Source organism: Sphingomonas sp. DMC6, assembly GCF_056314225.1.
In genome coordinates, this window is the sequence record NZ_JBQUYT010000001.1 from 458,156 (window position 1) to 683,678 (window position 225,523).

The window sequence follows — 225,523 nt, forward strand, 5'->3', positions numbered from 1 at the left end:
ACACCGATATCGCCAACAATCCGCAGTTCGCGGGGATGGACGGCAAGTTCAGCCAGCAGACGTTCGAACAGTTGCTGGCGCAGAACCGCATCAGCCCGGCCCAGTATCGCGAGGCGATCACCAACCAGCGCTATGCAAGCTGGCTGCTCGGCCCGGCGACGATGCGCATTCCCGCGCCCGAAGGCGTCGCGCTGCCCTATGCCTCGATGATGCTTGAGCGCCGCACCGGCATTGTCGGCTTCGTCCAGTCGGCAGCGATGGATCCTGGCGCAGCCCCCGATGCGAAGACGCTTGCCGATTATTACCAGCGCAACCGCAATCGCTACATGGTGCCGGCGCTGCGCGTGGTCCGCTATGCGCTCGCGACACCGGACCTGCTGAAGGCACAGGCGACTGCCAGCGACGCCGAAATCGCCAAGGCGTACCAGACGAACGCCGCACGCTATGCCGCCAGCGAAAAGCGCAGCGTAGAACTCGTGACTGCCCTCGACCGCGCCACAGCCCAGAAGGTCGCCGATGCTGCCAAAGGCGGAGACCTGGCGGCCGCCGCCAAGACCGCCGGGCTGGAGATGCGCAAGGTTGACGCCGCCGACCGCGCGGCCCTGGCCAAGCAGGTGTCGCAGGCATTTGCCGACGCGGCCTTCACGGCGGGCGCTAACGCCCTCACCGGGCCGAGCCAGCTTGGCGGCACCTGGTATGTGTTCCGCGTTACCAAGGTCGACAAGATCCCTGCCCGCTCGCTGGAGCAGGTACGCGGCGATATTGCGCAGGACATCACCCAGCGGAAGCTGTCGCGGTTGCTCGGCGATCTCCGCCAGTCGATCGACGACGGCATCGGCGGCGGCAAGAATTTCGACGAAGCCGTGCGTGACGCCAAGCTCACCGCGCAGCGCACGCCCGCACTCACGGCAGCCGGCATCGATCCGCTGAACCCGGATACCAAGCCTACGCCGGCGATCAGCGCGGTCATGAAGACCGGGTTCGGCTTCGACCAGCCGGGCGACGAACCGCAGATCGTTCCCGCCGGACCCGACGGCAGCTTCGCCGTAGTTTCGCTGGAGCGGATCGTTCCGGCAGCCCCCCGTCCGCTCGCCCAGATCACCGACAAGGTGAAGGCCGACTATTTGCTCGACCAGGCGCTCGCCAAGGCACGCGCTGCGGCCAACGTCGTGATGGCCAAGCTGCAGAAGGGCGTGCCGATGCAGCAGGCGCTGACCGAAGCGGGCGTCACCAAGGGTGCACCGCCCAAGCCGTTCGACTTCAAGCGCTCCGAGCTGCGCGACAAGGAGACGTTCATCCAGGCCGCTTTCGACATGAAGGCGAAGACCGGGCGTGTGGTCGAGGCCCCGGCGCGGGCGGGCTATTACGTCGTGTTCGTCGACACGATCCAGCCGGGCAGTGCTGCCGGCGACGCCGTGACGATGCAGCCGATCCGCAGCGGCCTCACCCAGATGGGCGCCGGCGAATATGCCCGCGAATTCTCGTCGGCGATGCGCAAGCAGCTCAAGATCACGCGCAATGAAACGGCGATCGCGCGCCTGCGGGCAGATCTGCTGCGCAGCGGCGCCGGCGACCAGTGATCGAGGGACTCGAGGCAGCCCGCGCCGCGCTGGCTGCGGGCAAGCCTGCGCTGATCTGGCGGCGTCAGATCGCTGATACCGAAACGCCGGTGGCGGCAGCGCTCAAGCTGATCGAGCCGGGGCGCGGCGACTTCCTGCTCGAATCGGTCGAAGGCGGGTCGGTGCGCGGCCGCCACAGCCTGATCGGACTCGCGCCCGATCTGGTGTTTCAGGCCACCGGTGCCGAGGCCGCGATCAACCGGATCTGGCTGACCGACCGGGATGCGTTCGAGCCGTGCGCCACACCCGCGCTGGAGGCATTGCGCGCGCTGGTCGCCGATTGCCGGATGGACGTGCCGGAGGCATTGCCCCGCGCGCTGGCCTGTCTGGTCGGCTATTTCAGCTACGAGACGATCGGCCTCGTCGAAACGCTGTCCCGCGCGCCGCAGAGCCCGGTCGGCGTGCCCGACATGATCTTCGTGCGCCCCACCGTGCTGCTGGTGTTCGACCGGCTGGCCGATGCGCTGTATCTCGTCGCCCCCGTCTGGCCCGGTCACGCGGTCGAGCAGGCGGCGGAGCGGATCGACGCAGTCGCCGCCCGGCTGGCGAGCGCCCCCCTGCCCGCGCCGGTGCGCGCGGAGCTCGAACCGGTCACGCCGCAACCCGTGCTGCCCCCCGGCCGCTATGCCGATATGGTGGACGCCGCGAAGAACTATATCACCGCCGGCGATATCTTTCAGGTGGTGCTCGCCCAGCGCTTCACCGCACCATTCACGCTGCCGCCGTTCGAGCTGTATCGGTCGCTACGGCGGATCAATCCCTCGCCCTTTCTCTATCACCTCGACCTGCCGGGCTTCGCGCTGATCGGCTCCAGCCCGGAGATTCTGGTGCGCGCGCGCGACGGCGAGATCACCATCCGACCGATCGCCGGCACCCGTCCGCGCGGCCGCACCGCCGCCGAGGACGAAGCGAACCGCGCCTCGCTGCTCGCCGATCCCAAGGAACGCGCCGAGCATCTGATGCTGCTCGATCTGGGCCGCAACGATGTCGGCCGCGCCGCCGCGCCGGGCAGCGTCCGCGTGACCGACAGCTACACGATCGAGTTCTACAGCCATGTGATGCACATCGTGTCGAACGTCGTCGGCCGGTTGCGCGACGATGCCGACGCGGTCGATGCGCTGTTCGCCGGTTTTCCCGCCGGCACGGTCAGCGGCGCGCCCAAGGTTCGCGCCTGCGAGATCATCGCCGAGCTGGAACCAGAGACGCGCGGCCCCTATGCCGGCGGCGTCGGCTATTTCTCGCCCGACGGGTCGATGGATTCGTGCATCGTGCTGCGCACCGCGCTGGTGAAGGACGGGATGATCCATGTGCAGGCCGGCGCCGGCATCGTCGCCGACTCCGATCCCGCCTATGAGCAGCGCGAATGCGAGGCCAAGTCGGGCGCCCTTTTCGCCGCCGCGCGCGAGGCGGTGGCCCGGGCGAGCGAGGCGGGCTTCGGCCAATAGGCCTTAGCCCGCAACGGCAATTACGGCTTGGGCGGCGTGTCTGCCGCTTCCTTGTCCAGCTTCTCCTGATACCATTGCTGGATCATCTTGGCGGTGCAGCCGGTCTGGCCGCCCGATCCGACCGGCGAGCAGCTATTGGGCAGGCCTTCGCGGTTGACTTCCTCCACCACTTCCATGCGGCGCGTCCACGAGGTCGAAGGCGCGTCGTGCTTCGCCTGATCGCGGAAGCGCTTGGGGATGCGATAGGGCGATTCGCCGGCATTGGCGCACACCACCACTTCGTCGGGCGTGGTCGCCTTGGGGCAGGCTTCGTCGCCATAGAGCAGCACGCTGCGCACGCGTTTCGGCGGCCCTTGCGTCGCGGTGCCCTGATCCTGCGCCTGGGCAAAAGCCGGTGCGGCGAGCAGCGCTGCGGCGGTGATCAGTCTGACAATCATCGGGTTACTCCTTGCGCGGCGTTGAACGCCCCTGTTGCTCCAGCGTTGCCCCGGCACTGTGGCCGTGCCAAGGCACAAACATTGTCGAGCCGCCGCAAAGCGCCTAACGCGGCTCCCATGATCCTCGTCCTGGATAACTACGACAGCTTCACCTGGAACCTGGTGCATTATCTGATGGACCTCGGTGCCGAGGTGAAAGTGGTGCGCAACGACTCGCTGACTGCGCAGGAAGCGATTGCCAGCAACGCCCAGGCGTTCCTGATCTCGCCCGGCCCGCGCACCCCCAGCGAGGCCGGTATAAGCCTCGATCTGGTCGCGGCCTGCGCCGCCACCGGCAAGCCGCTGCTGGGCGTGTGCCTGGGTCATCAGGCGATCGGCCAGCATTTCGGCGGATCGGTGGTCCGCGGCGGGCTGATGCACGGCAAGACCTCGCCCGTGTCGCACGACGGCACCGGGCTGTTCGCCGGCCTGCCCTCGCCCTTTACCGCGACTCGGTACCATTCGCTGATCGTCACCGACATTCCTGCCGGCCTGGTGGTGAATGCCACGGCGGAGGACGGCTCGGTCATGGGTTTCCGCCACGCCGAATTGCCCATTCACGGCGTGCAGTTCCACCCCGAAAGCATCGCCACCGAGCACGGCCATGCCATGCTGGCCAATTTCCTGCGCATCGCCGGCATCGAGGCGAAGGCAATCGCCTGAACGAATGCGGAATTTCAGCCCCCGTTCATCGCGAATATGCTACGACTCGGGCCATGAAAAAGCTGCTCCAGACCCTGCTCGCCGGTGTCGCGCTCGCCGCGGCGCCCGCTGCGCTCGCCCAGGGCGACCGCAGCACCCCTGAAGCCCAATTGCAGAAGCTGCTGGCCGGCCGTGTTGCCGGCAAGCCGGTCGACTGCATCAGCCTGCCGATGACCGACAGCACGCGGATCATCGATCACAAGGCGATCGTCTATGGCAGCGGCGGCACGCTCTATGTGAACACGCCGCGCGCCGGCGCCGACCAGCTTGACGACGATTCGATCCTCGTCACCCACACCTATGGTTCGGAGCTGTGCAGTATCGACAGCGTGCGGCTGGTCGATCGTGCTTCACAGTTCCAGCGGGGTTTCGTCATCCTCGACAAGTTCGTGCCCTATACCAAGCCGAAAAAGGCGAATTGATTCTTCGGGGCCGTGGCCCGTACTGCGGCCCCGATAAGGATTTGCTCGACAAGCGCGCGCTCCGCCCGGAATAGAGGCGGCGTGACTCGCCTTTCCCTGCTCCCCGATCCGTCTTCCCCGCTTGGCCGCGAAACCGCTGCGCAGGCCTTTGCCGACATGCTCGACGGCACAGCACCCGAAGCGGAGATCGAAGCCTTTCTGATCGCGCTTTCCGATCGCGGCGAAACCAGCATCGAAATTGCCGAGGCGGCACGCGCCCTTCGCGCCCGGCTTATCCCGATCACCGCGCCCGCCGGCGCCATCGATGTGTGCGGCACCGGCGGAGACGGCCATCACACCCTCAACGTCTCGACCGCCGTCAGCCTGGTGGTCGCCGCCGCCGGCGTGCCGGTGGCCAAGCACGGGAACCGCGCCGCCTCGTCCAAGGCAGGCGCCGCCGATACGCTGGAGGCGCTGGGCCTCAACCTCGACCGCGCGGCCGCCCGTGCGGAAGAAAGCCTGCACGAAATCGGCATCGCGTTCCTGTTCGCGCAGCATCACCACCCGGCGCTGGCGCGGATCGCGCCGATCCGCCGCCGCATCGCCCGCCGCACGATCTTCAACCTGATGGGGCCGCTCGCCAATCCGGCGCATGTCACCCGCCAGCTTATCGGCATCGCCCGCCCCGACTATGCGCCGATCTATGCCGAGGCGCTCGCACAACTCGGCGCCGAAGCCGCCGCCATCGTTTCCGGCGAGGATGCGCTCGACGAGCTTTCGACCGAGGCGGCGAGCGTCGTCGTCAATGTCGGCCGCGCCGCATTGCCCGGCCGGATCACGCCCGAGGATGCGGGGCTTCCCCGTCACCCGCTGGCAGCCATACGCGGCGGCGACCCGGCCTATAATGCCCTCGCGCTGCATCGCCTGCTCCAGGGCGAGCACGGCCCCTATCGCGACGCGGTGCTGCTCAACGCCGCCGCTGCGCTGATGGTGGCGGGGCGCGCCGACGATCTGCCGCAGGGCGTCGAGGAAGCGGCAGAAGTCATCGACAATGGCCTTGCCAACGCGCTGCTCGACTGCTGGATCGCGTTCGCATGAGCACCATTCTCGACACGATCCTCGCCACCAAGCGCAGCGAAGTCGCTGCCCGCAAGGCCGCGCCCCGCAGCTACCCGACGCCATCGGCGCCGCGCGGCTTCAAGGCCGCCCTTGATGCGCGCGCCGCTGCCGGCGGCTACGGGCTGATCGCGGAGATCAAAAAGGCCAGCCCGTCCAAGGGGCTGATCCGCGCCGATTTCGATCCGCCGGCCCATGCCCGTGCCTATGCGGCCGGCGGTGCGACCTGCCTGTCGGTGCTGACCGACCACGACTATTTCCAGGGGCATGAGGACTATCTGATCGCGGCGCGCGCGGCGTGCGACCTGCCGGTGATCCGCAAGGACTTTCTGGTCGATCCCTGGCAGGTGGGCGAATCGCGCGCGATGGGTGCCGACGCGATCCTGATCATCGTTGCCGCGCTGGAAGACGGCCAGATGGCCGAAATCGAAGCAGCGGCGATCGAAGCCGGCATGGATGCGCTGGTCGAGGTGCACGACGCTGCAGAACTGGACCGCGCGCTGAAGCTCCGCTCGCGTCTGATCGGCGTAAATAATCGCAATCTCAAGACGTTCGAGGTCGATGTCCAGAAGACCTATGAACTCGTCCGCCACGCACCGGGCGACTGCACCTTCGTCGCCGAATCGGGCCTGAACGGGCGCGGCGATCTGGATGCTATGGCCGAACACGGCATCCGTTGCTTCCTGATCGGCGAATCGCTGATGCGCCAGGCCGATGTCGAGGCGGCGACCCGCGCCCTGGTGGGATGAGCCGTCTTACCCATCTCGATGCCGAAGGCGCCGCGCATATGGTCGATGTCGGCGGCAAGCCCGTCACCGCGCGCGAAGCGGTGGCGCAAGGGCGCATCACCATGTCCCCCGAAGCGGCAGCAGCGATCCGCGAAGGCAGCGTCAAAAAGGGCGATGTGCTCGCCACCGCCCGCATCGCCGGCATCATGGCCGCCAAGAAGACGGCGGATCTGATCCCGCTGTGCCATCCCCTGCCGCTCAACCGCGTCGCGATCGACCTCGCGCTCGACGAAACCGGCGTGACGGCAACCGCGACCGCCACAACCGAAGGCAAGACCGGCGTGGAGATGGAGGCACTGACCGCCGTCTCGGTTGCGCTGCTGACGCTCTACGACATGGCCAAGGCGCTCGATAAGGCGATGGTGCTGGGTGACATCCGGCTGGTTTCCAAGACCGGCGGCAAATCGGGCGACTGGCACGGCTGAAACCCGGTCGTGACCCCATAAACGACCGCTATCGGCGGAAGCGGTGAACGTCTGGGGTTGGTGGGGAGCGGACGTGACCGCTTTCGGAGAAGAAACAGGCATAGAGTTGCCGTTAAGCCGGTTCGCCTTGGGGCATCTTCCGAGCAACTATCGCCGTTCCGATGCGGTGCCGGGAAGGTCGGCTTACGCCAACACTGGCCATTTCACGCGCCTCGCCCCCTGAACAAAGGACGGTTATCGGACCTCCCGCGTAACGGTCGCTGTGGCAGGAAATTTAGGGGGAGCGGAAGCTTGACTTCAGCAGTTGGCTCGAGAGGAAATTAGGAAATGAACACATCCAAACTCTTCAAACAATCCCGAATCAGGACCGCAGGCTACGTGATTGTAGCTATGATTAGTGCAGCGATTGCGTGTTTCGCCGCTCTGCTGGGGTTTGCTCTGGATGGCCCTTGGAAATGGGTTTGGATAACATTTGGCTGGGTTTTCGGGCTACTCGCTATTTTCTACGGCGGATTGGTTGTGCGGCCACTACGTCTCACCTTGAATTCAGAGGGTTTCGAGCTGTCGGGAGGGTGGATGAGATTACCACGCTTCGTTGCTTGGCGGAATATCGACGGCCCCATAGGTACCTACCCAATCGGTAGAGGGCAGAGCGTTATTGGCTATAATTTGGTCGACGGTGCCAATAACAAAAAACGTTTGGATAACTATCCTCGACATCAATTCACCCCAGATGCAATCTTACCGAGCGTATGGGGTAAAAGCGCACAGCAAGCTGCTGACGAACTTGATGCTTTTAGAGATCAGGCCATCAAATCTTGTTTAGAAAATGCTCATTAGGCACTGGATCACCAGCGTAGAATGCTCCCGAAATTTATGATATTAGAGATAGCCCAATTCCTCGAAGTTAAATTAACCGACGTGAAACTATATTATTTCGCGTTCGCAGGCGCTCCACATCTATATCGTTAATAAATGTCACAGCCTAATCCACATCTAATCTTACCCAACGCTCGAATGTTCGCAACTGGGGCGTAAACGGACGATCTCAGTCGCGGCGGCGATCGGCAGGAATGTCCCAGACCTCGTCATTCCAGCTTTCGCCGTCGGAGATGAGCCAACGGCGGGTTTCAGCTTCACGATTGAGATGCTGGCCCCCCCTGGGATCGGGGCGTTTCCTGATGACGAGCGTTTCCTTTCGCGCCGCTGACCCATGCGATTGCCCCCGGGAGCCGCGCTTTCGCCGGGGCGAGCCCGCGCGGACCGGGTGGAAAACAGGGACGCGCACGCATCGACGCCGCCTCGCATGGGCCGTTCCCGGCCCGTTAGTATTTCCGCAACCCTCTCGCTTAACGGCCCCTTCAGCGGCGCCCGCCACAGTGGCGACAACCGGGCGGGAAGGCCAATGCGACAAGATCTTACGTCCGATACAATCTTCAGTCTGGGCGGCGAGCGCCCCTATCCTCCCACGAACGATCCCTCCGCCGGCGCAAGTGATTCGCCCGCGTTGGATTGCGGCACCTTGGCGGTGGACGATGCCCGCCAGACCTGTGCGATCCGCTGGCTGAGCGCAGTCGGCGCGGTACTGCGCCTCGCCGATGCCGTGGTCGACGAGGCGGCGGCGGTGCTCGATCTGGCGAGTGGCCTGCGCCTGCCCGGCCATATCGCCTGGTCGCACGGCGGCGAAGCGGGGCTGATCTTCGATACGCCGATCGACGTGGTGGCGATGCTCGCCCGCAATCTCGCCAATCTTCCGGCCGAACGCCGGCTGCTGCCGCGTATCGAGCTGCGCCAGACCGTGGGCATCGTCAGCGGCGACCGCGCCGTGCTCGTCTCCACGCGCAACATCTCGCAGGGCGGCGTCGGCGTGGAGGGCAGGTTCTCGCTGGCCGAGGACGACGCGGTCCAGCTCATCTTCGACGGCCTGCGCCCCATGGCCGGGCATGTCCGCTGGGTGCGCGACGCGAGCGCGGGCATCGCCTTTGCCGAGGAACTGGGCTGGCAGACCTTGCTTCCCTGGCTGCGCGAACTGCAATCACTGGCGGGTGCGAGCGCGCAGGCCGACGGCGAACTGCTGATCCCCGACAAGGGGGCGATCCGCCTGGACGCCGCGGCGCGCGTGCGCGAAGGCGTTCGCTGGTGGAATGTCCGGGTGCGGGCGCTGACCCAATATCTGGTCGAATTCGAGGCGCGGCATGCCTTTGCATCGGGCGCGCAGCTATGGATCGCCCTGCCCGGCATCGGCGGCGGTCCCGCCCGCGTCGTCGAAACCGGCCAGAACCGCGCACTGTGCGAATTCCGCCTGCCGCTGCGGCCCGACGACTTGCGCAGCGTGTCCGGCGGCAACCGGGCAGGCTGAAACGCTTGCACGCCCCGGCGTGCCGGGCCAAGGCACCGGCATGACGCCGCTTCTTCCTATTGCCAAGGCTCAGGCGCGCCTGCTGGCGCTGGGCACGCCCGCCGCCGCCCAACAGGTACCGATCGCGGAAGCGGCCGGGCGGTGGTTCGCCGGGGATGTCGTCGCGCTGCGCACCCAGCCCTCGGCCGATCTCTCGGCGATGGACGGCTATGCCCTGCGCTTCGCCGACCTGCGCGGACCGTTGCGGGTGATTGGCGAAAGTGCGGCGGGACGCGGCTTTGCCGGCAGCGTCGGGCCGGGGGAAGCCGTGCGGATCTTCACCGGTGCGCCGCTTCCTGCCGGGACCGATACCGTGCTGGTGCAGGAAGAGGCTGCGCGCGAGGGCGACCGTCTGCTGCTGGCCGGCGAAGGCCCCGCGACGCGCGGCCGGAACGTGCGCCGGCGCGGGCTGGATTTCTCGGAAGGCGAGCGGCTGATCGCGGCGGGAGAGCGCGTGACGGCGGCACGGCTCGCGCTCGCTGCGGCGGCGGGCCACGCGACATTGCCGGTACGCGCGCCCGTGCGGGTGGCGATCGCCTCAACCGGCGACGAGCTGGTGCCGCCGGGCGAACCGGTCGGGCCGGCACAACTGCCCGAATCGAACAGGGCGATGCTCGCCGCCTTGCTGGCCGACCTGCCGGTGACGATCATCGACCTGGGCATTCTCCCCGATGACGTCGCGCAGCTCACGCGCAGCTTCGCCAGCGTCGATGCCGATATTCTCGTCACCACCGGCGGTGCCTCGGTGGGCGATCACGATCTGGTCCGCCCCGCGCTGGAAGCGGCCGGCGCCGTCATCGATTTCTGGCGAATCGCGCTGCGCCCGGGCAAACCGATGATGGCGGGCCGTCGCGGACTGACCGTTGTAGTAGGTCTGCCGGGCAATCCGGTTTCGGTTTTCGTCACCGCGCTGCTGTTCGTCCGGCCGCTGATCGCGCATATCGCCGGCGCGGCCGATCCCTTCCCGCGCACCCGTCTGGCCGTGCTCGGCGAAGACCTGCCCGCCAATGGCGACCGCACCGATTATCTGCGTGCCGAACTGGTCGACGGGCGGGTCCGTGCCTCGACGATCCAGGACAGTTCGATGCTGCGGACTCTGGCTCGAAGCAACTGCCTGATCGTCCGCGAAGCCGGTGCAGGCCCTGCAAAAACAGGCGACTCCGTGGAAATCCTCGACATCGCTTGACACGGGCCCGGAACATTGCATAAACGTTCCCAGTCTGTTCTAGACCCGGAGGATTGGATGCTCACGCGCAAGCAGCACGAGCTGATCTGCTTCATCGCCGATCGCCTGAACGAAACGGGCGTTTCGCCCTCGTTCGAGGAGATGAAGGAGGCGCTGGACCTTAAGTCCAAGTCAGGTGTGCACCGCCTGATCAGCGCACTGGAGGAACGCGAGTTCATCCGTCGCCTGCCGAACCGCGCGCGCGCCCTCGAAGTGCTGCGCATGCCGGAACGGGGTGAGCGCAAGCCCGCGCCCAAGCCGAAGGTCAGCGCTCCTGCCGCACCGGCGGCGACCGTGCCTGCGCCGGCGAACGACGTGGTGGAAATTCCGCTGCACGGTCGTATCGCCGCCGGTACGCCGATCGAGGCACTCGAAGGCTCGACCATGCTGCCGGTTCCCGCCGCGCTTCTGGGCTCGGGCGAGCATTATGCGCTGGAAGTCGCGGGCGACTCAATGGTCGAAGCCGGTATCCTCGATGGCGACTATGCACTGATCCGCCGCACCGAAACCGCCCGCGAGGGCGAGATCGTCGTCGCGTTGATCGACGATGCGGAGGCGACGCTCAAATATTTCCGCAAGGAAGGGTCGATGGTCCGGCTCGATCCAGCCAACCGCGACTATTCCCCGCAGCGCTACCGCCCTGACCAGATCCGCGTGCAGGGACGCCTGGCCGGATTGTTGCGGCGATACTGACGAGCGGGCGGGACGCTGGGCAACGATCGTCACTTTTGCGGGGACGATCGCTGCAGTTCCGCTTCAAAATCCGCACGCGCTTCCTCGACGCGCCGGTGTAATTCGCCGGGATCGACAAAAGCCTCGGGATTTCCGGCGAGAAGTTTTGCCCGCTTTGCGTCGAAATCGAATTGCGAAGGGTGATAGCTCAGATAGACGTCCGCCTGCATCGCGCCGAGCTTGGCGAAGGTGGCGCGGAAATCGGCCGGTGCAGCGTCATAGCCATGACCGGGCGTCAGCGGCTGGTCGGCAACGGTGAGGCTGCAGGCGAACAATACCGTCAGGCTGTCGCCGCCCGAGGGGACTTCCAGCGTGAAGCTGGTGCACCCTTTGGTGTGACCGGGCGTGAGGTGCGCTACCAGCGTGTTGGTGCCCAGGCGAATTTCCTGCCCGTCGGCAAGAACGCCGTCGACTTTCACGGGTGGCGCAGTGATGGAAATATCGGGACGATAGTCCGATCGACCAAGCTCCAGCGCCGGTACCTCGGCAGCGCTTGCCAGCAACCGCGCGCCAGTCCTGCGCTTCAGCTCGGCGAGGCCGCCCGCATGGTCCCAATGCGCGTGGTTGATCAGCAAAATCTTCACGTCGCTCAGCTTGAAGCCGAGCTTCTCGATGTTCGCAGCAATCAGCGGCGCGCTTTCGGGCATGCCACCGTCGATCAGGATATGCCCCTGCGGGCTCGTGATGAGATAGGCGGCGATGCCCGCGGTGCCGACATAATGGACATTGCCCAGAATGCGGAAGGGCGCCACGGGCTGGTTCCATTCGGCTCGTGTCTTCGCCCAGTCGGTCTGCGCCTCGGCCGCAGGCGCAACTGTCAGCGCGATCGCGAGCATCATTGTGCGGATCATCGTCTTTCCTCTCCTTTCCCCGCGAATGGCGGCTGCACCGTCGGCGGGTCAAGCCAAGGTTGTCGCCCTTCCCCGCGAACGGTCCGAACGGTGCCGTCGGCAAGGCGGATCGCGACGCCGCCGCTTTGGGCCAGCGTGGTGCGGTCGAGCCGCAGCCAGCGCGGATGGCACGCGCGCGGCAGCCTGCGTTCGCTGATTACCAGATCGCTCGTTCCGCATAGCGCGACCATGTCGGCCCAGCGCAGCGGATAGGCGCTGCGTGTGGCGGCAATGCGCCACCGCCGACCGCCGCGCGTCAGATCCACGACGCAGGCATCCTGGCTGCACCGCGCCTCAGGACGGCCATCGAGCAGGTCGAGCCCGGCTTCCTCCACTCCTGCATTCTCCCCCAGCGCCGCACGGGTGAAGTCGCCGGTGCGGTCCCGCAATAGCGCGAGCCGCCCGTCGTCCGTGCGCACGGCGACATGGCGGCCGTCGCCGGTCACCAGTAGATCAGGCGCCGGCGTGAGCAGCGTCCATAACGCACCCAGAAAAATCGCCGCAAACCCGGCGATCCGCACCCCTGTGCGCCACAAACCCAGCCACAAGCCGCCGGCCACGATTAGGGCGAAGGCGCCCGTCGGCATCGCGGGCAATGCGGCCACTGCGCCGGGCGCATCACCAACCGCATGGGCGAGCCATAACAGCAGGTCGAGAGCCCGCGCGGTCAGCCACCACAAAGGCGCCCCCAGCCCCGCAATGTCGAGCAGCAAAGCACCTGCCTCCAGCGGCATCACGACAAAGGTGGTCAGCGGAATGGCGATGATATTGGCGACAGCACCGTACAGCCCGGCCTTGTGAAAATGGAACAGGCCTATCGGCATCAGCACCAGTTCGACGAGCAAGCCGGTGAGTAGCAGCGACACGGCCCCCCGCGCCGTGGCAGCGACACGCGATTCTTCCCGCGCTTCGAACCAGCCGCGCATATGGGGGCTTTCGTGCAACGCGATGATCGCCGCCACTGCAGCGAAACTCAGCTGGAAGCTGGGGCCAGCCAACGCCTCCGGCCAGCAGCAAAGCACCACCACCGCCCCCGCCGCGACCAGACGCAGCGTTACGGCCTCGCGCCCCAGGGTGAGCGCCGCGAGCACGAGCAGCGATGCGACGCAGGATCGTATTGTCGGCACCTGTCCGCCGGTCAGCCAAGTATAGCCGATCGCAGCAATCGCGCCCGCTCCGGCTGCGATCAGCGGCAATCGCACGCGGAGTGCCAGCCAAGGGCTGAGCGCGAGCAGTCGAAGGACCAGCAGCATCGCGGCACCGGTTGCAGCGGTGACATGCAGACCGCTGACGGAAAGCAGATGCGCCAGGCCGGCCCGGCGCATCGCATCCGAGTCGGACTGCGTGATGGCGCCTTCGTCTCCGGTCGCGAGCGCACTGGCGATACCGCCCGAGCTCCCCGGCAGCCGCGCCTGAATATGGGCCGTGAGCGCCGCGCGCAGATCCGCCGCCGCGCCTGCAGCCGGCCTTTCGACCTTGACCGAGCCGATCGCCTTGCCGCTGGCGCCGATCCCCGCAAACCACGCAGTCAGTCGGAAATCATAGGCTCCCGGCACGGATGGCCCCGGTGGCGGCACCAGCCGCGCCCGCAGCGAGAGTTGCGCACCGGTGGCGATACCGGAAACGCGATCGGTATCGGCGATATTCAGGCGGATATGTGCCGGCAGGTCGGGTCGACTGACCGGCGCCAGCAACAGCCGCGTCGATTCGCGCGCCGGCAGCGGCTCGACCCGTTCGACGGTTGCCGCAAATTGCGCGACTGCCGGCCTTGCCAGTACCGGCGCGGACACCGACTCGGCTCGCCACCAGATAAGGAGACACCCGGCCGCCATTGCGAGGCCGGTAACGAGCAACACGCGCCCTGCCCGTCCGGCAAGCACCGCGCCCAGCCCCGCTATCCCGATCGCGGCGCAGAGAAATGCTGCCCACCGGGGCGCATCCGGTAACAGGAACCAGGCCGAAATTCCCGCCCCCAGCGCCACGGGTATCCAGAGCACGAGTTGGCTGCGCTCCGCTTCCAGCCAGCGCTCTATGGATGCGTGCCCCTTGGGGAATCGCCACCCTGCCCCCATTTGAAGGCCAGAGTACCCCGTGCTAGGGCCCGCGGCGGCTGAACTGGCCATCGATACAACAGACTGGGAGCATGCGCGCTTGAGCGCAACATCAGATACCACCGGCGCCAAGCCCGTCGTCACCCGCTTCGCCCCTTCGCCGACCGGCTTTCTGCACATCGGCGGTGCCCGTACGGCGCTGTTCAACCTGCTGTTCGCGCGGCACCATGGCGGCAAGTTCCTGCTGCGCATCGAAGATACCGATCGCGCGCGCTCGACTCAGCCGGCGATCGACGCGATCCTCGACGGGCTGCGCTGGCTTGGGCTGGACTGGGATGGCGATGCCGTGTTCCAGTTCGCCCGTGCCGCCCGCCATGCCGAAGTCGCGCAGGCGATGCTGGAAAAGGGTGCGGCCTATCGCTGCTACCTGACGCAGGACGAGCTGGCGGCGATGCGCGCTGAAGCGGAGGCGGCGAAAAAGCCGCTGCGCATCCGCTCGCCGTGGCGCGACCGCAACGACGGCGACCCTGCCGTGCCGCACGTCATCCGGCTGAAGGCCCCGACCGAGGGCGCGGTGACGATCCGCGACCACGTTCAGGGTGAAGTGACCGTGCAGAACGCCGAGATCGACGATCTCGTCCTGCTGCGCTCGGATGGCACGCCCACCTATATGCTGGCCGTGGTGGTTGACGATAACGACATGGGCGTCACCCACATTATCCGCGGGGATGACCATCTCAACAATGCGTTCCGGCAATTGCCGATCTATCGCGCAATGGGCTGGGACGAGCCGGAATATGCGCACATCCCGCTGATCCACGGTGCCGATGGGGCCAAGCTGTCGAAGCGTCACGGCGCGCTGGGCGTCGATGCCTATCGCGACGAACTCGGCCTGCTGCCCGAAGCGGTCTCCAACTATCTGCTCCGGCTCGGCTGGGGCCATGGCGATGACGAGATCATCAGCCGCGAACAGGCGATAGAATGGTTCGATCTGGCGGGTGTCGGCAAGTCACCGTCCCGGTTCGACCTGAAGAAGCTCGAAAACCTGAACGGCCATTATATCCGCCAGTCCGACGATGGCCGCCTCGCCGATCTCGTGGCCCCGCGCATGGGCCTTCCGCTCAGCGACTCGCAGCGCGAACTTTTGCATCGCAGCATGGCCGCATTGAAGCCCCGCGCCGCAAATCTCCTTGAGTTGGCGGATGGGGCCGCGTTTCTGTTTCGCACCCGCCCACTCGAAATGGACGAAGGCGCCGCAGCTCTGCTAGAGGGCGAGGCACGTGCCTTGCTGGCTCGGGTTCACACCGCGCTTGACGGATTGAAAGCCTGGGATACGGAGGCGCTCGAAGCGGCGGTACGCACCGTCGCCGATGATGCGGGCGTGAAGCTTGGTGGGTTGGCGCAACCGTTACGCGCCGCGCTTACCGGGCGGCGCACCTCGCCAGGCATATTCGACGTTCTGGTTCTGCTGGGACGCGAGGAAAGCCTGGCCCGCATTGCAGACCAGTTACGCGAACCCGCTTGATAAGAGGGTCGAAGGAAAGGACGACGTTCAATGAGCGATACCGCCAAGCTGCAGATTTCCGGCAAGGAAGTCGAATTTCCGGTCCTGTCGGGCAGCACCGGCCCGGATGTCGTCGACATCCGCAAGCTGTATGCGCAGACCGGCGCCTTCACCTACGATCCCGGGTTCACCTCGACCGCTAGCTGCGAGTCGGGCCTGACCTTCATCGACGGTGACGAAGGCGTACTCCTGCATCGCGGCTATCCGATCGGCCAGCTCGCCGAGCATTCGAGCTTCATGGAAGTTTCGTACCTGCTGCTGAACGGCGAACTGCCCAGCCAGGACGAGCTGTCGAAGTTCGAAAACACGATCACCCGCCACACCATGCTGCACGAGCAGCTGGCGACCTTCTATCGCGGTTTCCGCCGCGACGCGCACCCGATGGCAGTGATGTGCGGCGTGGTCGGTGCGCTTTCGGCCTTCTACCACGATTCGACCGACATCACCGATCCGCAGCAGCGCATGATTGCGTCGCACCGCCTGATCGCCAAGATGCCGACCATCGCGGCGATGGCGTACAAGTACAGCGTGGGCCAGCCGTTCCTCTATCCGAAGAACGACCTGAGCTACACCGGCAACTTCCTGCGTATGACCTTCGGCGTTCCGGCCGAGGAATATGTGGTGAACCCGGTGGTGGAAAAGGCGCTCGATCGCATCTTCATCCTCCATGCCGATCACGAGCAGAACGCCTCGACCTCGACGGTGCGTCTTGCCGGTTCGTCGGGCGCCAATCCGTTCGCCTGCATCGCCGCAGGCATCGCCTGTCTGTGGGGCCCGGCGCATGGCGGCGCGAACGAAGCGGCGCTCAACATGCTGCACGAAATCGGCCGTCCGGAGCGCATCCCCGAGTTCATTGCCCGCGCGAAGGACAAGAACGACCCGTTCCGCCTGATGGGCTTCGGCCACCGCGTGTACAAGAACTATGATCCGCGCGCGACGGTGATGCAGAAGACCGTACGCGAGGTGTTCGCGGCGCTCAACGTGTCCGATCCGGTGTTCGAAGTTGCGCTGCGGCTCGAGGAACTGGCGCTGAAGGACGATTATTTCGTCGAGAAGAAGCTGTTCCCGAACGTCGACTTCTATTCGGGCGTGATCCTGTCGGCGATCGGCTTCCCGACGACGATGTTCACGGCGCTGTTCGCGCTCGCCCGCACCGTCGGCTGGGTCGCGCAGTGGAACGAAATGATCTCGGACCCCGCCCAGAAGATCGGCCGTCCGCGTCAGCTCTATACCGGCCCGACGCAGCGCGATTACGTGCCGCTCAGCCAGCGCTGATCCGGCCGGCAGCACAAGAAAAGACGGCGTCTCCGTTCCAAGCGGAGGCGCCGTTTTCTTGTGTCCAAGCTGAACCGCCGCCTACAATCGAGTTCAGGCTGACGAAGCATTGCCTCCGCTAGACCGTTGATACGGAAAGAGACGGAGGATCATCATGAAGATGCTGAAGATCATCGCCGCTGCGGGATTTGCCGTTACTGCCCTTGCCGGCGCCACCAGCGCCAGCGCCCAGGACTGGCGCGGGGATTACCGCGATCGCGAGCGCTATGAGCATCGCTGGGATCGCGATCGCTACGAACATCGTTGGGATCGCCGCCATTATGGCTGGGATCACCATCGCCGCCCGGTCTGCTGGACCGAATGGCATCACCATCACCCGGTACGGGTCTGCCGCCGCTAAGCGGCAGCAGGACTGACCCGAAGGGGGCGCCCGCAGGAGGAGGCGGGCGCCCCTTTTCGCATCGGGTCAGCCTCTGAGTGGCAGCATGAATACGAAGCGTGCGCCCTGCCCGGGCGCACTATCCACGAACAGATCACCCCCCATGGCCCGCGCGAGCTTGCGGGCAATGTAGAGCCCCAGCCCGCTTCCGCCCGGCTCGCTCATGTCCACGCGCGCGAATTTCTCGAAGATGCGGTCCTGGTCGGCTAGCGCGATGCCCTTGCCCTGGTCCGCCACGATCACGCAGCCCAAATCGCCCTCGCGCTCCAGCCGGATCCATACAGAGGCTCCTGCCGGCGAATAGCGCACAGCATTGCCGATCAGATTGACCAGCACCTGCAACGCCCGCCGGAATTCGCCGGTGACAGGCAGCGTCTCATCCACCGCCGGCCGGTCGATCCGAACTTGCGCCTGGCCCGCGCGGACGGAGAGCAGGCCGGCAGCCCGGCGGGCTACATCGGCCAGGTCGATCGCCTCGCGTGCAGGCGCAAAGTCGGGGCGTTCGATCGCCTGGAGATCAACCAGGTCTTCGACCAATCCCAACAGATGCCGGCCAGCGCTGGCGATGTCCGCGGCATAGCCCGCATAATCCTCACGCACCGGGCCTTCGGTCTGAGCGCTGATCGAATCGGCATTGGCGATGATCTTGCTGAGCGGCCCGCGCAGCGCCCGATCGAGCCTGCGGCTGAAAGACGGCGGAAAGCCGCCGGGACGGTCTGCCTCTTCCTTCCCGCCCCCCTCGGCGGGCAGCGGCGGCAACATGCCCGGACCGTCTCCCTCGTCCAGCATATGCGCTGCACCGATGAAGCCGACAAAGCGCCCTGCGGGGTCGCTGCGCGGGCTGGCATCCAGCCGAAGCGTCCGGCCGGTGCCGCGCAATTCCGCCTTCTGGCCATCAAACCGCGCCTGCGCCGCAACTGCGCTCAGGATCGGCAGATTGCCGGTTTCGTCCTGCTCCAGCGCAAACAGGCGGGTGATCGGCTGACCCAGCATATCGCGGGCATCGAAGCCGAAGCGCTCTCCCGCATCGATCGAAAGGAAGGTGAAACGAAGCGAAGCATCGGTCTCCCAAAGCCAATCGCCCGACGCACGATAAAAGTCACCGTCGCGTTCTGCCTTGGCAGCCGGACGCCATGCCGGCCGCGGTCGCCAGCCGCTCACTTCCAGCCGCACACCGCCGTGATCCGGCCCCGCCCGCACCCACAGGTCGATATCGTCCTCACCGTCGGCGGCAATGACGTTCCGCGAAATGGGAATGCCCAGCCGCTGTGACAGGCGGGCGATGGCCGCAATCTGCGGCACCGCCAGCGGTGCGCCGATGCTGCCACCGGCGCGCTCGTTCAATTCGCGCAGTCGCGGCTCGGCGTCCAGCAGCCTGCCCGCCGAATCGAGCCGCCCGATTGCCACCGGCAGCACGGGATCGAGCACGTTGAGGTTCATGCCCCGCCCTCCTGCCGCTTCAGCGCGGCGCGGGCGGCGCGATAGTCGGGGTCGAGCGACAGCGGGGCCAAGGCGGTCCGGGCCTGTTCCGCGCTCATCGTTTCGAGCGCGTCGACCGCATCGGCCAGTGCATGCAGATCGCGGCGAGGATCAGCCTCGCACAGCGCGTAGCCGATCTGCGCAAGCGCCTCACGCGGCACGTCGAGCGCATGCAGGGCTAGCAAAAGGCGTTCACCGCCGGGTTCGATCACCAATGCCCGCGCATCGGCATAGTCGAGCCGGCAAGCATGAGCGAGCAGCGCCGTGAACAACTGTATCCGCCGGTCGCGCAGTGCCTCCACCAGCAGGGCGGAAAGTTCCGCCCGCGCCGGATCGACTCGGCTGGCGAACAGCATCGCCGCTGTCTCGATCCCCGCCTCACCCGCAGGCTCGGCGATCGCGCGGCGCGCCGCCTCGCACAATACCAGGTCGATTGCTGGGTCGCCGGGCATGGCGATTGTGTCACGCATGGCGGCTGCAACGGCCCAGATCAGCGCCCGCTGCACTTTGGCGGGCAATTCCACCTGTCCCAAATCGGGACTATGGCGGCGACTCTCGGCAATCAGCACGCCGCGGGCGGCGTCGCCAATCGCCCGATCGGGATGCTCGACGAATCGCGCGACCAGACTAGGGCGCTCCGGATCGTCGGGGGCCTGCGAGGGCAGGGCTGCGCCCATCTGATCAAGCCGCACCCGCGCCAGCAACGCCCCGATCAGCTCGGGCTGGTGCAGCAGCTCGCTTGTCTGCAGCCGTTCCCAGGCAGTGCCCGGCGCCGGCAAGCCCGCCTGCGCATCTTGCCCGACAAGTGCCGAAAAATGGCTGAGAACCGCGCCTTCCGCCGCATGTACGGCGCCGCGAAGCAGCCAGTGCGCCTCTGCGCGCATCCGTTCGTCGAGGCGCAGCGTATCTGGCAGGAAGAAATCGTTCATTGCCGCGCGCAGTCCGTGCCGCGCATGCGCATCCGCCGCCGCGGCACGCGCCAGCAGCTCCCCGGCGCCGATGGGGTCGCCATCGCGCGTGTCGACAAAGTCGCCCGACATGCACCTCGATTAGCGGAACTGTGATTAAGATGAGCCTAAGGCTTTTCTCGGGTTGCCTCAATTGCCGCCGCAAGCGTCGCAAGCCCGTAAACCACGATTCCACCCAGACCGAACACCGCATGCCCGACCAGCGCGAAGGGCGTCAGCAACAGCAACTGCGCCGACGGGCTCGCCCACCAACGCCGGTGCCGCGGCGGAGCACGTTCGATCAGCAACTGTACCGCGACGCCGGTAAGCGCCAGCACGGCCGGGGTGGCGGTGCCAAGCGCCCGGTATTCGCGCCAACCGCTGGCCAGCGTGAGCAGCGAGAACAGGAGCAGGATCGCCTGTTCGACCTGCTGCGCCCGCCGCTCTTCGCCGCGCAGGGCCGCATGCCCCGCACCGGTCGCGAAGGCCGCCGTGGCAAAAAGACCGCCGATCAGGCCCACGCCCTGATAGCCCACGAGCGATAGCACCAGGGCGATCAGCCCCAGCACACCGCCCGTCGCGACGATCGCCCAGCCGGGAACATTGCGCGCGACCAGTTCGGGCAGCGCGAGCCGCGCGGCGCGGGTGAATACCCAACGATCTGCCCAATCGCTGCGACGTTCGCTGAGCGCCGTCAGAACACCGGCGTTGCGCATCGCCAGCCCTTCGGCGCTCCGCTCGACAGCATGGCCGCCGCGCAGCCAGCGCGCGGCCAGCGGCACATGCACGGCGCCGGACTGCGCCGCGATGCGCAGCAGTGCCGACTGGAAATCATAGTCCTCGGGCATCTGCGCGATCTGGATCAGTTGCGCCGCGGAGATCCGCGCAACCCCGGCCCAGCAGTCATGCATGTCGAGCCGTTCGATCGCAGCAGGCGATTCGGCATCGTCGGTGACAAGCAGCGCCTCGCGCGCCTCGCCCGCCATCCGGTCCATCACCGGATCGGTGGTGACGAGGCCATCCGCCATCACCAGCACCTGCGCGTCCGGCTTCATCCGCTCGGCCGCCTCTTCGGCGGAGCGGACCACTTCGATCGCCAGATCGCGCTTGGCGGCACGATTGACCGCCGCAAGCAGCGCAGGCGTGACCCTGCCCACGGCGACCAGCACCTGTTCGGCACCGGCGCCCGCGAGCAGGCGTATCTGATATTCCAGCAGCGTCATGCCGCCAAAGGGCAGGCTGGCGACCAGCGTGCCGGGGCGATCCTCAGCCTCTTCGACGGCGAAGATCAGGCCGGCGAGCGTACGGGTGGGTGCGACCATTACCGGTGCCTCAGTACAGCAGATGCGGTGCGCGGACGGCGCGCCATGCGCCCTCGTCCTGCCCCGTCAGCGCATCGAGATCGGCAGGTGCGGCCGCCGCATCGTCGACCCATGTCCGCAGCCCCGGGCCACCGTTGATCACGTCGATCGCCAGCTTGTCGAAGACATATTCGTACGGAAAATCACGCCACAGCTCATAGTCGGGATAGAGCGTGCAGATCGCCTTGAAGCCCAGCGCCTGCACCCGCCACGGGCGGAAGGCCGCATGGTCATAGCTTGGCCCATCCGCATGCAGGAACACGCCTGAGCAGAGCTGCCCGACATGTTTGTGGAAAGTCGGCTGGAACCACATATCGCGCAACGTACAGCCAGTCAGCCATTCCGGCGCCAGTCGTCGCATTTCGGCAATAACTGCCCGCGCGTCGATGTCCGGCGCGCCGAACAATTCGAGCGGCCGGGTGGTCCCACGCCCTTCGGACAAGGTCGTCCCCTCCAGCATCACCGTGCCGGCATAGCCGCGCGCCATGTTCACATTGGCGGCGTTGGGGCTGGGGTTGATCCAGGGGCGCTCGGGCGGCCAGCCGAAGCCGGGTGCCGTCTCGGGGGCCCAGCCTTGCATCGCGACCACCTGATACGCGACATCCAGGCCGTAGTGCGCGATGAACCAGTGCCCCAGCTCGCCCAGCGTCATGCCGTGCCGCATCGGCATCGGCCCCGCGCCGACAAAGCTTTCCCAGCCGGGCAGCAGCGTCATCCCCTCAACCGGCCGTCCCGCCGGATTGGGCCGGTCGAGCACCCACACCGCCTTGCCATGCTTTGCCGCCGCTTCGAGCACGTAGAGCAGCGTGGTGACGAAGGTGTAGATGCGGCACCCTACATCCTGCAGGTCGACCAGCATGACGTCGAACATGTCCATCGACGCATCGGTAGGTCGCCGGACTTCGCCATAGAGGCTGAACACCGGCATGCCATATTGCGGGTCGGTGAAGTCCGAGGACTCCATCATATTGTCCTGCAGGTCACCACGCACGCCATGCTGCGGGCCGAACACGGCGGTGATGTTCACCCCCGCCGCAATCAGCGCATCCAGGCTGTGGGTCAGGTCGCGCGTTACCGAAGCGGGATGCGCGAGCAGCGCGACACGCTTGCCCTCCAGGGGTTTGCGCAGGTCGGGTTCGGCAAAAAGTCGATCGATTCCGAAAAGCATGAGGATCAGTCTGCTGGCGGCAGTTCGAGCACAAAGCAATCGGGATCGTGAAAATCCGGCTTGTCCGCGCCATGACGCAGCGCCCAATAGGATAATGTCCCCGATTTTTCTTCGATGACGGCGGTGAGGGACAACCGCAACGGGCCGGCGCCGATGCCGTCGAGTTGCACCCTCACGCCCAGATACTGGCCTTCGTCATAGACGCGCACCTCGGGCGGCGTGGCGATTGCCAGCGGGGCCATGCCTTCGCGCGGCCCGCTGAAAGCATAAGCGGCCCAGGCGCCGGAGGGGGAAAAGTTAAATTCCCGATAGGCGCCGGCCTCGCCCGCGACGAACAGCTCGAAGCAGGTCGAGCGCCACAGTCCGTCGGTCCGACGGGGCGAAGCCGGAGCCGGCATGACCAGCGCGTCAACATCGCCATGCAGCCGCCACAACAGTGTCAGGGCGTGTTGATCGCGTTGCACCAAGCCGTCGATCCGACGGATCGCCTTGCCGGGCGTCGTGCTGTGGGGTGTCAGCGCAAATTCCATGGCGGCATTTCTAACGCGAATTGGCTGCCTTGGTGAGTGCTGTCATTTCCTCCACCAGAACATCGAATACCGCGCGGCAGCGGGCATTGGCGCGCATATCTTCGTGCATCACCACCCAGGTCTCAAGCTCGAGCGAAAAGGCGTCGGCGAGTACGGGCACCAGATCGGGCTCGCGGGCGGCAAGGACCGCCTGACAAATGCCGATGCCGAAGCCGGCGCGGATCGCCGCGAATTGGGCCGCATCGCTCTGCACCCGCAAGGCAAAGGCTTCGCGCCGCAGTATCGGGTAGCGCGCGGCGATCGAACGGATTGCCGGCGTTTCGACGTCATAGCCGATCAGGTCGTGCGCCTGCAGCGCGTCCATCGTCGCGGGCACACCGCGCCGAGCCAGATAATCGCGATGCGCATGCAACCCCACCCGAAGCGTCCCCACCCGCCGCGCCACCAGCGCCTGTTGTTGTGGCGGCACCATACGAATGGCGATGTCCGCCTCGCGCCGCAGCAGATCGTCGACGGCATTGGACAGCGAGAGTTCGATCACCAGCGCCGGGTAGCGCGCGCGCAGGCGCGTGAGGATCGCGGGCAGGTGCGCAACACCCACCATTTCGCTCGCGGCAATGCGCACCGTCCCGCGCACTGCATCCCTGCCGCCCTGCGCCGCACGCAGGAGCGCTCCCGACGTGGCGGCAAGGAGATCGGCGTAGGGTTGCAGTTCCAGCGCGCGGTCCGTGGGCGAAAGGCCACGCGGGGTGCGCAAGAACAGGCTGGCGCCGATCGCCGCTTCCAACGCATCTATATGCCTTGCGACGCTCGGCTGGGTTAAGTTCAATGCGCGCGCGGCCCCGGATAACGACCCTTCGCGCAGCACAGCCTGAAAGCTGCGGTACAAATCCCAACTGGGCGCCTCATTCATCTATTTTCGTATAACAGATCGACAGATTCAGGCAATTTCGTTGAACTCTTGCCTGCGCGAAATCCCGGTCCGGCAGCAATGGAGGACTCGATGGAAACGCAGACGGCATTGGTATTGGGCGCCACGGGCGGCATAGGCGGCAGCGTGGCCGACCGGCTTGCGGCGGAAGGCTGGCGTGTCCGGGCGCTTCACCGCAACCCCCGGCCGAAACAGGATGCGCGGTTCGAATGGATAAAGGGCGACGCCATGTCTGCCACCGATGTCGCCGCATCGGCCGACGGGTGCGACCTGATCGTCCATGCTGTCAATCCGCCCGGCTATCGCGACTGGGACAAGCTGGTCCTGCCGATGATCGACAACAGCATCGCAGCCGCGCGCCGCCGCACTGCCCGCATCCTGCTTCCGGGCACCGTCTATAATTACGGGCCCGATGTGTTTCCCGACATCTATGAAACAGCCCCTCAAACCCCGCGCACCCGTAAGGGTCGCATTCGCGTCGAAATGGAGATGCGACTGCGCGCAGCGGCAGAACGCGGCGATGCAACGGTACTGATCGTTCGTGCTGGCGATTATTTCGGCCCCGGCGGCGCGAACAACTGGTTCGGCCAGGCACTCGTACAGCCCGGCCGCCGACCCACCGCCATCCGCTATCCGGGCAAGCGTGGCATTGGACATCAATGGGCTTATCTTCCCGATGTCGCCGAAACCATGGTGCGGCTGATCGCCCTTCCCGCGCTACCAGCCTTTGTCGACGTGCACATGGCGGGCCATTGGGACGCCGACGGAACACAGATGCTGGCCGCCATTCGGCGCGTGCTGGGCGACCCAACATGCAAGGTCCGACCGATGCCGTGGGGGCTGATGCGCCTCGCCGCACCCTTTGTTCCGCTGCTGCGCGAATTGATGGAGATGCGCTATCTCTGGCGGCAGCCGGTCCGGTTGCGCAGCTCCCGCCTGGAGGCGTTGATCGGCGCCGAGCCGCATACCCGGCTGGACGATGCGGTTCGGCAGACCCTCGCCAGCCTCGGTTGTCTGGGCCCTACGGATTTGTCCTAAGCCTTGCCTGCTGCTTGCTGCACGACCAAAGCGGCGTACCACCGAAACGAATCGCGCGGGGGCACCACATATGAAGTTCCTCCACACCTTCCAGCTTGCCGCCTATTGCGACACGCTGCTCAGCTATTCGCTGGCGCTGCTACTAGGCGCGGCGATCGGGGCGGAGCGACAGTTTCGCCAGCGCACGGCGGGACTGCGCACCAATGCGCTTGTTGCGCTGGGATCCGCGGCATTCGTCGATCTCGCGCAGCGGATCGCCGGCGATCTCGAGGCGGTGCGGGTGATTTCCTATGTCGTCTCCGGCATCGGCTTTCTAGGCGCCGGTGTGATCATGAAGGAAGGAATGAACGTCCGCGGCCTGAACACTGCCGCGACCTTGTGGTGCTCGGCGGCGGTCGGCGCATGTGCGGGGAGCGACATGGCGGCCGAGGCGGCGACTCTCGCGGTATTCGTGATCGCCGGCAACACGCTGCTGCGCCCCGTCGTCAACGCCATAAACCGCGTGCCGTTGGCCGGCGGGCATGTCGAGGCGACCTACTTCGTTACGCTGACGGCCGAATCCGCCGAAGTCGACCGGCTGCGCGACCTGCTGACCGACCATCTCGAACTCATGCGTTACCCGGTTGCCGAGACGGAGACCACCGAACGCCCCGACGGCCTGATGGAACTGCGCGCCCGGCTGGTCTCAACCGCCGCGCTTGACGCCGATCTCGATGCGATCACGCATCATCTGGCCAGCCGCCACGACGTGCAGCATGCCACCTGGGAGCTGCAGACCCAGGATTGAACGCCGGGGATGACGCAGCCGCGCGCATTGGCTATGCGCGCTCGCACCATGACCGAATACAAGTCCGATCTGCTTCGCCTGCTCGCCACGCGCGGGTACATCCATCAGGTGACTGACGCCGAGGGCCTCGACGCGCTCGCCAGCAAGCAGATCGTGCCCGGCTATATCGGCTTCGATCCTACCGCACCGTCGCTCCATGTCGGCAGCCTGGTGCAGATCATGCTGCTGCGGCGGATGCAACAGAGCGGCCATAAACCCATCGTGTTGATGGGCGGTGGCACCGGCAAGATCGGCGACCCGAGCTTCAAGGACGAAGCTCGCAAGATGCTGACGCTCGACACGATCAGCAGCAACATCGCCTCGATCAAGACCGTGTTCGAGAACTTCCTGACGTTCGGCGACGGCCCAACGGACGCGGTGATGGTCGACAACGCCGACTGGCTCGACAAGCTGGAGTATATTCCCTTCCTGCGCGACATAGGCCGGCATTTCTCGATCAACCGGATGTTGAGCTTCGATTCGGTCAAGCTGCGGCTCGACCGCGAACAGTCGCTGAGCTTCCTCGAATTCAACTACATGATCCTCCAGGGCTATGACTTTCTGGAGCTGTCGCGCCGCGCCGGCTGCCGGTTGCAGATGGGCGGATCGGACCAGTGGGGCAACATCGTCAACGGCATCGAGCTGTCGCGTCGCGTCGACGGTACCGACGTGTACGGCGTCACCACGCCGCTCATCACGACGGCGGACGGCGGCAAGATGGGCAAGACCATGTCCGGCGCCGTATGGCTGAACCCGGACGCCCTGCCACATTATGATTACTGGCAGTTCTGGCGGAACACCGACGACCGTGACGTCGGCCGGTTCCTGCGCCTGTTCACCGATTTGCCGCTCGACGAAATCGCCCGGCTGGAAGCGCTGGAAGGTGCCGAGATCAACGAGGCAAAGAAGATCCTCGCCAATGAAGCCACGGCCATGTGCCGCGGCCGCGCCGGCGCCGAGGAAGCGGCCGAAACCGCCCGCAAGACCTTTGAGGAAGGAGCATCCGGCGGCGCGCTCCCGACGCTGTCGGTGGGCGGCAGCATCAGCGTGGTCGATGCGCTGGTCGGACTGGGCTTTTGCGCATCGAAGGGCGAAGCGCGGCGTCTGATCAAGGGCGGTGGCGCGCGCGTCGAAGGCGACAAGATCGACGACGAAGCCGCCATCATCGCCGTGTCAGGCGAGGTCCGCATTTCCGCGGGCAAGAAGCATCACGGCCTGCTGACGCCGGGCGCATAACCCGGCGTTAAGCACGGTTTTTGTCGGACCATTCACACGCGCCACCTATCCCTTTCAGCGTACCTCCGGTTTCGATGAGGCGCCTGTGGGTTTTGTGTACGGAAATCTGGCCTTTGCTGACAATCGCCTCGTCGACCGGGATGAGGTGCATTTCCGTGCCCGCGCATTCGGCCCGGATGCGCGCCAGCTCACCTTCCTGATCGTCAACGTTTCGCCGCACGGGCTGATGGCGCGGTGCGAGGGACATTTCGAGGCGGGTGACCGCCTGCGCGTGCGCTTGCCCAAGGTCGGAGTGGTCGTCGCGGAAGTCCGCTGGGCATTGGGCGGGCGGATCGGCTGCCAGTTCGAACGCGCGATCGATCTCGCCGGCTATTACGAGCTGCTGGCAGTAATGCTCGGCAAATAGCCGTCAAAGCTTGCCCAGGGCTGCCTCGGCAAGCCTTGCCACTTCGGAATCGAGTTCAGGCGGTGTCATCGGTACATGCGCCTCCAGTTGATCGGCAATCGCCGTAAGCGCGGCGATCCGCGCGGCCTTCTTGTCGTTGCCATCGATCAGCGTCCAGCGCGAATGGGGCGTGTTCGTCTCGCGGAACATCGCGTGCATCGCCTCTAGATAATCCGCCCGGCGCGCGCGATTGCGAAAGTCTTCCGCACCGATCTTCCAGCGCTTCCAGGGGTGCGTCACGCGGTCGCGCAGCCTTTTGTCCTGCGTCTCCTGCGTCACGTGCAGGAAGACTTTCACCAGCGTCGCGCCGTTGTTGACCTGTTGCGATTCGAAATCGTTGATCTCCGCAAAGCCGCGCCGCCATTCCGCCTCGCTGGCCAAGCCCTCGACCCGCTCGACCAGCACCCGGCCGTACCAGGTACGGTCGAACACCGCGATATTGTGCTGGGCGGGCAGGCGCTGCCAGAAACGCCACAGGAAATGGTGCGAAAGCTCTTCCTGGGTCGGCGCGGCGATCGGCCACACCTCGTAATAGCGGGGATCCCATTCGGCAGTCAGCCGCTTGATCACCCCGCCCTTGCCGGCCGCGTCCCAGCCCTCGAAAGCGATGATCGCGCGGCGCTTGTGGACGATGTGCGCGGTCTGGATATGGCTCAGCCGCCGCTGCAGTTTCGCCAGCTCGGCGTCATAGTCGCCGTTGAATTTCTTGCCGGATTCATAATCCGATAGATCGATCATGCCGCCTGCCTTCCTCTGGCGGCATCAAAGGCGGGGCGCGGCGGCTTGGCAAGGGGCCGCCGCGCCCGTTCGCCTCAGTTCGCCTTCGGATCGACACCCGGCGCGAGGCGGATGTGCAGTTCCTTGAGCTGCTTGTCGCTGACGATCGAGGGTGCGCCCATCATCAGGTCTTCAGCCTTCTGCGTCATCGGGAAGGCGATCACCTCGCGGATGTTCGGTTCGTCGGCGAGCAGCATCACGATGCGGTCGACGCCCGGGGCCGAGCCGCCGTGCGGCGGTGCGCCGAACTTGAAGGCATTGATCATGCCCGCAAAGTTCGTGTCGACATCCTCGCGGGTATAGCCGGCGATTTCGAACGCCTTATACATGATCTCGGGCTTGTGGTTCCGGATCGCGCCCGAGGACAGCTCGATGCCGTTGCAGACGATGTCGTACTGATAGGCGAGGATGTCGAGCGGATCCTTCGTCTCCAGCGCCTCCAGCTCGCCCTGCGGCATCGAGAAGGGGTTGTGGCTGAAATCGACCTTCTTCGCGTCCTCGTCATATTCGAACATCGGGAAGTCGACGATCCAGCAGAACTCGAAGCGCTTCTTGTCGATCAGCTCGAGCTGGTCGGCAACGCGGGTGCGGGCGAGCCCGGCGAGCTTGGCGGCCTGTGCTTCCTTGCCGGCGGCGAAGAAGATGCCGTCGTTCGGGCCAAGGCCCATCGCCTCGGCAATTGCCTTCATGCCGTCCTGGCCATGGTTGTTGGCGATCGGACCGCCGAACACGCCATCCTTCTGCGTCGCATAGCCGAGGCCGGGGAAGCCTTCCGACTGCGCCCAGCTATTCATGTCGTCGAAGAACTTGCGGCTCTTCTCGTGCGTGCCGGGCGCCGGGATGGCGCGAACGACATCGCCGCCCTCGACGATCGAGGCGAAGCGGCCGAAGCCCGATCCCTTGAAGAAGTCCGACACGTCGGCGATCACCAGCGGGTTGCGCAGGTCGGGCTTGTCGTTGCCGTACTTCAGCATCGATTCACGGTACGGGATGCGCTTGAACGGCAGCGCCGACACGCTGCGGCCCATGCCTTCCCAGTCTGCAAACTCTTCAAACACCCCGTGCAGCACCGGCTCGATCGCCGCGAAAACATCGTCTTGCGTGACAAAGCTCATTTCGAAATCGAGCTGGTAGAATTCGCCTGGGGACCGGTCGGCGCGCGCGTCCTCGTCGCGGAAGCAGGGTGCGATCTGGAAATAGCGGTCGAAGCCTGCGACCATCAGCAGCTGCTTGAACATCTGCGGTGCCTGCGGCAGCGCATAGAATTTGCCCGGATGGACGCGGCTGGGCACCAGATAGTCGCGCGCACCCTCCGGGCTCGACGCGGTCAGGATCGGCGTCTGGAATTCGGTGAAGCCCTGGTCGATCATCCGGCGGCGCAGCGACGCGATCACGTTCGAGCGCAGCACGATGTTCTTGTGGACCTTCTCGCGGCGCAGATCGAGATAACGGTTCCGTAGCCGGATTTCCTCCGGATATTCCTGATCGCCGAACACCGGCATCGGCAGGTCGGCGGCCGCCGACTGCACGGTCACTTCAGCCGCACGGACCTCGATCTCACCGGTCGGCAGGTTGGGGTTCACTACGCTGGGGTCGCGCGCGACCACCGTACCGGTGACGGTGATCACCGATTCCGAGCGCAGCGACTCGATCGCGGCAAAGGCCGGGCCGCTGACGTCGGTAACGATCTGGGTGACGCCATAATGGTCGCGCAGATCGACGAACACCAGGTCGCCATGGTCGCGCTTGCGGTGCACCCAGCCCGACAGGCGGACCGTCTGCCCGACATCGGCGGTGCAAAGCTGGGCACAATTGTGGGTGCGATAGGCGTGCATGTTCCTCGACTTCTCGATTTGTAACTCGTGGAGGGCGCATTCCGGTCACACCCCACTTTTGTCAACCCGAAGACCGGTATATGGGCTTCGGATGCATATTCATGGTCTGATCGAAGACAGCGCTACTCTCGCCGATCTCTGCTCCCGCCTCGCGCAATCCGACTACGTTACGGTCGATACAGAATTCATGCGCGAAAACAGCTACTGGCCCGAACTTTGCCTGATCCAGGTGGCGAACGACAAGGAGGCTGCGGCGATCGACCCCAAGGCGCCCGACCTCGACCTTGGCCCCCTGCTCGACCTGCTGGTCGACAATGAGGAGGTGCTGAAGGTCTTCCACGCCGGCGGCCAGGACATCGAGATCGTCTACAACCTTACCGGGAAGACGCCGCACCCGATGTTCGACACCCAGGTTGCCGCCATGGCGCTGGGGCAAGGCGAGCAGGTCGGCTATTCGAATCTGGTCGACGCCTATCTGGGCATCACCGTCGACAAGGGCGCGCGCTTCACCGACTGGGCACGGCGGCCGCTCGACAAGCGCCAGATCGACTATGCGATCGCCGACGTGACCCATCTGTCGAAGATCTTCCCGAAGATGCTCGACAAGCTGCGCCGGAGCGGTCGCGGCGCCTGGTTGGACCAGGAAATGGAGAGGATCAGCAATCCCGAAAATTACCGCAACGATCCCGATCAGGTGTGGCAGCGCGTCCGCGTCAACAGCCGTAAGCCCGACGTGCTGGGTCGGCTGAAGTCGCTGGCGCGGTGGCGCGAACTGGAAGCGCAGGGCAAGGATCTGCCACGCGGGCGGATCATGAAAGACGAGACGCTCGCCGATCTCGCCGCCAATCCGCCACGGAAGCAGGCCGATCTCGCCAAGGTGCGAGGCCTCTCTGCCGCCTGGGCCGGCAACGACATCGGCGGACGGCTGATGGATGCCGTGGCCGAGGCCAAGCCGATGCCCGCCAGCGAAATGCCCGGCCGCGAGGAGCGCAAGCCGGCACTGGGCAAGGATGGAGCGCTGGTCGCCGATCTCCTGAAGCTGCTGCTCAAGATCCGCGCCAAGGAAATCAATGTCGCCGCGCGGTTGCTGGCCCGATCCGAGGATCTCGAAGCACTGGCCGCCGGGGTGCGCAAGGATCTGCCGATCCTGGAAGGCTGGCGCTACGAACAGTTCGGCCGCGACGCGCTGGCGCTGGTCGAAGGCCAGCTCGCCTTCGCAGTCCGCAACGGCAAGCTCAAGATGAGCCGTACCGAGGAGCAGGCATGATCCGGGGCGCGGCCCTGATCCTGCTCGCCGGCGTTACCGCCGGCTGCGTCCCTGAAAAGGTGAAGCCGCTGCCGCCGGGAATCGAGTGCGACGCCAACCGGGTGCTGTACCTGAAAGGCAAGCCCCGCTCCGCCGCGATCGAGGCCGAAGCGATGCAACATGCCGGGGCCAGGCGGGTGCGCTGGATCGAGCCCGGTTCGGCCGTGACGATGGATTTCCGGCCGGATCGGCTGAACCTGCATGTCGATGCGGCCGGGAAGATTACCGACGCACGTTGCGGGTGAGCCTTCTACACAAGCTTCCCACCTACTCCCCTCCCGCTTGCGGGAGGGGAATGGCGCTCACGTCTCCAACACCGGCTCCCGCTCCATCGCGGCCGCCAGCGCCCGGTGGCGCTTCTCTACCGCTTCGCCGTACAGCGGCTCGTCGCCATCGGCGAGGCTCAGCACCAGCGCCGTATCCTCAAGCCGCAGGCGCGAGCGCTTGAGCGGCGCAGCCACACCGCCGCTCAGGCGCTGCCCCAGCCGCATCGCGAGGCCCCATCGCTTGGCCTCGGCCAGCGCCTCAAGCGAGGCGAGCCTGGTCAGCGGCACCGGCGTATCGAGCGCACCGCCCAGCGAGGTGTAGAGCGCCTGCGCCACCATCGCCCGTCCGGCTGCGTCGATGCCGACCCAGTTGCCGTGCAGCCCGATCTCCATGCCGCGTTCAGCCCGGAACTCCGGATTTGCGCGCCAGCCCACATCGGCCAGCAGGCAGGCGGTATGGCGCAACCGCGCCCATTCGGGGCTGTCGTGGAACAGCGGTGCCAGCCACGCATCCAGCAGATCGCCATGTTCCGGGAACCGCCCGAGCCGCTGCCCTTCCTCGCGCGCGGCCACTATCAGCGGATCCTGCCGACGCTGTGCTGCCGAAAGGCGCTGGAACAGCAATCCCTCGCGCAGGCCGTATGCAGAGACGATCGCGCCGGCGCTGCCCAGTTGTTTGCCAACCGCCACCAGCACCGCCGCGGCGTCGGCCAGTGTCGGAATGCGCGCGCTCGACAGGTCCGGCACGGTGCGCAGATCGGCCTTGGTCGCGCCTTCGACGTGGCGCCCCAGTTCGGCCACCCGATCGATCGCCAGCGAATATTGGTGGACGATCGGCAGCGGGTATCCGGAGAGGTGCATGTCCAGCTTTGCCAGGGACCGCCAGGAGCCGCCCACAAGGTAGAAGGGCAACCCCTTCCCTCGCCCCCGCCAGCCGGCTGCGTCGATCAGCCGGGTCACCTCGCGGTCGAGCGCGGTCTTTCCACGCCCACGGATCGCGCCCAGACGCAGCACGCCCAGCGGGAAGGAGACCCGGTCAGTCACCGTCCCCGCAACCACCCGCACCAGCTCCAGGCTGCCGCCGCCCAGATCGCCCACAATACCATCGGCGTCAGGAATACCCGACAGCACGCCCATGCCCGATGCGGTCGCCTCTTCCTCGCCCGAAAGCAGCTCGACCTCGAGGTCCAACGCTTCCGCCGCCGCGATCAGTTCGCCGCCGTTCGCGGCATCCCGCACCGCCGCCGTGGCGACAGTACGCAGCTCGCTGACCTGCATTTCGCGGGCGAGCAGCGCGAAACGCGCCAGCGCCGCCCGCGCACTGGCCAGCGCCGCGGCATCGATGGTGCCCGTTTCGGCCAGCCCCCGGCCCAGCCCGGCCATCACCTTCTCGTTGAACAGGATGGCCGGCAGCCGCGCCGGGCCTTCATAGACAACCAACCGGACGGAATTGGACCCGATATCGATGATCGCCGTGCGCGGGCGGGCGGAGACGGCCTCCACGCGCGGCTTGCGGAACAACATCGTCGTCACCCGGCTCAATCGCCCTTCGCCATGGCCGCCCGGCGCTTGCGCGGCGACAGCTTGGGCACCGGCTTGCGCGACCCAAGGGCGGCGCCGCGACCCGACAGCGAGGGGTTGGTCATGAAATAGCGATGCAGGTTGAATTCGCCATCCTCGCCGGGCTCGACGCGGTCATAATGGCCATCGGGCGCCAGCAGCCAGCTTTGTTCATTGTCCAGCAGGTTCGCCACCATCACCTGATCGAGCACCTGATCGTGCACGGTCCTGTTGAGGATCGGCAACATGAACTCGACGCGCCGGTCGAAGTTGCGCTGCATCCAGTCGGCCGAGGAAATGAACACCTTCGCGCCGTCGTTCGGCAGTGCCTTGCCGTTTCCGAACACCCAGATGCGGCTGTGCTCCAGAAACCGCCCGACGATCGACTTGACCCGGATATTCTCGCTCATGCCGGCGACACCGGGACGCAGGCAGCAGATGCCGCGCACCACCAGCTCGACATGCACGCCTGCGCCGCTCGCCTCGTACAGCTTCTCGATAATCGCCGGGTCGACCAGCGAGTTCATCTTGGCCCAGATCGTCGCCGGCTCACCCGCGCGTGCATGGGCGATTTCCTCGTCGATCAGGCCACCCAGCCGATTGCGCAGGTCGCGGGGCGAGATACCAAGCAGCTCGAGATGCTGGGGCTCGACATAGCCGGTGACGTAGTTGAACAACTGCGCGGCATCACGGCCCAGTCGCGGATCGGCCGTGAAGAAGCTGAGATCGGTATAGATGCGCGCCGTGATCGGATGGTAATTGCCGGTGCCGAAATGGCAGTAGGTGCGATAACCATTGCCCTCGCGTCGCACGACCATCGACACCTTGGCGTGCGTCTTCCAGTCGATAAAGCCATAGACCACCTGGACGCCGGCGCGCTCCAGTGCGGTCGCCCAATAGAGGTTCTGCTCCTCGTCGAAGCGCGCCTTCAGTTCGACGACCGCGGTGACGGACTTGCCGGCCTCGGCCGCCCCGATCAGCGCATTGATGACGGCCGGCTGCTTGCCGGCGCGATAGAGGGTCTGCTTGATCGCCACGACATCAGGGTCCGCTGCCGCCTGCTGGAGGAAGCTGAGCACCACGTCGAAGGTTTCGTACGGGTGATGGACGATAATGTCCTTGGCGCGGATAGCGGCGAAACAGTCGCCGCCATATTCGCGGATGCGCTCCGGGAAGCGCGCCGAAAAGGGCGTGAATTTCAGGTCGGGCCGGTCCTCGTCGACCAGCAGCGACAGGTCGCCCACACCCAGAAAGCCGCCGGTTTCAGTAAGCAGCGCCTCGCTGCCGCCCAGTTCTTCCTTCAGAATGGCTTCAAGATCGGGCGCGATCCCTTCTTCCATCTCCAGGCGGATGACGCGGCCGCGACGGCGGCGCTTGATCGCGGAGCGGAAGGTCAACACCAGATCTTCGGCCTCTTCCTCGATCTCGATGTCGCTGTCGCGCAGGACGCGGAAGGTTGCGGCGCCGAGCATCTCATACCCGGGGAAAACCAGCCGTGCGAAATGCTTGATCAGCGTTTCGATCGCGACATAGCGGGCCGGTGCACCGGGCAGGCGCACGAACCGCTTCATCGTCGTCGGCAGCATCACCAGTTCCTGGATCGGCTCGCGGTCGGACTTGCGGACGAGGTTGAAGATCACGCTCGATCCCTGGTTGGGGATGAACGGAAACGGGTGGGCCGGATCGAGCGCCTGCGGCGTCAGGATCGGGAAAATCTGTTCGCGGAAATGGGCCTCCAGCCATTCCTCCGTCTCGCCGGTAATCGCGTCGGCTTCGAGCACGAAGATATTGGCGAGCGCGAGCTGCGCGCGGATATCGACCCACACGGCCTGCTGTTCGTCGGCCAGCGTCGCCGCCTCGGCCGAAATCGCCTCCAGTTGCTGCGCCGGAGTGAGGCCATCGGCAGAGCGGGTGTCGATGCTCTGGAGCTGCTGGCCCATCAGCCCGGCAACACGCACCATGAAGAATTCGTCGAAATTGCTACCCGAAATGGACAGGAAGCGCAGCCTTTCGAGCAGCGGATGGGCGGGGTTGCACGCCTCCTCCATCACCCGACGGTTGAAGGCGAGCCAGGACAGTTCGCGATTGAAATAGCGGGGACCGGCATCGGCGGCGGGCGCGACGGCGGTAATGGAGACGGTGGCAGAATCGGTCATTCGCTCTCGCTATCGTCGGAATGCGTCAAAAGGCTTGCAGCCTTGAGTGTAGATCGCACGACCGGCAGCGACAAACGGCCATCGGTCTCGGTCTCCAATAGGTCCGCCACGCGCAGAATGGCGACATGGCTGCGCTCGATCCGCTTCGCGATCCAGGCGATCACGGCGGGCGAGGCATGGAGCAGATGGCGCGCAAAGGCACGGTCGAGCAATTGCGGGATCAGCGCATCGTCCGGCGGCCCTATCTCCAGCAACGGCGAGGCGGCGAGGCGAGAACGCAGGTCGGGCAGCCGTACCGCCCATGCCGGCGGCGCGGCATCGGCGACGATCAGCAACGGCTTATGTTCCGACTGCGCCCGGTTCCAGGCATGGAAGATGTCGGCCTCTTTCACGCGCTCGGCATCGTCGATGATCGTCGCATCGCTTTTCGCGGCGAAGATCCTCGCGAGCAGGCTCCGCCCGGACTTCCGCGGACCGACCAGCACGGCCGCGAGCACCGGCCAGGTACCCCAATGTTCAAGCTGATGGACGGCGCGGGCGTTCGAGTCGCTGATCAGGAACTCCGTCTCGCACGCTTCCGGCAAACCGAGCGGCAGGCGGAGCTGCGTCATTGGTCGCGTGGGCTGGGTGAGGGCCGCGGCGTGGCGCCGGTGCGGGGCGTTCCCGATGCCTGCGGCGAAGCTGCCCCACCTCCCCGTCGGACGCGGAGCACGCCAGGGCCTTCCTGCACGCTCCACCCACGTGCCTCCAGCGAGGCGCGCAGGCTGGCCTGCGATCCGTCGAAGGTGACGCGCATCACGCTGATCCCGCCCAGTGCAAGGCTGGTGGTGTTGGCAGTGCGCACACCGGGCACGCCGCGGATCGCGGCCTCGGATGCCGTTACCGCGCCGGCATTGGGGGTTTCAAACTGGACGCTGATCGTTGCGAGCGACGAAGCCGAAGGCGTGGGAGACGGGGTATCGACGCTGTCGTCCCCTTCCTCCTCTGCAACCGCCGGCTGTGCGAGCGGCGGACGGGCAGACAACACCGAGTCGGTGCGCAGCTGCCCGCTTGCCAAGGCGGCCTGATAGGCCTGGTCGATCCGCTGGACGCCTGCGTCGAGCAGCGCGTCGATCGCGTCACCATTGTCGATTCGCAGCGCGAATCGCGCAACCGGCAGCCGGTCCGGCCCGTGGCTGGCGGCGAACGTGCCCACCACCGGACCGCCCGGATATTCGCGCCGCAACTGCACTTCGGCGACCAGCACATCGTTGGCGCCATATTGGTCGAGGATGGTCCGCCACCAGTTGCGGCCGCGGCGCAGCGTCTGCCCCGCATTGACCAGGAGCGAATCGGGTCCGGTGCCGCGCAGGCGGACGTAATCGATCGTGCTGCCACCCGCGCGGAACCGATTCCACGCGCGCGCCCAGGCCGTCTCGCGCTCAAACACCTGTGCGGTACCGGCCGAAATCTGCAACGGCACCAGCAGCATCGGCGGCGAATGGGTCACGGCGATCGAAACGCCCAGAATCGATCCTGCCTTGGCCCGATCGAACAGAACACCAAGCCGCCCGATATAGCGCGAAGGGCCAACCTGCTCCCGCTCCACCACGATGCCGGTGACAATCGAATCGAGCACCGAATCGGGCAAGCTACCGGGTTGGCCGGTCAGCTTTCGCGAGAGCATGTCCCAGCCCTTGCGCTGCGCGAGACGCCAGCCACCCTGCCGCGCAATATCCGCATCTTTCCCGGAGACGTCGACCTGCACACCGGGCACTTCAAAGCTGTTCACCGCGTCGGCGGGCGCGGCCGGCCCGCCACCCTGCGATTCAGCCATCACCACCCCGGCACCGGCAAGCGCGAGCGCAGAAGCAGCAAAAATGGCGAGGGGACGGCGGCGAAACTGCATGTGGGCGCCCTTTTGGCGAACCGGGCGTGGAAATCCAAGCGCGTTGTGGCTAGGCGCTTCTTTCATGAGCGACACGAAAGCGGGCGACGGCCCCTACACCTATGCCCAGGCGGGCGTTTCGATTGCAGCAGGCAATGCGCTGGTGCGCGCGATCGGCCCGCTTGCCCGTTCCACCCGGCGCGCCGGCGCAGACGCCGATCTGGGCGGATTTGGCGGCATCTTCGATTTGAAGGCAGCCGGCTTTACCGATCCGCTGCTGGTCGCCGCGAATGACGGCGTCGGCACCAAGCTGAAGCTGGCGATCGAGCACAACCATCATGACGGCGTGGGGATCGACCTCGTCGCGATGTGCGCCAACGACCTGATCGTCCAGGGCGCGGAGCCGCTGTTTTTTCTCGACTATTATGCCAGCGGCAAGCTCGACAATGCCGTTGCCGAGCGCGTGATCGCCTCCATCGCCGAAGGATGCCGCCAGGCGGGCTGCGCACTGATCGGGGGCGAAACGGCAGAAATGCCGGGCATGTACGCCGCCGGCGATTATGACCTGGCGGGCTTCTGCGTCGGCGCGGTGGAACGCGACCGGTTGCTCGATGGCAAGGCGATCCGGCCGGGCGACGTGTTGCTGGGCCTCGCGTCCACCGGCGTGCACTCGAACGGCTTCTCGCTCGTCCGGCGACTCGCTGCCGACAAGGGCTGGAAGCTCGACCGCCCTGCCCTGTTCGATCAGGACCAGCTACTCATCGACGCGCTGATGGCGCCCACCCGCATTTATGTCGCCAGCCTGTTGCCGGAACTGCACAAGGGCACGATTCGCGGCCTTGCCCACATCACCGGCGGCGGGTTGCTCGAAAACGTGCCGCGCGTGCTGCCGGAAGGATGTCATGCCCGTATCGACGCCGGCGCCTGGCCGCTGCCGCGCCTGATGGCGTTCCTGCAGGCACAAGGGAATATCGAGCCCGAGGAAATGGCCCGCACCTTCAATTGCGGGATCGGCATGGTCGCGGCGGTTGCGCCAGATCAGGCCGAGACGGTCGCTGCCTCGCTCGCCGAAGCGGGGGAAACCGTCTTCACCATCGGTACTGTCGAAGCCGGCGAACGCGGTTGTACCGTGTTCGGGGCGGCCGAAGTCTGGAGCGCGCGCAGCGACTGGAGCGCCACCCATCATGGGTGAGGTTTCAGCGTGAAGCGCAAACTTGGCATCCTCATTTCGGGGCGCGGATCGAACATGGCGGCGCTGGTCGAGGCCGCTGCTGCACCCGATTGTCCGTACACCGTAGCATTGGTCGCCAGCGACAAGCCGGAAGCGGCGGGTCTCGCCTGGGCCGCCGAACGCGGCGTGCCGACCTTTGCCCAGTCGCCAAAGGGCATGCCCAAGGCGGACTATGAGGCGAAGATCGACGCGGCCCTGCGCGCGGCGGGCGTCGAAGCGATCGCGCTCGCGGGCTATATGCGCCTGCTTTCCGATGCGTTCGTCGCCAACTGGCGCGACCGTATCGTCAACATCCATCCCTCGCTGCTACCGAAATACAAGGGGCTCGATACGCACGCCCGTGCCATCGCCGCCGGCGATGCCGAGGCCGGCGCGTCCGTCCATGTCGTGACCGAAGAGCTGGATGGCGGCGCGGTTCTGGGTCAGGCGCGGGTGGCGATCGAGCCGGGCGACACGGCCGATGCGCTCGCCGCCCGCGTGCTGAAAGAAGAACATCGCCTGTACCCGCATGTGCTGGCCGAATGGATTGCGACTTTGGCCTGAATCCTGCGGAAATTTGCTGCGACTAGGGCGTTTCTTGCCGCTCAACCTGCGCGACATAAGCGCTTTGCGGGAGGAGACGCAGCCATGCACCCGGAGGACTCGCCGCTGAAGCCCGAGCGCGAAGGCGGTGTCGCCAGCGCCGAGCAGGGACTGGTGCTGCTCGATGGCCCGGACGGCGTGGCCATCGCCATGACGCCCGAGGCTGCGATTGCCACGGGCAACAGCCTGCTCGCCGCCGCGCGCGAAGCCGAAGGGCAGCGCGCGCGGGGTGAGGGAAGATACTGACCCCCTTGCCGAAGCCGCCCCGCCGATCCGATAAGGCAAGCGGATGATTACGGTAGCCAGCTACAATATGCGCAAGGCGATCGGCACAGATCGCCGCCGGCGCCCCGAGCGGACGCTGGAAGTGCTGCTCGAAATCGGCGCCGACGTAATCGCCCTTCAGGAAGCGGATCGCCGGTTTGGTCGGCGCGAGGCCGTGCTGACGCACGCTCTTCTTGCCGAGCACAGCCCGTGGAAACCGGTGCCGCTCAACATGCGGGCGCGGTCGATGGGATGGCACGGCAATGCGCTGCTCGTGCGAAAGGAGGCCGAAATCCTTGGCTGTTCAGCGCTCCATCTGCCTACGCTCGAACCGCGCGGGGCTGTGATGGCGGACCTGCGCGTGAACGGCGTGGCAATGCGCGTGCTGGGGATGCATCTCGACCTGTCCGGCCTGTGGCGGCGGCGGCAGGCCCATGCGATCCTCACCCATCTTTCCGCCGCCGTCCCGCCGCTGCCGACGGTGATGATGGGCGACCTCAACGAATGGAGCGCCCATTCGGGTTGTCTGCGCGATTTCGCGGCGCATTTCGCCTTTGCTGAAACCGGCAAAAGCTTTCACGCGCGCCGGCCGATGGCGCGGCTGGACCGCATCATGGCGTCTCCCGATCTGGACATCGTCGCTGCCGGTGTTCACCACAGTCTTGCCGCCCGCACCGCGTCCGACCATCTGCCCGTCTGGGCAAAGCTGCGGCCGCGTTGATGGCGGAGCGGCACGAAAAGGAACTGCGTCTCGCGCTGGTCTGCTATGGCGGGATCAGCCTTGCCGTTTACATGCACGGCATCACCAAGGAAGTCTGGCATCTTGCCCGTGCGAGCTGCGCCGTCCGAGACGGCAACGGCCCGCAGGACGTGTACCGGCGGCTGATCGAGGAAATTCACGAGACGACCGGCATCAACCTGCGCGTCCTTGTCGACATACTGTCGGGCGCCAGCGCCGGCGGGATCAACGCCGTGTTCCTGGCCCAGGCGATCTCCACCGGCCAGTCACTCGATCCGCTGACGCGCATGTGGCTCGACTATGCCGATGTCGAGGCACTGCTGGCACCGACGCAGGCGCCGTCGCACCGGCTGGCCAAGATCTGGGCCACCCCCATTGCGTGGATGGTCGCCAATCGCGCCCAGACCATCGACGAGACCGTCGAACCCGGCGCGCGGGAGGAAGTGCGCGGCAAGCTGGAGCGCTTCGTCCGTTCGCGCTGGTTCGAGCCTCCCTTTGGCGGCCAGCAACTGCTCGGCACGCTGCTCGATGCCTTCGATGCGATGGCAAGCGGCCCCGTCGACCAGCGACTATTGCCGCCCGGCCAACCGCTAGACCTGTTCGTGACCGCGACCGATTTCCGCGGCCATCCCGAGCCGTTGCGGCTCAACTCGCCGCCGCAGGTCATGGAGAATGAGCATCGGCTGGTGTTCGGTTTCACCGACCATGGCGATATAAACAGGCCGCTGGCCGACCCCGCCGAACTGGCGTTCGCCGCGCGGGCTACGTCGAGTTTCCCCGGCGCCTTCCCGCCGGTCACGGTCGAGGAAATCGACACGCTGCTGGCCGAGCGCGGGCGACCCTGGCCCGGCCGCGATGCGTTTCTGGAACGCGCCCTGCCCCGACAATGGGCCGAAAACCGCGCGGAGCATGCCGTGCTCATAGACGGATCGGTGCTCGCCAACGCCCCGTTCCGCCCGGCGATGGAGGCGCTGCGCGAGCGGCCGGCGCGGCGGCAGGTCGATCGCCGTTTCGTGTTCATCGATCCGGTGCCCGGCTTCCGCTTCGACTTTTACGGCAAGGCAACAGAGCGGCCGGGCTTTTTCAGCACCATCCTCGGCGCGCTGTCCGAACTGCCGCGCCACCAGCCGATCCGCGACAACCTTGAAGCGATTGCCGAGCGTTCGGCGCGGATCGAGCGGATGCTGGGGATCATCGCGGAAATCCGCGCTGAGGTGGAAAGCCAGGTCGAATCGCTTTTCGGCTATACGCTTTGGCTCGACTATCCGACGCCGAAGCGGCTTTCGGCGTGGCGACGGCGCGCGCAGATAGCGGCCGCGAACCGAGCAGGCTATGGCCATACCGCTTATGCATTGCTGAAGGTCGATGGCGCGATCGAACGCACCGCCCGGCTACTTCACGGCCTTGCCGGTAGCCAGGCGCCCGAACGTCTTCACACCCTGCGCGAGGCGATAAGCCATAGCGTGCGGGCGCGCGGTGGTGATCGGTTCGGGGCCGCCCTGCCCAATGGCGCAGGCCCCGAGGCGCTGGACTTCCTGCGCAGCCACGATCTGGGCTTCCGCATTCGTCGCCTCCGCTTCCTTGCCCGGCGGCTTGCGGAGCTGGAAGTGGCCGGGTCGACAGCCCCGCTGCGGCCGATGCGCGATGCGATTTACGATTCGCTTGCGGCCTATCTCGAGCTGAAGCGCACCGACACGTTCGCCGATCTGCGCGCGGCGGCACGCGGGCTCAGCGGCGATGCCGGGCCGATACTCGACTTGCTCGCCCAGCGTATGCGACTGCGCGCGCTCGATGCGGAGACGGACACAAGGCTGTCTGCCGGGTTCAGCGTGCTGAGCAAGGATCTTCGGCGGCCGATGCTGCTCGCCTATCTGGGATTTCCGTTCTTCGACATTGCGACACTGCCGCTGTTGCAGGGCGAGGGCATGGACGAATTCGACCCGATCCGCGTCGATCGCATCGCCCCGGACGATGCCTGCGCGATCCGCAAGGGCGGTGCGGCGGCGACGCTGAAAGGCGTGCAGTTCAACAATTTCGGCGCCTTTTTCAGCCGCGCCTATCGCGAGAACGACTATCTGTGGGGGCGGCTACATGGCGCGGACAGGCTGATCGACATCGTCCTCTCGACACTCGATCCCGGCGATCGCCCCGCAGAGGAAAGGATCGCTGCAATCAAGCGTGATGCCTTCCGCGCGATCCTCGATCAGGAGGAGCCGGTGCTGACCGCCATCCCCGCCCTGTTCGCCGAACTGCGCGCAGAAATCGGCTGAGGCTGGCAAAGCGGGGCCTCCCGGCCTAATATACCGGTCCAAGCCAATGCGGGAAGGGATGGAATGCGGTTTCTGAAGGTGCTGTTCTGGCTCCTGATCGGGGGGCTTTTCACGGCCTTCGTGATCTATAATGGCGACGAGCGCGTCAGCATCCAGCTGTCGGGCGGACTCATCGCCGATGTAAGCCTGCCGCTCCTGCTGGTGCTGGTGTTCCTCGCCGGTTTCCTGCCGATGCTGGTCGCATACCAGACACTGCGCTGGCGGATGCGCCAGCGCTTCGCGGGACTGGAGCGCGCACTGGCAGACCTCCGCACCATCACCCCCAGCCCCGCCAACCGGTGGGATTTGCCGCCTGCCGACGGGACGCAGACGAGCGACGGGGCGAAGGCATGAGCGGCCGCATTTACGTTGCGCTCGACACGCCCGAACTGGAACGCGCCAAGGCGCTGGCGCAGAAGATCCGCAACCATGTCGGCGGCATCAAGCTCGGCCTCGAATTCTTCATGGCCAATGGCCGCCAGGGCGTGCACGAAATGGCCGAGATCGGCCTGCCGATCTTCCTCGACCTGAAATTCCACGACATCCCCAACACCGTCGCCAAGGCGATCCAGGCGCTGCGGCCGCTCAACCCGGCGATCCTGACCGTGCACGCAGCCGGTGGCCGGGCGATGCTGGAAGACGCCAAGGCCGCAGCGCCGGAAGGCACCAAGGTAGTGGCGGTGACGATGCTGACCAGCCTGGACGGCAACGACATGGCCTCGATCGGCCTGAAGCCCGATCCCCACGAGCAGGTCGTCCGCCTCGCCGAACTTGCCCGCTCAGCCGGTGTCGACGGCATCGTCTGCTCGGGCGAGGAAGTGAAGGCTGCCCATGCCGCATGGAAGGACGGGTTCTTCGTCGTTCCCGGCGTACGCCCGGCAGAAGCAGGCGTCGGCGACCAGAAGCGCGTGGTAACGCCGCGCAAGGCTATCGACGCGGGCGCCTCGATCCTCGTCATCGGCCGCCCGATCACGCAGGCGGCCGATCCCGACCAGGCCGCCCGCGCGATCGAAGCAACGCTGTAGAGCCTAGCCGATCGGCAGCTTCGCCAGCGCAGCCGGCAGATCGGCGACGCTGTCGATGACGATATGGGCACCCGCTGCTTCCAGACGCGCGCGCGCTGCGGCAACACGCTCGGCGCGATCGGCTTCCGGTAGCGCGGTATAGTCCGTCAGCGACAAACCAACCGCATTGCCGCTCGCCGCGACACCGACGGTCCATACCCCAGCGCTGCGCCCCTCGGCGATGCCCACTTCGGCGTCATCGACCTTCGCACAGGCGGTCGCCGGCCAGGCGCCGAGTTCGACCAGGTTCTTCCATAGCATCAGCGGCGAAGGGCGCCCTTCCGCCGTGTCGCCGGCGCATACCAATAAGTCCGGCGCATAGCCCTGTTCGGCAGCGCGCGGCAGGATGTCGACCATCATGTCGCGGGTATAGCCGGTGCAGGAGCCGATCCGCACGCCCGCGGCCTTGAGCGCCTGTGCCACCTCCGCCGCGCCGGGGATCAGCACCGCGCATTCGCGGGCAGCCTCGCGCATCATCGGTTCGATCTGTGCGAACAGAGCGTCGATGGCCGCATCGTCCGCAGGAGCGCCGTGCAGGGCGGACCAGGCATCCGCCACGCGCGGCTGGCTGAGCAGCGCGCGAATATGATCGCGCTTGGCTCGCCCCATATCGGCGCGGGCCTCGGCTTCGCTTACCGGCACGCCAGCACCTTCGAACAGCTTGCACAAGGCGAGCACCGGCGCGCGGCTACCAAAATCGATCATCGTGCCGGCCCAGTCGAAAACGACGGCCTTCAGTCCGGGTATCATCCTCATTTCCCCCACAAGTCAGTGATTACGTCTTCGGCCAGCGCGAAGCTGGTAGATGCGCCGGTCCCGCTGGTCACAACCACCAGCCGCACGCCCGCTGCCGGTGTTCGCACGATGCTGTGCCCGCCTGCCGAGGCATAGGTTCCGGTCCAGCGCGCCAGCACGGCCGGCGGCGCGCCCAGCACGTCCTCGAACGCCTGCAGGATCAGCCGATCGACCGGCTCGGCCGAAAACGGGTCGGGCGTCGGCGCATAGTGATGGCTGTCGCCCACGACCAGCGTGCCGTCGGGCGCCTGCACGGCGATCAGATGAATGCCATGCGCCAACATGTCGGGCTGCTCTGCCTCGATCCGCGCGCGGAGCGCCGCCGCTTCGGGCAGATCGGCATAGCCCAGATAGCGCACCATGCTGAGATCCGCCATCACGGGCGATGCCAGGCGCCAGCCGGGCGCAGCCAGCCGCAGCATCTGCAGTTTGCAGCGCTGGATACCGGCGGCGCGGTACTCCTCCGGAAACAGCGTCGACCAGTCATCGCCGGGGCAGACGATGACGGCATCGGCCTGATGCACGCCGATCGTCGAATGGACGCGCCCCGCTTCCACGCCATGGACGGCGACGCCATAGGCGAAGTCGACGCCATGCGCCTCGGCCAGCCACGCCGCGAGCCGGGGAATTGCCTGCACCGATTCCACGCGAAGATCGAACGGACTGGTCAGCCCCGCGCGCGCGTTCCGCACCATCGGCCAGTGGGCGGCGAGCTCCGCCGGGCCAAGCCGCCGACACTCGCGGCCCATTTCGCTTTCCAGAAAGGCATCGAGCACCTGCTGGGCCTCGGCACGCTGTGCGACCAGCAACAGGCCTTCCTGCGCCACCGTGATGCCGGCAGGTTCGGCAATCTCGCGCCAGATCGCCGCGCTGCGCCGCGCCAGTTCCCAGACCCGGCCCCGCTCCTGCCCCGTGACGGTGACGAAGCCGAAATTGCGGATCGAGGCGCCGTTCGCCTGCGCGTCCCGGTCGAGCACCAGCACGCGCTTGCCGCGCCGAGCCGCCGCCAGCGCATGGGCGAGGCCGACAATGCCGGCACCGACGACGATTATATCATGCTGCGACACGCCCGCGCCTCCTCTCCGCCGTCCAGACAAAGGTGACCGCCGACGCCACCGTCACGCCGGCGACGAGCAGCGCCGTGCCGTAACTGATGCCGATGAAGAATTGCAGCCAGGCCATTTTCGGTGCCGCAAGACTGCGCACCAGCAGCAGCGCGACGCTGCCGACATAGCCCGAGGCATCGGCGACATAGATCAGAAAACCCGCATTGCCCGGCTTGCTCGTCGCCGCGATCATCCGGTCGAACAGCATCGCGTTGAACGGCGTGTAGGCCAGGTACAGGCCCGCGCCCGTCAGGATCATCCACGGCAAGGGCGCCAGCAGTCCCGCCTGAAAAGCGAGCGTCGAAAGCCCCAGCACCACGGCCCCCAGGATGATCGCCCCATGCATCGCCAGCAGGGCGCGCAGATTGTCGCGCACCAGCATCAGCGCGGCCAGCGCGGCCAGGCTGATCACTGCGACCGGCAGTTCGCTCGCGGAAAACACCGAAGCCTCGCCGCCAAAGCCCATCGCCGTCCACAGCTCGGCAGCGAAATTGTCGCGGAAATCCCGGATCGCGGTCAGCAACACATAGCCGGTGACGAGCAGCAGCATCGACAGCCCGTGCGCGCGCAGGAAAGCTGCGCGGTCTGCCTTCAGCATCGGCACGCGCTCCACCCGCTCGGCTACATCGCGGGCATCGGGCGGCGGCAGGCGTTCCAGCCACCAGAGCGAAACAAGCAGCACCGGCACAAAGGCACCGCCCGTCGCAAACGGCATCCAACGCTCCGCAACGCCGGCGTGCAGCAACAGCACCGCCACCGACTTCACCACGCCCGAGGAAAGGATGAAGCTGGCGCAGAGCATCGAACCGAGCAGTTCGGAGACCCGCCGGCCCTCGACATAGGAAAAGACCAGACCCCAGATCATCCCCAGCGGCAGCCCGTTGAGGAAAAGGCAAACGACGTTCCACGGTGCAGGCAGCAGCGCGAACAGCAACAGGGCCGCCCAGGCCGAGCCGATCAGCAGCAGGATCAGCCGCGCCCGCCCGACCCGGCCGAATTCGGCGATCACTTTCACGCCTACCAGCTTCGAAAGCGCATAGCCGAACACCTGCGCAATCAGCAGCGTCGTCTTGTAATCGACCAGAAAATGCCAGCCTGCGACATCCGCATAGGTCGCTGCCGCGAACGGCTTGCGAAAGGCATACATGGCGAAATAGGCGCTGAAGGCGGCAAGTCCGCCCAGAAGCAAGGTAAGCGGCCCGGCGCTTCTGGCCGTGCCCGGAATCGTGTTTGCGGTCATTGCGCGCTCCCTACGGTATGGCGCTGCATTGCGGTGGGTGCACGACGATCCTGTGACAATGCCGGCGCGCAATTGCGCATCCCGGCCCTGCGCGGCTTCAAATTCAGGCGGTCGCGCACCGTTCCTCCCAGATCGCGTATCTCGATATCGAGCGTGTCGCGCCACAACCGGAACAGCCCGACATGGAACCCGTCGTACAGCGCAGCGATTTGCGGCGGTCGCAACGCAGCGGCATGCTCCGTATCCCCGCCGCCGCCGCCCAACTGGAGATAGGTGACACCGCCGCATACAGGTGTGCCACCGATCAACGGCCAGCTCCGTGCATAGCTGTGGATATGGCCGGACAGCACCAGATCAACGCCATAGCGCTCGTACAGATCGACGAAATCGCGACGGATCTCCGGATCGCCAGCGGTGGTAGCGCCGGCGCGGCTGTCGCCATAATCATCGTCGTCGGCGCTCCAGGCCGGCTGGTGGTGGACGGCGATCTTCCACCGCGCCGTCGAACGCTGCAGCGCCGCCTCCAGCCAGGCGCGCTGGGCGGCGCGGAAGCCGGGCTCCCAGCGCTCACGCATAGCCAGATTGCCATCCAGCACGAAGAATTCGGCGTCACCGATGCGCCGGGCATAATAGCCACGACCGCCGTCAGGCTGGTTGTGATAGCGCGAGAAATTGTCGAACACGCGCCGGTCGGTCGCCGGATCGACGAGATCGACATCGCCATTGCCGCGTGCAGCGAGTACCGGCACGCGCGAAACCAGCGGCCCCATCCCCACAAAAAACTCGTCGGTCCAATGCCAGCGCCGCTCGTCCTCCTCGCCGCCGATCAGGTCACCGGCGAGCACCAGAAAATGCGGGCGCTGCTGCCAGACCAGTTCGGAAAGATGGAAATTGACGAAGGGCCGCTCCTGCGTGTCGCCCATCGCAGCAAACACCAAAGGCGCACCTGCCGCAGGCATCGTGCGAAATTGCAGCACGCCGCTGTCCAGCACCGTGCCGTCGGCGGCGCGGGCGGTGACGCGATAGAAATAGCCGGTATCGGGCTTCAGCCCCGGCATGGTCATCCGGTGCAGGCGGGCCGCCTCCGTGAATTGCTGTGCGTGGCCGAACGCCGCCGTTTCGCCCCATTGCACCGCGCCCCTGGCGGGCAGGTTCGTTTCCCACAGCAGCGCCTGCTCGCGGTCGCCCGGTGGTGTCAGATAAGGGCCCGCGGTAAAGCGCAGGCCGGGTTCATTGCCCCGGCTCGCCGTCACGATCTCCGCCTTTCGCGCGGCAAAGGCGTTCGCGACCTCGGCGGGCGAAAGCGCATGATCGTGCAACCATGCGTCCCGCACCAGATTGGGGAGTCGCATATAGGGTTCGCTACCCAGATACCCCGCGAGGTGCAGGCGCGAGAACGGCGCCAGCGGGCCATCCTGCTCGGCCACAAGAACGCCATTGTGATACAGCCGCCAGCGCTGGCCGTCATAGGTACCGACCAGATGGTGGAGATAGCTGCGCCACGGCGAAAGGGGTCCGCCGGCGCGGCCAGGATGCACATCGACAGGCCCGAAACGCAGCGAGGCGCCCGCGGCGAACTTGTCGTTGCCCAGCGCGCTCATATAGCCGAGCGACCAGGCCAACTTCCCATCAGCCCCCACCCCCGCCATCAGCGCACCGACGGGGTGATTGACATGGTCATCCACCCAGAGCTCGACACTGAACGCACCCGATGCCGGTTCGGCCAGCGTCAGCAGGTCGCTGCGAACATCGTTCGCCTGCAGCCCGAACAGGCGCGGCGGCCCCCATTCCGGCGGGCTGAGCATCGGCAGGCGCGAAAGCGGGCCGCCTTCCACCCAGTCGGGTGCACGATCCAGGCGATAATCGGGCTCGAAATGCCAGTGGCGCTCCGGCGCCGGTGCCAGCAATGCCCAGCCCCAGCCAATCGCAGCGGCGATCACCACGGGCGGCCCGCCAGCGCATGCGCCTCCGCAGCGCAGCGTTGCGAGTCGGGGCGAAAGCTGGCGGGTCGGATGGCCGCGAGCTCGGCCGATGCCGCTGCTAGGTCGCGCTGGAACGCGGGGCTGGACTGCAAGGCCGCCAGCGCGACCGAACCGGCCGTCCACCCCGCCTGCACCGCGCTCCACGAATGCGATCCGCACACGACGCGGCTTTCACCAAAGGCACGAGCGCGCGCGAGGATCGCCGTTGCCCGCGCGGGCAGCAATTGCGCCAGGACCAGCCCTTCCATCCAGCCATTGGCGGCGTGGCCGGAAGGATAGTCGCCATTGCCGGCGAGATGCGCCGTCCTCGCTTCGCAGATCGGCGCATCGGTGCCGAGATAGGGGCGTTTCACCTGATAATAGGCCTTGGCGCGCCCCACGATCGGCCCGGTTCCCATCCGATCCAGCAGATGGGCAAGCGCCGGCGCCTTGGTCGCGTCGAGCCGAAGCCCCATGGCGCAGCCATAGCGTTCCAGCGGATCGTTGGTGACGTCGTCGGTGGCGATCCGCCAGCGCGGCGTGCCGACCAGCGCGCGCGTCTTCCTAAAGATCGCGCCGTCGGCCCTGGCCGCATCGCTGTCCGGCGCCGGCGGCGGGGGCAGGATGGCGATACCGTCGGGCATGTCCGCATCGGGCACATAGGGGCCGGAATCCAGCCGCTGCCCCGCCGCACCCAGCATCAGGCAACAGGCCGCCAGCAGCAACGCCTTGCCACGGGCGATCATGCCGTCACCCGCATCGTGCCGATGCCCGGATCGGTCCGTCCCGGCTTGCCCGTTTCCAGCTTACCGGCGAAGCGGCGCAGGAAATGGCGCTCACCGTCGAGAGTGACAGTCAGGTCGTACCAGTGATCGCTCTTCGCGAGCGGCCAGAGAATGCTGCCATGCCGTCCCGGCGCCAGCTCCAGCCGACGCGCAGCATTGCCCTCGACCGGATAGGCGGCATCCATCACCGCATCGAAGGCGAGTGGCTTGCCGCTGTCGTTGAGCAGCAACAGCTCGACCGAGCCGCGTGCCGGCTGCTGCACCAGCGCAACCTCGCATCGGGCTGCAACCGCATCGAGGCTCCCGGCAAAGCGGCGCCAGAAGCCGTTCGGCCCCCGCACCGTCAGATCATAGTCGGTGAGCGGACCTGCCTCGTGCCAGGCCTCGCTGGCATGGCGATCGCCGGCCCCGATGGTGAAGTGCCAGGGCTCCTGCCGGTCCTGATTGTCATGGACGGTGAAGGTGGCCCCGACCGCTCCCCGGTTGACGAATTCAATCCGCAGCCGACGCTGCGGCGTAACCATCGCCACGGCATCGACGGCATAGGGCAAGGGCCGATGGCGCCGCTGACCGGGCATCTGCACCGTCGGGGCCTGCACCTTGGGGATCGCGTTGGCGCTTCCCGCCAGCGACTGCGCGACCCGCTCGCGGAAATCATCTGTCGCCGGAAGCTTCGGCGTCAGCGGCGCCGACGGCTCCCGTCCGAAATCAAATGCCGAAGTCAGATCGCCGCATACCGAACGGCGCCATGCACTGATGTTGGGCTCCGCCACGCCGAAGCATTTCTCGACGAATTGGAGCACCGACGTGTGATCGAACAGCTCCGAACAGACATAGCCCCCGCGGCTCCAGGGGGACACGATCACGGCAGGCGTCCGAATGCCCAGACCGATCGGATGCGCGCCGGGGGACAACACGCCCGTCTCCGGCCAATGCTTGGTCTCGCCATCGGTGGGCACGGTGGAATAGCCGCGATAGCTGCCGACCGGCGGCACCGGCGGCGGGCTATGGTCGAAAAAGCCGCCCGCCTCGTCGTAGATCAGCAGGAACACGGTGTTGGCGAACACTTCCGGGTGGTCGACCAGCGCCTCGATCAGCTTGGCCGTGACATGCTCCCCCTTGGACGGTTCGGCAGTGGGATGTTCGGACAGGTCGGCCGCGGTCACGATCCACGAAACGGCGGGCAGTTCCCCCGCAGCAATGTCGCGCCGGAACGCCGCCACCAGTTGCTCGCCGTCGGAGCGGGTCCGGTCCGGGCCCGTCTTGTGCTCGCTCACCCACGATCGCCCGCGGCGATAGAGTTCCGATGTCGGGTCGCAGGGCCGGAACGGCGGGAATACCGACAGCAGATTGTCGCCGAAATTGTCGTATTCCTGATAGACTTTCCAGGATACGCCCGCCGCCTGCAGCCGCTCGGCATAGGTGGTCCAGCGATAGGCATCCGGCCTTAGCCGCTTGTCCTCACGCATGTCCGCGCTCGGCGTTTCGTCTTCGCCGTAATTGTGCATCTGCGGGTCGCCGCCCACCGTGCCGCCACCATTGCACCCGCTGAACAGATGCAGACGGTTCGGATAGGTCTGCGTCATGGTCGAGCAGTGATATGCGTCGCAGACGGTGAAGGCGTCGGCCAGCGCGTAATAGAAAGGAAGATCGCCCGGGCCGTAATGCAGCATCCGGTTGTGCAGTTCGCCGCTATGCCCCCAGCGGTCGTAGCGGCCGCGGTTGAACATATGGATGTTTTCCTGGTGCGACTGGTCGGCACCATCGACCTTGAACGAGCGCGTCGTCTTCGAGTCGCCATGATAAGGCAGCACATAACTGTCGCCGTGCTGGTTCGACGGCTGCGCCCATACGCTGCGCCCGCCCGGCAGGCGCAGCGGACGCGGATCGCCGAAGCCGCGCACACCACTCAGCATGCCGAAATAATGATCAAAGGAGCGGTTTTCCTGCATATGGATGACGACGTGCTTCACGTCCTTCACGCTGCCGGTTGCGCGATTCGCCGGTATTGCCAGCGCGCGATCCACCAGCCCGGCAAGCGCCAGGCCCGCGCCCGCCCCTTCCAGAAAATGCCGTCTCGTCGACTTCATGTGACCCTTCCCCTAGCGGCAGAAACAGGCTAGCGCCCCCGCCATTGGTATAGTCCACATACGCTACAATCTTGCGACACTCCGAATCGATCCGGTGCCGGCCCTGCCCGCACTGCGTCGTCCGGGGTGTACGCGCCAACCCTGTGAGGCCGCATGACCGCTACTGCCATCGACCAGATTTTCGCGCTCTTCGAACGGTTCGGCGCGCAGCATTACGGGGAGGATGCCTCACAATTGCAGCACGCGCTGCAGACGGCCGAGCTTGCCCGGCGGAACCGCTGCCCGGACGCGCAGATCGCCGCCTGCCTGCTGCACGACGTCGGTCAGTTCCTCGACGATGCGGGCAATGCCGCCGAGTCGCTCCATGTCGACGCACGGCATGAGGTTTCCGGCGCGCACTTCCTAAGCACCTGGTTTTCCGAGGATGTTACCGAACCCGTGCGCCTTCACGTCGCCGCCAAACGCTATTTATGTGCGGTCGAGCCGCCCTATCTTGCCGGCCTCAGCTGCGCATCGATGCTCAGCCTGGAGCTTCAGGGCGGCCCGATGCGCGACGCCGAAGTCATCGCCTTCGAGGCCGAACCCTTCTTTGCAGAAGCGATCCAGCTTCGCCGATTCGACGACATGGGCAAGCACCCCAACTGGCCCGTCCCCGATCTCGAAAGTCACCGGCAACGACTCGAGTCGCTGCTTGGCACCGTCGCTTGAATCCAGCCCGGACAACGGCAAACGAAAGCTGAAAGCCCGGTTCGCGACCTTCGCGGGCCGGGCTTTTTCGTTTCTGGAGCGACCAATAAAAAACCTCGTCGACTCTGACATTTATCAAAGAACCGCCCAAAAATCCGCACGGGCCAAGCGCCGCTGTCATGCGGATGTCATCGCAAACTGGTTCAGACCAATTCGCACCGACGTTGAGTCGGTCAGTCGATAAGCAGCGTATCGCCGCAGGCGCGAACGACCCGCGTCGCACCCCGGGTGCGGCGGCGATGGCGTGCGACCTGCTTCTGCCCGGGAGGGGGCGAAAGGTTCTGAATTTCGAAGAGGGGAACAGCCATGACCAGACATCACGCAGTTCGATCGAGCATCTTGCATAGTGCCGCAGCGGCGGCGCTGATCGCGGCGACTGCCGCTCCCGCCTGGGCGCAGAGCCAGTCGGGCAACGAAACCAGCCCGGAAGAGGTGCTGATCAACGGGCAGCGCCTGAGCACCGCGAACGCCATCGCCGCCAAGAAAAAAGCCGACAACGTCTCCGAATATATCAGCGCCGACGACCTGGGCCGCATGCCCGACGCGAACGTCGCCGATGCGCTGGCGCGCGTCGCCGGCGTCAACGTCATCGTCAATCAGGACACCGGCGAAGGCGAATATGTCACCATTCGCGGCATGTCGGGCACCTATAACGCCGTCACGATCAACGGCGTGCGCGTCGCCCAGACCGATCCCAGCAGCCGCGACGTTTCACTGAGCGTGCTGCCGCCCAACGGCCTTGCTGCGATCCGCGTGTCGAAGACGCTCACGCCGGATATGGACGGTGATGCGATCGGCGGCTCGATCGACTTCCGCACCCCCACCGCGTTTGATTTCTCGAAGAACTCGATCTTCCGCGTCTATGCCAATGGGGGCTTGAACGGCCGCGCCCATTCGGCGGGCGAGGATTCGGCGCTGTACCAGGGCCAGGTCGATATCGGTAAGCGCTTTGCCGACGATCGCTTCGGCTTCTTCCTGTCCGCCAATTACGGCGTCTCGCACGGCAATGGCCAGGAAACCGAAAATGATGGCGAGTGGGAACCCTATGTCTGGCGGAAGAACTCGACCGAGACGATTTCGCAGACCAACATGCACCTGCCCGGCATCGACCTCGACTATCGCCGGCTGAAGCAGACCCGCTATGGCGGCAACTTCTCGTTCGACTATCACGGTGACACCACCCAGCTCTATCTGCGCGGGCAGATTGCACGCCAGGAACTGGTCGGCACCAACGACACCACCGATTACCGCAACCGCAAATCGAAGCGCCTGACTCAGGTGAACCCGGACGACACGTCGCTGATCCAGCCAGACAAGGCGGTCATCGGCACCGGGCCGAAGGGCCGCATCTACAGCTACACGACGGCGCAGATCGTCGACGTAGACGGCGACGGCGTGATTACCGATGCCGACCGCAACTCGAACCAGTACTGGTCGCTCAACGGCCGTTCGGGCGTGTGGAACCCGCAGCAGTTCCAGTTTGCGCGCAACATGAGCGTGATCGACGTCAACCAGACGCTGGCCACGATCAACCTGGGCGGCACCTCAAAGCTCAACAAGCTCACGCTGACCTATGACCTCAGCTACAGCGGCGGCCTGCGTCAGGCACCGGACAATTATTCGATCAGCTATAATTGCGACCACTGCACCTATCCGCTGAACGCGACGGGCATCGACTGGGTCTCGAACGACCCGCGCTTCCCGCACGCCAGCCTGCCGGCGTTCGCCCAGTTCGTCGAACATGACTCCAGCCTGTTGCCGCTCGACGGCGCCAGCCTCGACCGCTGGAAGCAGACCGACGACCGCTTCGCCGCCAAGTTCGATGCGCGCTACGATGTAGGCGGCGTGCTCGATCACCTGCAGGCGGGCGCCAAGTGGATCCGCTCGAAGCGCCACTACGACTATACGCCGGTATGGAGCGGCGACTTCAGCGGCACGCCGCTGGACGGCAAGAACCTGAAGGCGTCTGGGCTGGTGCTGAAGGAAGTGACCAGCACGCTCAACGGCCAATATTATTATGGCGACATCTACAATCGCCAGGCTGTGCAGAATGCAATCGACGCGGCGATCAAGGTGCAGGGCAGCACTGCCTCCGCCACCGATCTCCTCAGCAGCGACAAGTGGAGCACCGAAAACATCTATGCCGGCTATGGCCTCGCCGATTTCCGGTTCAACGACGTTCAGGTAATTGCCGGCGCGCGGGTCGAGCATCGCGACACGTTCAACAAATTCTGGGTCGATGACGGCAACAACAGCGGCTTCGGTACCACGAACAAGGGCTATACCGTCTTCCTGCCGAGCGTGACGGCCAATTGGCGCCCGAACGACAAGACCACGTTCCGCGGCGCCTTGTGGACCGGCTATTCGCCGCCCGAATATGGCTCCATCGCCGGCGGGGAGTCAGTTACCCGCCAGCCGGGCACCAACGAGATCATCGCGATCAGTCGCGGCAACCCGGATCTGCGCCCGGCGAAATCCTACAATGCCGATCTGTCGCTGGAATATTATCCCGACGCGACCAGCATCCTGTCCGGCACGGCCTTCTACAAGCACATCGACGATTTCATCTTCACCAACGGCAATCAGGTCAATGCGCCGACGCAAACAGGCACGGTCGTGATCACCCAGCCGAAGAACGGCCAGAGCGCCGAAATCTACGGCATGGAACTGACCCTCATCAAGAATTTCCAGGGTCTGATCTCGCCGTTCGACGGCTTCGGCTTCGAAGGCAATGTCACGCTGCAGCACAGCTCGGCCGAAACCGGTCTGGATTACCGCAAGGGCCATCCCATCCGGTTCATCAATACGCCGAACGTGCTGTATAACGCGGCGCTCACCTATCAGAAGTACGGCTTCCAGATGAAGCTGTCGTACAATTACCGCGGCAAATATATCGAAGACCTGCGCGACAATGCCGTGGACAAGTGGGTGCAGCACAACCGCAGCGTCGATCTGCACACGCGCTACGTGTTCAACCCGCACATCTCGATGGACTTCGACGTCGGCAACCTGCTCGACGACTGGAAATACTATACGACCAAGGGCGATAACCCCAGCTACCAGAAGGATTATATGGAGCCGGGCCGCACCTATCTGCTGCGTTTGAACTACGTGTACTGATCCCCTGGGGCAACGCCCGCAACCTGCAGGGGGGAGGTCATGCGGCCTCCCCCTTTTTTCTCGCCTTGACCACGGGGGGCAGGGCTTGCCATCTCGCTGCGGGCCATGATGCGGTCCAAGCCCTTCCGCCTGACGGGAACCATGCGAAACGACGTTGAAATGCCGCTCGCACGCAGCGAGCCCTCCGAAGGGCCCCAATATCTCGCGCTGCGTGACCAGATCGCGAGAGGGATCGAGATGGGTCGGTTGCCCCCCGGCTCGCGCCTGCCTTCCGAACGCCGGCTGCAAGGCGATACCGGCGCCGCGCGCGGCACCATCCGCGAAGCGCTTTTCCAGCTTGAAGCCGAGGGGCTGATCTATCGCCGCGACCGCAGCGGCTGGTATGTATCGCCGCCGGCAGTCACCTATAATCCCACCCGCTGGTCCGGCTTCATGTCCTATGTCGCCGAACAGGGCCGCGTACCGGCCACGGAAACGCTGGCCAAGGAAACCACTCCTGCCCCGCCTGCCGTCGCCGATATCTTCCGCACCGCGCCGGGCACGCCGCTCTACGACATCCACCGCCGCCGCTCGATCGACGGCCGCGCGGTGCTGGTCGAACGAATCATGGTCGATCCGATGCTGGCGCCGGGGCTGCCGGACCATTCGCTGGACGGTTCACTGACCCACATCCTCACCAGCGTCTATGGCCTGACGGTAGCACGCAACCGCGTCGACATGCGGCCTTGCGCGCTGGTGAAATTCGCGGCCGATGCGCTCGGCGTAAAACCGGGCACGCCAGGGTTGCTCGTCGTCCGCACCAGCCTGGCAGCGGACGGGCGCGTCGTCGAATATGACCAGGAATATTGGCGCCACGACGCGATCCGCGTGCATGTCGATCTCGACGTACGGGGATAGGGTGGGACATTCTGACCGGTGACACCCGCGCTTGCGGGCGTTAGAGACACGGCCGTGGGCAGATTACGCAAGCTTCTACGGGCGCGGCCGGTTCTGGCGTTGTGGCTGATTGCCGCAGCGCTGGCCGTGCGTGCGATCGTGCCGCAGGGCTATATGATCGTGCCCGGCAAGACGCTGACGGTGGCAATGTGCTCGGCAGCCGGCGCTACTGCGATGACGATGGACGTCCCGATGCAGGCCGGCAAGGAAGACCGGGGCCAGGAACGCAAGCTCCAGGACTCCGCCTGCCCGTTCGGTGGCCTCAGCCATGCTGCGATGGCCGGTACAGATCCGGTACTGCTGGTACAGGCGATCGCGTTCGTGCTCGCGCGCGGTGTGGCGCCGACAGCCTCGCCGGACATCGCCGCACCGCCTCGCCTCCAGCCACCGCTTCGCGGTCCCCCCAGCTTCACCTGAAATCCCAATCGTCGCCGGGGCGCTTGCCGCGTCCCGGTCGTTGTTCCGGAGCGCGGGTGCGTCGTCGCCCGCGCCCTACAGGTGTCGTTACATGCAATATTCCCGTCTGGCGCTGGCGACAGCGCTTGCCTTTTCCTGCTTCCCGCTCGGTGCCGCTCTGGCGCAGACCGAAGGGCCTACCACCGAGGCCGACAACATCCTGATCGTCGGCCAGTCGAGCGCACCGATCAGCCTCGATCCGCGAGGCCTGTCGGTCAGCCTGGGCGCGGACCAGTTCGCCGGTGTCAACGCCCAGAATGTCGAAGACCTGATGAAATACGCGCCCGATTTCTTCGTGCGGAAGCGCTTTGCTGGGGATTCGAACGGCTTGCCCGGCTTTCGCGGTACCCATTCGGCGCAGAGCGCGCGCACGCTGGTGATGGTCGACGGCTTCGTCGTCTCCAACTTCCTGGGCAATTCGTTCAACTTCACGCCGAAATGGGGCGTGGTAGGCCCGGGTGAGGTCGAGCAGTTCGACATCGTCTATGGCCCCTATTCGGCGCGATATGCGGGCAATTCGATGGGCGGCGTGGTCAACATCACCACCCGCTCACCAGAAAAGACCGAGGCGTTCGCCACCGTTCAGGGGCTCGCCCAGCCCTATCGCCAATATGGCACCGACACGACCTATCTCGGCTGGTCGGGCGAAGCGGGCTTCGGCTGGCGCCAGAAGGACGGGCCCTGGTCGCTGCGCGTGTCGGGTCGCCATTTCCGCAACGATGGTCAGCCAATGATGTGGTACGGTCTGACACCCGCCAGCGGATCGGGCGGAACGCCGGTCACCGGTGCGGTGATCGACAAGGGACAGGCAATCCCCGGCGCGCCAGGCACCGCAGCGAGCCCGATCGCGGTGGGGCAAAGCCCCGCGAGCATCACCCAGGACCAGGGCAAGCTGCGCATCGGCTATGACGGCAACACCATCACCGGCGAGGCGCTATTCGCCTATTGGCACAATCTCGACGCGCAATATGCGCCCGAATGCTATCTCCGCGATGCGGTGGGCAACAAGGTCTGCGAAGGACTGGTGCAGACGCTGGGCCGGAGCTGGAACGCCAGCGGTGCGCGCTGGTCGCGCACGGTTCGCGACGAATATCTGGCCGGCGTGAAGCTCGCCGCCCCGATCGGCCGCACCGTGACGGCCAAGCTCAACCTGTCGACCTACCAGATCGCGCGGTCGGATGGCTTCACCTCGAACAGCTATGCAACCGGCGCGTCCGGCGGTGCCGGCACGCTGGCGCGGCAGGGACCGACCGCCTGGTACACCGCCGATCTTTCGCTCGATGGCAAGGCCGGCCCGCTGGCGCTCGCCGCGGGGGTGACCGCGAGCCTCTACCAGACCGACCTGATCAACGACACACTTCCAAGCTGGCGGAGCGACGCGGGCGCGATCTTCTCCAGCCGTACCGCCGGCAAGACGCGACAGTTCTCCGGCTGGGCGGAGGCACGGCTGCCGGTCGACGCCTTTACCTTTACCCTGGGCGGGCGGATCGAGGACTGGCGGGCCTATGACGGACTGATCGGCCGTACCGGCACCGGTACCGCAGCGGGCCAGCCGGTCTATGGCAGCTATGCCGCCCGGCACGACAGCAAGCTTGATCCCAAATTCTCGGTGGAATGGCGGCAGGACGGCACCAGTGTGCAACTGAGCCTGGCCAAGGCAACGCGCTTTCCCACCGTGGGTGAGCTGTACCAGGGCAGCCTGAACGGCGACGGCAGCTTTAACGTCAACAGCTTCGACCCCAACCTGAAGCCGGAGCGGTCGACCGACGCCAACCTGCTGGTCGGGCATCGCTTCGGCAGGGTGAAGCTGACCGGATCGCTATTCTGGCAGCGCGTGAACGACACGATCTTCCAGTTCACCGGTTTCAACCAGAATGGCGTCACCACCTCGACCTTCAAGAATATCGACGTGACCCGGCAGGTCGGCAGCGAGCTGATCGTCGAGGCGCGCGAGGTGCTGCCGGGACTGGATGTCGATGCCAACGCGGCCTGGATCGATTCGAAGACGGTGCGCAACACCAGCGCCCCCGCCGCCGATGGCGTGCAGTTCCCGCGCATCCCGCGCTGGCGGCTGAACGCCAATCTCCGCTATCAGGTGACGCCGACCGTGCTCGCCTCGATCGGCGCACGCTATGCCAGCCGCCCCAACACCGATCTGTTCGGGCTGCAACGCGGCGACACCTATGGCTACACGTCCGAACTGTTCGCGCTCGATGCGCGGGTGAACTGGCAGGCAACCCGCCAGCTTCGCCTGAGCGCGGGCGTCGACAACATCACCAACGACCGCGCCTGGGTCTATCATCCTTATCCCCAGCGCAGCTTCCTGATCGAGGCAGGGTGGAAACTATGAAGGCCGGAGCAGCAACGATGCGTCAGGAAGCATGGTATCGCGCGGTGTGGCGCTGGCATTTCTATGCCGGGCTGTACTGCGTGCCGTTCGTGCTGTGGCTGTCGGTGACGGGCGGACTCTACCTGTTCAAGCCGCAGATCGAGGACTGGCTCTACGCGCCCTATCGCCATGTCGCCGCCGCCGGCCAGCCGATGCTGGCGCCGTCGCGCATCGTTGCGGCGGGCACGGCGGCGGTGCCGGGATCGGTGCTGCACAAATATGTGCTGCCCGAAAGCCCAGACGACGCCGTGCAACTGCTGGTCGGCGTCGACAAAGACGAGACGCGCGTCTGGGTGCATCCGCAAAGCGGCGCGGTGCTGAAGGCGGTGCCCGAGGAGAGCCGCTTCATGCGCGTGCTGTTCCGGCTGCACGGGGAGCTGCTCGCCGGACGCTGGGGATCGGCGCTAGTCGAAATCGCCGCCTGCTGGACGATCGTGATGCTGATCACGGGGCTATTCCTGTGGTGGCCGCGCAAGGGCAATCACGTCGGGCTTGCCGGTCTGGTCTATCCGCGCCTTCGCCAGGGCCGACAGCGTTTCTGGCGCGACCTGCACGCGGTGACGGGGCTGTGGATCACCATCGGCGCGCTGTTCCTGATCCTGTCCGGACTGCCCTGGGCGAAGAACTGGGGCGACTATCTGCGGGAGGTCCGCACGCTCACCGGCACTGCGGTCGCGCGGCAGGACTGGTCGGCCGGATCGGAAGCCGATGCGAAGGCGCGCGCCGAGCTCGACAAGGGCGCGCGGATGATGATGGGCGAGCACGCCGAACATGGCGGCATGGCAATGCCGCATGTCAAGCCGGCGGCCGGATCACTCGACGCGGTGGTGCGGCGGGCGAGCACGCTGGGGCTCGCCGCGCCGGCAGAGGTGAGCCCGCCGACCAGCCCGCATGGCCGCTGGCTCGCCCAGTCGCAGGCCGAGGACCGCACCCGGCGCGTGCAGGTCCAACTCGCCGGCGATGGCAGCGTGATCGGCACCGTGACCTTCGCCCAGCGCCACTGGATCGATCGCGTGGTTGGCTTCGGTGTCGCGGTGCATGAGGGCGCCTGGGCCGGCCTCGCCAACCAGCTGGTGAACCTGGCGGTGCTGATCGGCCTCGTCACGCTGGCGCTCTCGAGCATCATACTGTGGTGGCGGCGGCGGCCGCAGGGGGCGCTCGGTGCCCCCGCCAGCAGAGGCCCGCTGCGCCATAGCTGGGCACTGGTCGGCCTGGTGTTGCTGCTCGCGGTGCTGATGCCGATGTTCGGCATCACGCTGGGCATGATGGTCGCGCTGGAATGGCTGGTCAGGACGCAGGCCGGACCGCTGGCGGCATGGCTCGGCCTGCGACGGCCGGCCGCTCAGTAGCCGGCTTCGATCGCCATCCGCACTGCGTCCGCCGCGGTGCGGACGCCCAGCGCCTTGAACATCGCCGCGCGATGCATCTTGATCGTCCGCTCGGTGAGGCCAAGGTCATAGGCGATCTGCTTGTTGAGCTTCCCCGCCGCCATCGCGATCAGCACGCTGCGCTGGCGGGGGGACAGGCCCTCTATCCGTTCGCGTGCAGCCGCCGAACGGCTCTTGCCGCCCTCGCCCTGGTCCTCGATTTCCATCTGCGAGCCGAGGAAATATTCCAGCTCGCCATCCGCACCGAAAATCGGCGCGACCAGCACGGCGTTGCGAAACGGGGTGCCGTCCTTCTTGTAATTGAGGATTTCCACCATCACCGGCCGCTTCTCGCGCACCCCGGCGCTAAGCGCTTCGCTCAACCAGGGCTCCGTGCGGTCGCCGGACAGGAAGCGGCAATTGCGCCCGAGAATCTCTTCGCGCGCATAGCCGGTCAGCGCCACAAAGGCTTCGTTGCATTCCACAATGGGATTGTCCGGCAGGCGTGGATTGCTGAGAACTGCGGCAACGGCGCTACCGGCGATCATTTCGGCAAGGGGCATGGTGTTGCCTTCTGCATGCTCTGGGTCGCGACGTCCGGTACCCTTTGGTGCAGCTTGCTGGCTAGCACCCGTACGCCGATGAAAACAACGCTCGAAAACAACAGGCGCGTGGGACCGCGCCGCGCGAAGCGGAAGGTAGGCGCGATGAACTTCATCTTCAACAAGCTGGAACGGGAACGCCCCGAAGACGCCGAAGTGCCCGAAGCGGTGCAGGAAGCGGTGCGAACCCTGATCCGCTGGGTAGGCGAAGACCCCGATCGCGAAGGCTTGGTCGATACGCCCCGCCGCTATGCCAAGGCGTGGCGCGAATATTGTCAGGGCTATGAGGAAGATCCAGGCCTGCACCTCGCGCGCACGTTCGAGGAAGTCGCCGGCTATGACGAAATCGTCCTGCTGCGCGACATTCCCTTCCAGTCGCATTGCGAACATCATCTGGCGCCGATCACCGGCAAGGCGTCGATCGCGTATCTGCCGCGCAACCGGGTGGTCGGCATCTCCAAGCTCGCGCGCGTGCTGCAGGGCTATGCCAATCGCCTGCAGATCCAGGAACGCCTGACGGCGCAGGTCGCACAGGCGATCTGGGACCACCTCCAGCCCGCCGGCGTCGCAGTGGTGATCGACGCGCAGCATGGCTGCATGACCGGGCGCGGCGTTCGGACGCCCGGCGTCGGCATGGTCACCAGCCGCCTGCTCGGCTGCTTCCTCGACGACAAGAGCAGCCGGTCCGAGCTGCTTTCGCTGATGGGCTATTGAACGACCGGGCCACGGCCATGGATGTGGTGATCCTCGGTGCGGGCATTGCGGGCCTCGCCTGCGCCGACCGGCTGCAGGCCGCCGGCCATCGCGTCACGCTGTTCGACAAGGGCGGCGGCGCCGGCGGGCGCATGTCCACCCGGCGCATTACGCTCCCGGACGGGCAGTTGCAGTTCGACCATGGCGCGCAATATTTCACCGTGCGTGACCCGCTGTTTCGCCGGCAGGTGGCCCTGTGGGGAGAGCTTGGCCTGGCCGCGCCCTGGCCGGAGGCGGGATTCGATGCCTGGGTTGGCACTCCGGCGATGAATGCACCGCTGGGACATATGGCCGCGGCACATGACACGCGGTTCGGCCATCACGTCGTTGCTCTCACACGCGGCCCGACCGGCTGGACCGCCCGGCTGGAGGACAGCCAGCACGGCCCGTTCGATGCCGCAGTCGTCGCGCTGCCGGCCGAGCAGGCGGCGGCATTTCTGGGCACGCACGACCTGATGATGGCGGCTGACGCCATGGCGGCACGCTCGCAACCCTGCTGGACCGCGATGATCGCCTTTGAAGGCCGGCTGCCCATCGCCGCCGACACGATCCGGCAAAGCGGGATCATCGGCTGGGCCGCGCGTGACAACGCCCGCCCTGCCCGCCCGGACGGCGAACGCTGGGTGGTGCAGGCGCAGGGCTCGTGGTCAGCGACGCATATCGATGCCGATGCGGAAGTGGTGGCCGCCATGCTGCATCGTGCCTTGCTCGAACATGCCGAGGGACCGGTCGTACCGACCACGCGGCACAGAACGGCGCACCGCTGGCGTTTCGCCATGACACCGGGCATCGGCAAGCCGATCTTGTGGAATCCGCGCCTGCAACTGGGCGCCTGCGGCGACTGGCTGCGCGGGCCGCGCGTGGAACTGGCGTGGCTGTCGGGCCACCAACTCGGCGAAACAATCGCCGCGAACGCTCGCGCCGCCGCCTGACGCGCTGCAGTCCGCCGCAAAAACACTGCGGAAGCGGCCAACGGTTGCATGGTTGCGACTTCCTGCCCTTTTGGCGACAAAAATCTGTGGCTAGGACGAAAGCAATGCGCGCCCTGCTTCTTGTCCTGCCGCTGTTGCTTGCCAACACCGACGATCCGCCGGTCATCCCGGCGACGATAAAGTCGATGCTGGACGCGGCCATGAAGGCGGGTAGCGAGAGCGATGTCGCGGTCATCGTAAAATATGCCCAGACGGCCGACCCCGCCAGCGCCCCGCTGGTTGCGAAACTTGCCGCCGACTGGCGCAACCGCCGCAGGGAACTCGCGCAACAGAAATTGCGGGAGTCGCATTTCTTCGATCTGGTGAAGGGCCATGCCGAACTCGGCGGCTATCTCACCACCGGCAACACCGAAAATGTCGGCGTGACGGCAGCGGTGGAACTGCGCCGCGAAGGTGTGGAGTGGCGGCACAAGGTGCGGCTGCAGGCCGATTATCAAGAGAGCCTGGGCGTCACCACGCGCGAACGCTATCTCGCCGCCTATGAGCCGAACTGGAAGTTCGACAGCCGCGCCTATCTCTACGGTGCGGCACAGTGGGAAAGCGATCGCTTCTCCGGCTTCAGCGATCGTGTGTCGGTATCGACCGGCGCCGGCTACAGCGCGATCAAGAATTCGTCCGTAAAGCTCGATCTCGAGCTTGGGCCTGCTTATCGCTACACGCGCTTCATCGGCGAGCCGGTCGAAAACAACATCGCCGCGCGCGGATCGCTCGATTTCGGCTGGAAATTGTCGCGCGGCATTTCGGTAACGCAGACTGCATCGGCCTATATCGAGAAGCAGAACAGCACGGTCTCGGCCAAATCGGCGCTGCTCGCCCGGCTGATCGGGCCGCTCTCCGCGCAGCTCAGCTACACGATGCAATATGAAAGCGCGCCGCCCATCGGCCGCACCACCACCGACACTACCAGCCGGGCGGCACTCGTCGTCGATTTCTGAACCGGCGGCTATGCCGCACGCAAAGATGCATAACGGCGCCGGGGGTGTTCAAACCCGCCGCTTCCGCGCTACCAAGCGGCATGAGCGAGCTTACGGCTATCGAACGCGCGGCAGTCGAGCATGCGCAGGCGGCACCGATGCTCAGCCGGGTAGAAAAATGGTGCGCGGTAAACAGCGGCACGCGGAACCTCCCCGGGCTGGCTGCCATGGCGAATCTGTTGGGCGAAGCATTTTCGGTACTGCCGGGCGAGCTGGCGCTGGTAGCACCCGACCCGGTCGAAACCGTGACTCCGGCGGGTGCGTGCGAGCCGCTGGAGCATGGCCGCCACCTGCATCTTGTCGTCCGGCCGGAAGCGCCGGTGCAACTGCTGTTCACCGGCCATATGGATACGGTGTTCGGCGTCGATCATCCCTTCCAGAAGGGCCAATGGCTGGCGGACGGAAGGCTGAATGCACCGGGCGCTGCCGATATGAAGGGCGGCCTGGCGCTGTTGCTTGCCGCGCTGGAGGCAGTCGAGCAAAGCCCGACCGCGTCGAGCTATGGCTATGCCGTCGTCATCAATTCGGACGAGGAGAGCGGCTCCTTCTCCTCGCGCGCGCTGATCGAACGCGCCGCGCGCGGCAAAGCGGCGGCGCTCACCTATGAGCCGGCGCTTCCAGACGGAACGCTCGCCGGCGCCCGTGCCGGTACCGGCAATTTCTCGCTGACGGTCCATGGCCGCAGCGCCCATGCCGGCCGCAATCCCGAAGAGGGGCGCAACGCGCTGGTCGCTGCTGCTGCACTCGCGGTGCGGCTAGCCGAGGCGCGCGCGCCGGGCCTTTCGGTGAACCCGGCGCGGATCGACGGCGGCGGGCCGAACAATGTCGTACCCGATCTCGCCATCCTGCGCGTCAATTTCCGCCCGCATTCGCACGAGGCCATCGCCCGCGCCCAGGCGGCGATCGACGATGCGATCGCCGCAGTTGCGGCTGACCACGATGTCCGCATCACGCTGCACGGCAGCTTCAACCGGCCGCCCAAGCCGATCGATCCCGGCGCAGAACGGCTGTTCGCGCTGGTGCAGCAGGCGGGCGCCGATCTCGGCATTCCTGTCACGTGGAAAGCCACGGGCGGGGTTTGCGACGGCAACAACATCGCCGCTTGCGGCGTGCCCGTCGTCGACACCATGGGCGCCCGCGGGGGCGCCATTCATTCGTCGGAGGAATTTCTGATCCCGGACAGCCTGCCCGAGCGCGCCGCGCTCTCCGTCCTCACCATCCTTCGCCTGATCGAGCGAGGCCGGCCATGAGCTTCCGCATCCGCGCCGCGCGTGACGAAGATCTTCAGCATCTGTACGAAATGGCGAAGCTAACTGGCGGAGGCTTCACGAATCTTCCCCCGGAAAAAACAGCGCTCAAGGCGAAGCTCCAGCGCAGCCACCTCGCCTTTGAACGCGCCGAGGATTCGGACGCACACGACGATCTGTTCGTGCTGATCCTTGAGAATGTCGACACAGGCGAAGTGCGCGGCACCTGCCAGATCTTCACCCGCGTCGGCCAGACCTGGCCATTCTACAGCTATCGCATCGGCACCGTGACCAAACACAGCCAGGAGCTGAAGCGCACGTTTCGCGCGGAAATCCTCAGCCTGGTCAACGATCTGGAAGGATGTAGCGAAGTCGGCGGGCTGTTCCTCCACCCCGGCGAGCGTGCCGGCGGGCTGGGCCTGCTGCTTGCGCGCAGCCGCTATCTCTTCATCGCCCGCCACCGCGCGCGCTTTGCCGATCGCATTCTGGCCGAGCTACGCGGGGTTATCGACGAGGCAGGGGGCTCGCCCTTCTGGGACGGGGTTGCAGGCCGATTTTTCGGCATGAGCTTCCAGCAGGCCGACGAATTCAACGCGACCCATGGCAACCAGTTCATCGCCGATCTGATGCCGAAGCACCCGGTCTATACCGCGATGCTCAGCGAGAGCGCGCGGTCGGTGATCGGCCTGCCCCATCCCTCGGGGCGTGCGGCCATGCGAATGCTGGAACATGAGGGCTTTGCGTTTGAAAGCTATATTGACATCTTCGATGGTGGACCGACGATGACGGCCCGCACCGACCAGGTGAAGACGATCCGCGAGGCTACCGAGGCGCCAGTCGTCGCGATCGCGGCGGGCGGCGAACCCGCGCTGATCGCAACCGGCCGCCTTGCAACCTTTCAGGCGACGCTGGGCAGCATAACGCCGAGTGAAGGCGGTGTGGTGATCGACCCCGTCGCCGCCGCGGCGCTGAATGTGAAGGAGGGAGACATGGTTCTCCATGTGGCGCGCTGATGCTGGTAGAGATTAATTTCGACGGCGTTATCGGCCCGAGCCACAATTATGCCGGGCTGAGCCACGGCAACCTCGCCGCCACGCGCAACCGCGGCCATGTCTCGCAACCGCGCGCTGCGGCCTTGCAGGGCATCGCCAAGATGCGGGCCAATCTGGCGCTCGGCCTGCCGCAGGGCATATTGCTGCCGCATGTCCGGCCGGACCATCGCTGGCTGGCGCAGCTCGGCACCAGCTATGAGCATGCGCCGCCGCACACCCAGGCGCAGGCGCTTTCTGCCTCGGCGATGTGGGCGGCCAATGCTGCCACGGTATCGCCCGCGCCGGATACCGCCGATGGCCGCTGCCATCTTAGCGTCGCCAATCTGGTGACGATGCCGCACCGCAGCCATGAATGGCCGGAAACGCTGGCCCAGCTCCGCCTCACCTTCGCCGACGCTGCCTTTGCAGTGCATGGGCCGGTGCCGGCGCCCTTTGGAGACGAGGGCGCCGCCAACCATATGCGGCTTGCCGTTACCCACGATGCTCCGGGCGTAGAGGTGTTCGTCTATGGCATTTCGGGCGGCCCCTTCCCCGCCCGTCAGCATCCCGATGCCAGCGCCGCCATCGCCCGCCGTCATGGCCTCGCGCCCGGTCGCACGCTGTTCGTTCAGCAGTCGGAGGAGGCGATCGCCGCCGGCGCCTTCCACAATGATGTCGTCGCCGTGGCCAACGGCCGCGTTCTCTTCACGCATGAACACGCCTTTGCCGACAAGGAGCGGTTCTACGACGCGCTGCGCACCGCGCTTCCCGAAGTCGAAATCGTCGAGGTGCCGGCCGCGCAGGTGAGCCTGGCCGATGCCATCGCCTCCTATCTGTTCAACGCCCAACTGGTCACGATGCCGGACGGCAGCATGGCCCTCGTACTCCCCGGCGAGGCACGCGACACACCCTCGGTATGGAACTGGCTGCAAGACCATGTTGCCGGTAACGGGCCGATTCGGCGGCTGGAAGTGGTCGATGTGCGTCAGTCGATGGCCAATGGCGGCGGCCCTGCCTGTCTGCGGCTGCGGGTAGTGGCAGATCCCTCGACGATCGATTCGCGTTTCCTGGTCGATGCCGACAGGCTGGACGCCATCGCTGCCGTTATCACTGAATATTGGCCCGAATCGATCGGCCAGGACGAGATCGGCGACCCGGCGCTCGTCGCCCGGATCGAACAGGCCCGCCGCGCGCTGCTCGAGACGCTGGGAATTGTCGAATTAATTGACAATCAACCATAGCCGTTAAGGCGGAAACCGCGGTTTTCCGGGCTTGGCCCGAGGCTTGCTTAACCTTTGGCATGTTGTACCGCGTCAGCCGCCTGTTCGTCATCAAATCGAAGTTCGAGGCTTTCCTCGTCATATTCGGGCTGGCGAATGGCGCGGTGGAGCGCGGTGTCCACTATCTCGGCCAATATCCGGGCTGGGGCGGCTGGCTGCTGTTCGCCGCCTGCCCGATCGCCGTGTTCATGGCCGGCGCACACATTCTCGACAGCTTCGACGCGGCCGACTGAAGCAGCCCAAAACATAAAAACCCCGCCAGGCCAGTTGGCCGGCGGGGTTTTTAATGGCGCGCCCGGAACGATTCGAACGTCCGACCCTCAGATTCGTAGTCTGATGCTCTATCCAGCTGAGCTACGGGCGCGCTGTGGAGGCGTGCCTTTAGAGGCGCTTTTTGAAGAGCGCAACCCCGTTGCAGCAACTTTTCCACAGGCATATGGCAATCCCCATGCAATCGCCCCTTCTCCGCGCCCTTCCGCTGCTGCTGCTGGCAGCCTGCAGCCACAGCACCACGCAATATCCGTCTTTATTGCCGCGGGCGAACGAAGGCGAAGGCTTTGCCGAGCCCGTGCGCCCGGCTCCTGTCGCAACACCCGACGCGACTCTCGACGGGCGAATCGGCCAATTGTCCTCCGCGCTCGATTCAGCGAATGCCGCCTACCTCGCCGCGACCCGCGATGCGGAAACAAAGGTTGCCAATGCCCGCGGCGCCACCGAAGGCTCAGACCGCTGGTTGATCGCGCAGTCGGCGGTGAGCGCGCTCGACAATCTCCGCACGCCCACAAGATCGGTCATTGCGGACCTTGACCGGCTGGCGATCGAACGCGGCGCCGCCGGTGAGGCACCCTATCCCGCGCTTGATATGGCGCTCGCCCGCGCAACCGAAATCGATTCGGCACAGGAACAGCGGCGCAGCCAGTTAATCCACGCCCTCGCCGGGGACTAACTGCCGACGATTGGCCGATCAGGGGCGCTCGATTGCATAGGCAACGCTGGGATGCTCCCCGGGCGGATATGCCGGATGATCGAAATCGGCGAACCAGTGCATACCCAGCCGCGTCATCAGCGCGCGGCTCTTGCTATTCGCCGCCGCGGTGATCGCGACGATGCGTGGGGCATCCCGGTTCGCCCATCCCCAGGCGATACTCGCCTCGGCTGCCTCGCGGGCATAGCCCTTGCCCCAAAAGGACCGGGCGAGCATCCAGCCGATCTCCAGTTCGTCCGCTATGGGCGTATCGGGCGCACCGGGCTTCAGACCGCAAAAGCCCGCGACGGCGCCGTCGCCAAGCTGCTCGGCTACCCAGAAGCCGAGGCCGTGGCTTGCCCCATAGCCCAGATGGCGTGCGATCGTCGCTTCACTGTCGGCTCGCGTCTTGACCGGGCCAAGCTCGCGCATCACTTCGGGGTCGCTCCACATGGCGTGCAGCGCCTCAAAGTCGCGCGGCTCCGGTCGCCGCAGCAGCAACCGCGCCGTTTCGATCATGCGCCGAGCAAGCGCGCCGCCAGGGGCGCGTGGTAGGTGAGCACGCCCGAGCACCCCGCCCGCTTGAACGCCATCAGCGTTTCGAGCACAAGCGCATCGCGGTCGCCCGCGCCCACGGCCGCCGCCGCCTCGATCATCGCATATTCGCCCGATACCTGATACGCGAACACCGGGACTTCAAAGGCATTCTTCACACGAACTATGATGTCCAGATAGGGCAACCCCGGCTTCACCATCACGCTGTCCGCACCTTCGGCCAGGTCTAGCGCGACTTCGCGCAGCGCTTCCTCGGCATTGGCGGGGTCCATCTGATAGGTCTTCTTGTCGCCCTTCAGCAGCCCGCGCGTATCGACCGCATCGCGGAAGGGACCGTAGAAGCCGCTCGCATATTTGGCGGCATAGGCCATAATCTGGACGTTGACATGGCCGGCGTCCTCCAGCGCGGTCCGGATCTGGCCCACGCGGCCGTCCATCATGTCGCTGGGCGCGACGATGTCGGCCCCCGCCTCTGCCTGTACCAGCGCCTGCTGGGTCAGCACCGTCGCGGTCTCGTCGTTCAATACATAACCGGCGGCATCGACGATCCCGTCATGACCGTGCGTTGTGTACGGATCGAGCGCGACATCGGTCAGCACGCCGATATCCGGCACCGCATCCTTGATCGCGCGGATGGCACGGCACATCAGATTGTCGGGATTGAGCGCCTCGCGACCGTCCTCCGTGCGGCGGTCGCGCGGTGTGTTGGGGAACAGCGCCAGGCACGGAATGCCCAGGCTCTGCGCCTCACGCGCGCGCTCGACGATCCCGCCCAGTCCCCAGCGCGACACGCCCGGCAAAGAGGCGATCGGCTCCTCCGCCTCGCCTTCCGTCACGAACAGCGGCCAGATCAGATCGGCGGGCGTCAGCACATTTTCCGCGTGCATCCGCCGGCTCCAGCCGGAAGCGCGGGGGCGACGAAGGCGAAGCGCAGGATACTGAGTCATGCCGCGCGAAATGCGCCCTTAGCTTCCGGGTTGCAAGCGTCCAGCAGGCTCGGCGCCGGCGAGGCTGTGGTCGGCGGCCTCGGCAGGGCGCAGCATCGCCCCGCGCCGCCACCCACCCCAACGATAATAGACGCCCGCCATCGCCAGCGAAGCAAGCGATCCGATCGGGAAGCTCCACCACAAGGCGTCGCCACCCAGCACAGGCTCCATACCAATCGCGAAGCCGAGGCGCACCGGATAGAGACCCACAATCAGGATCGCGAGGGGCATCAGCACCGCACCATTGGCGCGCACGGTGGAGAACAGCACCATCGTCAGGCCGAACAGGGTGAAGTTCCAGCTCGCGATCAACTGGATGTGCCGCGCGATCGGCAGCGCCGGGCTGTCCCCGCCCAGAAAGAGCGCCATCACCGGCCGGTCGAACGCCAGCACCGCGCCGACCATCAGTGCGGTCATCGCCAGCGTCATCAGCAATCCGGCGCGAGTGATGCCTTCCACCCGGTCCCAGGTGCCAGCGCCGATATTCTGCGCCGCCATCGCGCTCACCGCCGCGCCGACCGCCATTGCCGGCATCTGGATGTAGGTCCAGAGTTGCTGCGAGACGCCATAGGCAGCGACGGTATCGACACCCAGGCGGTTGACCAGCCCGACCATGGTGAGCCCGGCGAACGACATCACCAGCATCTGCGCGCCCATCGGCAATCCCTTGCCGACAATGGCGCCGATCAGCGCGCGGCCGGGGACCAGATAACACAGCTCCGCGCCCGCCAGCCGGATCGGCAGCCCACGAATATAGATCGTGAAGAGCAGACCGAGCGCCGAAACATGGTTGGCGATCAGCGTAGCGGTGGCCGATCCGGCGATCCCCAGCCGCGGCGCCGGCCCCAGCCCGAGGATGAAGACCGGGTTAAGTCCCGCATCGAGCACCACGCTCAGGATCATGAACCAGAGTGGCGTCATGGCGTCGCCCACACCCCGCAGCGCCATCATCAGCAGTACCAGCAGCATCGCCGCCGGCACGCCCAGAAAAGTTACGCGCAGATAGGCGAGCGCCAGCGGCATCGCGTCGGCGGGCGTCGCCAGCAGGTGCAGGATCATCGGTGCGAGGAACCAGCCCAGCACCGCCATGACGATCGCCCCGCCAAGCACCAGGCCCAGCGCCGCGCCGAACGCGCGCTTTGCGCCGTCGGGGTCGCGCCGGCCCATCGCCTGGCCGATGAGCACGGTCGCCGCCATGCCGAAGCCGAACACCGCGCCGAACACGAGGAACATGATGATATTGGCGTTCGACGTCCCCGCCAGCGCGCTCTCACCCAGGAACCGGCCGACCCAGATCGTGTTGATCGAGCCGTTCAGCGACTGAAGAATGTTCGACCACAGCGTCGGCAGCGCGAAGAACAGCAGCGTCCGCCCGATAGGGCCCTTGGTCAGGTCGTGGCGTTGGGCGGGTATGGCCATGCGCGTGCATTCTCTCCCTCGCGCCGCGTCGCAGCGGCTGGCCGGATCGCGCCGGCTTGATGCGCGTTAGGGATTTTCGGACACGCAGGAAAGGACAGGATGCAGAATCGAGCGGCGGCGATGGTCGTCAACACCCGGTCGCGCCATGGCCAGGCATGGTTCGATCGCGCCCGCGCCCGCTTCAAGGAGCGCGGGCTTCGGGTAGAGGCGCAGGCGGTAGACGATCCGGCCGATCTGGAAGCGGCCGTGCGCGAGGCGCTGCGCCGCGAACCGGGCCTGATGATCCTGGGCGGCGGCGACGGAACGATCAGCGGCCTCATCGACCTGCTGGTCGGGCGCAAGCTGCGGCTGGGGGTATTGCCGCTCGGGACCGCCAACAGCTTTGCCCGCGCGCTGGGCATTCCGCTCGATGTCGATGGCGCGGCCGACGCCATTCTCTATGGCCAGCCCCGACGGATCGACCTGGGGATGATCGACAATGATTATTTCGCCAGCGCCGCCGCGATCGGCCTTTCGCCGCGCATCGCCGAAACCGTGCCGCACGCGGCGAAGCGCTGGTTTGGCCGCGCCGGTTATCTCGCCTGGGCGGCGTGGCAGTTCGCGCGGTTCGAGCCGTTCACCGTCGTCATCCAGGGGGAGCGCCTGCGGGCGCTGGAGGTGCGGATTTCGAACGGCCCCTATCATGGCGGCACCGAACTGGTGGACGCGGCGCGGCTGGATAGCGACGAGATCGTCGTGCAGGTAGTGCGCGGCGAAGCCAAATATCGGCTGGCCCGCAACTGGATCGCCGCAGCACTCCGCCTGCGCGCGCGGCACGCGGATACGGTGACGTTCCGCGGCAAGGCGCTGCGGGTGGCAACCGAACCGCCGCTGCCAATCTCGATCGACGGCGAAGTGCTCGCGCAGACGCCCGTGACCGCGCGGATCGCGCCGGGGGCGATCGAAGTGATGGTGCCGGCGGGGTAATCGCCTGCATCACCCTCACCCTTCCGCGCCTTCGGCGCTCCCTCCCTCTCCCAAAGGGAGAGGGGTTTTCACACCTCTCCCTTTGGGAGAGGGAGGGGCCCGCCGCCAACGGCGGTGGGAGGGTGAGGGTGATCGAGCCCCTACCCCAGCCGCGCCAGCGCCGCGGACAGCCGTTCCGCCTCGGCGCTCTTCTCCGCATGGTCGGCCCGGGCCTTTTCGACCGCTTCGGGCTTGGCGCGTTCGACGAAGCTGGGATTGCCCAGCCGTCCGGCAAGCGCATCGCGTTCCTTCTCCGCCGCCGCGATCGCCTTGGTCAGGCGGGCGCGTTCGGCCTCCAGATCGACGACATCGCCCAGCGGCAGCACGAAGGTCGCCTCATCCACCACGATCTGCAGCGCACCGCCGGCGGGCGCGTCCCCAGCCGTCTGGTCGACGCGGGCAAGCCGTGCCAGCGCCGCTTCCTGCCGTTCAAGGCGTCCAATGGTTTCGGCCGAGGCATCCCGCACATGCACCGGCAGGCGCGCCCCCGGCGGCACATTCAGTTCGGTACGCGCGGCGCGGATTTCGCTCACCAGCCGGATCAGCCAGTCGACTTCCTGCGCCGCCGCCGGATCGAGCGCCCGCGCATCCGCCTGCGGCCAGCGCGCGACGATCAGTTCCTGCTCGCGCGACCCCATCTTCGACCACAGCTCTTCGGTGATGAAGGGCATGAACGAATGGAGCATGACGAGGATCTGGTCGAGCACCCAGCCGGCCACCGCCCGCGTCTCTTCCGCGCCGGTGGCGCCCTCGCCCTGCAGCACCGGCTTGGTCAGTTCCAGATACCAGTCGCAGAACCGGCTCCACACGAACTGATAGATGGTGTTCGCCGCCTCGTCGAAGCGCAGGTCGGCCAGCGCGAGGTCCAGCGCCTGCACCGTTGCAACCGTTTCCGCGATAATCCAGCGATTTACCGCCAGCTCCGCAGCCGGCGCCTCAAGTGTCGTGCTCGCGCCGATGCCGTTCGACTGACAGAAGCGCGCGGCGTTCCACAGCTTGGTCGCGAAGTTGCGATAGCCCTCGATCCGCTTCTCATCCATCTTGATGTCGCGGCCCTGGCTTTCCATCGCCGCCATGAAGAAGCGCAGCGCATCGGCGCCGTACTTGTCGATCAGGCCCAGCGGATCGACCGTGTTGCCCTTGGACTTGGACATCTTCTGACCGTCGGCTGCGCGGACAAGACCGTGGAGATACAGGGTCTTGAACGGCACTTGTCGCATGAAGTGCAAACCCTGCATCATCATCCGCGCGTCCCAGAAGAACAGGATGTCGAAGCCGGAAATCAGCACATCGTTGGGATAGCGGCCGCCCAGCGTCGGATCGCTGTTCTCCGGCCAACCGAGCGTCGCGAACGGCCAAAGCGCGGAGGAGAACCAAGTGTCGAGCACGTCGGGGTCGCGGGTCAGCGCGACGCCCTCACCTGCCTGCGCCTGTGCCTCTTCCTCGGTTTCGGCAACATACGCCTTGCCCTCGGCGTCGAACCACGCCGGAATCCGGTGCCCCCACCAGAGCTGGCGGCTGACGCACCAGGGCTGGATGTTCTCCATCCAGTTGAAATAGGTCTTTTCCCAGCTCTTGGGCACAATCTTCGTCGCACCCGAGCGGACCGCCTCGATCGCCGGCTTGGCAAGGGTCGCGGCATCGACATACCATTGATCGGTCAGCCACGGCTCGATCACCTGGCCCGAGCGGTCGCCATAGGGCGTCTGGATGGTGCGCGGCTCGGCGTCGTGCTCGACGCCTTCCTTGTCGGTCCAGTGGACGAGGAAGCCCTCGTCCTTCAGCCGCGCGACGATCGCCTTGCGCGCCTCGAACCGGTCGAGCCCGATCAGTTCGGCGGGGACCAGCCCGTCCTGCGTCTGGCAGATCGCCGCCTTGGCATCGAGCATATTGAGCATGTCGGCTGCCTTTATGCCAGCGCGCACGCCCACTTCGAAATCGTTGAAATCATGCCCCGGCGTGATCTTCACCGCGCCCGACCCCAGTTCGGGATCGGCATGTTCGTCGCCGACGATCGGGATCAGCCGGCCGGTGATCGGCAAGCGGACCTGCTTGCCGATCAGCGCCTTGTAGCGCTCGTCCTCGGGATGGACGGCAACCGCCATGTCGGCCAGCATCGTCTCTGGCCGGGTCGTCGCGACCTGGATGAAGCCCGACCCGTCCGCCAGCGGATAGCGCAGGTGCCAGAATCTGCCGGCGACTTCCTTGGTCTCGACCTCCAGGTCGCTGATCGCGGTCCCCAGGCCGGGATCCCAGTTTACCAGACGCTTGTCGCGATAGAGCAGGCCCTGGCGGTACAGCTCGACGAACACCTTGAGCACGGCCCTGGAAAAACCGGGGTCCATGGTGAAGCGCTCGTTCGCCCAGTCCATCGAGCAGCCGAGGCGGCGGAGCTGGCGGGTGATCTCGCCGCCGCTTTCCTCTTTCCACTTCCAGACGAGGTCGACGAACTGTTCGCGCGTATAGTTGGTGCGCTTGTCCTGCCGCGCGTTGAGCTGGCGCTCGACCACCATCTGCGTGGCGATACCGGCATGGTCGGTGCCGACCACCCAGCGCGCATCCTTGCCCTTCAGCCGGGCGTGGCGGACAAGAATGTCCTGCAGTGTGTTGTCGAGCGCGTGGCCGATATGCAGGCTGCCGGTCACGTTGGGCGGCGGGTTGACGATCGTCCACGGATCGGCGCCGGGGCGTTCGGGATGGAACAGGCCCTTTTGCTCCCAATGGGGATACCAGCGGGATTCGATTTCGGCGGGGTCGAAGGTCTTGGGAAGCTCGGTCGTCATGCCGCTGCCTTAGCGGCGGGGGCAGGCCAAGTACAAGCACCGTAGCGCCCCTCCCGCTTGCGGGAGAGGTCGAGGGAGGGAACGACGTGGAAGCAGCGCTGAGCCGTTCCAGCCCCTCCCCTAACCCCTCCCGCAAGCGGAAGGGGAACCATATCTCACTGGCCCTTGGTGTACTTCCCCAGCCAGCCGAGCACTTCGCCATACCATTGCAGCGAATTCTTCGGCTTGAGCACCCAATGGTTCTCGTCCGGGAACACCAGCAGCTTCGACGGGATTTCGCGCCGCTGCAGTGCGGTGAACGCCGCCAGCCCCTGGGTATAGGGGATACGGAAATCCTTCTCGCTGGTGATCACCAGCTGCGGCGTCTTCCACGCGGCGACATGGTTGACCGGGTTCCATTTCTCGAACGCCTGCGGGTCTTCGAAATAGGCCTTGCCGCCATGTTCCCACTCGTCGAACCACAGCTCCTCGGTCTCGTATGCCATGGCGCGGGCGTCGAACACGCCGTCATGCTGGACGATGCACTTGAACCGGTCGGGCCACTGCCCCTCGATCCAGTTCATCATATAGCCGCCATAGGAAGCACCGAGCGCGCAGGCATTGTTCGCGTCGAGGAACGCGAACTTGTCGGTCGCCGCCTTCAGGCCCTTTTTCAGATCCTCAAGCGGCCAGCCGCCCCAGTTGTTGTGGATCGCATCAGTGAAATTCTGGCCGTACCCCGTAGAGCCATGGAAATCGACGCTCACCACCGCATAGCCGGCCCCGGCGAACACCGCCGGGTTCCAGCGATAGGACCAGCTATTGTTCATGCTGCCCTGCGGCCCGCCATGGACGATGAAGGCGATCGGCGCCTTGGCCCCCGCCGCCAGCCCCGCCGGCTTTGCGACATAGCCCCAGACGGTATCGCCATTGGCACCGGCGAAGTTGAACTTCGTCACTTCCGGCATCGCCACGCCCGCGAGCTTTTCGGCGTTTACCGAAGTGAGCCGCTCGCTCTTCCTGCCCTTCAGGAAATAGAAGTCGTCGGGCGCGGTCAGGCTGTTCATCGCATAGACGATGCCGCCCCTGGTCGGCACCACTGCCGAAACGGTGCCCTTGTCGGTCAGGCGCGACACCTTGCCGCTGACGGGATTGACGGCCCAGATCGGCGTTTCCTGCACATCCTCGGCCGTGACGTAGATCGTCTTCGCATCGGGCGCCCAGGCGATCGAGGCGACCGAGCGGTCCCAGTCCGCCGTGAGCGCGCGGACTTCGCCGGTGGCGAGGTTGCGCAGCATCAGCACCTGCCGATCGGCCTCATAGCCCGGCCGCGCCATCGCGAACCAGGCGAGCCATTTGCCGTCGGGCGACGCGGTCGGCAGATTGTCCATGCCGTGATTGGCTTCGGTCAGGTTGACGGGCTTGGCCGATCCGTCGGCAGGTGCGGCGAAAATGTCGAGATTGGTCGACAGCGATTCGATCCGGCCGGCTTCGCGCAGCGCGAAGAACACGGTCTTGCTATCGGCCGACCAGCTCACTTCCTCGCCGCCGCCAAACGGCTTGGATGGCGAATCGCCGATCAGCCCGCCCTCGATCGCCACGCCGTTGCCGGTCGCGCCCTTCGGACCGAACGGCAGCACGAACAGCTGCGAGCGCGTGCCGTCGGCCCATGTATCCCAGTGGCGGACGAAGAGCTGGCTATAGACGCGGCCCGACCCGGCGTTGGGGTTCTTCTTCTCCAGCGCCGGTTCCAGGCTGGGTGCGCCAGGCTTGCGATCCGCCCAGATCAGCAACTTGCTGCCGTCGGGCGAAACCTTGAAGCCGCTGAACCCGCCCGGAATGTGCGTCAGCTGCACCGGCGCACCGCCCGTGATCGCCACGCCCCACACCGCGTCCTCCCCGCCCTTGTCGGACTGGAACCACACGGTCTTGCCGTCGGCGGAGAATTGCGGGCTGGTTTCGTTGACATCCGCTTCGGCGACCAGCTTTTCGGGCCTGGCACCCTTCACCGTCAGGTCGAGCCGCCACAAATCATAGCGCCCCTTGTTGGCGGCCAGATCGGTCTCGCGCTGTTGCCAGACGAGCCAATGGCCGTCCGGCGAAACAGCCGGCGCGCCGACGCGGGAGAGGCCGACCACGTCCTGAATGGTGAGATCACGCGCCGATGCAGGCGCGACGGCGGAAGCGAGCGCAACGCCCGCGAGCAGGAAGTGCTTCATATGGCGGAGACTAGCCATAAGCGCGGCCGGCGCACAATCGCCGAAACCGCGTTTAAGCGGGGTTATTTGCCGCCGGTGATGCGCTCGATCTCGCGGCTGACCATCGTCTCGACGATCCGCGGCAAATTCTCGTCCAGCCAGTCACGCAGCATTGGCTTCAGCCATTCGCGCACCAGCCCTTCCAGCGTATCGGCACCGGCGACTTGCGGCTTCACCACCATGCGCGACAAGGCTTCCAGCTTGTCGCGGCTGACTTCGGCGGCACGATCGGAAACGATCGATTCGCGCGGCGCCGCCGGCCGGGCTGCAGCGCGCGGCGCCGGTTCCGGCTCCGCCACGCGCGGCGATTCGACAGGCGCTGCGGCGGTCGGCGCGGGAATGTCCCGAACCGGTTCGCGCAGTTCCAGCACCTCGTCTTCGTCCATGTCGTTCTCGACCGCCTCACGCACGCGCACCGCCTGCGCCTGTCGCGGGGCCCGCCGGGGACGCGATGCGGCGCTGACCGCCCCATCGCCTTCCTCGGCGATGATGCGTTTGATGGACGAGAGAATCTCCTCCATCGACGGCTCGCTGCTGATATCCCCCATTGCTGCCACTCGCTTTCTGGTGCGCTCGGGGTGTCTCAATCAGGGATTCGGACGGGTCGTGTCAACAGGGCGTTGCAAAACAGGGTCGAGCGAGTCGCCCCGAACGTCCGCTCCCTGTGCCGGCGTGCCGCGAGTCGAGGTGGCGACACCGGTCGGCGCCTTGTCGTCGTTCCAGTCGCTCCAGCGGTTGCGGACCCGCTTGTAGTTCGCCGCCGGATCGTAGAGCGGGCCACCGTCCAGATTGAGCGCAGAGGCCTGCGCCCGGCCCATTGCCGCCAGCAGGCTGAAACCGGCGACATAGGCGTCGCGCTCGGCCGTGACATACTGGACCTGCGAATTGAGCAGTTCCTGCTCGGCGTTCAGGATGTCGAGGATGGTGCGCGTGCCGACGCTGTTTTCCGCGCGCACGCCCTCAAGGCTGAGCTGGTTGGCCTGCACCGCCACGCGCGACGATTCGATGACCCGCAGCGCCGACTGGTAGCTGGCATAGGCCGAACGCGCCTGCGCGATCACGCCGCGCTCCGTGAGCGTGACATTCTCGATCGCCGAGGCTTCTCGCGCCTGGGCCTGGCGGACCTGTGCGGCGGGGCGCCCCCCCTGGAACAGCGGCAGCGTGACCTGCAAGCCCAGCGTCGTCGAAACGCCGTTGTTGGTCAGTCCGCTCTGGTGGCCGAGACTGCTGACCGAGCCCAGATAGTTATAATAGGACGCGCCTGTCCCCACGCTCACCTGCGGCAGGCGCCCCGCCTGCGCGACGCGCGTGTCGTAGTTCGTCGCTTTGCGCTGCAGTTGCGCCGCTTCCAGAAACGGATTGTTCGCCAGCGCGACCTGTTCTGCCGTCGCCGCGTCGTCGGGCAGGTTTGGCAGCGGCGGCGGCGGGGCAAGCACACCGGGGGGCGAGCCGACTACGCGGATATAGGTTTCGCGGCTGCCGATCAGATTGGCTTCCGCACTGCGCAACTGCGACTGGGCCAGCGCCAGACGCGCCTCGGACTGCGCCACGTCGGTACGGGTCAGGTCGCCCACCTGAAAGCGGTCGCGCGTCGCCTGCAGGTTCACTTCCAGAACATGGACGTTTTCCTGATTCAGCCGGACGATCGACTCGTCGCGTATCACGTTCAGATAGGCCGTGACCGTCTGCGTGAAGACATCGGCCTCAACACCGCGCAGATTGGCGCGACCGGCATCGACCCGAACTTCCGCCGCACGCACCGAATTGCGAACGCGGCCACCGCTATAGACCGGCTGCGAGAGATTGATGCCAAGCTGCCCCTGGCGCGTGGGAGACAGCGGCGTCGAGTCGCTGTTGTACAGGCTGTCGTTCACTGAGCCGGTGCCGTTGACCGACGGCAGCCCCGATGAGCGGGCGATCGGCACATTCTCGTCGTTGGCGCGCTGGTTTGCGCGCTCGCCCTGCAGGTCCGGGTTGCTGTTGTACGCCTGGAGCAGCGCATCGCGCAGCGTCGTGGTCGGCGCTGCGGTTGCGGCCGCGGGCGCAGGTGCCGCGGTCTGTGCGGCCGCCGGATGGGCCAGGGCAATGAGGCTCACGCCGAAAACAAAAGGAGTAATTCGCATGAGCCTCATCATCTTCCCCGTCAGAATTTAAACGTTCTCGGCTTTTCGAATCCGGGCAGAATCGCGCATTCCACGTCCGCGAAATCCGCCAGGCCGAATCCACCTTCGCTACGGCGGCCGATGGCGAGCCGCGTGACACCGCGATCGTTCACGCCGGTGGCGACACAGCCTCCCGGCTTGAGCTGGGCGAGCAGCGCATCGGGCAGTGCTTCGACTGCGCCGTCGATGACGATCACGTCATAGGGCGCACCCGCTGCCCAGCCGGCCGCAAGCGGCCCCTGCACCAGCTCGACATTGGCAATTCCGGCCAGACCGCCACGGGCGATCGCAACCAGCGAATCTTCTTCTTCCAGCGCCACGACGCTCGACACCAGCCGCGAAAGCACCGCTGCACCATAGCCGCCGGCGGCACCGACCAGCAGCGCACGATAGCCGGGCTGCAGCTGCGCCTCGGTCAGCAGGCGCCCCAGCACCAGCGGCGCGTTCTGGCGCCGGCCATTGCCCAGCGGCACCTGTGTATCGCGATAGGCCATCGCCCGCTGGTCGCTGGGCAGGAACACTTCACGCGGCACCAGCGCCATGGCTTCCACCACGCGCGGATCGTTGACCGCGTTGGTACGCAGTTGGCTTGCCACCATCGCGTGGCGCATCGCCTCGAAACGAGCAGTCTCGACGGGCGCAGGGTCGACCGAAAGGGCCATCATAACTCCGCTTTTCTTACACAACCGTATTAGCCGTGCAATACACTTGTTGGGTTCGCGGCGCTTGTATCGCGGCGCGACCGGTCCGCCAAGCGACACGGAAGCGAAATCGAAAGCTTATTGACATCCGCCGGTCCCCCCGTGCATTGCGCGCCCCTCACCGGGCGGCCCGATGGCGGAGTGGTGACGCAGCGGACTGCAAATCCGTATACGCCGGTTCGATTCCGGCTCGGGCCTCCATCTCCTTGCGAGAACATGAAAAAGGGCGTCTGCGATGCTATATCGCAGACGCCCTTTTCAATCTAGTTAACGATGGGCTTACCGGTTGGCGCGGCAGTTCCCGCCGTCAACCTGGCGGCCCGCCAGGGCGCCGACGCCTGCACCGATGATGGTGCCGGTGCCGCTCCGGTGGTAGGAGTCGCCCCGTCCGATCTCACCGCCCAGCAGGCCGCCGGCAATCGCACCCAGAATGGTGCCGGTGGTGCCGTCGCTGCAGCGACGCGGATAATAGTAGCGATCCCGATAATTGTCGCGATAGCTGTCGCGATAGACATAGCGGGTGCGGTCCGGGCGATAGTCGCGATAATCCCGATACTCGCGATATTCGCGATAGTCGCCGTCATAGCCGCGATAATCGCGCTCATACCGGCTATAGCCATAATCCTGTGCCGCAGCCGGGGTTGCAGTAACCGCACCGGTGAGCAGGGTCGTCGCAATCGCGGCGCCGATCAGAAACTTCTTCATAACTTGCCTCCTCACGGGGCTCTTGTGCCGCCGTCGAGAGACTGTTTGCCCGATTCGGAATGTTACGAGCCTGAACGTCATCGTTAGCTCGCGTTCAGCAAATCTTCGTCGCGGCGGCGTTGCCGCCCGCTGTGGCCTGCCCGACACTATCGGCGCTGATTCGTTTTCCCTCCGGAACTGTCCCGACTCGGCGACGTTCCGGTACAGCAAGCAACGGGGAGTTGGCCCATGTACGACTTCGGTATCCGGCGAGCGCTCAGCGGCTATCGTGTCGCCTATCATCCGCACGAGACGAATCACTGTCCTGGTTGCGGCAATTCGCACTGGATGATCGGGCGGATGACGGCAGAATGCGCCTTTTGCGCCACGGCCCTGCCGCTCCACGCCGGCGCGAGTACGGGCCAGGGCGCACTGCGCGGTACGCCGCGCTCGGGACGTTCGCCGCTCGCCGCCTGAACGGCAGGATGCGGAACTGGTTGGGAGAGGAAGGATGACTGGTATTTCGGTGACGTCACCCGTCGAACGCATCGCCCGCGTGCTGGCGGCCGAAATGCTAAGCCCCAACGGCGAAGGTGCAGGCGATCTTTCGCAACCGGTGAGCGACGTGGTCGACACGATCTGGCCCCGCGAAGTGCCCCGGGCGCTTGCGGTGCTGCGTACCCTGCGCGAGCCGACGCCGGAGATGATCGAGGCCGGCCGTGCAGCGGGCAACGACCCGGCGCGAATCTGGTCTTCGATGGTGCAGATCGCGATCGAGCAGGAAACTGCCCTCACGGCCTGAGCGGCTGCGCCGCCGCTTCGTTCGGCGGGTTTGTACGCGGCGCCGGTTTCGCTATGGGCATGCCATGCACGACGCTCCGCTCACGCTCTACAATTCGCTTTCCCGTTCGCTCGAGCCGTTCCAGCCGCTCGATCCCGACAAGGGCGTGCGCGTCTATTCGTGCGGGCCAACCGTCTACAACTATGCCCATCTCGGCAATTTGCGCGCCTATGTGTTCACCGACACGTTGAGCCGGGTGCTGCGCTGGAAGGGCTATCCCCTCACCCACATCATCAACATCACCGATGTCGGCCACCTGACCTCCGATGCCGACGCCGGCGACGACAAGATGGAAGCTGCCGCGCGCGCCCAGGCGAAGAATATCTGGGACATCGCGGCGCATTATACGGCGGCGTTCAAGCAGAACATCGCCGACCTCAACATTACCGAGCCGACCAAATGGTCGGTTGCGACCGACCATATCCAGCAGATGATCGCCTTTGCCGAAAAGATCGCACCGGAACATTGCTACGAACTCGAGTCGGGCCTGTATTTCGACGTGACGACCGTCCCCGACTATGGCCGCCTCGCCGGCGCCGCCGATGACGCGGCGGAAGGCCGCATCGATCCGGTCGACGGCAAGCGCCATCCGCAGGATTTCGCGATCTGGCGGAAGTCGCCGCCGGGCGAACAGCGCCAGATGGAATGGGATTCGCCCTGGGGCAAGGGTGCGCCGGGCTGGCATCTCGAATGCTCGGTGATGAGCATCCAGTATCTCGGCGCGCCGTTCGACATCCATACCGGCGGCATCGACCACCGCGAAATCCACCATCCGAACGAAATTGCGCAGAATCAGGCCTATTGCGGCTGTGGCGACACGGGTGCGCATTTCTGGATGCACAATAACTTCCTGGTCGATCGCCAGGGGAAAATGTCCAAGTCGAAGGGCGGCTTCACCACGCTTCAGTCGCTGATCGACGCGGGTGTGCATCCCCTCGCCTATCGCCTGCTCTGCCTGCAGGCGCAGTATCGCAGCGAACTGGAGTTCTCGGCAGAAAACCTCGCCGCGGCACTCACCCGGCTGAAGCGGCTGGTGATGACGGTGACGGCACTGAAGGCACGCGCGGAAGGCCAAGGCAATGCGCCGGCGGTATGGCTGGAACGGCTCGACGCAGCGGTGTCGGACGATCTCAACACGCCCAAGGCGCTGCCGGTGCTCGACGAGCTGCTCGCCGACAAGCGCACCGCTCCCGCCGACCGGCTGGCGGCGCTCGTCGAGTTCGACAAGGTGCTGGGTCTGCGGTTGTCCGAACTGACCCGCGAGGAACTGCGCATGCAGCCCCAGGGCGCGACGATTACGCCGAAGGAAATCGACGACCTGCTGGTCGAGCGCAAGGAAGCGCGCGTGGTGAAGGATTTCCAGCGCTCTGACCGCATCCGCGACGATCTGGCGGCGGCCGGCATCGAAGTGATGGACGGCGATCCGCTCGGCTGGGACTGGAAGCCCGCGCTGTAAGGCAATCGGGGGAGAGCATCCCCTCCAAATCCCTCTTGCCTTGAACACCCCTCGTCCGCCAGAAACCGCAGCGGCATTTCGGGGGAAGTTATGCGCGGGCAGGTGTTGGGCGTCGATCGGGCAAGCGGCGAGGGCCAGATTTCCGGCGAGGATGGCGTCCGCTACAGCTTCCTGCGCGACGACTGGAGCGACAGCCGCAATCCCGGCGTCGGCGCCCGGGTCGATTTCGAGGCGGACGGCACGCGCGCCCGCAAGATCTTCCGGCTGCTGGAGGCCGGTGAACGCCCGGCGGTGCAGACGCCCGCCAGCAGCGACCGCAACAAATATGTCGCGGCGCTGCTCGCCTTCTTTTTAGGCACACTCGGCATCCACCGTTTCTATCTGGGGCGCAACGGCACCGGCGTGCTGATGATCATTTTGTCGCTGACAATCGTCGGACTGCTCGTAACCGGCCTGTGGGCCTTTATCGACGCGATACGCTATCTGCTTATGTCAGATCGCGAATTCGCCCATCGCTACGCAAGGCTGTAGCGCGGTGAAGGCCGTCCTCCCCGCGCTGGCAAAACCGCTCGTTGAGCAGCACCTGCCGGCGGAGATCACGGCTGAATGGTTCGTCACCCACGACGAAGCGGTAGCACTGGCCGCCGATGCGGAAATCGGCTGGCTCGACATCAACCGGCCAGACCAGTGGGCGAAGGCCGTCGCGGCCGGAGCGAAGCTGCGCTGGCTGTCGACCATCTATGCCGGCATCGACCCGCTAGACATCCCGCTGCTGCGCCAGCGCGGCACCCGCGTCACCAACGGCAGCGGCGTCAACGCCCATGCCGTCGCCGAATATGCCGTGATGGCCTGCCTGGTCGCCGCCAAGCGCTATGACCAGGTGCTGCGCACCGCCGAGCGCCGCGACTGGCCCGGCGACGCGCCGGGCAAGATCGAACTGTTCGAAAGCAAGGCGCTGGTCATCGGCTATGGCACGATCGGCCGGCTGATCGGCACGCGGCTGGCGGCGTTCGGGGTCGAAGTCACCGGGGTAACGCGATCGGGTGCCGATGGCACGCTGGCGCCGGATGCATGGCGCGAGCGGCTGGCCAGCTTTGACTGGGTAATCCTCGCAGCCCCCGCCACGGACGATACCCATGCCCTGATCGGCGCCGCGGAATTGCAGGCGATGAAGCCGGGCGCCTGGATCATTAATGTCGGCCGCGGAGAACTGATCGATCAGGATGCGCTGATCGGCGCCGTTTCGCGCCGGCGGATCGGCGGAGCATTTCTCGACACCGTAACGCCCGAGCCGCTACCGCCGGACCACCCGCTGTGGTCGACGCCGAACATCCTGTTGTCGATGCATCTGTCGGGGCGCAGCCAGACGCGGATGTTCCAGCGCGCGACCGCGCTGTTTCTCCAAAATCTGCGCGCGTTTCTCGACGGCGCGCCCCTTACCAACGAAGTCGACCTCAGTGCCGGTTACTGACCGAGGAATGCCGGCACCAGCGCCCAGACCTTATCAAGCTGCTCGCGTGTGATACTGTAGGGCGGCATCACATAGACGGTGTTGCCCAGCGGCCGGAGCAGGACGCCGTGCTCGCGCGCAAAGGCCATCAGGCGCGGGGCGATGGCCGAGAGATAGCCGCTCTCCGGCTGTTCGATCTCCAGCGCGGCGATAGTGCCCATGCAGCGATGGTTCGTCAGACCGGGAACGCCCGCGAGCGCGTCCAGCGTTGCCCGCTGCCACTCGCCCAGCTGCGCTATACGCTCCAACACCGGCTCCTCGCGCCAGATCGCCAGATTGGCGACGGCAGCCGCACAGGCGATCGGATTGGCGGTGTAGCTGGAGGAGTGGAAGAACATCCGTCCCCGGTCCTCCGACCAATGCGCCTGAAAGATCGGTGCAGTCGCCAGCGTTACCGCCAGCGGCACCGCGCCGCCGGTAAGGCCCTTCGACAGACACAGGATGTCGGGCACGACGCCGGCCTGTTCGCACGCAGTAAGGGTGCCGGTCCGGCCCCAGCCGGTCATCACTTCGTCAGCGAGGAACAGTACGTCGTGGCGCGCGCAGATCGCGCGCATTTCGGCAAGGATGGCGGGGGTGTAGAAAAGCATGCCCCCCGCGCCGAGCACCAAAGGCTCGACGATGAACGCAGCAGCGCCCGCGCGGCATTCTGCCTCCAGCGCATCGAGCGTCGCCTGTTCAGCACCAACACCGGGGAAGGGTATGGTGCCGACATCGAACAGCAGCGGCTGATAGGGTTTGTTGAACACGCCCCGCGCGCCGACCGACATGCCGCCGATCGTGTCGCCATGATAGCTGTGCTCTAGCACCAGGATACGGCTACGATCCTGCCCGAGATGGTGCCAATAGCCAAGCGCCATCTTGAGCGCGACTTCCACCGCGGTGGAGCCGCTATCGCTGAAGAAGACATGTTCGAGCGCATCCGGCAGTATCCCGCGAAGCCCAGCGGCGAGCATCTCCGCCGGTTCGTGCGTCCAGCCGGCGAAGATGATCTGGTCCAGCTTGCCCGCCTGTTCGGCGATTGCGGCCATGATACGCGGGTTGCAATGGCCGTGCGTCGTCACCCACCAGGACGAAATCGCATCGATAAAGCTGCGGCCGTCGGCAGTGTGGATCAGTGCGTCGCGGGCGTGGCTGACCTGCGGGATAGGCTCGCCCAGCCCATGCTGGGTGAAGGGATGCCAGACCGAGGACATCAGGCGAAATCCCTCAGGTCGAAGGCGGCGCCAAACGCCTGCGCCAGCGCCCCGGGGTTGAGGTCCGGAAGGATGGGCAAGCGGCCGAGTCGCTTGACCTTGCCGATGGCGGCGATCGTCGCCTCGCTGTCCTCCACCGGCTCACCGACGAACGCAATACCGTGGATCGGCACCCCGCGTGCCCTCAGCGCCTCGATCGAAAGCAGGCTGTGGTTGATCGTGCCAAGCGCGGTTCGCGCAACGAGTACCACCGGTTTGCCCCAGCGGCCGAACAGGTCGGCGTAGAGGATCTCCCGCGTCACCGGCACCAGCGCACCGCCCGCGCCTTCCACCACCAGCGGTCCTTCGACCTGCGGCAGCGCGAGGCGCCCGAGGTCTATCGTCACGCCGTCAATCTCGGCGGCGCGGTGAGGCGAGCAGGGCGTGACGAGGCGATATGCCTCGGGAAGGATATGCGCGGGCGGCAGGCCCGAGAGCGCGGCAGTGCGTTCGCTGTCGCTGCCGTCATCGAGCCCGGCCTGGATCGGCTTCCAATAACGAGCGCGCAGCGCGCCGGCGAGCGCCGCAGCGAACACGGTCTTGCCGATGCCGGTATCGGTGCCGGTGACAATGAAGGTCTGGCTCATGCGGCGATGGTCGCGCTTTCGGGGATCAGGACCGCGAGCCGCGCCGCAAGCGCGGCGATGTCGGCCGGATCGACATTGTTGGTAATCGAAATACGCAGGCGTGAGGTACCGGCGGGAACCGTCGGCGGGCGGATGCCCCGCACGTCGAAGCCGCTTTCCTGCAGCGCGCCGGCGACTGCCATGGTCCGAACATCGTCGCAAAGGATCAGCGGCAGGATCTGGCTTTCGCCGGCCGGCACGCCGAGCGGCGCCAAAGCCAGCCGAGCCGCAGCAATCCTGTCGAACAGCGCGGCGCGAAGCCCGCCCCTCGCCGCGACGATCCGCAGTGCCGCGCGCACGGCAGCGGCCATCAGCGGCGACGGCGCGGTCGAAAAGATGAACGCCCTTCCGCGGTTGACAAGGAAGTCGCGGACCACTGCCGGTCCGGTGACCAGTGCCCCCTCGCACCCGAGCGCCTTGCCGCAGGTGTGCAGGGTAATGAGATTGGCGGTCGGCAAACCATACGCCAGCCCCTGACCCTGCGGCCCGTAAACCCCGGTGGCATGCGCTTCGTCGACCAGCAGGATTGCTTCCTCCGCCGCCGCCAGCGCGGCGAGTTCGGCGAGCGGGGCGAAATCGCCGTCCATGCTGTACAGGCTCTCGACTGCGATCCAGACGCGCCCTGCCCCGCCCTCACGGCGCCATTGGGCAATGGCTGCGGCAAAGCCCGCGACGTCATTGTGCGCCACCGAGCGTGCCTCCGCCCGGCCGAGTTTCATCCCCTCATGCGCGCTGGCATGGACGAGTGCGTCAAACAGCACCAGGTCGCCCCTTTGCGGCAGCGCACCGAACAAGGCGGCGTTGGCGGTATAGCCACTCGAGAAGTACAGCGCCGATTCGCGCCCGAAAAACGCCGCCGCCTCGACTTCCAGCGCCTCGTGCTCTGGATGGTTGCCGCGCAGCAACCGCGATCCGCCCGAGCCGATCGGGACGCCGCGCGCCAGCGCCGCGGCGACGGCTTCGGTCAGTAATGCCGATCCCGCCAGCCCCAGATAATCGTTAGACGCAAAATCGGCGCCGTCCCGGCCGATCAGCCGCCTTCCTCTTCCCCGCGCTGCCAGTCCGGCCAAATCGCGCGCCTGTGCCTCGAATAGATGCATGAGGCGGGCGGCTACACCCGTCCGGCGTCACAGGCAATTCGTGCCACATCAATTTACCCCAACCGGGTAAGATAACGCTTGCACATCTTTACCCGCTGCGGGTAAGCGGCACCCATGATGACGTTAGCCGGTTCCAAAATCCGCCAATATCGCGAGGAGCGCGCACTCACTCGCGCCGTGTTCGGCGCCTGGTTCGACACGCCGGGCTCCACCGTGCAGGGGTGGGAGACGGACGGCAAACGCGCCAATACCAAGGTAATGAACCAGATTGCGGCGATGGGAATCGCCGATCATGCGGACTGGCACGTCGCCGTCCGCGATGTGGAGAGTGCAATGGCAAGCTGGACCCCCGATAGCTGGACGCGCGCGGAAGCGCGCCAGATGCCGCAATATCCCGATAAGGGCGCGCTGGATGCAGCGACGCGGCAGCTCAGCAGTTATCCCCCGCTAGTCTTTGCTGGCGAGGCGCGCGAGCTGACCGGCGCACTCGCCAAGGTCGCGCGCGGCGAGGCGTTCCTGCTCCAGGGCGGCGACTGCGCGGAAAGCTTCGCCGAGTTCCACCCGAACAACATCCGCGACACTTTCCGCGTCATCCTGCAGATGGCAGTCGTCCTCACCTTCGCGTCGAAGCTGCCGACGGTGAAGCTCGGCCGCATGGCCGGCCAGTTCGCCAAGCCGCGCTCGTCCGATACGGAAGTGATCGACGGCGTAGAGCTCCCCAGCTACCGCGGTGACAATGTCAACGACATCGCCTTCACCCCCGAGGCGCGCATTCCCGATCCGCAGCGCATGGTGCAGGGCTACAGCCAGTCGGCAGCAACGCTCAATCTGCTGCGCGCCTTCGCGAACGGCGGCTATGCGAACCTGCATCAGGTCCATAAGTGGACCCTGAACTTCATGGGCAAGAGCCCCTGGTCAACCAAGTTCGCCGATGTCGCGGACCGGATCGGCGAGGCGCTCGACTTCATGGAAGCGTGCGGGATCAACCCCGATACCGTGCCGCAGCTCAAGGGCACCGATTTCTACACCAGTCACGAAGCCCTGCTGCTTCCTTATGAGCAGGCGCTCACCCGACAGGACAGCCTGACCGGCGACTGGTACGACACCTCGGCCCATTTCCTATGGATCGGCGACCGTACACGCTTCGAAGGTTCGGCCCATGTCGAGTTCCTGCGCGGTATCGGCAACCCGATCGGCATGAAGTGCGGCCCCAGCCTTGAGCCCGACGTACTGCTGCGCCTGCTCGACACGCTCAATCCGGGGCGGGTCGCCGGGCGGATGACGCTCATTACGCGCTACGGCCACGACAAGATCGAGGCACAGCTGCCCAAGCTGGTCCGCGCCGTAAAGCGCGAGGGCCATCCGGTGGTGTGGAGCTGCGATCCGATGCACGGCAATGTCGTGAAGGCCGCCAACGGCTACAAAACCCGGCCGTTCGACCGGATCCTCGCCGAAGTGCGCGGCTTCTTCGCCGTTCACCGCGCCGAGGGAACCTTCGCCGGCGGCATCCATGCCGAAATGACCGGCCAGAATGTTACCGAATGCACCGGCGGCGCCATCGCCATCACCGAACAGGGTCTGGCCGATCGCTACCACACGCACTGCGACCCGCGCCTCAATGCGGGCCAGAGCCTGGAACTCGCCTTCTTGCTGGCGGAAATGCTGAACGAGGAAATGGCCGAGCGCCGCAAGGCTGCGGCCTGACAGAATCGGGGGGCGGCGGTCAGCCGATCAGGGCACGCACCGCCGTCACCGCTCCCCACCCAAGCGCAATCACGACGCCCCAGCCGAGAAAAGCACCACCGGCGATGATCGCAAGCCGGACGCGCGGCGAGTATTTCGCCTCGGTGGCACTCTCGTCCGAAGAGGCTGGCGTCGGCATCCGCGTGCCGGGAAAGGCAATCGGCTGGGCCACAGGCCCTGCCAGCGCGCTGCGCAGCTCCGCATCCGACAGCGGAATCGCAAATTCGCACCCGAAGCTGCCGCCGTCTCCCCAAATGACTTGCGCCTTGCGCGTGCCGATGCCCGCAATGCCAAGCGCAATTTCGTCGCCAGCCAGCAAATCGAGTTGGGTCGCCACGCGAAAGCCGCCGTTCGACAGCTCTTCCACCGCTACGTCATTCGGCTGCTGCGTGCCGTCGCGCAGCGTCGCGTCGAGTTCGACCGCGTGGCGCTCTGCCCAGCGGCCATCCTGATACAGCCTTGCTGCAATACCCATGGTTCGCTCCGCCGATATTCTTTGGGTCTCCTTGCGCTGAAATTGGTAACCAAGAGGTGAAGCCGGCGCCGCCCAATGTACGGAAATGCGGGATTCCCGCGACAGACTGGGGAATTTGAGACCAATTGCCCAGAATTGCCTGCCGCAGCGCAACGTAGCGACATGTAGCTGCAACATCCGGGATGCACAGCGCCCCTTGTCGGCGCGTCTCGTTCCCCCTCGCGTCGACTCTCCCCGAACTACGGGGCAGCCTGCGGGCTGCCCCGGCCTTTTCCGGGAAGCACCTCCCGCCCCTTTTTCAGTGATGTACCGGGCGCAGTAATCACGCCCCAGGCAATCAGCTCCTGCCCCGCAAAATAGCTGGGCCAGACGAGCAGATCCGGCAGCCCCGAACCCGCCAGCGGCCCCATGCGCGCGAAGAGCAACAGATCGGACGCCGCGAACAGGGCGGCTCCAAATTTCACTGCAATAGGAAAGCGACTGTTTACGGCGCTGCCGGTCATCGCTCCCAGCCCCAGCGCGTAGAATGCAATCCCGGGCGCCGCGGCTCGGTCCTCAGGCAAGGCCCAGGCGAATGCGGCGATCGCCAGCGCGATGAGCACAGCCGCCCAAGCCCGCCAGCGCGACGAAACCGTGCGAGCGTAGAATATTGCCGCGACGACATGACCGCTGAGAAACGCAATGGCACCAATCGTCAGCCCATGCGTCTCAAGCAGCACATCGCCCGCTGCGCCCAGCGACAGAACCAACACGATCGGCAGTTTCGCCCGATCGTGCAGATTGCATGCCGCCCAAAGCGCCAGCAGCGCAACGCCAGCACCCTTCCAGGCAACATGCCAGCCAAGGGGAAGCGGCACCCAGCGCGCCCCGCAATAGCTGACACCGGCAACAAGGGCGGCAAACAGGATAAGACGTGCGCGAGGCGGCATGCGGTGGATCATAGGCGATTGTCGGCCTTTGTCATCGTCGCGTCATGACGCTATGCGCCCGCTTGTGACTCACGACATCCATATCATCGGCGGCGGCCTCGCCGGCTCGGAAGCCGCGTGGCAGCTGGCGCAGGCGGGCTACAAGGTCCGCCTGTCCGAAATGCGCGGTTCGGGCAGCATGACTCCGGCGCATCAGAGCGATCGGCTGGCAGAGCTCGTCTGTTCCAACAGTTTCCGCTCCGACGATGCCGACAGCAACGCCGTTGGTCTGCTCCATCAGGAGATGCGCGCGCTCGGGTCGCTCATCCTCGCCCAGGGCGACGCCCATGCCGTGCCCGCGGGCTCGGCGCTGGCGGTCGATCGCGACGGGTTCGCCGATGGCGTCACCGCCGCACTGGCAGCGCACCCAAATATCACCATCGTTCGTGAGCGTATCGATACGCTGCCTTCGGAGGGCAGGACGATCGTCGCCACCGGGCCGCTGACGGCGCCAACGCTGGCAGACAGTATCGGCCACGCGACGGGCAAGGACAGTCTCGCCTTTTTCGATGCGATCGCGCCGATCGTCCATTTCGACACGATCGACATGGGAACCGCCTGGTTCCAGAGCCGCTGGAACAAGGGATCGGGCAAGGATTACATCAACTGCCCCATGTCGAAGGAACAATATCTCGAGTTCCACGCCGCGCTGATGGCGGGCGAGAAGACCGAGTTCCGCGAATGGGAGAATGTCCCGTATTTTGAAGGCTGCATGCCCATTGAAGTGATGGCCGACCGCGGCGTCGACACGCTTCGCTATGGTCCGATGAAGGGCGTGGGCCTCGACGATCCCCGCACCGGTCGCTGGCCCTATGCCGTGGTGCAGTTGCGGCAGGACAATGCCAGCGGCACGCTGTGGAATATGGTCGGTTTCCAGACCAAGCTGAAATATGCCGAACAGGTGCGTCTGTTCCGCACGATCCCCGGGCTGGAAAAGGCCGAGTTCGCCCGGCTGGGTGGGCTGCACCGCAACACGTTCATCAAATCGCCCGAACTGCTCGATGACACCCTGCGGCTGAAGGCTTCGCCCCATATCCGCTTCGCAGGCCAGATCACCGGATGCGAGGGCTATGTCGAAAGCGCCGCGATCGGCTTGCTCGCGGGCCGATTCGCGGCCGCCGAGATCGCCGGCACCGCCCTGCCCCCGCCACCGCGCGAAACGGCGCTGGGCGCGCTGCTCGCCCACATAACCGGCGAGGCAGAGGCTGAGACCTATCAGCCGATGAACGTCAATTTCGGGCTGTTCCCCCCGATTGAGGGTCGCACCCGCAAGGCCGATCGCAAGCGCATGTATACCGATCGCGCCCGGGCGGCACTAAAGGGCTGGCTGGCCGCCTGAAACGGCGTTTCAGTCGTCGTCGGCCTTGCTTTCGGGTTCGGGCGCCTTTTTTGCCGGCGCGCAGGCGCAGCGCGGCCCCGGCGCCTTGCGCTTCGGTGCCGTAGTCAGAAACTCGGCGCGCGTGAGCGTGCCGGATCTGTCTGCATCGGCGGTAGAGAACTTGCCGATCGTCTTGGCAGCCCATTCCTCGAAGCTCAGCCGGCCATCGCCATTCGTGTCCAGCTTCGCGAACGCCTTGTGCCGCGGGGCCAGATATTCCTCGCGGCTGATCGCTTCATTGCGATCCTTGTCATAGCGGTCGAAGCGCTTCTGCTCGCGGGTGCGTTCGCCTGCCTCGGGCGCGGCATCGGGCAAGGTGGTTTCCGGCGTACTTCCCGCCATGGCAGGCGCGCGCGGCAATATCGATCGCGCACCGGCAGGATCGGTCCCGCGGAACAGGAACATTGCACCGAACGCCAGCAACAGCGCCGCAGCCGCTCCCACGAAATAACGCCACATGGACTTGCCCCCCGGTCAAAGCCTGCACGTATCGGAACCCTACGCGCTCTCCGGAGTGTGACAAGGCTTTAGCGGCCGGTCAGACGATGGAAAAACAACCGCGCCACCCGCCCAGGTTCTCCAACCGGAATCGGCTGGTCCGATGGAACCGAAAGGTTCATCCGCGCCTGATGCGCCAACGCCCCCAGCGCCCGCGCCTGGCGGCTCCAGCGCCGGCTGAGCGCCGGTCCAAGCAGCACCGCGGCCTGCTCCTGCGCCAGCGCCGCTTCTTGCGGATCGGCGAGGTGCCGCGCGAGGTCCGCGAGGGCCCAGCCAGCACCCGCCTCGGCCAGCGGATCACCCGCAGCACCCAAAGCCGCACCCGCCGCAACGAACAACTGTCCGCGCCCCGCACCGAAGCGCTGCAACGCCGCGCCGTCCAGCGCCTCTTCCTCGATCAGCACTTCCCAGCCATGAACGATCTGCACCAGCGAAGCACCGGAAACGCCGCGCGGCAACACCGCTTCAGCCAGCCCCTGCAGCACCGGCTCGGCTGGCGGCGGCGCATGATCCAGCTTCGCCAGCGACTCTCGCCACCAGGCCAGCCGCAGCTGCCCCACCGCCGGCTGGCTGGTCGTGCGCAGCAACTGCGCGAGACTATCGTCGAGCGCCAATAATGCTGTCAGCGCCGGACGATCAATTAACCATGCATAAGTCAGGATCAAGTCGCGTTCAGGGCTAATCATAGAAGATAGGGAGTTATTCACCTTTTTCCCTTAGTTAATTCGCAGTTGCTTTGGCGGGGGGCGCCGCAACGGCCGAATCATCGCAAGCGCGATGCGTGAGGTGCGGGGGATGAACAGCGACTGCAAGCACCATGAACGCCACTTCCTAGGCGCGCTGCGAAATTTTGTCGCGCGCTTTGGTCGGGACATTGTGGGCAACACCATGGCGATAATGGCGGTGGCCATGGTGCCGCTGACCTTCATCGCCGGGTCGGCGATCGATACCGCCCGCATCTATTATGTGAAGAGCCGCCTGCAGCAGGCCTGCGACGCGGGCGCGCTGGCCGGGCGCAAGTTCATGGTGGGCACCAGCTTCGACGATGTGGCGAAGGCGCGCGCCAACGCCTTCTTCACCAACAATTTCCGCGACGGCATGTTCGGCGCGAAATCGACCAGCTTCACGCCCACCGGCACGGCGGACAATCAGGTCCATGGCGTCGCCACCACCACCGTGCCGATGACGATCTCCACGCTGATGGGCGCGCAGCCCCAGACGATCAGCGTGGCATGCGACGCACGGCTGGAAATCCCCAATGTCGATGTGATGTTCGTGCTCGACACCACCGGCTCGATGGCCGGCTCGTCCATCACGGCGCTGCGTGCGGCGGTAATGAGCTTTTACGACACGGTCGAAGGCTCGCGCCAGGCGGGCACGCGCGTACGCTATGGCTTCGTGCCCTATTCGAGCAACGTGAACGTCGGCATGCTGCTGAAGCGCGAATGGATGGCCGACAAATGGACCTACCAGTCGCGCATCCCGGATGGCTCGACCACAACGACGAGCACCGGCACAACGACTACAACCTATGGCGCTTCGACCTACACCGGCAGCGCTGTGACGACGACAGTGTCGTCCGGAACATCCGAATATTGCGTAGCGCCGCCGAATGAAAACTATTCGAGTGTGTATACCACGGGCACCATTAGCAACAGCGGGGGCACCCGCGTCTGGTGGGAGCAATGGGTCTATAACGGCTCTACCTATTCGGCAAACTTCGCCAATGGCACCTGCACGATCCGAAAGACGACGTATACCAACTACACCCAGTACCGCCAAAATACCACCAAGCCGTGCACCAGCAACTGCTACACCTCTTCGACCACCTATTACTGGAAGTACCAGCCGGTGGAATTCGACGTGTCGGGCTACAAGGGTAGCAACCCCAACGGTCTGATGGCCGGTGGGACCATTCCCTTCCAGATCGGCAATAACCAGAGCTGGACCAACGTCACCTGGAACAGCAGCAATGCCTGTATCGAGGAGCGCCAGACCGTCCGCCAGTCGACCTATCCCAGCATCCCCAGCGCTGCGTACGACATGGACTTCGACATGATTCCGGACCCGACCAAGCCGGAAACGCAGTGGGCGCCATGGCTCGCACCGCTGATCTACGCGCGTACGAGCCCCAGCAGTTGGAGCTACTTGCCGGTACGGACGACATCGAACTATCAGCAAATGATCAACTACTACAGCGGGGCCTACACCACCTGCCCGTCGCCGGCACGCAAGCTGGACACGATCAGCCGATCGGACCTGCAAAATTATCTGAACGGGCTCGTCGCCACCGGTGCCACCTATCACGACATCGGTTTCGTCTGGGGCGTGCGCCTGATTTCGCCGACCGGCCTGTTTGCGTCGGAAAACGCGACAGCGCCCAATGGCGGCGATATCTCGCGCCACATCATCTTCATGACCGATGGCGGCACCGATACCGACATCGCAGTCTATGATGCCTATGGCCTTTCCGCGCTGGATCGTCGTCGCACCGATCCGAGCGTGCTGCCGACCAAGGCGCAGCAGGATACCATTGTCGCAAACCGGCTGACGGCGCTGTGCACCGCCGCCAAGCAGCGCAACCTGACCGTGTGGGTGATCGCCTTCACCACCACGCTTACGCCCATGCTCCAGAATTGCGCCTCGGACGGCCGGGCCTATCAGGCCGCTGACTCCACGCAGCTCAACAACGCCTTCAAGAATATCGCGGCACAAATTGCGAAGCTGAGGATCTCCAAATGAGGCGACGACTTTCCCCCGCGCGTCTTCGCCACGACCGGCGCGGGTCGGCCGTCACCGAATTCGCGCTGATCAGCCCGGTGATGCTGCTGGTGCTGTTCGCGCTGTTCGACCTGTGCTTCCAGATCTACGCCCAGTCGATCCTGTCGGGCACGGTCCAGCGCGCCGGCCGTGACTCGGCGCTGGAGGGCAATTCGGCCAACACGCTCGCCGCGCTCGACCAGAAAGTCGCCGCGTCGGTACACACGCTGATCTCCAGCGCGAACGTGTCGAGCTCGCGCAAGACCTACGCCAATTTCTCGAACATCGCGCCGGAGCCATTCACCGACACGAACAAGAACGGCAAGCGCGACGCGGGCGAGTGCTTCTCGGACATCAACCAGAACGGCACCTGGGACGCTGACGCGGGCACCAGCGGCCAGGGCGGCGCGAACAACGTCACCGTCTACACGGTAACGGTCCAGTACCAGCCCTTCTTCCCGATGCTGCGCCTGCTGGGCCGCGACACCACCCAGACGCTCACTGCGACGACGGTGCTGAAGAACCAGCCCTATGGCACCCAGTCCAACGCCACGCCGCCGACGGTGTGCACATGAGGGGCGCCATGCTGCGGTCGATCCGCGACTTTCTCGCCGCACGCCGCGCAGTGGCGATGCTCGAATTCGCGCTGGTACTCCCGGTGTTCCTGCCGCTCGGCATGTATGCGGTCGAACTGTCGAACTACAGCGTCGTCCAGATGCGGGTGAACCAGATCGCGCTGACGCTCGCCGACAACGCCTCCCGCGCCGGTGTCGATACCGCGCTCGCCACCCAGCAACTCCGCGAACTCGACATCAATGACGTATTCCAGGGCCTGCGCATCCAGCAGGGGAAACTGGACATCGGCAATCGCGGGCGCGTGACGATCACCAGCCTGGAGACGAACAGCGGTGGGGGCCAGTGGATCCACTGGCAGCGCTGCATGGGCAAACGCGCCGGAACAGGGTATGATTCGATCGTCACGGCCGGCATGGGCGCATCGAACAACAGCTTCCCCGGCATCGGATCGGGCGCGACGCTGGTGACGGCGCCGCTCAATTCGGCGGTGATGTATGTCGAAATCAACTATGACTATCAGCCGCTGGTATCGGCCTATTTCATCGCCACGCCGAAGATTACGGCCACCGCGTCGTTTATCGTCCGCGACAATCGCGAGCTCGTCTCCGGCGTCACCAATCCGTCGCCGGTGCAGACCTCGATGACTTGCGACAAATACACCGCCTGACCAAACAGAAAGGGGCGCCGAAGCGCCCCTTTCCTTTTCATAAGCCGGTCGCCCGCGTCAGCCGCGATAAGTGACCTTCTTTACCGTGGCTACCACCTTGTCGGCATTCACCAGCGCGATCTTTTCCAGGTTCGCAGCATAGGGCAGCGGCACGTCCTCGTTGGTCACGCGCAGCACCGGCGCGTCGAGGTCGTCGAACCCTTCTTCCATCACGAAGGCGGCGATTTCCGACGCGATCGAGCAGACCGGCCAGCCTTCCTCGACCACCACAAGGCGGTTGGTCTTCTTCAGGCTTTCCAGAACCGTCGTCTTGTCGAGCGGACGCAGCGTGCGCAGGTCGATCACTTCGGCGTCGATGCCCTCGGCTGCCAGCTTCTCGGCTGCGTCGAGGGCCACGCCCACGCCGATCGAATAGCTGACCAGCGTCACATCCTTGCCCTCGCGGACGATGCGCGCCTTGCCGATCGGGAGGACATAATCGTCGAGCTTCGGAATTTCGAAGCTGCGGCCGTACATCAGCTCGTTTTCGAGGAATACGACCGGATCTTCCGAGCGGATCGCCGCCTTGAGCAGGCCCTTTGCGTCGGCCGCGTCATAGGGCGCGATCACGATCAGGCCGGGCACCGCCGCATACCACGGGCCGTAATTCTGGCTGTGCTGCGCCGCCACACGGCTGGCCGCACCGTTCGGGCCACGGAACACGATCGGGCACCGCATCTGGCCGCCCGACATATAGTTGGTCTTGGCTGCCGAGTTGATGATGTGGTCGATCGCCTGCATGGCGAAGTTGAACGTCATGAACTCGATGATCGGCTTCAGACCGCCCATCGCCGCGCCGGTGCCGACGCCAGCAAAGCCATACTCGGTGATCGGCGTGTCGATGACGCGCTTCGGGCCGAATTCGTCGAGCAGGCCCTGGGTCACCTTGTAGGCACCCTGATATTCGGCGACTTCCTCGCCCATGACGAAGATGCGCGGATCGGCGCGCATTTCCTCGGCCATCGCGTCGCGCAGCGCTTCGCGGACCGTGACCTTCACCATTTCGGTGCCGGCAGGCACTTCGGGATCGGCCGGACGCGCCTTTTCGACCGCGGCGGTGAGCTGGGTCGTGCCGGTCTCCGGCGCCTTTTCCACCGGAGCGGGCGTCGGTTCGGTCTGCTGGCTGGCGGGTGCCGGTACGGCAGCGGCGGAGGCATCTTCGCCCTCGCCCGCGATCAGCGCGATCACGGTGCCGACCTTCACATTGTCGGTGCCTTCGGCGACCAGGATCTGGGCGATCGTGCCCTCGTCCACGGCTTCGAATTCCATCGTCGCCTTGTCGGTTTCGATCTCGGCCAGGATGTCACCCGACTTCACCACGTCGCCCTGCTTGACCAGCCACTTGGCGAGCGTCCCCTCTTCCATGGTCGGCGAGAGCGCCGGCATCTTGAGTTCGATCGCCATCTCAATAGGTCTCCACCAGCACGTCGGTATAGAGTTCGGCCGGATCGGGCTCCGGCGTCTGTTCGGCGAAGTCCGCCGCCTCGTTCACGATCTTGCGGATTTCCGCGTCGATCGGCTTCAGATCGTCTTCCTTGACGCCCAGCGCTTCGAGTTCGCGCTTCACCGCCTCGATCGGGTCGGACTTGTCGCGAACCGACTGGACTTCCTCGCGACTGCGATACTTGGCCGGGTCGGACATCGAGTGGCCGCGATAGCGATAGGTCTTCATCTCGAGGATGATCGGCCCCTTGCCGGCGCGTACCCAGGCGAGCGCCTCTTCGGCTGCACCGCGGCAGGCGAGCACGTCCATGCCGTCGACCTGGATGCCGGGGATGCGGAAGCTTTCACCGCGGCGATAGAGCTGGTCTTCCGCCGAGGAACGATGGACGCTGGTGCCCATGGCGTACTGGTTGTTCTCGATCACGTAGATGATCGGGAGCTTCCACAGCTCGGCCATGTTGAACGACTCGTACACCTGGCCCTGGTTCGCGGCGCCGTCGCCGAAATAGGCCATGGCGACGCCGCCATCCTCGTTATACTTATGCGCGAAGGCGAGGCCGGTGCCGAGCGACACCTGCGCGCCGACGATGCCATGACCGCCGTAGAACTTCTTCTCGGTCGAGAACATGTGCATCGAGCCGCCCTTGCCGCGCGAGATGCCCGCGCCGCGGCCGGTCAGTTCGGCCATGATCACCTTGGGGTCGATGCCATAGGCGAGCATGTGGCCATGGTCGCGATAGCCGGTGATGACCGAGTCCTTCTCGCCGTCCAACGCCGACTGCAGGCCGACCGCCACGGCTTCCTGGCCGATATACAGGTGGCAGAAACCGCCGATGAAGCCGAGGCCGTAAAGCTGGCCCGCCTTTTCTTCGAAGCGGCGAATCAGCAGCATCTGGCGATAGAATTCGAGCAGTTGCTCCTTCGAGGCCTCGAACCGCTGCGGTTCGTCCGGTCGCTCGCGATTCGGAACTGCGGGTGGGGTCGGTGCTTTGCGTGCCGGTGCTTTGGCCACGATAGAGAGTTCCTCGTCCGGGGAGGGGGAAAGGCGGCTGCCTATAAGCGCGTTTTTGCACGCTGTGCAACTAACGCGCGGGGAAAGAAGCCGTTCAGCGTGCACAAGGCAGTGCGGGGCCGGAAATTTCCGTCGAGTGCGCATCCCAGCGCGAGGGAAACAAACGCTTCTGGCGCTCCCGCTCCCCTCCCTGCAAGGGAGGGGTCGGGGGTGGGTGCGCGCGTCTGCGCGCTCCAGAAGACTCTCCGCTTAGCCCGAAGCGAGTCCCGCCGCCTAGAGGCGGCGGACCCACCCCTAGCCCCTCCCTGCAAGCAGGGAGGGGAACACTATTCTGGAAATACCCTCAGTTCTTGTCGAGCGGGATGATCACTTCGTCCGGCCGGACGACGTTGAGCTGCTTGCGGGCAAGCTCCTCGACCATGTCCGGATCGGCACCATGCTTCGGATCGAGCAACTGCACCCGATTCTTGAGCTCGGCGCGGTGCTTGTCGAGTTCGGCGAACTCGCGCTTCTTTGCATCGAGCTCGCGCTGCACTTCCTTCGCCGCGACGATGCCGTTCGGCCCCAGCACTGCATTATACGCAAAGAAGCCGATGGCGATCAGCACCGCAGCGGGCAGGCCCGCACGGCGCAGCAGCATGGTCATGGGCGAAACGCGCTTCATCGTCCTGACTTTTCGCTTAACCATCGGCTTCAATCAAGAGTCGTACTGCTACTTATTTTGCGCGACGCAGCACAGACTTGCCGGCATAGATCGCAGCGTCGCCCAGTTCTTCCTCGATGCGGATGAGCTGGTTGTACTTTGCGAGCCGGTCCGAACGGGCAAGGCTGCCGGTCTTGATCTGCCCGCAGTTGGTGGCGACGGCCAGGTCGGCGATCGTCGCATCCTCGGTCTCGCCCGAACGGTGCGACATCACCGCAGTATAGGACGAGCGCTGCGCAAGGCTAACCGCCTCGAGCGTCTCGGTCAGCGTGCCGATCTGGTTGACCTTCACCAGCAGCGAGTTGGCCAGGCCCTGCTCGATACCCATGGCGAGTCGCTTCGGGTTGGTGACGAACAGATCGTCGCCGACGAGCTGGATCTTGCCGCCGACCAGATCGGTGATCGCCTTCCAGCCTTCGAAATCATCTTCGGCCATGCCGTCTTCGATCGAGAAGATCGGGTAGCGCGCAACGAGATCGGCCAGATAGCCCGCCATCTCCGCCGGCGACAGGATCTTGCCTTCGCCCGAGATGTGATAGGCGCCGTCCTTGAAGAATTCGGTCGCGGCGCAATCGAGCGCGATCATCACATCGTCACCAGGCGTGTAACCCGCGGCTTCGATCGAGCCCATAATGAAGTCGAGTGCGTCGGTGGTCGAGGCGATGTTGGGGGCAAAGCCGCCTTCGTCGCCCACGCCGGTCGCCAGGCCCTTTTCGTGCAGCTTCTTCTTCAGCGTGTGGAAGATTTCCGAGCCGCAACGCACCGCCTCGACGATGTTCTCAGCACCCACCGGCACGATCATGAATTCCTGGAAATCGATCGGGTTATCGGCATGCTCGCCGCCGTTGATGATGTTCATCATCGGCACCGGCAGGACATGTGCGTTGACGCCGCCGACATAGCGATAGAGCGGCAGGCCGCGCGCATCCGCCGCCGCCTTGGCCGCAGCCAGACTGACACCGAGAATGGCATTGGCACCCAGCCGGCCCTTGTTGGGCGTACCGTCGAGTTCGATCATCGTGCGGTCGAGATCGGGCTGGTCTTCGGCATCCAGGCCGACGACTGCCTCGGCAATCGCTCCGTTCACCGCATCGACGGCGCCTTCGACGCCCTTGCCCATCCAGCGCGACTTGTCGCCATCGCGCTTTTCCACTGCTTCATGCGCGCCGGTCGAGGCGCCCGAGGGCACAGCCGCGCGGCCGAAGCTGCCGTCTTCCAGCAGGACATCGACTTCGACCGTGGGGTTGCCGCGGCTGTCGAGAATCTGGCGTGCGTGGACGTCGATGATTGCGGTCACGTCTTGTTCTCCGTAAACTGTCTGGGAAGAGGCGCGCGTGCCTCTAGCGTCTCCGCAGGGAACTCGCAAACGGGGCCGTGGTTGTTTCGACGAGGCATGGAGGGTTTTTGATCATGGCAGACGAAACGACGGGCAATCCGGCCGAAGCGCTGGTGCAGGATGCAGCCGGCGCCGCGACCGGGGCCGGCGCGAAAAAGGGCGCCGCCGACACGATCCGCGAAGAAGCCACCAAGCTGGGCGAGCAGGCCAGGGAACGCGCCTATGCCTTTGCCGGTGAAGGCAAGGAACGCGCTACCACTGCGCTGGACGAAGTCGCCAATCTGATGCGTACTGCGGCCGGCGATGTCGATGCCAAGCTCGGCGAGCAATATGGCCAATATGCCCGCAGCGCGGCGGACGGCATTGCCGGCTTTGCCGATTCGCTGCGCGGCAAGGAAGTCGAGGATCTGCTCGCCGACGCGACCGATTTCGTTCGCAAGAGTCCGGCGATTGCCGTCGGGACGGCGGCGGCGCTGGGGTTCGTGATGGCGCGGCTGATCAAATCGGGCATCGAAGCCGGCTCGCAGGCCAAGACTGAGGCCCCTGCGGCTGAACCTGCCCCCAACGAAGGCTGAGGCGGCAGCACGGGGGCATGACAGAACCGGAAACCGAACAGCCGGGCATCGGCGCGCTGCTGGGGCAGCTCACCGAAGACGCCAAGGCCTATGCGCGCGCCGAAACCGATTATTGGCGCGCGCTGGTGCAGGCGAAACTGCTGGCACTGCGCGGGGCGCTGCTGGCGGGCACCATCGCCATCGTGCTCGTCGTCGGCGCGCTGGTCGCGCTGGTGGTGGGCGCATTGCTGACGCTTGCCACGCTGGTCGGCCCCGGCTGGGCGACGTTGATCGTGGTGGCGGTGCTGCTGGGGGTCGCAGCCTTGCTCGGCTGGCTCGCCGCCCGCGGCTTCCAGCGTGCGATGGGGACGGAAGCGTGAGCACACGCCCCGATCCTTCCTCCGCCCGTTTGCGTGCCGCCGCCGCCCGTGCCCGCCTGTTCGACACGCTGGGCACCGTGCAGGAACGGCTGAAGCCGACCAATCTCGCCCAGGATGCGGTGGAGAGCGCGAAACAAGGCGTGGCCCATGCCGCACGCGAAGGGGCGCGTGCCGTGCGTTCACGTCCCTGGGTCGTCGCTGCGGCCAGCGGCGCTGTCGGGCTGCTGCTAGCCCGCGGCTGGATCGCGGACATCGTTCGCGGTCGCGCCAGGACGGAAACCGACGAACCCGCTGCGGGTTTGGACCACAGGAACAGCAAGGCAAAAGGATAAAGCCATGAGCGATTCCCGCGAAACCGCCAATCAGGGCCAGGGGCTCACTGAAAATCCCGCACTGCTGATCGCCGGTGGCGTGGCGGTGGGCGTGGTGATCGGCCTGTTGCTGCCCCGCTTCGAACGCGAGCGGGCGGCGCTGGAACCGGTCGGCCGCCGCATCGCCGACGGCGCCTCCGCCGCCGTAAAGGCAGCGCGCGAAGCCGGCCGCGAGCAGATCGAGTCGCTGATCCCCGGCGGCGACCAGGCCAAGGAAAAGGTCTCGGCCCTGTTCGGCACCGTGATCGAGGCAGCGAAGGGCTCGAAGGGCTGATCCGGCCTATAAGGGGGTTGAGCCCCGCCGCAGACCCGCTAAGGGCTGCGGCGTTCCCTCACCCCCAGGAGGCCTGATGAGCAAGCTGCACCTGGTTTTCGGCGGCCGCGTGGCTGATCCGACGACCCTTGATTTTATCGATCCGTCGAAGCTCGACGTGGTCGGCATCTTCCCCGATTACGCCAGCGCCGAAAAGGCGTGGCGCGCCGCCGCCCAGCGCACCGTCGATGACGCGGAAATGCGCTATGTTGTCGTGCACCTGCACCGCCTGCTCGATCCCGATCAGGAACAGTCGGCGGCCTGAGGGCCTCCAGCCCTTCCGCTTACGCGCCCCTCCCGCTTGCGGGAGGGGAATTTACGCGCTCCGCCAGTGCCATAGCAGCAGCGGGCGCGCGAGCAGCAGGCCCGCGAGAAACCCGCCGATATGCGCCGCAGCGGCAATCGCCACGCCGCCGCGCAGGAACGCCCAGCCCATCAGCAGGTTGAGGCCCGTCCAGGCCAGCGCCAGCCACACGACATGCACCAGCCAGGCCGGGATCGGCCCGATCGCCTTGGCCCGCTGGCGTCCGAAATAGAGCGAATAGGCACCCACCACTGCGGAGGTTGCGCCGCTGGCGCCGATCATCGGCACCGGCGACATCGGCCCCGCCGCCCATTGCGCAGCCGCGGCGGCGTAGGCGCCGACCAGATACAGCACGACGATGCCCTGGGCGCCGATCACGCGCTCGGTCTCGCGGCCGGTGAACCCCAGCATCAGCATGTTCATGCCTAGGTGGAAGAAGCCGGCATGGATGACCGCAGCGCTGAGCGGCGTCAGCCACGCCGGCACCGCGATCATGCCGGGAAAGCCCGCACCGGTGCTGATCCGGGCGGGAATGAACCCGCCCAGATATTGCAGCACCTCGCTATCGGGCGACAGGCTGACCAGCACACTCGCCACCACCGTTACGGCGAGGATCGCCGTCGTGGCGCTCAGGCGTTGCACCGCCGCCTCAGATGAATTCGATGCGCGAGACCAGATAGTAACGGTCGCCGGCGGGCACCGAGACTTCGACCTCTTCGTCCACCTTGCGCCCGATCAGCGCCCGGCCGATCGGCGAATTGTACGAAATGCGGCCCTTGCTCGCATCCGCCTCGGTCTGGCCGACGATCTGGTAGCGGATCGGCTTGTCGTCCTCGTCGAGCAGCGTCACCGTCGCGCCGAACACGATCTTGTCGCCCGAAAGCTCCTTCGGGTCGATGATCTGCGCGCGGCTCAGCTTGTCCTCGATATCGGCGATCGACGCCTCTACCTGACCCTGGCGCTCCTTCGCCGCATGATATTCGGCGTTTTCGGAAAGGTCGCCATGCGCGCGCGCTTCCTCGATTGCGTCCACGATCAATGGCCGCTCGGCTTTCAGGCGCTTCAGCTCTTCCGTGAGCTTCTGATAGCCTTCCGCCAGCATCGGCATCTTTTCGACCGTCGCCATACGCGCAAAATCCTTCGTCAAAACGCCCCGGAACCGACCGTCCCATGGACAGGACGCCCGCACACTTACATCGGTTGGGGAAGTCGATTGTGCGAATGCGAATTGTAAGGTGCAGGGAAAGAAACATCAAGGCAGGGGCAAATAAAGCCAATTAAGGCCCGCCTATCCACAATCGTTCCCCTCCCGCACGCGGGAGGGGAACCCCTTCACCCCCGCGAAGCGAAATAGGCCTGGATCGGCTGCACCTCGATCGGGTTCGTCCGCAGCGCCGCGATCGCCCGTGCCGCCGCCACGCTTGCCGGCGCCGTCGTGAAATACGGCACCTTCTGCGCCAGCGCCGAGGCGCGGATGCTCATCGAGTCCTTCAGCGACTGCCAGCCTTCGGTGGTGTTGAAGATCAGCGCGATGTCGCCGTCCTGGATTCGATCGACGATGTGCGGCCGCCCCTGCGCCACCTTGTTCACGCGCTCGACCGCAATCCCTTCGGCGGCGAGGAAATCGGCAGTGCCGCCGGTCGCGACGATGCGGAAGCCGAGATCGGCGAGGATCTTAACCCCCGGCAACACCACGGCCTTGTCACCGTCCTTCACGCTGACGAAAACCGTGCCGCCCTGCGGCAGCACCGTACCGGCGCCGAGCTGCGACTTGGCGAAGGCGGTCGCAAAGTCCTTGTCGATGCCCATCACTTCGCCGGTGGACTTCATCTCGGGCGAAAGCACCGGATCGACGCCGGGGAAGCGCGCCCATGGGAACACCGCTTCCTTCACTGCGATATAGTCGATGTCGCGGTCGATCTTCGGCAACGCCGCCAACTTCTCGCCCGCCATCACCCGGCTGGCGATCTTCGCGATCGGCGCGCCGATAGCCTTGGCGACGAACGGCACCGTGCGGCTGGCGCGCGGATTGACCTCGATCAGATAGACCTCGCCGTCCTTGACCGCGAACTGGATGTTCATCAGCCCCTTGACCTTGAGCGCGCGCGCCAGCGCATCCGCCTGGCGCTCGATTTCAGCGACGATGTCGGCCGGCAGGCTGTAGGGCGGGATCGAGCACGCGCTGTCGCCCGAATGGACGCCGGCTTCCTCGATATGCTGGAGCACGCCCGCAACGACGACGTCGGTGCCGTCGGCGATCGCGTCCACGTCCACCTCGATGGCATCGCGCAGATACTGGTCGATCAGCACCGGCGAGTCGCCCGATACCTGCACCGCGGTCTGGATATAGTCGTCGAGCTGCTGGAGGCTGTCGACAATCTCCATCGCCCGGCCGCCCAGCACATAGCTGGGCCGCATCAGCACCGGATAGCCGATCCGCTCGGCCACGCGCACCGCCTCGTCGCGGCTGCGGGCGATGCCGTTGGCGGGCTGCTTGAGGCCCAGCTTGGCGACGAGATCGGCGAAGCGCTCGCGGTCTTCCGCCAGGTCGATCGCATCGGGGCTGGTGCCGAGGATCGGGATACCCGCATCCTCCAGCGCCTTGGCGAGGTTGAGCGGGGTCTGCCCGCCGAACTGGACGATCACGCCGACCAGCTCGCCCTTCGACTTCTCGACCTCGAGGATCTCGAGCACGTCCTCGGCGGTCAGCGGCTCGAAATAGAGCCGGTCCGAGGTGTCATAGTCGGTGCTCACCGTCTCCGGATTGCAGTTGACCATGATCGTCTCATAGCCCGCATCGGCCAGCGCGAAGCAGGCGTGGCAGCAGCAATAGTCGAATTCGATCCCCTGCCCGATCCGGTTCGGACCGCCGCCGAGGATCACTACCTTGCGGCGGTCGCTCGGCTCGGCCTCGTTCTCGGGCTCGCCGAAGCTCGGCGCCTCGTAGGTCGAGTACATGTACGGCGTCTTCGCCTCGAACTCGGCCGCGCAGGTATCGATCCGCTTGAACACCGGGCGCACGCCCAGCCGGTGGCGCAGCTTGCGCACCTCGGCCTCGGTCACGCCGCCGGAGATGGCGTTCGCGATCTCGCCGATCAGGCCCGAGCTGCGCGCCATGGCCTCGCTGCCGGAACGCAGGTTGACCGACTTGAGCGCCAGATAGGCGAGCCTTTTGTCGCTGAAGCCCATCGCCTTCAGGCGGCGCATACCGGCCGCGTCCTGCGGCAGGCCGTTGGCGGCAACGTCCTTCTCGGCCTCGATGATCTCGGCGATCCGCTCGAGGAACCATGGGTCGTAGCTGGTGAAGCGCTGCACCTCCTTGACGGTGAAGCCTTCGCGCAGCGCCTGCGCCGCGATCAGCAGCCGGTCGGGCGAGCGCACCGCCAGCGCCGCCTCGATCACGTCGCGCGGCGCGCCGACCAGCCGGTCGACATCATTGAAGCCACTCAGGCCGGTTTCCAGCCCGCGCAGCGCCTTCTGCATCGATTCATGGATCGAGCGGCCGATCGCCATCACTTCGCCGACCGACTTCATCGCCGTGCCCAGCACCGCCTCGGCGCCCTTGAACTTCTCGAAGGCGAAGCGCGGGATCTTGGTGACGACGTAATCGATGGTCGGCTCGAAGCTCGCCGGGGTCGCGCCGGTGATGTCGTTGTCGATCTCGTCGAGCGTGTAGCCCACCGCCAGCTTGGCGGCGACCTTGGCGATCGGGAAGCCGGTCGCCTTGGAGGCGAGCGCCGAGGAGCGGCTGACGCGCGGGTTCATCTCGATCACGATCAGGCGGCCGTCCTTCGGATTGACCGCGAACTGCACGTTGGAACCGCCTGTTTCAACACCGATTTCCCGGAGACACGCGATCGATGCGTTGCGCATGATCTGGTATTCCTTGTCGGTCAGCGTCAGCGCCGGCGCGACGGTGATCGAATCGCCGGTGTGCGTGCCCATCGGATCGATATTCTCGATCGAGCAGACGATGATGGCATTGTCGTTCCGATCCCGGACGACTTCCATCTCATATTCCTTCCAGCCGAGCAGCGATTCCTCGATTAGCACCTCGGTGGTCGGCGAAAGGTCGAGCCCCGAGCGCACAATCGCGATGAATTCCTCGCGATTATAGGCGATGCCGCCGCCCGAGCCGCCCATGGTGAAGCTGGGGCGGATGATCGCCGGCAGCCCGACATAGTCGAGCGCGGTCAGCGCCTCCGCCTCGCTATGCGCGATCGCCGAGCGGGCGCTTTCGAGCCCGATCTTGGTCATCGCGTCCTTGAACTTCAGCCGGTCCTCGGCCTTGTCGATCGCATCGGCATCGGCGCCGATCATCGTCACGCCGAACTTCTCCAGCGTGCCGTCGCGGAACAGCGCCAGCGCGGTGTTGAGCGCGGTCTGGCCGCCCATCGTCGGCAGGACGGCGTCGGGCCGCTCCTTCTCGATGATCTTGGCGACGACCGCGGGCGTGATCGGCTCGATATAGGTCGCGTCGGCCAGCTCGGGATCGGTCATGATCGTCGCCGGGTTCGAATTGACCAGGACGATGCGATAGCCCTCTTCCTTCAGGGCCTTGATCGCCTGCGTGCCCGAATAATCGAACTCGCACGCCTGACCGATGACGATCGGCCCCGCGCCGATGACGAGGATGGAGGAGATGTCGGTGCGCTTGGGCATCAGATATGGTCCAAATCAATATGGAAATGGTTCTTTGCGAATGCCTTCAAGGCGTCCACGAGCAATGCGGCGGTCACATTCTTTGCAGTTGAAGCCAAGATAGTAGCAGCATCCTCCACAGCGAGAATGACACCAACCTTGAACTGAATCAGCTTGAAGTGCCCAGAATTCCAAATGTGCTCAGCGACCGAAAGAGCCTTAAAAACTCGTTCCCGTTCCTGTTCGTCAATCTCAGGACCGTTTGCGCCGCGAACACTCTCTTTTACCTCAGCGAGCCTTGCTGCAATTTCCTGCGCGTCGGAGGCATTGTGGTTGAATCGAACAACGCGATCCGCTGCGGGAGCATAGTCTTCAGCAGTCTCAGACACTGATCGTTGAGCTTCGATGAGATCGAATCCCTCTTTACCAAGCGTCCAATATCCATCGCGCTCACTCGTGAACACTCCGTCCTCGTCCTCTGACAGGGAGAGCACTCGGTTCACGAACGCCATGCCGAGCTCCAATCCAGACTTTCTCTGAATGTCAGCGGCCGAAAACCACTCGCTTTCGTTAGACTCGACCAATAGCTCGTACAGCGCCTGTGCAAACAACACTCGCGCTTGAGAGTATTTGATCACCCCATCATCCCCACGAACCGCTCGAACAGATAGAGGCTGTCCTGCGGGCCCGGGCTGGCCTCGGGGTGGTATTGCACGCTGAACGCCGGGCGGTCGGTGAGTTCGATGCCGGCGTTGGAGCCGTCGAACAGCGACACATGCGTCTCGCGGGCATTGGCGGGCAGGCTCTCGCGCTCGACGGCGAAGCCGTGGTTCATGCTGGTGATCTCCACCGCGCCGTCTTCCAGCCGCTTGACCGGATGGTTGGCACCGCGATGGCCCTGGAACATCTTGGTGGTCCGCGCGCCCACGGCGAGGCCGAGCAGCTGGTGGCCGAGGCAGATGCCGAACAGCGGCTTGCCGGTCTCGAGCAGCTGGCGGATCACCGGCACGGCATATTCGCCGGTCGCCGCCGGATCGCCCGGGCCGTTGGAAAGGAAGAAGCCGTCCGGATTGAACGCCATCACCTGCTCGAAGGTGGCGGTGGCGGGCAGCACGGTCACATCGGCGCCGGCCTGCACCAGGTTGCGGAAGATGTTGCGCTTCGAACCATAGTCGATCGCGACGACCTGCGGGCGCTTCCCGCGCTCGCCGCCTGCGCTCCCCTCCCGCTTGCGGGAGGGGTCGGGGGAGGGGCTGGAGCCGGCAGCGGAGGCATCCGGGGCGGTGTCATCCCCTCCCCTAGCCCCTCCCGCAAGCGGAAGGGGAACCTGGCCATACCCCGCCCCCAGCTTCCACACGCCGCCTTCCCAGCCGAAATGCGTCTCGCACGACACGGTGATGGCGAGGTCCATGCCCTCCAGCCCCGGCCAGGCGCGCGCCTTCTCCAGCAGCGCGTCGATATCGAAATTGCCGCTCTGCGAATGCGCGATCACGCCGTTCGGCGCGCCGCCCAGCCGGATGCGGCGGGTGAGCGCGCGGGTGTCGATGCCGGACAGGCCGATGCGCTTGTGCTTCGCCATCCAGGCATCGAGATGCTCGGTGCTGCGGAAGTTCGACGGCTCCGTCACATCCTCGCGGACAATCATGCCCAGCGCATGCGGGTCATCGGCCTCGATGTCGTCGGGGTTGGCGCCGACATTGCCGATGTGCGGGAAGGTGAAGTTGATGATCTGACCGGCGAAGCTCGGATCGGTCATGATCTCCTGATAGCCGGTCATCGCGGTGTGGAAGCACACCTCGCCGACGGCCTCGCCTTCGGCACCGAATCCCCTACCCCACAATATCTCGCCGCTCGCCAGAACCAGAACGCCCGTGGCTCCAACGGGCATGGACAAGGGTTTGGCGTCGGCCATTTGGGGCGGGCACTCCTGAACTGGATTTTGGCGATGTTGCTAAGTGCCGCCCGCTAGAGCCCCCGGCCCGATGCGTCAATCTGTTAAGTTTCGCAGGCCTCGGCTATGGTTCCCGGCTTTCCGGACAAGATCGAGAGAAACGATGATTCGCGACGACATCAAGGCTGCGCTGGTGACTGCCATGAAGGGCGGGGACAAGGAAACCACCGCGACGATCCGCCTGATCCAGAGCGCGATCAAGAACCGCGACATCGAGGCGCGTACCGGCGGTGCGCCGGCGGACGACGACGCGCTGGTGGTGGAAGTGCTGCAGAAGATGGTGAAGCAGCGCCGCGAATCGATCGACATGTATGTGAAGGGCAACCGCCAGGAACTCGCCGATGCCGAGGCGGCGGAAGTGGTGGTGATCGAACGCTTCCTGCCCGCCCAGATGAGCGAAGCGGAAACGACCGCCGCGATCGAGGCGATCAAGGCCGAGCTGGGCGCCAGCGGCATGAAGGACATGGGCCGGGTGATGGCCGAGCTGAAGGCGCGCCACGCGGCGCAGCTCGACATGAGCAAGGCGAGTGCGCTGGTGAAGGCGGCGCTTTCCTGACGGTAGCCAACTGCGCGCCCATCCCGCTTGCAGGAGGGGCCGGAGGAGGGAATGGAAGCAGGTACCTACGCCCGCAAGTTGCGAAACAACCCTACGGATGCCGAACTGGCACTGTGGCAGGCATTGAGCGCGCGGAAGCTGGGCGGGGTGCGGTTCAACCGTCAGGTGAAAGTTCCGCCTTATATCTGTGATTTCGTAGCGCGCAGTCTGAAGCTGGTCGTCGAGGTCGATGGCGGGCAGCACGCAGTCAATGCGGCGGAAGATGCCCAGCGGACGCGATATATCGAATCGATAGGCTATCGCGTGCTACGGTTTTGGAACAACGACGTGCTGGGGAATCTCGAGGGCGTCGTCGCGGAGATTGAGCGGGTGATCGCGACAATGGCGCCGGTGCATCGTTCTCGAAGCGAGGTATCGGGCGGACAACGCCCCTCCCCCAGCCCCTCCCGCAAGCGGGAGGGGAGCACGGACTACGACGCTTCGGCTCCATCGCTCCCCTCCCGCTTGCGGGAGGGGTCGGGGGAGGGGCTGAACAAGCGCCCTCAGGGGAGCAGGTAGCCCCATGTCCCTCACCCCCGCCTTCCTCGACGAGCTTCGCGCCCGCACCACCCTCTCCACGCTCATCGCCAAGACGGTGAAGCTCCAGCGCGCGGGCAAGGAATTTCGCGCCTGTTGCCCGTTCCACAACGAGAAGTCGCCCAGCTTTTACGTCAACGACGACAAGGGCTTCTACCATTGCTTCGGCTGCGGGGCGCATGGCGATGCTATCCGCTGGATGACCGACCAGCGCGGCCTGCCGTTCATCGACGCGATCAAGGAACTGGCCCAAGCAGCCGGGCTCGACATGCCGGAGCAGGACCGCCGCGCCGCGCAAAAGGCCGAGCGCGCGAAGGGCTTGCACGAGCTGATGGGCGACGCCGCGACCTGGTTCAGCGAGCGGCTGAACGGCATCGAGGGCGCCGAGGCGCGCGCCGTGCTCCAGCGGCGCGGCATCCGCGAGGAGACTGCCCGCGCCTTCGGCCTGGGCTTCGCCCCCGATTCGCGCGGCAAGCTCAAGGAGGCACTCAAAAGCTACGGCGATGCGATGCTGGTCGAATCCGGCATGCTGATCGCGGTCGAGGGCAAGGAGCCGTACGACCGGTTCCGCGGCCGCCTGATGATCCCGATCCGCGACGTGCGCGGGCGGGTGATCGCGTTCGGCGGCCGCATCATCGGCGAGGGTGAGCCGAAGTATCTTAATTCCCCCGAAACCCCGCTGTTTGACAAGGGCCGCACGCTCTACAATCTCGATCGCGCCCAGGCCGCCGCGCGCAAGGCGAACCGGGTGATCGCGGTCGAAGGCTATATGGACGTGATCGCCCTCGCCCAGGCGGGTTTCGGCGAGGCGGTGGCGCCGCTCGGCACGGCCCTCACGGAGCACCAGCTCGAGCGGCTGTGGCGGCTGTCCGATATACCGCTACTCTGCTTCGACGGCGATTCGGCCGGGCAGAAGGCTGCGCTCCGCGCCGCGCACCGCGCCCTGCCGATGCTGGCTCCCGGCCGCAGCCTCGCCTTCGTGACGCTGCCCCAGGGCCTCGACCCGGACGATCTGGTGCGGTCGCAGGGCCCGGCTGCGTTCGAGGCGCTGCTCGCCAAGCCCGAGCCTCTGGTCGACCGCCTCTGGGCTAGCGAAGTCGCCGCCGAACCGCTCGACACGCCGGAGCAGCGCGCCGGCTTCAAGCACCGGCTGGCCGAACTTGCGAACCAAATTCAAGATAATGCGGTAAAGCACGAATATATATCAGAATTTCGTGCCAGAGCCGACGAGCATTTCGGTCGCTCCGTGCGTAACGTTCGTCACGATAGCCGCCCTGCCCCGGCCCGCCAGCCCCGCGGCAGCCGGAATGCCCGGGGCGTCTGGCAACCGCCCGAGCAGCCGCCGTCGCCGCTGATCCGCGGCGTGCAGGCGAGCGGTCTCGACCCGATCCTCGCCCGCGCCGTTCTCGCCGGCCTGATACGCCATCCGGCCGAAATCGCCCGGCACATGGAAGTGCTCGGCAGCCTTCGCAGCGCCTCGGATGCGCTCGGAAAACTGTTCGAGGCGGTGATCGACGTCGCGCTTGCCGAGAGGCAACTTGATAGCAGAAAAGTCCTCACCATATTGGCGCGGTCCGGATTCGATTCAGTGGCTGCTGACTTGCTCAAGGCGAGCACGCTGCCCTTCTCCTTTACCCGCCAGGGTGGCGACGAGGCGAAGGCGCGTGACGACTTGAGCGAGGCAATCGCCGTCATGGTCGCGCAACCCGCGGTAGATGCCGCGCTTGCGGAGGCCACGGCGGCGATGCGCGAGGATTTTGACGACGCAGCTTTTGCCCGCCAGGTCGCGTTGGTACGGCAACGACAGGAGCTGGAAGCACGGCTTGCAAATCTGATGCTTGCGGACGACGGCGTTTTTGAGGAATAGAGGCGGTGTAAAATAGCCGCCATCTGAGTTTCGAGGATTTTGATGGCGAAGGCGAACATGGCAGACGTCACCGACGCAGGCGATACGAGTGACGCGCCCCTGATCGATCTGAACGAAGGTTCGATCAAGAAGCTGATCGCGCGAGCGAAGAAGCGCGGCTATATCACCGTCGACCAGCTCAACGAGATGCTCCCGCAGGATCAGATGACCTCGGAGCAGATCGAGGACATCATGGCCGCGCTCAACGACATGGGTATCAATGTCGTTGAGAACGAAGACGCCGGCGAGGACGCCGAGCCTGAGGACGAAAGCGCCGACGAAGCCGATGTTTCGGATTCCGGCGATGATTCCGCGCCCGCCTTCGAAGCGGCGAAGAAGAAGGAAACCGTCGATCGCACCGACGATCCGGTGCGCATGTACCTGCGCGAGATGGGCGCCGTCGAGCTGCTCAGCCGCGAAGGCGAAATCGCGATCGCCAAGCGCATCGAGGCCGGCCGCGACACGATGATCCTGGGCCTGTGCGAGTCGCCGATCACCTTCAACGCGATCATCGGCTGGTCCACCGCGCTCAACGAAGGCACGATGCAGCTCCGCGAGATCCTCGATCTCGACGCGATGCTCTCCAAGGGGCCGTCGGCCGAGCAGGTCGAAGGCGCCGAGGACGACAATGGCGAGATCAGCGAATCGAACGCCGGCCCGTCCTACAAGGAAGAAGAGGACATTGAGGAAGAGGCGTCGTCCGACGAGGACGACGAGCTGACCGAACGCCGCGCGCGCCGTCCGTCCGACGACGAGGAAGAGGACAACACCCTTTCGCTCGCGCAGATGGAAGAGCAGCTCAAGCCGCAGGCGCTCGAGAAGTTTGCCAACATCACGGCGGTGTACAAGAAGTTCGCGAAGATGCAGCAGCAGCGGCTCGACGCGATGGCGGCGGGCGGCGAAATGCCGGGGGCAGAGGAAAAGAAGTACCAGAAGCTCCGCGAAGAGCTGACCGCCGAAGTCGAGTCGGTCCAGTTCCACCAGGCGAAGATCGAATATCTGGTCGACCAGCTCTATAGCTTCAACCGGCGCCTGACCGCGCTGGGCGGCCAGATGCTGCGCCTGGCCGAGCGCCACAAGGTCAGCCGCAAGGACTTTCTCGACCGCTATGTCGATCACGAGATGGACGAGAACTGGCTGCAGACCGTCGCCACGCTCGACAAGAAGTGGAAGAACTTCGCCGAGAACGAAGCCGGCGCTGTCGACCGCATCCGCACCGAGATTTCCGAAATCTCGCAGCAGACCGGCATGGCGCTCAGCGAGTTCCGTCGCATCGTCAACATGGTGCAGAAGGGCGAGCGCGAGGCGCGTATTGCGAAGAAGGAGATGGTCGAGGCCAATCTCCGCCTCGTGATCTCGATCGCCAAGAAATACACCAACCGCGGTCTGCAGTTCCTGGATCTCATCCAGGAGGGCAATATCGGCCTGATGAAGGCGGTGGATAAGTTCGAATATCGCCGCGGCTACAAGTTCAGCACCTATGCGACCTGGTGGATTCGCCAGGCGATCACCCGCTCGATCGCCGACCAGGCGCGCACCATCCGCATTCCGGTGCACATGATCGAAACGATCAACAAACTGGTGCGCACCAGCCGCCAGTTCCTCCACGAACAGGGCCGCGAGCCCACGCCGGAGGAAATGGCCGAGCGCCTGAGCATGCCGCTCGAAAAGGTGCGCAAGGTGATGAAGATCGCGAAGGAGCCGATCTCGCTCGAAACGCCGATCGGTGACGAGGAAGATTCGCACCTCGGCGACTTCATCGAGGACAAGAACGCCATCATCCCGGTCGACGCCGCAATTCAGGCGAACCTGAAGGAAACGGTCACCCGCGTCCTCGCCAGCCTCACCCCGCGCGAGGAGCGCGTGCTGCGCATGCGCTTCGGCATCGGCATGAACACCGATCACACGCTGGAGGAAGTCGGCCAGCAGTTCTCGGTGACGCGCGAACGTATCCGCCAGATCGAGGCCAAGGCGCTGCGCAAGCTGAAGCACCCCAGCCGCAGCCGCAAGATGCGCAGCTTCCTCGATCAATAACTCGCGCGACAATCGCTATCGACAAAGGGTCTCGCCAGACACTGGCGGGGCCCTTTTGATGTCAGCATGATATGCGCAGATACGAAGACATCGCTGCGCTTATGGTTAAACGCACGAAAACCACGTTCCTACGCGGTTCAGTAGATTTCCCTAGCTTATAGAACGGCTCCGCACTTCGCGGGACTTTGCTGCTGCTTTTTTGGGGCGCGTATGCCGTTCGATTCCGTTCAGATTGCGCAACTCGGTGCCGCCTGGAGCGCCATGGGCTCGCTGGCAGAGGCCGATGGCAGCGCCAACCACCCCTATTTGCGGTCCCTGCGCGTCGGCGATGCGGCGATCCGCGACCTGTCGGACGCGATCCATTATATCTGTCGGCTACACGCGCGCCATCCAGGCATGATCGACCACGCCCTGCACCAGGCGGGCCAGCCGATCGAAACCGGCTGGCTCGAAGCCTGCGCCGAGGCGTTTTCCGAAGAGCGTGCTTACATGGCGCGGCTGGTGGCCGCCGCCGGCCCTCTGCCTAGCACGCCCGGGCACGCGGAATCGGAAGCTGCCGCAGGCGCCCAACGGCACGCGCTCGATATGCTGGCCCAGTCGGGCCGCGCCGGTTGCGCCACAGGTGCCGCCGTTGCCCTGGTGATCGACTGGGCAGAAATCCGTGCCACGCTCGACGCAGCAGCGCGGCGCTGGGGCGTCGCCATCGCGCCGTCACAATTCCCCCTCGCCGCCGAGACCGTCAGCATGATCGACGCTCTCGCCCGCGAAAGCGCCATAGAACGCGCCATGCTGTTCGGCGCGCAACAGGTCTATGCCCAGCATCGCGGCCTGTGGGATCTGCTGGAGGCGCGCGCCGGGGCTCGCGGCCGGCACTGAGCCTTGCCACCGGCGCCGTTCGCCCGGTACACTCCTGGCCATGCGCTTCGAAGGTACCCAGAGCTACGTCGCGACCGATGACCTGAAAGTCGCCGTAAACGCCGCCGTAACGCTCCGCCGACCGCTGCTCGTCAAGGGGGAGCCGGGCACGGGCAAGACCGTGCTTGCCTATGAGATCGCCAAGGCAGTCGGCGCGCCGCTGATCGAATGGAACGTCAAATCGACGACCAAGGCGCAGCAGGGACTGTACGAATATGACGCCGTTGCCCGTCTCCGCGACGGCCAGCTCGGCGATCCGCGCGTCCACGACATCGCCAACTATATCCGCAAGGGCAAGCTGTGGGAGGCGTTCACCAGCCCCACCCTTCCCGTGCTGCTGATCGACGAGATCGACAAGGCCGATATCGAGTTCCCCAACGACCTGCTTCAGGAACTCGACCGCATGGAGTTTCATGTGTACGAGACTGGCGAGAACGTTCGCGCCGTCGAGCGGCCGATTGTCGTCATCACCTCGAACAACGAGAAGGAATTGCCCGATGCGTTCCTGCGCCGGTGCTTCTTCCACTATATCAAGTTCCCGGATCGCGAGACGATGCAGGCGATCGTCGATGTCCACTTCCCCGGCATCCAGAAGCTGCTCGTCGGCAAGGCATTGGATCTCTTCTACGAGGTCCGCGAGGTGCCGGGCCTGAAGAAGAAGCCCTCGACCAGCGAGTTGCTCGACTGGCTGAAGCTGCTGCTCCATGAGGACATGCCGCTGGAGGTGCTCCAGTCGCGCGACCCGACCAAGGCAATCCCGCCGCTCCACGGCGCGCTGCTCAAGAACGAGCAGGACGTGATGCTGTTCGAACGGCTCGCATTCATGGCCCGGCGGCAGCGGCCGAGTTGAGCCGGCAGGCGGCATGTTCCTCGCCTTCCTCGATGCGCTTCGTTCGGCGGGCATTCCGGCGAGCCTGAAGGAGCATCTGCTGCTACTCGAGGCGCTGGACCGCGACGTGATAGATCGCTCGCCGGAGGCCTTCTACTACCTCGCCCGGGCCACCTACGTGAAGGATGAGGGCCTGCTCGACCGGTTCGACCAGATCTTCGCCCATGTCTTTCGCGGCATCGAAACCCGCTTCACCGAGGGCCGCCCCGACATTCCCGAAGAGTGGCTGCACGCAGTCGCGCGGAAGTTCCTCACGACGGAGGAAATGGCGACGATCGAATCGCTCGGCTCCTGGGAAAAGATCATGGAGACGTTGAAGGAGCGCCTCGCCGAGCAGCAGGAGCGGCACGAAGGCGGCAATCGCTGGATAGGTACCGGCGGCACGTCCCCCTTCGGCAATGGCGGCTATAATCCCGAGGGCGTCCGTATTGGCGGCGAGAGCAAGCATGGCCGTGCAATCAAGGTCTGGGAGAACCGCGAATTTCGCAACCTGGATTCGACGCGCGAACTCGGCACCCGCAACATCAAGATCGCGCTGCGCCGCCTGCGCCGTTTCGCCCGGGAAGGCGCCGCCGACGAACTGGACATCGATGCGACGATCGCCGGTACCGCGCGTCAGGGCTGGCTCGACGTGCGCATGCGCCCCGAGCGCCACAATGCGGTCAAGCTGCTGCTGTTCCTCGACGTTGGCGGTTCGATGGACCCATTCATCAAGCTGTGCGAGGAACTGTTTTCGGCTGCTACCGCCGAATTCAAGAACCTCGAATTCTTCTATTTCCACAACTGCCTCTACGAAGGCGTGTGGAAGGACAATCGCCGCCGCGCCACCGAACGCACCCCCACGGCGGAAATCCTGCACAAATATGGGCACGACTATAAGATCGTCTTCGTCGGCGATGCGTCGATGAGCCCCTATGAGATCACGCACGCGGGCGGATCGGTCGAGCATTTCAACGAGGAAGCGGGCGCAGTGTGGCTGCAGCGCGTCGTAGATACCTATCCCGCGACGGTCTGGCTCAACGTGCTGCCAGAGGCGCAATGGAGCTATTCGCAATCGGTGGGCATGATCCGGGGACTGATGCGCGACCGCATGTACCCGCTGACGCTCGACGGCCTCGACGCGGCAATGCGCGAGCTCAGCCGAAAGCGGTAAGGCTCAGAGTCGCTCGACTGCGCGTTCGATCCGGCGGAGCAATGTCCTGTCCTGCGCCGTACGCGATACGGCTTCTTCGGCCAGCGCCATCAAGCGGACTGCGCCGAAGCTGGCCGCCAGGCTCTTGAGCCGCAGTGCTGCGGTTGCCCATTGCTGCGCGCCTTTCGCGGCTTTCAGCCCTTCGAGCGCGCTGCGGACGCCCGCCAGAAACTCCGCGCGCAGTTCGGCAATGAGCACGGGCTCATCTCCCACCGCCGCTGCGAGCGTCGCATCGATAGCACCCGGATCATAGGCCATCCGAACGCTCTAGCGTGGCAGCGTTAACCCTTCGTTTCAGCGTCAAATTCGCTGTCCGCTATTGGTCATGCGTGCAATTATGGTACAGGATAGCCCATGACAGGGGGCAGAAGGGCCAGGATGGCGCCCGGCGCAGAGGTTTCGCAACATGAGGAGCTGGTTCTGAGCGAACCCGCCTTGCCGTCCGACATGCTGGATGAATCCGCAACCTGGGACGATGCGGAACCCGCTCGACCGCGCCGCGCCGGCTGGCTGGCGCCTGCAATTGCGTGGATCGCCGCCTTGGCCAGCGTGGGCGCAATGCTCGCCCTGCTTTGGCCGGCCTTCCGCACGGGTATGACGCCGCCGCAGCTCGTGCAGTCGGTCGCTGCACTCTGCGTTCCACCTGCGCTGGTCGCACTTCTCTACCTGCTGACGCTCCGCACCAGCCGTGCCGAGGCACAGCGTTTTGGCGCCACGGCCCGGGCAATGCGTGCCGAGGCGTCCTCGCTGGAGCGGACGGTCGCAACCCTCGCGGCCCAGATCGAAGCCAATCGCGTCGCCCTCGCTGAACAAGCGACCGCGCTGCAGGATATCGGTACGCGCGCCGTAGAACAGATCGCCGTTGCCGCTGACGCCGCAGCCCGCCAGGCCCAGGCAGTCCAGTCCAGCGTGCAACAGCTTGGGGACACGACCGCCGATGCCGAGCGGCGCGTGGCGGTAGTCCTTTCCACCCTTCCCAAGGCGCATGACGAGATGCGCGGTCTGGCAGAGCGGGTCGACGCCGCCGGGTTGCTCGCCAGCGAGCGCGCCGCCGCGCTCGATGCGCAGCTTTCCGCGCTCGGTGAGCGTGGCCGCGACGCCGACCAGATTGCCAGCGGTGCCGCTGAGCGGCTCGCCGCCAATATTGCCCGGATGGAAGCAAGCAGCGCCGCTGCCAGCAGCCGTCTGGAGCAGCTTACCGGTCAGATGTCCGCCGATGTTGACGCGGTGCTCGAACGCGCATCGCAGGCAGTCGACGAATCGCGCCGCGGCATCGCGGCCACGGGCGAAGCGATGCTGGCCATGGTCGCCGCCAATCAGGCCTCGCTGGAGCGGGCCGGGCTGGAAAGCACGACCGCGATGGGCGATCGAATTGCCGCCATCGAGGAAGTCATCCAGCGCATCTCTTCGCGCCTGAGCGAGGAAAAGATGCGCAGCGACGCGCTATTCCAGCGCCTGGCGGACGGCGCCGCGCAGCTCGACCGCGAGCTCGACGCGCTGCACGCGACCGGCATGGAGCGCACGCAGTCGCTGTCTGCAACCATCAGTGTCCTCCATCAATCGATGGACGCGATGACCGACGCGATGCGCGCAGGCGACACCACGGCCCGAGTCGTTATCGGCACCGCTGAGGAACTGCTGACCGCGCTCGACGCCGCCGCGCGCGAGATGGACGAGACGATGCCGGAGGCGCTGGCCCGGCTCGACGCGCGAATCAACGACAGCCGCAAGGTCGTCTCCGCGTCCAAGCCCGAGCTGCTTGCGCTGGTCACGGCCGCCGAGAGCACGCACGACGCGATCGAAGCGATCGCCGATGTTGTCTCGAAGCAGCGCGACACCCTGGCAAAAACGCAGCAATCGCTGCTGGATACGCTGGCGACCGGTGGCGAGCAGGCCGAAACCTTGGGTCGCATTGTCGACGAGACAATCGCGACGACGCGACGCTTCACCGACAGCGCCGCACCCGACCTCGTCGAGGCACTGGTGCGCGTTCGCGAGACGTCGCACGCCGCTGCCGACCATGCCCGCGAGACGCTCGCCGCGATCGTGCCCGATGCCGCCCGCGCCATAGAGGAAGCAAGCGGCGAGGCACTGCAGCGCGCCGTGGAGAATTCGGTCCAGTATCAGTTGCAGGCGTTGCAGCGCGAAACCGACGCTGCCGTGCAGGCCGCCGCGCGTGCCTCGGGGCGCCTCAGCGATCAGATGCAGGCCCTCAGCGATGCCAGCAACGCGCTGGAGGCACGGATCGAGGAAGCGCGCGAGGCGCAGGAGCGCGCCGACAGCGATTCCTTCTCGCGCCGCGTGTCGCTGCTGATCGAGGCGCTGAACTCGGCCTCGATCGACATCGCCAAGACCTTCTCCGCAGAAGTGACCGACAGCGCCTGGGCGGCCTATCTCAAGGGGGACCGCGGTGTCTTTACACGCCGTGCGGTACGCCTGCTCGATCCGCAGGACGCGCGGGAAGTGCTGCGCCTCTATGACGGCGACGAGGCGTTCCGCGACAATGTGAACCGCTATATCCACGACTTCGAGGCCATGCTGCGCCAGATCCTCGCGCTGCGCGACGGATCGCCGCTGGGCGTCACCTTGCTGTCGTCGGATATGGGCAAACTCTATGTCGCACTCGCCCAGGCAATCGAGCGGCTGCGCACCTGAGGCTTGCCAGCGGCCGGGCCGGCGCCCAGTTTTTCTGCACAAGGAGTCTTGCGAACGATGATCCAGCGTCACCGCTAAGGCGGCAATGCACAGGCAGGCGGCCCGGCGCCGCCACAGCTGGACTCTATCTGCGAGACAATCATGCAAAGACTGAACGGCAAGACCTGCGTCGTAACCGGCGGCGCACGCGGCATCGGCCGCGCCATTTGCGCGCGCTTCCTGGCCGAAGGCGCCACCGTTATCCTGACGGACCGCGACATAGATGCAGGTGCGGCGGCGGCGGCGACGCTTGGCTGCGATTTCATCGAACTCGACGTGGCTGAGGAAACCGACTGGGAGCGGCTGGCGCAGCTGGTACCCATCGCCGATGTGGTGGTGAACAATGCCGGGATCACTGGCTTTCAGGACGGACCCGCCGCCCATGACCCCGAACATGCGACACTTGCCGACTGGAGAGCGGTACACCGCGTAAATCTGGACGGCACCTTTCTCGGCTGCCGCTATGCGATCGGCGCGATGAAGGATCGAGGCGCCGGCTCGATCATCAACATCTCGTCGCGCTCGGGATTGGTCGGCATTCCACTCGCGGCGGCCTATGCCTCCTCCAAGGCGGCGGTGCGCAACCACAGCAAGAGCGTCGCGCTCTATTGTGCGCAGCAAGGCTGGCGGATTCGCTGCAACTCGATCCACCCGGCGGCGATACTCACGCCGATGTGGGAACCGATGCTGGGGGACGGGCCCGATCGGGACGCACGTGTGGCGGCTTTCGTTGCCGACACACCGCTACGGCGCTTCGGCACGGTCGAGGAAGTCGCCGCGGTCGCTGCGATGCTGGCGGCCGATGAATCGGCCTATGTCACCGGCGCCGAATTCAACATCGATGGCGGCCTGCTCGCCGGATCGGCTGCGGCGCCCGGGTGAATGCCGTCAGCTATGCCAGCGAGGATCGCCCGCTCCTGCGCGATTTCCTGCCGCAACTTGCTGCGTAGCGCCGTCGACGCCTGACAATAACCGGTCCAGTCGCTGCTTACCCGGCGCAAGGTCCAGGTGCCGATATGGTGGCTCGATTCTGCGCGCGAACGGCGCGTGTCATCCCGCAGTGCGACGATCGATGCATCGCCGCGCCCTTCGGCAATTGCGCGCTCGCAAAGGCTGGTAACGCATTGCCGACGCGCCGTGCTCAGCCGCGTCAACCGGTAGCGCGCGGCCATCACCGCTTCTTCCTCGCAGCGGGGCGCCAGGCACAGCCGCTCGATCTCATCGAGCGCGGCAAGCATCTGGACATGCAGGCTATTTAAGGCGTCCATCTCTTCTTTATAGAAGACGCACCGCCCCTGGCATGTGGCACGAAGCTAATTCGCGTCGGGCATATGCACCCAGTCGAGCATATCCGTCGTCACCCAACCATAGACATAGTTGAGGTAGAATAGCGCGAACAACACGGCTGACACGATCGTCGTCCGCAGCGCGATGCGGCCCGCACTAAACTGGTGCGGCGCGCTGGGTGCCTGGCCCGGCACCAGCGGAACGCCGGCCTCCTCGCTCGTCCGAACGCCGAACGGCAGCACGAAGAAAACCGACATCGCCCAGAACAGGAAATAGATCGCAAGCGCCGACTGCCATTTCATGGGCAGATGCTACGCCTCGATCAGCAGCACGTCCACCACCGGTTTCTTGCCGGTGAAGCGCGTCGCCACCCGCCGTACCGCCAGCCGAAGCGCCTCGCGCAGCTTTTCGCGGTCGCGGGTCTCCTTCGCCACCGCTTCAGCGGCGGCATCGGCGGCAGCGTCGATCAGATCATCGCGATCTTCCTCCACCGGCACGCCCTGAATGCGGATTTGCGGGCTGCCAAGCAGCCGCCCCTTGCGGTCGATCGCCACGGCAACCGACATCTGGCCATAGAGCGCTATGCGGCGCCGTTCGGTCATCGTCGCGCCGTCGGCTGGCAGGATAACGTCGCCGTCGAGTACCAGTCGACCGGCGGGCGCAAAGCCGATCTTCTCCGGCTTGCCCGGCGCCAGCCGAACGATTTCGCCGTTCACCTGCGTAACCGCCTGCGGCACGCCCTGCTCCAGCGCGAAGCGCGCCTGTTCGTGCATGTGGCGGATCTCGCCATGAACCGGGAGGATGATCTGCGGGCGAATCCACCGGTACATCGCTGCCAGCTCGGGCCGCCCGGGGTGGCCGGAGACGTGGACGAACGCCTGACGATCGGTGACGATGTCGACGCCCTTGTCCGCCAGCGTGTTCATGATCTTGCCGATCGCGATTTCGTTGCCCGGAATCTGGCGCGACGAGAAGACGACCAGGTCGCCCTGGTGCAGCTTCAGCACATGGCTGCCCTCGGCAATGCGATTGAGCGCGGCCCGCGGCTCGCCCTGCCCGCCGGTCGCGACGATCAGCACGCGCGAGGCGGGCAGCGTCATCGCGGTTTCGAAATCCACGGTCTCTGGGAAATCGCGCAGATAACCGGTCGCCTTGGCGACGCGAATGATCCGGTCGAGCGAGCGGCCGGCGACGCACAGCTCACGGCCGGTATCGCGCGCAACTTCACCAAGCGTCTGCAGGCGTGCCGCATTCGAGGCGAAGGTGGTGACGAGCACCCGCCCCTTGGCGGCGCCGATCACTTCGTCGAGCCCCTTGCGGACCTCCGCCTCGGAGCCGGACGCCTCGGGATTGAACACATTGGTCGAATCGCAGACCAACGCCAGCACGCCGCGATCGCCGATCGCCGTCAGTTCCTCGGCGGTCGAGGCGCCGCCCAGCGACGGGGCCTCATCCAGCTTCCAGTCGCCGGTGTGGAACACGTTGCCATAAGGCGTTTCGATCAGCACCGCATTGCCCTCGGGAATCGAGTGCGCCAGCGGCGTGTAGGTGATGCGGAACGGGCCGATATCGAACGGCCCTTCCTCATCGACCACGTTCAGTTCGACGCGGTCCTCGATGCCCTCTTCGGAAAGCTTGCCGTGGATCAGCCCGGCGGTAAACGGCGTCGCGTAGAGCGGCACGCCCAGATCACCCGCCAGATAGGGCAGCGCGCCGATATGGTCCTCGTGCCCGTGCGTCAGCACGATCCCAAGCAGATCGTCCAGACGATCCTCGATGAACTGCAGGTCGGGCAGGATCACGTCGATGCCCGGATAGCTGGCATCGCCAAAGGTGATGCCGCAATCGACCATCAACCACTTGCCCTGGCAGCCATAGAGATTGACGTTCATGCCAATCTCACCCGACCCGCCGAGCGCGAGAAAGAGCAGTTCGTTACCTGGAGTCACTTAATTTCCTTGCTGGCTGCGTTCCCACAGCATGGATAGGCCCTGGATCGTCAGATCGGGCTCGATGGCGTCGAACACCGATATATGCTTTTCGAACAGGATCGCGAGCCCACCCGTCGCAATTACCTTGAGCGGGCGGCCGACCTCGGCCTTCAGCCGCGCGACCAGCCCCTCGATCATCGCGATATAGCCCCAATAGATGCCGATATGCATCTGATCGACCGTGTTGCGGCCGACAACGCTGGTGTTTTCCGGCGCGGTGATGGCGATGCGCGGCAGCTTGGCGGCCGCGGTCACGAGCGCATCGAGCGACAGGTTGATGCCCGGAGCGATGATCCCGCCCTTGTAGGCGCCGCGATAATCGACCACGTCGAACGTCGTCGCAGTACCGAAGTCGATGATGATGAGGTCGCCCTCGTGCCGCGCATGGCCCGCGATGACGTTCAGCGCGCGGTCGGCGCCCAGATTCTGCGGCTCGTCGACATCCAGTGCAAAGCCCCATTCGGCACTGCCCTGGCCGGCGATCACCGCTTCTGTGCCGAAATATTTGGACGACAGCACCTGCAGATTGTGGAGCGCGCGCGGCACCACCGTACCGAGGATCACCCCGGTCACGGCGCTGCGATCATACCCCTCCAGCGCCAGCAGCTGGCTGAGCCAAACGGCATATTCGTCGGCGGTACGGCGCGGATCGGTGGCGATGCGCCAGCGCGCACGCACCTCGCCCTTGTCCAGCAGCGCGAACACGACATTGGTATTGCCGGCATCGATCGCGAGCAGCATTCCCTACCCCTTCGTCGTTACAACAGGAACACGTCGCCCGCGTGAATGGCACGGCTGGTGCCATCGGCCAAGCGCAGGATGAGCGCGCCGTCACCATCCATGCCGCCAAACAGCCCATCCACGCTGCTGCCATCGCTCAGCCGCGCCGTAAGCGCCGTTCCTTCGGGATGGGCACGTGCGAGCCAGCGCTCGCGGACCGGCCACAGCCCTTCGCCGCGCCATTTGCCGAGCCAACGACCAAAGCTTTCCGCCAGCACTTCTGCGAACACATCGGGCTCGACCGGCGCGCCCTGCGCCGCGAGACTGGTCGCCGCGCGGTCGAGCCCTTCGGGGGCTGCGGCAAGATTGACACCAATCCCCACTGCGACCGCGTCGCCGGCGCGTTCCAGCAAAATGCCAGACAGCTTGGCGCCGGCCACCAGCAGATCGTTCGGCCATTTAAGCATTGCCGTCACGCCAAAGGCGCGCGCCGCCTCTTCCAGCGCAACGGCGGACACCAAGGCCAGCGTCGCGGGCGGCGGATCGGTAGGCCGCAGCCGTACCAGCGTGGAGATATAGCAATTGCCGACGGGCGAAACCCAGGGCCGGCCCTGCCGCCCCTTGCCAGCCGTCTGGCGCTCCGCCCTTAGCCAAAGTCCCTCCCCCGCGCCCGAAAGCGCCAGGGAGAGCATATCGGCATTGGTCGATCCCGTCTCGGCGACGGTACGGATAATCGCCGTCAGAACAGCGCCTTCGCTGCGACCAGCGACCAGCTGCCCAGCGCGCCGAACACCAGCCAGCCGATCGGCGAGATCGCCACCGCGCTGATCGTGATCAGGCCGCCTTCGATCAGGTCCGTCTTGCCGGCAAAGGCCGGGGCCGGCTCGTCAAAGTACATCGTCTTGACGATCTTCAGGTAATAGAAGGCACCGATCGTCGAGGCAGCGGCACCGACCGTAGCGAAGCCCCAGAGCCCGGCATTCACAGCCGCGATGAACACGCCCAGCTTGGCGAAGAAGCCGAGCAGCGGCGGAATACCCGCAAGGCTGAGCATGAAGATCATGAGAGCCAGCGCCAGACCCGGCCGCGTGCGCGACATGCCCGACAGGCTGGCAATCGTCTCGACCGGCTCGCCGTCCTCACCGCGCATCTGCAGCACCACCAGGAAGCTGCCGATCGTCATGACAACATAGATCGCCATGTAGACGAGCACGCTCGACACACCTTCCGGGCCGCCGGCGGCAAGGCCGATCAGCGCGAAGCCGACATTGTTGATCGACGAATAGGCGAGCAGCCGCTTGATGTTGGTCTGGCCGATCGCTGCAACCGCACCGAAGATGATCGACGCGAGCGAGGCGAAGATCACGATCTGGCGCCACTCCAGGATCGCCGGGCCCATCGCGTCGATCGCGACGCGGACGGCCAGCGCCACCGCCGCCATCTTCGGCGCCGAGGCGAAATAGGCGGTCACCGGGGTCGGAGCGCCTTCGTACACGTCGGGCGTCCACATGTGAAACGGCACCGCCGAGATCTTGAAGGCAAGGCCGGCGAACACGAACACCAGCCCGAACAGCAGGCCCAGATGCTGCGGCGACTTCAGGCCGGCGCTATAGGCATTGGCGATGCCGTCGAACAACGTCGTGCCGGCAAAACCATAGACCAGGCTGATACCGTAGAGCAGGATGCCCGAGGCAAGCGCGCCCAGCACGAAATATTTCAAGCCCGCTTCGGCCGAGCGCGTGTCGCGGCGCATGAAGCTGGCAAGGATGTAGGCGGAGAGGCTCTGCAGTTCGAGACCGACATAGAGGCTCAGCAGATCGCCAGCCGAAACCATCATGCCCATGCCGACGGTGGAAAGCAGGATAAGCACCGGATATTCCGGCCGCAGATCGTCTCCCGAGGTCCGTTCGAAGAATTTCGGCGCGATCAGGATGGCGATCGCCGCAGCGACATAGATCACGACCTTGGCATAGGTCGCAAAGGCGTCGGCCTTGTACAGCCCGCCAAACGCCACGCCGCCATTGGCGGATGGTCCGGCCAGCGCAATGCCGGCACCGGCCAGCAACGCCACCGATACCCAGCTCACCAACTTGGTCGATGCCTGGCCGCCCCAGGCTGCCACCAGCATCAGCACGATCGAACCGACCGAGAGCACCAGCTCCGGCAGCGTCATCAGCAATTGCGTCGAATAGGTCATCAGTGCGCCTCCCCGTGCGCGGAGGCCTCATGGGCGGGTGCCGCCTGCGGCGTACCCGGAGTGGGTTTGGAGTCGCTGATCGAAGCGGTATGCGCGGCGCTGTTGAGGCGCGCGGTCAGCCGTACGACATCGGCACGCATCGGCTGCAGGAAACTGGTCGGGTAGACACCCATCCACAGTACCGCCGCCGCCAGCGCGACGAGCATCGCGATTTCGCGACCGTCCAGGTCGGGCATCGCCTTCACATCGTCCTTGGTCAGGTCGCCCCACACCACCCGACGGAACAGGTAGAGCATATAGGCGGCGCCGAGGATGATGCCGGTGGTGCCGATCAGCGCGGTCCAGGTCGAAACCTGATAGGTCCCTGCCAGACCGAGGAACTCGCCGACGAAATTGCTGGTGCCCGGCAGGCCGATCGAGGCCATGGTGAACAGCAGGAACAGCACCGCATAACGTGGCATGTTGATCGCAAGGCCGCCGTACCGGTCGATCTCGCGAGTATGCAGACGGTCATAGATGATGCCGACGCACAGGAACAGCGCGCCCGACACCAGGCCATGGCCGAGCATCACCATCATCGCACCGTCGATGCCGTTCGCGTTGAAGGCGAACAGGCCCATAGTGACGATCGCCATGTGGGCGACCGACGAATAGGCGATCAGCTTCTTCATGTCCGTCTGCACCAGCGCGACGAGCGAGGTGTACACCACGGCGATGCACGACAGCGCGAACACCAGCCACATGAACTGGACCGAGGCCAGCGGGAACATCGGCAGCGAGAAGCGCAGGAAGCCGTAGCCGCCAAGCTTAAGCAGCACGCCCGCCAGGATGACCGACCCCGCGGTCGGCGCCTGCACGTGCGCGTCGGGAAGCCAGGTGTGGAACGGCCACATCGGCATCTTCACCGCGAACGAGGCGAAGAAGGCCAGCCACAGCCAGGTCTGCCAGTTGGCTGGGAAGTCATGCGCCATAAGCACCGGGATCGAGGTGGTGCCGGTGTTCAGCACCATCGCGATCATCGCGATCAGCATCAGCAGCGAGCCGATCAGCGTGTACAGGAAGAACTTGTACGACGCATAGATGCGGTTCACGCCGCCCCAGATGCCGATGATCAGGTACATCGGGATCAGGCCACCTTCGAAGAAGATGTAGAACAGGAACAGATCCTGCGCGGCGAAGGTGCCGATCATGAGCACTTCGGTGGCGAGGAACGCCGCCATATATTCCGGCACGCGCTTGGTAACCGAGAGCCAGCTTGCCCCGATGCAGATCGGCATCAGGAACAGCGAGAGCATGATCAGGTTCAGCGCGAAGCCGTCAATGCCCAGCGCCCAGGCGAAATCGACGCCGCCGAGCTGGAACAGGCTGACATGCTCGACGAACTGCCACTGCGGCGCGCCGGCGCCCGACTGGAAACTCGTCCAGAGAACGACACCCAGCGCCAGGTTCACCAGCGTGGCGAGGAGCGCCGTCCAGCGGGCCCCCTGCGCACCGACGAAGAGGCAGAGCACTGCGGCAACCGCAGGCACCGCGAGCAGGACGGAAAGGATCGGAATGCCGGTCATTTTTCCATCACCCCGCAATGACCCAGGTGAGCGCGGCCGTAAGCCCGATCAGCATGACGAAGGCATAGGTGTAGAGATACCCCGATTGCAGCTTGACGGCGCCCACACTCCCGATCTGCACCAGCCGCGCGGCACCATTCGGGCCGAACCGGTCGATCGTCTGTTCGTCGCCCCGCTTCCACAGCAGGCGGCCAATGGCCATTGCCGGGCGGACGAACAGGAAGTTGTAGAGCTCGTCAAAATACCATTTGTTGAGCAGGAACAGGTACAGCGGACGGAACTGGTCGGCGAACGCCGCCGGAAAGCCCGGCGAAACCAGATAGGCATACCAGGCGATCGCCAGACCGCTCAGCATCGCCACCGTCGCCGACAGCTTCACCCACACCGGCACCGCATGCATCGCGTGCATCAGATGCTCGTTGAAGGCGAGCGCGCCGTGCCAATAGGTTTCGCCGGCCGTCGGCTCGATGAAGAAGCCGTGGAAGACGAAGCCAGCGAGTACTGCCCCGACCGACAGGATGATCAGCGGCAGCAGCATGACCGGCGGGCTTTCATGCGGGTGATAACCCGCCGTGCCGTCGCCATGGTCGTGCGCGTGGTGACGGTCGTGACCATGCGCGTCATGCGCGGCATGCGCATGATCGTCATGGCCGTGGCCGTGCGCGTCATGCACCGCGTGCTGGATGTGCTCGGAAGCGGCCCAGCGCGGCTTGCCATGGAAGGTCAGGAACACCAGACGCCACGAATAGAAGCTGGTGAGCAGCGCCACGACCACGCCGACCCAGAAGACGCCGATGTTGCCGGCGGCATAGCTCGCCTCGATGATCGCGTCCTTCGAGTGGAAGCCGGCAAAGCCGAACGCCACCGGATTGCCGAACAGCGCAGGGATGCCGACACCAGTGATCGCCAGCGTACCCATCATCATCGCCCAATAGGTGATCGGGATGTGCTTACGCAGGCCGCCATAATAGCGCATGTCCTGCTCGTGGTGCATCGCGTGGATCACCGAGCCGGCGCCCAGGAACAGCAGCGCCTTGAAGAAGGCGTGCGTGAACAGGTGGAACATCGCCGCGCCATAGGCGCCGACGCCCGCCGCGAAGAACATGTAGCCGAGCTGCGAACAGGTCGAATAAGCAATCACGCGCTTGATGTCAGTCTGCGTCGTGCCGACGGTTGCGGCGAAGAAGCAGGTCGCGGCGCCGATCGTGGCGACCACGCCCATCGCGACATGGCTCTGTTCGAACATCGGCGACATGCGGCAGACCATGAACACGCCTGCGGTCACCATGGTCGCGGCGTGGATCAGCGCGGACACCGGGGTCGGGCCTTCCATCGCGTCCGGCAACCAGGTGTGCAGGCCGAGCTGCGCCGACTTGCCCATCGCGCCTACGAACAGAAGCAGGCAGAGCACGGTCAGCGTGTCGAAGCGGTGGCCGAGGAAGCCGATGGTCGAACCGGCATGGCTCGGCGCGGCGGCCAGGATCGTCGGGATGTCGACGGTGCCGAACACCAGGAAGGTGCCGAAAATGCCGAGCATGAAACCGAGATCGCCGACGCGGTTGACCACGAAGGCCTTGATCGCCGCGGCATTGGCACTGGGCTTCCGGAACCAGAAACCGATCAGCAGGTAGGACGCAAGACCCACGCCTTCCCAGCCGAAGAACATCTGCACCAGGTTGTTCGCGGTCACGAGCATCAGCATCGCGAAGGTGAACAGCGACAGATAGGCGAAGAAGCGCGGCTGGTCCGGCTCTTCGCTCATATAGCCCCAGCTATACAGGTGGACGAGCGCCGAGACGCTGGTGACGACGACGAGCATCACCGCGGTCAGCGCATCGACGCGCAGTTCCCAGGTGAAATTCATCGTGCCCGAGCTGACCCAGTGCAGCACCGGCGTGACGCTCGGCGCGGCATTGCCGCCCAGATACTGAAGGAAGATCGGCCAGGAGAGCCCGCACGCAAGGAAGAGCGAGCCGGTGGTCACGACCTTGGGCAGCGTGGCGCCGAACGACTTGTTCACCAGCCCCGCAACGGCTGCCGCGATCAGCGGCAGGAATACGATGATCAGAATGGACGACATCAGCCCTTCATCCGATTGACGTCGTCGACCGAAATCGTGCCGCGACCGCGGAAATAAATGACCAGGATCGCAAGGCCGATCGCGGCCTCACCGGCGGCGACGGTCAGCACGAACATCGCGAACACCTGCCCGACCAGATCGTGCAGGAACGACGAGAAGGCGACGAGATTGAGGTTCACGCTGAGCAGGATCAGCTCGATCGCCATGAGGATGACGATCAGGTTCTTCCGGTTCATGAAGATGCCCAGCACCCCCATGGTGAACAGGATCGCCGAGACGACCAGATAATGGGTTAGCGTGATCACAGCTCCATCCCCTGCCCGACAGCCGGGTTCATGTTGCGGGTGGCATCCTTGGCGCGGCGCGCGATCTGCTTGCCGACATTCTGCGGCCGCACGTCGCTGCGCTTGCGATAGGTCAGCACGATCGCACCGATCATCGCGACGAGCAGCACCAGGCCGGCACCTTCGAACACGAAGAGATAGCGCGTGTAGAGCAGTTGGCCGATCGCTTCGATATTCGGCACGCCGCCGTCCACCGGCGCGACGCGGCGCCCCAGCGCCAGCGTGCCGGCGCTCCACGCACCAACCGCGACAATGATCTCCGCGACCAGCGCCACCGCCAGCAGGCCGCCGACAGCGGCATATTTCATCACGCCCGCACGCAGCTCGGCAAAGTCGATGTCGAGCATCATCACGACGAACAGGAAGAGCACCGCGACCGCGCCGACATACACGATCACCAGCAGCATGGCGATGAATTCGGCGCCCACGAGCACCATCAGGCCCGCTGCGTTGAAGAACGCCAGGATGAGCCACAGGACGGAATGTACCGGGTTACGCGAAAGGATCGTGAATGCGCCGGAGACGCACACGACGAACGCGAACAGGTAAAAGGCGAGAAGCTGGATCACGGAATCGGATGGCCCCTTTGAATGGTGCGGCGCTTAACGGTACGGCGCGTCGGCGGCAAGGTTCGCCGCAATCGCGCGTTCCCAGCGATCGCCGTTCGCGAGCAGCTTATCCTTTTGATAAATCAGCTCTTCACGCGTTTCGGTGGAAAATTCGAAATTCGGCCCCTCGACGATCGCATCGACCGGGCACGCTTCCTGGCACAGGCCGCAATAGATGCACTTGGTCATGTCGATGTCATAGCGCGTCGTGCGGCGGCTGCCGTCGTCGCGCGGCTCTGCCTCGATGGTGATCGCCAGCGCCGGGCACACCGCCTCGCACAGCTTGCACGCGATGCAGCGCTCTTCGCCATTGGGATAGCGGCGCAGCGCGTGCTCGCCCCGGAAACGCGGCGACACCGGGTTCTTCTCGTACGGATAGTTGATCGTCGCCTTGGGCTTGAAGAAATACTTCAAGGTCAGGGCATGCGCCTTCACGAACTCCCAGAGAGTCCAGGTGCGGACGAAACTTGCGACGCTCATGCGGGCACTCCAACCCGGGTCAGCATGAGATACCCGGAAACGAGGAATACGAAGAGAAGCGACAGCGGCAGAAAGATCTTCCAGCCCAGGCGCATCAGCTGGTCATAGCGATAGCGCGGTACGGTGGCCTTCACCCAGCTGAAGCAGAAGAAGAAGAACAGCATCTTCGCGAAGAGCCAGATGATGCCCGGCACTATGTAGAGCGGCGCCCAGTCGAACGGAGGCAGATAGCCGCCCCAGAACAGCGTGGCGTTCAGCGCGCACATCAGGATGACGTTCGCATATTCGCCGAGCCAGTACAGCGCGAAGGCCATCGACGAATATTCGGTCTGATAGCCCGCAACCAGCTCCGATTCCGCTTCGGTCAGGTCGAACGGCGCGCGCTGCGTCTCAGCGAGCGACGAGATGAAGAACACGATCGCCATCGGGAAGAGCAGCGGGTTGACGAAATTGCCGTTGACGAAGCCGTAATAGCCCTTCTGCGCCTCGACGATGGTGCCGAGGTTGAAGCTGCCGGCCCAGAGCACGACCGAGATCAGCACGAAGCCAATCGAGACTTCGTAGCTCACCATCTGTGCTGCGGCGCGGATCGCCGAGTAGAACGGGTATTTCGAGTTCGAAGACCAGCCGGCGAGGATGATGCCATACACGCCCAGCGACGAGGCCGCGAGCACATAGAGCAGGCCGACATTGATGTTCGACAGCGCGACGCCCGCCTGGAACGGCACCACCGCCCACACGATCAGCGCAACCGTGAAGGTGATGATCGGCGCGAGCAGGAACAGGCCCTTGTTCGCGCCCGACGGCACGATGGTTTCCTGCAGCGCGACCTTCAGACCATCGGCGAACGACTGGAGCAGGCCGAGCGGACCGACGACGTTCGGGCCGCGACGCAGCGCCATCGCCGCCCAGATCTTGCGATCGGCATAGATGACCATGGCGACGGCCAGCATCACCGGCAGCGCGATGACGAGGATGTCGATCAGCGTGGCGATAAACCAGGCCGCCTCGAACGGCAGGCCGAGATAGGTGAACCAGGAGGTCATTCTGCGGCCTCTGCGAAATCTTCGCCATGGAGCAGTTCGGCCGAGCAGCGCTGCATCGTCGGCGACGCACGGCAGATGGCGTTGGTGAGATAGAAGTCGGCGATCGGATAGGTCACCGGGCCGGACGCCTGCGACGGCAACGACGGCGGGCTCCACGCGAACTCCGCCAGACCTTCCTGGCCAAGCGCCGGAACCTCGCTCGCCATGGCGGCGCGCAGTTCGTCGAAGCTGTCGAACGGCAGCGTGCGGCCGACCTTTTCGGAGAGCGCGCGCAGGATCGTCCAGTCCTCGCGCGCCTCGCCCGGTGCGAACACCGCGCGATCGGCGCGCTGCACGCGGCCTTCCAGGTTCACATAGGTGCCCGGCTTCTCGGCATAGGTGGCGCCCGGCAGGATCACATCGGCATGATGCGCGCCCTGGTCGCCATGATGGCCGATATAGACCTTGAAGCTGCCGGCGAACTTCGAGAAGTCCACCTCGTCGGCACCCAGGAAGAAGGCGAGCTTCGGCGCGGCCGCGACGATGTCGGCAATGCCGCCCTTCTGCGCATAGCCGAGCATCAGACCGGCCATCCGCGCCGCCGCGGTGTGGACGACGTTGAAGCCGTTCCATGCCGCCTCGGTTTCGGTCGCGGCGCGCTGGAACGCACCGGCGATCGCGAGCGCAGCGCCATGGCCGTTCTTGAGCGCACCCGGGCCGAGGATCAGCGCCGGCTTCTTGGCATTGTCGATCGCCTGGGCGAGATTTTCCGGCAAGCTGTTGAGCAGCCCGAGATCGTCGCCCAGCCATTCGACCTTGTAGGTCAGGTCGACTTCCGGCCCGATCGCGAACACCTTGGCGCCGCGCCTGATCGCCTTGCGCACGCGGGTGTTCACCAGCGGCGCTTCCCAGCGCAGGTTGGTGCCGACCAGCAGGATCGCATCGGCCTCTTCGATCGCCGCGATGGTGGTGTTGAATGCAACCGCCGACAGGCTCGACGTGTCATAGGCCATGCCGGTCTGGCGGCCTTCGAGCAGGTCCGAACCGAACGCCTTCACCAGCGCCTTGGCGGCATACATGGTCTCGGCATCGAGCAGGTCGCCGGCGATCGCCGCGACGCTGGAGCCGGCAGTCGCCGCCACGCCCGCGATCGCGTCGAACGCTTCTTCCCAGCTCGCCGGGACCAGCTTGCCGTCCTTGCGGACGAACGGACGGTCGAGACGGCGGCGGACCAGCGCGTCGACATGGTAGCGGGTCTTGTCGTGCGCCCACTCCTCGTTCACGTCCTCGTTGATGCGCGGCAGCACGCGCATCACCTGACGGCCGCGGCTGTCGAGGCGGATGTTGGTGCCGACCGCGTCCATCACGTCGATCGACAGGTTACGCTTCAGCTCCCAGGGGCGATATTCGAACGCGACCGGCTTGTGGGTCAGTGCGCCGACCGGGCACAAATCCGCGACATTGCCCGACAGCTCGCTCTTGAACGCCTTCTCCAGATAGGTCGTGATCTGCATGTTCTCGCCGCGATAGATCGCGCCGATGTCTTCCACGCCAGCCACTTCCTCGCCGAAGCGAACGCAGCGGGTGCACTGGATGCAGCGGGTCATCACCGTCTTGATGATGGGGCCCATATATTTCTCGGTGACCGCGCGCTTGTTTTCCTCATAGCGCGAGCTGCCGCGGCCATAGGCGACCGACTGGTCCTGCAGGTCGCACTCGCCGCCCTGATCGCAGATCGGGCAATCGAGCGGGTGGTTGATCAGCAGGAATTCCATCACGCCTTCGCGCGCGGCCTTCACCATCGGGCTGTCGGTGCGGATTTCCTGATTGTCGGCGGCCGGCAGCGCGCACGAAGCCTGGGGCTTGGGCGGTCCGGGCTTCACCTCGACCAGGCACATGCGGCAATTGCCGGCGATGCTCAGCCGTTCATGATAGCAGAAACGCGGAATCTCCTTGCCCGCAGCCTCGCAGGCCTGGAGCACGGTGGCGCCCTGCGGCACCTCGACTTCGATTCCGTCAACCTTGAGCTTGGGCATTACTCTGCCGCCTCTTGCATGGTTTCGATGCCGCCCGACTTGCGCGCGTGGATGCGGCGCTCGATCTCGGGGCGGAAATGGCGGATCAGGCCCTGGATCGGCCAGGCGGCCGCGTCGCCCAGGGCGCAGATGGTGTGGCCTTCGACCTGCTTGGTCACCTGCTGCAGCGTGTCGATCTCGCTGATGTCGGCGTCGCCGGTGCGCAGCCGCTCCATGACGCGCCACATCCAGCCGGTGCCCTCGCGACAGGGCGTGCACTGACCGCAGCTCTCGTGCTTGTAGAAGTAGGAGAGCCGGCTGATCGCGCGGACGATGTCGGTCGACTTGTCCATCACGATCACGGCCGCGGTGCCGAGGCCCGAGCCGAGCGCGCGAAGGCCGTCGAAGTCCATCGGCGCATCCATGATCTGCGCCGCCGGCACTACCGGCACCGACGAACCGCCCGGGATCACCGCGAGCAGATTGTCCCAGCCGCCCCGAATGCCGCCGCAATGCTTTTCGATCAGCTCGCGGAACGGGATCGACATGGCCTCTTCGACCACGCACGGCTTGTTCACATGGCCAGAGATCTGGAAGAGCTTGGTGCCCTTGTTGTTCTCGTTGCCGAAACTGGCGAACCATTCCGGCCCGCGCCGCAGGATCGTCGGCGCAACCGCGATCGACTCGACGTTGTTGACCGTGGTCGGGCAGCCATAGAGGCCCGCACCTGCCGGAAACGGCGGCTTCAGGCGCGGCTGGCCCTTCTTGCCTTCCAGGCTCTCGATCATCGCGGTTTCTTCGCCGCAGATATAGGCGCCGGCGCCGCGATGGACGAAGACGTCGAAGTCATAGCCCGAACCGCAGGCATTCTTGCCCAGCAGCCCGGCGGCATATGCCTCGGCAACCGCAGCGAACAGCGTCTCGGCCTCGCGGATATATTCGCCGCGAATGTAGATATAGGCCGCACGCGCGCGCATCGCGAAGCCCGCGACCAGCGCGCCTTCGATCAGCAGGTGCGGATCGTGGCGAATGATCTCGCGGTCCTTGCACGAGCCGGGCTCGGACTCGTCGGCGTTGATGACGAGGAAGCTCGGACGCTCGGGTGTCGGGTTCTTCGGCATGAAGCTCCACTTCATGCCCGTCGGGAAGCCGGCGCCGCCACGGCCGCGCAGGCCGGAGGCCTTGATGCGGTCGATGATGGTGTCCTGGCCCAGTTCCAGCAGCGCCTTGGTATTGTCCCACGCGCCGCGCGCACGGGCGGCGTCGAGGTGCCACGACTGATAGCCGTAGAGATTGGTGAAGATGCGGTCCTTGTCCTGAAGCACCTTAGCGTCCCTTCCCGACCAGCTTCTGCACGAACAGATAGAAGACTACGGCCAGACCGATCAGGACGACCGTCCCGATCAAGTTAAATGCGAGCTTGAGCACCCAGCCGAGCACGACGATGCCGCCGATGATGGCCAGGATGGTGACGATCAGGCTGTTGCCCCGCATCACCATTCGCTCCGATAATCATGATTCTCGCCCACCATCGCGGTCAGCGTGGTCGGCCCGCCCAGCGGCTCGACGGTGTGACGGCCCGGCTCCTGCGTACCCGTCTTCGGGGTCTCGCCCTTGGCCAGCGCGTCGAGGATGCCAAGCGTGCGATCGTAGTCGAGATCCTCGTAATTGTCGTCGTTGATCTGCACCATCGGCGCCGACGCGCAATTACCCATGCACTCGACCTCGGTGAGCGTGAACAGCCCGTCCTCGGTGGTGTGGCCCTTCTTCAGCCCGCGCGACTTGCACGCGGCCATCACGTCGTCCGACCCGCGCAGCATGCACGGCGTCGTGCCGCAGACCTGCACATGGTAGCGGCCGACCGGCGCCAGATTGAACATGGTGTAGAAGGTCGCGACCTCGAACACGCGGATATAGGGCATGTCCAGTTCGCGGGCGACGAACTCGATCACCGGAACCGGAAGCCAGCCCTGCGTGTTCGTTTCCGCGCCGACCTGGCGCTGCGCCAGATCGAGAAACGGAATGGTGCACGACATCTGCCGACCCGCCGGATAGCGGGCCATGATTTCCTTGGCCTTCTCGGCGTTGGCCGGCGTCCAGGCAAAATTGCCCCAGCGCGCGCGGACTTCCGCTTCATCGGGGAGTTGGGGTGCGTCAGCCATCAGCGGTCACATTCACCAAAAACGATGTCCATGGCGCCCAGAATGGCGGTGATGTCCGCCAGCATGTGCCCCTTGGACATGAAATCCATCGCCTGCAGGTGGCTGAACGCGGTCGGCCGCACCTTGCAGCGATAGGGTTTGTTGGTGCCGTCCGACACCAGATAGACGCCGAATTCGCCCTTGGGGCTTTCGGTCGCGACATACACTTCGCCCGCCGGCACGTGATAGCCTTCGGTGAAGAGCTTGAAGTGATGGATCAGCGCTTCCATCGACTGCTTCATCTCGCCGCGCTTCGGCGCACCGACCTTGCGGTCGAGCGTCAGGACCGGGCCTTCCGGCATTTCCTGAATGCACTGCTTGATGATGCGGGCCGACTGATAGACTTCCTCGACGCGGACCATGAAGCGATCATAGCAATCGCCCTTGGTGCCAACGGGGATTTCGAAGTCCATGCGGTCGTACACGTCGTACGGCTGCGCGCGGCGGATGTCCCACGGAATGCCGGCGGCGCGGATCATCGGGCCGGAGAAGCCCCATTTGATCGCGTCGTCGCGGTTGACGATCGCGATGTCGACATTGCGCTGCTTGAAGATGCGGTTCTCGGCGACCAGGCTGATCGCGTCGCCGAACAGCCGCGGCAGGCGCGTATCGAGCCATTCCGCAATGTCGTTCAGCAGCTTGACCGGCACGTCCTGCCGAACCCCGCCGACGCGGTAATAGTTCGAGTGCATGCGCGCACCCGACGCCCGTTCGAAGAAGTTCAGGCAGTCTTCGCGGATTTCGAACATCCACAGGTTCGGCGTCATCGCGCCGACGTCCATCACGTGCGAACCCAGGTTCAGCATGTGGTTGCAGATGCGGGTCAGCTCCGCAAACAGCACGCGCAGATACTGGCCACGCAGCGGCACCTCGAGATCGAGCAGCTTCTCGACCGCAAGCACATAGCTGTGCTCCATCGCCAGCGGCGAGCAATAGTCGAAGCGATCGAAATAGGGCAGCGCCTGGGTGTAGGTCTTGTACTCGATCAGCTTTTCGGTGCCGCGGTGGAGCAGGCCCACATGCGGATCGATGCGCTCGATGATCTCGCCGTCCAGTTCGGTGACGAGACGGAGCACGCCGTGCGCCGCAGGATGCTGCGGGCCGAAGTTGATCGTGTAGTTCGCGATCTGGGTCTCACCCGTCACCGGGTCGACGCCGTGATCGATGATCTGTTCGACGGTATCGGTCATTGGTTCTGCCCCTCACCCTTGGTGGGGATCACGTCCGAGTCCTTGGGCTTTTCGCCAGGCTGGTTGCCCGGGTGCGACTGGCCGGCGCCGGTTTGGGCCGGGCTGTCGGTGGTCTTTGACTGGACAGCCTGTGGCGGCGCGGGCGGCGCAGCGGGCGCCTTTTCGTCGCCCGGCAGCACGTATTTCGCGCCTTCCCACGGGCTCATGAAGTCGAAGTTGCGGAAGTCCTGCGCCAGGCTGACCGGCTCATAGACGACGCGCTTCGATTCCTCCGAGTAACGCAGCTCGACATAACCCGTCATCGGGAAGTCCTTGCGCAGCGGATGCCCCTGGAAACCATAATCGGTCAGGATGCGGCGCAAGTCGGTATTGCCCTCGAACAGCACGCCGTACATGTCGTACGTCTCGCGCTCGAGCCAGCCGGCGACCGGCCAGATGCCCGTCACGCTCGGCACCGGCTTTTCCTCGTCGGTGGTCACACGAACGCGAATCCGGTGGTTCCGCGTGAACGACAGCAGCTGGTAGATCACGTCGAACCGCTCCGCGCGCTGCGGATAGTCGACGCCGGCGATTTCGCTGAGCTGCTGATATTCCAGGCCCGGCGTATCGCGCAGCGCGATCATCGCCTCGACCAGCTTCTCGCGCACCACGGTGAGCGACACTTCGCCCACAGCGTCCTTAGCCTCGACAAGCATGTCGCCCAGCGCGGCCCGCGCAGCATCGATCACGCCGTCATTGGCGGCATATTTCGGAGCAGGCGCCCTCACCGTTCGAAACTCCCGATACGGCGAATCTTCCGCTGAAGCTGCATCACGCCATAGAGCAGCGCCTCTGCAGTCGGAGGGCAGCCGGGAACATAGATGTCCACGGGCACAATCCGGTCGCAACCGCGCACAACGCTGTAGCTATAGTGGTAATAGCCGCCGCCATTGGCGCAGCTGCCCATCGAAATCACGTATTTCGGTTCCGACATCTGGTCATAGACCCGGCGCAGGGCCGGGGCCATCTTGTTGCACAGCGTGCCCGCGACGATCATCACGTCCGACTGACGCGGCGACGCGCGCGGGGCGGCGCCGAACCGCTCCATGTCGTAGCGCGGCATGTTCACGTGGATCATCTCCACCGCGCAGCACGCCAGACCGAAGGTCATCCACCAGAGCGAGCCGGTGCGGGCCCACTGGAACAGTTCCTCGGTGGAGGTGACGAGAAAGCCCTTGTCGGCGATCTCGGCATTGATGTCGTTCAGGAAGCCGACGTCCGGGAGCGTTCCCGGCGGGGGCGGCGCCGAAAGCTCTACTCCCATTCCAGGGCTCCCTTCTTCCAGGCATAGATTAGGCCAAGCGCAAGCTCGGCGACAAAGATCATCATCGAAATCCAGGCGGTCCAGCCGAGCTTGAACACGCTCACCGCCCATGGATACAGGAAGGCAGCTTCCAGATCGAACACGATGAACAGGATCGCGACGAGGTAGAAGCGCACGTCGAACTGGCTGCGCGAATCCTCGAACGCGGGGAAGCCGCACTCATATTCGGTGAGCTTTTCCGGCGTCGGCTGGTTCGTGCCAGTCAGGCGCGAAATCAGCATGGGCAGGAACACGAAGGCGCTGGAGAGCACCAGGGCGACCCCGAGGAACAGCAGGATCGGCAGATATTGTGACAGGTCGACCAATGGCCTTCTCTTCTCGCGAATGCGGAATCTTGCGGCGGCTTCTAGGACGGTGCCACCGGTGCGGCAAGAGCCGGAACCAGTGAGAATCACTCGCAATAATTTGCCGCCCGCACGCTTCCTGAATAGCGAATGGATCGCCGGAAAGGTTGCATCGACCAATCCGGACTTTGGGACAGGATTTACCGGGACTTAGCGCGCACGCGCGACGTGCCCGGGCAAGCAAGCGGACATTTTCCATCGAGCCGAAAAGCCTGTGGAAAATCCCCGTCTGCCATGCGCGACAACGCCGGATCAGCGCAGCGCGTTCGCCACCAGCTTGTGCAGCTTCGAATGCAGCCCGTCATTGGCGGCAAGGAACTGGTTCCGCTGCATCGCCATGTCCTGACCGCGATAGTCGGTGACGAAGCCGCCGGCTTCCTTGACCAGCAGCATGCCCGCCGCCACGTCCCAGGGCTTCAGGTCCGATTCCCAATAACCGTCGAAGCGACCAGCCGCGACCCAGGCGAGGTCGAGCGCCGCAGAACCCAGCCGGCGAATCCCCGCCACTTCCGGCGCCACCGCACCGAAGATTCGGCTCCACTCGGCAAAATTGCCATGACCCATGAAGGGAATGCCCGTCGCGATCAGCGCTTCGGTCAGGTCGCGGCGTGAGGATACGCGCAGCCGCTGGTCCTGCAACCAGGCGCCACGGCCCTTTTCGGCCCAGAAGCTTTCATCCGTCAGCGGCTGATAAACCAGGCCATGGGTGATTTCCGGCTTGCCCTGCGAACCGTTCGGATCCTCGACCGCGATCGCGATCGAGAAATGCGGGATGCCGTGGAGGAAGTTGGTGGTGCCATCCAGCGGATCGACGATGAACCGGGGCTTGTCAGGGTCGCCCGGCAGTTCGCCGCCCTCTTCAGCCAGAATGCGCCAGTCGGGACGCGCCTTGCGCAGTTCCTCGATCAGCGTCTGCTCGGCGCGCTTGTCGGCCATACTCACGAAATCGGCCGGCCCCTTCCGGCTGACCTGCAGGTGCTGGACCTCGTTGAAGTCGCGACGCAGGCGGGGAGCCGCCTTGCGCGCGGCGCGGTCCATGACGGTGAGAAGGCCGGAATGCGCTACCATATCAATCTCTCTCCCTGCCGCACACGCGGAGGACTGGGGAAGGCCTGACCCGAAAACGGGAAAAGGGGACGCAGGCCTGCCGTCCCCTTCCCTTCGATAGGTTCGGCCGAAGCCGACAGATCAGTCCGCGCGGCGAACGTAGGTCTGCTCGTATACGTCAACGACGATGCGCGTGCCCGATGCGATGTGCGGCGGCACCATGATGCGCACGCCATTGTCGAGCACGGCCGGCTTGTACGAAGACGAGGCCGTCTGCCCCTTCACCACCGCGTCAGCCTCGACGATCGTCGCTTCGATCGTGTCGGGCAGCTGCACGCTGATCGGCTCTTCGTCATAGAGCTCCATCAGAACGTCCATGCCGTCCTGCAGGAAGGCCGCGGCATCGCCTAACAGGTCGCGCGGCAGCGTCGTCTGGTCATAGGTTTCCTTGTCCATGAAGACGAGCATGTCGCCTTCCGGATACAGGAACTGGAAATCCTTGGTGTCGAGGCGCACGCGCTCCACGGTTTCGGCCGAGCGGAAGCGGACATTGTTCTTGCGGCCGTCGCGCAGGTTCTTGAGTTCGACCTGCATATAGGCACCGCCCTTGCCGGGCTGGGTGTGCTGGATCTTGACGGCGCGCCAGATGCCGCCCTCATATTCGATGATGTTGCCGGGACGGATGTCCACGCCGCTGATCTTCATGGATCGTGCCTGTCGTTGAGAAAGAGCTGAGCGCGGCCCTTTAGCTCCCGCTGCGCTTTGCCGCAAGCGGGCGCAGCCGTAACAATTTTCGTGCGTCTGCGGTCGCTACGAATGGACAGATGCGCGTGCCTCTGTCGTAATAGATGGCGATGCGGCGGATATTGGCAGATGCAGAAAGCGTACTCGGCTCGCCGACGCGCAATCTCGTCTCCATTCTGGTCTTCGTGCTGGTCGTCGCAGTGCTTTCGACGATCGGCTATATGGCCGCAGGGTGGAGCTTCGCCGACGCCAGCTACATGGTGGTGCTGACGCTCTACACGGTCGGTTATGGCGAGGTCCGGCCGATCGACACGCCTTATCTCCACGCGCTGACCATGGCGACGATGGTGCTGGGCTGTACCGGCATGATCCTGCTCACCAGCGCGCTCGTTCAGTTCTTCACCGTCCTGCAATTGCGTAGCATTTTCGGAGCCTCCCGTATGCAAAACCGGATCGACCGGCTTTCGGACCATGTCGTCATCTGCGGCTATGGCCGGATTGGCATGATGCTGGCCCAGGAGCTGACGCGGGCGGGCATGCCGCTCGTCATCATCGAGCGTGGCCTGGAAAAGCGCGCCGAGGCCGAGACGGCAGAGCATTGCACGCTGGGCGGTGATGCCACCGAGGAAGAGGTACTGATCGCCGCCGGTATCCAGCGCGCGCGGGCGCTTGCCACCGTGCTGCCGGACGATGCCGCCAATGTCTTCATCACGCTGAGCGCCCGCAACCTCAACCCGCGACTGGAAATCATCGCACGTGGCGAAGCGACGACCACCGAACGCAAGCTGATCCACGCCGGCGCCGACCGGGTGATCTTCCCCACCCATATCGGCGCCGAGACGATGGCGCGGATGATCCTCTATCCCCACAGCCAGGAAGTGCGCGGCGATGCGCAGCTCGGCCGGTTGCGGACAGAATTGGAGGCGCTTGGGCTGGAGATCGAGCGGATCGAGGCTACTCCCAATGCCGCGCTCTGCGGCTTGACTGTTGACGAGGCGGAGCGGCGTGCGAGCAACGGCCTGTTCATCGTCCAGATCGACCGGGCCGACGGCCATGTCCTGCCGCGCCCGGCCCGCGACGAGCGGGTCGAAGCCGGTGACAGCGTGCTGGTCGTAATGCGCGATGCCGCAGCCACTGCGCGCGCACTGTTTACCACGCGGCGCCAGATCCGAGCGGGCCGGAACGTCTTCTGATCCGCACACTGCTGCTGCACCGCAAAATTTTTCGCCCGGACCGGCCATTTTCGGTCCCCCGCCGGGTTGCATTTTCTTCCCGTCGCTTAATCCTGCCTTCAGCTAGTCGATTGCATGGGGCCCCGATGGCGAATCGCGAACCAACTGCCGCGGCGGCACCGCGTCTACGCTGGCGGCGCTGGACCGCGATCCTTCTCGCAGTGCTGGCTGCAGCAATAGCGATTCTCTACTGGAGCGCCGGTTTCTTCGATACGAACCCGGTGCGCATATATAGGGCGGACGGCCCTTCACGGCATATGGCGGTCGTCTATTTTTCCGGCGATATGGGTCTCCACTGGGGTATGGGGCCCTATATTGTCGACGCGCTGACCGAGGCGGGAATCCCGGTCTATGCGGTGGGCATGCCGGCATTGTTCGGAAAGCGCCGCAGCCGCGCCGATGTCGATGCGCTGGTCGCCAATTCGGTACGCGATGCGATGCGCAGGATTGGCGCGACCCGCGTGATCCTGTCCGGCCAGTCGTTCGGTGCCGACATCGCGCGGGTGGGCATCGCCCATCTTCCCGCCGATCTTCGCCCCCATGTCGCCGCACTGGTGCTGGTGGTCCCTAGCGCCAGCGCCTATTTCCGCGCCGATCCGCTTAACCTCGCCTATCTCGGGACGCCCGACGTAGAATCGATCGAAGTCCGCGCGCTGCACTGGCTGCCCGTCACCTGCATCAGCGGCGCCACCGAAAGCGACAGCCTGTGCCCGACCATGCTTGGCGCGAATGTGCGGCGGATCGCCCTGCCCGGCGGCCATTATCTGCGCATGGACCATGACCTGCTGGTCCGAACCTTTTTCACTGCCCTTGCTCCCGTGCTGGGAGCGCAAGCTGCGCCGCATCGACCATGAAACGCACGCTCGCCCTGCTCGCCGCCGCGCCCCTTTCCGCCCCTGCTGGTCAGAGCGACGGCAATGACGCGGTGCTCGGCACCTGGCAAAATCCCCGCCACAGCATTGCGGTTCGCACCACCATGTGCGGCGAGGAGCTGTGCGGCACCATTGTCGCCGCCAATCAGGAAGCGCTGGAGGACGCCCGCGAGTCCGGCGTACAGAATCTGATTGGCACCCAGCTGTTGCGCGCCTATCGGCGGGATACGCCCAAGCGCTGGACCGGGACGGTCTATGTGCCTGATATGGGCCGCAGCTTCTATTCGCACATCCAGGTGGTCTCACCGTCCAAACTGCGTATTTCCGGCTGCATCCTCGGGGGTTGGATATGCAAGTCGCAGGAGTGGACCCGGCTGTAGAAGCGCCGGCGCTAGCAGAGAAAGGACCGATCGCCCGGATACGGCGATACAAGCGGCCGCTGCTGGTGCTGCTGGCGCTCGCCGTCGCGCTGCTGGGGTTTGAGGCGGTCCGCTCCATACTCGCACAGGTCAGGCTGCGCGATGTGCGCCAAGCGCTCCACCAAATCGGCGGCGACCGCCTTGGGATCGCCATCGCGCTCACCACCTGTTCCTATCTGCTGCTAACGCTCTACGACTGGTTCGCGGTGCGCACGATCGGCAAGCGGCTCCCCTGGCGCACTGCGGCGCTCGCTTCCTTCACCAGCTATACGATCAGCCACAATCTCGGCCTGTCGCTGCTCACTGGCGGCACTGCCCGGCTGCGCGCCTATACCGCCGCCGGGCTGGACTTTACCGATGTCGCCCGGATCACGCTGATCGCCTCGGGCACCTTCTGGGGCGGCGTGTTCGCGGTGACGGCGGCGGCGCTGCTGCTCGGCGCGCAACCGCTGGCGGTAGCGGGGTACAGCATTGCCGCTTCGGTGCAGCACGCGATAGGCGGAGCGCTGGTGTTGGTCGCAATCGTCCTATTTGCCCTTCGCGCACGGGGATGGGCAACGGTGCGGATCGGCGAAGCGGTGCTCCCACTACCCACCCCGCAACTGATGGCGGCACAGATCGGTGTCGCGGCGCTGGACCTTGCCTGCGCTTCGGGCGCGCTGTTCGTGCTGGTGCCGGGCGCCGACCCGGCGCTGATCGGCAGCTTCTTCCTTGCCTATGCACTCGCGATCGTCGTCGCGCTGATCACCCATGTGCCCGGCGGGATCGGCGTGTTCGAGGGGACGATGCTGGCGCTGCTGCCGCTCGGCCGCAGCGAGTTGTTCGCCGCCCTCCTCCTCTATCGCCTCGTCTATTATCTGCTTCCTCTGTTGGTTGCCGGCGCGCTGCTCGTCGCGGTGGAGGGGAAGCGCCTGCGCCACCCGATCGCTGCTGGCCTGTCCGTCGCCGACCGGATCGGACAGGCGCTGGCGCCGCCGCTACTCGCGCTGCTGGTGTTCGCGGGCGGGCTGGTGCTGCTTGTTTCCGGCGCGCTGCCCCCCGCGCATGGCCGCATGCACCCGCTCCACAAGCTGTTGCCGCTGCCGTTCGTCGAAGGCTCGCACTTCGCCGCCAGTCTGGTGGGCACCGCGCTGCTGTTGATCGCCCCGGCCGTGCAGGCGCGGCTGAAGAGCGGCTTCCACGCCGCGCGGGTGCTGCTGCTCGCCGGCGCGCTGTTCTCGCTGCTGAAGGGTGTGGATTATGAGGAAGCGACGGTGCTGCTCGTTGTAGCGGGGATGCTGCAATATGCCCGGCCGGGCTTTTACCGCAGCGCCGGCATCGGCTCGGCGCCGGTCGCGCGCTGGTGGTGGGCGGCAGCGCTGATCGCGCTGGCACTCAGCGCCTGGGCGGGGTTCTTCGCTTATAAGCGGGTGCCGTACAGCGATGCGCTGTGGTGGGACTTCGCCTGGCGCGGCAATGCTCCCCGCTTCCTGCGCGCGACGCTGGGGGCGACGATGCTGCTCGTCGGCTGGGCGTTCTGGCGCCTGATGTCGGCCTCGCCGCACATCCGCGAGGGGCAGGAATTGTCCGAGGAAGTCGCCGAACGGGCCATCGCTGTCAGCAGCCGCGCCGATGCGATGCTCGCGTTCACCGGCGACAAGGACTTTCTGGTCTCCACTTCAGGCGACGCGTTCCTGATGTACCGCGTGCAGGGGCGTACCTGGGTCGTGATGGGCGATCCGGTCGGTCCCGAAGCGGCGTGGTCGGAACTGATCTGGGAAATCCGCCGCCGCTGCGATGCCGCGCGCGGACGGCTCTGCCTGTTTCAGGTCAGCGCGGCGATGCTGCCACTGGTGGTCGAGCTGGGCCTGCAACCGATGAAATATGGCGAAGAGGCGCTGGTCGACCTGCGCCAGGGCTATGCGCTGAAGGGCGCGCCCTACAAGTCGCTGCGCCACTGCGTGAACAAGGCCAATGCCGCCGGGCTAGTGTTCGAGGTCATCCCCGCCGCGCAGATGCCGGCCGCCCTGCCCGCGCTGCGCCGCGTGTCCGACGCATGGCTGGAAGGGAAACCCGGCGCGGAAAAGAGCTTCAGCCTGGGCCGGTTCGATCCTGACTATCTGGCCCGCTTCGATTGTGCGGTGCTGCGCCTGCACGGCGAGATCGTCGCCTTCGCCAATATCTGGGAGACGCCGAACCGCGAGGAGATGTCGGTCGACCTGATGCGCTATCTGCCCGGCACGCCCTATGGCGCGATGGACCTGCTGTTCGTCCGGCTGATGCAATATGGCGCGGCGCAGGGGTTCGAGCGGTTCAACCTCGGTATGGCGCCGCTATCGGGGCTGAAGCCGGGGCCGCTCGCGCCGATCTGGTCGCGGCTGGGCGCGGCGGTCTATGGCCATGGCGAGCGGTTGTACGGCTTTTCGGGCCTGCGTGCGTTCAAGGCGAAATATGAACCCGTCTGGGTGCCGCGCTATATCGGCACCAGTCCCGGCGTATCGGTGCCGCGCGCGCTGATCGACCTTACCGCGCTGGTCGGCGGCTGAGCCGGTCAGGCGAGCCCGGGTTCGCCCGGCACGCTGCCCAGCTCGCCCCGCGCCCGCGCCAGCCGGCCATAGACCAGCTCGAACAGCGGCGACGCCATCATCGTCGTCACGATCGCCATCAGCACCAGCATCGCGAACAGCGTGGGGCCGATAATCCCCTTTTGCAGGCCGATATTGATGATGATCAGTTCCATCAGCCCGCGCGAGTTCATCAACGCGCCGATGCCCAGCGCGGTGCGGTTGTCCTCGCCCGAAAGCCGCGCCGCCGCCCAGCAAGCGCCGAACTTGGCGAGGATCGATACTGCCAGCACCGCCAGCGTGATGCCGATCAGCGATACCGAATTGACCATGTCCATCCGCGTGTTCAGCCCCGAATAGGTGAAGAACATCGGCAGCAGCAGCACCACTGCCAGCGGCTCGATCTTGCGCTTCAGCTCGGCGGCGAAGCGCCCGCGCGGCATCACGGCGCCCAGGATGAAGCCGCCGAAGATCGCATGAATACCGATCGCGTCCATGAAGAAGGCGGACAGGCAGAACAGCGCCATGGTGATGCCGAGCACCGTCAGGCTCATTTCGCCGCTGCGCTCCACCGCCGCGCCCAGCGGGGCCAGCAGCCGCCGGCCGACCAGCACCAGGAACAATGTGTAGAGCAGGCCCCCGCCGATCGCGAGGATCGCCACGCCCGGCCCCGCCCCAAAAGTGGCCAGCACGATGGCCAGTACGCACCATGAACAGGCATCGTCGAAAGCACCCGCGGTCAACGACAGCGTGCCCAGCGACGATTCCGCCAGTCCGCGCTCGTTGATGATCCGTGCCAGCATCGGGAACGCCGTCAGCGCGATGCAGGCGCCCAGAAACAGCGTCGCGTTGAAGTTGGAAATGCCTGCCGCGAACAGGCCGGGTACGGTAACCAGCATCGGCGCGACAATCGCCGCCAGCAGGAACGGCACGGCTATTCCGGCGGCAGAAACGGTCATCGCACTTCGCGCCTTGGATCGGAAATGCTCGACCTGCAGCGTCGTGCCGACGAGGAACATGTACAGCCCCACGCCAAATTGCGCGCCGACATATAGGACGTTCTTCGTCTCCTTCGGGAAGATCGCCGCCTGCAGATCGGGGAAGAGCAGGCCAAGCAGCGACGGCCCCAGGATCACGCCCGCGATCATCTCGCCCACCACCTGCGGCTGGGCGAGCAGCTTCTGCCCCAGCCAGCCAACCACGCGGCAGGCGATCAGGATAACCGCGAGCTGCAGGAAGAAATGAATGCTGTAATCGCCCGGTGCGAAGCTCTTCGCGGCGCCTGCCGTCGCGGGGCCATGCGCGCCCAGCATTGTCGTAAGCGCGTGGACAAAGCTCTGCCAGACGTCTTCGTGCATCGATCGGTTCCCCCCTACCGCCTGCGCCTTCTCACGCGATGCTTGCGGTGTAACACAGCGATACTATTGGAATTTCGCTTTGGCGAGCCCCACCGGCCGCGTGCATCAGGAGATTGTCATGAAGGTCGCATTTCTCGGGCTGGGGCAGATGGGCTTCGGCATGGCATCCGCCCTGCTCGATGCCGGCCACAACGTCACCGTCTGGAACCGTTCGGCCGACAAGGCCGCGCCACTGGTCGAACGCGGCGCCCGACTGGCAGCCACGCCGCGTGCGGCAGCGGAAGCGGCCGACGCCGTGATGACGATGGTGGCGGACGATCTTGCGCTCGATGCGCTGCTGGATGGGCCCGACGGGATGCTCGCCGGCATGGCGCCGGGTACGCTCCACCTCTCGCACAGCACGATCGCCGTGGCGGCTGCCGACCGGCTGGCCGAATCGCACGCAGCAAAGGGCCATCGCTTCGTCTCGGCACCCGTTTTCGGCCGCCCGCCGGTCGCCGCTGCGGGCAAGCTCGCGGTCGTCGCAGCCGGTGCCTCGGATGCGATGGCGGCCGCCGCGCCGTTGTTCGAGGCGATCGGCCGCATTGTCTTCCCGATGGGTGAGACGCCCTCGGCCGCCAACCTCGTCAAGCTCGCCGGCAATTTCATGATCATGGCGACTGTCGAAGCCTATGGCGAGGCGATGGCGCTGGGCGAAAAGGGCGGCGTCGCCCGCGAGAAGATGCTGGACGTATTCGCCGGCACGATCTTTGACGGCGCCATCCACAAGGTCTATGGCCCGCCGATCGCCGAACGGCGCCACCGCCCGGCCGGCTTCACCGCGCCGCTGGGGCTGAAGGATATGCGACTGGCGAGTGAAGCCGCAACGGCGGTGGGGGCCCGCATGCCGCTGCTCGATCTGGTCCAGGCGCATCTGACAGAGACGATCGCCACCGAAGGCGCCGACGTCGACGTGACTGCCATGGCGGAGACGATCGCCAAGCTTTGAGGAGGGGGACGATAGTTTCCCCTCCCTGCAAGGGAGGGGATAAAGGGGTGGGTGCGCGCGTCTGCGCGCTGCACAGACTCTATACCTTGCCGAACGCGAGCCCGCCGCCTCGCGGCGGCGGACCCACCCCTAGCCCCTCCCTGCACGCAGGGAGGGGAATCTGTTAGCCTGACTGATTGCGACAGCCTCCATTCCTGGAAGCCCACCACAAGCAGCGCCGAATTCAAGACCAACGCCCTTCCCCGCCGCCCCGTTCGCCGATACAATTCCAACATGATCGATCGGCTTTTCCTCGCCCATCCGCGTAGCGTCGGCGAGAGCTATGGCGCCCATGCGGCCACTGCGGCGCGCTTCGGCATCACGATGATCACAGGGGGTGCCGCATGCCTCATCCATGCGGCGCTGCCCTTCCTGTTCGTCCGCACCGCCAGCGACTCGGTCAAGCGCCTCTATGGGGAGATGAAGGCCCGCCAGCCCGCCTTCGCCGATGAGAAGCCGGCCTTCACGGCGCCGGAATGGCAGATCGACTACGAAATCTGAGCCGGGGGGCCAGCACTTGATCGAACATGTCGCCATTATCGGCGCGGGCTTTTCGGGCACGCTTCAGGCCATCAACCTCATCCGCCATCACGGCCCGCGCGCCACGCTGATCGAGCGGGCGCCGGTGGCAGGTACGGGGCTCGCCTATGGCGCCGCCCACCCCTCGCACCTGCTCAACGTCCGCGCCGCGAACATGAGCGCCTTTCCCGACGATCCCGGCCATTTAGTCCGCTGGCTGGAGGCGCGCGGCGTGGAGAATACCGCCACCGCCTTCGTACCGCGCCGCGTCTATGGCGAGTATCTGCGCGAGATGCTGGCGCAGGCGCTGGCCGAGCATCCCGACCGGCTTCGACTCGTCCATGGCGCGGTACAGGATGTGACGTTCGACGCCGGCGGCGCCACGCTGCAGCTTGAGGGCGAGACGATACGGGCCGATGCCGTGGTGCTGGCGGTCGGCAATCTGCCCCCGCATGATCCGCCGGGCCTCGATCCCGCCACGTTGTCGGCCACCCGCTACAAGGGCGATCCCTGGGATCCGACCGCGCCCGAAGGCCTTGGCGATACCGACACGGTGCTGGTGATTGGCACCGGGCTTACCATGGTCGACGTAGCGCTGCTGCTCGAGGCCCGCGGGTTCGGGGGGCGGATCGTTGCGGTATCCCGGCGCGGCCTGTTGCCTCGCCCGCACGGGCCGGGGCAGGACTGGGAGAGGATCACCGAGCGCCCGCGCACGCGCGCGTCACTGCTTGTCCGCACTGTCCGTACCCGTGCCGAACAAGTCGGCTGGCGCAACGCCGTCGACGAGCTGCGCCCCTTCACCCAGCCGATGTGGGCGAATGCCAGCACGGCCGAGCGGTCGCGGTTCCTGCGCCACCTGCGCCCTTGGTGGGATGTGCACCGCCACCGGCTCGCGCCGGAGGTAGATGCCCGGCTGCACGCGCTGATCGATCGCGGCCAGCTGGAGGTGGTTGCTGCGAAGACGCTGGGCTTCACCGAAAGGGCCGAAGGTGTCGACGTGACGCTGCGCCGGCGGGGCCGTGACGCAACCGAAGTGCTGAACGTTCAGCGCGTCATCAACTGCACCGGCCCCCTCGGCGACCTTGGCCGCACTACCGAGCCGCTGCTCCAGAAGCTGGCCGCGCGCGGCCTGATCCGGCCCGACGCGGCGCGAATCGGCATCGATGTCGACAATCAGGGGCAGACGATCGGCGCCGACGGCCGGGCCAACCCCAGGCTCTATGCGCTGGGGCCGATGACGCGCGGCGCCTTCTGGGAAATCGTCGCAGTGCCTGACATCCGCACCCAGACCTGGGCGGTCGCCCGCCGACTTTCGAACGCCCACTGGGTCGGCGGCGAAGGGTTATGATGAATTAGTAACATTTGACACTAATTCCCGAGATGCGGTATCAGGTCGATCATGATCGATACCGCCAATCCGCTCGGCCTCAACGGCTTCGAGTTCGTCGAGTTCACCTCGCCCGATCCGGACGCCATGGCGCGTCAGTTCGAGCAGCTCGGCTTCGTTGCCAGCCACCGCCATCCGCGCAAGAACATCACGCGCTACAAGCAGGGTCGCATCAACCTGATGCTCAACCGCGATGATGCTGGCCGCGTGGCGGCCTTCCGCGGCGAGCACGGCCCCTCCGCCAGCGCGATGGCGTTCCGCGTCGCCGATCCCAAAAAGGCGATGGAATGGGCGCTCGCCCACGGCGCCAAGCCGACGGATGAGGACGACACCGTCATTCAGGGCATCGGCGGCTCCTACCTCTATTTCATCCAGGACGGCAGCGACCCCTACGCCGACTGGGCCGAGTTCCCCGGCTGGCGCGAGGCGGAAGCGAAGAACAGCGTCGGGCTGGACCTGCTCGATCACCTCACCCACAATGTCCGCCGCGGCCAGATGCGGGTGTGGAGCGAGTTCTACCGCACGCTCTTCGGCTTCGAGGAGCAGAAGTATTTCGATATCAAGGGCAAGGCGACCGGCCTGTTCAGCCAGGCGATGATCGCGCCCGACAAGGCGATCCGCATTCCGCTGAACGAGAGCCAGGACGACAACAGCCAGATCGAGGAATTCCTGCGCGAATATAAGGGCGAAGGCATCCAGCACCTGGCCCTCACCACCGACGACATCTACGACACCGTGGAGCGCCTGCGCGCGCGCGGCGTGCGGCTGCAGGACACGATCGAGACCTATTACGAGCTGGTCGACAAGCGCGTGCCCGGGCACGGCGAAGATCTCGAGCGGCTGCGCAAGAACCGCATCCTGATCGATGGATCGGTGGAGAATGGCGAAGGCATCCTGCTCCAGATCTTCACCGAAAATATGTTCGGGCCGATCTTTTTCGAGATCATCCAGCGCAAGGGCAATGAAGGCTTCGGCAACGGCAATTTCCAGGCACTGTTCGAGAGCATCGAGCTCGACCAGATTCGCCGCGGCGTCATCAAGGTCGACGCCTGACAGGTTCGGAGAGGGAGAGAGCCGGGGGTGCCGCCGCAGGAATAGTGGCATACCCCGGCCCCACTCTCGAAACGCTACGAGGCAACGGCGACAAGCCGGCATCCCCGCGAAGGCGGGTAGCCATTGGCGCTGATGGCGCGGCTCGACTCCCGGCGTGCTGGCAAATGGATTCCCGCCTTCGCGGGAATGACGATGGTTTGGGCGAGCGCATTGGCCCAGTTGCTATTGCTCCCCCTCAGAGGGGGAGGCGGAGGAGCAGGATGACTCACCACTATTTCCCCGGCTTCGGCAACCATGTCTCCACCGAGGCCGTGTCAGGCGCCCTGCCGATCGGCCGGAACAGTCCGCAGCGCCCGCCCTACGGCCTCTACGCTGAGCAGCTATCCGGCACCGCTTTCACTGCGCCGCGCGCCGAGAATCGCCGTAGCTGGCTCTACCGCCTGCGCCCCAGCGCCGAGCATCCGCCCTACCAGCCCTATAGCGGCGCGCCGGGATTCGGCGCCGGCGCCGCCGCCGGGCCGCTGGCGCCGAACCGGTTACGCTGGGATCCCCTGCCCCAGCCTTCGGCGCCGACCGACTGGATCGACGGCATGACGACCATGCTCGTCACCCGCGATCCGGCTGATCTGGAGGGCGTGGTAGTCCACACCTATGCCGCCAATCGCGACATGGACAATCGCGCCTTCGTCGACGCGGACGGCGAGTTGCTCTTCATCCCCCAAGCCGGCGCGTTGACTCTGCTGACCGAGCTGGGCCGCATCGACATTGCCCCCGGCCAGATCGCGCTGGTGCCCCGCGGCGTGCGGTTCCGGGTACTGCTGCCCGATGGCGAGGCACGCGGCTATGTCGCCGAGAATTACGGCGCGATGTTCCGCCTCCCCGATCTCGGCCCAATCGGCGCGAACGGCCTTGCCAATCCCCGCGATTTTGAGACGCCGGTGGCCTGGTTCGAGGATCGCGACGAACCGTTCGAGCTTGTGCAAAAGTCGTTGGCAAGCCTGTGGATAACTACCCTCCCCCACAGTCCGCTTGACGTGGTGGCATGGCACGGCAACCTCGCGCCCTGCCGCTACGACCTTGCCCGGTTCAACACGATGAACACGGTGAGCTTCGACCATCCCGATCCGTCGATCTTTACGGTGCTAACCTCGCCGAGTACCGTTCCTGGCCGGGCCAATGCCGATTTCGTGATCTTCCCGCCGCGCTGGATGGTGGCGGAGGACACGTTCCGCCCGCCCTGGTTCCACCGTAACGTGATGAGCGAGGCGATGGGACTCATCCACGGCGCGTATGATGCCAAGGCGGATGGTTTCGTCCCCGGCGGCCTTTCCCTCCACAACCTGATGGCGGGCCACGGACCGGACGTTGCGAGTTGGCGCGGCGCGACCGACGCAGAATTGCAGCCGCACAAGATCGACGACACCATGGCCTTCATGGTCGAGACCTGCTGGCCCTACCGCCCCACCGACTATGCAGCCGCACATGCCCAGCCCGACTATGATGCGGTGTGGGAGGGCTTTCCGAAAGCGCGGTTGCCGTGAGGCAGTACCCGAACGCAGTCTGCGTTCCCCTCCCGCTTGCGGGAGGGGTTGGGGGAGGGAACAACGTGGTAGAAACGGCGCGACGGTCCACCCCCTCCCCTAGCCCTTCCCGCAAGCGGAAGGGGAACGCGAACCGTAAAGCGTTGGGAACCCTTCGCCCCGCATGACCGAACGCCTCACCACCACCCCCGCCGGTGTCACCCTCGGCCCGCTGGACCTGATCCCCGACGGCACCGCCCGCAATTTCGTGCTGGAAATGCGCGCCGGCCGTTTCCACGGCTTCGTCGTTCGCCGGGGCGCGGCAGTTTTTGGCTATGTCGATCGCTGCGCGCACATGGCCGTGCCACTTACGCAACAGCTCGACGCCTATCTCACCCCCGACGGCGGCCATATCCAGTGCAGTTGGCACGGCGCGCTTTACACCGTGGAGGACGGGCGCTGCGTCGGCGGCCCTTGCGTTGGCGCGCGGCTGCTTCCATGGCCTGTACGCATAATCGACGGCATGATCGTGACCGTTGGAGAGGAACCGCAATGACCCCCGATTTCGATTTCGCCCTGGGCGATTCCGCCGACATGATCCGCGAAACCACCGCCCGCTTCGCCCGCGATCGGATCGCGCCGCTCGCCGCCCGGATCGACGCCGAGGACTGGTTCCCGCGCGACGAGCTCTGGCCGGCGATGGGCGAACTGGGCCTGCATGGCATCACAGTTCCGGAGGCCGATGGCGGCCTGGGCCTCGGCTATCTCGAACATGTCATTGCATGCGAGGAAGTGGCCCGCGCTTCTGCCTCGATCGGGCTGAGCTATGGCGCACATTCGAACCTCTGCATCAACCAGATCGCCCGCTGGGCCAATGCCGAGCAGAAAGCCAAATACCTTCCGAAGCTGATCTCCGGAGAGCATGTCGGCAGCCTGGCCATGTCCGAGGCCGGTGCAGGATCGGACGTCGTTTCGATGAAGCTGAAGGCGGATAAGACCGATCGCGGCTACGTGCTGAACGGCACCAAATTCTGGATCACCAACGCGGCGTATGCCGACACGCTCGTCGTCTACGCGAAGACCGGCGAAGGCTCGCGCGGCATCACCACCTTCCTGATCGAGAAGGACATGCCCGGCTTCGCGATCGGCCAGAAGATCGACAAGATGGGCATGCGCGGCTCGCCCACCGCCGAACTCGTCTTCACCGATTGCGAAGTGCCGGAGGAAAACGTCATGGGTCCGGTCAATGGCGGCGTCGGCGTGCTGATGAGCGGGCTGGATTACGAGCGTACCGTGCTCGCAGGCATCCAGCTCGGCATCATGCAGGCATGTCTTGACGTGGTGTTGCCCTATGTCCGCGAGCGCAAACAATTCGGGCAGCCGATCGGCAGCTTCCAGCTGATCCAGGCCAAGATCGCCGACATGTATGTCGCGCTCAATTCCGCCCGGGCCTATGTCTATGCGGTGGCGCGCAGCTGCGATGCGGGCAGGACGACGCGGTTCGATGCGGCGGGCGCGATCCTGCTGGCTAGCGAGAACGCCTTCCGCGTCGCGGGTGAGGCCGTGCAGGCACTGGGCGGCGCGGGCTATACCAAGGACTGGCCAGTCGAACGCTTCCTGCGCGACGCCAAGCTGCTCGACATCGGCGCAGGCACCAACGAGATTCGCCGGATGCTGATCGGCCGCGAACTGGTGGGGGCGGCGTAATCCCAGATGTCCGCGCCCGTCCTCCCCACCCAGGTTCAGCCTGAGAGCGAGCAGTTCCGCACCCAGGCCGCGCACAACCGTGCGTTAGCCGAGAAGCTTCGCACCGATGTCGCCCGCGCCGCGTTCGGCGGCAGCGAGTCCGCCCGTGCGAAGCACACCGCGCGCGGCAAGCTGCTGCCCCGCGAGCGGGTCGAACGGCTGCTCGATCCCGGTGCACCGTTCCTTGAAATCGGCCAGCTTGCTGCGTTCGACCTGTATGACGGCGAAGTCCCCGGTGCGGGGGTGATCGCCGGCATCGGCCGCGTTTCCGGCCGTATGGTGATGATCGTGTGCAACGACGCCACCGTGAAGGGCGGCACCTATTATCCGATGACGGTGAAGAAGCATCTCCGCGCGCAGGAGATTGCCGAGGCCAACCGCCTGCCCTGCATCTATCTGGTCGACAGCGGTGGCGCAAACCTGCCGCATCAGGCCGAGGTGTTCCCCGACAAGGAGCATTTCGGCCGCATTTTCTTTAATCAGGCGAACATGTCCGCCAAGGGCATCCCGCAGATCGCCTGCGTGATGGGCAGCTGCACCGCCGGCGGCGCCTATGTCCCCGCCATGTCGGACGAGAGCGTCATCGTCCGCAACCAGGGCACGATCTTCCTCGCCGGCCCGCCGCTGGTGAAGGCTGCCACGGGGGAGGAGATCAGCGCCGAGGATCTGGGCGGCGGCGAGCTCCATGCCCGCCGTTCGGGCGTGGTCGACCACCTTGCCGAGAATGACGAACACGCGCTCCAGATCGTCCGTGACATCGTCAGCACGCTTCCGGCCGACCGCACACCCGACATCGCATTGCGCGATCCACGCCCGCCAAAATATGCGGCGGAGGAGCTGTACGGCATCCTCCCCACCAACGTCCGCGCGCCCTATGACGTGCACGAGGTGATCGCCCGGCTTGTCGACGGATCGGAATTCCACGAATTCAAGGCACTGTATGGCAGCTCGCTGGTGTGCGGCTTCGCGCACATCTGGGGGATGCCGGTGGCCATCCTCGCCAATAACGGCGTGCTGTTCAGCGAAAGCGCGGTGAAGGGCGCGCATTTCATCGAGCTTGCCTGCCAGCGCCGGGTGCCGCTGCTGTTCCTCCAGAACATCTCCGGCTTCATGGTAGGCGGCAAATATGAGGCGGAGGGTATCGCCAAGCACGGTGCCAAGCTGGTGACGGCAGTGGCGACGGCGAGCGTGCCCAAGCTGACCGTGCTGATCGGCGGCAGCTTCGGCGCCGGCAATTACGGCATGTGCGGCCGGGCCTATAGCCCGCGCTTCCTGTTCAGCTGGCCCAATGCCCGCATCAGCGTGATGGGCGGCGAGCAGGCGGCGAGCGTGCTGGCAACGGTCCACCGCGATGCCGCCAGCTGGACGCCCGAGCAGGCCGAGGCCTTCAAGGCGCCGATCCGCCAGAAATATGAGGATGAGGGCAATCCCTGGCACGCGACCGCGCGGCTGTGGGACGATGGCATCATCGATCCAGCCCAGACACGCGACGTGCTCGGCCTCGCGCTCGCGGCAACGCTCAACGCACCGATTCCGGAGCACCCGCAGTTCGGCGTGTTCCGGATGTGAGGGAGCAGCTAGGCTCCCCGCCTCGTGCTCCGGCTAAAGGATAACAGATGCTCCTCTCCCTCCTCGCTTTCACCTTGGCTCTGCAGGACAAGCCGCTGCCACCGCCGCCGGCAAATCCCCCGCGGAGCGCGAAGCCGTCGGACAAGCTGCCGCCCGCCAATCCACTGCCCTATCAGGATGCGGATGCCGCCGCAGTCCTCGCGCCGGTCAAGGCACTGCTCGCCGCGATAGGATCGGGTGACCGGACGGCCTTCCTCGCCACCGTGCGCAGCGAAGGCGGTGCCACCGCGGTCATCGCCCGTGACGATGGCAGCCGCCGCATCGCCCATCTGGGCTGGAGCGAATTCGCCACCACGATTGGTTCTGGCAAGGAACCGGTCGCGGAACGACTGATCGATCCCGCCGTCGAGATCGATGGCGATATCGCCATGGTCTGGAGCCCCTATGTCTTCACCGTCGCCGGGCGGACGCAGCATTGCGGCACCGACCATTTCGACCTGGTGCGCGAGAACGGCGTGTGGAAAGTGCTGAACGCCACCTGGAACGAACGGACCACGGATTGCCCGGCATGAGCCGCGACACGCTGTTCGTCCTCGACACCGACTGGGCCGATCCGGCGTTCGGCGGGGAGCGGCGCTTTTACTGCAAGGACTGCATCACCGTGGAGGGTCTGCTCGCCGCCTTTCCGGAACGCGCCACCAATATCGAGGTCGTCCGCGTCCCCTGGCCGCGGCCGCGCGCGCCGGTAGTCGACCGGCTGGGTGCGGAGAACCAGAACCTCCCTGCGCTTGCCTTTGCCGAAGGAGGGTTCGCGAATGACATCGAAGGCGTGCTCACCGCCCTGCACACCCGCCACGGCTTTCCGGAGCGACACCCGTGATCCAGTCCTTGCTCATCGCCAATCGCGGCGAGATCGCCTGCCGCATCATCCGTACAGCCCGGGCGATGGGCATCCGCACCGTCGCGGTTTATTCGGACGCCGACGCGCAGGCATTGCACGTGCGGCGGGCCGACGAGGCCGTGCATATCGGTAGCTCCCCGGCGCGCGAGAGCTATCTGGTCGGTGAAAAGATCATCGCCGCCGCCAAGGCCACCGGTGCCGAAGCGATCCATCCCGGCTATGGCTTTCTTTCGGAAAATGCCGATTTCGCGCAGGCGGTGATGGATGCCGGGCAGATCTGGGTCGGCCCGAAGCCCGACAGCATCCGCGCGATGGGCCTGAAGGATGCCGCCAAGGCGCGGATGATCGCGGCGGGCGTACCAGTAACGCCCGGCTATCTCGGCGACGACCAGAGCTCCGCGCGGTTGCTGGCAGAGGCAGACGCCATCGGCTATCCGGTACTGATCAAGGCGGTGGCCGGCGGCGGCGGCAAGGGCATGCGCCGGGTGGACAGCGCCGCCGACTTCGCCGACGCGCTCGCCAGCTGCAAGCGCGAGGCCGCCTCTTCCTTCGGCGACGATCGGGTGCTGCTGGAGAAATACATCCTCTCGCCGCGCCATATCGAAGTGCAGGTGTTCGGCGACACGCACGGCAATGTCGTCCACCTGTTCGAGCGCGACTGCTCGCTCCAGCGTCGTCACCAGAAGGTGATCGAGGAAGCCCCCGCGCCAGGAATGGACTCCGAAACGCGCGCGGCAATCTGCGCGGCGGCGGTACGCGCGGCGCAGGCGGTCGACTATGTCGGCGCGGGTACGATCGAATTCATTGCCGACGCCAGCGAAGGCCTGCGCGCCGATCGCATCTGGTTCATGGAGATGAACACGCGCCTTCAGGTCGAGCATCCGGTGACCGAGGAGATCACCGGCGTCGATCTGGTCGAATGGCAACTGCGCGTCGCAAGCGGTGAGCCACTGCCGAAGCGGCAGTTTGAGATTTCGATGGATGGCTGGGCCATGGAAGCGCGGCTTTATGCAGAGGATCCGGCGACGGGCTTTCTGCCGTCGATCGGCAGCCTCGATCATTTCGCGCTACCGCATGGAATTCGGATCGAAACCGGCGTTACCGAGGGTGATGCTGTCAGCGCGTTCTATGATCCCATGATCGCCAAGCTGGTCGCGACGGGTTTTCGTCGCGAACAGGCGCGCGAACAGTTGGTGGAAGCCTGCAAGAACATCAGGGTTCAGCCTGTCCGAACCAATGCAGAGTTCCTCGTACGGGTGCTCGAGACATCCGAATTTGCGGACGGCGCAGTCGATACCGGTCTGATCGAGCGAAAGCTGAACACGCTGGTAGAGCGCGAAGTGGCCGACCCACATTTGCTATCGGCCGGTGCGCTGCTTCTCCTCGCATCACCCGACACACCGTCGACCAAACGGCCTTTTCTATCTGGCACGGGCGCCCGGGAATGGGTGGTTTCGCCGGGTACGCGATGGAATCCTCTCTTTGGTTTCCGCCTGAATGCTGCCGCGAACCGGACTGTTCGTGTTGCCGTTGACGGCAAGGCTGTGGACATCGATCTGGATGTCACCGGCCCCGTCGAACCCGACCGCTATGACATCGATCACGATAGCGTTTGGGTGCAAGCGAACGATGGGATCGCACCGCATCGTTTCTCCTTTCCGCTTTCGACTCGCCCTCAGGGCGCCGGCGCCGCCACCGATGGCGCCCTGCTCGCCCCCATGCCGGGCCGCATCACCGCAGTCGATGTAGCCCCCGGCGCCCCCGTCTCCAAAGGCCAACGACTGGTCACACTGGAGGCCATGAAGATGGAGCATGCTCTGTTGGCGCCGTTCGACGGCGTGGTTGCCGAACTGCCCGTTGAGGTCGGCACGCAGGTGCAGGTGGATGCGCTATTGATTCGCATCAGCGCAGCGCAGGAGGGTTGAAATGGCCGGCCGCTTCTATGACGAATGGCAGATTGGCGACCGTATCGAACACGCGCTGCGCCGCACCGTTACGGAAACCGATAACCTCCTTTTCTCCACCCTCACCCACAACACCCAGCCCTTGCACCTCGATGCCGAGGCCGCACGGGCGAGCGAATTTGGCCAGATTCTCGTCAACGGCACCTTCACCTTCAGCCTGATGGTCGGCATCACCGTTGGCGACACCACGGCGGGGTCGCTGGTCGCCAATCTGGGCTATGACAAGCTGGTGATGCCCAAGCCCGTCTTTCTGGGCGACACGCTAAGGGCCTCGTCCGAAGTGGTCGAGTTGCGCCCCAGCAAGTCGCGCGCCGGCCAGGGCATCGTCACCTGGCGGCACCAGATGCACAACCAGCGCGACGAGCTGGTCTGCGAATGCCTGCGCTCAGCCTTACTCCGCAGCCGCGCTGCTGCCTGAGACCGGCTCAGGCGGCGTCGCGGCGGGCCGGCGGCGGATTGGAGAACTCCATTTCCTCGTCGATCCCCCCGAAACGCAGCGCCATCAGGTCGCGCGTATAGTTCTGGTGGAGCCGCCACGGCTTGCGGTTCCCCTGCCGCGGCAACACCGCCGATGCCCGCTGAACATAGCCGGACGTGAAGTCGATGAACGGCTCGGCCGCCACCGGCGCATTCGGCCGCGGCATTACTTGCCGCATGCCGCGCTTCGCCATCGCGTTGAGCAGACGCGTGACATAGTTGGCGGTCAGATCCGCTTTCAGCGTCCAGCTCGCATTGGTGTAGCCAAAGGAAATCGCGAAGTTCGGCACCCCGGCGAACATCATCCCCTTGTAGGTCAGCCGATCCGACCAGCGGATCGTCTCACCATCCACCCGCACCGGCACGCCGCCCATCAGTTGCAGCTCCAGCCCGGTAGCCGTGACGACCAGGTCGGCTGGCAGCTCGCGACCGGAGGCAAGCCGGATACCACCGGGCGTGAACCGCTCCACCGTGTCGGTTACGACATCCGCGGCGCCAGTGCGGATCGCCGCGAACAGATCGGCATCCGGCACCAGGCACAGGCGCTGGTCCCATGGATTGTAGCGCGGCGTGAAATGGGTCGCGACGTCATAGTCCGGCCCCAGTTCACAGCGGACCATCTCGACCAGCCGCTCCTTCGCCTTGTCCGGGTGTTTGCGCATGGCGCGGTAAAAATACTGGCCGAGCAGCACATTCTTCCACCGGGTGAGCGCATAGGCGGTACGCGAAGGCAGAAACCGTCGCAGCCAGTTGGCGATGCCGTCCTCTGACGGGCGCGCAACGATATAGGTAGGCGAGCGCTGCAGCATCGTCACGTGCGCCGCCTGCTTCGCCAGCTCGGGCACCAGCGTAACCGCCGTCGCGCCGCTGCCGATCACAACCACGTTCTTGCCGGCATAGTCGATGTCGGGCGTCCAGAATTGCGGATGGACAATACGGCCGCCGAAATCCTCGACACCGGCAAAGTCCGGGCTATGGCCACGGGCATAGTCATAATAGCCGGCACACATGAACAGGAAGCTGCAGCGGAACTGCCGCTGTTCGCCATCCACTTCGGCCGTGACCGTCCACAGCGCCTCTTCGCTCGACCAGTCGGCGGCAACCACGCGGTGGCTGTAACGGATATGCCGGTCGATGCCGTAGGCGGCGGCTGTCTCCTCCAGATACCGCAGGATGGCCGGTCCGTCGGCGATGGCCTTCGCCTCTGTCCAGGGGCGGAACGAAAAGCCCAGCGTGAACATGTCGCTGTCCGAACGAATGCCGGGATAGCGGAACAAATCCCAGGTGCCCCCCAGGCGCTCCCGCCCTTCTAGTATGACATAGGTGCGATCCGGGCTCTTGCTCTGCAGATGATAGCCGGCACCGATCCCGGAAATGCCGGCGCCCACGACGACTACGTCGAAATATTCTTTCATGTCTGCCTCTCCCGACAGCCATGTTTACACAAAGGTAAGTAAGCCGCTACTCAATAATCCTTCGAATAGCGGATACTCGCGCCCGAGCCGCTGAACGAACTGGTCTGCGACAACAGGCTGAGCGCGCGCGTTAGCGAGACTTCGATCTGGGTGGCGGTGAAGCCCCGCGCGTCGGTGATGATCTCGATATAGATATTGTTGGTAATGTACTTGCCGGCGGCCAGCGACGTGCCGCGACCGGTGGTGTCGTCGGCGCCCAGCACGCGCAGCCGGTCGATTCCGGTGGCGGACTTCAGCCTGCCGAGGGGATTGAGGCCCCCGCCCGTTGCCCGCAGCGAATTGAGCGCTGCGGCAAGCTGAATCGCCTCCGTCGCCGACAGGTTGGTGACGTTGGTGCCGAAGAACAGCCGCGACAGCACCTCTTCCTGTGGCAGGCTTGGCGTGGAGGTGAACGCGATCTGTGGCTTCTGCGCGGTACCGGTGATGTTGAGGATCGCAGTCACGCCCTCGGCAGTGGTGCTCGCCGAAAGGTCGATCGTCGGGTTGTTCAGCGCTTCACCCTGGAAGCTGATCGTGCCCTTGGTAATATCGAACCGCCGGCTGGCGAAGCTGTACGTGCCGCGGACGATCTCCATCGTCCCGCGCACTTCGGGCGCGACCGTAGTGCCGCCGATGGTGATCCGCGCCTGCCATTCGGACTCCAGCCCCATGCCCGATACCATCAGCCGGTTATCGGCGCTTACCTGCACATTCAGGTCGAAATTGCCGAAGTCGCGGACGGGCTTTGCCTGCTGTGCATTGGGGTCGAGCGCGTCACCCTTGCGGCGCACGCCGGTAAGCTCGGCCACCTCGGCGCCGCCCTGGCGGATCACCTGATAATTGGCCTCGGGAATGCGCAGCCGCCCTTCGATTTTCTGGACTTGCGGATTTTTGGTGACGATGAGCCGTCCCGTCGCCGTGGCGCCGATGGACTCGCTGCGCGCCAGCCGGGCATTGTCGAGATCGACGGTGAGTTCGATCGGGAAATTGTCGGCGGAGGAAAGGCCGACCCGGCCCGCCGCACTAACCCGGCCATCGCCCGCGCGAGCGGAGAGCTGATTGAGCACGAAGCTGTCGTTCGAAAACTGGCCGTCGATCTTCATATTGGTCAGCCGCGTGCCGAAATTCTCGTTATCGTACGTCAAATTATCTGCGCGCACGACGCCGGTCAGCTGCGGCCGGTCCAGTCTGCCGGCGAAGTCGGCGGCGATGCCGATCGGCCCGGTGAGCTGCTGGTTCGCCAGCCCGGCGAGCGAGAAAGGCAGTGCCGACGGCCCGTTATAACGAATGCCGCCCGACAGCGGCGCTGCCTTCAGTCGCTCCATCCAGTCGCCCGCGCCCGGGCCGAGCGGCCGCAGCGTGGCGATGACACGGCCGATGGTAGAATCCCCGCGCCGGATCAGCATCCGCGCATCGCCGCCATCCGGCAGCAGCTTGCCCACCAGACTGACATGGACCGGCGCCGATACGCGCGCCAGGCTAGACCGGGTCAGGTCGTCGAGTTCAAGCCGCGCGTCCGCACTGGGGAACGCATCGGGCGAGGTCTGCGCGAAATCCAGGCTGCCGGTCGCGCTGCCGCCGATGCCCAGATCAGGCACAAAGGCGTTGATGATCGCGAGGTCGAGGCGATCGAGCCGAAGTTGCAGAACCATGCCATGGCCATATTGCCCGGCAAGCCTGACATTGCCGTCCTGGAAGGCGATTTCGGTCGGCAACAGACTATAGACGCCGTTCTGCACCGCAACCCGCGCAGGGGCAGTGGTATGGAACGGCACCCCGCTCGCCTGCCCCTGGATCGCAGCAGTCCACAAATCCGGGGTCATCCGGCCGTTCAGCGCGATCTGAAAGGGCACGCCTGACGATCCGCTCGCGACTGCCTGCACGGTGCCATTGCCGCCGCGATAATCGATCTTTGCCCGGGCCGTCTTGAGCAGGAAATTGCAGCGTCGCAGATCGGCGACCTGCACATCGGCCACCACCTGCGGCGTATCGGCCAGTATGATGCTGCCGGTGGCGAGCGCCCTGCCGATGGTGAAATCCTTGATACCCGGGATCGCGGCATTCGCGGCCCTGGCATTGAAGTCGGCACGCTGCAGCTTGCCCTCCGCCGCCAGCCGCGCTGTGCCGGTAATGCCGGAGCCGTCAAACGCCAGTTGGCCGGTAAATGGCCCCGCCTCGGACCGGACCAGTTGCCCCTTGAAGTCCATCCCGGCGAAGCGCGCGGCACGGACATCGATCGTCAGCGCCTTGGCGGTATCGACCAGCACATCCGCGCTGATTGGTCCGTAATCGCTGCCGCCCTGCGCCGTGACCGCATAGGCGCCGCCGCGCCCGACGACCTTCGCCTCGACATCGGCAAGCCCGACACCTAGGCCCGGCTTTGCGGCACGCAACAGCAACTCGGGTGCCGCAAGCGTCCCCGTCACGCGCGCCGAAAGCGGCCCATAGCGCGTCGACTCCGCATCGGCGTTCAGGCGGATCGGGCCACCCGGATCATAGCTGCCAGACCCGCGCAACACGCGGAACTCCGGCGCGCGCATCCGCAGGTCGTCCACTGCAATCACGCCGCGCCGATCGAGCGTTACGCGCGCAGAGGCCGTCGCATTGCCGCCCAGAAAATCCCGCACGCCTTGATTGAACAACTTGCGGCTGCGGCCCGCCACCCGGCCGCGAATGCCCCACCCGCCGCGGGGGGTGGTGTAAAGCTGGGCGTCGGTATTGAGATCGACCACGCCGACGCTTTCGATGCGGTAGTCGTTCACCTGCCCCTTCAGCGCGCCGGTATAGCGGCCTCGCGCGACATCCGCAGCAATGATGGCCGTCGCGTTCACCCGGTCCGAATGCAGCTTCAGATTATCCGATAGGATGCGACTGCCCGAAACGGCGAGATCGCCGTTCACGGTCAGATTGGTAACAAGGCCGCCGGCCGCCGCATTCAGACCAGATACACCTGCCGCCCGTGCCCGTACCGGCACCAGAATGCGGTCGGAATCGACCCGCGCCTTGCCCTCGGCATAGAGTTGCTCGATCAGCGTGTCGCCCACGCCCAGCGCGCCGGCCTGCAGCTTGTAATCGACCACCGGAGTCGCGAACGGGCCGTCGAGCGCAAGTGCCAGCCGAACCGAACGCCCGACCAGCTTGGGCGCGATCGCGGCGGGCTTCAGTAGCAGCGCCTCTATCCGAAGATTGCCGAACCGGTTCGTACCCAGATCGACGCGCCCGATCACCTGTCCCGAAAGCGATGGCGACGCGATCTGCACTGTGCCGTCTGCCGCGCGGTCGCCCCAGCGGAAATCGCTGTCCAGCCGAACACCCGGCGCGGCAAGCTGCGCGGCCGGCCCTTCCAGATAGAGCGCCGGATGCGTCATCCCCCGTATCTGGAAGCGACCACTTTGTGCGAGGATAGACAGGTCTGCGAGTTGGCGCCCGCCCAGGCTACCGGCCACCTGCCCGCGCCAGTTCCGCCAATCGCCCCGGCCCCGCACCGTCGCGAGGAGCGGCGCCTTCAGCTTCGCCAGCCTCGCCACCAGTCCGCCCTTTGGTGCATCGAGCGTCAGGTCCATCGCCAGTCGATTGGCCGCGGGCACTGCATCTAGCACGAGCGCGAGCCGGTCGCCTCCGGCAATGCCCGGCGCGGCGAGCGTTGCGGCATGAAGCTGCAACTGGGCGCGCCCCTGCGCGATATGCGCGGCGCCATTCAGGCGTCCGATATGGCGCTGACCGTCGACGCCGGGACCGATCTCGATCCGGCTTACGTTCAACCGGGCGATGTCGATGTCGATATCAGGCAGCAGCGGCGCGTTCGGATCGCCCGAAGGCTTGAGCGCCGGCAAGCGCGTCAGCCGGATTTCCGGGCTCTCCAGATCGCGGATGTCGATATGGTTACGCAGATAGGCGAAGGGCCGCCAATCGAGCCGTATCTCGCGCGCCGAGGCGAATTCGCCCTGGCTGTCGCGGACCCGCACATCGCGCAGCACCATTGCGCCATAGATCGACCCGTCGATCCTGCCGATGCGGAAACCCAGCCCGGATTCGAGCTGGAGCCGCCCGATCTGGTCCGCGAGCAGGCGCCGCCCAGGCTGGGTATCCAGCCCCAGCACCAAAGCGGCCGCCAGCGCCGCGAGTCCCAAGACACCCAGCAGGGCACCTTTCAGGATCCGCGGCCAGAGCGGCCGGCGGCGGCCGGTCTGCACTGTTTCCGGGGCCTCGGGCGGCACTTGCTCGTCCATCAGAACGCCTGCCCGATCGAGATGTAGAGCGCGACGCGCGACTCGCCACGCTTGCGAGCGATCGGCGTCGCCACATCAACGCGGATCGGGCCGAAATTGGTGTACAGCCGTCCGCCGATGCCAGCGCCGAACCGCAGGTTTCGTCCCGTCGGCGTCGTCGAGTCATAGACCTGGCCGGCATCCAGGAAGGGCACGATGCCGTAATTGCCGAAGCGGTAGCGTGCCTCGATCGCGAACTCATTGAACGAAAGTCCACCGACGGGCTTTCCGTCGGGCGAGCGCGGCCCAAGCTCCTGATAGCCGAAGCCCCGCACCGATCCGCCCCCGCCCGAATAATAGCGGCGCGACGGCGGCAATTCGTCGCGGTCGATACCGAAGATCGAGCCCACCCGCGCGCGGCCGGCGATCACGATATTGTCGGTCGCCGGATAATAGCCATCGGCTTCGAGCATGAAGCGGACATAGGGGCGCGGGGCACCCCGCACCGAAGTCTCGGGGCTTACATTGCCCTTCAGCCGATAACCGCGCGTCGGGTTGAGCAAGTCGTCCGAGCTGTCATAGCCGAGGAACGAAGGCAGCGCCGCGATCAGCCAGGTACCGCGGTCGCGCTTGCCAAGGTCGAAATTATACCGGTCCTCGTTCGAGCCCACGAGTTCAGCGCCGGTATAATAGGTCCAGCGCTTCTGCCAGATCGGCGTGGAATCGCGCGAAAGCCGGATCGACAGCGATCCGGTATAGGATTCATAGGCATCGTAATCGGAGTGGTTGAGCCCCGCGCCGATCAGCAACGTGCGGTCGCGCAGCCCCGCATTGGAACGACGGAACGTGGTGGTGAGCGCCTGCTCCTGCGTACCTAGAATGCCGCTGAACGTTAGCGCCCCTTCGGGCGGAAACAGGTTGCGGTGCGTCCAGCTACCGGTCAGGCGAATGCCCTGCCCCGTGCTATACCCAGCTTCGCCGGCAAGCGTGCGCGGCTTGCCGGCATTTTGATGGACGAGCAGGTTCACCGTCTCCGATCCATCGGCCGCAATTTCGCCGGTCCGTACCGGCTCCACCGTCACGGCGGAGAACAGGCTGGTTGCGATCAGCGCCTGGCGGAGATCGTCGATCTTGCGGCTGTCATAGATGTCGCCCGGCCGATACCGCCGGAACACCTCGATATGCTGAGGCGTGAAAACCTGCCGTCGACCGTCGGTGGTGATACTGCCGAAGCGCGCCCGCGGCCCAAGCTTTACCGGCAGCGTATAGTCGGCGTTGTGCGTCTGATCGTCCAGCAACACGTCGCGCTGGCCGAGGGTGATGAAGGGATAGCCCTGTTGCGGCAGACGCAGGCTGACATTGGCTTCGGCGGCGAGCACGCGGTCCGCCTGCAGCGGGTCACCCGGGTTCAGGTTCAGTTCGCGATCGAGCAGGCCCGGCGGTACGGTGGGATCGCTCTTGATCGTGATGGACCCCAGCCGATAGAGCTTGCCGGGTGTCGCGGTCAGCGTGGCGCGGACATTGCCCGAATTTTTCGGCGTCTGCTCGATAGCAACCGCGACCGTGCCGTCATAATAGCCCATCGACTGCATCAGCCGGACCATCAACTTCTCGTCCTCGCGGGCGCGTGCGCTGACCATCGCGGCATTGGCGGCCTTGCCATGGCCCTGATGCAGCGCGGAGAGATCGTTGAACCGGTCGGTCAACCGCAGCGCGTCCAGTCCCTCGATCACCGTGGTGTAGCGAATGGTCGGCTGCTTGTCCGGATCGTCCGCCTTGTCGCCTACCGGCGTCACCTTGAACTCGGAAAGCGGCGGCAACGGCTGGGCGAATTCGGGTGCTTCCGGCCCCACCGGCACAAAACCCTGTTCGCTTGTTGCAGGCTGCGGGACAGTCGCAGGTGCTGTTTTGGGCGAGGCTTCGCCCGCCTTGGGCGTCTGAAAGCCGGCAATCGGCTCCAGCGGCGCGTTGATGTCACTGCTCAGCTTGGGCAGCGCCGCGTCGAACGTACTGTCAGGAACGATGGGCGCTTGTGACTGTGCTGGTGCCCTTTCTGCGGATGGCAGCGGGGCCGCAGGCACGCCCTGCCCTGGCTTGGGATCGCTGGTCTGCGCATGCGCGACAAAGGGCATCATCCCCGCCCCTGCCAGCGCGGCGACCCAGACCGCCCGAACCCTTTTCTTCACGCGCCTCCTTCGGGAGCCGCGATTGTTTCCGGCCCGTCCACAATCGAAACATCCGAAAAGCTTTTTGGCTCCACCGCCTGCCTCCAAGCAAGGCACGCCGTGACATGCAAGAGGCCGAAGCACGTGCCGGAGCAATATTGATCCTGCGCGGGAAAGATTGCGCTCTGGCCCCAAGTCAACCTTCGTGAAGCGCCTCGACCGCCTGCTCCATTCGGGCGAACATCGCCATCAACTGGCGCCGCTCCTCAGCGGAAAAGCCGGCGAACAGCGTCTTTTCCAGATCCAGCGCCTTCGGGGCGATCTGTTCGTAGAGCGCCCAGCCCTGTTTGCTCAGCGTCAACAATTGCGAACGCTGATCCTCGGGATTGGCCGTCCGCACGATCACGCCACGATCGGCAAGCGCGATCGCCGCACGGCTGACAGTCACCTTGTCCATGCGCGTGCGGCCACACAATGCCTGCTGGCTCATCGCACCGCCTTCTGCCAGCACGGCAATCAGCCGCCATTCGGGGATACGCAATCCGAACAGCGTGCGATAGGCCGACGCGACCGCATCCGACACGACATTGCTCGCGATCGAGAGGCGATAGGGCAAAAACTCGTCTAATTTCAGCGTCGTCATTGATCTATGTGTGCCCCAATTCCGTCTGGCGCATGTGACAACGCTGCCAGATTGCAAATTTTGCAATGATACCGATAACATTTCGCACTTGCAGCAGATGCCTTCGCGGTGCAGAAAGATCGGGCCTTTCAGGCATCCTCTCCTAAGACTTTCATAGGCCGCCCTCCGGGGCGGCCTTTTTTTTATCCCTTCATCTGGCGGCGAATCGTCGCCCAGACCGCTTTGCCATAAGGCGGTTTCATCCCCGCAATCTTCGCGACATCGAGCCGGGACTGACGAAAAACGCTGCGCGCGTGGCTGAAAGTGCGAAATCCCGCTTCGCCATGATAGGCACCCATGCCGGACGGGCCGATGCCGCCGAAGGGCAGCTCCTCCTGGCTGACGTGCATGATCACATCGTCGAGCGTCACGCCGCCCGAAACAGTCCTGTCCATCACGCGCCGCCGTTCTGCCGAATCGCGCCCGAAATAATAGAGGGCAAGCGGCCGGTCGCGCCGGTTGATTTCGTCGATCGCCGTGTCGATCCGCGCATAGCGGCGCACCGGCAGGATCGGCCCGAAAATCTCTTCCTGCATCACCTTCATATCGTCGGTGGCGCCGCGAACGATGTGGAGCGGCATCTTGCGCGTGTTCGAACCGGCAAAATCCTCGCCCGCCGGATTCACAGCGATCACCTCGGCGCCTTTCGCCCGTGCATCGTCGATCCACTCGGTCAGCCGGGCATGGTGCCGGTCGTTGATGATGGCAGTGTAATCCGGATTGTCGATCAGCCGCGGATACATGGCCGAAGTGGCCCGCGTCAGCCCGTCGACCACCGCTGCCTCCTGCTCCTCGGGCACCAGCATGTAATCGGGCGCGAGGCAGATCTGGCCGGCATTTAGCATCTTGCCCAATGCAACACGCTCGGTCGCTTGGGTGATGTTGGCAGAGCGCCCGACCACCACCGGCGATTTGCCACCCAGTTCCAGCGTGACCGGAACCAGATTGTCGGCTGCTGCATGCAGGATGTGTCGGGCGATTCCGGTAGCGCCTGTAAACAGCAGATGGTCGAACGGTAGCTCGGCAAAGGCCTTGCCGACATCAGGCCCGCCGCTCACGAACGCCAGCTCTTCGCGTGCGAAGTAACGAGGTGCCAGCTCTTCGAACAGCGCCGCGACGGCCGGCGTAAACTCGCTGGTCTTCACCATCGCGCGATTACCGGCCGCGAACACGCCGGCCAGCGGGCCGATCACCAGATTGACCGGGAAATTCCAGGGCGCGATGATCCCCACCACGCCTTTGGGCTGATATTCGATCCACGCCTTCGCCCCCAGCAGGCCGAGCGGGAACAGCGTCGGCTTTCGCTCCGCCCGCGCCCAGCGGGGCAGATGCTTCAGCGCGTGCCGAAGCGGCGCCACCGAGGCGGCAATGTCGGTCAGCATCGATTGCTCGCGGCTGCGATGACCGAAATCGGCGCTGAGTGCGTCGCAGAACCGATCGGCATGGTCGCCGACCAGCGCAATCGCCCGCGTCAGCCGATCCCGGCGCACCTCCAGTGATACCGGCATTTCCGCCATAAAGGCGGCGCGCTGAGCCTCCAGTATCTCCTGCATCTCACTCTCCCGCTTTTGGCACCACTTCTAGCATAATGACGGCGCCTTCGGGTATTGGCGGCGGCAATTGCGTTATTCCCAGCCAGATCGTCCATGCGGCGGCCGCAAGCAGTACCCCGAACGCGAGCCGGTCGGTGCCCTGCACCCGCTTGCCCGCGCTCAGCATACCGAGCACTGCCGCCAGCCCGATCAGGCAGGCCGCCAGCAACACCAGCGGCAACGCTTCCCAGCCGAGCCAGCATCCGATAGCGCCGAACAGCTTGGGATCGCCGCCGCCCAGCCCCTGTCGTCCCCGCAGCCGCTTATATCCCGCGGCGACCAGCCATAGGGCTAAAAAGCCAGCCACACCGCCGATCAACCGTTCTGGCAGTGGCACGCCGATCCCGGCCGCACCGACAGCCAGGCCCGTCATGGCCAGCAAGGCATTCAGTGCATTGGGCAGCCAGAAGGCAGCGAGGTCCAGCGCCGCCAGTGCCAGCAGCAGCCAGCCGAATACCGCCCCGGCAGCGCCTGTCAGGCCGGGCGCAGCAACGCCTGCCACGACGCCGATCGCGAGACCCACTAATTCCGTCACCACATGGCTGCGTGCAATGGGCCCGGCGCAGTGGCGACATCTGCCCCGCTGCCAAAAATAGCTGAGTACCGGGACCAGCTCCCCCGGGCCCAGCAGCGCGCCGCAATGGTCGCAGGCGGAGCGCCCCTGGCTGATTCCGCGTCCCTCGGGCCATCGGATCGCCAGTATCGCAATGAAACTGCCGAACACTGCCCCCAACAGGCCGAGCAGAATCGGCCAGCCCCAGAGTTCAGTGGCTGTCACGCGGCGGCCGCTTGCGGATCAGATAGCGATACACGCCGAACAGATTGATCGCGAACAGCACGAGATTTTGCGCCCATAGCGGCTCGTCGCCGGTCAGGAAGGCGCCGCTGATCCAGCAGATGCTCGACCCCACAAAGATCACGAATCCCCATCCGGTGGCGCGGCGCCCCAGATCGAGCGAGACCATGAACGCCGCGATCATGCCGCTGACCGACGCGCCCCATTTCAGAATGTCGACCAGATTCACCCACGGCTCCTGCATGCGGGCGCGCGAAGGCTTTTGCAAACCGGGCTGCGCACCCCTAGATCGGCGCCAAACAGTCGAGAGGTGCCTTTATGTCCGCCGACCCCGTCGTCATCGTTTCTTATGCCCGGACGCCGATGGGCGGTTTTCAGGGCAGCCTGACAGACGCCAGTGCAACCGAGCTCGGCGCCACGGCAGTGGGCGCAGCGGTCGAACGCGCAGGCCTGAAGGGCGAGGCGATCGAGCGAATCTATATGGGCTGCGTGCTCCCGGCCGGCCTGGGCCAGGCGCCGGCGCGCCAGGCGGCGCTCAAGGCCGGCCTGCCGCAGCACATCGAAGCGACCACGGTCAACAAGATGTGCGGATCGGGGATGCAGGCGACGATCATGGCCGCCGAGGCGCTCGCCGCCGGCTCGGTCGACCTGCTGATCGCCGGCGGCATGGAGAGCATGACCAACGCCCCCTATCTGTCGCTGCGCCATCGTGGCGGTGCGCGGATCGGCCATGACGTGCTGAAGGACCATATGTATCTCGACGGGCTCGAAGATGCCTATGAGCCCGGTCGGCTGATGGGCAGCTTCGCCGAGGAGACGGCGAAGGAATATCAGTTCACCAGAGAGGCGCAGGACCGCTTCGCCATCGCCAGCCTGGAGCGCGCCAAGGCGGCCCAGACGAGCGGCGCGTTCGATCGCGAAATCGTGCCGGTGGAAGTGACGACTCGCAAGGGCGTGGTGACGATCGACAAGGACGAACAGCCGCTAAAGGCCGACCCGGCCAAGATCCCGACGCTGAAGCCCGCGTTCAGCAAGGATGGCACCATCACGGCCGCCAATGCCTCGTCCATTTCCGATGGCGCCGCCGCACTGGTGCTGGCGCGTGCCTCGGTGGCGGAAAGGCTGGGCCTGACGCCGGTGGCGCGGATTGTGAGCCATGCCGCCCACGCCCATGCCCCCGCCCGCTTCACCACCGCCCCCGTGTTCGCGATGCGCAAGGCACTGGAAAAGGCAGGCTGGTCGACCGGCGATGTCGATCTGTTCGAGGTCAACGAAGCCTTTGCCTGCGTCGCGATGATCGCGATGCAGGATCTGGGTCTCAGCCATGAGGTAGTGAACATCCATGGCGGCGCCTGCGCGCTGGGCCACCCCATCGGGGCCAGCGGCGCGCGAATCCTTGCGACATTGCTCTCGGCGCTGGAGCGCAACGGCCAGAAGCGTGGCCTCGCCTCGCTATGCATCGGCGGCGGCGAAGCCACGGCGGTTGCGGTCGAGCTGCTCGACTGAGCCGGCCTCAGGCCGCTTCGTCGGCAAGATGATCCGGGAGCGGCGGGCCGCCGAACAGCGGGCTCGCCGGCTTTTCGACGTCCGCAAGTTCCAGGTGCATTTCGGCGAGTTCGCAATGTGCGCGGACGGCCTCGCGGCACAGCGAACGCTGCGCCAGTTCCAGTTCGGCAACGGCACGGGTATAATGATAGTCATTCATTTCGATCACTGCTGTAAATCCTAGAAGGATCAACGCAGTAGGATCGAAACTTGATCCCTGCCGCACACCGATTGGCGCGCGGAAAGCACGGCTGCTCAGTTGAGCGATTCGCCCGGCTCGGTGCCCCAGATACGCGACTGTTCGATATAGCCGCCACGGCCCTTCACGTCGAACCAGCACCAGCCGGCGCCGCAATGGCTGATCCGGCCGACCACCCCCGGCGCCGCACGCCAGTTGACGCCTGCGTCCAGCTTCGGCGCCGACCGCATTTCGGCAATCGCGCCCATCACGATGGCCGTGCGCTTCTCGTCGAGCAGGCTCGCCAGCATCCAGCCCTGCGTGCCATCGGGGTCTTCCACCTTGCGCCACTCGCCATAGCTGGCGAGCACCCGCACCGGCAGTTCGCGCCGCCGATACAGCCAGCTTCCGGGATAGTTGCGTCCCGGGCCGGCGCGCATCAGCGCCTTGTTCGACTTGAGCGACATGAAAGTTGGCAGCTTGCGTTCTGCCAAGGCGGGCATGGCGATGCCCAGCGCCGCTGCACCCATCGCCAGCCAAAGGAAGCCCCGTTTCGTCATGCCTGCGTCTATTCACGAGCATTGGCCGCGCTTCAACCGTTGACTGGCGCGCAAGCTGCCGCCAATCGGGACTCATGGCCCAGCCGCCGCGCCCTTCCCGCCCCCGGGTGGTCGTCACCCGCACGCTTCCGCAGGGGAGCGAGGCTCGCATGGCAGATTTGTTCGAGGCTGTGCTGAACCCCGACGATTCGGCGATGGACGCTGCCGCGCTAGCCGCCGCCATGGCCGATGCGGATGTGCTGGTGCCGACCGTCACCGACCGGATCACCGGAGACCTGATCCGCGCCGCGCCCGAGCGGCTGCGCCTGATCGCCAATTTCGGCGCGGGCATCGAGCATATCGACCTGAAGGCGGCGCGCGAACGCGGCATTGTCGTCACCAATACACCGGGCGTGCTGACCGACGACACCGCCGACATGGCGATGGCACTGATCCTCGCCGTGCCGCGCCGGCTGGTCGAAGGCGACAAGCTGGTGCGCAGCGGCGGCTGGACCGGCTGGAGCCCCACCAGCATGCGTGGCCACCGCATCGGCGGGCGCAAGCTGGGCATCCTCGGCATGGGCCGGATCGGCCAGGCTGTCGCACAGCGCGCCCGGGCCTTTGGCCTGCAGATTCATTATCACGGCCGCAACCGCGTGCCCGAAGTGCTCGAACACCAGCTCGGCGCGACTTATCACGACAATCTCGACGCGATGCTGGAGGCAGTCGACATCCTCAGCATCCACACGCCGAATACAAAGGCGACCGCGGGCATGATCGATGCGCGCCGGCTGGCCCTGCTCGGGCCGAACGGCTGGCTGGTCAACACCGCGCGCGGCGAAATTGTCGACCCGGAAGCGCTGGTGCAGGCGCTCGAACAGCGCCGCATCGCCGGTGCCGGCCTGGACGTCTATGTCGGCGAGCCGCATGTCGATCCGCGGCTGATCCCGCTGGAGAATGTGGTGCTACTCCCGCATCTCGGCTCGGCGACGTTCGAGGCGCGCGAGGCGATGGGGATGAAGGTAATCGCCAATATCCGTAGCTGGTCCGACGGGCATCGCCCGCCGGATCAGGTGTTTGAGGGATGGCTTTAAGCGCTTAAGCCCCTCCTCCCTGGGGGAGGGGCTTGGAAGCCAATCAATCTCCGGTCAGGATCCGGTCGACGAGCTGCTTCACCGTCGGCACGAAGCCGTTCGAATAAAACGGATCGCGCTTGAAGTTATACGCGGCGTGGCCGGCGAACATTAGATTCTCGTCCGGATTGCCGCCATGAGCGATGTCCTGCAGCGTCTTCTGGATGCAGAAGCTGCGCGGGTCGGCGAGGCGACCGGTCGAGTTGGTCTCACTGTCGGCCCAGGACGAGAACTGGCACTGGCTGAGGCAGCCCATGCAGTCGGCCTGGTCCTTGCGGATGAGCTGCTGTTCCTCGGCAGTCACGAACACCAGCGTGTTGTCCGGCGTCTTGAGCGCGCTGGTGAAGCCCAGGCCATGCCATTCGCGCGCGCGCAGCAGGTCGTTGCGCGTCACCCAGAAATTCTTGCCCTTCACGCCGACATCGAGCTGGAAGGTGTGATCCCCCGCTGCTTCGGTCGAATAGGGAATCTGGCGCTCGCTCCGCGCTTCCAGGTTGCGCAGGAACGGGTTGCGCACCGCGCTGGAATAGAAGCCGGTCGGCGAGAAGCGGTGCAGCAGCACATCGCCTTCCTCGATCCCCAGCAGCTTGGCCTTCCACGCATCGGGAATGGGGCTTTCCTGCGTCAGCAGCGGCCGGGTGCCGAACTGGAAGGCGATCGCGCCCAATTCCGGATTGTCGATCCAGTCGTTCCAGTCGCGCAGATACCAGACGCCGCCGGCCATCACGATCGGCACGCTGTCGGGCAGGCCGCCTTCGCGCATCGTCTCGCGCAGCGCCTTCACGCGCGGATAGGGATCCTGCGGCGCGCGCGGGTCTTCGGCATTCGACAGGCCATTATGGCCACCGGCGAGCCAGGGATCCTCATAGACCACAGCCGCCAGCCACTCCTGCGCCTTGGAATAGGCACGCTTCCACAGCGCGCGGAAGGCGCGGCCGGAACTGACGATCGGCAGATAGCTGACATTGTAATGCGCGGCGATCTCGCTCAGCTTGTACGGCATACCCGCACCGCAGGTGACGCCCGCCACCATGCCCTTGGTCCGTTCGAGCACGCCCTGCAGCACGCGCTGGGCGCCGCCCATTTCCCACAGCACGTTGATGTTGATCGCGCCCTTGCCGCCGGCGATCTCGAACGCGCGCTTCACCTGCTGCACCGCGCCTTCGATTGCGTACTGGATCAGCTCTTCATGGCGCTCGCGGCGCGTGAGGGCACGGTAGATCTGCGGGATGATCTTGCCATCCGCATCATAGCTGTCGGCGTTTACCGCGCTGACGGTACCGATGCCGCCGGCGGCCGCCCAGGCCCCCGCACTTGCATGGTTGGTCGCTGCGACGCCCTTCCCGCCCTCTACCAGCGGCCAGACCTCGCGGCCGTTGTACGTAATGGGCGAAAGACCCTTGAACACATTGCCTCCACAAAAATTGCCGCGCGACGCTAGCCGGAACGGTCGAAACAATCGAGTAACATTTACAGCCGGCGCGTATCAGCCCAGCACGCCGGGCCGGCCCATCGCCTGCGCATAGAGCCGCGCATAGGCGGCGACCATGTCTGCCTCGTCGAACAACGCAGCAGCCCGCGCGCGGTTCGCCTCGCCCACCCGCTTTCGCTCGTCGGGATATTGCGCGAGCAGGTCGAGCCGATCGCGCATCGTCACCTCTCCGCGATCGGGGCAAAGATAGCGGTCATTCGGCTCTGACACCATTGCCGGAATATCCCCTACCCGCGGCGCGACGACCGGCAGCCCGGCCGCCATCGCCTCGATGACCGAAACCGGCGCCTGCTCGCTCTTCGACGACAGCGCAAAAAGGTCGAACAGGCCCAGATAGCGATGCGGTTCGGGCAGAAAGCCCGGCAGGAACACCTGGTCTTCAATCGCCATCGCCTCGGCCTGGTCGAGTATCGCCTGGCGCTCCGGCCCTTCGCCGATGATGACCAGCTTGAAACGCGAGCTCATGCCCGCCGCCGCGCGGACGAGCAGCGGCAGATCCTTCACCGGCCGCAACCCCGCCAGCGCAGCGATGAACACCTCGCCCTTGCGCCGCTTCGCCAGCATCGGCAGCAGCGAAGGATCGGGCGTCTCGGCATAGCGGGCAACCGGTACGCCGTTGGGAATGCGCACCAGCCGCTCGGCGGGCTGCTTCCAGAATTTGAGCGCGACCTGCTCCAGCTTGGTCGACGGCACCACCAGCGCGTTGGCGGCGGGCAATGCCATGCGGCGATACATGTTGCGGACGGTGCTGAGCTTTTCGGCCTCGTCGGCGTTGAAACCGTCTTCGTGGTGGATGACCGGCGGCAAGCCCTTACCGAACACCCGCGCCGCCATCACGCCGTCGATCGCACCCCAGTTATACGTGAGCACCAGGTCGAAACGCCGCATGAACCGCGCAATCGCCTCATAGCGCCGGACGGATGGCCTGCCCGTCAGCGGCGGGGGATCGAGCGCGATCTCATATTTAATGCCGGGCGCAATCGCGTCCCGCGCGCCCAGCTGGTCGGGCATGGCCGATACGATGGTATGCCGGGCGCGATCGCCGAACGCGTTCATCAACTGCACCGCGCGCGCTTCCTTGCCGCCCAGTGCAAAGGTCGAATGAAGGTGGAGAATATGGATCGACATGAGCGTCGCCGTTTAGCGAGCGATTGCGCCTGCGTCATCCGTTAGGATGCACAGTTTAGCTGCATCGCTGCCTGGGCGATAATCCCAGCTCAGTTCTGGGTCGGCCTGCCTCCGCGCAACGCATCATCATACCAGGCCGAAAGATCGCGATGCATGTCCGCCAGCGCATCGGGGTTCATATAGACCATGTGCCCCGCCGGATAATAAGTGAAGCGGACATTCTTCTGCAGCTGCGGCGACAGCAGCATGTGGTTCACGTCGAACTCCGTGCCGTAAAAGGGCGTGGCAAAATCGAAATAGCCGTTGATGAACAGCACCTTGAGGTAAGGGTTGGTGCGCATCGTATAGGCCAGGTCAACCGCGCTGTCCGGCATCAGATGCTCGCCACCCTCGCCCGGTGCGCGGTGCCGCCAATCCCAGCTGAAATCCGGCCCGCGCGCGCTCATGCGATAGGGCATGTCGGTCTTGTAGCCGAGCACGCGGGTTGCATAGTCCTGAAACGTCGCCACAAACGCCCCGGTTACGGAGGTCGAGGCCGGATCGTCGACGGGACTGTCGGCGTTGGCGTCGCTCACGTTCAGCAGATAGCGCGAGTCGAGCCTTCCGACGGCAACCCGCCCATCCCGCATCAGCTCGGTCTGGAAACGCGGCAGGGTAAGGCGAAGATCGGCACGCAGGATATAGGCTTCGCTGATGCCCGTATATTCAGACATCTTCTTCGCAACGGCCGCCTTTTCCTCAGCGGAAATCGCCGATCCCTTGGCCAGTGCCGCCGCATAGGGGCCGCTGGTGAAGGCACGCACTTCCTGCACGAACGCCGCCAGATCGGCCGGGCGATTGGCAAGCCGGTTATGGTACCAGGCCGTCGCCGCCATCGTCGGGAACAGGGTCAGGAAATTCTGGTCGTACCCCGGCTGGCGAACGCCGTAATTCATGATGGTGGAAAACTGGACCATCCCGTTCAGGCTGAGCCCGGCGTCTTCCAGCTTTGCCGCCACCACCGGATTGCGCAGCGTGCCGTAACTTTCGCCGAACAGAAATTTCGGCGACGGCCAGCGATCGAACTTGCTGGTGTAGCGCAGGATCGCGCGGGCAAATCCGTCCGCGTCCTGGTCGACGCCCCAGAAATCCTTGCCGGTCTTCTCGCCCAAAGGCCGCGACCAGCCCGCACCGATCGCGTCGATGAACACCAGATCGCTCTTGTCGATCAGCGAATGGGAATTCGGACCGAAGCCATAGGGTGCCGGGTGGATATATTCAGGGTTGCCGGTGGTAACGCGGACGGGGGCGAAGCTGCCCATATGCAGCCAGATCGTCGGCGAGCCCGGCCCGCCATTGTAGAAGAAGGTGACTGGCCGCGCCTCCCGCGCCGCGCCGTCGCGCGTATAGGCCGTGTAGAAATAGGATGCAGTCGGCTTGCCGTCATTGTCGCGGATGGTCAGCGTGCCGGCGGTCGCGGTATAGGCGATCCGCTGACCGCCCACTGTCACCGCACCGTGACTTACTGCTGTGGTTTCCTCGACGGGCGGCCGGACCCATGCGGCTTCGGCCTCCGCCTTCATCTGTTCGCGATGGTCCTGCCCCTTGGCAGCCTCACGCGGCTTTTCCTGGGCGAGCGCCGGCATGGCGGCACTAGCAAACAACAGGGCCAAGGCAGCGGTGCGGCGCATCAAATTCCCCCCAATCGAAAATCAGGAGGCGATGTTAGCGACCACCGCTGCCGACACAAGCGGTACGAGGCGCGTTACATTTCGCCGCGGGCGCGACGAAGGGCATACCATTTCTGCACATTCGCCTGATGCTGCTCATAGGTATCGGCAAAGACATGCCCGCCGGTACCGTCGGCAACGAAGTAGAGCGCGTTCGAGCTGGCCGGGTTCAACACCGCGTCGATCGAGTCGCGGCCGGGATTGGCGATCGGACCTTCGGGCAGGCCCGTCATGGTGTAGGTATTGTAGCCGTTCTTCGCGTGCAGCTCGGATTGCAGGATGCGGCGGCCGAGCGGCTTGCCCTTGGTGATCGGGTAGATGATCGTCGGGTCGGCCTGTAAGGGCATCCCGCGCTTCAGCCGGTTGGAATAGACGGCGGCAACCATCCTCCGTTCCTCGGGCTTGGCGGTTTCTTTCTCCACGATCGAGGCGAGGATCAACGCCTCGCGCGGGGTGGAAACGGCGATGCCGGGCTGGCGCCGGGCCCAGGCGGCGGCGAGATAGTCGGCCATGGCCTTCTGCATCCGGTCGAGCACCAACTGGCGGGTATCGCCCCGGTTATAGGCATAGCTGTCGGGCAGCACCGTGCCTTCGACCGGCACCTGTACCGGGCCCGACAATTCCGGCGCCTTCATCAGGTTCTCATACACCAGGATCGACGGCAGCCCCTCCGGCACGGTGACGAAGCGCTGCAGCGTTCGACCGCCCTGCAGCATGGTGAGGATGTCGCGCTGACTGAGATGCGCCGGCACGCGATACTCACCGGCCTTGATTGCGGTGCGGCTGCCCAGCAGCTTGGAGAAGAGCACGAAGATACGAGCGGAACGGATCGCCCCCGCCTTCTCCAGTTCGCCTGCCGCGCGCGCCAGCGTGGCGCCCGGAGGAATCAGTACCGTGACATTTTGCTGGGCGGGCCCGGGGCCGCCCCAAAGGCGCAGGGCGATGCCGCCGACCGCAAGGATCAGCAACACCGCCACGAGCAGCGCGCAGCCGCCCCTCCGCTGGCCGATATTGCCGACGATCTTGCCCTTTGGCGGGGCGGGCGGAGGCGTCTGCTCGCTCAGCTCAGATCGCCTTCATCACCAGGCTGGCATTGGTGCCGCCAAAGCCGAACGAGTTGTTCAGCACGGCCTTGACCTTACGCTGCTTTGCAATGTGCGGGACCAGATCGATACCGACGCAATTCTCGCTGGGATTGTCGAGGTTGAGCGTCGGCGGCACGACCTGATCGCGCAGCGCCAGGATGCAGAAGATGCTCTCCACCGCACCGGCGCCGCCCAGCAGGTGGCCGATCGCCGACTTGGTCGAGCTCATCGACAGGCCACCGATCGCATCGCCGAACAGGCGGCGGACGGCACCCAGTTCCAGCTCGTCACCCAGCGGCGTCGAGGTGCCATGGGCGTTGATGTAATCGATCTCGTCAAGCGCGAGGCCGGATTTGCGCACGGCCATCTGCATCGAACGGAATGCGCCCGAGCCTTCCGGGTGCGGGGCCGTGACATGATAGGCGTCGCCCGACAGACCATAGCCGACCACTTCGGCGTAGATCTTGGCGCCGCGGCGCTTGGCGTGCTCATATTCCTCGAGCACCACCACGCCGGCGCCTTCGCCCATCACGAAGCCGTCGCGGTCCTGGTCCCAGGGGCGGCTCGCCTTGGTGGGATCGTCGCGGAAGCCGGTCGAGAGCGCGCGCGCCTGACCGAAACCGGCAATGCCGATCGGGCAGACAGTGCTTTCGGCACCACCGGCGAGCATGATGTCGGCATCGTCCATCGCGATCATCCGCGCGGCGTCGCCGATCGAGTGGGCGCCGGTCGAGCAGGCGGTGACGACTGCGTGGTTCGGCCCCATCAGGCCGTACTTGATCGAGACCTGACCCGAAATCAGATTGATCAGGCGGCCATGGACGAAGTGCGGCGAAACGCGCTTCGGGCCCTTTTCGTGGAGCACGAGCGATTCGCTTTCGATGCCCGGCAAGCCACCGATGCCCGATCCGATCGAGCAACCGGCGCGGAACCGCATTTCTTCCGGCATGTCGGTGAGGCCGGCATCCTCGATCGCCTGGCCGGCGGCATCAATGCCATAGACGATGAAAGGATCGACCTGGCGCTGCACCTTGTGGTCGACGCGCTTGCCCGCGTCGAAGCCATATTCATGGTCGGCAGGCTTCACTTCGCAGGCATAGTTGCTCTGGAAGTCGGTCGCGTCGAACCGCGTGATCGTGCCCGCGCCAGACTTGCTGGCAAGGATGTTCTTCCAGGCAGTTTCGACATCGGCACCCAGCGGGGTGACGAGCCCAAGGCCGGTCACGACTACGCGGCGCATGGCAGTTCTCCGTCAAATAGAATCGGTTCTAGTTCTAATACAAAACGGCTCCCCGTCCGCGCGCCAGAGGCATGGGAACGGGAAGCCGTTGATACGCTATTCCGGCCCACACGGGCTGGGAGCGCCGTTCGGGCGTCAGCCCTGCTGGTGCTCGCTGATATAGGCAACGGCGTCGCCGACAGTCGCGATCTTCTCTGCGGCGTCGTCCGGGATTTCCACCCCGAATTCTTCCTCAAAGGCCATCACCAGCTCGACGATGTCGAGGCTGTCCGCGCCAAGGTCGTCGATGAAGCTTGCAGTCGGAACCACGTCCTTCGCGTCGACGCCGAGATGGTCGACGACGAGCGCCTGCACGCGGGTGGTGATCTCTTCCTGGTTGGCCATGGTCCCTGTTTTCCTTCGTGGCTGGGGCTCAGATTTCGTGAACCCGCACCTAGAATGCCGTTGGTGCGGTTGCAAGAGGGTCACGCGCGCCCGGGCGTGCCCTTATGCAGAGAAATCATGGGCAGCATATTCCAGCGTGTTGAGAAACGCAAAAAACTCCGCCAGCAGCTCCGCATTCTCGCGAGTCTGTTTGGCGGGGTCGGTTACCGCATCGCGGATCAGGCTCTGGGTCGCCTTGGGGTCGAGCGGCTGGATTCGAGTCTCTTGCGGCAGCGCGGCGAACTGCTTCGCCAGCGCGTCCGGATCGAACCCCTTCTCACGCACCACGCGACGGGCGACCGGTAGCCCGACCTGCGCGATCGCATAGATGCCCGCTGCACGGGGCGCATAGCCGGTCCAGCCATGCGCATTGGCGCAGGCCAGCGCCGCATCGTTGAGCCCGCGCGTCACGCTGGGATCATAATGCGGGCGCTCACCGCTGGTATTCAGGTTGCGCTCGACGTCTGACTCGAGCTGGGCCTTTACGGCCGAATCCAGCTTCTCGGCGACGCATCCGATCGTCGCGGGATCGGCAGGCCGGGCAAAGGCCGGAGCGGCAAGGGCAAGCGCGGCAGCAGCCGCAACAACGAAACGCATGTTCATCCTACCTCCACGCCCCCCGGCATTCCCGACTCAGAGCATCGCCATTCCGCCGTTAACGTGCAATGTCTGGCCGGTGACATAGGCGGCCTCCTTGCTGGCGAGATAGACGACCGCTGCGCCGATATCCTCGCCCTCGCCCAGCTTTCCGGCAGGAATGCGGCCAAGCAGCGCCTCTTTCTGCGCATCCGGCAGAACGTCCGTCATAGCCGACCGGATGAAGCCCGGCGCCACACAGTTCACCGTGATGTTGCGGCTGGCGAGTTCCTGCGCCAGCGCCTTCGACATGCCGACCAGCCCTGCCTTGGAGGCGGCATAGTTCGCCTGGCCCGGATTGCCGGTCGCGCCGACGACCGACGTGACCGAGATCATGCGGCCGAAGCGTGCCTTCATCATCGGCTTGGCAGCGGCGCGCATCAGGCGGAAGGCGGCTTCCAGGTTCACGGTGATAACCTGCTCCCACTCCTCGTCCTTCATCCGCATCGCGAGATTGTCGCGCGTGACGCCGGCATTGTTGACGAGGATATCGAGCTTGCCGCCCAGCGCCTCGACGGCCTGCGGCACCAGCGCATCGACGGCGGCGCGGTCGGAGAGGTTGCACGACACGGCAACATGCTCACCGCCGAGTTCGACGCGAAACGCCTCCAGCTTCTCGGCATTGGAACCCGAAACCGCCAGCTTAGCCCCCTGCGCCGCCAGCGCCTTGGCAATCGCCGAACCGATACCCCCAGAAGCACCAGTAACCAGCGCAGTCATGCCTGTCAGATCGAACATCTTCATCCTTTCGATTCAATTTCGCGCAGAGGCGCGGAGAGCGCAGAGGGGCTGTAATTGTTCACCAGCCGACGAATACCCTCTTTGAGCGTCTCGCCTCCAAAGTTGATCAGCAGCCCGACGGGCTGCTGCATGATACGAAGATAAGTGAGCAGTTGCTTGGCGTAGACCGGAGCAAGCCGCTCGACGGATTTGATCTCGACTAGCAAACGCTCCTCGACGAGCAGATCAACCCGGAACGCCGATTCGATCCGCTCCCCATCGAATTCGAGGTCCATCGAACGCTGCCGGAATACAGAATATCCCATCGATTCCAACCGACGTGCGAGCAACGCCTCGTAGACGCTCTCGAGGAGTCCGGGCCCGAGATCGCGATGCAGCCGGATTGCGACATCGATCACATCACCGCTGATACGATCGATATCCTTCAATCCAGCCCCCGCTGCGTCCTCCGCGCTTCTGCGCGAAACAACCTTCCCTAAAGCACCTTAACCAGCGCCTCGATATCGTCCATCGTTACCACGCTGGTCACTCCGGCATCGGGCGTGATGCGCTTGACCATGCCGCCCAGCACCTTGCCGCCCAGTTCGACGAAGTCGTGCACGCCGCCCTCGAACATCGCCGCGACCGATTCGCGCCAGCGGACCATGCCCGTCACCTGCTCGACCAGGAGCGTGCGGATCGTCGCCCGGTCGGCAACCGGCGCCGCCGTGACGTTCGCATAGACCGGCACCAGCGGCGTCTGGATCGCGACCTCGGCCAGCGCCGCCGCCATCGCGTCCGCCGCCGGCTGCATCAGCGGGCAGTGGAACGGTGCCGAGACCGGCAGCAGCAGCGCGCGCTTGGCGCCATGTTCCTTCGCGATCGCCACGGCGCGCTCGATCGCCGCGCGGGCGCCGGAAATGACGACCTGCGTCGGGTCATTATCGTTGGCGACGGTGCAGACCGCTCCCTCAGCCGCCGCGTCGGCAATTGCCTGCGCCTTCACCAGATCGGCTCCCAGCAGCGCGGCCATCGCCCCCTCGCCCACCGGCACTGCGGACTGCATCGCATCGCCCCGGCGACGCAGCAGTTTCGCCGTCGTAGGCAGATCGAACGCGCCGGCTGCACACAAAGCGGTATATTCGCCCAGCGAATGGCCGGCGACGAAATCGGCCTTGTCGGCCAGGCGGATACCGCCTTCCTTTTCCAGCACCCGCAGAACCGCAATGGCATTGGCCATAATCGCCGGCTGCGCATTGGCGGTCAGCGTCAGTTCGTCTTCCGGACCCTCGGTCATCAGCCGGAACAGATGCTGGCCGAGCGCCTCGTCGACTTCCTGGAACACTTCGCGAGCGGCAGGGCTCGCCTCGGCCAGCGCCTTGCCCATGCCGACGGCCTGGCTGCCCTGACCGGGAAAAATGAAAGCGCGCATTATTCTTGTCCCTCCTCGCGAGCGGCTTGAATGGGTGCGCGCGTTAGAACCGAAGCTCTGCACAGTGCAAGCCCGTCCCGTGCCTGCATCGAAACGTCCGGGGAACGGTCGGGTCGTTTCATTCCGAAACAAGGACCGCGACAGTTAATGATATTATCTCTGTTAATATATTGATAACCGTTAAGGCGATTTCTGGACATGGGGGAGTAGAGGGAATGGGTATCAAGACGAAAGTGGCGGCCGCGCTTGCGGCGCTTTTCCTGCCGGCAGCAGCGAGCGCCGCCGTGATTGTTCCCGGCAAATGCGCGTCGGTAAACGCACCGGCCGGCTGCCTCTTTACCGGCAACATCAACGGCAGCACGAACCCGTTCAACATCAACAGCTACGTCAACTCGGAGATCGTCTACAATCTCTACAACAACGTGGTCACCAGCGCGCAGCCGAACATCAAGCTGAACTATCTGTTCGATACCAGCACCACCGCGGGCCTGATCACGGGCTTCGGCGGAGCCTCGGGCACCTGGTCCACGCGGGTTATGCAATCGACTATCTCGCGGTGAAGGCGGGCAATTTCTTCGTGCTGTACGGCATCGCCGATGCCTCGTCCGGCACCTGGAACACCAACGACATTCCGCACGGCAAGAATCCGAAGGACCTTTCGCACATAGTCTTCTTCGGGCACGAAGCCGCCGCCGCCGTTCCTGAGCCTGCGATGTGGGGCATGATGATCGGCGGGATGGGCCTGGCCGGTGGCGCTCTGCGCCGTCGTCGCAAGAGCACGGCAGTCATCGCCTGAACGGGCTTGCATTTCGGCGCCAGATACAGCATAGGCGCCCCTTCGGAGCGGAGCAGCAATGCGTCCGCTCCGTTTGCATTAGGAAGACGACAGCCGGAGGGGCGTCCGCAAGGGGCGGCGTCAGCGATCGGCCAACAGGAAGAGAACGAATGGCTCTGTACGAGCATGTGTTCCTTGCGCGCCAGGATCTGGCACAGGCGCAGGTGGACGCACTGGCGGAAACCGCCACCAAGATCGTCGAAGACAATAACGGTAAGGTCGTGAAGACCGAAACCTGGGGTCTTCGCAGCCTGGCTTATCGCATCGCGAAGAACCGCAAGGCGCACTATGTCATGCTCGAGATCGACGCGCCGGCCGGCGTGGTCGCCGAGCTGGAGCGCCAGACGCAGATCAACGAAGACGTCATCCGCTACATGACCGTCAAGGTCGACGCGCATGAGCAGGGTCCGTCGGTGATGATGCGCAAGGGTGACCGCGAGCGTCGCGGTCGTCGCGAGCGCGACGGCGGTTTCGACGGCGAATAAGGAGCGATAGACCATGGCACGACCGTTTTTCCGCCGCCGCAAGAGCTGCCCCTTCTCCGCGAAGGATGCGCCCCGGATCGATTACAAGGACGTCCGCCTGCTGCAGGGCTTCGTCTCCGAGCGCGGCAAGATCGTCCCCTCGCGTATCACTTCGGTGAGCGCGAAGAAGCAGCGCGAGCTGGCCCAGGCCATCAAGCGCGCCCGTCACCTGGGCCTGCTGCCCTACATCGTTAAGTAAGGAGCGGATCCATGGAAGTCATTCTGCTGGAGCGCGTTGAGAAGCTCGGCCACATCGGCGACGTGGTGAAGGTGAAGGACGGCTTTGCCCGTAACTTCCTCCTCCCGCGCAAGAAGGCGCTGCGCGCCAACGAAGCCAACCGCAAGGTCTTCGAAGCCAATCGCGAGCGCATCGAGGCTGAAAACGCCGCCCGCCGCGTTGAGGCCGAGAAGGAATCGAAGACGCTCGAGGGCGTTTCGGTGACCCTGATCCGCCAGGCATCGAACACCGGCCAGCTCTACGGCTCGGTCGCGGTGCGCGATCTGGTCGACGTGCTGACCGCCGATGGCCACAAGGTCAACAAGGCGCAGATCGTCCTCGATCGTCCGATCAAGGCGATCGGCGTGTACGAAGTGAAGGTTGCGCTGCACCCGGAAGTGGCGGTGACGATCAAGGTCAACGTCGCCCGTTCGCCGGAAGAAGCCGACATGCAGGCGCAGGGCGTCGACGTGATGGCTGCGATGTTCGAACGCGAAGAAGCCGGATTCACCGAGGATTACGATCCGAAGGCGGAACCGGGCGAAATCGCGACCGAAGCACCGGCCGAGAACGCCGAGGGCTGATCGCCGCTTCATCGCGACAAGAAAATGGGCCGCCCCGATCCGTTCGGGGCGGCCTTTTTCGTACGCCGCCCACTTCCGGGATCAGGGGCAAACCAGCCAGGCGCCGACCATCACCACCAGCGGCACCGCGGCGAGCAAGAGCGATAGTATCTTCATGGTATCCAATCGCTTTTCCGTTTAGCCCGAGCAGGGAACGGGCCGCCGGGCCAATGGTTTCGCCACCGCCCCCGGAATGTGGTTAACGCCCCGCTAGGCATCCGCAGCGATCCCCGATTAACCCCCCGATGCGAGACTTCGCCGTCACTGTTCGGCGAAGGGGCGGGATTTGGTTCGGGCCATACGCATCGCGGCAGCGCTGATCGCATCCTGCATCAGCGGTATTGCCACCCCGGCACTGGCGCAGACGCTGGAAGGCGCGGTGCTCGAACGGATCAATTTCGCCCGCGAACATCCGCAGGAATATGCGCAGCGGCTCCGCGAATATCGCCGCTATTTCAATGGCCAGATGCTGTACCTGCCCGGCGACGCCAATGGCGTTATCACGCGCGAGGGCCCTGCCGCGGTCGATGAAGCCATCGACTTTCTCGAACATCAGCCGCCGCTGCCGCCGCTGGATATGGGAACCATTCTCGCGCTTGCCGCCCACGACCATGCTGACGCACAGGGCCGCACCGGCAACCGCGGCCATATCTCGCCCGACGGCAGTTCCCCCGGGGATCGCGTGCGCCGCCACGGCGGCGACATCTATGTCGGCGAGAGCATTTCTTACGGCTTTGCCGAGGCCGATGGTGTCGTCCGGCAGATGATCGTCGACGATGGCGTGCCCGATCGCGGCCATCGCGCGCTGCTGTTCGACCGCAGCTTCCATTTTGCCGGCGTTGGCTGCGGTGCCCACCGGGCCTATGGCCATATCTGCGTCGTCGATCTGGCCGACACGCGCGACGGGCGTGCAGACATGGCCCGCTGGGCGCAAGCTTCGCGCTGAACCGGGATCACTTCCGGCCGAACAGCTTCTCGATATCGCCGTGCGCCAGCTTCACCCAGGTGGGGCGGCCATGGTTGCACTGGCCAGAATGCGGCGTGGCTTCCATTTCGCGGAGCAAGGCATTCATCTCGGCGACGGAGAGGATCCGCCCTGCCCGCACCGATCCGTGGCAAGCCATGGTCGCGGCGACATGGTCGAGCCGCTCCTTCAGGCTCAGCGCCTCGTCGAAACTGGCAAGCTCGTCGGCGAGATCGGTGACGAGCCCCTGCACATCCCCCGTCCCCAGCGCCGCCGGCACGGCCCGCACCAGCATCGCGCGCGGGCCGAAGCGTTCGAGTTCGAGCCCAAAGGCGCGCAGCTCGTCGGCGCGAGCTTCCAATCGGTCGCAACCGGGCTCGTCCAGTTCGACCACTTCGGCGAGCAGCAATGCCTGGCTGGGGACCGCCCCGCCCGCCATTGCCCTGCGCATCCGTTCGAGTACCAGCCGTTCGTGCGCGGCGTGCTGGTCGACCAGCACCAGCCCGTCCTCCGCCTCGGCGACGATATAGGTCTTGGCGACCTGCCCGCGCGCGACGCCCAGCGGAAAGTCCGTGGCGACCGGCGCCTCGTGCCGTGCCGGTTCGGCGCGGGCGGCGGGCGGTGCGGTGAAGAAGGTACCGGAGTCGCGGACGGCGCCGGAGTAGGTTCTTAGCCCCTCCCCTTCAGGAGAGGGGTTGGGGTGGAGGGATTCCAATCCAGAGGCTGGTCTCGGTGAGACACCGCCCCAACCCGTCCCCTCCCCTGAAGGGGAAGGGCTAACCGCTGGCGAGCCCGGCTGCCAAAGTCCCAGCGCCGCCTCGCTCGGCCGCTGGACGCTCCGGTGGCCGGCCTCGTCGAGCGCACGGCGCAGCCCGCTGACGATCAGCCCGCGCGCCAGCGCCGGATCGCGGAACCGCACTTCGGTCTTGGCCGGGTGGACGTTCACATCGACAGCGTCGGAGGGCACGTCGAGGAACAGCGCCACCACCGGATGCCGGTCCCGCGCCAGCATCTCGGCATAGGCCCCGCGCACGGCCCCGGCGAGCAGACGGTCCTTCACCGGCCGGCCATTGACGAACAGATATTGATGGTCGGCGACGCCACGATTGAAGGTGGGAAGCCCGGCAACGCCGCCGAGCACAATCCCTTCGCGTTCGAAATCGATCGGCACGCAGTTTTCCTGGAGTGCCCGGTCGGTCAGCGCCGCGACCCGCGCCGGCCGGCTCTCGCCCGCCTGCACGCTCAGCACGCGGCGCCCCTCATGTTCGACCGAAAAGGCAATTTCCGGCCGCGCCATCGCCAGCCGCTTCATCACGTCGAGGCTGGCGGCATATTCGGCACGCGACGAGCGCAGGAACTTGCGCCGCGCCGGCACGCGCGCAAACAGCGCCTCCACCCGCACGCGCGTTCCCGGCGGGAGCGCCGCTGGTCCTTCGGCCACCACCTCGCCATTGTCGACGGTGCGTGCCCAGCCCTCGGCACCGCGCACCCGGCTCTCCAGCGTCAGCCGCGCGACGCTGGCGATCGAGGGCAGCGCCTCGCCGCGAAATCCCAACGTTGCGACGCGATCGATATCGTCGTCCGGCAACTTGGAGGTGGCATGCCGTTCCAGTGCAAGCGCCATATCGGCCGGCGCCATGCCGCAGCCGTCGTCGATAACCTCGATCAGGTCGATACCGCCCGAGGCGAGTTTCACGGCAATACGTGTCGCGCCTGCGTCGATTGCGTTTTCAACGAGCTCCTTCAACGCGCTGGCGGGGCGTTCGACCACCTCCCCCGCTGCGATACGATTGACAAGATGTTCTGGCAGGCGGCGTATTGACATGGCAATCGCTGTAGCCCAAGCGGCGGCATCCCGCGACCCGCATCCGCAAGGCACCAGGCCGGATTTCTCGTCCGTCCCGGGAGGGTTGGGGCTAAATTCTTGTGCGAACAGCCGGAACGGGGCTTCCTCCGGCAGGGACGGATCATTCAATGGCTTTCTCGCGCTTTTTCAAATTCATGTCTCACGACATGGCGATCGACCTCGGTACGGCGAACACGGTTGTCTATCTGCGCGGAAGGGGCGTGGTGCTGAACGAGCCCTCCGTCGTCGCGGTCGAGACGATCAACGGCGTGAAGAAAGTGAAAGCGGTCGGCGACGACGCCAAGCTGATGATGGGCAAGACGCCCGGCTCGATCGAGGCGATTCGCCCGCTTCGCGACGGCGTGATCGCCGACATCGATGTCGCCGAAGAGATGATCAAGCACTTCATTCGCAAGGTGCACGGCCAGCGCCGCTTCATGCGCTGGCCCCAGATCGTGATCTGCGTTCCCTCGGGCTCCACTTCGGTCGAGCGCCGCGCGATCCGCGATGCCGCATCGAACGCCGGTGCCAGCCAGGTGTGGCTGATCGAAGAGCCGATGGCGGCCGCGATCGGTGCCGACATGCCGGTGACCGAACCGATCGGCAGCATGGTCGTCGACATCGGCGGCGGCACCACCGAAGTCGCGGTGCTCAGCCTGCGCGGCCTTGCCTATTCCACCTCGGTCCGCGTGGGTGGCGACAAGATGGACGAATCGATCGTCTCCTATGTCCGCCGCAACCACAATCTGCTGATCGGCGAAGCCACGGCCGAGCGGATCAAGCAGGAAGTCGGCGTCGCCAAGCCGCCGGTCGACGGCATCGGCCAGACCATCCACATCAAGGGCCGCGATCTGGTCAACGGCGTGCCGAAAGAAATCCAGATCAACCAGGGCCAGATTGCCGAGGCGCTGTCCGAGCCGGTCAACACGATCGTCGAGGGCGTCCGCATCGCACTGGAAAACACCGCCCCCGAACTGGCCGCGGACATTGTCGACCAGGGCATCGTGCTCACCGGCGGCGGCGCACTGCTGCAGGGTCTGGACGAGGTGCTGCGCGACGAAACCGGCCTGCCGGTGACGGTCGCGGAGGATCCGCTGACCTGCGTGGCGCTCGGCACGGGCCGGGCGCTCGAAGACCCGGTGTTCCGCGGCGTCCTCATCCAGGTCTAAGCGGGAGCGCAGGCGATGGCGCCGCCACGTAACCGGCGCCCGGGTTTCTCGCGGCGGGCGCAGGTTGGAGTTTTTCTGGGCTATGTGGCGTTGATCGGCGGAGCGCTGATCGGCGCCACATTATATATGCTGTCGGCCTTCAACCCGCAGGCCTTTTCCACCCTGCGCCGAACCGTCGCCGAAGTGACGACGCCGGTTTCCACCGGACTCGACTGGGTCCGCCGTGGCATTGGCGGCATTCCTGAAGGCATCGGCAGCTATCTGGGCGTTCGGTCGGAAAATCGTCAGTTGAAGGCGCAGATCGAAAACGAGCGGGCACAGGTCATTCGCGCACAGACCCTGGAGCGCGAGAACAAGCGCCTGCGCGCCCTGCTCAAGCTGCGCGAAGGGGCGACCGATACAGTGGTCGTCGCACGGCTGGTCAATTCCTCGATTTCGAGTACGCGCCGCTATGCGACGCTCAATGCCGGGTCGTGGCAGCATGTCGAAAAGGGCCAGCCCGTGCTCGAAGCCGCAGGCCTGATCGGCCAGGTTCTCGAAACCGGCCCCAATACCGCCCGCGTCCTGCTGATCACCGATGCCGAAAGCGTCATCCCCGTCCAGCGCGTGAGCGACGGCATGCCCGCGATCGCCACCGGGCGGGGCGACGGCACGCTCGATATCCGCTCCGCCAATGTCTCCCAGTTGATATTCCGCAACGGCGACGCCTTCGTCACGTCGGGGACTGGCGGCGTCTTTCCGCCGAACATTCCGGTCGGTCATGTCCGGCACGCCGGGCGCGACTTCGCCATTGCCCAGCCCGACGCCAACCCAGACACGCCGGACTTCGTGACGGTGCTGCGCCTGTTCCTGCCGGAGCCGGCCCCTGCCCCCACGCCGACGCCAACGCCAACGCCGACCGGGCGCAAGGCGAAGAAGTGATGGCCCTCGACCTCGCCCCACTTGGCGAGACTCAGCCCCGGCCAAGGGCGCGCTGGCTTGCGCCGCTCTCGGTGATGCTCGGGTCGCTGATGGTGCTGATCCCGATCGTGTCGGTAGTGCCGTTTCTGCCGCCGTGCGGACTGATGATGCTGCTCGCCTGGCGCCTGCTGCGGGGCGACGCGATCGCCGTATGGGCTGCCGTGCCGCTCGGCTTGTTCGACGATCTGGTCAGCGGGCAGCCGCTCGGCTCGGCGATGATGCTATGGGCGGCATGCTTCGTGATGATCGATGTGATAGAGACTCGCCTCGTGTGGCGTGATTTCTGGCAGAACTGGCTGATCGCAACCGGCGGCATGGCGTTCGCGCTGATCGCCGGCCGCTTCCTCACCACGCCGTTCGGGGCGAATGTCGATACCGCCATGCTGCTGCAGATTGCAGCCTCGGCTGCCTTGTTCCCTATGGCCTCGCGGCTGGCCGCATGGCTGGACCGCGACGTCAGGAAGCCCTGAACGATGGCGCGCATCACCGACGCCACGCAGACCTACAGCTTCTCGCGCCGGGCCATGGTGCTCGGCGCGGCGCAGGGCGCCATCGGCATGGTGCTCGCCGGGCGGATGACCTGGCTGTCCGTGTTCGAAAACGAACGCTACAAGCTGATGGCGGAGAGCAACCGCGTCAACATGACGCTGATTCCGCCACGGCGCGGCTGGCTGCTCGATCGCAACGGCAAGCCGCTGGCCAATAACCGCACCGACTTTCGCGTCGACCTGATTCCGGATCGCATCCAGGACAAGGATAAGCTGCTCGGCACGCTCACCCATTTGTTGCGGCTGACGCCCGAAGACCTCCAGCGGATCGATACCGATCTTGGCCGCTCCAACGGCTTCCGCCCGGTACAGGTGATGGAGAATCTCGACTGGGACCGCTTTGCCGCGGTGCTCGTCCGTCAGCCGGAACTACCGGGGGTAGCGCCGGCGCGGGGCTATGCCCGCAACTATCCGCTGGGCGCCGGCGTCGGTCATCTGATCGGCTATGTCGGCGCGGCCTCTTCCGAACAGTTCAAGCAGGAGAAGGACCAGCTGCTCGTCACCCCCGGCTTCAAACTGGGCAAGGACGGGCTGGAAAAGACGCTGGAACACCGGCTGCGCGGCAAGCCCGGTGCCAAACGCGTCGAAGTCACGGCGCACGGCAAGCCGGTGCGGGAGCTGGAAACGCGCGCCGACCAGCCGGGCGAAAATATCCGGCTGACCATCGATGCCGGCCTGCAGGAATATGCCGCGCGGCGGCTGGGCACCAATTCCGGCTCGGCGATCGTTATCGACGTGGTGACCGGCGACATCATGGCGATGGTGTCGATGCCGGCCTATGACCCCAACAGCTTTTCCGACGGCATCACCCAGAGCGAATGGAAGATGCTGTCGGAGAACGATCACGTCCCCTTGATGAACAAGGCGCTGCAGGGCCTGTACCCGCCAGGTTCGACGGTAAAGCCGATGAACGGGCTGGCACTGATGCAGGCCGGGGTCGATCCGCACGACCGCGTCGTCTGCACCGGCGCGCTGCGGGTCGGCAATGGCGTGTTCCACTGCCACAAGAAGCACGGCCATGGCGCGCTCGACCTGAAGAATGCGATCATGCAGAGCTGCGACATCTATTTCTACGAAATGGTGCGCCGCATCGGTTACGACAAGGTCGCACCACTCGCGCGACAGCTCGGCCTGGGCCAGAAGTTCGACCTGCCCTTTACCACCCAGCGGTATGGCACCGTGCCCGACAGCGCCTGGAAGCTGCACAAGTACAAGCATCCCTGGACGGTGGCCGACTCGCTCAACGCCTCGATCGGCCAGGGGTATGTGCTCGCCAACCCGCTCCAGCTGGCGGTGATGGCGAGCCGCCTCGCCTCCGGCAAGGTGCTGGTACCGCGGCTGATCGCCAGCGACCCGATCCAGCCGGCCCAGCCGCTGCCGGTGACGCCGGAGCAGCTCGCGATCATCCGCGAGGCGATGTACGGCGTGGTCAATGCCGGCGGTACCGGCGGCGCTGCACGGATGGTCGTGCCGGGCGTGTCGCTGGCCGCCAAGACCGGCACCGCGCAGGTGCGGCGCATCACCATGGCCGAGCGCAAGGTGGGCGTGCTCAAGAACGCCGCCCTGCCCTTCAAGCTGCGCGACCACGCGCTGCTGGTGTGCTTCGCCCCTGCCGACAACCCCAAATATGCGGCGGCGATCGTGCTCGAACATAACGGCCATACCGTTCGCGATCTCGACGCGCCGCTCATCGGCCGCGACATCATGACCTATCTGTTCGACCGCGACCGGGCGATGGCTACGCTCGCCGAAGTGGAGCCGAGTTGGGGTGGCGACTATACCACCCGGATGAAGGCGGAGGCCGAGGCCTTCCGCGCCGCCCAGGCTGCCCCGCCCCCGCCGGCACCCGAAGATACCGAAGAGGCAGCCTCGACGCTCGCCTCCGAAGCCGCGAACGCCACCGCCAACACCACGGTGGGCGATGTCGCCCCCGGCGGCAGCCAGGACGGCGACTGATGGCACGCCCCGGCGACGGCATCGTCCCCCGCCAGCTTGCACAACTGCCCTGGCGCGTCCTGTTCCTCGTGACCGGCATCGCCGCCTTCGGCCTAGTGGTGCTCTATTCGGCCGCCGGGGGCCATGTGCAGCCCTGGGCATTCAACCAGGGAATCAAGTTCGCCATCTTCATGGCCGGCGCGATCGTCATGTCACGGCTGCCCGAGCGGTTCTGGGCCAATTCTGCCTTCCCCATCTATATCACGCTGGTGGTGATGCTGGTGGGGGTGGAAGCGCTGGGCAAGATCGCCGGCGGCAGCCAGCGCTGGATCAGCCTGGGCGGTTTCCAGCTTCAGCCATCGGAGCTGATGAAGCCGATGATCGTGCTGGCGCTCGCCCGTTTTTATGAAATGCTGCCGGCGAGCGAGATCCGGAAATTCGTTGCGGTGTGGCCTGCCGCGGTGCTGATCGGCGTGCCCGCGCTGCTGGTGATGAAGCAGCCCGATCTCGGCACCGCGCTGATGATCAGCGGGTGCGGCGCGATGGTGGTGTTTCTGGCGGGCGTGCCGCTGCGCCTGTTCATCGGCGGCGGCCTGGCGGCGGCGATCGCCGCGCCGCTGGCAGTCAATTTCCTGCTCCACGACTATCAGCGCAACCGCGTGCTGATCTTCCTCGATCCCGAGCGCGACCCGCTGGGCACCGGCTATCACATCACCCAGTCGAAGATCGCGATCGGATCGGGCGGCGTGTTCGGCAAGGGCTTCCTGCACGGCACGCAAAGCCATCTCGATTATCTTCCCGAAGGCCAGACCGATTTCGCGCTGGCGACGATGATGGAAGAATGGGGCCTGGTGGGCGGCGTGCTGCTGATCCTGGCGTTCGGAGCGCTGATCTGGTGGGCGATCGGCGTCGGCCTGCGCGCCAGGACCCGGTTCGGACGCCTGACCGCTGCAGGGCTGGCAGGAACAATCTTCCTCTATGTCGCGATCAACATGGCAATGGTGATGGGCCTTGCGCCGGTAGTGGGCGTGCCGCTGCCGATGATCAGCTTCGGCGGCACGGCGGTGATGACCTTCATGATCTGCCTCGGCATCCTGATGTCGATCGACCGCGAAAGCCTGGCGACGAGCCACTGGTGATTTTTTTGAAATTGGGGCTTTACAAGCCGCGAAACGGGAGGCTAAAGGCGCGCCTCCGAACGGGCGGCGCCGCTACCAACGGCCTCGCGAAACCCCGGAATGGACGCATAGCTCAGTTGGTAGAGCAGCTGACTCTTAATCAGCGGGTCCTAGGTTCGAGCCCTAGTGCGTCCACCAAATTTCCACCATAATTCAGATAGTTAAAGCAACAACCATCTCGGGGATTTTGTCACCCTGCTCAGCTAGGTAGCTTCCTAGGTAGCAGGTCCCTCGAAGCTGATTTATTCGCGCGAAAGTGCAAACGGGCCGCTGCGCTGGTTGCTTGGCCGCCAAAGTCTCTCGCCCCATTGCTAAGGGCTGACGCGAATCGGCATTGCCAATGGCGGCGGGCGTGCACTTAAATTTGAGATCGGCGGTCCCATCTCAGCGGATCGAGGTGACCGAATGTCAGATCCAGATACGATGATCATCATTTGCCCATCTTGCTCGACGGCAAACCGGGTTCCGAAAGATAGGCTACCTGCAGGTGGAAAGTGCGGCCGGTGCGGTTCAGTGCTCTTTCATAAGCAGCCCGTCACGCTCACCGCGGCCAATTTCGATGCGCACGCTGCCAAAAGCGACATCCCGCTGCTTGTCGACTTCTGGGCGTCCTGGTGCGGGCCATGTCAACAGATGGCTCCCGCCTTCGCTGCGGCCGCTAGCCAGCTCGAACCCAACGTGCGTCTTGGCAAGCTGGATACGGAAGCCGAACAGGCCGTTGCTGCCCGCTATAGTATTCGTTCGATCCCGACCCTGATCCTGTATTCAGAAGGGCGTGAGGTTGCCCGTCAGGCTGGCGCGATGCCAGCTACCGCCATTGTCACCTGGGTACGGCAGGCCCTTCCCCCATAGAATCTGGTGTTAAATACGGCCTTCGTACACGAGAAGCTGGGCTGACGGCGGCAACGTCTCTGGCATCGGCCAGAGACCTCATTCAAATGCGCCTTAACCCAACAATCCGATAACCCGCGAAAGCTTGTCGCGAACCACTTGCGCAGCCTTCGTCAATTCTGGATTAGCGATTGCCTGCATGGAAGCTACCGGGTCAATAGCGGCAATTTCAACCTCACCGGAGTCGGACTGTTGGACAATGACATTACAGGGCAGCATCAGCCCGACCTTGTCTTCCACCTGCAGCGCCTCATGGGCCAGGCCTGGATTGCACGCCCCAAGAATCGTGTAAGGCCGGAAATCGACGTCGATCTTCGACTTGAGTGTCTGCTGGATATCGATCCGGCTGATGACACCAAACCCTTCGGTTTTTAGGGCGGCTTCGGTGCGCGCAATGGCGTCATCGAACGGAACCTGAAGCTTGGCGGCCATATAGTACGTCATCGTTGATCCTCTCAAATTCAGCAGCCCGGCCAAATCAGCCTATCACACCCGATGGCCATCTTGCTGCGCCAATCGACTGGCCGCACGCGCGGTAAATGATTGGCGTTTCATCGAGTGTGCGCTTCAGTACCAACAAGAACTGCTGTCAAACTGCACACGAATGCAGTCGTCTGCTTGTCCATCGTCAGCACCTTGATGCCGTGCGTCATCCCCCGCTGGCCGGTTGAGGCTCCATTGGCCCCATGTCCGTGAGACTTTCTTCGTCCTTTTTGCGATGGACCAGCGCATAGAGCGCTGGAAGAACCAGCAAAGTGAGGATCGTCGAGGAAATGATCCCGCCGATAACAACCGTTGCGAGCGGTCTCTGCACTTCGGAACCGGCGCCGACGTTCAGCGCCATTGGCACGAAGCCGAGCGATGCCACGAGAGCGGTCATCATCACCGGTCGCAGGCGTGTCAGCGCGCCTTCACGCACCGCCTCTAGCACTCCCGATCCGCGTTCGCGCAGGTCGCGGATGAAGGACAGCATGACGACTCCATTGAGCACGGCGACCCCGGATAGCGCGATGAACCCGATACCTGCGGAAATCGACATCGGGATACCGCGCAATGCCAGGGCCGCCACCCCGCCGGTCAATGCCAGCGGCACGCCCGAGAAGACGATAGCCGCGTCCTTGGTCGATCCGAACAGGGTGAACAGCAGCCCGAAGATCAGCAGCAGCACGAGCGGCACGACGATCTGCAGCCTTGTCTTGGCCGACTGGAGCTGTTCGAACGTACCGCCGTATTCAACGTAGTATCCGGTCGGCAGTTCGACTTCAGCGCCAACCTTCTCGCGAAGTTCCGTGATGAACGAGCCCAGATCCCGGCCGCGCACGTTGGCGGTTATGACGGCGCGGCGCTTGCCGTTCTCGCGGCTGATCTGATTGGGGCCGGCCGCGAGGGATATGTCAGCCAGTTGCGACAGGGGCACTGTACCGCCGGCGGCCAGGCGGATGGGCAGGTTTCCGAGTGTCGACAGGTCGGTCCGCAATGCTTCGGGGAGCCGCACCACGACGGCAAAGCGCCGGTCGCCCTCGAATACCTCGCCGGCCTTGCGGCCGCCGGTTGCCGTGGCCACGGCATCCTGAACGTCGGCCATGCTGATACCGTAGCGTGCGAGCACATCACGGCGGGGCGTGACCGAGAGCATCGGCAGGCCTGTGACCTGCTCAAGCTTCACATCCTCAGCCCCGGGGATGGACGCCGCCACATCGTTGATGGCGTCGCCGCTCTTGAGCAGTTGTTCCAAGTCGTCGCCGAACAGCTTGATCGCCACATCGGCGCGCACGCCTGCGATCAACTCGTTCATGCGCATCTGCACGGGCTGAGTGAACTCGTAGTTGTTCCCAGGAATCTCCGACACCGCCTTGTTCAGTTCGGCCACAAGCTGGTCACGCGGCTTTCGCGGGTCGGGCCATTCGCTCCTGTCCTTGAGCATGATGAAATTGTCCGCAACGGAGGGCGGCATGGGGTCCGTTGCGACATCAGCAGTACCGATCTTCGCAAAGACGCGCTCCACCTCGGGGAACTGCCGGATGCGTTTCTCCAGTGACTCCTGCATCTGCACTGCCTGGCCCAAGCTGGTGCCCGGAATACGCAGCGCGTGCATCGCGATGTCGCCTTCATCAAGATTGGGAATGAACTCCGACCCTAGCCGTGTTGCTCCCGCAGCGCTCAGGGTGACAAGCAGGACAGCGAAGGCAACAGCGATCTTCGGCCGAGCCAAGGCCTTGTCGAGGAGCGGCGCGTACCGCTCGCTCATCCAGCGCATGACGCGGTTTTCCTTTTCCTCCACCTTGCCGGTGACGAACAGGGCAACGGCAGCAGGCACGAGCGTGAGAGACAGGATAAGTGCGGCCGTCAGGGCCAGTACGACGGTGATCGCCATGGGATGGAAGGTTTTGCCCTCGATGCCTTCAAGCGCAAAGATCGGCAGATAGACCGCAGTGATGATAACGATGCCGAAGATCGAGGGGCGGATGACTTCGGCGCTCGCCTTGGCCACGAGGCCGAACCGCTCGTCGCGATCGAGCAAGCGGCCCATTCGATGCTGGGCTTCGCCCAAACGCCTCAGGCAGTTTTCGACGATGATGACCGCACCATCGACGATCAGGCCGAAGTCGAGCGCACCCAGGCTCATCAGGTTGGCAGAGGTTCGGGTCGCCAGCATGCCGGTCAACGTCATGAGCATGGCGATCGGGATCACCGCCGCCGTGATCAGCGCCGCACGGAAATTGCCGAGCAGCAGGAACAGGACCACGATCACGAGCAATGCACCCTCGGCGAGGTTCTTCTCGACAGTCGCGATCGTGCGGTCGACCAGTTCGGTACGGTCATAGAGCGGGTGCGCCACCACGCCTGCGGGCAGTGAGGCCGTCGCCTGCTTGAGCTTCTCCGCTGCAGCCTGGGCAACGATCCGGGGGTTTTCGCCAGTCCGCATGAAGATCGTTCCGAGCACGATCTCCTTGGCATTTTCGGTTGCGGCACCGGTGCGCAGTTCGGAACCGATCACGACTTCGGCCACGTCGCCGACGCGGATCGGCACGCCGCCGCGTGTCGCAACGAGGATCTGCGAGAGGTCCGCTTCGTTGGCCGCCTGCCCGGGAACGCGGATCAGTATCTGCTCGCCGCCGCGCTCGACATAGCCCGCGCCGCGATTGGCGTTGTTGCGTTCCAGCGCCTCGACAAGATCGTTCAGCGACAGATTGAGCGCGGCCAGCTGCGCCGGGTTGGGCGTGACATGGTATTGTCGTTCGTAGCCGCCGATGGTGTTCACCTCGGCCACGCCGGGAATGGTGCGCATCTGCGGCCGCACCACCCAATCGGATAGGGTCCTGAGATCGGTTGCCGTCCAGGAACTGCCATCGGGTTTGGTGGCGCCGGGCTTTGGTTCGATCGCGAACATGAAGATTTCACCGAGTCCGGTGGCGATCGGGCCCATTTCTGGTTCGATCCCGGCCGGCAGCTGCGACCTGACCGCTTGCAACCGCTCGTTGACTTGCTGGCGGGCAAAATAGGTATCGGTGCCGTCCTCGAAAACCACAGTCACCTGGCTGAGGCCATAGCGCGAGATCGAGCGCGTGTAGGCAAGGCCGGGAACGCCGGCGATCGCCGTCTCGATGGGAAAGGTGATACGCTGCTCGGATTCGAGCGGAGAATAGCCTTCAGCCTCGGTATTGATCTGGACCTGGACGTTTGTGATGTCGGGCACGGCGTCGATGGGCAGCCTCGTCGCGCTCCACACGCCGATGGCACATAAAAGGGCGACAACCGCCAGCACGAACCAGCGCTGGCGGATCGAAAAGCCGATGATGCGGGCAAGCATGGTCTGTCGCCTCCCGCTCAATGGTCGTGGCTCGCGCCCGACTTCTCGATGTCGGCGCGGATGAGGAAGGAGCCCTTGGCGGCATAAGGCGTGCCCGGCTCGATGCCACTCAGCACTTCGGTCCACTCGGGCGATGATCGCCCCAGCTCAAGCATGCGAACTTCGTAGTCCTGGCCGAAGTTGGCAAAAACGACCTTGAAGTCGCGGAACGGCTGGATGGCCTCCGTGCGCACGGCCAGCGGCACGGTGACCGCATTCACCACCACCTTGCCTCGCAGGGTCATGCCAGGGCGCAGCCGCCCTGTCCGATTGGGGACAGAGGTTCGGACCAGCGCCGTTCCGGCCTCGGCATTGCCTTCGGGCAGGTAGCCGCCCAATTGGCTGGCCGCGACGGGCGTGCCGTCCATGGCTTCGATCTCCACCCGCATGCCGGGCTGGATCACCGCCAGGTCCTTCGGGAAGATGTTGAAGATGACCGAGGTCTGGGCCGGGTCGGTAATGACATAGAGCGCGCGGTCGCCGGTCACATTGCCGGGGTTGCTGTTACGCTCGGCGACTACGCCGCTGACGGTCGCATAGACGGGGTAGACTTGCAGGCTCTCGCTCGACTCGATCCGCGCCAGCAACTGCCCCCGCTGCACATAGTCGCCCACGCCCTTGGTCACGCTGACCACGCGGCCCGGAAACTGACCACGGATTTCCGAACGCGCCGATGGGTCGAGTGCGACTGTGCCAAACAGTTCGCGTGTCTCGCCGATCAACGCCGGACCTGCGGTCATTATCTCGATGCCGCCCGCCTTGGCCGCCTCAGCTGTAATATGGGTGCGGCCTTCCGGGCTGGCATATTTCCAGACGTGCCGCTTGCCGTTTTCGACCGCGACCACCTCGACGTCGAAGCTGTGGGGTTCCTCGACCACACCCTGTCCGGCAAGGAACTTGCCTTCGGGCTTGAAGGCGAAAGTGTTCACCTCGCCTCCCAGTCGCCGGAGTGTCATGGTCAGTTGCACGGCCCCCGGATCGATCGGTTCACCGCCGCGCGTGGCATAGACCCTGAACTGCGGTTCCTGCCCGGTTTCGAACACTGTGACCTCAACGGCAAAATCGCCATCCTTCAGGAGACGCCCGCCGTTGGGGCCTTTCTCGGCTTCGACCCCCTCCTCGCCATGTTCCGCGGGTGCCGGATCGGAACCACAGGCGGCAAGCGGGAGGGCAAGAGCGAGCGCCGCAATGGCGGCGGTAAGACGGATGTTCTTCATTGCACTTCCTCCCTGGCGACGACGTCGAAACGTCCTGTCAGCCGGTCGATCTGGGACAGGATGTCGCGGTAACGGGTCATCGCTTCTACCCATTGCGACTGAACCTCGATGATGGCGTCGGCACCGTCCTGCACATCGCTGAAACGGAAACCGCCGCGATTGTAGCCTTCGCGGACCTGCTGGAGCGTGCGGACGGCCTTGGGATAGACATCCTGCATGATCCCGTCGGCGCGCATCCGGGCGGCTTCTGCCTCAGCCCTGAGCGAGGCCAACTGGCGCAGGCGGTCGAGGCGGGCCGCTTCGGCCAGCAGTTCGATCCGTTGCCGTTCGGCCTGCGCGCGCTCGATGTTGCCCCGATTGCGGTCGAAACGGCCCAGCGGGATCGAGACCCCGGCCACCAGTGCGACATCACCCGTCTCGCGCAGATGCCGCACACCGCCGCTCACCGTGTAGTCCTGCACGCCGCGCGTCTGTTCGACCACGACGGCCGCTTGCGCCCGTTCCACCGTGGCAGATGCAAGCGCACTGTCGGCCTCGGCCAACTGGTGCAGGTGATCGTCAGGCTTCTCGATCCCGCGCGGCACCTCGACGTCTTCCGGCTTGCCGCCCCAAAACGAGGCCAGCCTCGCGCGAGCGGCATTGCGACGGGACCGGGCCTCGTCGAGCGCAAGCCGTGCTTGGGCAACACGGGCTTCGGCGCGGGTTTCGACGAAGAGCGGATCTTTGTAGCCACGGACCCGGCGTAGGGCTTCGGTCTGCATGGCGCGCTCGGTTTCGAGGCGTCGTTCGGCCAGCCAGACAACTTCCTCTGCGATCTGAAGATCGATGAAGGTGCGTTGCACCGCCTCGGCAAGATCGAGCCGGGCAAGGCGCGACGATGCCTCGGCGACACCGATGTCACGCTCGGCATAGGCGATACGCGCATCGCGCTTGCCGCCGCGTTCGATGGTCTGCGCGTAAGTGACGGTCGTCTCGGCCTGCCGATAGACATCGTAAGCGCCGGTGCCTGCGATGTTCTCGGCCTCGACCGACAGGACCGGATTGGGACGGACATCAGCCTGGCCGCGCCCCGCCCTTGCCGACCGGATGCCAGCCTCCTGGGCCTGGATCGCGGGCGACGCCGCAATGGCGCGGCGGACGGCCTCCTCCAGACTTACGGGTTCTGCGCTTGCCGCAATGGGCAAGGCCAGCGCCAATCCGGCCAACAGGCCGGCGCGCAATGTCAATGACATGGGAAAACTCCAGAAACGCTTGGCAATCGCGGGCGAAGTGAGGCGCCCGCCGAAGTGACAGGTTTCAGGCTAGCGGGGGCTCAATCGGTGGTGCCGATGCTCGTGACAGGAGAGCTGTGACCTCGCCCGGGCGGAGCATGTCGCGGCTCGCATGGGGTCTGTCAGCATTGGGTCCGCATTCGACCATCAACGCAGCGGGGCAATGGTGATGATGGTAGAGTTCCTGCGACGGATCTGAGGAGGAATCGTCCGAGTAATCCTCGTGTGCGTCAGCATGATGCGCATCAGCCACAAGAACTGTGGCCTGACCATGATCATCATGGTCCCCATGGGCCGCGGAAGGCGCATGAAGACTGGCGCAAAGCACCGAGAACAGAATCAGGAACTGGAGAACGATGCCCCTCATCGTGCCCGCCTAGCAGAGCAATAGTGCCGCAGCAAACGCATCACTTGCGCTGGTCCTGGCCCAGAACATGCCGAAGCTCCTCCGGGATCGGCATGGGGACGAAGGCGCTGACCGATGCTCGACCAGTGTTCCCCAGTGGAATGCGGCCCAGTAGCGCGCCGAGGGGCGCAAGCATCAGACGCAGAACTTGTCCGCGCGCTTCGCGCCATTCGCGCCGGGAAATGGCAAAGATCAGCATGACGGCATGGGCATGGAGGTGGAGCCGCAGGATCTGTTGAGAAAGGATATGCGCGCGTTCCAGATAGTGCCAGGCATCGGCCGCATCCTGGCCAGCCCTCGCTTGCCGGAAGGCATCGATCTCCGCCCAATATGCGGTTTCGAGCTGCTTCATGCCGGAGCCCCTCTCGCCGCAAGTTCATATCGAGCCTGCCGAACCACCTGCCATCCACCTTGAAGCCCGAGAAGCGCCATGATGAGCGCGACGACGAGGTCGGGTAGGCCGCTACCCGTCCACAGCACCACGAAGCCTGCCCCAATCACCAGCAGGTTGTTGATCGCATCGTTGCGCGAGCAGACCCAGACCGATCGCATGTTGGCGTCACCCGACCGGAAACGATAGAGCATCAGCGCCACCGAGATGTTCGTCACCAGCGCGAGAGCGCCGATGCCTGTCATCGCCCAGGGATCGGGCTGGGTTCCAGCAACAAGGCCCCAGACCGCCGAGACCATCACCCCAACAGCAAACGCCAGAATGGTCAGCCCTTTGACCAGCGCGGTCCGCGCCCGCCAGACAAGCGCCATGCCGGCAACGCCAAGGCTGATCGCGTAGTTTGCGGCATCACCCAGAAAATCGAGCGCGTCAGCCTGTAGCGAGCGCGATCCCGATGCGGCACCCGCGATGATCTCGACGAAAAACATCACGCCATTGACGACGAGCGCGATCCACAACGCCCTTCGCCACGCAGGATCATTGCGCGCGGTGTCGTCACTGCAAGAACTGGCGCAGCAACTGTCCGCCATGGCCTAAACTCCTTGGTTCGTTCGAGTCGGCCCTCTATATGCACCCTGTAGCAACTACAGGGTCAAGCGATGAAAATCGGCGAGCTGTCGAAAGCAACCGGCACCAACATCGAGACTATCCGCTATTATGAGCGGATCAGGCTGCTGCCCAAGCCGGCGCGAACTGCAGGAAATTATCGCTCCTATGGCGAAGCGCATCGCACGCGGCTCGCCTTCGTCCGACATTCGCGTGAGCTTGGCTTCACCATCGAGGAAGTTCGCTCGCTGCTTGATCTGGCCGACCATCCCGAGCGCGAGTGTTCCGAGGCCGACCGGATCGCCACCCGGCATCTGGCGCAGGTCGAAGAAAAGATCGGCCAACTCGTTACCCTACGCGACGAACTATCGCGCATTATCGGTCGCTGCCGGGGCGGACTGGCCGCCGATTGCCGCGTGATCGAGGCACTGGGGGATCATACCATGTGCAACGGAGACCACGAATGATCTATCTGGTCGTCAAAACCGCAATCTCGGCGATTATCATTGTGGTGGTTTCCGAAGTCGCGCGCCGAAGCGCCGGACTTGGCGCCTTGCTGGCATCACTCCCGCTCGTCGCGTTGCTCAGCATGATCTGGCTCTGGCGAGACACCGGCGACACCGCGCGCATGGCCACCTATGCGCAGGCTACATTCTGGTACGTTCTTCCGAGCCTGCCGATGTTCCTGCTGATCCCGGTTCTGCTGAAGCGCGGCTTTGCGTTCTGGCCCGCACTCGCGGCTGGCTGCGTACTTACCATCGCCCTTTACGTCGGCATGGCGGCGCTACTCGCTCGTTGGGATATCCGGCTGTGACAGCGCCTCTCCCAACATTTGCGTGGTACATCCTCGCAGCCATCGCCGAGATCGCTGGTTGCTTTGCCTTCTGGGCAGTCCTCCGGCTCGATCGCTCGCCGTCCTGGCTGGCCGCCGGCATCCTGTCGCTGATCGTTTTTGCCTACGCCCTGACCAAGGTAGAAGCGGAAGCCGCCGGGCGAGCCTTTGCCGCCTATGGCGGCATCTACATTGTCGCTTCGCTTGGCTGGCTCAAAGTCATCGAGGGTGTAGCGCCAGATCGCTGGGATATACTGGGCGGGCTGATCTGCCTTACCGGAGCGGGATTGATCCTGTGGGGACCAGGCCGCGGGTGAATGAGCGCCGCAACCGATCAATGCGGCGACTAATGCTGCGCGTATACGCTAGTGCGCGCGGCCCCGAAGGCTATGACGTTATACCGCTGTGGGCGAACGCCAGACACCTCCATGCCTGGCGAACCGATCGGCATGCCTGCGACCGCGAGCCCGCGAACACCTTTCGGGCGGTTCGCCAGCACGCGGCGCATGTCAACAATCGGAACGTGTCCCTCAAAGGCGATCCCGTCGACAATCGCAGTGTGACATGACGCCAGGTTTGCGGGAAGACCCACCTGCCGCTGGAACGCAGCACGGTTCGCGTCATCGACGATCCGCACATTTCTGCCGAAGGCCTGGCGGACCCGGGCCGCCCATTGTTCGCAGCACCCACATCCCGGATCGCGATGCATCAGGATGTCGCCTGCCGCGAGTGCGGGGGTCGAAAACAACGCCAGTGCCAGGACCAGCTTTCGCATGTGTAATCTCCTCATTCGCGGGTCGCGCTGAATCGCAACAGCGTCAACTACAGCCAAAATCCGCTTTGGCCGGTAGTCACATGGCAATGCGCGGAGGGTGGCTGAGCATCCTCCGCGCACCATTGCTTACTTGTGATCCATGCCGCTCATGTCGTGACCAGCATGCTCACCAGCCTGCTCGCCATGCTCCTTGCAGCAAGCCATCTGGCCGTGTTCGTCCTTCTTGCAGCAACAGCACGGCTTTTCTGGCGTCGGTGCAGGCTCGGCTGCAAACGCGGCAGTGGAAAGCGAGAGCGCGAGGACGCCCAGCAGATACTTGGATTTCATGTGTATTCTCCAGATAAGATTGAAAGGGATCAGGAAACCGGCTGACGCGGGGGCGGTGTCGGTGGCTCTCGCTTCAATCCGGACAGGCTTCTGGGCGCCCGGATCTCCGGGCCGATCCAGTCCCATCGTATGGCATTCAGATTGGTGTCGGTGGCAGGCGCAGCAAAGAGGCACGCATGACAGACCCGCGCCACGTCCGGTGCGCCATGATGATGTGAGCGGTCGCCGCGTCCAGGCATGTCGCCACATTCCATGTTAGCGGCCTGCATCGAAGCCGCTGCCGGGGCGGCGCAAAGCGGTCCTGCGCCGAACGCCAATGCTAGCGCAATAATGAGAGCGACGACCGATTTCATAGGATCAAGTCCTGCTCCGTTGCGACCCGTCGGTCCAGCCAAAGTCTTGGTGCATTGCCATCAGAACCAGACTCTGACGCCAGCGACAAAACTGACCACATCCGGGACTTCTCCTGCGAACCGTGCCAACCGCGCGGTGTCCCCCGCCTTCCGGCTCCATTCCACGCCAACATAGGGCGCGAGCTCACGTCGAATCTCATAGCGCAAGCGCGCACCCAGTTCGAAGTCGGTGAGTCCTGATCCGACCCCGATCGCGGGCATGTCCTGAGCAGAGAAATTGAGTTCCGCGCGAGGCTGGAAGATCAGGCGCTGGGTGATCCGCTCATCGTAACTTCCCTCAAGGCGAGCCCGGATGTCACCCTTGTCGGAGAGGAACATCTGCCCCGTCAAATGAAACCAGTACGGCGCGATCCCTTCGACGCCGACAACGGCATAAGTCCGCGAGGGATTGGGTGCTATATCATGCCGCAAGCCGACATGCGCATTCCAGAACGGCGAGATGGCACGTGAATAGAGTGCCTGGATTTCCAGATCCTCGATCGGCTCGCCGAATACGCCTTCGCCCTCCGTTTTGATCAGGAGGCGATCGACGTCACCGCCGAACCAGGCCTCGCCTGCCCAGCGATAACCATCCCTGCCCTTGCGCGCCTGGAATTCGGCGAGATCGAAGAGCACCATCGACCCGCTGAAGGCTCCATTCTCTCGCCGCAGGGCTTCGCGTGCGCGCGCCATCTCAGCGGGATCGAACACGGTATCCGCGGCATGGTCGCCTGGCGGCGCAGGGGCGGGAGCAGTTCCGATAGCCGGATCACCCTCGGACATGCCCGCCATGGCATTCATATCATGGCCGGAGTGATCGATGGCTTCAGGCCGTGGCGGACCGGCTGGCTTAGGCTCGGCAGCGTGTCCGGCATGGGGGGCGACTGCAACGGGCGCGGGAACGGCAGCTTCGGGCTGACTATGGCCGGAATGGTCCATTGCAGCCGGCGGGGCCTCGCCTCGAGCAACTGTGCCGGCCGCATCCTTCATTTCCATGCCTGGCATGGTGGATTGAGCCCCCGCAAAGCCGGGCGTCGCCAGCAAGACAGCAGCGCTGATGAGAATGGTCGCCTTCATGCCGCGTCCTCCTCATGGCGCACGGTCACGACCCGGAACATCCCCGACATCATGTGCAGCAACATGTGACAGTGGAACGCCCAGTCGCCGAGTTCATCGGCCGTCAGGTCGAACGAGACCTTACCGCCCGGCAGGACATTGACCGTGTGCTTCAGCGGATGATGGCCCGGATTACCAGTGACCAGTTCGAAGAAATGACCGTGCAGGTGAATTGGATGCGGCATCATGGTGTCGTTGATGAGATTGACGCGCACCCGCTCCATGTGGCGGAACGCGATTGGCTCGGTGTTCTCGCTGAACTTTACGCCATCGAAGGACCACATGTAGCGCTCCATGTTGGCGGTCAGATGGATATCGATCTCTCGTGACGGCGTGCGTGTGTCGGGATTGGGAGTCAGCGATTTGAGGTCACGATAGACCAGCACCCGGTGATCGACTTTCTCGAGGCCCGTCGGGCGTTCGCCCGTGCGGTCCATCGGCATTGGCGAAAGCGTCGCGACGCCTGGCCCCAGTTTGACCTGCGGCGCAACCGAGGGATCGCGCATCTTCATCGAGCCGTGATCCATCTCGGGCATGGCGTGGCCCATTGCTGCGTGATCAGCTGCACTGGCATCGGCACCGGGTGCCGCCATATCGCCCATGCCCATGTCTTTCATGGACAGCAGCGGGCGTTCGCGGATCGCCGGGATCGGCGCGACCATGCCGAGGCGCGGAGCAAGCGTGGCGCGCACCTGACCGGAGCGGTCGATGGCTTCGGCGATGAAGCCATAAGCCTCATCACCCCTGGGCTCGACTATGACGTCATAGGTCTCGGCGATGCCGATCTGGAACTCGTCGGTCTCGACTGGCTGCACGTTCTGCCCATCGGCGGCAACCACCGTCATCGCAAGGCCCGGAATCCGGACATTGAAATTGGTCATGGCGGCGGCATTGATGATGCGCAGGCGCACGCGTTCGCCGGGGGCGAACAGTCCGGTCCAGTTCGCAGCGGTGTCATGCCCGTTGATCATGAAATGATAGGTTGCGCCGGTGACATCCGAAATGTCTGTCGGGTCCATTCGCATCTTGGCCCACATACGGCGTTCGGAAGCGGACTGGTCCTTGCCCGCGAGCAATCCTGAAAGGGTCTGCTTTTGCATGTTGAAATAACCGGGCTGGGCCTTCAACTTCCGCAACTGGGTGTGCGGATGCATGAAGCTCCAGTCGGCGAGCATGATTACATGTTCGCGGTCATAGGCCACCGGATCGGGCTCGGCGGGATCGATGACGATCGCGCCATACATGCCCATCGCTTCCTGCATGCCGGAGTGGCTGTGATACCAATAGGTGCCAGACTGCTTGACGGGAAACTCGTACACGAAGGTCTGGCCGGCCTTGATCCCGGGAAAGCTCACTCCCGGCACGCCGTCCATCTGGAAGGGCACGAGCAGCCCGTGCCAATGGACCGAGGTTTCCTCGTTCAGTGTGTTGTTCACTGCGAGGCGAACCTTTTGACCCTCCTTTAACCGGATGACCGGGCCAGGTGTCGCACCATTGATGCCGATGGCATGCCCGTCACGTCCACCGACCCTGAGCGAGGCATGACCGATGGATAGTGCGATTTGCTCCCCGGACACCGCGGCCATCGGGGCTCCAAGACCAGAGGTTCCGCTGCGCGCCCAGGCCGGGAGCACTGCCGAAAGCGCGAGGCCCCCGCCCCCCAAGGCGGCCGAACGGATGAGTGTACGGCGATTAAGCGCAAAAGAGTGCATGAATGGTGTCCGGTGAGATTGACGGATTCACCGTCCTCTACGCAGCCGCTTTCCCTACCCCTCAGATATGGTCGCCAAGCATCGCCTTTAATTTTCCCCTGGCCCGATAGAGGCGGGTCTCGACCGTCTTCTCGCTGACACCCAGCACCTCTGCGGCTTCAGCCTGGCCGAGGCCATCGATCGTGCGGAGGACCAGCGCCTCGCGCAGACGGGACGGCAAGCGCGAAATGGCCGCGGTCACGCGCGCCAGTTCGGCCCGGTCCGCGGCTTGCACGTCGGCGGGAATGGAATCATCCGAAACGTCGAAAGCCATCTCGAGCGACGCTGCGCGCGCGAAGAAAGCCCGCACCTTTCTCCGTCTTGCCCAGTCCCGGCACTTGTTGAGCGCGATATGTTTAAGCCAGGCCAGGAACGGTCGCTCATGGTCGTAGCGTCCAAGCGCCGAGAACGCGGCGATGAAGGTTTCCTGGGTAATATCGAGTGCCTCGTGCGGATCGCCGACGGACGCTCGCACCAGACGAAATACAGTTTCACGGTGGCGCGCCAGCAGTTCGCGATAGGCGTCTTGCCGACCGGCGAGCGCCAGTGCCGCGAGCTCGCCGTCGCTTCCCTCGGACAGCGAAAGGCTCACCGCACTTCTGGGGTCAGGGCTCTGGTAACCGACCGGTCGAACCTGGCCGCCTGATCAGGCCTCAGGACGGCGCGCATGGCAAAGAGATGCTCCAGTGTTTCCTTCTGCATCTCACCCATGACCTTGTGGGTATGGTCGATGGCGGCGGTGACTTCCGGACCATAGCCATGTTCCACTTCCATAGCTTCGGCCAGATGGGCATTGGCCGCCCGCATCTCCAGCTCAAGCGCCTTGCGGCGGGTGGCAAAACGCTGCTCGATTGCGTCAATCTTTGCTTCCTGTGCGGCATCGAGTTCGAGTTCGCGGTGCAGCAGCGCATGGAGTTCGGTCTCGCTCTGCCTTTCCGGTGCGAACAGGACGCGGCCAGCATAAGTTCCGCCCAGTGCCGCCGTGAATGCGACAAGCGCGATCAGGATCAGCCGCCTGGTCCAATTCACGGGTGGACATCCAGCAAGGTCGAAGGTGCGAGCGGATTATCGGGAGCAAAGGGTGAGATTGGCTGAGCTGTGGCGGGTTCGCCGCCCGCCAGTCCACCACCCGCTATGCCAACCACCAGCGCGAGCGCTGCGGCAAAACCCGTCAGCCGAGACCCGGCCGCAGCCTCACGGCGGCTCGCAGCCAGTCCGGCAAGCACTTCGTCGTCGATTGTCGCCAGCCCCGAGGGGGCCGGAAGTGTGGCCAGGCAGCGGAGCGCCTGATCAAGTTCGGACATGGTGGGTCTCCCGAGGTCTCGTGATCCTATACGCAGCCATATCCCCGATCCCTCAGAAAAACTGAACCCGCCCAATTTGAGGGATGCTGTTCCGGCCCGCGTATTTGAACCTGATAGCCGTTTCCAAGGAGATTCCTGATGCGTTTGACCAGCCTTGCCCTCGCCGCCGCGGCTCTGGGTCTCATCGTCCCGCAGGTTGCCAGCGCGCATACGCAGCTTGTGTCCTCGACCCCGACCGCCAATGCAACGGTCGGAGCACCTACGAAGATCGAACTGCGCTTCAATGAGGCGGTGATCGGCGCAACGGCACGGGCCGAGATCGCGATGACGGGAATGCCGGGTATGGCAAACCATGCGCCGATGCCGATCACGGGTTTTACCGCGCAGCTGGGCAAGGACCGGAAATCGATGACTTTGCTGCTCCGCCGCCCGCTCGCCGCCGGCACTTACCGCGTGACCTGGAGCGCGGCCGGAGCCGACACGCATCGCATGGACGGCAACTTCAGCTTCACCGTGCGCTGAAGACATGGACAACCTGCCTGTTATCGCCCTCCGGTTCGCGCTCTATGCCGACCTGATGGTGCTGGCAGGTGTGACGGCCTTCTCACTTTACGCGCTGGAACCCGAAGAGCGAGGCACTGCCTTGCTGCCGCTGGCCAAACCTGCCCTCATCCTTTCGCTACTCGGGCTGCTGCTGTCTGGCGTCGGCATGATTGCGCTTGTCGCAGCCATGATCGGGACAAGCTTCTGGGCAGTCGATGCCTCAATCTTCGGGGAGATAGTTACGCAAAGCGCCATCGGCAGTGCCTGGATCGTGCGCATGGTAGCACTTTCAATTGCCTTGGTTGCCGCGCTCGCGCTTGACCGAAGCCCACATATTGCACGGCACTTTCTGCTTGCTTCGACAGCGCTGGCGGTCGCCACGCTGGTCTGGACGGGCCATGCCGGCGCAACCGAAGGGCGGACCGGATCCCTCCACCGGCTGAGCGACATCGTCCACATGCTGGCGGCGGCTGTATGGATCGGCGGAATTGCCGCGTTCTCCTGGCTGGTTTTTCAGCCATTGGCCCACCAATCCGATACGCAGATCAGGATCGCGCATCGGGCCCTTGAACAATTTTCGCGGGTTGGGACGCTTGCGGTCGGGTTGATCGTTCTCACGGGCCTCATCAATAGCCTGAGCCTGATGGGCTTGCCGCACCCGGACACCTTGTTCGCTTCGCGCTACGGCCAACTCCTGCTTATCAAGCTCGCCCTGTTTGCTGCAATGCTGGTGCTGGCGGGTGCCAACCGTTGGCGGCTGACACCCGCTCTTGGTGCAGCCATCGCCGACGGCAATCCGGCCACCGCGTTACGTGGCTTTCGACAAAGCCTGGTTCTGGAAACAGCCACAGCACTTGCGATCCTCGCCGTGGTTGCCTGGCTGGGTACGCTGGAGCCGATCTTGGCGAACGGGTAAATTGCCTCTTGACCCTAACATGATGTCAAGGTTGATGAGAGGTGCGACCTGAGGAGTACGAAGTATGACCGAGTCGCATCACGACCATGCGAAATGCGCCCATTCCGGATCGAAGGCTCCAGGAATGGTGATTGACCCCGTCTGCGGAATGAGCGTTGACCCTGCGACGACGACGCATGTCGCCACCCATGACGGCGCCCATCACTACTTCTGCAGCGCTGGCTGTCTGACCAAGTTCGAAGCTGATCCGGCGCGCTATATGAGCGATGCGCCGCGCCCGACAGAACCGGTGCCAGAAGGCGTGATCTGGACCTGCCCGATGCATCCGGAGGTTCAGCAAGCAGGGCCCGGAAGCTGCCCGATCTGCGGCATGGCCCTTGAACCGATGACCCCCACGCTCAGCGATGGACCGTCACCGGAATATGCCGACATGAAGCGGCGCTTTGTGATCGGGCTCATCCTCGCCTTGCCGGTAGTAGCGCTCGAGATGGGCGGACATCTGACCGGACTGCGCCATTATCTGGATGGCAACATCGGCAACCTGGTTCAGATGGTGCTGGCAACGCCAGTGGTTATCTGGGCTGGCTGGCCCTTTTTTGAACGCGGTCTGGCTTCGGTCAAAAGCCGCCATCTCAACATGTTCACCCTGATCTCAATGGGAACGGGCGTTGCCTGGATCTACAGCATGGCAGCGACGCTTGCGCCCGGTATCTTCCCGGCCGCGTTTCGCGCGATGGACGGTTCGGTCGCGGTCTATTTTGAGGCAGCGGCAGTCATTACCGTCCTGGTCTTGCTTGGCCAACTGCTTGAATTGCGCGCCCGCGAGACCACCAGTGGTGCGATCCGCGCATTGCTCGACCTTTCGCCCAAGCTCGCCCGCCGGGTCCGTCCCGATGGCAGCGACGAGGAGATCACCCTCGACCAGGTACTGGTCGGCGACACGTTGCGCGTTCGTCCTGGCGAGAAGGTCCCGGTCGATGGCGTGGTGGTGGAAGGCCGCGGCACCGTCGATGAATCGATGGTGACTGGCGAGTCCATGCCGGTGACCAAGGAGGCAACGTCGAAGCTGATCGGGGGCACGATTAACCAGACCGGCGGCCTCGTGATGCGCGCCGAGAAGATCGGGCGCGACACCATGCTCTCGCGCATCGTCCAGATGGTCGCAGAAGCCCAGCGTAGTCGTGCCCCGATCCAGCGGCTTGCCGATACCGTGTCCGGCTGGTTCGTGCCGGCGGTGATCGCGGTCGCGGCAATCGCCTTTGTTTTCTGGTCCCTGATCGGCCCATCACCGGCGATGGGCTATGGCCTGATCGCAGCGGTGGCCGTGCTGATCATCGCCTGCCCCTGTGCGCTTGGCCTCGCAACCCCGATGTCGATCATGGTGGGGGTCGGACGCGGTGCCCAGGCCGGTATTCTCATCAAGAATGCCGAGGCGCTCGAACGCATGGAGACAGTCGACACGCTTGTCGTGGACAAGACCGGCACGCTGACGGAAGGCAAGCCTGCGGTGGTCGCGATCGAGACGGCCGAGGGGTTCGACAGCCGCGAGGTGTTGCGCCTTGCCGCCAGCCTCGAACGCAGCAGCGAGCATCCGCTGGCTCTCGCCATTGTCAGGGATGCCGAAGCCAAAGGACTGGCAATCAGCGAACCAGGCGACGTGGATCAGCCAGTCGGCAAAGGCATCACCGGAATGGTCGATGGACATCGGCTTGTTGCTGGCAATGCCCGCTTTCTTGACGAGCAAGGGATTTCGACTGCCCAACTGGCGAGGCGTGCTGACGCCCTGCGTGCTGACGGGGCGACCGCAATTTTCCTTGGCATCGATGGCCGTGCTGCGGGTGCCATCGGCATTGCCGATCCGGTTAAACAGACTACCCCTGCCGCGCTCAAGGCGCTGGCCGAAGCAGGCATCCATGTCATCATGTTGACCGGAGACAATCGCGTCACAGCTGAGGCTATCGCGCGGCGGCTCGGCATCGACGACATCGAAGCCGATGTCCTGCCCGACCAGAAGAGCGCGATCGTGAAGCGCTTGAGGGACGAAGGCAGGATCGTGGCGATGGCAGGCGACGGTGTGAACGACGCCCCGGCGCTTGCCGCTGCCGATGTCGGCATCGCCATGGGCACCGGCACAGACGTTGCGATTGAAAGCGCGGGCATCACACTGCTCAAGGGCGATTTGACAGGGATAGCCCGTGCCCGGCACCTCAGCCACGCAACCATGACCAACATCCGTCAGAACCTGTTCTTCGCCTTTGCCTACAACGTCGCTGGTATCCCGGTGGCTGCGGGCGCGCTCTACACGCTGTTCGGCATCATGCTTTCACCGATCATCGCAGCGGCTGCAATGGCGCTTTCCTCGGTCAGCGTCATCGGCAATTCGCTGCGTCTCAGGAGGATTGCGTTATGAACCTTGTCAGCAAGCGCGCGTGGTTGCTGGCCGCGGCTTCAGCCGCGCTGGTTGCCGCTTTTCTGCTCTATCCGGAACACCGGCAGCACCTCTTCGGGCTGATCCCTTATGCCTTCTTGTTCGCCTGCCCGTTGCTGCATTTCTTCCGTGGCGGCCACCACCAAGGACATCGCTCGAAATTCGGTGAGCAGCAGCCATGAATATTGGGCAGGCCTCGAAGTCCACTGGCGTTTCGGAGCGGATGATCCGGCATTACGAACGCGTAGGACTGATGCGGCCCCCAGACCGGCGCGACAATGGTTACCGGGACTATTCACCGCAATCGGTCGAGCGTCTGCGCTTCATCGCGAATGCCCGCCATCTTGGGTTCTCGCTGGAGGAGATCGCCACTCTCCTTGGCCTATGGGACGACCGCGAGCGGACGAGCAGTGAGGTCAAGACCGTCGCGCTGGCACACGCCGAAGATCTTGGTCGCAAGGCCGCCGCACTTGAGGCCATGCGTCGGTCGTTGCTGGAACTAGCCGAAGGGTGCAGTGGTGACAGCAGACCCGATTGTCCGATATTGACCGGACTGGCAGAGCGGCGAGCTTGTTAGTTGCGGACATGCCTTAGGGGGTGTCCGGACAGCTTGCGACCCGCTCGATCCATTCCTCAATCTCTCGTTCAATCCATACAGCGCATTTTGGGCCGAGCGACCGGGACTTCGGAAACCGGCCTTCGCTCATGCGTTGGTAAATAGCTGACCGTTTCATGCCGACGCGCGCCATAACCTCGGGCAGGCGCAGCAGCCTCCCAGGCGCTGGTGAAGCAGCCAAGCAGTCGGTAGGAGATATTTCAGGGCCTTGGGTCACGGTTTCAGGGCGCATTGGAATTCCAATTCGATCTCAGGTAGGTCCCCTCCAAATTGAGACAGGTCAGCGCGGCAGCGACATGCCAATGTCGCGGCCCACAAAGTCATCGATGTGCTTGGCGAGCATTCGCGCAACGAGCTGCGCCGTGCCGCCCGCCCAGCGGGGCCTCAGATCCTCGATCCGGCGTCCCAGGGTCCGCTGCAGATGGACGGGCAGGCTGGTGAAGAACTCTTCGAGAAATTCGCCCATCTCGCCATGCATCCATTCGCAAGCGAGATCTTCCTGTCCGGCGAGCGCGAGGATCATGGTAGCGCGGGGGTGCGCTCCACAGGCGGCGAGCACGCGTGATGCTTCGTCGAGCCCGATAGGCCGCTCACCGCGCGCAACGCGAAGCAAGGTCTCGCGATGCATCCCGCTTTCATTGGCAATCCTGTGGCGTGGTTTGCCGGCGGCATCGATCGCATGGGCAAGCACGCGAGCCAGGCTTTCATTGGCCGGTCTGTTGGCGGCGGTTTGATGGTGCATGGTCGTCTCCTCGTTTCTTCAATGGTGCGACTCGCAGGCATATCGCGAAGCATCCCATGTAGGAAAATGAAAAGAACAGAGATCGAACATCTCGTTTAAAGGCGAGTCAGTTCCTCTATCCGAGTCGTCGCCGAATCGCGGCTAGCTTGACGGTAGTCACCGACACATAAAGACTGATTTTGCGTCATTATCGTCGGTTTTGATCGTCGGGCAGGAAAAGATGTGTCCGCATCTGTCCGCCTCCATCGGAGATCAGATCACAACTCTTTCCTACAAACATTTCCTAGATGCATGTGGAACACACAGCGAACGCAAGAACGCTGTGACCACCCCTCCAACCGGAGCTTCACATGCAGTCTCTCACCCTCCCCCGGCGCGTCGGCGTCACGGGTTTCGGCCCAAAGAACCTTGGCAGTGCCCTCAGCATTGCCATCCCGGTCGCAGTCGCGGCGCTTGCGGCGAGCGCCGCCTACGCTGGCGCGGATACGACCTTCACCCCTGCCCTCACCAAATTTACGGATTTCCTGGAAGGTTCGGGCGGCAAGATCATCACGGTCCTCAGCCTCGCTGGCGGCCTGATCGGTCTGGCGTCCGGGCGGTTTTCGCTCGGCCAGGTCGCAGTTCCGGTGGGCGTCGGCATCGGCGTCGGCACCGGTGTTCCGATCGTCACCTCGGTCGTGACCGCGGTCATCTGAACGCGGCAAGAGAAGGCGGCGTCGCCATGGCAGACCCTTACATCATTCCCCGGCGCCTCGATGACCCGGAGCTTATCGGCTTCTGGACCATCGACGAGTTCGCGGGAATGCTGGCCCCCTTCACCTGGGGGATCCTCACCCAGCATATCTTTATCGGTATCATAGTCGCCTTCGGCGCCTGGTTCGCACTGCGAAAGGCAAAAGCAGGACGCGCCAGCTCCTGGGTAGCCCATGCCGCATACTGGTATCTGCCTGCAGGATTTCTGGGCCTCAAGGCAACGCCGCCTTCTCACTGCCGACTGCTTGCCGGTTGAGGGGCACAGCCATGTTTTCCGACATATCACACGAACGTCAGCAATCGCTGCTGCGCCAGCGGAACCTGTTCGCGCTCACCAGTGCCGGTCTCGGCCTCGCACTGGTCATCGCAGGGAGCCTTGCCGCCACCCGCGACCGCGAGGTCGTGCTGGTGCCGACCATTCCCAAAGGGCTGACGGTGAGCAGCGCCGGGGTCGAGGCCGACTATCTCGAGCTCGTCACTCGCGATGCCGCCCTTGTGCTCCTCAATCGCAGCCCGGAGGGCCTCGATTACTGGATGCACGAGATCCTGAAGCTGGCGGATCCCGCAAGCTATGGGCAGCTGAAAGCTGAGCTCGTGCGGATTGTCGAGGAGCAGCGGGGCTCAGACGTCACCCAGGCTTTCGTGATCCGGTCGATGACTGTCGATCCGAAGGGTCTGACCTCGGATGTGACCGGAACCCTCAAGACCTTCGTCGGCGCGCAGGTGATTGCGAGTGACGAGCGCCGCTTCCGCTTCAGCTGGACTTACCGCGGCCTGCGCCTGGCGCTGGCAGGGTTCGCCCAGCTCCCCACACAGGACAAATCGAAGGAGGCCCAGTGATGGCTTACCGAAAAGGGACCCATACACGGGGTCTACTTCTGAGCGCGGCCGCTCTGCTCATAGCAGCATCCCCCGCTCATGCCGCCGACCAGTTCAAGCAAGCGGCCGATGGTGCCGGGATCGAGTGCAGCGTTTCGGCGCGGGAACTGACCCGCTTTGCGCTGGTCGACGATCAGTTCGCCAGCGTCTCGAAGATCTCGACCGGCACGCCCTACAACGACTTTGCGGTGACCAACGAGCCGGTACGCGGGGATATCTACGTGTCCGTACCGGAAACCTACGCAGCCCGGGCAATCAGCTTCTTCGCCACCACGAAAAAGGGCTTCGTCTACAAGGTCGCGTGCCGGGTTGAGCAAATTCCGGCGACCCAGGTCTTCATCACCAACCCCGCCATCGCGAAAACCCAAGCGGCGGACTGGGAAAGCCAGACCCCGCTCGAGACCAGCGCCGTCAGGCTGATCCAGGCCATGGCCAACGACCGGACTGTCGATGGCTTCGAGGTCCGCCAGTCGACCGCCATGCCTGCCCGGGTTGGCGATCTCGAAGTCCAGCTCATCGCTGATTATCGCGGCGCCAGTCTCACCGGAAAGGTGGTCCGCATCCACAATCGCGGGTCGAAGCCAATGACGCTGGCCGAACGCGATCTCGCGCCCCGCGACACCCTAGCTGTCTCGATCGCCGAGCCAAAGCTCGAGCCCGGGGCCAGCACAACCGCCTTTGTTGTCGGCGCAAACGCGGAGACCGGCCATGACTGATGCAGCCAATACGCCAAGCCCGGCCCCTCTGCAGGCCGAGAGTGCGGCGCCATCCGAACTTTCCGGGCTCAACGCCCGCACTGCGCGCCGTCAGAAGCTGCTGCTGGGCTCATTGGGAGCGCTCGCGCTGCTCGGCGGGAGCTGGTTCATCCTTGGCGGTGACGATAAGGCCAAGACCGGCGATCCCAATGCGGCGCAGACGATCGACACTGCGGGCCTCGTCAACCGCGATCTATCGCAGCGCGAGTTCGTCGCGAACTACGGCAACCGGCTGGATGCGGTCACGCGCGAACAGAAGGCGCTGAAGGATGGGAGCATTCCGCGGACGGAGATCGAGTCGCAGCTGGCCGCTCTCAAGGCCGAAAACCAGGCCATGCGGGTCGATGGGCAGGCCGCGATCGATGCCATCTCCGCAGAGAATGCCGAGCTCAAGACACGGCTTGCCGCTCAGCCTGCGACGACGGCACCCACTGTACCGCCACCGGCTTATGGGCCGCAGGCGGGCGGTTATGACGCGCGGGGGCGTTCGCCCCAGCCCAGTGCCGTGTCCGCAGGCGCTGATCCGCAGGGCGGCATGATCCCGTCCTCTGGCGAGGTGAAGCTGATGAGCTTCAGCTCTGACAAGGCAGGGAGTAGCGGTCTCCGGGTGGGTCGCCCTGATGCGCCGCCGGTCGTCGTCGAGGACTCGCCTGATTACCTGCCGCCCAATTCCTATGCGCCGGCCAGGGTTATCGTTGGCGTAGATGCTTCGGCGGGCGTCGCCAGCCAGACCGATCCGCTGCCCGTGGTGCTGAGGATCACCGGCCCGGCCCGATCGGTGATGCAGAACGGGAAGGTTCTGACCACTCGGATCCAGGGCTGCGTTGTGAACGGCGCGGCGCGCGGGGATCTCAGCAGCGAGAAGGTCTATGTGAAGCTTGCCCGCATGACCTGCGATCAGCCTGGTGGCCGGGTCGCAGTGAGCGAGGTCAAGGGCTTCATCAGCTTCGCTGGCAAGTCCGGGGTCCGGGGTCGCGTCGTGAGCCGCGAAGGCAGCCTCGTCAGCCAGGCATTGCTCGCCGGGATCGTCGGCGGTTTCGGGCGCGGCTTCTCCGCAAACGCCAACAGCGTGTTCTCCGGCGTCACGACCAACCCCGATGGCAGTCGCTCTAAGCTCTCGGCTGGTGACATCCTCGGTGGCGGGCTTGGCCAAGGCGCCGCGGATGCCGCCGACACGGTCAGCAAATACCTGATCGAGCGCGCCGAACAGTACCAACCCGTCGTCGAGATGCCGACCGGCATCGATGTCGAGATCGTGTTCCTCGACGGCGTCTACGTGAGGAACTCCCAATGATCAAAAACTCGCTTTTAGAGCACGGCAATGGTCGGCGCCGCTGGTTGCGTGCCAGCGCAGGACTGGCAGCAATCATCGCCTTGTCGGCTGCAACCGGATGGGCGGTGGCAAGCCTTGCAGCCCCCACTGCCGCTCCGGACATGGCGAAGGTGCGTGAGGCACTGAAGCTGCGCCTGCCCAAGACGCCGATCGACGCGATCAACTGCAAAGGCCTTGGCGGTTTGTGCGAGGTCGCATCCAAGTCGACGCTCTTCTACGTTGACCGGGCTGCGAAGTATCTGGTGATCGGCCGGGTCTATGACATGGAAGCCCGTCAGGATCTAACGGCTGCACGGCTGCTCGCTCTCAATCCGGACCTGCTGGCGGCAGGGGCCGCACGGCGCAGCAATCCCGAAGCGCAAGCGGATGGGAGCCCAAACCCATCAGCAGCTTCAGCCCGGAACGCTGAACCGCGGCATGTGCAGCTTGGCAAGCTTCCATCAAATGGCGCGATTACCTGGGGCCCTGCCAATGGTCCACGTGTCGTTGTCTTCTCAGACTTCCACTGCGGCTACTGCAAGAAGCTTGAGGCAGAACTGAAGGCGATCGGGGCGCGGGTCGAAGAACGGCCGATCTCGATTTTCGGGGCAGAGAGCCGCCGCGACGCCGAGCGGGTGCTGTGCGCACCTCGGCCCGAGCTGGCGCTGCACATGGCCTATTCTGGTCTGGCGCTCGCCAATCCCAAACCCTGCGACACGAGCGGCCTCGCTGCCAACGAGGCCTTCGCCCGGGCACACGGCTTTGGCGGCACGCCGGTGATCGTGCGCCCCGCCGATGGCGCCGTTCTCGAGGGTTTCCGGCCTGCTGCAGTGCTCCGGGAATTCCTGCGCCCAACCTCCACCCGGGCTCCCACCCCAGCTCCGAAAGGATAACCCCATGCGGTTTCCATCACGTCTTCTTGTCTGCGCCTGCCTGGCCGGCTTCTCCAGTGGCTGCGCCACGTTCGGCACCAATGTCGAAGGCGACTTCACCTGCCGGGCGCCCAAGGGCGACTGCGCACCGGCCCACGTCATCGATGCCAAGGCGACGAACACTCTGTCGTCGGGCACGACGCCTCGTGCCGAGACACGCCCCCGGTCGGGCGTGGTGGAGGCTGACACCACGCGTACGGCGGAGCGGACCCTGCGGGTCGTCTTCCCAGCGCATGTCGATGAGGCAGGAACGCTCCATGATGAAGCGGTCGCCTGGACAGTCGTCGACAACCCGCGCTGGGCAACCGAACTGCGCCGCAAGGCGGGTGAGGACAAGAGCGGGGCCGTCATGCGCCAGGTCCGCCGGCAGTTGAAGGCCGCGCAAGCTGCGTCGGCACACGAAGCCGAAGACGGACACTCGGATGCTACCGTCGATCTTGCGTCGCCCTTTTCATCCGCGCCCACGAACGGGACCAGCACCCTGGAGACCCCGGGCGCTTATGCCCTCAGTTCCGAAAATGCAGTTTCAGATGCCTCGCCGCTGGTCCTCCCCTCCACGGCGCGCGAGGCCGTTGCCGGTGCCAAAGCACCGGCGGTCGAGGGGTTCGACACGCCGCCTCCCCCGCGCGATCGGACCCCTCGGCCAGAGGCGCGGCACAGCGCTCCCGTGTTCCCCAGCGCCGCGGCGATTGAAGCCGCGAAAGCTGCGATCCGCCCCGCAGCCAGGGCCGGTGAACAGCCGATAGCCAGCACCCCGCAGCCCGAGGAACCCAAGTAATGGCCGAGCAACTCAAGTCCGTCATTGATCGGCTGCTTAGCGGATTGCTGGGTGACGCCGAGCACGTCGAAAAGCCCCGTCCCCAGCTGATGGTCGACATGCTGTCCGACTGGCTGCCCTACAGGGTCTATGATCCGGCAACGCGCCTGTACTTCAACGCACGCTCGAAGGGCTTTGTCCTCTCGGTCACGCCGCTGATCGGCGCGGACGAGCGCACAGGGGAAATCCTCGGGCAATTCTTCTCGGAAGGCTTACCAGCGGGCGCCTGCCTGCAGGTGCTCCACCTTGCGAGCCCGCGCATCAGCAGAATCATCGCCCCGTGGTTTGCGCCACGGTACATGCAGGGCGGCGTTTACGAGGCGATTGCCCGTCACCGCGCGCGGCGGCTCTATTCGCTCGTGTGGGAGTCCGGCTCTGCGGACGCCCCCTTTCATGCGCGGCATCACCAGGTCATCGTCTCGGTCGGCGTGCCAACATCGAAGGCGGTCAGCAACGAGGATCTCAAGCAGACCCGCGAGGGGCTGGTGGCTATGCTCAAGTCGCTCAACCTCGGCGTAGTCGAAGTCGGGCCCGAAGCGCTCATCGCTGTCATCGATGATCTGACCTCGCCCACCACGGCGCCGCAGGATGATGCGGTGCCCTACAACCCGAACGATCCGATCGCCTCGCAGGCGATCCGCCACGACATCGAACTGGTCGTGGCAGAGGACCGCATGCGCCTCGTGACCGAGCGGTTCCGTCCCACCGGCAAGGTCAATGATGGGGTGCCCGAGATCGGTACCGTCTATCCCGATGCTTTCGATGTCCGGCATTTTGCTGTGCGCAACATGCCGTCGCGCTGGGCCCCTTGGGAATGCGCGCGGCTGATCGGCGACCTGTTCACCGACAAGCTGCGCTTCCCCTGCCCGGCCGCGACCATGCTGTGCCTTGTCTATCCAGACCAGGAGGCGGCATCGGCAAAGGCCGGCTTCAAGTTCATGCGGACAACCAGCCTTGCCGGCACCCGCAGCGCCCGGTTCCTGCCCCGGATCGGCGAACAGGCCGCCGAGTGGCAACATGTTCAAGCCGAGCTCCAGGAAGGCCGCCGCCTCGTGCGCGTGTTCTACGGCGTGACGACCTATTCGCCGCTGGGCCAGGGCGACCGCCACGAACGCGCGATCAAGTCGATCTATAAGGCGGCGGGCTGGGATCTCACCGACGAGCGCTATCTGCAGATCCAGGGGCTTCTCGCGGCGATGCCGCTTACGCTCGCCGACGGGCTCGGTGCCGACATGGAGCGGCTGAAGCGGTTCAAGACCGTGCTGTCGACCACTGCAGCCAATATCGCCCCCATGCAGGGCGAATATCTCGGAAGCGCCCACCCTCACCTGCTGTTCGTCGGTCGGCGCGGCCAGCCCTTCTTCTGGTCGCCGTTCGAGAACGAGGCCGGCAACCACAATGTCGCGATCTGCGGCAAGTCGGGATCGGGCAAGTCGGTGCTGCTCCAGGAGATGTGCGCAGCCCTGCGCGGCGCCGGCGCGCAGGTGGTCGTGATCGACGATGGCCGCAGCTTCGAGCATTCGGTCAAGCTGCAGGGCGGCCGCTTTGTCGAGTTCACGATGAAAGCGGGCTTCTGCCTCAACCCATTCTCGATGATCGACGCAGCCCGCGCCGCCGAGGACGAAGATTATCGCCTCGACTGCTTCGGGATGATCAAGGCGATCGTCGGGCAAATGGCCCGCCACAGCGCGAAACTGACTGATACCGAGCGCGGGCTGATCGACCGGGCGGTCAACCTCGTCTGGACGGAACATGGCGCGGCTGCGACGGTCACCACCGTCGGCGAGATGCTGGCCAGTCTCGGCCATGACACGGCCGCAGACATTGCGACTGCGCTTGCCCCCTACATGGCTGGCGGAACCTACGGCGCGTTCTTCGAAGGCCAGGCCAGTCTCGACCTCGATGCAGATTTCACAGTGTTCGAGATGTCCGACCTCGCGAGCCGGGAGGATCTGCGCAGCGTGGTGCTCTCTGCGATCATGTTCATGACCAGCCAGGCCATGACGCGCAGCCCAAGGTCGCTGCGCAAGCTGCTACTGATCGATGAAGCATGGTCGATGCTGAAGGGCGGCTCGATGGGTGAGTTCGTCGAAACCTATGCCCGCACCTGCCGGAAATATGGCGGCGCCCTCGCGACCGCCACACAGTCGCTAAACGACTACTACAAGTCCGACGGGGCGACGGCAGCGCTGGAGAATAGCGACTGGATGCTGATCCTTCAGCAGAAGCCGGAGACGATCGCCGATTTCAAGGCGAGCAAACGCCTCGATATGGACGATCGCACCGAGACGCTGATCCGTAGCCTCAAGCGCTCCGGGAGCGACTATTCCGAGGTGTTCATCAAGGGGCCGGAGACCGAGGCGATCGGACGGCTCGTGCTCGACGACTATTCGGCAACGCTCTTCTCGAGTTCGCCCCAGACCTTCGCCGCCATCGATGCCGAGATCGCCCGCGGCCACCAGCTCGCCGATGCCATCGAGCGCATCGCTCATCCCAACCGCTGACACCTCTTGACCAAAGGATTCTGAAACTCATGCCTCTCCACCTCGTCACCCCGTTCGACCGGACGGATGCGCCCGAAGACGAACAGCCCCTATTCCCGCCGGTGCCGACCTGGCGCTCGCGCATCGCCGATGGCTGCTACATCGTGCTGCGCGGTAGTCTGTTTCTGGGCTCGTCCTATCTGATGGCTCTGGGCCTGCCGCTGCTCTTCTTCCTGCTCCTATCGGGCGGCAATCCCGACGCCCTCTTCGCCCATGTCGCCAATCTCGCAGACCGCTTCCTGGGGGCCGAGCTTGAGCGGCGCGTGACCTTCCTCGACCAGTGCAAGTTCGTTCTGATCGGTCTCGCCACGCTTGTCGTCGTGTGGCGCATGCCGCGCTTCATCCGTGATCTCGACCGCGAACTCTCGGGAGAAAAGCTGTGAGGAACATTCTGGCAACATCAAACCTTCGCAGGCGGCTTGCATCGATCAATCTCACCGCTGTCGTGCTCGGCGTCGGCATGATCGGGCAGGTCCTGTGGGGCGTCTGGACGACCGACAAGGTGCTCACCCTTGAGAAGCGCGAGGTCGTGACGGTCCAGCTGAGCCGGATCATGAGCGACTTCATCGAAGCCGAAGCACGATCTGGTCGTCCTCCGGAGGAAACCAGGCTGCGCGTGCAGGCCTACCTCAAGGCCGTGGAAGCCTCGGTGCAGCAGCTAGGCCGCGAAGGCCGCACGGTCCTCGTTGCCGAAGCCGTGGTGGCCGGGAGCACGCCGGACCTGACGCAATCTGTGCGCGCCGATGTTGTGCGCCGGATGGGAGCCATCCCCGATGCTGCCCGCTGATCGCCTGATCCGCTCTGCGTCCGCGCGCCGTCTCGTGCTTTGGGGCGGGCTTGGCGCCGGGGCGCTGGCACTCTCCTCGCTCGCCGCCTTCGCTCAGGGCCACGCGCTCATGATCAACGTGAGCCCCAGCCTGCCCTACTGGGCCCTCTGGGTGACGCGCGGGGCGGCCGTGCACCGCGGGGATATCATCCTATTCGATCCGCCTGCTTCCTCGTTGCTGGTGAAGCATTTCGGGGCGGCGCCGAAACCGTTCGGTAAGCGGGTGAGCGGCGTGCCGGGCGACATCGTCACCGAGCAAAACCGCACCTACTTCGTCAACGGGCAGGCTGTCGCCAAGGCCAAGCTCACGAGCCGCCTTGGTGAACACCTCGCGCTCGGCCCGACGGGCCGCGTTCCGCAAGGCTGCTATTTCGTCACAAGCGAACACAAGGACGGTTTCGACAGCCGCTACGGCGCAATCGGTTGGATTTGCGGCCCACGCATTTTCGGGGTCGGGAGGCCGATCCTGTGAGGCTCCTTACCTTCCCCATATGCGCCACTGCGCTGGCGCTGGCCATAGCGCCAGAAGCAATGGCTCGCGATTACGGTCAGCACGGCACGGTCTGGCCAGTCATCGAACCGGACCTGCTGCAGCAGATCCATGCCAGGCTTACGCAGCTCGAGAAGACCGGCGAGACCGCCCGCCTCAATGAGGAGCTGAAGCGGCGCACGATCGCCCGGGTCAACCGGCCAGAGCCTGTCACAGGTCTCTCCCTCGCTCCGGCAACACGCAGCTGGCGTTTCGATCCGACGATCACCGTCGAGCGCGACATTGCCGACGACAAGGGCCGGGTCATCATTGCCGCAGGCACAAGGGTCAATCCGCTCGATACCGTGCCGCTGCGGGCTCCGCTCGTCTTCCTCGATGGCGACGACCCGGCACAGCTCGCCTGGGCCACCCGTCGCTATGCCAGCACAAAGGCCAAGTTCATCCTCGTGGCCGGTGCGCCGCTCGAACTCATGAAAGCCCGCCAGCGGCGCTTCTACTTCGACCAAGGCGGCACGCTGGTGAAGCACTTCGGCATTCGCGCAGTACCGGCAACCGTCGAGCAGCAGGGTCGCGCGCTCCTCATCACCGAACAGTCGGTGCCTCCCAAGGAGCGTGCGCCATCATGA

The 225,523-nt window shown here is 65.1% G+C and carries 221 protein-coding genes, 3 tRNA genes and 1 pseudogene (1 of these 225 only partly in view); 118 read left to right on the forward strand and 107 right to left on the reverse strand.

Going from position 1 to position 225,523, the window contains the following annotated elements:
* Positions 1-1,580, forward strand: partial view of a peptidylprolyl isomerase gene (locus tag ACT53M_RS01940; protein ID WP_476231101.1) — the 3' portion only. The gene continues 361 nt to the left of window position 1, outside the view; the window shows 1,580 of its 1,941 coding nt (coding positions 362-1,941); the start codon falls outside the window, past its left edge; its stop codon occupies positions 1,578-1,580.
* The gene (locus tag ACT53M_RS01945; protein WP_476231571.1) at positions 1,580-3,064 is read left to right on the forward strand and encodes an anthranilate synthase component I family protein; all 1,485 of its coding nucleotides are present in this window, start codon (positions 1,580-1,582) and stop codon (positions 3,062-3,064) included. The genes ACT53M_RS01940 and ACT53M_RS01945 overlap by 1 nt, the downstream gene beginning before the upstream one ends.
* 20 nt (positions 3,065-3,084) lie before the next feature.
* Here the strand turns inward: ACT53M_RS01945 and ACT53M_RS01950 are convergent, their stop codons facing one another.
* A complete protein-coding gene (locus ACT53M_RS01950; RefSeq protein WP_476231103.1) occupies positions 3,085-3,501 on the reverse strand; it encodes a hypothetical protein in 417 nt (138 codons plus the stop codon).
* Positions 3,502-3,618: 117 nt separating this feature from the next.
* Between ACT53M_RS01950 and ACT53M_RS01955 the strand changes: the two genes are divergently transcribed.
* The 9 genes from ACT53M_RS01955 to lexA all read left to right on the forward strand — a co-directional run bounded on the left by ACT53M_RS01955 (position 3,619) and on the right by lexA (position 11,288).
* Positions 3,619-4,203 carry an anthranilate synthase component II gene (locus ACT53M_RS01955; RefSeq protein WP_476231105.1) on the forward strand — a complete coding sequence of 195 codons (585 nt, stop codon included), beginning with the start codon at positions 3,619-3,621 and terminating at the stop codon, positions 4,201-4,203.
* Positions 4,204-4,256: 53 nt separating this feature from the next.
* Positions 4,257-4,664 (forward strand): hypothetical protein, encoded by a 408-nt coding sequence (locus ACT53M_RS01960; RefSeq protein WP_476231107.1) that lies wholly within the window; start codon positions 4,257-4,259, stop codon positions 4,662-4,664.
* Positions 4,665-4,745: 81 nt separating this feature from the next.
* Positions 4,746-5,741 (forward strand): anthranilate phosphoribosyltransferase, encoded by a 996-nt coding sequence (gene trpD, locus ACT53M_RS01965; RefSeq protein WP_476231109.1) that lies wholly within the window; start codon positions 4,746-4,748, stop codon positions 5,739-5,741.
* Positions 5,738-6,508: an indole-3-glycerol phosphate synthase TrpC gene (gene trpC, locus ACT53M_RS01970; protein WP_476231111.1), complete on the forward strand. Its 771-nt coding sequence runs from the start codon at positions 5,738-5,740 to the stop codon at positions 6,506-6,508. The genes trpD and trpC overlap by 4 nt, the downstream gene beginning before the upstream one ends.
* On the forward strand, positions 6,505-6,972 hold the full coding sequence (gene moaC / locus ACT53M_RS01975; protein WP_476231113.1) for a cyclic pyranopterin monophosphate synthase MoaC: 468 nt from the start codon (positions 6,505-6,507) through the stop codon (positions 6,970-6,972). Before trpC ends, moaC begins: the two co-directional genes overlap by 4 nt.
* A gap of 327 nt (positions 6,973-7,299) precedes the next feature.
* Complete coding sequence (locus ACT53M_RS01980) at positions 7,300-7,812, forward strand: hypothetical protein (protein ID WP_476231115.1); 513 nt, start codon at positions 7,300-7,302, stop codon at positions 7,810-7,812.
* Positions 7,813-8,377: 565 nt separating this feature from the next.
* The gene (locus tag ACT53M_RS01985) at positions 8,378-9,331 is read left to right on the forward strand and encodes a PilZ domain-containing protein (protein ID WP_476231116.1); all 954 of its coding nucleotides are present in this window, start codon (positions 8,378-8,380) and stop codon (positions 9,329-9,331) included.
* Between the two features lie 40 nt (positions 9,332-9,371).
* Positions 9,372-10,556 (forward strand): molybdopterin molybdotransferase MoeA, encoded by a 1,185-nt coding sequence (locus ACT53M_RS01990; protein WP_476231117.1) that lies wholly within the window; start codon positions 9,372-9,374, stop codon positions 10,554-10,556.
* 57 nt (positions 10,557-10,613) lie between these two features.
* Positions 10,614-11,288, forward strand: a complete 675-nt coding sequence (gene lexA, locus ACT53M_RS01995; protein ID WP_476227740.1) for a transcriptional repressor LexA — start codon at positions 10,614-10,616, stop codon at positions 11,286-11,288.
* Between the two features lie 29 nt (positions 11,289-11,317).
* Here lexA and bla read toward each other — a convergent pair whose 3' ends face one another.
* Positions 11,318-12,178: a subclass B3 metallo-beta-lactamase gene (gene bla / locus ACT53M_RS02000; protein WP_476231119.1), complete on the reverse strand. Its 861-nt coding sequence runs from the start codon at positions 12,176-12,178 to the stop codon at positions 11,318-11,320.
* Positions 12,175-14,289: a ComEC/Rec2 family competence protein gene (locus ACT53M_RS02005; RefSeq protein WP_476231121.1), complete on the reverse strand. Its 2,115-nt coding sequence runs from the start codon at positions 14,287-14,289 to the stop codon at positions 12,175-12,177. The genes bla and ACT53M_RS02005 overlap by 4 nt, the downstream gene beginning before the upstream one ends.
* A gap of 79 nt (positions 14,290-14,368) precedes the next feature.
* On the opposite strand from ACT53M_RS02005, the gene gltX reads away from it, so the two are divergent.
* The 3 genes from gltX to ACT53M_RS02020 all read left to right on the forward strand — a co-directional run bounded on the left by gltX (position 14,369) and on the right by ACT53M_RS02020 (position 17,507).
* Positions 14,369-15,793, forward strand: a complete 1,425-nt coding sequence (gltX, locus tag ACT53M_RS02010; RefSeq protein ID WP_476231123.1) for a glutamate--tRNA ligase — start codon at positions 14,369-14,371, stop codon at positions 15,791-15,793.
* A gap of 30 nt (positions 15,794-15,823) precedes the next feature.
* Positions 15,824-17,107, forward strand: coding sequence for a citrate synthase (locus ACT53M_RS02015; RefSeq protein ID WP_476227736.1), 1,284 nt, complete (start codon positions 15,824-15,826; stop codon positions 17,105-17,107).
* 154 nt (positions 17,108-17,261) lie between these two features.
* The gene (locus ACT53M_RS02020; RefSeq protein WP_476227735.1) at positions 17,262-17,507 is read left to right on the forward strand and encodes a hypothetical protein; all 246 of its coding nucleotides are present in this window, start codon (positions 17,262-17,264) and stop codon (positions 17,505-17,507) included.
* A 66-nt stretch (positions 17,508-17,573) separates the two neighbouring features.
* Here ACT53M_RS02020 and ACT53M_RS02025 read toward each other — a convergent pair whose 3' ends face one another.
* The 6 genes from ACT53M_RS02025 to ACT53M_RS02050 are packed head-to-tail and all read right to left on the reverse strand — an operon-like array spanning position 17,574 to position 23,944.
* The gene (locus tag ACT53M_RS02025) at positions 17,574-18,986 is read right to left on the reverse strand and encodes a sensor histidine kinase (RefSeq protein ID WP_476231125.1); all 1,413 of its coding nucleotides are present in this window, start codon (positions 18,984-18,986) and stop codon (positions 17,574-17,576) included.
* The gene (locus tag ACT53M_RS02030) at positions 18,983-20,065 is read right to left on the reverse strand and encodes a DUF2336 domain-containing protein (RefSeq protein ID WP_476231127.1); all 1,083 of its coding nucleotides are present in this window, start codon (positions 20,063-20,065) and stop codon (positions 18,983-18,985) included. Before ACT53M_RS02030 ends, ACT53M_RS02025 begins: the two co-directional genes overlap by 4 nt.
* Positions 20,066-20,100: 35 nt before the next feature.
* Positions 20,101-21,294: a hypothetical protein gene (locus ACT53M_RS02035; RefSeq protein ID WP_476227732.1), complete on the reverse strand. Its 1,194-nt coding sequence runs from the start codon at positions 21,292-21,294 to the stop codon at positions 20,101-20,103.
* A 10-nt stretch (positions 21,295-21,304) separates the two neighbouring features.
* Positions 21,305-22,501 carry an exo-beta-N-acetylmuramidase NamZ family protein gene (locus tag ACT53M_RS02040; RefSeq protein WP_476231129.1) on the reverse strand — a complete coding sequence of 399 codons (1,197 nt, stop codon included), beginning with the start codon at positions 22,499-22,501 and terminating at the stop codon, positions 21,305-21,307.
* Between the two features lie 5 nt (positions 22,502-22,506).
* Entirely contained in the window at positions 22,507-23,031 is a 525-nt protein-coding gene (locus ACT53M_RS02045; protein WP_476231131.1) for a DOMON-like domain-containing protein, read from the reverse strand.
* Between the two features lie 10 nt (positions 23,032-23,041).
* On the reverse strand, positions 23,042-23,944 hold the full coding sequence (locus ACT53M_RS02050; RefSeq protein ID WP_476231133.1) for a LysR family transcriptional regulator: 903 nt from the start codon (positions 23,942-23,944) through the stop codon (positions 23,042-23,044).
* 90 nt (positions 23,945-24,034) lie between these two features.
* Between ACT53M_RS02050 and ACT53M_RS02055 the strand changes: the two genes are divergently transcribed.
* The 4 genes from ACT53M_RS02055 (at position 24,035) to ACT53M_RS02070 (ending at position 27,468) form a co-directional block, all read left to right on the forward strand.
* Entirely contained in the window at positions 24,035-25,000 is a 966-nt protein-coding gene (locus ACT53M_RS02055) for an NAD-dependent epimerase/dehydratase family protein (RefSeq protein WP_476231134.1), read from the forward strand.
* 70 nt (positions 25,001-25,070) lie between these two features.
* Positions 25,071-25,787: an MgtC/SapB family protein gene (locus ACT53M_RS02060; RefSeq protein WP_476231136.1), complete on the forward strand. Its 717-nt coding sequence runs from the start codon at positions 25,071-25,073 to the stop codon at positions 25,785-25,787.
* Between the two features lie 48 nt (positions 25,788-25,835).
* Positions 25,836-27,062, forward strand: a complete 1,227-nt coding sequence (gene tyrS / locus ACT53M_RS02065; RefSeq protein WP_476231573.1) for a tyrosine--tRNA ligase — start codon at positions 25,836-25,838, stop codon at positions 27,060-27,062.
* Between the two features lie 85 nt (positions 27,063-27,147).
* Positions 27,148-27,468 carry a PilZ domain-containing protein gene (locus tag ACT53M_RS02070; protein WP_476231138.1) on the forward strand — a complete coding sequence of 107 codons (321 nt, stop codon included), beginning with the start codon at positions 27,148-27,150 and terminating at the stop codon, positions 27,466-27,468.
* Between the two features lie 3 nt (positions 27,469-27,471).
* On the opposite strand, the gene ACT53M_RS02075 is transcribed toward ACT53M_RS02070, so the two are convergent.
* Positions 27,472-28,245 (reverse strand): polyphosphate kinase 2 family protein, encoded by a 774-nt coding sequence (locus tag ACT53M_RS02075; RefSeq protein WP_476231140.1) that lies wholly within the window; start codon positions 28,243-28,245, stop codon positions 27,472-27,474.
* Between the two features lie 74 nt (positions 28,246-28,319).
* Positions 28,320-30,119, reverse strand: coding sequence for an aspartate--tRNA ligase (aspS, locus tag ACT53M_RS02080; RefSeq protein ID WP_476231142.1), 1,800 nt, complete (start codon positions 30,117-30,119; stop codon positions 28,320-28,322).
* Between the two features lie 91 nt (positions 30,120-30,210).
* Here aspS and rnd point away from each other — a divergent pair, with 91 nt between their 5' ends.
* Both rnd and ACT53M_RS02090 read left to right on the forward strand, forming a co-directional pair.
* Positions 30,211-31,386 carry a ribonuclease D gene (rnd, locus tag ACT53M_RS02085; protein WP_476231144.1) on the forward strand — a complete coding sequence of 392 codons (1,176 nt, stop codon included), beginning with the start codon at positions 30,211-30,213 and terminating at the stop codon, positions 31,384-31,386.
* Positions 31,383-31,670 (forward strand): I78 family peptidase inhibitor, encoded by a 288-nt coding sequence (locus ACT53M_RS02090; protein ID WP_476231146.1) that lies wholly within the window; start codon positions 31,383-31,385, stop codon positions 31,668-31,670. The genes rnd and ACT53M_RS02090 overlap by 4 nt, the downstream gene beginning before the upstream one ends.
* A gap of 57 nt (positions 31,671-31,727) precedes the next feature.
* Here ACT53M_RS02090 and ACT53M_RS02095 read toward each other — a convergent pair whose 3' ends face one another.
* Genes ACT53M_RS02095 through ACT53M_RS02110 form a run of 4 tightly spaced genes read right to left on the reverse strand, consistent with a single transcriptional unit; the run spans position 31,728 to position 37,295 of the window.
* Entirely contained in the window at positions 31,728-33,224 is a 1,497-nt protein-coding gene (locus ACT53M_RS02095; RefSeq protein WP_476231574.1) for a Ppx/GppA phosphatase family protein, read from the reverse strand.
* A gap of 5 nt (positions 33,225-33,229) precedes the next feature.
* Complete coding sequence (locus ACT53M_RS02100; protein WP_476231148.1) at positions 33,230-35,407, reverse strand: RNA degradosome polyphosphate kinase; 2,178 nt, start codon at positions 35,405-35,407, stop codon at positions 33,230-33,232.
* Positions 35,404-36,018, reverse strand: a complete 615-nt coding sequence (locus ACT53M_RS02105) for a P-loop NTPase family protein (protein ID WP_476231150.1) — start codon at positions 36,016-36,018, stop codon at positions 35,404-35,406. The genes ACT53M_RS02100 and ACT53M_RS02105 overlap by 4 nt, the downstream gene beginning before the upstream one ends.
* Positions 36,015-37,295: a heavy-metal-associated domain-containing protein gene (locus tag ACT53M_RS02110; protein ID WP_476231152.1), complete on the reverse strand. Its 1,281-nt coding sequence runs from the start codon at positions 37,293-37,295 to the stop codon at positions 36,015-36,017. Before ACT53M_RS02110 ends, ACT53M_RS02105 begins: the two co-directional genes overlap by 4 nt.
* 64 nt (positions 37,296-37,359) lie before the next feature.
* Here ACT53M_RS02110 and purM point away from each other — a divergent pair, with 64 nt between their 5' ends.
* The 7 genes from purM to pyrF all read left to right on the forward strand — a co-directional run bounded on the left by purM (position 37,360) and on the right by pyrF (position 43,424).
* Entirely contained in the window at positions 37,360-38,466 is a 1,107-nt protein-coding gene (gene purM, locus ACT53M_RS02115) for a phosphoribosylformylglycinamidine cyclo-ligase (RefSeq protein ID WP_476231154.1), read from the forward strand.
* Between the two features lie 9 nt (positions 38,467-38,475).
* A complete protein-coding gene (gene purN / locus ACT53M_RS02120; protein WP_476231156.1) occupies positions 38,476-39,048 on the forward strand; it encodes a phosphoribosylglycinamide formyltransferase in 573 nt (190 codons plus the stop codon).
* Between the two features lie 84 nt (positions 39,049-39,132).
* Complete coding sequence (locus ACT53M_RS02125) at positions 39,133-39,333, forward strand: hypothetical protein (protein ID WP_476227716.1); 201 nt, start codon at positions 39,133-39,135, stop codon at positions 39,331-39,333.
* 43 nt (positions 39,334-39,376) lie between these two features.
* The gene (locus ACT53M_RS02130; protein WP_476231158.1) at positions 39,377-40,072 is read left to right on the forward strand and encodes an endonuclease/exonuclease/phosphatase family protein; all 696 of its coding nucleotides are present in this window, start codon (positions 39,377-39,379) and stop codon (positions 40,070-40,072) included.
* A complete protein-coding gene (locus ACT53M_RS02135) occupies positions 40,072-42,360 on the forward strand; it encodes a patatin-like protein (RefSeq protein ID WP_476231160.1) in 2,289 nt (762 codons plus the stop codon). Before ACT53M_RS02130 ends, ACT53M_RS02135 begins: the two co-directional genes overlap by 1 nt.
* Before the next feature lie 63 nt (positions 42,361-42,423).
* A complete protein-coding gene (locus ACT53M_RS02140) occupies positions 42,424-42,753 on the forward strand; it encodes a LapA family protein (RefSeq protein WP_476231162.1) in 330 nt (109 codons plus the stop codon).
* The gene (gene pyrF, locus ACT53M_RS02145) at positions 42,750-43,424 is read left to right on the forward strand and encodes an orotidine-5'-phosphate decarboxylase (protein WP_476231163.1); all 675 of its coding nucleotides are present in this window, start codon (positions 42,750-42,752) and stop codon (positions 43,422-43,424) included. Before ACT53M_RS02140 ends, pyrF begins: the two co-directional genes overlap by 4 nt.
* Before the next feature lie 3 nt (positions 43,425-43,427).
* Here the strand turns inward: pyrF and phnX are convergent, their stop codons facing one another.
* Genes phnX through ACT53M_RS02175 form a run of 6 tightly spaced genes read right to left on the reverse strand, consistent with a single transcriptional unit; the run spans position 43,428 to position 51,440 of the window.
* Positions 43,428-44,213 (reverse strand): phosphonoacetaldehyde hydrolase, encoded by a 786-nt coding sequence (gene phnX / locus ACT53M_RS02150; RefSeq protein WP_476231165.1) that lies wholly within the window; start codon positions 44,211-44,213, stop codon positions 43,428-43,430.
* A gap of 2 nt (positions 44,214-44,215) precedes the next feature.
* Positions 44,216-45,325, reverse strand: coding sequence for a TIGR03364 family FAD-dependent oxidoreductase (locus ACT53M_RS02155; RefSeq protein WP_476231167.1), 1,110 nt, complete (start codon positions 45,323-45,325; stop codon positions 44,216-44,218).
* Entirely contained in the window at positions 45,312-46,604 is a 1,293-nt protein-coding gene (locus ACT53M_RS02160) for a DUF5690 family protein (RefSeq protein ID WP_476231169.1), read from the reverse strand. The genes ACT53M_RS02155 and ACT53M_RS02160 overlap by 14 nt, the downstream gene beginning before the upstream one ends.
* Positions 46,601-48,547, reverse strand: coding sequence for a metallophosphoesterase (locus ACT53M_RS02165; protein WP_476231171.1), 1,947 nt, complete (start codon positions 48,545-48,547; stop codon positions 46,601-46,603). The genes ACT53M_RS02160 and ACT53M_RS02165 overlap by 4 nt, the downstream gene beginning before the upstream one ends.
* A complete protein-coding gene (locus ACT53M_RS02170; RefSeq protein WP_476231173.1) occupies positions 48,541-49,311 on the reverse strand; it encodes an acid phosphatase in 771 nt (256 codons plus the stop codon). The genes ACT53M_RS02165 and ACT53M_RS02170 overlap by 7 nt, the downstream gene beginning before the upstream one ends.
* A complete protein-coding gene (locus ACT53M_RS02175; RefSeq protein WP_476231175.1) occupies positions 49,308-51,440 on the reverse strand; it encodes a phosphocholine-specific phospholipase C in 2,133 nt (710 codons plus the stop codon). Before ACT53M_RS02175 ends, ACT53M_RS02170 begins: the two co-directional genes overlap by 4 nt.
* Before the next feature lie 153 nt (positions 51,441-51,593).
* Here ACT53M_RS02175 and ACT53M_RS02180 point away from each other — a divergent pair, with 153 nt between their 5' ends.
* The 6 genes from ACT53M_RS02180 (at position 51,594) to ACT53M_RS02205 (ending at position 60,437) form a co-directional block, all read left to right on the forward strand.
* On the forward strand, positions 51,594-52,148 hold the full coding sequence (locus tag ACT53M_RS02180) for an HD domain-containing protein (protein WP_476231177.1): 555 nt from the start codon (positions 51,594-51,596) through the stop codon (positions 52,146-52,148).
* A gap of 345 nt (positions 52,149-52,493) precedes the next feature.
* A complete protein-coding gene (locus ACT53M_RS02185; protein WP_476231178.1) occupies positions 52,494-55,307 on the forward strand; it encodes a TonB-dependent receptor in 2,814 nt (937 codons plus the stop codon).
* Between the two features lie 141 nt (positions 55,308-55,448).
* The gene (locus tag ACT53M_RS02190) at positions 55,449-56,204 is read left to right on the forward strand and encodes a UTRA domain-containing protein (protein WP_476231179.1); all 756 of its coding nucleotides are present in this window, start codon (positions 55,449-55,451) and stop codon (positions 56,202-56,204) included.
* 54 nt (positions 56,205-56,258) lie between these two features.
* Entirely contained in the window at positions 56,259-56,660 is a 402-nt protein-coding gene (locus ACT53M_RS02195) for a DUF2946 family protein (protein ID WP_476231181.1), read from the forward strand.
* 91 nt (positions 56,661-56,751) lie between these two features.
* Entirely contained in the window at positions 56,752-59,049 is a 2,298-nt protein-coding gene (locus tag ACT53M_RS02200; RefSeq protein ID WP_476231183.1) for a TonB-dependent receptor, read from the forward strand.
* Positions 59,050-59,066: 17 nt separating this feature from the next.
* A complete protein-coding gene (locus ACT53M_RS02205) occupies positions 59,067-60,437 on the forward strand; it encodes a PepSY-associated TM helix domain-containing protein (RefSeq protein ID WP_476231185.1) in 1,371 nt (456 codons plus the stop codon).
* Here the strand turns inward: ACT53M_RS02205 and ACT53M_RS02210 are convergent.
* Complete coding sequence (locus ACT53M_RS02210; RefSeq protein WP_476227699.1) at positions 60,431-61,018, reverse strand: response regulator transcription factor; 588 nt, start codon at positions 61,016-61,018, stop codon at positions 60,431-60,433. The genes ACT53M_RS02205 and ACT53M_RS02210 overlap by 7 nt on opposite strands.
* Before the next feature lie 144 nt (positions 61,019-61,162).
* Here ACT53M_RS02210 and folE point away from each other — a divergent pair, with 144 nt between their 5' ends.
* From folE to ACT53M_RS02245, 7 genes are all read left to right on the forward strand, one after another.
* Positions 61,163-61,771, forward strand: coding sequence for a GTP cyclohydrolase I FolE (folE, locus tag ACT53M_RS02215; RefSeq protein ID WP_476231186.1), 609 nt, complete (start codon positions 61,163-61,165; stop codon positions 61,769-61,771).
* Positions 61,772-61,788: 17 nt separating this feature from the next.
* Positions 61,789-62,742: an NAD(P)/FAD-dependent oxidoreductase gene (locus ACT53M_RS02220; protein WP_476231188.1), complete on the forward strand. Its 954-nt coding sequence runs from the start codon at positions 61,789-61,791 to the stop codon at positions 62,740-62,742.
* 104 nt (positions 62,743-62,846) lie between these two features.
* The gene (locus ACT53M_RS02225) at positions 62,847-63,737 is read left to right on the forward strand and encodes a DUF481 domain-containing protein (RefSeq protein ID WP_476231190.1); all 891 of its coding nucleotides are present in this window, start codon (positions 62,847-62,849) and stop codon (positions 63,735-63,737) included.
* An 80-nt stretch (positions 63,738-63,817) separates the two neighbouring features.
* On the forward strand, positions 63,818-65,026 hold the full coding sequence (locus ACT53M_RS02230; protein ID WP_476231192.1) for a hydrolase: 1,209 nt from the start codon (positions 63,818-63,820) through the stop codon (positions 65,024-65,026).
* Positions 65,023-66,036 (forward strand): arginine N-succinyltransferase, encoded by a 1,014-nt coding sequence (locus tag ACT53M_RS02235; protein WP_476231194.1) that lies wholly within the window; start codon positions 65,023-65,025, stop codon positions 66,034-66,036. The genes ACT53M_RS02230 and ACT53M_RS02235 overlap by 4 nt, the downstream gene beginning before the upstream one ends.
* On the forward strand, positions 66,033-67,295 hold the full coding sequence (locus ACT53M_RS02240) for an N-succinylarginine dihydrolase (protein ID WP_476231575.1): 1,263 nt from the start codon (positions 66,033-66,035) through the stop codon (positions 67,293-67,295). The genes ACT53M_RS02235 and ACT53M_RS02240 overlap by 4 nt, the downstream gene beginning before the upstream one ends.
* 59 nt (positions 67,296-67,354) lie before the next feature.
* The gene (locus ACT53M_RS02245; protein ID WP_476231195.1) at positions 67,355-67,567 is read left to right on the forward strand and encodes a hypothetical protein; all 213 of its coding nucleotides are present in this window, start codon (positions 67,355-67,357) and stop codon (positions 67,565-67,567) included.
* A gap of 54 nt (positions 67,568-67,621) precedes the next feature.
* Here ACT53M_RS02245 and ACT53M_RS02250 read toward each other — a convergent pair.
* Positions 67,622-67,698: transfer RNA gene (locus tag ACT53M_RS02250), tRNA-Arg, on the reverse strand.
* 84 nt (positions 67,699-67,782) lie between these two features.
* On the opposite strand from ACT53M_RS02250, the gene ACT53M_RS02255 reads away from it, so the two are divergent.
* The gene (locus ACT53M_RS02255) at positions 67,783-68,280 is read left to right on the forward strand and encodes a hypothetical protein (protein ID WP_476231196.1); all 498 of its coding nucleotides are present in this window, start codon (positions 67,783-67,785) and stop codon (positions 68,278-68,280) included.
* An 18-nt stretch (positions 68,281-68,298) separates the two neighbouring features.
* Here ACT53M_RS02255 and ACT53M_RS02260 read toward each other — a convergent pair whose 3' ends face one another.
* Genes ACT53M_RS02260 through ACT53M_RS02270 form a run of 3 tightly spaced genes read right to left on the reverse strand, consistent with a single transcriptional unit; the run spans position 68,299 to position 71,258 of the window.
* Complete coding sequence (locus tag ACT53M_RS02260; RefSeq protein WP_476231197.1) at positions 68,299-68,817, reverse strand: GNAT family N-acetyltransferase; 519 nt, start codon at positions 68,815-68,817, stop codon at positions 68,299-68,301.
* Positions 68,814-69,800 (reverse strand): porphobilinogen synthase, encoded by a 987-nt coding sequence (hemB, locus tag ACT53M_RS02265; protein ID WP_476231199.1) that lies wholly within the window; start codon positions 69,798-69,800, stop codon positions 68,814-68,816. The genes ACT53M_RS02260 and hemB overlap by 4 nt, the downstream gene beginning before the upstream one ends.
* Positions 69,801-69,818: 18 nt before the next feature.
* The gene (locus ACT53M_RS02270; protein WP_476231200.1) at positions 69,819-71,258 is read right to left on the reverse strand and encodes an MATE family efflux transporter; all 1,440 of its coding nucleotides are present in this window, start codon (positions 71,256-71,258) and stop codon (positions 69,819-69,821) included.
* A gap of 99 nt (positions 71,259-71,357) precedes the next feature.
* On the opposite strand from ACT53M_RS02270, the gene ACT53M_RS02275 reads away from it, so the two are divergent.
* On the forward strand, positions 71,358-72,224 hold the full coding sequence (locus ACT53M_RS02275) for a diacylglycerol/lipid kinase family protein (RefSeq protein ID WP_476231201.1): 867 nt from the start codon (positions 71,358-71,360) through the stop codon (positions 72,222-72,224).
* A gap of 140 nt (positions 72,225-72,364) precedes the next feature.
* On the opposite strand, the gene ACT53M_RS02280 is transcribed toward ACT53M_RS02275, so the two are convergent.
* From ACT53M_RS02280 to ACT53M_RS02300, 5 genes are all read right to left on the reverse strand, one after another.
* The gene (locus ACT53M_RS02280; RefSeq protein WP_476231202.1) at positions 72,365-75,046 is read right to left on the reverse strand and encodes a valine--tRNA ligase; all 2,682 of its coding nucleotides are present in this window, start codon (positions 75,044-75,046) and stop codon (positions 72,365-72,367) included.
* Positions 75,047-75,201: 155 nt separating this feature from the next.
* Positions 75,202-77,244 carry a S9 family peptidase gene (locus tag ACT53M_RS02285; protein WP_476231204.1) on the reverse strand — a complete coding sequence of 681 codons (2,043 nt, stop codon included), beginning with the start codon at positions 77,242-77,244 and terminating at the stop codon, positions 75,202-75,204.
* Between the two features lie 62 nt (positions 77,245-77,306).
* Positions 77,307-77,831: a DUF2497 domain-containing protein gene (locus tag ACT53M_RS02290; protein WP_476231206.1), complete on the reverse strand. Its 525-nt coding sequence runs from the start codon at positions 77,829-77,831 to the stop codon at positions 77,307-77,309.
* A gap of 39 nt (positions 77,832-77,870) precedes the next feature.
* Positions 77,871-79,406, reverse strand: a complete 1,536-nt coding sequence (locus ACT53M_RS02295; protein ID WP_476231208.1) for a TolC family outer membrane protein — start codon at positions 79,404-79,406, stop codon at positions 77,871-77,873.
* Between the two features lie 20 nt (positions 79,407-79,426).
* Positions 79,427-80,110, reverse strand: coding sequence for a protein-L-isoaspartate O-methyltransferase family protein (locus tag ACT53M_RS02300; RefSeq protein WP_476231210.1), 684 nt, complete (start codon positions 80,108-80,110; stop codon positions 79,427-79,429).
* A 163-nt stretch (positions 80,111-80,273) separates the two neighbouring features.
* Between ACT53M_RS02300 and ACT53M_RS02305 the strand changes: the two genes are divergently transcribed.
* Positions 80,274-80,347, forward strand: a tRNA-Cys gene (locus ACT53M_RS02305).
* 78 nt (positions 80,348-80,425) lie between these two features.
* On the opposite strand, the gene ACT53M_RS02310 is transcribed toward ACT53M_RS02305, so the two are convergent.
* A complete protein-coding gene (locus ACT53M_RS02310) occupies positions 80,426-80,851 on the reverse strand; it encodes a DUF4179 domain-containing protein (RefSeq protein WP_476231212.1) in 426 nt (141 codons plus the stop codon).
* Positions 80,852-81,079: 228 nt separating this feature from the next.
* Here ACT53M_RS02310 and ACT53M_RS02315 point away from each other — a divergent pair, with 228 nt between their 5' ends.
* The 5 genes from ACT53M_RS02315 to ACT53M_RS02335 all read left to right on the forward strand — a co-directional run bounded on the left by ACT53M_RS02315 (position 81,080) and on the right by ACT53M_RS02335 (position 84,598).
* Positions 81,080-81,307 carry a hypothetical protein gene (locus ACT53M_RS02315; protein WP_476227680.1) on the forward strand — a complete coding sequence of 76 codons (228 nt, stop codon included), beginning with the start codon at positions 81,080-81,082 and terminating at the stop codon, positions 81,305-81,307.
* A gap of 34 nt (positions 81,308-81,341) precedes the next feature.
* Positions 81,342-81,632 (forward strand): hypothetical protein, encoded by a 291-nt coding sequence (locus tag ACT53M_RS02320; protein ID WP_476227679.1) that lies wholly within the window; start codon positions 81,342-81,344, stop codon positions 81,630-81,632.
* 64 nt (positions 81,633-81,696) lie between these two features.
* Complete coding sequence (gene cysS, locus ACT53M_RS02325; protein WP_476231213.1) at positions 81,697-83,127, forward strand: cysteine--tRNA ligase; 1,431 nt, start codon at positions 81,697-81,699, stop codon at positions 83,125-83,127.
* Positions 83,128-83,217: 90 nt separating this feature from the next.
* Positions 83,218-83,658, forward strand: coding sequence for a TM2 domain-containing protein (locus ACT53M_RS02330; RefSeq protein WP_476231214.1), 441 nt, complete (start codon positions 83,218-83,220; stop codon positions 83,656-83,658).
* A 4-nt stretch (positions 83,659-83,662) separates the two neighbouring features.
* The gene (locus tag ACT53M_RS02335; RefSeq protein WP_476231216.1) at positions 83,663-84,598 is read left to right on the forward strand and encodes a D-2-hydroxyacid dehydrogenase; all 936 of its coding nucleotides are present in this window, start codon (positions 83,663-83,665) and stop codon (positions 84,596-84,598) included.
* Here ACT53M_RS02335 and ACT53M_RS02340 read toward each other — a convergent pair.
* Genes ACT53M_RS02340 through ACT53M_RS02350 form a run of 3 tightly spaced genes read right to left on the reverse strand, consistent with a single transcriptional unit; the run spans position 84,592 to position 87,598 of the window.
* A complete protein-coding gene (locus tag ACT53M_RS02340; RefSeq protein WP_476231218.1) occupies positions 84,592-85,833 on the reverse strand; it encodes an adenosylmethionine--8-amino-7-oxononanoate transaminase in 1,242 nt (413 codons plus the stop codon). The genes ACT53M_RS02335 and ACT53M_RS02340 overlap by 7 nt on opposite strands.
* Complete coding sequence (gene bioD, locus ACT53M_RS02345) at positions 85,833-86,459, reverse strand: dethiobiotin synthase (RefSeq protein WP_476231219.1); 627 nt, start codon at positions 86,457-86,459, stop codon at positions 85,833-85,835. The genes ACT53M_RS02340 and bioD overlap by 1 nt, the downstream gene beginning before the upstream one ends.
* Positions 86,456-87,598 (reverse strand): 8-amino-7-oxononanoate synthase, encoded by a 1,143-nt coding sequence (locus ACT53M_RS02350; RefSeq protein ID WP_476231221.1) that lies wholly within the window; start codon positions 87,596-87,598, stop codon positions 86,456-86,458. Before ACT53M_RS02350 ends, bioD begins: the two co-directional genes overlap by 4 nt.
* A gap of 333 nt (positions 87,599-87,931) precedes the next feature.
* On the opposite strand from ACT53M_RS02350, the gene ACT53M_RS02355 reads away from it, so the two are divergent.
* A complete protein-coding gene (locus tag ACT53M_RS02355; protein ID WP_476231577.1) occupies positions 87,932-89,302 on the forward strand; it encodes a class II 3-deoxy-7-phosphoheptulonate synthase in 1,371 nt (456 codons plus the stop codon).
* 19 nt (positions 89,303-89,321) lie between these two features.
* On the opposite strand, the gene ACT53M_RS02360 is transcribed toward ACT53M_RS02355, so the two are convergent.
* Positions 89,322-89,816 carry a PilZ domain-containing protein gene (locus ACT53M_RS02360; protein WP_476231223.1) on the reverse strand — a complete coding sequence of 165 codons (495 nt, stop codon included), beginning with the start codon at positions 89,814-89,816 and terminating at the stop codon, positions 89,322-89,324.
* A 239-nt stretch (positions 89,817-90,055) separates the two neighbouring features.
* Positions 90,056-90,745: a lysoplasmalogenase family protein gene (locus tag ACT53M_RS02365; RefSeq protein ID WP_476231224.1), complete on the reverse strand. Its 690-nt coding sequence runs from the start codon at positions 90,743-90,745 to the stop codon at positions 90,056-90,058.
* A 64-nt stretch (positions 90,746-90,809) separates the two neighbouring features.
* Here ACT53M_RS02365 and trmFO point away from each other — a divergent pair, with 64 nt between their 5' ends.
* The gene (trmFO, locus tag ACT53M_RS02370) at positions 90,810-92,123 is read left to right on the forward strand and encodes a methylenetetrahydrofolate--tRNA-(uracil(54)-C(5))-methyltransferase (FADH(2)-oxidizing) TrmFO (RefSeq protein ID WP_476231225.1); all 1,314 of its coding nucleotides are present in this window, start codon (positions 90,810-90,812) and stop codon (positions 92,121-92,123) included.
* A 9-nt stretch (positions 92,124-92,132) separates the two neighbouring features.
* Here the strand turns inward: trmFO and ACT53M_RS02375 are convergent, their stop codons facing one another.
* Complete coding sequence (locus ACT53M_RS02375; protein ID WP_476231226.1) at positions 92,133-92,621, reverse strand: EF-hand domain-containing protein; 489 nt, start codon at positions 92,619-92,621, stop codon at positions 92,133-92,135.
* Between the two features lie 68 nt (positions 92,622-92,689).
* On the reverse strand, positions 92,690-93,325 hold the full coding sequence (locus tag ACT53M_RS02380) for a squalene/phytoene synthase family protein (protein WP_476231227.1): 636 nt from the start codon (positions 93,323-93,325) through the stop codon (positions 92,690-92,692).
* A 223-nt stretch (positions 93,326-93,548) separates the two neighbouring features.
* On the opposite strand from ACT53M_RS02380, the gene ACT53M_RS02385 reads away from it, so the two are divergent.
* Genes ACT53M_RS02385 through ACT53M_RS02395 form a run of 3 tightly spaced genes read left to right on the forward strand, consistent with a single transcriptional unit; the run spans position 93,549 to position 96,663 of the window.
* Complete coding sequence (locus tag ACT53M_RS02385; RefSeq protein WP_476231228.1) at positions 93,549-95,402, forward strand: pilus assembly protein TadG-related protein; 1,854 nt, start codon at positions 93,549-93,551, stop codon at positions 95,400-95,402.
* Entirely contained in the window at positions 95,399-95,995 is a 597-nt protein-coding gene (locus ACT53M_RS02390; RefSeq protein WP_476231230.1) for a TadE/TadG family type IV pilus assembly protein, read from the forward strand. Before ACT53M_RS02385 ends, ACT53M_RS02390 begins: the two co-directional genes overlap by 4 nt.
* Before the next feature lie 8 nt (positions 95,996-96,003).
* Positions 96,004-96,663, forward strand: a complete 660-nt coding sequence (locus tag ACT53M_RS02395; protein WP_476231232.1) for a TadE/TadG family type IV pilus assembly protein — start codon at positions 96,004-96,006, stop codon at positions 96,661-96,663.
* Positions 96,664-96,720: 57 nt separating this feature from the next.
* Here ACT53M_RS02395 and ACT53M_RS02400 read toward each other — a convergent pair whose 3' ends face one another.
* From ACT53M_RS02400 to eno, 4 genes are all read right to left on the reverse strand, one after another.
* Positions 96,721-98,106 (reverse strand): pyruvate dehydrogenase complex E1 component subunit beta, encoded by a 1,386-nt coding sequence (locus tag ACT53M_RS02400; RefSeq protein ID WP_476231234.1) that lies wholly within the window; start codon positions 98,104-98,106, stop codon positions 96,721-96,723.
* 1 nt (position 98,107) lies between these two features.
* On the reverse strand, positions 98,108-99,157 hold the full coding sequence (gene pdhA, locus ACT53M_RS02405) for a pyruvate dehydrogenase (acetyl-transferring) E1 component subunit alpha (protein ID WP_476231236.1): 1,050 nt from the start codon (positions 99,155-99,157) through the stop codon (positions 98,108-98,110).
* A gap of 343 nt (positions 99,158-99,500) precedes the next feature.
* Complete coding sequence (locus tag ACT53M_RS02410; RefSeq protein ID WP_476231238.1) at positions 99,501-99,821, reverse strand: FtsB family cell division protein; 321 nt, start codon at positions 99,819-99,821, stop codon at positions 99,501-99,503.
* Between the two features lie 52 nt (positions 99,822-99,873).
* Positions 99,874-101,157 (reverse strand): phosphopyruvate hydratase, encoded by a 1,284-nt coding sequence (eno, locus tag ACT53M_RS02415; protein ID WP_476231239.1) that lies wholly within the window; start codon positions 101,155-101,157, stop codon positions 99,874-99,876.
* Positions 101,158-101,270: 113 nt separating this feature from the next.
* On the opposite strand from eno, the gene ACT53M_RS02420 reads away from it, so the two are divergent.
* The 5 genes from ACT53M_RS02420 (at position 101,271) to ACT53M_RS02440 (ending at position 103,079) form a co-directional block, all read left to right on the forward strand.
* Positions 101,271-101,771, forward strand: a complete 501-nt coding sequence (locus tag ACT53M_RS02420; RefSeq protein ID WP_476231241.1) for a hypothetical protein — start codon at positions 101,271-101,273, stop codon at positions 101,769-101,771.
* A 17-nt stretch (positions 101,772-101,788) separates the two neighbouring features.
* Positions 101,789-102,130, forward strand: a complete 342-nt coding sequence (locus ACT53M_RS02425) for a phage holin family protein (RefSeq protein WP_476231243.1) — start codon at positions 101,789-101,791, stop codon at positions 102,128-102,130.
* Positions 102,127-102,462 (forward strand): hypothetical protein, encoded by a 336-nt coding sequence (locus tag ACT53M_RS02430; protein ID WP_476231244.1) that lies wholly within the window; start codon positions 102,127-102,129, stop codon positions 102,460-102,462. Before ACT53M_RS02425 ends, ACT53M_RS02430 begins: the two co-directional genes overlap by 4 nt.
* Positions 102,463-102,466: 4 nt before the next feature.
* Positions 102,467-102,775, forward strand: a complete 309-nt coding sequence (locus ACT53M_RS02435) for a hypothetical protein (RefSeq protein ID WP_476227651.1) — start codon at positions 102,467-102,469, stop codon at positions 102,773-102,775.
* Positions 102,776-102,851: 76 nt separating this feature from the next.
* Positions 102,852-103,079 (forward strand): DUF4170 domain-containing protein, encoded by a 228-nt coding sequence (locus tag ACT53M_RS02440; RefSeq protein WP_476227649.1) that lies wholly within the window; start codon positions 102,852-102,854, stop codon positions 103,077-103,079.
* A 51-nt stretch (positions 103,080-103,130) separates the two neighbouring features.
* Here the strand turns inward: ACT53M_RS02440 and ACT53M_RS02445 are convergent, their stop codons facing one another.
* The 5 genes from ACT53M_RS02445 to carA all read right to left on the reverse strand — a co-directional run bounded on the left by ACT53M_RS02445 (position 103,131) and on the right by carA (position 109,671).
* Positions 103,131-103,760, reverse strand: a complete 630-nt coding sequence (locus ACT53M_RS02445) for a rhomboid family intramembrane serine protease (protein ID WP_476231246.1) — start codon at positions 103,758-103,760, stop codon at positions 103,131-103,133.
* A 7-nt stretch (positions 103,761-103,767) separates the two neighbouring features.
* Positions 103,768-104,244, reverse strand: a complete 477-nt coding sequence (gene greA, locus ACT53M_RS02450) for a transcription elongation factor GreA (protein WP_476227647.1) — start codon at positions 104,242-104,244, stop codon at positions 103,768-103,770.
* A 206-nt stretch (positions 104,245-104,450) separates the two neighbouring features.
* On the reverse strand, positions 104,451-107,780 hold the full coding sequence (gene carB, locus ACT53M_RS02455) for a carbamoyl-phosphate synthase large subunit (protein WP_476231248.1): 3,330 nt from the start codon (positions 107,778-107,780) through the stop codon (positions 104,451-104,453).
* A complete protein-coding gene (locus ACT53M_RS02460) occupies positions 107,780-108,397 on the reverse strand; it encodes a hypothetical protein (protein ID WP_476231249.1) in 618 nt (205 codons plus the stop codon). The genes carB and ACT53M_RS02460 overlap by 1 nt, the downstream gene beginning before the upstream one ends.
* On the reverse strand, positions 108,394-109,671 hold the full coding sequence (carA, locus tag ACT53M_RS02465; protein ID WP_476231250.1) for a glutamine-hydrolyzing carbamoyl-phosphate synthase small subunit: 1,278 nt from the start codon (positions 109,669-109,671) through the stop codon (positions 108,394-108,396). Before carA ends, ACT53M_RS02460 begins: the two co-directional genes overlap by 4 nt.
* 142 nt (positions 109,672-109,813) lie before the next feature.
* Between carA and ACT53M_RS02470 the strand changes: the two genes are divergently transcribed.
* The 7 genes from ACT53M_RS02470 to ACT53M_RS02500 all read left to right on the forward strand — a co-directional run bounded on the left by ACT53M_RS02470 (position 109,814) and on the right by ACT53M_RS02500 (position 117,739).
* Positions 109,814-110,266: a GatB/YqeY domain-containing protein gene (locus tag ACT53M_RS02470; RefSeq protein ID WP_476231251.1), complete on the forward strand. Its 453-nt coding sequence runs from the start codon at positions 109,814-109,816 to the stop codon at positions 110,264-110,266.
* Positions 110,267-110,317: 51 nt separating this feature from the next.
* A complete protein-coding gene (locus ACT53M_RS02475) occupies positions 110,318-110,824 on the forward strand; it encodes an endonuclease domain-containing protein (RefSeq protein WP_476231252.1) in 507 nt (168 codons plus the stop codon).
* Positions 110,825-110,828: 4 nt separating this feature from the next.
* On the forward strand, positions 110,829-112,709 hold the full coding sequence (dnaG, locus tag ACT53M_RS02480) for a DNA primase (RefSeq protein WP_476231253.1): 1,881 nt from the start codon (positions 110,829-110,831) through the stop codon (positions 112,707-112,709).
* A 42-nt stretch (positions 112,710-112,751) separates the two neighbouring features.
* On the forward strand, positions 112,752-114,782 hold the full coding sequence (gene rpoD, locus ACT53M_RS02485; RefSeq protein WP_476231254.1) for an RNA polymerase sigma factor RpoD: 2,031 nt from the start codon (positions 112,752-112,754) through the stop codon (positions 114,780-114,782).
* Positions 114,783-114,992: 210 nt separating this feature from the next.
* Complete coding sequence (locus tag ACT53M_RS02490; protein WP_476231255.1) at positions 114,993-115,658, forward strand: DUF6975 family protein; 666 nt, start codon at positions 114,993-114,995, stop codon at positions 115,656-115,658.
* Positions 115,659-115,698: 40 nt separating this feature from the next.
* Positions 115,699-116,547, forward strand: coding sequence for an AAA family ATPase (locus ACT53M_RS02495; protein ID WP_476231256.1), 849 nt, complete (start codon positions 115,699-115,701; stop codon positions 116,545-116,547).
* A 13-nt stretch (positions 116,548-116,560) separates the two neighbouring features.
* Complete coding sequence (locus tag ACT53M_RS02500; RefSeq protein ID WP_476231257.1) at positions 116,561-117,739, forward strand: vWA domain-containing protein; 1,179 nt, start codon at positions 116,561-116,563, stop codon at positions 117,737-117,739.
* A gap of 3 nt (positions 117,740-117,742) precedes the next feature.
* On the opposite strand, the gene ACT53M_RS02505 is transcribed toward ACT53M_RS02500, so the two are convergent.
* Positions 117,743-118,036, reverse strand: a complete 294-nt coding sequence (locus ACT53M_RS02505) for an Hpt domain-containing protein (protein WP_476227632.1) — start codon at positions 118,034-118,036, stop codon at positions 117,743-117,745.
* 189 nt (positions 118,037-118,225) lie between these two features.
* Here ACT53M_RS02505 and ACT53M_RS02510 point away from each other — a divergent pair, with 189 nt between their 5' ends.
* Complete coding sequence (locus tag ACT53M_RS02510) at positions 118,226-120,433, forward strand: coiled-coil domain-containing protein (protein ID WP_476231258.1); 2,208 nt, start codon at positions 118,226-118,228, stop codon at positions 120,431-120,433.
* Between the two features lie 141 nt (positions 120,434-120,574).
* The gene (locus ACT53M_RS02515; RefSeq protein ID WP_476231259.1) at positions 120,575-121,354 is read left to right on the forward strand and encodes an SDR family oxidoreductase; all 780 of its coding nucleotides are present in this window, start codon (positions 120,575-120,577) and stop codon (positions 121,352-121,354) included.
* Here the strand turns inward: ACT53M_RS02515 and ACT53M_RS02520 are convergent.
* From ACT53M_RS02520 to efp, 22 genes are all read right to left on the reverse strand, one after another.
* Complete coding sequence (locus ACT53M_RS02520) at positions 121,285-121,740, reverse strand: hypothetical protein (protein WP_476231260.1); 456 nt, start codon at positions 121,738-121,740, stop codon at positions 121,285-121,287. The genes ACT53M_RS02515 and ACT53M_RS02520 overlap by 70 nt on opposite strands.
* A 45-nt stretch (positions 121,741-121,785) precedes the next feature.
* Positions 121,786-122,061, reverse strand: a complete 276-nt coding sequence (locus ACT53M_RS02525; protein ID WP_476231261.1) for a DUF1467 family protein — start codon at positions 122,059-122,061, stop codon at positions 121,786-121,788.
* A 9-nt stretch (positions 122,062-122,070) separates the two neighbouring features.
* The gene (locus ACT53M_RS02530; protein WP_476231262.1) at positions 122,071-123,708 is read right to left on the reverse strand and encodes a ribonuclease J; all 1,638 of its coding nucleotides are present in this window, start codon (positions 123,706-123,708) and stop codon (positions 122,071-122,073) included.
* A complete protein-coding gene (locus ACT53M_RS02535) occupies positions 123,709-124,491 on the reverse strand; it encodes a type III pantothenate kinase (RefSeq protein WP_476231263.1) in 783 nt (260 codons plus the stop codon).
* Between the two features lie 17 nt (positions 124,492-124,508).
* Complete coding sequence (locus tag ACT53M_RS02540; protein WP_476231578.1) at positions 124,509-125,204, reverse strand: biotin--[acetyl-CoA-carboxylase] ligase; 696 nt, start codon at positions 125,202-125,204, stop codon at positions 124,509-124,511.
* A 5-nt stretch (positions 125,205-125,209) separates the two neighbouring features.
* A complete protein-coding gene (gene nuoN, locus ACT53M_RS02545) occupies positions 125,210-126,667 on the reverse strand; it encodes an NADH-quinone oxidoreductase subunit NuoN (RefSeq protein WP_476231264.1) in 1,458 nt (485 codons plus the stop codon).
* On the reverse strand, positions 126,667-128,232 hold the full coding sequence (locus ACT53M_RS02550) for an NADH-quinone oxidoreductase subunit M (RefSeq protein WP_476231265.1): 1,566 nt from the start codon (positions 128,230-128,232) through the stop codon (positions 126,667-126,669). The genes nuoN and ACT53M_RS02550 overlap by 1 nt, the downstream gene beginning before the upstream one ends.
* 7 nt (positions 128,233-128,239) lie before the next feature.
* Positions 128,240-130,312, reverse strand: coding sequence for an NADH-quinone oxidoreductase subunit L (gene nuoL, locus ACT53M_RS02555; RefSeq protein WP_476231266.1), 2,073 nt, complete (start codon positions 130,310-130,312; stop codon positions 128,240-128,242).
* A complete protein-coding gene (gene nuoK / locus ACT53M_RS02560; protein ID WP_476227620.1) occupies positions 130,312-130,617 on the reverse strand; it encodes an NADH-quinone oxidoreductase subunit NuoK in 306 nt (101 codons plus the stop codon). The genes nuoL and nuoK overlap by 1 nt, the downstream gene beginning before the upstream one ends.
* The gene (locus tag ACT53M_RS02565) at positions 130,614-131,225 is read right to left on the reverse strand and encodes an NADH-quinone oxidoreductase subunit J (protein ID WP_476231268.1); all 612 of its coding nucleotides are present in this window, start codon (positions 131,223-131,225) and stop codon (positions 130,614-130,616) included. Before ACT53M_RS02565 ends, nuoK begins: the two co-directional genes overlap by 4 nt.
* Positions 131,226-131,258: 33 nt before the next feature.
* Entirely contained in the window at positions 131,259-131,744 is a 486-nt protein-coding gene (gene nuoI / locus ACT53M_RS02570; protein WP_476227617.1) for an NADH-quinone oxidoreductase subunit NuoI, read from the reverse strand.
* A complete protein-coding gene (nuoH, locus tag ACT53M_RS02575) occupies positions 131,741-132,790 on the reverse strand; it encodes an NADH-quinone oxidoreductase subunit NuoH (protein WP_476231270.1) in 1,050 nt (349 codons plus the stop codon). The genes nuoI and nuoH overlap by 4 nt, the downstream gene beginning before the upstream one ends.
* Entirely contained in the window at positions 132,787-134,805 is a 2,019-nt protein-coding gene (nuoG, locus tag ACT53M_RS02580) for an NADH-quinone oxidoreductase subunit NuoG (protein ID WP_476231271.1), read from the reverse strand. The genes nuoH and nuoG overlap by 4 nt, the downstream gene beginning before the upstream one ends.
* Complete coding sequence (nuoF, locus tag ACT53M_RS02585) at positions 134,805-136,109, reverse strand: NADH-quinone oxidoreductase subunit NuoF (protein ID WP_476231273.1); 1,305 nt, start codon at positions 136,107-136,109, stop codon at positions 134,805-134,807. The genes nuoG and nuoF overlap by 1 nt, the downstream gene beginning before the upstream one ends.
* Before the next feature lies 1 nt (position 136,110).
* The gene (locus tag ACT53M_RS02590; protein WP_157105594.1) at positions 136,111-136,278 is read right to left on the reverse strand and encodes a hypothetical protein; all 168 of its coding nucleotides are present in this window, start codon (positions 136,276-136,278) and stop codon (positions 136,111-136,113) included.
* The gene (locus tag ACT53M_RS02595) at positions 136,278-136,946 is read right to left on the reverse strand and encodes a complex I 24 kDa subunit family protein (RefSeq protein ID WP_476227612.1); all 669 of its coding nucleotides are present in this window, start codon (positions 136,944-136,946) and stop codon (positions 136,278-136,280) included. The genes ACT53M_RS02590 and ACT53M_RS02595 overlap by 1 nt, the downstream gene beginning before the upstream one ends.
* Entirely contained in the window at positions 136,946-138,175 is a 1,230-nt protein-coding gene (locus ACT53M_RS02600; RefSeq protein ID WP_476227611.1) for an NADH-quinone oxidoreductase subunit D, read from the reverse strand. Before ACT53M_RS02600 ends, ACT53M_RS02595 begins: the two co-directional genes overlap by 1 nt.
* Positions 138,172-138,942, reverse strand: a complete 771-nt coding sequence (locus tag ACT53M_RS02605) for an NADH-quinone oxidoreductase subunit C (protein ID WP_476231274.1) — start codon at positions 138,940-138,942, stop codon at positions 138,172-138,174. Before ACT53M_RS02605 ends, ACT53M_RS02600 begins: the two co-directional genes overlap by 4 nt.
* A complete protein-coding gene (locus tag ACT53M_RS02610; protein ID WP_476227608.1) occupies positions 138,939-139,478 on the reverse strand; it encodes a NuoB/complex I 20 kDa subunit family protein in 540 nt (179 codons plus the stop codon). The genes ACT53M_RS02605 and ACT53M_RS02610 overlap by 4 nt, the downstream gene beginning before the upstream one ends.
* Positions 139,469-139,843, reverse strand: coding sequence for an NADH-quinone oxidoreductase subunit A (locus tag ACT53M_RS02615; RefSeq protein ID WP_476231580.1), 375 nt, complete (start codon positions 139,841-139,843; stop codon positions 139,469-139,471). Before ACT53M_RS02615 ends, ACT53M_RS02610 begins: the two co-directional genes overlap by 10 nt.
* A 291-nt stretch (positions 139,844-140,134) precedes the next feature.
* Positions 140,135-140,950 carry an inositol monophosphatase family protein gene (locus ACT53M_RS02620; RefSeq protein ID WP_476227605.1) on the reverse strand — a complete coding sequence of 272 codons (816 nt, stop codon included), beginning with the start codon at positions 140,948-140,950 and terminating at the stop codon, positions 140,135-140,137.
* Between the two features lie 120 nt (positions 140,951-141,070).
* Positions 141,071-141,634, reverse strand: coding sequence for an elongation factor P (efp, locus tag ACT53M_RS02625; protein ID WP_125977018.1), 564 nt, complete (start codon positions 141,632-141,634; stop codon positions 141,071-141,073).
* Positions 141,635-141,795: 161 nt separating this feature from the next.
* Between efp and ACT53M_RS02630 the strand changes: the two genes are divergently transcribed.
* The 4 genes from ACT53M_RS02630 (at position 141,796) to mprF (ending at position 146,721) form a co-directional block, all read left to right on the forward strand.
* On the forward strand, positions 141,796-142,866 hold the full coding sequence (locus tag ACT53M_RS02630; protein ID WP_476231276.1) for a potassium channel family protein: 1,071 nt from the start codon (positions 141,796-141,798) through the stop codon (positions 142,864-142,866).
* A 125-nt stretch (positions 142,867-142,991) separates the two neighbouring features.
* On the forward strand, positions 142,992-143,759 hold the full coding sequence (locus ACT53M_RS02635; RefSeq protein ID WP_476231278.1) for an AcvB/VirJ family lysyl-phosphatidylglycerol hydrolase: 768 nt from the start codon (positions 142,992-142,994) through the stop codon (positions 143,757-143,759).
* Positions 143,756-144,157 (forward strand): DUF2147 domain-containing protein, encoded by a 402-nt coding sequence (locus ACT53M_RS02640; protein WP_476231280.1) that lies wholly within the window; start codon positions 143,756-143,758, stop codon positions 144,155-144,157. Before ACT53M_RS02635 ends, ACT53M_RS02640 begins: the two co-directional genes overlap by 4 nt.
* Positions 144,127-146,721, forward strand: a complete 2,595-nt coding sequence (gene mprF, locus ACT53M_RS02645; RefSeq protein WP_476231281.1) for a bifunctional lysylphosphatidylglycerol flippase/synthetase MprF — start codon at positions 144,127-144,129, stop codon at positions 146,719-146,721. The genes ACT53M_RS02640 and mprF overlap by 31 nt, the downstream gene beginning before the upstream one ends.
* 5 nt (positions 146,722-146,726) lie before the next feature.
* Here mprF and ACT53M_RS02650 read toward each other — a convergent pair whose 3' ends face one another.
* Positions 146,727-148,097, reverse strand: a complete 1,371-nt coding sequence (locus ACT53M_RS02650) for a cation:proton antiporter (protein ID WP_476231282.1) — start codon at positions 148,095-148,097, stop codon at positions 146,727-146,729.
* 118 nt (positions 148,098-148,215) lie between these two features.
* On the opposite strand from ACT53M_RS02650, the gene ACT53M_RS02655 reads away from it, so the two are divergent.
* From ACT53M_RS02655 to ACT53M_RS02710, 12 genes are all read left to right on the forward strand, one after another.
* Positions 148,216-149,085: an NAD(P)-dependent oxidoreductase gene (locus tag ACT53M_RS02655; RefSeq protein WP_476231283.1), complete on the forward strand. Its 870-nt coding sequence runs from the start codon at positions 148,216-148,218 to the stop codon at positions 149,083-149,085.
* Between the two features lie 273 nt (positions 149,086-149,358).
* Positions 149,359-149,625: a DUF6356 family protein gene (locus ACT53M_RS02660; protein ID WP_476231285.1), complete on the forward strand. Its 267-nt coding sequence runs from the start codon at positions 149,359-149,361 to the stop codon at positions 149,623-149,625.
* Between the two features lie 16 nt (positions 149,626-149,641).
* On the forward strand, positions 149,642-150,991 hold the full coding sequence (locus ACT53M_RS02665) for an FAD/NAD(P)-binding protein (RefSeq protein ID WP_476231286.1): 1,350 nt from the start codon (positions 149,642-149,644) through the stop codon (positions 150,989-150,991).
* A 51-nt stretch (positions 150,992-151,042) separates the two neighbouring features.
* Positions 151,043-152,083 (forward strand): 4-hydroxyphenylpyruvate dioxygenase, encoded by a 1,041-nt coding sequence (gene hppD / locus ACT53M_RS02670; protein WP_476231288.1) that lies wholly within the window; start codon positions 151,043-151,045, stop codon positions 152,081-152,083.
* Between the two features lie 260 nt (positions 152,084-152,343).
* Positions 152,344-153,624 carry a homogentisate 1,2-dioxygenase gene (gene hmgA, locus ACT53M_RS02675; protein WP_476231290.1) on the forward strand — a complete coding sequence of 427 codons (1,281 nt, stop codon included), beginning with the start codon at positions 152,344-152,346 and terminating at the stop codon, positions 153,622-153,624.
* Between the two features lie 163 nt (positions 153,625-153,787).
* Positions 153,788-154,159, forward strand: coding sequence for a Rieske (2Fe-2S) protein (locus tag ACT53M_RS02680; RefSeq protein ID WP_476231292.1), 372 nt, complete (start codon positions 153,788-153,790; stop codon positions 154,157-154,159).
* Entirely contained in the window at positions 154,156-155,310 is a 1,155-nt protein-coding gene (locus ACT53M_RS02685; protein ID WP_476231293.1) for an isovaleryl-CoA dehydrogenase, read from the forward strand. Before ACT53M_RS02680 ends, ACT53M_RS02685 begins: the two co-directional genes overlap by 4 nt.
* Positions 155,311-155,316: 6 nt before the next feature.
* Positions 155,317-156,918: a carboxyl transferase domain-containing protein gene (locus ACT53M_RS02690; RefSeq protein WP_476231295.1), complete on the forward strand. Its 1,602-nt coding sequence runs from the start codon at positions 155,317-155,319 to the stop codon at positions 156,916-156,918.
* A gap of 47 nt (positions 156,919-156,965) precedes the next feature.
* Positions 156,966-157,490, forward strand: a complete 525-nt coding sequence (locus tag ACT53M_RS02695; protein WP_476231296.1) for a nuclear transport factor 2 family protein — start codon at positions 156,966-156,968, stop codon at positions 157,488-157,490.
* Entirely contained in the window at positions 157,487-157,798 is a 312-nt protein-coding gene (locus ACT53M_RS02700) for a DUF3088 family protein (RefSeq protein ID WP_476231297.1), read from the forward strand. Before ACT53M_RS02695 ends, ACT53M_RS02700 begins: the two co-directional genes overlap by 4 nt.
* Positions 157,795-159,744 carry an acetyl/propionyl/methylcrotonyl-CoA carboxylase subunit alpha gene (locus ACT53M_RS02705; protein ID WP_476231299.1) on the forward strand — a complete coding sequence of 650 codons (1,950 nt, stop codon included), beginning with the start codon at positions 157,795-157,797 and terminating at the stop codon, positions 159,742-159,744. Before ACT53M_RS02700 ends, ACT53M_RS02705 begins: the two co-directional genes overlap by 4 nt.
* Position 159,745: 1 nt before the next feature.
* Positions 159,746-160,201 carry a MaoC family dehydratase gene (locus ACT53M_RS02710; protein ID WP_476231301.1) on the forward strand — a complete coding sequence of 152 codons (456 nt, stop codon included), beginning with the start codon at positions 159,746-159,748 and terminating at the stop codon, positions 160,199-160,201.
* A gap of 7 nt (positions 160,202-160,208) precedes the next feature.
* On the opposite strand, the gene ACT53M_RS02715 is transcribed toward ACT53M_RS02710, so the two are convergent.
* The 7 genes from ACT53M_RS02715 to ACT53M_RS02745 form a co-directional block, all read right to left on the reverse strand.
* A complete protein-coding gene (locus ACT53M_RS02715) occupies positions 160,209-161,675 on the reverse strand; it encodes a flavin-containing monooxygenase (protein WP_476231302.1) in 1,467 nt (488 codons plus the stop codon).
* A 50-nt stretch (positions 161,676-161,725) separates the two neighbouring features.
* Complete coding sequence (locus ACT53M_RS02720) at positions 161,726-165,943, reverse strand: translocation/assembly module TamB domain-containing protein (RefSeq protein WP_476231304.1); 4,218 nt, start codon at positions 165,941-165,943, stop codon at positions 161,726-161,728.
* Entirely contained in the window at positions 165,943-168,108 is a 2,166-nt protein-coding gene (locus ACT53M_RS02725) for an autotransporter assembly complex protein TamA (protein WP_476231305.1), read from the reverse strand. The genes ACT53M_RS02720 and ACT53M_RS02725 overlap by 1 nt, the downstream gene beginning before the upstream one ends.
* A gap of 175 nt (positions 168,109-168,283) precedes the next feature.
* Complete coding sequence (locus tag ACT53M_RS02730) at positions 168,284-168,730, reverse strand: MarR family winged helix-turn-helix transcriptional regulator (protein WP_476231307.1); 447 nt, start codon at positions 168,728-168,730, stop codon at positions 168,284-168,286.
* Between the two features lie 182 nt (positions 168,731-168,912).
* Entirely contained in the window at positions 168,913-170,322 is a 1,410-nt protein-coding gene (locus ACT53M_RS02735; RefSeq protein ID WP_476231308.1) for a coniferyl aldehyde dehydrogenase, read from the reverse strand.
* 1 nt (position 170,323) lies between these two features.
* A complete protein-coding gene (locus tag ACT53M_RS02740; protein WP_476231309.1) occupies positions 170,324-171,139 on the reverse strand; it encodes a prepilin peptidase in 816 nt (271 codons plus the stop codon).
* Complete coding sequence (locus tag ACT53M_RS02745; RefSeq protein WP_476231311.1) at positions 171,126-171,401, reverse strand: hypothetical protein; 276 nt, start codon at positions 171,399-171,401, stop codon at positions 171,126-171,128. The genes ACT53M_RS02740 and ACT53M_RS02745 overlap by 14 nt, the downstream gene beginning before the upstream one ends.
* Before the next feature lie 74 nt (positions 171,402-171,475).
* Between ACT53M_RS02745 and ACT53M_RS02750 the strand changes: the two genes are divergently transcribed.
* A complete protein-coding gene (locus ACT53M_RS02750) occupies positions 171,476-172,663 on the forward strand; it encodes an acetyl-CoA C-acyltransferase (RefSeq protein WP_476231313.1) in 1,188 nt (395 codons plus the stop codon).
* 7 nt (positions 172,664-172,670) lie between these two features.
* On the opposite strand, the gene ACT53M_RS02755 is transcribed toward ACT53M_RS02750, so the two are convergent.
* Both ACT53M_RS02755 and ACT53M_RS02760 read right to left on the reverse strand, forming a co-directional pair.
* A complete protein-coding gene (locus ACT53M_RS02755; RefSeq protein WP_476231314.1) occupies positions 172,671-172,871 on the reverse strand; it encodes a hypothetical protein in 201 nt (66 codons plus the stop codon).
* An 86-nt stretch (positions 172,872-172,957) separates the two neighbouring features.
* Positions 172,958-173,440, reverse strand: a complete 483-nt coding sequence (locus tag ACT53M_RS02760) for an SH3 domain-containing protein (RefSeq protein WP_476231316.1) — start codon at positions 173,438-173,440, stop codon at positions 172,958-172,960.
* A gap of 74 nt (positions 173,441-173,514) precedes the next feature.
* Between ACT53M_RS02760 and ACT53M_RS02765 the strand changes: the two genes are divergently transcribed.
* Entirely contained in the window at positions 173,515-174,513 is a 999-nt protein-coding gene (locus ACT53M_RS02765) for a 2-hydroxyacid dehydrogenase (RefSeq protein WP_476231318.1), read from the forward strand.
* Between the two features lie 43 nt (positions 174,514-174,556).
* Here the strand turns inward: ACT53M_RS02765 and ACT53M_RS02770 are convergent, their stop codons facing one another.
* The 10 genes from ACT53M_RS02770 to fabD all read right to left on the reverse strand — a co-directional run bounded on the left by ACT53M_RS02770 (position 174,557) and on the right by fabD (position 184,417).
* The gene (locus ACT53M_RS02770) at positions 174,557-175,960 is read right to left on the reverse strand and encodes an NAD(P)H-dependent flavin oxidoreductase (protein ID WP_476231320.1); all 1,404 of its coding nucleotides are present in this window, start codon (positions 175,958-175,960) and stop codon (positions 174,557-174,559) included.
* Positions 175,961-176,038: 78 nt separating this feature from the next.
* Complete coding sequence (locus tag ACT53M_RS02775) at positions 176,039-177,172, reverse strand: glycosyltransferase (protein WP_476231322.1); 1,134 nt, start codon at positions 177,170-177,172, stop codon at positions 176,039-176,041.
* Positions 177,173-177,261: 89 nt separating this feature from the next.
* A complete protein-coding gene (locus ACT53M_RS02780) occupies positions 177,262-178,842 on the reverse strand; it encodes a S10 family peptidase (protein ID WP_476231323.1) in 1,581 nt (526 codons plus the stop codon).
* A 74-nt stretch (positions 178,843-178,916) separates the two neighbouring features.
* On the reverse strand, positions 178,917-179,864 hold the full coding sequence (gene mltG / locus ACT53M_RS02785; RefSeq protein ID WP_476231581.1) for an endolytic transglycosylase MltG: 948 nt from the start codon (positions 179,862-179,864) through the stop codon (positions 178,917-178,919).
* A gap of 82 nt (positions 179,865-179,946) precedes the next feature.
* Positions 179,947-181,206, reverse strand: a complete 1,260-nt coding sequence (gene fabF / locus ACT53M_RS02790; RefSeq protein ID WP_476231325.1) for a beta-ketoacyl-ACP synthase II — start codon at positions 181,204-181,206, stop codon at positions 179,947-179,949.
* A 135-nt stretch (positions 181,207-181,341) separates the two neighbouring features.
* Positions 181,342-181,590, reverse strand: coding sequence for an acyl carrier protein (locus tag ACT53M_RS02795; protein WP_476227570.1), 249 nt, complete (start codon positions 181,588-181,590; stop codon positions 181,342-181,344).
* A gap of 102 nt (positions 181,591-181,692) precedes the next feature.
* Positions 181,693-182,232, reverse strand: coding sequence for a hypothetical protein (locus ACT53M_RS02800; RefSeq protein WP_476231326.1), 540 nt, complete (start codon positions 182,230-182,232; stop codon positions 181,693-181,695).
* A 30-nt stretch (positions 182,233-182,262) separates the two neighbouring features.
* The gene (gene fabG, locus ACT53M_RS02805) at positions 182,263-183,003 is read right to left on the reverse strand and encodes a 3-oxoacyl-[acyl-carrier-protein] reductase (protein ID WP_476231582.1); all 741 of its coding nucleotides are present in this window, start codon (positions 183,001-183,003) and stop codon (positions 182,263-182,265) included.
* Between the two features lie 2 nt (positions 183,004-183,005).
* Complete coding sequence (locus tag ACT53M_RS02810) at positions 183,006-183,434, reverse strand: GxxExxY protein (RefSeq protein ID WP_476231328.1); 429 nt, start codon at positions 183,432-183,434, stop codon at positions 183,006-183,008.
* A 47-nt stretch (positions 183,435-183,481) separates the two neighbouring features.
* Positions 183,482-184,417, reverse strand: a complete 936-nt coding sequence (gene fabD, locus ACT53M_RS02815) for an ACP S-malonyltransferase (RefSeq protein ID WP_476231330.1) — start codon at positions 184,415-184,417, stop codon at positions 183,482-183,484.
* 215 nt (positions 184,418-184,632) lie between these two features.
* On the opposite strand from fabD, the gene ACT53M_RS02820 reads away from it, so the two are divergent.
* The 6 genes and pseudogenes from ACT53M_RS02820 (at position 184,633) to ACT53M_RS02845 (ending at position 187,562) form a co-directional block, all read left to right on the forward strand.
* The gene (locus tag ACT53M_RS02820) at positions 184,633-184,977 is read left to right on the forward strand and encodes a hypothetical protein (protein ID WP_476231331.1); all 345 of its coding nucleotides are present in this window, start codon (positions 184,633-184,635) and stop codon (positions 184,975-184,977) included.
* A 125-nt stretch (positions 184,978-185,102) separates the two neighbouring features.
* Positions 185,103-185,213: pseudogene (locus ACT53M_RS02825) on the forward strand (PEPxxWA-CTERM sorting domain-containing protein); the annotation flags it as partial.
* A 149-nt stretch (positions 185,214-185,362) separates the two neighbouring features.
* Entirely contained in the window at positions 185,363-185,737 is a 375-nt protein-coding gene (rpsF, locus tag ACT53M_RS02830) for a 30S ribosomal protein S6 (RefSeq protein ID WP_476227564.1), read from the forward strand.
* 13 nt (positions 185,738-185,750) lie between these two features.
* Entirely contained in the window at positions 185,751-185,975 is a 225-nt protein-coding gene (rpsR, locus tag ACT53M_RS02835) for a 30S ribosomal protein S18 (RefSeq protein WP_010543816.1), read from the forward strand.
* An 11-nt stretch (positions 185,976-185,986) separates the two neighbouring features.
* The gene (gene rplI, locus ACT53M_RS02840) at positions 185,987-186,577 is read left to right on the forward strand and encodes a 50S ribosomal protein L9 (RefSeq protein WP_476231332.1); all 591 of its coding nucleotides are present in this window, start codon (positions 185,987-185,989) and stop codon (positions 186,575-186,577) included.
* A 325-nt stretch (positions 186,578-186,902) separates the two neighbouring features.
* Positions 186,903-187,562 carry a CAP domain-containing protein gene (locus tag ACT53M_RS02845; protein WP_476231334.1) on the forward strand — a complete coding sequence of 220 codons (660 nt, stop codon included), beginning with the start codon at positions 186,903-186,905 and terminating at the stop codon, positions 187,560-187,562.
* A 7-nt stretch (positions 187,563-187,569) separates the two neighbouring features.
* On the opposite strand, the gene mutL is transcribed toward ACT53M_RS02845, so the two are convergent.
* Positions 187,570-189,405 carry a DNA mismatch repair endonuclease MutL gene (gene mutL / locus ACT53M_RS02850; RefSeq protein ID WP_476231335.1) on the reverse strand — a complete coding sequence of 612 codons (1,836 nt, stop codon included), beginning with the start codon at positions 189,403-189,405 and terminating at the stop codon, positions 187,570-187,572.
* Between the two features lie 149 nt (positions 189,406-189,554).
* Between mutL and ACT53M_RS02855 the strand changes: the two genes are divergently transcribed.
* The 7 genes from ACT53M_RS02855 to trxC all read left to right on the forward strand — a co-directional run bounded on the left by ACT53M_RS02855 (position 189,555) and on the right by trxC (position 196,068).
* Positions 189,555-190,595, forward strand: coding sequence for a rod shape-determining protein (locus ACT53M_RS02855; RefSeq protein ID WP_476227560.1), 1,041 nt, complete (start codon positions 189,555-189,557; stop codon positions 190,593-190,595).
* 15 nt (positions 190,596-190,610) lie between these two features.
* Complete coding sequence (mreC, locus tag ACT53M_RS02860; RefSeq protein WP_476231336.1) at positions 190,611-191,516, forward strand: rod shape-determining protein MreC; 906 nt, start codon at positions 190,611-190,613, stop codon at positions 191,514-191,516.
* Positions 191,516-192,025: a rod shape-determining protein MreD gene (mreD, locus tag ACT53M_RS02865; RefSeq protein WP_476231337.1), complete on the forward strand. Its 510-nt coding sequence runs from the start codon at positions 191,516-191,518 to the stop codon at positions 192,023-192,025. Before mreC ends, mreD begins: the two co-directional genes overlap by 1 nt.
* Positions 192,026-192,028: 3 nt before the next feature.
* Positions 192,029-194,059 (forward strand): penicillin-binding protein 2, encoded by a 2,031-nt coding sequence (gene mrdA / locus ACT53M_RS02870; protein ID WP_476231338.1) that lies wholly within the window; start codon positions 192,029-192,031, stop codon positions 194,057-194,059.
* Complete coding sequence (gene rodA, locus ACT53M_RS02875) at positions 194,059-195,177, forward strand: rod shape-determining protein RodA (RefSeq protein ID WP_476231340.1); 1,119 nt, start codon at positions 194,059-194,061, stop codon at positions 195,175-195,177. The genes mrdA and rodA overlap by 1 nt, the downstream gene beginning before the upstream one ends.
* A 101-nt stretch (positions 195,178-195,278) precedes the next feature.
* Positions 195,279-195,354 (forward strand) — tRNA-Lys (locus ACT53M_RS02880).
* A gap of 267 nt (positions 195,355-195,621) precedes the next feature.
* A complete protein-coding gene (trxC, locus tag ACT53M_RS02885; protein ID WP_476231342.1) occupies positions 195,622-196,068 on the forward strand; it encodes a thioredoxin TrxC in 447 nt (148 codons plus the stop codon).
* Between the two features lie 93 nt (positions 196,069-196,161).
* Here the strand turns inward: trxC and ACT53M_RS02890 are convergent, their stop codons facing one another.
* The 6 genes from ACT53M_RS02890 to ACT53M_RS02915 form a co-directional block, all read right to left on the reverse strand.
* Positions 196,162-196,551 carry a DUF302 domain-containing protein gene (locus tag ACT53M_RS02890; protein ID WP_476231344.1) on the reverse strand — a complete coding sequence of 130 codons (390 nt, stop codon included), beginning with the start codon at positions 196,549-196,551 and terminating at the stop codon, positions 196,162-196,164.
* A gap of 205 nt (positions 196,552-196,756) precedes the next feature.
* Complete coding sequence (locus ACT53M_RS02895) at positions 196,757-199,918, reverse strand: efflux RND transporter permease subunit (protein ID WP_476231346.1); 3,162 nt, start codon at positions 199,916-199,918, stop codon at positions 196,757-196,759.
* Positions 199,919-199,935: 17 nt separating this feature from the next.
* Positions 199,936-201,174, reverse strand: a complete 1,239-nt coding sequence (locus tag ACT53M_RS02900) for an efflux RND transporter periplasmic adaptor subunit (protein WP_476231347.1) — start codon at positions 201,172-201,174, stop codon at positions 199,936-199,938.
* Positions 201,171-202,406, reverse strand: a complete 1,236-nt coding sequence (locus ACT53M_RS02905) for a TolC family protein (RefSeq protein ID WP_476231349.1) — start codon at positions 202,404-202,406, stop codon at positions 201,171-201,173. The genes ACT53M_RS02900 and ACT53M_RS02905 overlap by 4 nt, the downstream gene beginning before the upstream one ends.
* A gap of 446 nt (positions 202,407-202,852) precedes the next feature.
* Entirely contained in the window at positions 202,853-203,203 is a 351-nt protein-coding gene (locus ACT53M_RS02910; protein WP_476231350.1) for a DUF3703 domain-containing protein, read from the reverse strand.
* On the reverse strand, positions 203,200-203,832 hold the full coding sequence (locus tag ACT53M_RS02915; RefSeq protein WP_476231352.1) for a cation efflux transmembrane domain-containing protein: 633 nt from the start codon (positions 203,830-203,832) through the stop codon (positions 203,200-203,202). The genes ACT53M_RS02910 and ACT53M_RS02915 overlap by 4 nt, the downstream gene beginning before the upstream one ends.
* Before the next feature lie 69 nt (positions 203,833-203,901).
* Here ACT53M_RS02915 and ACT53M_RS02920 point away from each other — a divergent pair, with 69 nt between their 5' ends.
* The 3 genes from ACT53M_RS02920 to ACT53M_RS02930 are packed head-to-tail and all read left to right on the forward strand — an operon-like array spanning position 203,902 to position 204,997.
* Positions 203,902-204,315, forward strand: a complete 414-nt coding sequence (locus ACT53M_RS02920; RefSeq protein ID WP_476231354.1) for a MerR family transcriptional regulator — start codon at positions 203,902-203,904, stop codon at positions 204,313-204,315.
* Positions 204,312-204,662, forward strand: a complete 351-nt coding sequence (locus ACT53M_RS02925; protein ID WP_476231355.1) for a DUF3147 family protein — start codon at positions 204,312-204,314, stop codon at positions 204,660-204,662. Before ACT53M_RS02920 ends, ACT53M_RS02925 begins: the two co-directional genes overlap by 4 nt.
* Complete coding sequence (locus ACT53M_RS02930) at positions 204,659-204,997, forward strand: YnfA family protein (protein WP_476231356.1); 339 nt, start codon at positions 204,659-204,661, stop codon at positions 204,995-204,997. Before ACT53M_RS02925 ends, ACT53M_RS02930 begins: the two co-directional genes overlap by 4 nt.
* A gap of 29 nt (positions 204,998-205,026) precedes the next feature.
* On the opposite strand, the gene ACT53M_RS02935 is transcribed toward ACT53M_RS02930, so the two are convergent.
* From ACT53M_RS02935 to ACT53M_RS02965, 7 genes are all read right to left on the reverse strand, one after another.
* A complete protein-coding gene (locus tag ACT53M_RS02935; protein ID WP_476231358.1) occupies positions 205,027-205,455 on the reverse strand; it encodes a DUF411 domain-containing protein in 429 nt (142 codons plus the stop codon).
* Between the two features lie 126 nt (positions 205,456-205,581).
* Positions 205,582-205,782, reverse strand: coding sequence for a hypothetical protein (locus tag ACT53M_RS02940; RefSeq protein ID WP_476231359.1), 201 nt, complete (start codon positions 205,780-205,782; stop codon positions 205,582-205,584).
* Positions 205,783-206,195: 413 nt separating this feature from the next.
* Positions 206,196-207,251, reverse strand: a complete 1,056-nt coding sequence (locus ACT53M_RS02945) for a copper resistance protein B (RefSeq protein ID WP_476231361.1) — start codon at positions 207,249-207,251, stop codon at positions 206,196-206,198.
* Positions 207,248-209,002 (reverse strand): copper resistance system multicopper oxidase, encoded by a 1,755-nt coding sequence (locus ACT53M_RS02950; protein WP_476231363.1) that lies wholly within the window; start codon positions 209,000-209,002, stop codon positions 207,248-207,250. Before ACT53M_RS02950 ends, ACT53M_RS02945 begins: the two co-directional genes overlap by 4 nt.
* 61 nt (positions 209,003-209,063) lie before the next feature.
* Complete coding sequence (locus ACT53M_RS02955) at positions 209,064-209,633, reverse strand: RNA polymerase sigma factor (RefSeq protein ID WP_476231365.1); 570 nt, start codon at positions 209,631-209,633, stop codon at positions 209,064-209,066.
* Positions 209,630-210,070: a Spy/CpxP family protein refolding chaperone gene (locus ACT53M_RS02960; RefSeq protein ID WP_476231366.1), complete on the reverse strand. Its 441-nt coding sequence runs from the start codon at positions 210,068-210,070 to the stop codon at positions 209,630-209,632. Before ACT53M_RS02960 ends, ACT53M_RS02955 begins: the two co-directional genes overlap by 4 nt.
* A complete protein-coding gene (locus tag ACT53M_RS02965) occupies positions 210,067-210,345 on the reverse strand; it encodes a DUF3693 domain-containing protein (protein WP_476231368.1) in 279 nt (92 codons plus the stop codon). The genes ACT53M_RS02960 and ACT53M_RS02965 overlap by 4 nt, the downstream gene beginning before the upstream one ends.
* A 138-nt stretch (positions 210,346-210,483) precedes the next feature.
* Here ACT53M_RS02965 and copC point away from each other — a divergent pair, with 138 nt between their 5' ends.
* The 5 genes from copC to cueR all read left to right on the forward strand — a co-directional run bounded on the left by copC (position 210,484) and on the right by cueR (position 214,809).
* Positions 210,484-210,867 (forward strand): copper homeostasis periplasmic binding protein CopC, encoded by a 384-nt coding sequence (gene copC / locus ACT53M_RS02970; RefSeq protein WP_476231370.1) that lies wholly within the window; start codon positions 210,484-210,486, stop codon positions 210,865-210,867.
* A gap of 4 nt (positions 210,868-210,871) precedes the next feature.
* Positions 210,872-211,804, forward strand: a complete 933-nt coding sequence (gene copD, locus ACT53M_RS02975; RefSeq protein WP_476231372.1) for a copper homeostasis membrane protein CopD — start codon at positions 210,872-210,874, stop codon at positions 211,802-211,804.
* A 64-nt stretch (positions 211,805-211,868) separates the two neighbouring features.
* Positions 211,869-214,214, forward strand: coding sequence for a heavy metal translocating P-type ATPase (locus tag ACT53M_RS02980; protein WP_476231373.1), 2,346 nt, complete (start codon positions 211,869-211,871; stop codon positions 214,212-214,214).
* The gene (locus ACT53M_RS02985) at positions 214,211-214,414 is read left to right on the forward strand and encodes a DUF2933 domain-containing protein (RefSeq protein WP_476231375.1); all 204 of its coding nucleotides are present in this window, start codon (positions 214,211-214,213) and stop codon (positions 214,412-214,414) included. The genes ACT53M_RS02980 and ACT53M_RS02985 overlap by 4 nt, the downstream gene beginning before the upstream one ends.
* Entirely contained in the window at positions 214,411-214,809 is a 399-nt protein-coding gene (gene cueR, locus ACT53M_RS02990; protein ID WP_476231377.1) for a Cu(I)-responsive transcriptional regulator, read from the forward strand. The genes ACT53M_RS02985 and cueR overlap by 4 nt, the downstream gene beginning before the upstream one ends.
* A gap of 13 nt (positions 214,810-214,822) precedes the next feature.
* On the opposite strand, the gene ACT53M_RS02995 is transcribed toward cueR, so the two are convergent.
* Together ACT53M_RS02995 and ACT53M_RS03000 are read right to left on the reverse strand one after the other, a co-directional pair.
* The gene (locus tag ACT53M_RS02995) at positions 214,823-215,080 is read right to left on the reverse strand and encodes an AlpA family phage regulatory protein (protein WP_476231379.1); all 258 of its coding nucleotides are present in this window, start codon (positions 215,078-215,080) and stop codon (positions 214,823-214,825) included.
* 48 nt (positions 215,081-215,128) lie between these two features.
* On the reverse strand, positions 215,129-215,590 hold the full coding sequence (locus tag ACT53M_RS03000) for a transcriptional regulator (protein WP_476231381.1): 462 nt from the start codon (positions 215,588-215,590) through the stop codon (positions 215,129-215,131).
* A gap of 350 nt (positions 215,591-215,940) precedes the next feature.
* Here ACT53M_RS03000 and ACT53M_RS03005 point away from each other — a divergent pair, with 350 nt between their 5' ends.
* From ACT53M_RS03005 to traW, 12 genes are read left to right on the forward strand one after another with little or no spacing between them, the layout of a single operon-like run.
* Entirely contained in the window at positions 215,941-216,285 is a 345-nt protein-coding gene (locus tag ACT53M_RS03005) for a hypothetical protein (RefSeq protein ID WP_476231383.1), read from the forward strand.
* A gap of 26 nt (positions 216,286-216,311) precedes the next feature.
* The gene (gene traL, locus ACT53M_RS03010) at positions 216,312-216,599 is read left to right on the forward strand and encodes a type IV conjugative transfer system protein TraL (protein WP_020819170.1); all 288 of its coding nucleotides are present in this window, start codon (positions 216,312-216,314) and stop codon (positions 216,597-216,599) included.
* Positions 216,600-216,610: 11 nt separating this feature from the next.
* Entirely contained in the window at positions 216,611-217,183 is a 573-nt protein-coding gene (locus ACT53M_RS03015) for a type IV conjugative transfer system protein TraE (protein ID WP_476231389.1), read from the forward strand.
* Entirely contained in the window at positions 217,183-217,938 is a 756-nt protein-coding gene (locus tag ACT53M_RS03020; RefSeq protein WP_476231391.1) for a type-F conjugative transfer system secretin TraK, read from the forward strand. Before ACT53M_RS03015 ends, ACT53M_RS03020 begins: the two co-directional genes overlap by 1 nt.
* The gene (locus tag ACT53M_RS03025) at positions 217,931-219,271 is read left to right on the forward strand and encodes a TrbI/VirB10 family protein (protein ID WP_476231392.1); all 1,341 of its coding nucleotides are present in this window, start codon (positions 217,931-217,933) and stop codon (positions 219,269-219,271) included. The genes ACT53M_RS03020 and ACT53M_RS03025 overlap by 8 nt, the downstream gene beginning before the upstream one ends.
* On the forward strand, positions 219,268-220,182 hold the full coding sequence (locus ACT53M_RS03030; protein WP_476231394.1) for a DsbC family protein: 915 nt from the start codon (positions 219,268-219,270) through the stop codon (positions 220,180-220,182). Before ACT53M_RS03025 ends, ACT53M_RS03030 begins: the two co-directional genes overlap by 4 nt.
* A 4-nt stretch (positions 220,183-220,186) precedes the next feature.
* On the forward strand, positions 220,187-220,999 hold the full coding sequence (locus ACT53M_RS03035) for a conjugal transfer protein TraV (RefSeq protein ID WP_476231395.1): 813 nt from the start codon (positions 220,187-220,189) through the stop codon (positions 220,997-220,999).
* Complete coding sequence (gene traC / locus ACT53M_RS03040; protein ID WP_476231397.1) at positions 220,999-223,542, forward strand: type IV secretion system protein TraC; 2,544 nt, start codon at positions 220,999-221,001, stop codon at positions 223,540-223,542. The genes ACT53M_RS03035 and traC overlap by 1 nt, the downstream gene beginning before the upstream one ends.
* Positions 223,543-223,571: 29 nt before the next feature.
* Positions 223,572-223,964: a hypothetical protein gene (locus ACT53M_RS03045; RefSeq protein WP_476231399.1), complete on the forward strand. Its 393-nt coding sequence runs from the start codon at positions 223,572-223,574 to the stop codon at positions 223,962-223,964.
* Positions 223,961-224,368 carry a type-F conjugative transfer system protein TrbI gene (locus tag ACT53M_RS03050; protein WP_476231400.1) on the forward strand — a complete coding sequence of 136 codons (408 nt, stop codon included), beginning with the start codon at positions 223,961-223,963 and terminating at the stop codon, positions 224,366-224,368. Before ACT53M_RS03045 ends, ACT53M_RS03050 begins: the two co-directional genes overlap by 4 nt.
* The gene (locus ACT53M_RS03055) at positions 224,355-224,879 is read left to right on the forward strand and encodes a S26 family signal peptidase (RefSeq protein WP_476231401.1); all 525 of its coding nucleotides are present in this window, start codon (positions 224,355-224,357) and stop codon (positions 224,877-224,879) included. Before ACT53M_RS03050 ends, ACT53M_RS03055 begins: the two co-directional genes overlap by 14 nt.
* Positions 224,876-225,523, forward strand: coding sequence for a type-F conjugative transfer system protein TraW (gene traW / locus ACT53M_RS03060; RefSeq protein WP_476231402.1), 648 nt, complete (start codon positions 224,876-224,878; stop codon positions 225,521-225,523). The genes ACT53M_RS03055 and traW overlap by 4 nt, the downstream gene beginning before the upstream one ends.

Bases quoted from the DNA above. Each gene is read 5' to 3' on its own strand.
- rpsR (WP_010543816.1), top strand. From the start codon at position 185,751: ATGGCACGACCGTTTTTCCGCCGCCGCAAGAGCTGCCCCTTCTCCGCG.
- nuoH (WP_476231270.1), bottom strand. From the start codon at position 132,790: ATGACCTCCTGGTTCACCTATCTCGGCCTGCCGTTCGAGGCGGCCTGG.
- ACT53M_RS02270 (WP_476231200.1), bottom strand. From the start codon at position 71,258: ATGGCCATACCCGCCCAACGCCACGACCTGACCAAGGGCCCTATCGGG.
- ACT53M_RS02200 (WP_476231183.1), top strand. From the start codon at position 56,752: ATGCAATATTCCCGTCTGGCGCTGGCGACAGCGCTTGCCTTTTCCTGC.
- ACT53M_RS02375 (WP_476231226.1), bottom strand. From the start codon at position 92,621: ATGTGGCGTTATTTCGTGGGAGCGGCTGCGGCGCTGTTGCTGGCGTTC.
- ACT53M_RS02920 (WP_476231354.1), top strand. From the start codon at position 203,902: ATGAAAATCGGCGAGCTGTCGAAAGCAACCGGCACCAACATCGAGACT.
- ACT53M_RS02170 (WP_476231173.1), bottom strand. From the start codon at position 49,311: ATGATCGCCCGTGGCAAGGCGTTGCTGCTGGCGGCCTGTTGCCTGATG.
- ACT53M_RS02775 (WP_476231322.1), bottom strand. From the start codon at position 177,172: ATGTCGATCCATATTCTCCACCTTCATTCGACCTTTGCACTGGGCGGC.
- ACT53M_RS02700 (WP_476231297.1), top strand. From the start codon at position 157,487: ATGAGCCGCGACACGCTGTTCGTCCTCGACACCGACTGGGCCGATCCG.
- ACT53M_RS03005 (WP_476231383.1), top strand. From the start codon at position 215,941: ATGCAGTCTCTCACCCTCCCCCGGCGCGTCGGCGTCACGGGTTTCGGC.
- ACT53M_RS02515 (WP_476231259.1), top strand. From the start codon at position 120,575: ATGCAAAGACTGAACGGCAAGACCTGCGTCGTAACCGGCGGCGCACGC.
- ACT53M_RS02510 (WP_476231258.1), top strand. From the start codon at position 118,226: ATGCTGGATGAATCCGCAACCTGGGACGATGCGGAACCCGCTCGACCG.
- ACT53M_RS02900 (WP_476231347.1), bottom strand. From the start codon at position 201,174: ATGAAGAACATCCGTCTTACCGCCGCCATTGCGGCGCTCGCTCTTGCC.
- ACT53M_RS02310 (WP_476231212.1), bottom strand. From the start codon at position 80,851: ATGAAGAAGTTTCTGATCGGCGCCGCGATTGCGACGACCCTGCTCACC.
- ACT53M_RS03055 (WP_476231401.1), top strand. From the start codon at position 224,355: ATGCTGCCCGCTGATCGCCTGATCCGCTCTGCGTCCGCGCGCCGTCTC.
- ACT53M_RS02685 (WP_476231293.1), top strand. From the start codon at position 154,156: ATGACCCCCGATTTCGATTTCGCCCTGGGCGATTCCGCCGACATGATC.
- fabD (WP_476231330.1), bottom strand. From the start codon at position 184,417: ATGCGCGCTTTCATTTTTCCCGGTCAGGGCAGCCAGGCCGTCGGCATG.
- ACT53M_RS02050 (WP_476231133.1), bottom strand. From the start codon at position 23,944: ATGAATGAGGCGCCCAGTTGGGATTTGTACCGCAGCTTTCAGGCTGTG.
- ACT53M_RS02210 (WP_476227699.1), bottom strand. From the start codon at position 61,018: ATGCCCCTTGCCGAAATGATCGCCGGTAGCGCCGTTGCCGCAGTTCTC.
- ACT53M_RS03015 (WP_476231389.1), top strand. From the start codon at position 216,611: ATGTTTTCCGACATATCACACGAACGTCAGCAATCGCTGCTGCGCCAG.
- ACT53M_RS02910 (WP_476231350.1), bottom strand. From the start codon at position 203,203: ATGAAGCAGCTCGAAACCGCATATTGGGCGGAGATCGATGCCTTCCGG.
- ACT53M_RS02600 (WP_476227611.1), bottom strand. From the start codon at position 138,175: ATGACCGATACCGTCGAACAGATCATCGATCACGGCGTCGACCCGGTG.
- ACT53M_RS02820 (WP_476231331.1), top strand. From the start codon at position 184,633: ATGGGTATCAAGACGAAAGTGGCGGCCGCGCTTGCGGCGCTTTTCCTG.
- ACT53M_RS03030 (WP_476231394.1), top strand. From the start codon at position 219,268: ATGATCAAAAACTCGCTTTTAGAGCACGGCAATGGTCGGCGCCGCTGG.
- ACT53M_RS02015 (WP_476227736.1), top strand. From the start codon at position 15,824: ATGAGCGATACCGCCAAGCTGCAGATTTCCGGCAAGGAAGTCGAATTT.
- pyrF (WP_476231163.1), top strand. From the start codon at position 42,750: ATGAGCGGCCGCATTTACGTTGCGCTCGACACGCCCGAACTGGAACGC.
- aspS (WP_476231142.1), bottom strand. From the start codon at position 30,119: ATGCACGCCTATCGCACCCACAATTGTGCCCAGCTTTGCACCGCCGAT.
- ACT53M_RS02735 (WP_476231308.1), bottom strand. From the start codon at position 170,322: ATGCAGGAGATACTGGAGGCTCAGCGCGCCGCCTTTATGGCGGAAATG.
- ACT53M_RS02160 (WP_476231169.1), bottom strand. From the start codon at position 46,604: ATGACCGCAAACACGATTCCGGGCACGGCCAGAAGCGCCGGGCCGCTT.
- ACT53M_RS01960 (WP_476231107.1), top strand. From the start codon at position 4,257: ATGAAAAAGCTGCTCCAGACCCTGCTCGCCGGTGTCGCGCTCGCCGCG.
- ACT53M_RS02100 (WP_476231148.1), bottom strand. From the start codon at position 35,407: ATGACCGATTCTGCCACCGTCTCCATTACCGCCGTCGCGCCCGCCGCC.
- ACT53M_RS02385 (WP_476231228.1), top strand. From the start codon at position 93,549: ATGGCGATAATGGCGGTGGCCATGGTGCCGCTGACCTTCATCGCCGGG.
- nuoG (WP_476231271.1), bottom strand. From the start codon at position 134,805: ATGCCCAAGCTCAAGGTTGACGGAATCGAAGTCGAGGTGCCGCAGGGC.
- ACT53M_RS02350 (WP_476231221.1), bottom strand. From the start codon at position 87,598: ATGCATCTATTCGAGGCACAGGCGCGCGATTTGGCCGGACTGGCAGCG.
- ACT53M_RS02890 (WP_476231344.1), bottom strand. From the start codon at position 196,551: ATGACGTACTATATGGCCGCCAAGCTTCAGGTTCCGTTCGATGACGCC.
- ACT53M_RS02295 (WP_476231208.1), bottom strand. From the start codon at position 79,406: ATGCGAATTACTCCTTTTGTTTTCGGCGTGAGCCTCATTGCCCTGGCC.
- ACT53M_RS02745 (WP_476231311.1), bottom strand. From the start codon at position 171,401: ATGCAGGAGCCGTGGGTGAATCTGGTCGACATTCTGAAATGGGGCGCG.
- ACT53M_RS02495 (WP_476231256.1), top strand. From the start codon at position 115,699: ATGCGCTTCGAAGGTACCCAGAGCTACGTCGCGACCGATGACCTGAAA.
- rnd (WP_476231144.1), top strand. From the start codon at position 30,211: ATGCATATTCATGGTCTGATCGAAGACAGCGCTACTCTCGCCGATCTC.
- nuoL (WP_476231266.1), bottom strand. From the start codon at position 130,312: ATGTCGTCCATTCTGATCATCGTATTCCTGCCGCTGATCGCGGCAGCC.
- ACT53M_RS02780 (WP_476231323.1), bottom strand. From the start codon at position 178,842: ATGCGCCGCACCGCTGCCTTGGCCCTGTTGTTTGCTAGTGCCGCCATG.
- ACT53M_RS02945 (WP_476231361.1), bottom strand. From the start codon at position 207,251: ATGAAGGCGACCATTCTCATCAGCGCTGCTGTCTTGCTGGCGACGCCC.
- nuoN (WP_476231264.1), bottom strand. From the start codon at position 126,667: ATGACCTATTCGACGCAATTGCTGATGACGCTGCCGGAGCTGGTGCTC.
- rodA (WP_476231340.1), top strand. From the start codon at position 194,059: ATGGCACGCCCCGGCGACGGCATCGTCCCCCGCCAGCTTGCACAACTG.
- ACT53M_RS02660 (WP_476231285.1), top strand. From the start codon at position 149,359: ATGATCGATCGGCTTTTCCTCGCCCATCCGCGTAGCGTCGGCGAGAGC.
- tyrS (WP_476231573.1), top strand. From the start codon at position 25,836: ATGACCGAATACAAGTCCGATCTGCTTCGCCTGCTCGCCACGCGCGGG.
- ACT53M_RS02205 (WP_476231185.1), top strand. From the start codon at position 59,067: ATGCGTCAGGAAGCATGGTATCGCGCGGTGTGGCGCTGGCATTTCTAT.
- ACT53M_RS03025 (WP_476231392.1), top strand. From the start codon at position 217,931: ATGACTGATGCAGCCAATACGCCAAGCCCGGCCCCTCTGCAGGCCGAG.
- mreC (WP_476231336.1), top strand. From the start codon at position 190,611: ATGGCGCCGCCACGTAACCGGCGCCCGGGTTTCTCGCGGCGGGCGCAG.
- ACT53M_RS02045 (WP_476231131.1), bottom strand. From the start codon at position 23,031: ATGGAATTTGCGCTGACACCCCACAGCACGACGCCCGGCAAGGCGATC.
- ACT53M_RS02320 (WP_476227679.1), top strand. From the start codon at position 81,342: ATGACTGGTATTTCGGTGACGTCACCCGTCGAACGCATCGCCCGCGTG.
- ACT53M_RS02915 (WP_476231352.1), bottom strand. From the start codon at position 203,832: ATGGCGGACAGTTGCTGCGCCAGTTCTTGCAGTGACGACACCGCGCGC.
- ACT53M_RS02275 (WP_476231201.1), top strand. From the start codon at position 71,358: ATGCAGAATCGAGCGGCGGCGATGGTCGTCAACACCCGGTCGCGCCAT.
- traC (WP_476231397.1), top strand. From the start codon at position 220,999: ATGGCCGAGCAACTCAAGTCCGTCATTGATCGGCTGCTTAGCGGATTG.
- ACT53M_RS02285 (WP_476231204.1), bottom strand. From the start codon at position 77,244: ATGAAGCACTTCCTGCTCGCGGGCGTTGCGCTCGCTTCCGCCGTCGCG.
- ACT53M_RS02795 (WP_476227570.1), bottom strand. From the start codon at position 181,590: ATGGCCAACCAGGAAGAGATCACCACCCGCGTGCAGGCGCTCGTCGTC.
- ACT53M_RS02360 (WP_476231223.1), bottom strand. From the start codon at position 89,816: ATGGGTATTGCAGCAAGGCTGTATCAGGATGGCCGCTGGGCAGAGCGC.
- ACT53M_RS02750 (WP_476231313.1), top strand. From the start codon at position 171,476: ATGTCCGCCGACCCCGTCGTCATCGTTTCTTATGCCCGGACGCCGATG.
- ACT53M_RS02715 (WP_476231302.1), bottom strand. From the start codon at position 161,675: ATGAAAGAATATTTCGACGTAGTCGTCGTGGGCGCCGGCATTTCCGGG.
- ACT53M_RS02950 (WP_476231363.1), bottom strand. From the start codon at position 209,002: ATGCACTCTTTTGCGCTTAATCGCCGTACACTCATCCGTTCGGCCGCC.
- ACT53M_RS02190 (WP_476231179.1), top strand. From the start codon at position 55,449: ATGCGAAACGACGTTGAAATGCCGCTCGCACGCAGCGAGCCCTCCGAA.
- lexA (WP_476227740.1), top strand. From the start codon at position 10,614: ATGCTCACGCGCAAGCAGCACGAGCTGATCTGCTTCATCGCCGATCGC.
- ACT53M_RS02090 (WP_476231146.1), top strand. From the start codon at position 31,383: ATGATCCGGGGCGCGGCCCTGATCCTGCTCGCCGGCGTTACCGCCGGC.
- traL (WP_020819170.1), top strand. From the start codon at position 216,312: ATGGCAGACCCTTACATCATTCCCCGGCGCCTCGATGACCCGGAGCTT.
- carB (WP_476231248.1), bottom strand. From the start codon at position 107,780: ATGCCCAAGCGCACCGACATCTCCTCCATCCTCGTCATCGGCGCGGGG.
- ACT53M_RS02225 (WP_476231190.1), top strand. From the start codon at position 62,847: ATGCGCGCCCTGCTTCTTGTCCTGCCGCTGTTGCTTGCCAACACCGAC.
- ACT53M_RS02420 (WP_476231241.1), top strand. From the start codon at position 101,271: ATGGCAGACGAAACGACGGGCAATCCGGCCGAAGCGCTGGTGCAGGAT.
- ACT53M_RS02710 (WP_476231301.1), top strand. From the start codon at position 159,746: ATGGCCGGCCGCTTCTATGACGAATGGCAGATTGGCGACCGTATCGAA.
- ACT53M_RS02535 (WP_476231263.1), bottom strand. From the start codon at position 124,491: ATGCTGCTCGCGATCGATGCCGGCAATACCAATGTCGTGTTCGCGCTG.
- ACT53M_RS02635 (WP_476231278.1), top strand. From the start codon at position 142,992: ATGGCGAATCGCGAACCAACTGCCGCGGCGGCACCGCGTCTACGCTGG.
- ACT53M_RS02905 (WP_476231349.1), bottom strand. From the start codon at position 202,406: ATGTCATTGACATTGCGCGCCGGCCTGTTGGCCGGATTGGCGCTGGCC.
- hppD (WP_476231288.1), top strand. From the start codon at position 151,043: ATGATCGATACCGCCAATCCGCTCGGCCTCAACGGCTTCGAGTTCGTC.
- ACT53M_RS02110 (WP_476231152.1), bottom strand. From the start codon at position 37,295: ATGCAGTTTCGCCGCCGTCCCCTCGCCATTTTTGCTGCTTCTGCGCTC.
- ACT53M_RS02985 (WP_476231375.1), top strand. From the start codon at position 214,211: ATGAACCTTGTCAGCAAGCGCGCGTGGTTGCTGGCCGCGGCTTCAGCC.
- ACT53M_RS02355 (WP_476231577.1), top strand. From the start codon at position 87,932: ATGGCAAGCTGGACCCCCGATAGCTGGACGCGCGCGGAAGCGCGCCAG.
- ACT53M_RS02030 (WP_476231127.1), bottom strand. From the start codon at position 20,065: ATGTCGGGCGACTTTGTCGACACGCGCGATGGCGACCCCATCGGCGCC.
- ACT53M_RS02390 (WP_476231230.1), top strand. From the start codon at position 95,399: ATGAGGCGACGACTTTCCCCCGCGCGTCTTCGCCACGACCGGCGCGGG.
- ACT53M_RS02935 (WP_476231358.1), bottom strand. From the start codon at position 205,455: ATGCGAAAGCTGGTCCTGGCACTGGCGTTGTTTTCGACCCCCGCACTC.
- ACT53M_RS02290 (WP_476231206.1), bottom strand. From the start codon at position 77,831: ATGGGGGATATCAGCAGCGAGCCGTCGATGGAGGAGATTCTCTCGTCC.
- ACT53M_RS02300 (WP_476231210.1), bottom strand. From the start codon at position 80,110: ATGATGGCCCTTTCGGTCGACCCTGCGCCCGTCGAGACTGCTCGTTTC.
- mprF (WP_476231281.1), top strand. From the start codon at position 144,127: ATGCAAGTCGCAGGAGTGGACCCGGCTGTAGAAGCGCCGGCGCTAGCA.
- moaC (WP_476231113.1), top strand. From the start codon at position 6,505: ATGAGCCGTCTTACCCATCTCGATGCCGAAGGCGCCGCGCATATGGTC.
- ACT53M_RS02855 (WP_476227560.1), top strand. From the start codon at position 189,555: ATGGCTTTCTCGCGCTTTTTCAAATTCATGTCTCACGACATGGCGATC.
- ACT53M_RS02610 (WP_476227608.1), bottom strand. From the start codon at position 139,478: ATGGGAGTAGAGCTTTCGGCGCCGCCCCCGCCGGGAACGCTCCCGGAC.
- ACT53M_RS02925 (WP_476231355.1), top strand. From the start codon at position 204,312: ATGATCTATCTGGTCGTCAAAACCGCAATCTCGGCGATTATCATTGTG.
- ACT53M_RS02230 (WP_476231192.1), top strand. From the start codon at position 63,818: ATGAGCGAGCTTACGGCTATCGAACGCGCGGCAGTCGAGCATGCGCAG.
- ACT53M_RS02595 (WP_476227612.1), bottom strand. From the start codon at position 136,946: ATGGCTGACGCACCCCAACTCCCCGATGAAGCGGAAGTCCGCGCGCGC.
- fabG (WP_476231582.1), bottom strand. From the start codon at position 183,003: ATGTTCGATCTGACAGGCATGACTGCGCTGGTTACTGGTGCTTCTGGG.
- ACT53M_RS02525 (WP_476231261.1), bottom strand. From the start codon at position 122,061: ATGAAATGGCAGTCGGCGCTTGCGATCTATTTCCTGTTCTGGGCGATG.
- ACT53M_RS02130 (WP_476231158.1), top strand. From the start codon at position 39,377: ATGATTACGGTAGCCAGCTACAATATGCGCAAGGCGATCGGCACAGAT.
- ACT53M_RS01985 (WP_476231116.1), top strand. From the start codon at position 8,378: ATGCGACAAGATCTTACGTCCGATACAATCTTCAGTCTGGGCGGCGAG.
- ACT53M_RS01990 (WP_476231117.1), top strand. From the start codon at position 9,372: ATGACGCCGCTTCTTCCTATTGCCAAGGCTCAGGCGCGCCTGCTGGCG.
- ACT53M_RS02135 (WP_476231160.1), top strand. From the start codon at position 40,072: ATGGCGGAGCGGCACGAAAAGGAACTGCGTCTCGCGCTGGTCTGCTAT.
- ACT53M_RS02490 (WP_476231255.1), top strand. From the start codon at position 114,993: ATGCCGTTCGATTCCGTTCAGATTGCGCAACTCGGTGCCGCCTGGAGC.
- ACT53M_RS02680 (WP_476231292.1), top strand. From the start codon at position 153,788: ATGACCGAACGCCTCACCACCACCCCCGCCGGTGTCACCCTCGGCCCG.
- ACT53M_RS02365 (WP_476231224.1), bottom strand. From the start codon at position 90,745: ATGCCGCCTCGCGCACGTCTTATCCTGTTTGCCGCCCTTGTTGCCGGT.
- ACT53M_RS02125 (WP_476227716.1), top strand. From the start codon at position 39,133: ATGCACCCGGAGGACTCGCCGCTGAAGCCCGAGCGCGAAGGCGGTGTC.
- ACT53M_RS02040 (WP_476231129.1), bottom strand. From the start codon at position 22,501: ATGCTTTTCGGAATCGATCGACTTTTTGCCGAACCCGACCTGCGCAAA.
- ACT53M_RS02730 (WP_476231307.1), bottom strand. From the start codon at position 168,730: ATGACGACGCTGAAATTAGACGAGTTTTTGCCCTATCGCCTCTCGATC.
- ACT53M_RS02895 (WP_476231346.1), bottom strand. From the start codon at position 199,918: ATGCTTGCCCGCATCATCGGCTTTTCGATCCGCCAGCGCTGGTTCGTG.
- cueR (WP_476231377.1), top strand. From the start codon at position 214,411: ATGAATATTGGGCAGGCCTCGAAGTCCACTGGCGTTTCGGAGCGGATG.
- ACT53M_RS02440 (WP_476227649.1), top strand. From the start codon at position 102,852: ATGAGCAAGCTGCACCTGGTTTTCGGCGGCCGCGTGGCTGATCCGACG.
- hemB (WP_476231199.1), bottom strand. From the start codon at position 69,800: ATGACTCAGTATCCTGCGCTTCGCCTTCGTCGCCCCCGCGCTTCCGGC.
- ACT53M_RS02475 (WP_476231252.1), top strand. From the start codon at position 110,318: ATGGAAGCAGGTACCTACGCCCGCAAGTTGCGAAACAACCCTACGGAT.
- ACT53M_RS02650 (WP_476231282.1), bottom strand. From the start codon at position 148,097: ATGCACGAAGACGTCTGGCAGAGCTTTGTCCACGCGCTTACGACAATG.
- ACT53M_RS02055 (WP_476231134.1), top strand. From the start codon at position 24,035: ATGGAAACGCAGACGGCATTGGTATTGGGCGCCACGGGCGGCATAGGC.
- ACT53M_RS03045 (WP_476231399.1), top strand. From the start codon at position 223,572: ATGCCTCTCCACCTCGTCACCCCGTTCGACCGGACGGATGCGCCCGAA.
- phnX (WP_476231165.1), bottom strand. From the start codon at position 44,213: ATGATACCCGGACTGAAGGCCGTCGTTTTCGACTGGGCCGGCACGATG.
- ACT53M_RS02175 (WP_476231175.1), bottom strand. From the start codon at position 51,440: ATGAAGTCGACGAGACGGCATTTTCTGGAAGGGGCGGGCGCGGGCCTG.
- copD (WP_476231372.1), top strand. From the start codon at position 210,872: ATGGACAACCTGCCTGTTATCGCCCTCCGGTTCGCGCTCTATGCCGAC.
- ACT53M_RS02020 (WP_476227735.1), top strand. From the start codon at position 17,262: ATGAAGATGCTGAAGATCATCGCCGCTGCGGGATTTGCCGTTACTGCC.
- carA (WP_476231250.1), bottom strand. From the start codon at position 109,671: ATGGCCGACGCCAAACCCTTGTCCATGCCCGTTGGAGCCACGGGCGTT.
- ACT53M_RS01955 (WP_476231105.1), top strand. From the start codon at position 3,619: ATGATCCTCGTCCTGGATAACTACGACAGCTTCACCTGGAACCTGGTG.
- ACT53M_RS02435 (WP_476227651.1), top strand. From the start codon at position 102,467: ATGAGCGATTCCCGCGAAACCGCCAATCAGGGCCAGGGGCTCACTGAA.
- mreD (WP_476231337.1), top strand. From the start codon at position 191,516: ATGGCCCTCGACCTCGCCCCACTTGGCGAGACTCAGCCCCGGCCAAGG.
- ACT53M_RS02025 (WP_476231125.1), bottom strand. From the start codon at position 18,986: ATGAACCTCAACGTGCTCGATCCCGTGCTGCCGGTGGCAATCGGGCGG.
- ACT53M_RS02035 (WP_476227732.1), bottom strand. From the start codon at position 21,294: ATGGTCGCACCCACCCGTACGCTCGCCGGCCTGATCTTCGCCGTCGAA.
- efp (WP_125977018.1), bottom strand. From the start codon at position 141,634: ATGAAGATCAGCGGCGTGGACATCCGTCCCGGCAACATCATCGAATAT.
- ACT53M_RS02765 (WP_476231318.1), top strand. From the start codon at position 173,515: ATGGCCCAGCCGCCGCGCCCTTCCCGCCCCCGGGTGGTCGTCACCCGC.
- ACT53M_RS02995 (WP_476231379.1), bottom strand. From the start codon at position 215,080: ATGCGCCCTGAAACCGTGACCCAAGGCCCTGAAATATCTCCTACCGAC.
- greA (WP_476227647.1), bottom strand. From the start codon at position 104,244: ATGGCGACGGTCGAAAAGATGCCGATGCTGGCGGAAGGCTATCAGAAG.
- ACT53M_RS02260 (WP_476231197.1), bottom strand. From the start codon at position 68,817: ATGATCGAAACGGCGCGGTTGCTGCTGCGGCGACCGGAGCCGCGCGAC.
- bla (WP_476231119.1), bottom strand. From the start codon at position 12,178: ATGATCCGCACAATGATGCTCGCGATCGCGCTGACAGTTGCGCCTGCG.
- copC (WP_476231370.1), top strand. From the start codon at position 210,484: ATGCGTTTGACCAGCCTTGCCCTCGCCGCCGCGGCTCTGGGTCTCATC.
- cysS (WP_476231213.1), top strand. From the start codon at position 81,697: ATGCACGACGCTCCGCTCACGCTCTACAATTCGCTTTCCCGTTCGCTC.
- ACT53M_RS02400 (WP_476231234.1), bottom strand. From the start codon at position 98,106: ATGGCGATCGAACTCAAGATGCCGGCGCTCTCGCCGACCATGGAAGAG.
- ACT53M_RS01950 (WP_476231103.1), bottom strand. From the start codon at position 3,501: ATGATTGTCAGACTGATCACCGCCGCAGCGCTGCTCGCCGCACCGGCT.
- ACT53M_RS02315 (WP_476227680.1), top strand. From the start codon at position 81,080: ATGTACGACTTCGGTATCCGGCGAGCGCTCAGCGGCTATCGTGTCGCC.
- ACT53M_RS02180 (WP_476231177.1), top strand. From the start codon at position 51,594: ATGACCGCTACTGCCATCGACCAGATTTTCGCGCTCTTCGAACGGTTC.
- ACT53M_RS02075 (WP_476231140.1), bottom strand. From the start codon at position 28,245: ATGATCGATCTATCGGATTATGAATCCGGCAAGAAATTCAACGGCGAC.
- ACT53M_RS02640 (WP_476231280.1), top strand. From the start codon at position 143,756: ATGAAACGCACGCTCGCCCTGCTCGCCGCCGCGCCCCTTTCCGCCCCT.
- ACT53M_RS02255 (WP_476231196.1), top strand. From the start codon at position 67,783: ATGCAATCGCCCCTTCTCCGCGCCCTTCCGCTGCTGCTGCTGGCAGCC.
- ACT53M_RS02620 (WP_476227605.1), bottom strand. From the start codon at position 140,950: ATGGTAGCGCATTCCGGCCTTCTCACCGTCATGGACCGCGCCGCGCGC.
- rplI (WP_476231332.1), top strand. From the start codon at position 185,987: ATGGAAGTCATTCTGCTGGAGCGCGTTGAGAAGCTCGGCCACATCGGC.
- ACT53M_RS02590 (WP_157105594.1), bottom strand. From the start codon at position 136,278: ATGCGGGGCAACAGCCTGATCGTCACCATCCTGGCCATCATCGGCGGC.
- ACT53M_RS02500 (WP_476231257.1), top strand. From the start codon at position 116,561: ATGTTCCTCGCCTTCCTCGATGCGCTTCGTTCGGCGGGCATTCCGGCG.
- rpsF (WP_476227564.1), top strand. From the start codon at position 185,363: ATGGCTCTGTACGAGCATGTGTTCCTTGCGCGCCAGGATCTGGCACAG.
- ACT53M_RS02520 (WP_476231260.1), bottom strand. From the start codon at position 121,740: ATGGACGCCTTAAATAGCCTGCATGTCCAGATGCTTGCCGCGCTCGAT.
- ACT53M_RS03020 (WP_476231391.1), top strand. From the start codon at position 217,183: ATGGCTTACCGAAAAGGGACCCATACACGGGGTCTACTTCTGAGCGCG.
- mutL (WP_476231335.1), bottom strand. From the start codon at position 189,405: ATGTCAATACGCCGCCTGCCAGAACATCTTGTCAATCGTATCGCAGCG.
- ACT53M_RS02280 (WP_476231202.1), bottom strand. From the start codon at position 75,046: ATGACGACCGAGCTTCCCAAGACCTTCGACCCCGCCGAAATCGAATCC.
- mrdA (WP_476231338.1), top strand. From the start codon at position 192,029: ATGGCGCGCATCACCGACGCCACGCAGACCTACAGCTTCTCGCGCCGG.
- ACT53M_RS02760 (WP_476231316.1), bottom strand. From the start codon at position 173,440: ATGACGAAACGGGGCTTCCTTTGGCTGGCGATGGGTGCAGCGGCGCTG.
- ACT53M_RS02695 (WP_476231296.1), top strand. From the start codon at position 156,966: ATGCTCCTCTCCCTCCTCGCTTTCACCTTGGCTCTGCAGGACAAGCCG.
- ACT53M_RS02340 (WP_476231218.1), bottom strand. From the start codon at position 85,833: ATGTCCTCGGTCTGGCATCCCTTCACCCAGCATGGGCTGGGCGAGCCT.
- ACT53M_RS02965 (WP_476231368.1), bottom strand. From the start codon at position 210,345: ATGTCCGAACTTGATCAGGCGCTCCGCTGCCTGGCCACACTTCCGGCC.
- ACT53M_RS02980 (WP_476231373.1), top strand. From the start codon at position 211,869: ATGACCGAGTCGCATCACGACCATGCGAAATGCGCCCATTCCGGATCG.
- ACT53M_RS02330 (WP_476231214.1), top strand. From the start codon at position 83,218: ATGCGCGGGCAGGTGTTGGGCGTCGATCGGGCAAGCGGCGAGGGCCAG.
- ACT53M_RS01980 (WP_476231115.1), top strand. From the start codon at position 7,300: ATGAACACATCCAAACTCTTCAAACAATCCCGAATCAGGACCGCAGGC.
- ACT53M_RS02800 (WP_476231326.1), bottom strand. From the start codon at position 182,232: ATGAACATGCGTTTCGTTGTTGCGGCTGCTGCCGCGCTTGCCCTTGCC.
- ACT53M_RS02245 (WP_476231195.1), top strand. From the start codon at position 67,355: ATGTTGTACCGCGTCAGCCGCCTGTTCGTCATCAAATCGAAGTTCGAG.
- nuoI (WP_476227617.1), bottom strand. From the start codon at position 131,744: ATGAGCGTCGCAAGTTTCGTCCGCACCTGGACTCTCTGGGAGTTCGTG.
- bioD (WP_476231219.1), bottom strand. From the start codon at position 86,459: ATGAGCCAGACCTTCATTGTCACCGGCACCGATACCGGCATCGGCAAG.
- purM (WP_476231154.1), top strand. From the start codon at position 37,360: ATGAGCGACACGAAAGCGGGCGACGGCCCCTACACCTATGCCCAGGCG.
- ACT53M_RS02105 (WP_476231150.1), bottom strand. From the start codon at position 36,018: ATGACGCAGCTCCGCCTGCCGCTCGGTTTGCCGGAAGCGTGCGAGACG.
- ACT53M_RS02220 (WP_476231188.1), top strand. From the start codon at position 61,789: ATGGATGTGGTGATCCTCGGTGCGGGCATTGCGGGCCTCGCCTGCGCC.
- fabF (WP_476231325.1), bottom strand. From the start codon at position 181,206: ATGCGCCGCGTAGTCGTGACCGGCCTTGGGCTCGTCACCCCGCTGGGT.
- ACT53M_RS02690 (WP_476231295.1), top strand. From the start codon at position 155,317: ATGTCCGCGCCCGTCCTCCCCACCCAGGTTCAGCCTGAGAGCGAGCAG.
- ACT53M_RS02655 (WP_476231283.1), top strand. From the start codon at position 148,216: ATGAAGGTCGCATTTCTCGGGCTGGGGCAGATGGGCTTCGGCATGGCA.
- ACT53M_RS02060 (WP_476231136.1), top strand. From the start codon at position 25,071: ATGAAGTTCCTCCACACCTTCCAGCTTGCCGCCTATTGCGACACGCTG.
- ACT53M_RS02470 (WP_476231251.1), top strand. From the start codon at position 109,814: ATGATTCGCGACGACATCAAGGCTGCGCTGGTGACTGCCATGAAGGGC.
- ACT53M_RS02425 (WP_476231243.1), top strand. From the start codon at position 101,789: ATGACAGAACCGGAAACCGAACAGCCGGGCATCGGCGCGCTGCTGGGG.
- ACT53M_RS02005 (WP_476231121.1), bottom strand. From the start codon at position 14,289: ATGGGGGCAGGGTGGCGATTCCCCAAGGGGCACGCATCCATAGAGCGC.
- ACT53M_RS03000 (WP_476231381.1), bottom strand. From the start codon at position 215,590: ATGCACCATCAAACCGCCGCCAACAGACCGGCCAATGAAAGCCTGGCT.
- dnaG (WP_476231253.1), top strand. From the start codon at position 110,829: ATGTCCCTCACCCCCGCCTTCCTCGACGAGCTTCGCGCCCGCACCACC.
- ACT53M_RS02235 (WP_476231194.1), top strand. From the start codon at position 65,023: ATGAGCTTCCGCATCCGCGCCGCGCGTGACGAAGATCTTCAGCATCTG.
- folE (WP_476231186.1), top strand. From the start codon at position 61,163: ATGAACTTCATCTTCAACAAGCTGGAACGGGAACGCCCCGAAGACGCC.
- ACT53M_RS02410 (WP_476231238.1), bottom strand. From the start codon at position 99,821: ATGAAGCGCGTTTCGCCCATGACCATGCTGCTGCGCCGTGCGGGCCTG.
- ACT53M_RS02185 (WP_476231178.1), top strand. From the start codon at position 52,494: ATGACCAGACATCACGCAGTTCGATCGAGCATCTTGCATAGTGCCGCA.
- ACT53M_RS02395 (WP_476231232.1), top strand. From the start codon at position 96,004: ATGCTGCGGTCGATCCGCGACTTTCTCGCCGCACGCCGCGCAGTGGCG.
- hmgA (WP_476231290.1), top strand. From the start codon at position 152,344: ATGACTCACCACTATTTCCCCGGCTTCGGCAACCATGTCTCCACCGAG.
- ACT53M_RS02720 (WP_476231304.1), bottom strand. From the start codon at position 165,943: ATGGACGAGCAAGTGCCGCCCGAGGCCCCGGAAACAGTGCAGACCGGC.
- trxC (WP_476231342.1), top strand. From the start codon at position 195,622: ATGTCAGATCCAGATACGATGATCATCATTTGCCCATCTTGCTCGACG.
- ACT53M_RS02505 (WP_476227632.1), bottom strand. From the start codon at position 118,036: ATGGCCTATGATCCGGGTGCTATCGATGCGACGCTCGCAGCGGCGGTG.
- trpC (WP_476231111.1), top strand. From the start codon at position 5,738: ATGAGCACCATTCTCGACACGATCCTCGCCACCAAGCGCAGCGAAGTC.
- ACT53M_RS03035 (WP_476231395.1), top strand. From the start codon at position 220,187: ATGCGGTTTCCATCACGTCTTCTTGTCTGCGCCTGCCTGGCCGGCTTC.
- ACT53M_RS02940 (WP_476231359.1), bottom strand. From the start codon at position 205,782: ATGAAATCCAAGTATCTGCTGGGCGTCCTCGCGCTCTCGCTTTCCACT.
- rpoD (WP_476231254.1), top strand. From the start codon at position 112,752: ATGGCGAAGGCGAACATGGCAGACGTCACCGACGCAGGCGATACGAGT.
- ACT53M_RS02550 (WP_476231265.1), bottom strand. From the start codon at position 128,232: ATGACCGGCATTCCGATCCTTTCCGTCCTGCTCGCGGTGCCTGCGGTT.
- ACT53M_RS02140 (WP_476231162.1), top strand. From the start codon at position 42,424: ATGCGGTTTCTGAAGGTGCTGTTCTGGCTCCTGATCGGGGGGCTTTTC.